Source organism: Paenibacillus sp. lzh-N1 (assembly GCF_002872435.1).
Classification (GTDB): domain Bacteria; phylum Bacillota; class Bacilli; order Paenibacillales; family Paenibacillaceae; genus Paenibacillus; species Paenibacillus polymyxa_C.
The window spans coordinates 4,326,100-4,556,785 of the sequence record NZ_CP025696.1; the positions used below are offsets into that span (position 1 = coordinate 4,326,100).

Annotated in this window: 175 protein-coding genes, 11 pseudogenes and 1 riboswitch (1 of these 187 cut by a window edge); of the genes and pseudogenes, 140 read left to right on the top strand and 46 right to left on the bottom strand. The window is 43.7% G+C overall.

Annotation, left to right across the window (positions count from 1 at the left end; genetic code table 11):
- From C0638_RS19595 to C0638_RS19645, 11 genes and pseudogenes are all read left to right on the top strand, one after another.
- Nucleotides 1-11,586, top strand: partial view of a non-ribosomal peptide synthetase gene (locus C0638_RS19595; RefSeq protein ID WP_102163712.1) — the 3' portion only. Its footprint begins 5,733 nt before the window's first position; only the last 11,586 of its 17,319 coding nucleotides appear in the window; the start codon falls outside the window, past its left edge; the stop codon is at nucleotides 11,584-11,586.
- 29 nt (nucleotides 11,587-11,615) lie between these two features.
- Nucleotides 11,616-21,725: a non-ribosomal peptide synthetase gene (locus tag C0638_RS19600; RefSeq protein WP_058712085.1), complete on the top strand. Its 10,110-nt coding sequence runs from the start codon at nucleotides 11,616-11,618 to the stop codon at nucleotides 21,723-21,725.
- A 23-nt stretch (nucleotides 21,726-21,748) separates the two neighbouring features.
- Nucleotides 21,749-22,471, top strand: a complete 723-nt coding sequence (locus C0638_RS19605) for a thioesterase II family protein (protein WP_025721395.1) — start codon at nucleotides 21,749-21,751, stop codon at nucleotides 22,469-22,471.
- A gap of 304 nt (nucleotides 22,472-22,775) precedes the next feature.
- The gene (locus C0638_RS19610) at nucleotides 22,776-23,528 is read left to right on the top strand and encodes a carbohydrate-binding protein (protein ID WP_090738952.1); all 753 of its coding nucleotides are present in this window, start codon (nucleotides 22,776-22,778) and stop codon (nucleotides 23,526-23,528) included.
- Between the two features lie 118 nt (nucleotides 23,529-23,646).
- Nucleotides 23,647-24,410 (top strand): annotated as a pseudogene (locus C0638_RS19615) (IS5 family transposase).
- Nucleotides 24,411-24,537: 127 nt separating this feature from the next.
- Nucleotides 24,538-24,924, top strand: a pseudogene (locus tag C0638_RS19620) (SDR family NAD(P)-dependent oxidoreductase); the annotation flags it as partial.
- A gap of 287 nt (nucleotides 24,925-25,211) precedes the next feature.
- Nucleotides 25,212-26,680 (top strand): annotated as a pseudogene (locus C0638_RS19625) (IS5 family transposase).
- A 222-nt stretch (nucleotides 26,681-26,902) separates the two neighbouring features.
- On the top strand, nucleotides 26,903-27,109 hold the full coding sequence (locus C0638_RS19630) for a hypothetical protein (protein WP_080771912.1): 207 nt from the start codon (nucleotides 26,903-26,905) through the stop codon (nucleotides 27,107-27,109).
- Nucleotides 27,019-27,246 (top strand): annotated as a pseudogene (locus tag C0638_RS26210) (transposase domain-containing protein); the annotation flags it as partial. The gene C0638_RS19630 and the pseudogene C0638_RS26210, both read left to right, overlap by 91 nt.
- Nucleotides 27,247-27,624: 378 nt before the next feature.
- On the top strand, nucleotides 27,625-29,787 hold the full coding sequence (locus C0638_RS19640; protein ID WP_058712325.1) for a DNA topoisomerase III: 2,163 nt from the start codon (nucleotides 27,625-27,627) through the stop codon (nucleotides 29,785-29,787).
- 317 nt (nucleotides 29,788-30,104) lie between these two features.
- Nucleotides 30,105-32,219 carry a type IA DNA topoisomerase gene (locus C0638_RS19645; RefSeq protein WP_233902232.1) on the top strand — a complete coding sequence of 705 codons (2,115 nt, stop codon included), beginning with the start codon at nucleotides 30,105-30,107 and terminating at the stop codon, nucleotides 32,217-32,219.
- A gap of 65 nt (nucleotides 32,220-32,284) precedes the next feature.
- Here C0638_RS19645 and C0638_RS19650 read toward each other — a convergent pair whose 3' ends face one another.
- The gene (locus tag C0638_RS19650) at nucleotides 32,285-33,049 is read right to left on the bottom strand and encodes an HAD family hydrolase (protein WP_013371449.1); all 765 of its coding nucleotides are present in this window, start codon (nucleotides 33,047-33,049) and stop codon (nucleotides 32,285-32,287) included.
- 66 nt (nucleotides 33,050-33,115) lie between these two features.
- Nucleotides 33,116-34,033 carry a hypothetical protein gene (locus C0638_RS19655; protein WP_040103606.1) on the bottom strand — a complete coding sequence of 306 codons (918 nt, stop codon included), beginning with the start codon at nucleotides 34,031-34,033 and terminating at the stop codon, nucleotides 33,116-33,118.
- Between the two features lie 452 nt (nucleotides 34,034-34,485).
- Between C0638_RS19655 and C0638_RS19660 the strand changes: the two genes are divergently transcribed.
- The 5 genes from C0638_RS19660 to C0638_RS19680 all read left to right on the top strand — a co-directional run bounded on the left by C0638_RS19660 (nucleotide 34,486) and on the right by C0638_RS19680 (nucleotide 39,908).
- Entirely contained in the window at nucleotides 34,486-35,643 is a 1,158-nt protein-coding gene (locus tag C0638_RS19660) for an MFS transporter (RefSeq protein WP_058712418.1), read from the top strand.
- Between the two features lie 81 nt (nucleotides 35,644-35,724).
- Nucleotides 35,725-36,450, top strand: a complete 726-nt coding sequence (locus C0638_RS19665) for a phosphonate ABC transporter ATP-binding protein (protein WP_040103608.1) — start codon at nucleotides 35,725-35,727, stop codon at nucleotides 36,448-36,450.
- The gene (locus tag C0638_RS19670; RefSeq protein WP_040103609.1) at nucleotides 36,447-37,781 is read left to right on the top strand and encodes a hypothetical protein; all 1,335 of its coding nucleotides are present in this window, start codon (nucleotides 36,447-36,449) and stop codon (nucleotides 37,779-37,781) included. The genes C0638_RS19665 and C0638_RS19670 overlap by 4 nt, the downstream gene beginning before the upstream one ends.
- A gap of 1 nt (nucleotide 37,782) precedes the next feature.
- Nucleotides 37,783-38,481 (top strand): response regulator transcription factor, encoded by a 699-nt coding sequence (locus C0638_RS19675; protein WP_007432526.1) that lies wholly within the window; start codon nucleotides 37,783-37,785, stop codon nucleotides 38,479-38,481.
- Entirely contained in the window at nucleotides 38,478-39,908 is a 1,431-nt protein-coding gene (locus tag C0638_RS19680) for a sensor histidine kinase (protein WP_013371442.1), read from the top strand. The genes C0638_RS19675 and C0638_RS19680 overlap by 4 nt, the downstream gene beginning before the upstream one ends.
- Nucleotides 39,909-39,988: 80 nt before the next feature.
- Here the strand turns inward: C0638_RS19680 and C0638_RS19685 are convergent, their stop codons facing one another.
- The gene (locus tag C0638_RS19685) at nucleotides 39,989-41,215 is read right to left on the bottom strand and encodes a glucose-1-phosphate adenylyltransferase (protein WP_040103610.1); all 1,227 of its coding nucleotides are present in this window, start codon (nucleotides 41,213-41,215) and stop codon (nucleotides 39,989-39,991) included.
- A 236-nt stretch (nucleotides 41,216-41,451) separates the two neighbouring features.
- Here C0638_RS19685 and glgB point away from each other — a divergent pair, with 236 nt between their 5' ends.
- Both glgB and glgA read left to right on the top strand, forming a co-directional pair.
- On the top strand, nucleotides 41,452-43,377 hold the full coding sequence (glgB, locus tag C0638_RS19690; protein WP_058712419.1) for a 1,4-alpha-glucan branching protein GlgB: 1,926 nt from the start codon (nucleotides 41,452-41,454) through the stop codon (nucleotides 43,375-43,377).
- Between the two features lie 21 nt (nucleotides 43,378-43,398).
- The gene (glgA, locus tag C0638_RS19695) at nucleotides 43,399-44,841 is read left to right on the top strand and encodes a glycogen synthase GlgA (protein WP_013371439.1); all 1,443 of its coding nucleotides are present in this window, start codon (nucleotides 43,399-43,401) and stop codon (nucleotides 44,839-44,841) included.
- Between the two features lie 88 nt (nucleotides 44,842-44,929).
- Here glgA and C0638_RS19700 read toward each other — a convergent pair whose 3' ends face one another.
- Nucleotides 44,930-46,000 carry a glycine-rich domain-containing protein gene (locus C0638_RS19700; RefSeq protein WP_058712420.1) on the bottom strand — a complete coding sequence of 357 codons (1,071 nt, stop codon included), beginning with the start codon at nucleotides 45,998-46,000 and terminating at the stop codon, nucleotides 44,930-44,932.
- 39 nt (nucleotides 46,001-46,039) lie between these two features.
- Nucleotides 46,040-47,218 carry a M20 family metallopeptidase gene (locus C0638_RS19705; protein WP_058712421.1) on the bottom strand — a complete coding sequence of 393 codons (1,179 nt, stop codon included), beginning with the start codon at nucleotides 47,216-47,218 and terminating at the stop codon, nucleotides 46,040-46,042.
- Between the two features lie 148 nt (nucleotides 47,219-47,366).
- Between C0638_RS19705 and C0638_RS19710 the strand changes: the two genes are divergently transcribed.
- From C0638_RS19710 to C0638_RS19720, 3 genes are all read left to right on the top strand, one after another.
- Complete coding sequence (locus C0638_RS19710; protein WP_013371436.1) at nucleotides 47,367-48,830, top strand: ABC transporter substrate-binding protein/permease; 1,464 nt, start codon at nucleotides 47,367-47,369, stop codon at nucleotides 48,828-48,830.
- Entirely contained in the window at nucleotides 48,817-49,539 is a 723-nt protein-coding gene (locus C0638_RS19715; protein WP_013371435.1) for an amino acid ABC transporter ATP-binding protein, read from the top strand. Before C0638_RS19710 ends, C0638_RS19715 begins: the two co-directional genes overlap by 14 nt.
- Nucleotides 49,540-49,782: 243 nt before the next feature.
- Nucleotides 49,783-49,950, top strand: a riboswitch (cyclic di-AMP (ydaO/yuaA leader).
- A 6-nt stretch (nucleotides 49,951-49,956) separates the two neighbouring features.
- Complete coding sequence (locus C0638_RS19720) at nucleotides 49,957-50,625, top strand: 3D domain-containing protein (protein WP_013371434.1); 669 nt, start codon at nucleotides 49,957-49,959, stop codon at nucleotides 50,623-50,625.
- Between the two features lie 197 nt (nucleotides 50,626-50,822).
- Here C0638_RS19720 and C0638_RS19725 read toward each other — a convergent pair whose 3' ends face one another.
- Nucleotides 50,823-51,629, bottom strand: coding sequence for a polysaccharide deacetylase family protein (locus tag C0638_RS19725; protein ID WP_058711190.1), 807 nt, complete (start codon nucleotides 51,627-51,629; stop codon nucleotides 50,823-50,825).
- Nucleotides 51,630-51,931: 302 nt separating this feature from the next.
- On the opposite strand from C0638_RS19725, the gene C0638_RS19730 reads away from it, so the two are divergent.
- From C0638_RS19730 to C0638_RS19750, 5 genes are all read left to right on the top strand, one after another.
- Complete coding sequence (locus C0638_RS19730) at nucleotides 51,932-52,954, top strand: NADH:flavin oxidoreductase/NADH oxidase (protein WP_058711191.1); 1,023 nt, start codon at nucleotides 51,932-51,934, stop codon at nucleotides 52,952-52,954.
- Between the two features lie 86 nt (nucleotides 52,955-53,040).
- Nucleotides 53,041-53,709, top strand: a complete 669-nt coding sequence (locus C0638_RS19735; protein WP_013371430.1) for a PspA/IM30 family protein — start codon at nucleotides 53,041-53,043, stop codon at nucleotides 53,707-53,709.
- A 129-nt stretch (nucleotides 53,710-53,838) separates the two neighbouring features.
- Complete coding sequence (locus C0638_RS19740) at nucleotides 53,839-54,246, top strand: DUF350 domain-containing protein (RefSeq protein ID WP_013371429.1); 408 nt, start codon at nucleotides 53,839-53,841, stop codon at nucleotides 54,244-54,246.
- Between the two features lie 24 nt (nucleotides 54,247-54,270).
- Nucleotides 54,271-54,777 (top strand): DUF4178 domain-containing protein, encoded by a 507-nt coding sequence (locus C0638_RS19745; protein ID WP_058711192.1) that lies wholly within the window; start codon nucleotides 54,271-54,273, stop codon nucleotides 54,775-54,777.
- A gap of 13 nt (nucleotides 54,778-54,790) precedes the next feature.
- Nucleotides 54,791-55,546 carry a DUF4247 domain-containing protein gene (locus C0638_RS19750; protein WP_025674568.1) on the top strand — a complete coding sequence of 252 codons (756 nt, stop codon included), beginning with the start codon at nucleotides 54,791-54,793 and terminating at the stop codon, nucleotides 55,544-55,546.
- Nucleotides 55,547-55,682: 136 nt separating this feature from the next.
- Here C0638_RS19750 and C0638_RS19755 read toward each other — a convergent pair whose 3' ends face one another.
- Nucleotides 55,683-55,910, bottom strand: a complete 228-nt coding sequence (locus C0638_RS19755) for a helix-turn-helix transcriptional regulator (protein WP_013371426.1) — start codon at nucleotides 55,908-55,910, stop codon at nucleotides 55,683-55,685.
- A gap of 262 nt (nucleotides 55,911-56,172) precedes the next feature.
- Here C0638_RS19755 and C0638_RS19760 point away from each other — a divergent pair, with 262 nt between their 5' ends.
- Genes C0638_RS19760 through C0638_RS19770 form a run of 4 tightly spaced genes read left to right on the top strand, consistent with a single transcriptional unit; the run spans nucleotide 56,173 to nucleotide 58,229 of the window.
- The gene (locus tag C0638_RS19760) at nucleotides 56,173-56,886 is read left to right on the top strand and encodes a hypothetical protein (protein ID WP_040103619.1); all 714 of its coding nucleotides are present in this window, start codon (nucleotides 56,173-56,175) and stop codon (nucleotides 56,884-56,886) included.
- A gap of 28 nt (nucleotides 56,887-56,914) precedes the next feature.
- Nucleotides 56,915-57,385: an accessory gene regulator ArgB-like protein gene (locus tag C0638_RS26215; protein ID WP_369126322.1), complete on the top strand. Its 471-nt coding sequence runs from the start codon at nucleotides 56,915-56,917 to the stop codon at nucleotides 57,383-57,385.
- Nucleotides 57,358-57,489 (top strand): hypothetical protein, encoded by a 132-nt coding sequence (locus C0638_RS26005; protein ID WP_013371424.1) that lies wholly within the window; start codon nucleotides 57,358-57,360, stop codon nucleotides 57,487-57,489. The genes C0638_RS26215 and C0638_RS26005 overlap by 28 nt, the downstream gene beginning before the upstream one ends.
- Nucleotides 57,490-57,494: 5 nt before the next feature.
- Nucleotides 57,495-58,229 carry a hypothetical protein gene (locus C0638_RS19770; protein ID WP_013371423.1) on the top strand — a complete coding sequence of 245 codons (735 nt, stop codon included), beginning with the start codon at nucleotides 57,495-57,497 and terminating at the stop codon, nucleotides 58,227-58,229.
- Between the two features lie 269 nt (nucleotides 58,230-58,498).
- Here C0638_RS19770 and C0638_RS19775 read toward each other — a convergent pair whose 3' ends face one another.
- Nucleotides 58,499-58,714 carry a helix-turn-helix transcriptional regulator gene (locus C0638_RS19775; protein ID WP_016820733.1) on the bottom strand — a complete coding sequence of 72 codons (216 nt, stop codon included), beginning with the start codon at nucleotides 58,712-58,714 and terminating at the stop codon, nucleotides 58,499-58,501.
- Nucleotides 58,715-58,802: 88 nt separating this feature from the next.
- On the opposite strand from C0638_RS19775, the gene C0638_RS19780 reads away from it, so the two are divergent.
- The 3 genes from C0638_RS19780 to mobB all read left to right on the top strand — a co-directional run bounded on the left by C0638_RS19780 (nucleotide 58,803) and on the right by mobB (nucleotide 61,071).
- The gene (locus C0638_RS19780) at nucleotides 58,803-59,042 is read left to right on the top strand and encodes a helix-turn-helix domain-containing protein (RefSeq protein ID WP_058711193.1); all 240 of its coding nucleotides are present in this window, start codon (nucleotides 58,803-58,805) and stop codon (nucleotides 59,040-59,042) included.
- Nucleotides 59,043-59,245: 203 nt separating this feature from the next.
- A complete protein-coding gene (locus C0638_RS19785) occupies nucleotides 59,246-60,523 on the top strand; it encodes a molybdopterin molybdotransferase MoeA (RefSeq protein WP_058711194.1) in 1,278 nt (425 codons plus the stop codon).
- Nucleotides 60,520-61,071: a molybdopterin-guanine dinucleotide biosynthesis protein B gene (gene mobB, locus C0638_RS19790; protein WP_025674559.1), complete on the top strand. Its 552-nt coding sequence runs from the start codon at nucleotides 60,520-60,522 to the stop codon at nucleotides 61,069-61,071. The genes C0638_RS19785 and mobB overlap by 4 nt, the downstream gene beginning before the upstream one ends.
- A gap of 8 nt (nucleotides 61,072-61,079) precedes the next feature.
- On the opposite strand, the gene xerS is transcribed toward mobB, so the two are convergent.
- Nucleotides 61,080-62,180 carry a tyrosine recombinase XerS gene (xerS, locus tag C0638_RS19795; protein ID WP_040103621.1) on the bottom strand — a complete coding sequence of 367 codons (1,101 nt, stop codon included), beginning with the start codon at nucleotides 62,178-62,180 and terminating at the stop codon, nucleotides 61,080-61,082.
- Between the two features lie 109 nt (nucleotides 62,181-62,289).
- Here xerS and C0638_RS19800 point away from each other — a divergent pair, with 109 nt between their 5' ends.
- The 3 genes from C0638_RS19800 (at nucleotide 62,290) to C0638_RS19810 (ending at nucleotide 67,736) form a co-directional block, all read left to right on the top strand.
- Nucleotides 62,290-62,799 (top strand): GNAT family N-acetyltransferase, encoded by a 510-nt coding sequence (locus tag C0638_RS19800; RefSeq protein ID WP_025674556.1) that lies wholly within the window; start codon nucleotides 62,290-62,292, stop codon nucleotides 62,797-62,799.
- Nucleotides 62,800-63,027: 228 nt separating this feature from the next.
- The gene (locus tag C0638_RS19805; RefSeq protein ID WP_025674555.1) at nucleotides 63,028-64,200 is read left to right on the top strand and encodes a M20 metallopeptidase family protein; all 1,173 of its coding nucleotides are present in this window, start codon (nucleotides 63,028-63,030) and stop codon (nucleotides 64,198-64,200) included.
- A 464-nt stretch (nucleotides 64,201-64,664) separates the two neighbouring features.
- Complete coding sequence (locus C0638_RS19810) at nucleotides 64,665-67,736, top strand: X2-like carbohydrate binding domain-containing protein (RefSeq protein WP_102163714.1); 3,072 nt, start codon at nucleotides 64,665-64,667, stop codon at nucleotides 67,734-67,736.
- Nucleotides 67,737-68,075: 339 nt separating this feature from the next.
- On the opposite strand, the gene C0638_RS19815 is transcribed toward C0638_RS19810, so the two are convergent.
- Nucleotides 68,076-68,993, bottom strand: coding sequence for an AEC family transporter (locus C0638_RS19815; RefSeq protein WP_013371415.1), 918 nt, complete (start codon nucleotides 68,991-68,993; stop codon nucleotides 68,076-68,078).
- A gap of 240 nt (nucleotides 68,994-69,233) precedes the next feature.
- Here C0638_RS19815 and C0638_RS19820 point away from each other — a divergent pair, with 240 nt between their 5' ends.
- Nucleotides 69,234-70,145: a copper amine oxidase N-terminal domain-containing protein gene (locus C0638_RS19820; protein WP_102163716.1), complete on the top strand. Its 912-nt coding sequence runs from the start codon at nucleotides 69,234-69,236 to the stop codon at nucleotides 70,143-70,145.
- A 155-nt stretch (nucleotides 70,146-70,300) separates the two neighbouring features.
- A complete protein-coding gene (locus C0638_RS19825) occupies nucleotides 70,301-71,089 on the top strand; it encodes an SDR family oxidoreductase (protein ID WP_040103625.1) in 789 nt (262 codons plus the stop codon).
- A gap of 90 nt (nucleotides 71,090-71,179) precedes the next feature.
- On the opposite strand, the gene C0638_RS19830 is transcribed toward C0638_RS19825, so the two are convergent.
- On the bottom strand, nucleotides 71,180-71,908 hold the full coding sequence (locus C0638_RS19830; protein WP_013371412.1) for a DsbA family oxidoreductase: 729 nt from the start codon (nucleotides 71,906-71,908) through the stop codon (nucleotides 71,180-71,182).
- Nucleotides 71,909-72,121: 213 nt separating this feature from the next.
- On the opposite strand from C0638_RS19830, the gene C0638_RS19835 reads away from it, so the two are divergent.
- From C0638_RS19835 to C0638_RS19885, 11 genes are all read left to right on the top strand, one after another.
- Nucleotides 72,122-73,150 (top strand): LacI family DNA-binding transcriptional regulator, encoded by a 1,029-nt coding sequence (locus tag C0638_RS19835; protein WP_025674546.1) that lies wholly within the window; start codon nucleotides 72,122-72,124, stop codon nucleotides 73,148-73,150.
- The gene (gene rbsK / locus C0638_RS19840) at nucleotides 73,143-74,021 is read left to right on the top strand and encodes a ribokinase (RefSeq protein ID WP_040103627.1); all 879 of its coding nucleotides are present in this window, start codon (nucleotides 73,143-73,145) and stop codon (nucleotides 74,019-74,021) included. The genes C0638_RS19835 and rbsK overlap by 8 nt, the downstream gene beginning before the upstream one ends.
- Complete coding sequence (rbsD, locus tag C0638_RS19845; protein WP_025674544.1) at nucleotides 74,021-74,455, top strand: D-ribose pyranase; 435 nt, start codon at nucleotides 74,021-74,023, stop codon at nucleotides 74,453-74,455. Before rbsK ends, rbsD begins: the two co-directional genes overlap by 1 nt.
- A 30-nt stretch (nucleotides 74,456-74,485) precedes the next feature.
- The gene (locus C0638_RS19850; protein ID WP_102163718.1) at nucleotides 74,486-75,967 is read left to right on the top strand and encodes a sugar ABC transporter ATP-binding protein; all 1,482 of its coding nucleotides are present in this window, start codon (nucleotides 74,486-74,488) and stop codon (nucleotides 75,965-75,967) included.
- A gap of 1 nt (nucleotide 75,968) precedes the next feature.
- On the top strand, nucleotides 75,969-76,937 hold the full coding sequence (locus C0638_RS19855) for an ABC transporter permease subunit (RefSeq protein ID WP_040103629.1): 969 nt from the start codon (nucleotides 75,969-75,971) through the stop codon (nucleotides 76,935-76,937).
- Between the two features lie 34 nt (nucleotides 76,938-76,971).
- Nucleotides 76,972-77,892: a ribose ABC transporter substrate-binding protein RbsB gene (rbsB, locus tag C0638_RS19860; protein ID WP_013371406.1), complete on the top strand. Its 921-nt coding sequence runs from the start codon at nucleotides 76,972-76,974 to the stop codon at nucleotides 77,890-77,892.
- A gap of 219 nt (nucleotides 77,893-78,111) precedes the next feature.
- On the top strand, nucleotides 78,112-79,119 hold the full coding sequence (locus C0638_RS19865; RefSeq protein WP_102163720.1) for an ABC transporter substrate-binding protein: 1,008 nt from the start codon (nucleotides 78,112-78,114) through the stop codon (nucleotides 79,117-79,119).
- Nucleotides 79,120-79,151: 32 nt separating this feature from the next.
- The gene (locus C0638_RS19870; RefSeq protein ID WP_102163722.1) at nucleotides 79,152-80,867 is read left to right on the top strand and encodes an ABC transporter ATP-binding protein; all 1,716 of its coding nucleotides are present in this window, start codon (nucleotides 79,152-79,154) and stop codon (nucleotides 80,865-80,867) included.
- Between the two features lie 37 nt (nucleotides 80,868-80,904).
- A complete protein-coding gene (locus C0638_RS19875; RefSeq protein ID WP_058711201.1) occupies nucleotides 80,905-81,888 on the top strand; it encodes an ABC transporter substrate-binding protein in 984 nt (327 codons plus the stop codon).
- Between the two features lie 228 nt (nucleotides 81,889-82,116).
- Entirely contained in the window at nucleotides 82,117-83,181 is a 1,065-nt protein-coding gene (locus tag C0638_RS19880) for a FecCD family ABC transporter permease (RefSeq protein WP_090738972.1), read from the top strand.
- Between the two features lies 1 nt (nucleotide 83,182).
- Nucleotides 83,183-84,229 (top strand): FecCD family ABC transporter permease, encoded by a 1,047-nt coding sequence (locus tag C0638_RS19885; RefSeq protein WP_102163724.1) that lies wholly within the window; start codon nucleotides 83,183-83,185, stop codon nucleotides 84,227-84,229.
- A 77-nt stretch (nucleotides 84,230-84,306) separates the two neighbouring features.
- Here the strand turns inward: C0638_RS19885 and C0638_RS25445 are convergent, their stop codons facing one another.
- Both C0638_RS25445 and aiiA read right to left on the bottom strand, forming a co-directional pair.
- Nucleotides 84,307-84,474 (bottom strand): hypothetical protein, encoded by a 168-nt coding sequence (locus tag C0638_RS25445; protein WP_007432475.1) that lies wholly within the window; start codon nucleotides 84,472-84,474, stop codon nucleotides 84,307-84,309.
- Nucleotides 84,475-84,909: 435 nt separating this feature from the next.
- The gene (gene aiiA / locus C0638_RS19890) at nucleotides 84,910-85,665 is read right to left on the bottom strand and encodes a quorum-quenching N-acyl homoserine lactonase AiiA (RefSeq protein ID WP_025678955.1); all 756 of its coding nucleotides are present in this window, start codon (nucleotides 85,663-85,665) and stop codon (nucleotides 84,910-84,912) included.
- A gap of 466 nt (nucleotides 85,666-86,131) precedes the next feature.
- On the opposite strand from aiiA, the gene C0638_RS19895 reads away from it, so the two are divergent.
- The 5 genes from C0638_RS19895 (at nucleotide 86,132) to C0638_RS19915 (ending at nucleotide 91,996) form a co-directional block, all read left to right on the top strand.
- A complete protein-coding gene (locus tag C0638_RS19895; protein WP_058711205.1) occupies nucleotides 86,132-87,088 on the top strand; it encodes a tyrosine-type recombinase/integrase in 957 nt (318 codons plus the stop codon).
- Nucleotides 87,089-87,393: 305 nt separating this feature from the next.
- Nucleotides 87,394-88,395: an ROK family protein gene (locus C0638_RS19900; protein ID WP_102163726.1), complete on the top strand. Its 1,002-nt coding sequence runs from the start codon at nucleotides 87,394-87,396 to the stop codon at nucleotides 88,393-88,395.
- Between the two features lie 33 nt (nucleotides 88,396-88,428).
- Entirely contained in the window at nucleotides 88,429-89,649 is a 1,221-nt protein-coding gene (locus C0638_RS19905; protein WP_013371397.1) for an MFS transporter, read from the top strand.
- Nucleotides 89,650-90,214: 565 nt separating this feature from the next.
- Complete coding sequence (locus C0638_RS19910; RefSeq protein ID WP_058710923.1) at nucleotides 90,215-91,021, top strand: HAD-IIB family hydrolase; 807 nt, start codon at nucleotides 90,215-90,217, stop codon at nucleotides 91,019-91,021.
- 69 nt (nucleotides 91,022-91,090) lie between these two features.
- The gene (locus C0638_RS19915) at nucleotides 91,091-91,996 is read left to right on the top strand and encodes an ROK family protein (RefSeq protein ID WP_058710924.1); all 906 of its coding nucleotides are present in this window, start codon (nucleotides 91,091-91,093) and stop codon (nucleotides 91,994-91,996) included.
- 146 nt (nucleotides 91,997-92,142) lie between these two features.
- Here the strand turns inward: C0638_RS19915 and C0638_RS19920 are convergent, their stop codons facing one another.
- A complete protein-coding gene (locus C0638_RS19920) occupies nucleotides 92,143-94,104 on the bottom strand; it encodes an endonuclease MutS2 (protein ID WP_025678946.1) in 1,962 nt (653 codons plus the stop codon).
- A 719-nt stretch (nucleotides 94,105-94,823) separates the two neighbouring features.
- On the bottom strand, nucleotides 94,824-96,038 hold the full coding sequence (locus C0638_RS19925) for an MFS transporter (protein ID WP_058710925.1): 1,215 nt from the start codon (nucleotides 96,036-96,038) through the stop codon (nucleotides 94,824-94,826).
- A gap of 398 nt (nucleotides 96,039-96,436) precedes the next feature.
- On the opposite strand from C0638_RS19925, the gene C0638_RS19930 reads away from it, so the two are divergent.
- Nucleotides 96,437-97,540 carry a DUF3900 domain-containing protein gene (locus C0638_RS19930; protein ID WP_013371391.1) on the top strand — a complete coding sequence of 368 codons (1,104 nt, stop codon included), beginning with the start codon at nucleotides 96,437-96,439 and terminating at the stop codon, nucleotides 97,538-97,540.
- A gap of 123 nt (nucleotides 97,541-97,663) precedes the next feature.
- On the opposite strand, the gene C0638_RS19935 is transcribed toward C0638_RS19930, so the two are convergent.
- The gene (locus tag C0638_RS19935; RefSeq protein WP_025678944.1) at nucleotides 97,664-98,593 is read right to left on the bottom strand and encodes an L-lactate dehydrogenase; all 930 of its coding nucleotides are present in this window, start codon (nucleotides 98,591-98,593) and stop codon (nucleotides 97,664-97,666) included.
- A 232-nt stretch (nucleotides 98,594-98,825) separates the two neighbouring features.
- Between C0638_RS19935 and C0638_RS19940 the strand changes: the two genes are divergently transcribed.
- The 11 genes from C0638_RS19940 to C0638_RS19990 all read left to right on the top strand — a co-directional run bounded on the left by C0638_RS19940 (nucleotide 98,826) and on the right by C0638_RS19990 (nucleotide 109,225).
- Nucleotides 98,826-100,217, top strand: a complete 1,392-nt coding sequence (locus tag C0638_RS19940) for a branched-chain amino acid transporter BcaP (protein WP_058712001.1) — start codon at nucleotides 98,826-98,828, stop codon at nucleotides 100,215-100,217.
- Nucleotides 100,218-100,381: 164 nt separating this feature from the next.
- On the top strand, nucleotides 100,382-101,632 hold the full coding sequence (locus C0638_RS19945; protein ID WP_058712002.1) for a WD40/YVTN/BNR-like repeat-containing protein: 1,251 nt from the start codon (nucleotides 100,382-100,384) through the stop codon (nucleotides 101,630-101,632).
- 152 nt (nucleotides 101,633-101,784) lie between these two features.
- Nucleotides 101,785-101,967, top strand: coding sequence for a hypothetical protein (locus C0638_RS19950; protein ID WP_013371387.1), 183 nt, complete (start codon nucleotides 101,785-101,787; stop codon nucleotides 101,965-101,967).
- Nucleotides 101,968-102,155: 188 nt separating this feature from the next.
- On the top strand, nucleotides 102,156-102,551 hold the full coding sequence (locus C0638_RS19955) for a DUF2500 domain-containing protein (RefSeq protein WP_013371386.1): 396 nt from the start codon (nucleotides 102,156-102,158) through the stop codon (nucleotides 102,549-102,551).
- A 134-nt stretch (nucleotides 102,552-102,685) separates the two neighbouring features.
- Nucleotides 102,686-103,438: an SDR family NAD(P)-dependent oxidoreductase gene (locus C0638_RS19960; protein ID WP_040103643.1), complete on the top strand. Its 753-nt coding sequence runs from the start codon at nucleotides 102,686-102,688 to the stop codon at nucleotides 103,436-103,438.
- 116 nt (nucleotides 103,439-103,554) lie between these two features.
- Entirely contained in the window at nucleotides 103,555-103,977 is a 423-nt protein-coding gene (locus C0638_RS19965; RefSeq protein ID WP_040103644.1) for a cell wall hydrolase, read from the top strand.
- Between the two features lie 62 nt (nucleotides 103,978-104,039).
- On the top strand, nucleotides 104,040-104,513 hold the full coding sequence (gene gerQ / locus C0638_RS19970; RefSeq protein ID WP_025678937.1) for a spore coat protein GerQ: 474 nt from the start codon (nucleotides 104,040-104,042) through the stop codon (nucleotides 104,511-104,513).
- A gap of 388 nt (nucleotides 104,514-104,901) precedes the next feature.
- A complete protein-coding gene (locus tag C0638_RS19975) occupies nucleotides 104,902-106,203 on the top strand; it encodes a hemolysin family protein (protein ID WP_170973170.1) in 1,302 nt (433 codons plus the stop codon).
- Between the two features lie 200 nt (nucleotides 106,204-106,403).
- The gene (gene bioB, locus C0638_RS19980) at nucleotides 106,404-107,426 is read left to right on the top strand and encodes a biotin synthase BioB (RefSeq protein ID WP_058712003.1); all 1,023 of its coding nucleotides are present in this window, start codon (nucleotides 106,404-106,406) and stop codon (nucleotides 107,424-107,426) included.
- Between the two features lie 36 nt (nucleotides 107,427-107,462).
- On the top strand, nucleotides 107,463-108,575 hold the full coding sequence (locus tag C0638_RS19985; protein ID WP_025678932.1) for a glycerol dehydrogenase: 1,113 nt from the start codon (nucleotides 107,463-107,465) through the stop codon (nucleotides 108,573-108,575).
- Nucleotides 108,576-108,733: 158 nt separating this feature from the next.
- Entirely contained in the window at nucleotides 108,734-109,225 is a 492-nt protein-coding gene (locus tag C0638_RS19990; protein WP_058712005.1) for a hypothetical protein, read from the top strand.
- Nucleotides 109,226-109,300: 75 nt separating this feature from the next.
- Here the strand turns inward: C0638_RS19990 and C0638_RS19995 are convergent, their stop codons facing one another.
- Nucleotides 109,301-110,533 (bottom strand): aminopeptidase, encoded by a 1,233-nt coding sequence (locus C0638_RS19995; RefSeq protein ID WP_040103648.1) that lies wholly within the window; start codon nucleotides 110,531-110,533, stop codon nucleotides 109,301-109,303.
- A 163-nt stretch (nucleotides 110,534-110,696) separates the two neighbouring features.
- Between C0638_RS19995 and C0638_RS20000 the strand changes: the two genes are divergently transcribed.
- The 9 genes from C0638_RS20000 to C0638_RS20040 all read left to right on the top strand — a co-directional run bounded on the left by C0638_RS20000 (nucleotide 110,697) and on the right by C0638_RS20040 (nucleotide 121,191).
- The gene (locus tag C0638_RS20000) at nucleotides 110,697-110,993 is read left to right on the top strand and encodes a hypothetical protein (protein ID WP_058712006.1); all 297 of its coding nucleotides are present in this window, start codon (nucleotides 110,697-110,699) and stop codon (nucleotides 110,991-110,993) included.
- Nucleotides 110,994-111,119: 126 nt separating this feature from the next.
- Nucleotides 111,120-111,923 (top strand): MBL fold metallo-hydrolase, encoded by an 804-nt coding sequence (locus C0638_RS20005; RefSeq protein ID WP_058712007.1) that lies wholly within the window; start codon nucleotides 111,120-111,122, stop codon nucleotides 111,921-111,923.
- 136 nt (nucleotides 111,924-112,059) lie between these two features.
- Complete coding sequence (locus tag C0638_RS20010; protein ID WP_058712008.1) at nucleotides 112,060-113,079, top strand: aldose 1-epimerase; 1,020 nt, start codon at nucleotides 112,060-112,062, stop codon at nucleotides 113,077-113,079.
- Nucleotides 113,080-113,231: 152 nt separating this feature from the next.
- Nucleotides 113,232-113,942 (top strand): FadR/GntR family transcriptional regulator, encoded by a 711-nt coding sequence (locus tag C0638_RS20015; protein WP_040103650.1) that lies wholly within the window; start codon nucleotides 113,232-113,234, stop codon nucleotides 113,940-113,942.
- A 99-nt stretch (nucleotides 113,943-114,041) separates the two neighbouring features.
- On the top strand, nucleotides 114,042-115,586 hold the full coding sequence (locus C0638_RS20020) for a 2-isopropylmalate synthase (RefSeq protein WP_058712009.1): 1,545 nt from the start codon (nucleotides 114,042-114,044) through the stop codon (nucleotides 115,584-115,586).
- Nucleotides 115,587-115,754: 168 nt separating this feature from the next.
- On the top strand, nucleotides 115,755-117,143 hold the full coding sequence (gene fumC, locus C0638_RS20025; protein ID WP_058712010.1) for a class II fumarate hydratase: 1,389 nt from the start codon (nucleotides 115,755-115,757) through the stop codon (nucleotides 117,141-117,143).
- Between the two features lie 192 nt (nucleotides 117,144-117,335).
- Nucleotides 117,336-118,802, top strand: coding sequence for a potassium/proton antiporter (locus C0638_RS20030; protein WP_013371370.1), 1,467 nt, complete (start codon nucleotides 117,336-117,338; stop codon nucleotides 118,800-118,802).
- A 221-nt stretch (nucleotides 118,803-119,023) separates the two neighbouring features.
- Nucleotides 119,024-120,145, top strand: a complete 1,122-nt coding sequence (locus C0638_RS20035; protein ID WP_013371369.1) for a phosphodiester glycosidase family protein — start codon at nucleotides 119,024-119,026, stop codon at nucleotides 120,143-120,145.
- A 41-nt stretch (nucleotides 120,146-120,186) separates the two neighbouring features.
- Nucleotides 120,187-121,191 (top strand): stalk domain-containing protein, encoded by a 1,005-nt coding sequence (locus C0638_RS20040; protein ID WP_025678926.1) that lies wholly within the window; start codon nucleotides 120,187-120,189, stop codon nucleotides 121,189-121,191.
- A 111-nt stretch (nucleotides 121,192-121,302) separates the two neighbouring features.
- On the opposite strand, the gene C0638_RS20045 is transcribed toward C0638_RS20040, so the two are convergent.
- Nucleotides 121,303-121,842: a helix-turn-helix domain-containing protein gene (locus C0638_RS20045; RefSeq protein ID WP_013371366.1), complete on the bottom strand. Its 540-nt coding sequence runs from the start codon at nucleotides 121,840-121,842 to the stop codon at nucleotides 121,303-121,305.
- A gap of 268 nt (nucleotides 121,843-122,110) precedes the next feature.
- Here C0638_RS20045 and C0638_RS20050 point away from each other — a divergent pair, with 268 nt between their 5' ends.
- Nucleotides 122,111-122,524: a DoxX family protein gene (locus C0638_RS20050; RefSeq protein WP_025678924.1), complete on the top strand. Its 414-nt coding sequence runs from the start codon at nucleotides 122,111-122,113 to the stop codon at nucleotides 122,522-122,524.
- Between the two features lie 49 nt (nucleotides 122,525-122,573).
- Nucleotides 122,574-123,440, top strand: a complete 867-nt coding sequence (locus C0638_RS20055) for a VOC family protein (RefSeq protein WP_058712068.1) — start codon at nucleotides 122,574-122,576, stop codon at nucleotides 123,438-123,440.
- A gap of 69 nt (nucleotides 123,441-123,509) precedes the next feature.
- Here the strand turns inward: C0638_RS20055 and glsA are convergent, their stop codons facing one another.
- The gene (glsA, locus tag C0638_RS20060) at nucleotides 123,510-124,448 is read right to left on the bottom strand and encodes a glutaminase A (protein WP_040103655.1); all 939 of its coding nucleotides are present in this window, start codon (nucleotides 124,446-124,448) and stop codon (nucleotides 123,510-123,512) included.
- Between the two features lie 177 nt (nucleotides 124,449-124,625).
- Between glsA and C0638_RS20065 the strand changes: the two genes are divergently transcribed.
- The 3 genes from C0638_RS20065 to C0638_RS20075 are packed head-to-tail and all read left to right on the top strand — an operon-like array spanning nucleotide 124,626 to nucleotide 137,532.
- Entirely contained in the window at nucleotides 124,626-128,069 is a 3,444-nt protein-coding gene (locus C0638_RS20065; RefSeq protein WP_233902233.1) for a non-ribosomal peptide synthetase, read from the top strand.
- The gene (locus tag C0638_RS20070) at nucleotides 128,070-136,664 is read left to right on the top strand and encodes a non-ribosomal peptide synthetase (protein ID WP_058712066.1); all 8,595 of its coding nucleotides are present in this window, start codon (nucleotides 128,070-128,072) and stop codon (nucleotides 136,662-136,664) included.
- Nucleotides 136,651-137,532: a glycosyltransferase family 17 protein gene (locus C0638_RS20075; protein WP_058712065.1), complete on the top strand. Its 882-nt coding sequence runs from the start codon at nucleotides 136,651-136,653 to the stop codon at nucleotides 137,530-137,532. Before C0638_RS20070 ends, C0638_RS20075 begins: the two co-directional genes overlap by 14 nt.
- Before the next feature lie 110 nt (nucleotides 137,533-137,642).
- On the opposite strand, the gene C0638_RS20080 is transcribed toward C0638_RS20075, so the two are convergent.
- Entirely contained in the window at nucleotides 137,643-137,945 is a 303-nt protein-coding gene (locus tag C0638_RS20080) for a hypothetical protein (protein ID WP_043885972.1), read from the bottom strand.
- A 295-nt stretch (nucleotides 137,946-138,240) separates the two neighbouring features.
- Between C0638_RS20080 and C0638_RS20085 the strand changes: the two genes are divergently transcribed.
- The 5 genes from C0638_RS20085 to katA all read left to right on the top strand — a co-directional run bounded on the left by C0638_RS20085 (nucleotide 138,241) and on the right by katA (nucleotide 142,961).
- Nucleotides 138,241-139,146: an NUDIX hydrolase gene (locus C0638_RS20085; RefSeq protein WP_013371358.1), complete on the top strand. Its 906-nt coding sequence runs from the start codon at nucleotides 138,241-138,243 to the stop codon at nucleotides 139,144-139,146.
- A 30-nt stretch (nucleotides 139,147-139,176) separates the two neighbouring features.
- Nucleotides 139,177-139,659: a riboflavin biosynthesis intermediates N-glycosidase gene (locus C0638_RS20090; protein WP_013371357.1), complete on the top strand. Its 483-nt coding sequence runs from the start codon at nucleotides 139,177-139,179 to the stop codon at nucleotides 139,657-139,659.
- A gap of 5 nt (nucleotides 139,660-139,664) precedes the next feature.
- Nucleotides 139,665-140,564 (top strand): TIGR02452 family protein, encoded by a 900-nt coding sequence (locus tag C0638_RS20095; protein ID WP_013371356.1) that lies wholly within the window; start codon nucleotides 139,665-139,667, stop codon nucleotides 140,562-140,564.
- Between the two features lie 49 nt (nucleotides 140,565-140,613).
- Nucleotides 140,614-141,216 carry an adenylyl-sulfate kinase gene (cysC, locus tag C0638_RS20100; RefSeq protein WP_025678913.1) on the top strand — a complete coding sequence of 201 codons (603 nt, stop codon included), beginning with the start codon at nucleotides 140,614-140,616 and terminating at the stop codon, nucleotides 141,214-141,216.
- 287 nt (nucleotides 141,217-141,503) lie between these two features.
- A complete protein-coding gene (gene katA / locus C0638_RS20105; protein WP_025678912.1) occupies nucleotides 141,504-142,961 on the top strand; it encodes a catalase KatA in 1,458 nt (485 codons plus the stop codon).
- 120 nt (nucleotides 142,962-143,081) lie between these two features.
- Here katA and C0638_RS20110 read toward each other — a convergent pair whose 3' ends face one another.
- The 7 genes from C0638_RS20110 to C0638_RS20140 all read right to left on the bottom strand — a co-directional run bounded on the left by C0638_RS20110 (nucleotide 143,082) and on the right by C0638_RS20140 (nucleotide 151,035).
- The gene (locus C0638_RS20110; protein WP_040103661.1) at nucleotides 143,082-144,392 is read right to left on the bottom strand and encodes an MATE family efflux transporter; all 1,311 of its coding nucleotides are present in this window, start codon (nucleotides 144,390-144,392) and stop codon (nucleotides 143,082-143,084) included.
- Nucleotides 144,359-145,201, bottom strand: a complete 843-nt coding sequence (locus C0638_RS20115; protein WP_025678908.1) for an ABC transporter ATP-binding protein — start codon at nucleotides 145,199-145,201, stop codon at nucleotides 144,359-144,361. The genes C0638_RS20110 and C0638_RS20115 overlap by 34 nt, the downstream gene beginning before the upstream one ends.
- Entirely contained in the window at nucleotides 145,194-146,030 is an 837-nt protein-coding gene (locus tag C0638_RS20120; RefSeq protein ID WP_013371351.1) for an ATP-binding cassette domain-containing protein, read from the bottom strand. The genes C0638_RS20115 and C0638_RS20120 overlap by 8 nt, the downstream gene beginning before the upstream one ends.
- A 5-nt stretch (nucleotides 146,031-146,035) precedes the next feature.
- Nucleotides 146,036-146,890, bottom strand: a complete 855-nt coding sequence (gene nikC, locus C0638_RS20125; protein WP_013371350.1) for a nickel transporter permease — start codon at nucleotides 146,888-146,890, stop codon at nucleotides 146,036-146,038.
- Complete coding sequence (gene nikB, locus C0638_RS20130) at nucleotides 146,887-147,831, bottom strand: nickel ABC transporter permease (RefSeq protein ID WP_058711471.1); 945 nt, start codon at nucleotides 147,829-147,831, stop codon at nucleotides 146,887-146,889. Before nikB ends, nikC begins: the two co-directional genes overlap by 4 nt.
- Nucleotide 147,832: 1 nt before the next feature.
- Entirely contained in the window at nucleotides 147,833-149,368 is a 1,536-nt protein-coding gene (nikA, locus tag C0638_RS20135) for a nickel ABC transporter substrate-binding protein (protein ID WP_082689650.1), read from the bottom strand.
- A 203-nt stretch (nucleotides 149,369-149,571) separates the two neighbouring features.
- Nucleotides 149,572-151,035 carry a DHA2 family efflux MFS transporter permease subunit gene (locus tag C0638_RS20140; protein ID WP_064964240.1) on the bottom strand — a complete coding sequence of 488 codons (1,464 nt, stop codon included), beginning with the start codon at nucleotides 151,033-151,035 and terminating at the stop codon, nucleotides 149,572-149,574.
- A 137-nt stretch (nucleotides 151,036-151,172) separates the two neighbouring features.
- Between C0638_RS20140 and C0638_RS20145 the strand changes: the two genes are divergently transcribed.
- The 3 genes from C0638_RS20145 to C0638_RS20155 all read left to right on the top strand — a co-directional run bounded on the left by C0638_RS20145 (nucleotide 151,173) and on the right by C0638_RS20155 (nucleotide 152,434).
- Nucleotides 151,173-151,742: a TetR/AcrR family transcriptional regulator gene (locus C0638_RS20145; RefSeq protein WP_025364963.1), complete on the top strand. Its 570-nt coding sequence runs from the start codon at nucleotides 151,173-151,175 to the stop codon at nucleotides 151,740-151,742.
- A gap of 196 nt (nucleotides 151,743-151,938) precedes the next feature.
- Entirely contained in the window at nucleotides 151,939-152,190 is a 252-nt protein-coding gene (locus C0638_RS20150) for a YolD-like family protein (RefSeq protein WP_013371345.1), read from the top strand.
- A 37-nt stretch (nucleotides 152,191-152,227) separates the two neighbouring features.
- Nucleotides 152,228-152,434: a hypothetical protein gene (locus C0638_RS20155; RefSeq protein WP_058712595.1), complete on the top strand. Its 207-nt coding sequence runs from the start codon at nucleotides 152,228-152,230 to the stop codon at nucleotides 152,432-152,434.
- Nucleotides 152,435-152,560: 126 nt separating this feature from the next.
- Here the strand turns inward: C0638_RS20155 and C0638_RS20160 are convergent, their stop codons facing one another.
- Complete coding sequence (locus tag C0638_RS20160; protein ID WP_058712596.1) at nucleotides 152,561-152,890, bottom strand: DUF3817 domain-containing protein; 330 nt, start codon at nucleotides 152,888-152,890, stop codon at nucleotides 152,561-152,563.
- 414 nt (nucleotides 152,891-153,304) lie between these two features.
- On the opposite strand from C0638_RS20160, the gene C0638_RS20165 reads away from it, so the two are divergent.
- Complete coding sequence (locus tag C0638_RS20165; protein ID WP_058711642.1) at nucleotides 153,305-155,344, top strand: fibronectin type III domain-containing protein; 2,040 nt, start codon at nucleotides 153,305-153,307, stop codon at nucleotides 155,342-155,344.
- Nucleotides 155,345-155,406: 62 nt separating this feature from the next.
- Here C0638_RS20165 and C0638_RS20170 read toward each other — a convergent pair whose 3' ends face one another.
- The 5 genes from C0638_RS20170 to C0638_RS20190 are packed head-to-tail and all read right to left on the bottom strand — an operon-like array spanning nucleotide 155,407 to nucleotide 159,694.
- Entirely contained in the window at nucleotides 155,407-156,807 is a 1,401-nt protein-coding gene (locus C0638_RS20170; RefSeq protein WP_058711643.1) for a HAMP domain-containing sensor histidine kinase, read from the bottom strand.
- On the bottom strand, nucleotides 156,798-157,457 hold the full coding sequence (locus C0638_RS20175) for a response regulator transcription factor (protein ID WP_058711644.1): 660 nt from the start codon (nucleotides 157,455-157,457) through the stop codon (nucleotides 156,798-156,800). The genes C0638_RS20170 and C0638_RS20175 overlap by 10 nt, the downstream gene beginning before the upstream one ends.
- A gap of 36 nt (nucleotides 157,458-157,493) precedes the next feature.
- Nucleotides 157,494-158,252: a lantibiotic immunity ABC transporter MutG family permease subunit gene (locus tag C0638_RS20180; RefSeq protein WP_040103669.1), complete on the bottom strand. Its 759-nt coding sequence runs from the start codon at nucleotides 158,250-158,252 to the stop codon at nucleotides 157,494-157,496.
- 1 nt (nucleotide 158,253) lies between these two features.
- Nucleotides 158,254-158,985, bottom strand: coding sequence for a lantibiotic immunity ABC transporter MutE/EpiE family permease subunit (locus tag C0638_RS20185; RefSeq protein WP_040103670.1), 732 nt, complete (start codon nucleotides 158,983-158,985; stop codon nucleotides 158,254-158,256).
- Between the two features lies 1 nt (nucleotide 158,986).
- Nucleotides 158,987-159,694 carry a lantibiotic protection ABC transporter ATP-binding protein gene (locus tag C0638_RS20190; protein WP_058711645.1) on the bottom strand — a complete coding sequence of 236 codons (708 nt, stop codon included), beginning with the start codon at nucleotides 159,692-159,694 and terminating at the stop codon, nucleotides 158,987-158,989.
- A 150-nt stretch (nucleotides 159,695-159,844) separates the two neighbouring features.
- Between C0638_RS20190 and C0638_RS20195 the strand changes: the two genes are divergently transcribed.
- The gene (locus C0638_RS20195) at nucleotides 159,845-160,972 is read left to right on the top strand and encodes an NAD(P)/FAD-dependent oxidoreductase (RefSeq protein ID WP_040103672.1); all 1,128 of its coding nucleotides are present in this window, start codon (nucleotides 159,845-159,847) and stop codon (nucleotides 160,970-160,972) included.
- Between the two features lie 125 nt (nucleotides 160,973-161,097).
- Here C0638_RS20195 and C0638_RS20200 read toward each other — a convergent pair whose 3' ends face one another.
- Nucleotides 161,098-162,261, bottom strand: coding sequence for an MFS transporter (locus C0638_RS20200; RefSeq protein ID WP_058711646.1), 1,164 nt, complete (start codon nucleotides 162,259-162,261; stop codon nucleotides 161,098-161,100).
- Between the two features lie 111 nt (nucleotides 162,262-162,372).
- On the opposite strand from C0638_RS20200, the gene C0638_RS20205 reads away from it, so the two are divergent.
- Nucleotides 162,373-162,678 (top strand): ArsR/SmtB family transcription factor, encoded by a 306-nt coding sequence (locus C0638_RS20205; protein WP_014599797.1) that lies wholly within the window; start codon nucleotides 162,373-162,375, stop codon nucleotides 162,676-162,678.
- Nucleotides 162,679-162,788: 110 nt separating this feature from the next.
- Here C0638_RS20205 and C0638_RS20210 read toward each other — a convergent pair whose 3' ends face one another.
- Nucleotides 162,789-163,655, bottom strand: coding sequence for a MurR/RpiR family transcriptional regulator (locus C0638_RS20210; protein WP_013371333.1), 867 nt, complete (start codon nucleotides 163,653-163,655; stop codon nucleotides 162,789-162,791).
- Between the two features lie 180 nt (nucleotides 163,656-163,835).
- On the opposite strand from C0638_RS20210, the gene C0638_RS20215 reads away from it, so the two are divergent.
- The 3 genes from C0638_RS20215 to C0638_RS20225 all read left to right on the top strand — a co-directional run bounded on the left by C0638_RS20215 (nucleotide 163,836) and on the right by C0638_RS20225 (nucleotide 166,858).
- Nucleotides 163,836-164,855: a Gfo/Idh/MocA family oxidoreductase gene (locus C0638_RS20215; protein ID WP_025678525.1), complete on the top strand. Its 1,020-nt coding sequence runs from the start codon at nucleotides 163,836-163,838 to the stop codon at nucleotides 164,853-164,855.
- A gap of 1 nt (nucleotide 164,856) precedes the next feature.
- Nucleotides 164,857-165,852: a Gfo/Idh/MocA family protein gene (locus C0638_RS20220; RefSeq protein ID WP_058711647.1), complete on the top strand. Its 996-nt coding sequence runs from the start codon at nucleotides 164,857-164,859 to the stop codon at nucleotides 165,850-165,852.
- A 94-nt stretch (nucleotides 165,853-165,946) separates the two neighbouring features.
- Nucleotides 165,947-166,858, top strand: a complete 912-nt coding sequence (locus C0638_RS20225) for an aldo/keto reductase (protein WP_419179365.1) — start codon at nucleotides 165,947-165,949, stop codon at nucleotides 166,856-166,858.
- A 179-nt stretch (nucleotides 166,859-167,037) separates the two neighbouring features.
- On the opposite strand, the gene C0638_RS20230 is transcribed toward C0638_RS20225, so the two are convergent.
- Entirely contained in the window at nucleotides 167,038-169,272 is a 2,235-nt protein-coding gene (locus C0638_RS20230) for an alpha-galactosidase (protein WP_058711648.1), read from the bottom strand.
- A 501-nt stretch (nucleotides 169,273-169,773) separates the two neighbouring features.
- Here C0638_RS20230 and C0638_RS20235 point away from each other — a divergent pair.
- The 7 genes from C0638_RS20235 (at nucleotide 169,774) to C0638_RS20265 (ending at nucleotide 177,021) form a co-directional block, all read left to right on the top strand.
- Nucleotides 169,774-170,631 (top strand): GRP family sugar transporter, encoded by an 858-nt coding sequence (locus tag C0638_RS20235; RefSeq protein ID WP_058712061.1) that lies wholly within the window; start codon nucleotides 169,774-169,776, stop codon nucleotides 170,629-170,631.
- 102 nt (nucleotides 170,632-170,733) lie between these two features.
- A complete protein-coding gene (locus C0638_RS20240) occupies nucleotides 170,734-171,789 on the top strand; it encodes a LacI family DNA-binding transcriptional regulator (RefSeq protein WP_080683406.1) in 1,056 nt (351 codons plus the stop codon).
- 52 nt (nucleotides 171,790-171,841) lie between these two features.
- Nucleotides 171,842-173,014, top strand: a complete 1,173-nt coding sequence (locus C0638_RS20245) for a Gfo/Idh/MocA family protein (RefSeq protein ID WP_058712060.1) — start codon at nucleotides 171,842-171,844, stop codon at nucleotides 173,012-173,014.
- A 36-nt stretch (nucleotides 173,015-173,050) separates the two neighbouring features.
- Nucleotides 173,051-173,779 (top strand): ThuA domain-containing protein, encoded by a 729-nt coding sequence (locus C0638_RS20250; RefSeq protein WP_013371325.1) that lies wholly within the window; start codon nucleotides 173,051-173,053, stop codon nucleotides 173,777-173,779.
- Between the two features lie 75 nt (nucleotides 173,780-173,854).
- Nucleotides 173,855-174,961: a Gfo/Idh/MocA family protein gene (locus C0638_RS20255; RefSeq protein ID WP_058712059.1), complete on the top strand. Its 1,107-nt coding sequence runs from the start codon at nucleotides 173,855-173,857 to the stop codon at nucleotides 174,959-174,961.
- Between the two features lie 448 nt (nucleotides 174,962-175,409).
- Nucleotides 175,410-175,781: a hypothetical protein gene (locus tag C0638_RS20260; protein ID WP_025675048.1), complete on the top strand. Its 372-nt coding sequence runs from the start codon at nucleotides 175,410-175,412 to the stop codon at nucleotides 175,779-175,781.
- Between the two features lie 58 nt (nucleotides 175,782-175,839).
- A complete protein-coding gene (locus tag C0638_RS20265; RefSeq protein WP_040103682.1) occupies nucleotides 175,840-177,021 on the top strand; it encodes a DUF4272 domain-containing protein in 1,182 nt (393 codons plus the stop codon).
- A gap of 182 nt (nucleotides 177,022-177,203) precedes the next feature.
- On the opposite strand, the gene C0638_RS25220 is transcribed toward C0638_RS20265, so the two are convergent.
- Nucleotides 177,204-177,506 (bottom strand): hypothetical protein, encoded by a 303-nt coding sequence (locus tag C0638_RS25220; RefSeq protein ID WP_158453335.1) that lies wholly within the window; start codon nucleotides 177,504-177,506, stop codon nucleotides 177,204-177,206.
- 551 nt (nucleotides 177,507-178,057) lie between these two features.
- On the opposite strand from C0638_RS25220, the gene C0638_RS20280 reads away from it, so the two are divergent.
- The 26 genes and pseudogenes from C0638_RS20280 (at nucleotide 178,058) to C0638_RS20405 (ending at nucleotide 207,510) form a co-directional block, all read left to right on the top strand.
- The gene (locus C0638_RS20280) at nucleotides 178,058-180,466 is read left to right on the top strand and encodes a cellulase family glycosylhydrolase (protein WP_040103683.1); all 2,409 of its coding nucleotides are present in this window, start codon (nucleotides 178,058-178,060) and stop codon (nucleotides 180,464-180,466) included.
- A 128-nt stretch (nucleotides 180,467-180,594) separates the two neighbouring features.
- Nucleotides 180,595-180,793 (top strand): annotated as a pseudogene (locus C0638_RS25830) (hypothetical protein); the annotation flags it as partial.
- Nucleotides 180,794-180,916: 123 nt separating this feature from the next.
- Nucleotides 180,917-181,366, top strand: coding sequence for an RrF2 family transcriptional regulator (locus C0638_RS20290; RefSeq protein ID WP_013371316.1), 450 nt, complete (start codon nucleotides 180,917-180,919; stop codon nucleotides 181,364-181,366).
- Between the two features lie 272 nt (nucleotides 181,367-181,638).
- Nucleotides 181,639-182,298 carry a nitroreductase family protein gene (locus tag C0638_RS20295; RefSeq protein WP_013371315.1) on the top strand — a complete coding sequence of 220 codons (660 nt, stop codon included), beginning with the start codon at nucleotides 181,639-181,641 and terminating at the stop codon, nucleotides 182,296-182,298.
- A gap of 102 nt (nucleotides 182,299-182,400) precedes the next feature.
- Nucleotides 182,401-182,511, top strand: a complete 111-nt coding sequence (locus C0638_RS25835; RefSeq protein ID WP_014599788.1) for a DUF6254 family protein — start codon at nucleotides 182,401-182,403, stop codon at nucleotides 182,509-182,511.
- A 373-nt stretch (nucleotides 182,512-182,884) separates the two neighbouring features.
- Nucleotides 182,885-184,414 carry a right-handed parallel beta-helix repeat-containing protein gene (locus C0638_RS20300; RefSeq protein WP_040103684.1) on the top strand — a complete coding sequence of 510 codons (1,530 nt, stop codon included), beginning with the start codon at nucleotides 182,885-182,887 and terminating at the stop codon, nucleotides 184,412-184,414.
- A gap of 552 nt (nucleotides 184,415-184,966) precedes the next feature.
- Nucleotides 184,967-186,469, top strand: a complete 1,503-nt coding sequence (locus tag C0638_RS20305) for an alpha/beta hydrolase family protein (protein WP_040103685.1) — start codon at nucleotides 184,967-184,969, stop codon at nucleotides 186,467-186,469.
- Between the two features lie 394 nt (nucleotides 186,470-186,863).
- Nucleotides 186,864-188,576: a sensor histidine kinase gene (locus C0638_RS20310; RefSeq protein ID WP_025677291.1), complete on the top strand. Its 1,713-nt coding sequence runs from the start codon at nucleotides 186,864-186,866 to the stop codon at nucleotides 188,574-188,576.
- The gene (locus tag C0638_RS20315; RefSeq protein ID WP_013371311.1) at nucleotides 188,573-189,994 is read left to right on the top strand and encodes a response regulator transcription factor; all 1,422 of its coding nucleotides are present in this window, start codon (nucleotides 188,573-188,575) and stop codon (nucleotides 189,992-189,994) included. Before C0638_RS20310 ends, C0638_RS20315 begins: the two co-directional genes overlap by 4 nt.
- A gap of 269 nt (nucleotides 189,995-190,263) precedes the next feature.
- Nucleotides 190,264-192,000 carry a type 2 periplasmic-binding domain-containing protein gene (locus tag C0638_RS20320; protein ID WP_058712032.1) on the top strand — a complete coding sequence of 579 codons (1,737 nt, stop codon included), beginning with the start codon at nucleotides 190,264-190,266 and terminating at the stop codon, nucleotides 191,998-192,000.
- Nucleotides 192,001-192,063: 63 nt separating this feature from the next.
- On the top strand, nucleotides 192,064-192,978 hold the full coding sequence (locus tag C0638_RS20325) for an ABC transporter permease (RefSeq protein ID WP_052452908.1): 915 nt from the start codon (nucleotides 192,064-192,066) through the stop codon (nucleotides 192,976-192,978).
- A 13-nt stretch (nucleotides 192,979-192,991) separates the two neighbouring features.
- The gene (locus C0638_RS20330; protein WP_013371307.1) at nucleotides 192,992-193,885 is read left to right on the top strand and encodes a carbohydrate ABC transporter permease; all 894 of its coding nucleotides are present in this window, start codon (nucleotides 192,992-192,994) and stop codon (nucleotides 193,883-193,885) included.
- Nucleotides 193,886-194,229: 344 nt separating this feature from the next.
- Nucleotides 194,230-196,492: pseudogene (locus tag C0638_RS20335) on the top strand (phosphoenolpyruvate synthase).
- A 163-nt stretch (nucleotides 196,493-196,655) separates the two neighbouring features.
- On the top strand, nucleotides 196,656-196,889 hold the full coding sequence (locus C0638_RS20340; RefSeq protein ID WP_040103688.1) for a hypothetical protein: 234 nt from the start codon (nucleotides 196,656-196,658) through the stop codon (nucleotides 196,887-196,889).
- 857 nt (nucleotides 196,890-197,746) lie between these two features.
- Nucleotides 197,747-198,376, top strand: a complete 630-nt coding sequence (locus C0638_RS20345; protein WP_058712612.1) for a YkoP family protein — start codon at nucleotides 197,747-197,749, stop codon at nucleotides 198,374-198,376.
- A gap of 141 nt (nucleotides 198,377-198,517) precedes the next feature.
- Nucleotides 198,518-199,156 (top strand): YqaA family protein, encoded by a 639-nt coding sequence (locus C0638_RS20350; protein ID WP_439097959.1) that lies wholly within the window; start codon nucleotides 198,518-198,520, stop codon nucleotides 199,154-199,156.
- Nucleotides 199,134-199,655, top strand: coding sequence for a phosphatase PAP2 family protein (locus C0638_RS20355; protein WP_014599784.1), 522 nt, complete (start codon nucleotides 199,134-199,136; stop codon nucleotides 199,653-199,655). Before C0638_RS20350 ends, C0638_RS20355 begins: the two co-directional genes overlap by 23 nt.
- Nucleotides 199,656-199,679: 24 nt before the next feature.
- Entirely contained in the window at nucleotides 199,680-200,846 is a 1,167-nt protein-coding gene (locus C0638_RS20360; protein WP_025675936.1) for an MGDG synthase family glycosyltransferase, read from the top strand.
- Between the two features lie 30 nt (nucleotides 200,847-200,876).
- Nucleotides 200,877-201,578, top strand: a complete 702-nt coding sequence (locus C0638_RS20365) for a polysaccharide deacetylase family protein (protein WP_013371300.1) — start codon at nucleotides 200,877-200,879, stop codon at nucleotides 201,576-201,578.
- Nucleotides 201,579-201,599: 21 nt separating this feature from the next.
- Nucleotides 201,600-202,733: an MGDG synthase family glycosyltransferase gene (locus tag C0638_RS20370; RefSeq protein ID WP_058712613.1), complete on the top strand. Its 1,134-nt coding sequence runs from the start codon at nucleotides 201,600-201,602 to the stop codon at nucleotides 202,731-202,733.
- Between the two features lie 35 nt (nucleotides 202,734-202,768).
- On the top strand, nucleotides 202,769-203,956 hold the full coding sequence (locus C0638_RS20375) for an MFS transporter (RefSeq protein WP_228392930.1): 1,188 nt from the start codon (nucleotides 202,769-202,771) through the stop codon (nucleotides 203,954-203,956).
- 533 nt (nucleotides 203,957-204,489) lie between these two features.
- Nucleotides 204,490-204,660: pseudogene (locus C0638_RS26220) on the top strand (serine hydrolase domain-containing protein); the annotation flags it as partial.
- Nucleotides 204,661-205,046: 386 nt separating this feature from the next.
- Nucleotides 205,047-205,913: a class A beta-lactamase gene (bla, locus tag C0638_RS20385; protein ID WP_102163876.1), complete on the top strand. Its 867-nt coding sequence runs from the start codon at nucleotides 205,047-205,049 to the stop codon at nucleotides 205,911-205,913.
- Nucleotides 205,914-206,294: 381 nt separating this feature from the next.
- Complete coding sequence (locus tag C0638_RS20395; RefSeq protein ID WP_082689603.1) at nucleotides 206,295-206,525, top strand: phospholipase D-like domain-containing protein; 231 nt, start codon at nucleotides 206,295-206,297, stop codon at nucleotides 206,523-206,525.
- Nucleotides 206,501-206,884: a LysR substrate-binding domain-containing protein gene (locus C0638_RS20400; protein WP_058710365.1), complete on the top strand. Its 384-nt coding sequence runs from the start codon at nucleotides 206,501-206,503 to the stop codon at nucleotides 206,882-206,884. The genes C0638_RS20395 and C0638_RS20400 overlap by 25 nt, the downstream gene beginning before the upstream one ends.
- Nucleotides 206,885-207,036: 152 nt before the next feature.
- Nucleotides 207,037-207,510, top strand: a complete 474-nt coding sequence (locus C0638_RS20405; RefSeq protein WP_013371280.1) for an SMI1/KNR4 family protein — start codon at nucleotides 207,037-207,039, stop codon at nucleotides 207,508-207,510.
- Between the two features lie 5 nt (nucleotides 207,511-207,515).
- Here C0638_RS20405 and C0638_RS20410 read toward each other — a convergent pair.
- The 3 genes and pseudogenes from C0638_RS20410 to C0638_RS20420 all read right to left on the bottom strand — a co-directional run.
- Nucleotides 207,516-208,133 (bottom strand): annotated as a pseudogene (locus C0638_RS20410) (helix-turn-helix domain-containing protein); the annotation flags it as partial.
- Between the two features lie 503 nt (nucleotides 208,134-208,636).
- The gene (locus tag C0638_RS20415) at nucleotides 208,637-208,909 is read right to left on the bottom strand and encodes a YetF domain-containing protein (protein WP_233902235.1); all 273 of its coding nucleotides are present in this window, start codon (nucleotides 208,907-208,909) and stop codon (nucleotides 208,637-208,639) included.
- A 35-nt stretch (nucleotides 208,910-208,944) separates the two neighbouring features.
- A complete protein-coding gene (locus C0638_RS20420; protein ID WP_058710363.1) occupies nucleotides 208,945-209,259 on the bottom strand; it encodes a DUF421 domain-containing protein in 315 nt (104 codons plus the stop codon).
- Between the two features lie 360 nt (nucleotides 209,260-209,619).
- On the opposite strand from C0638_RS20420, the gene C0638_RS20425 reads away from it, so the two are divergent.
- Complete coding sequence (locus tag C0638_RS20425; protein ID WP_233902236.1) at nucleotides 209,620-210,297, top strand: hypothetical protein; 678 nt, start codon at nucleotides 209,620-209,622, stop codon at nucleotides 210,295-210,297.
- A gap of 244 nt (nucleotides 210,298-210,541) precedes the next feature.
- Here the strand turns inward: C0638_RS20425 and C0638_RS20430 are convergent, their stop codons facing one another.
- The gene (locus C0638_RS20430; protein ID WP_058710362.1) at nucleotides 210,542-213,010 is read right to left on the bottom strand and encodes an Ig-like domain repeat protein; all 2,469 of its coding nucleotides are present in this window, start codon (nucleotides 213,008-213,010) and stop codon (nucleotides 210,542-210,544) included.
- Between the two features lie 770 nt (nucleotides 213,011-213,780).
- On the opposite strand from C0638_RS20430, the gene C0638_RS25840 reads away from it, so the two are divergent.
- Nucleotides 213,781-214,152, top strand: coding sequence for a hypothetical protein (locus tag C0638_RS25840; RefSeq protein ID WP_043885963.1), 372 nt, complete (start codon nucleotides 213,781-213,783; stop codon nucleotides 214,150-214,152).
- Nucleotides 214,153-214,575: 423 nt separating this feature from the next.
- Here the strand turns inward: C0638_RS25840 and C0638_RS20440 are convergent, their stop codons facing one another.
- Nucleotides 214,576-214,848, bottom strand: a complete 273-nt coding sequence (locus C0638_RS20440; RefSeq protein WP_013371268.1) for a hypothetical protein — start codon at nucleotides 214,846-214,848, stop codon at nucleotides 214,576-214,578.
- Nucleotides 214,849-215,630: 782 nt separating this feature from the next.
- Between C0638_RS20440 and C0638_RS20445 the strand changes: the two genes are divergently transcribed.
- From C0638_RS20445 to C0638_RS25850, 7 genes and pseudogenes are all read left to right on the top strand, one after another.
- Nucleotides 215,631-216,290 (top strand): GLUG motif-containing protein, encoded by a 660-nt coding sequence (locus tag C0638_RS20445; protein ID WP_233902237.1) that lies wholly within the window; start codon nucleotides 215,631-215,633, stop codon nucleotides 216,288-216,290.
- A 133-nt stretch (nucleotides 216,291-216,423) separates the two neighbouring features.
- Nucleotides 216,424-217,779: an erythromycin esterase family protein gene (locus C0638_RS20450; protein WP_013371266.1), complete on the top strand. Its 1,356-nt coding sequence runs from the start codon at nucleotides 216,424-216,426 to the stop codon at nucleotides 217,777-217,779.
- 30 nt (nucleotides 217,780-217,809) lie between these two features.
- Nucleotides 217,810-218,961 (top strand): serine hydrolase domain-containing protein, encoded by a 1,152-nt coding sequence (locus tag C0638_RS20455; protein WP_013371265.1) that lies wholly within the window; start codon nucleotides 217,810-217,812, stop codon nucleotides 218,959-218,961.
- Between the two features lie 177 nt (nucleotides 218,962-219,138).
- A pseudogene (locus C0638_RS20460) lies at nucleotides 219,139-219,684 on the top strand (Tn3 family transposase); the annotation flags it as partial.
- Nucleotides 219,684-220,104: pseudogene (locus C0638_RS25845) on the top strand (copper amine oxidase N-terminal domain-containing protein); the annotation flags it as partial. The pseudogenes C0638_RS20460 and C0638_RS25845, both read left to right, overlap by 1 nt.
- 63 nt (nucleotides 220,105-220,167) lie before the next feature.
- Nucleotides 220,168-220,365 (top strand): hypothetical protein, encoded by a 198-nt coding sequence (locus C0638_RS20470; RefSeq protein ID WP_025674524.1) that lies wholly within the window; start codon nucleotides 220,168-220,170, stop codon nucleotides 220,363-220,365.
- Between the two features lie 20 nt (nucleotides 220,366-220,385).
- A pseudogene (locus C0638_RS25850) lies at nucleotides 220,386-221,083 on the top strand (PEP-utilizing enzyme); the annotation flags it as partial.
- 468 nt (nucleotides 221,084-221,551) lie between these two features.
- Here C0638_RS25850 and C0638_RS20480 read toward each other — a convergent pair.
- Complete coding sequence (locus tag C0638_RS20480) at nucleotides 221,552-222,436, bottom strand: LysR family transcriptional regulator (protein ID WP_013371262.1); 885 nt, start codon at nucleotides 222,434-222,436, stop codon at nucleotides 221,552-221,554.
- Nucleotides 222,437-222,606: 170 nt separating this feature from the next.
- On the opposite strand from C0638_RS20480, the gene C0638_RS20485 reads away from it, so the two are divergent.
- The 3 genes from C0638_RS20485 (at nucleotide 222,607) to C0638_RS20495 (ending at nucleotide 226,484) form a co-directional block, all read left to right on the top strand.
- Nucleotides 222,607-223,353, top strand: a complete 747-nt coding sequence (locus C0638_RS20485; RefSeq protein ID WP_013371261.1) for an acetoacetate decarboxylase — start codon at nucleotides 222,607-222,609, stop codon at nucleotides 223,351-223,353.
- Nucleotides 223,354-223,366: 13 nt separating this feature from the next.
- Nucleotides 223,367-224,398 carry a ketopantoate reductase family protein gene (locus C0638_RS20490; RefSeq protein WP_058711641.1) on the top strand — a complete coding sequence of 344 codons (1,032 nt, stop codon included), beginning with the start codon at nucleotides 223,367-223,369 and terminating at the stop codon, nucleotides 224,396-224,398.
- Nucleotides 224,399-225,137: 739 nt separating this feature from the next.
- Complete coding sequence (locus C0638_RS20495) at nucleotides 225,138-226,484, top strand: cellulase family glycosylhydrolase (RefSeq protein WP_058712279.1); 1,347 nt, start codon at nucleotides 225,138-225,140, stop codon at nucleotides 226,482-226,484.
- A 221-nt stretch (nucleotides 226,485-226,705) separates the two neighbouring features.
- Here the strand turns inward: C0638_RS20495 and C0638_RS20500 are convergent, their stop codons facing one another.
- Both C0638_RS20500 and C0638_RS26225 read right to left on the bottom strand, forming a co-directional pair.
- Nucleotides 226,706-227,122: a hypothetical protein gene (locus C0638_RS20500; protein WP_013371258.1), complete on the bottom strand. Its 417-nt coding sequence runs from the start codon at nucleotides 227,120-227,122 to the stop codon at nucleotides 226,706-226,708.
- 211 nt (nucleotides 227,123-227,333) lie between these two features.
- On the bottom strand, nucleotides 227,334-227,711 hold the full coding sequence (locus C0638_RS26225; protein ID WP_082689683.1) for a TnsA endonuclease N-terminal domain-containing protein: 378 nt from the start codon (nucleotides 227,709-227,711) through the stop codon (nucleotides 227,334-227,336).
- 290 nt (nucleotides 227,712-228,001) lie between these two features.
- On the opposite strand from C0638_RS26225, the gene C0638_RS20510 reads away from it, so the two are divergent.
- A complete protein-coding gene (locus C0638_RS20510) occupies nucleotides 228,002-228,949 on the top strand; it encodes a cation diffusion facilitator family transporter (protein ID WP_058712278.1) in 948 nt (315 codons plus the stop codon).
- A 469-nt stretch (nucleotides 228,950-229,418) separates the two neighbouring features.
- Here the strand turns inward: C0638_RS20510 and C0638_RS20515 are convergent, their stop codons facing one another.
- A complete protein-coding gene (locus tag C0638_RS20515; RefSeq protein ID WP_029515234.1) occupies nucleotides 229,419-230,333 on the bottom strand; it encodes a LysR family transcriptional regulator in 915 nt (304 codons plus the stop codon).
- Between the last annotated feature and the right edge of the window lie 353 nt (nucleotides 230,334-230,686).

Genomic DNA, 230,686 nt, shown 5'->3' on the forward strand with positions numbered 1-230,686 from the left:
CCATTCGCACCGGGTGAAAGGATGTACAGGACAGGTGACCTGGCAAGGTGGCTGCCTGACGGCAACCTAGAATATCTGGGCAGGATCGACCATCAGGTAAAGATAAGAGGCTACAGGATAGAACTGGGTGAAATAGAGAACCGGTTATTAAAGCATGAAGCAATAAAAGAAGCAGTGGTATTGGACAAAGAAGGAGCTGACGGAAATAAGTATCTTTGTGGATACGTCGTACCGGATCAAGAAATAACCGTACAGGGGATGAGGGAACACTTGTCAAAAGAGCTCCCGGACTACATGATCCCTTCCTACTTTGTGCGGATGGAAAAGCTGCCATTGACCCCTAATGGAAAAATAGACAGGAAAGCATTGCCTGTGCTCGATAGCAATGTTAATACCGGCGTAGAATACGTAGTACCTTCGGGAGAAATAGAGGAGAAACTTGCGCTGTTGTGGCGGGATATCCTTGGAATAGAGAAGGTAGGAAGAAATGATAACTTTTTTATGCTTGGGGGACACTCGTTAAAGGCAACAAGCCTTGTAGCAAGAATTCACAAAGAGTTCAATATAGACATACCTCTTAAGGAAATATTCAAGACACCAACCATCTTAGAAATTGCCAGATATATTAAAGACTCAAAGGAGAGCCTATATCAGTCAATCCAACCGGCAGGAGAAATGGAATACTACCCTATGTCATCTGCACAAAGAAGGCTGTATATACTAAACCAGCTTGAAGGGGCAGGGACAGCATACAACATGCCTGGTATTATGCTGCTGGAAGGAAGCATTGATACAGCGCGTTTCCAGGAAGTCTTCAGGCAGTTGGTAAAAAGGCATGAGACTCTTAGAACATCGTTCCACATGATCGATGGTAACCCGGTCCAGAAGGTTCATGACCATGTGGAATTCAGCGTGATGTACTTTGAAACTAACGAAGAAAAAGCCGCAGAGTATGCTGGGGAATTTGCCAGACCTTTTGATCTTGGCAAGGCTCCTCTGCTAAGGGTAGAGCTTGTAAAAACGGGAGAAGACAGGCATCTTATGATGTTTGATATGCATCACATTATATCCGATGGTGTCTCCATGGACATACTGATTCGTGAGTTTATGGATCTTTATGAAGGAAACAACCCTCCAGCACTTCGGATACAGTACAAGGACTACGCTGTATGGCAGAATAAACTGTTTGATGAGGGCGGAATTAGCAGCCAGGAGGAATACTGGCTCCAAGCATTCCAGGGAGAAATACCTGTACTGAATATGCCGCTAGACTATCCAAGGCCTGTAATACAAAGCTTTGAAGGGGATTTTTTTAGCTTTGAAGCAGGCAGTGAGCTTACGAATAAATTAAACAAGCTTGCAAGGGATAATGGGGCTACGCTTTACATGACACTGCTCGCGGCATACAACATATTGCTGTCTAAGCACACCGGACAGGAAGACATAATCGTTGGAAGCCCTATAGCCGGAAGGCCACATTCAGACCTGCAGGATATCCTTGGTATGTTTGTAAATACCTTGGCTATGAGAAATTACCCCAAGGGAGATAGTACCTTTGTAGAATTCTTGAATGAAGTAAGAGAAAACGCTCTAAGGGCTTATGACAATCAGGATTACCAATTTGAAGAACTGGTTGAGAAGCTTAACTTGAAGAGGGACATGAGCAGAAACCCACTGTTTGATACTATGTTTACCATGCAAAATGCCTCTAAGGTAGAATTTGCAGTACCTGGTATAAGCTTCAGACCTTTTAATAACGGGCTAGAGTATAGAATATCAAAATTTGACCTATCCATTGATGCAATAGAGCGTGAAGATGGTATGGCTTTTAGCTTTGAATATTGTACTCGCCTTTTCAAAAAAGAGACTATAAAAAGGTTGGCGGCTCATTACCTTAACGTGTTGGAAGAGATAACCGCAAATCCGTTTAAAAGGTTGTCGGAAATAAATATGTTGTCCCAGGAGGAAAAACAGCAAATAATCTATGGCTTCAATGATACAAAAGTAGAATATCCTAAGGATAAGACCATACAAGAGCTATTTGAAGAACAAGTGGAAAAGACGCCTGATAACATAGCAGTAGTATTTGAAGATAAATACTTGACTTACGGAGAACTTAATGAAAAGGCCAATCAACTGGCTTGGATCTTAAGGGACAAGGGATTAAAACCTGACAGTGTAGTAGCTATAATGGTAGACCGGTCCATAGAAATGATAATAGGTGTAATTGCTGTATTTAAAGCAGGAGGCGCGTATTTACCCATAGACACCGAATATCCTGAAGAACGAATCAGATATATGATCGATGACAGCTTGGCTGGAATTATTCTTACGCAAGAACATCATAAAGAAAAAATTAAATTTGATCTTGATATTATAAGCTTTGATGACTGTGTGAATTACAACGGGAGAACAGAAAATCTTCCTGTCATTAATAAATCTTGTAATTTAGCATATGTCATTTATACATCAGGAACCACAGGAAAGCCAAAGGGGATCATGATAGAGCATAGAAGTCTTGTCAACATATCTTACGCATGGAAAAAGGAATATAGGCTTGCGGATATGGATGTAAAGCTGTTGCAAATCGCAAGTTTTTCTTTTGATGTATTTGTGGGAGATGTTTCGAGAACGCTGCTCAACGGAGGCCAAATGGTTATTTGTTCATCCGAGGAGAGATACGATCCTGCACGATTATATTCACTTATTAAAACCCATAAAATAACCATCTTTGAATCCACACCGGCACTGATTATTCCTCTTATGGATTATATCCATGATAATGCTTTGATTATTGATAGCCTCAAGTTGCTTATACTTGGATCAGATACTCTCTCTGTGGAAGATTATGAAAGATTACAATCCTGGTATGGAGAGAAACTGCGGGTTGTTAATAGCTATGGGGTTACTGAGTCCACCATAGATTCCAGTTATTACGAAAAGAGACTGGGAAGCTATTTGGAATCCGGGAGTGTACCTATCGGAAAGCCAATGCAAAATATAAAATACTACGTTGTTGACAAACACTTGAGACCTCAGCCTACAGGGGTTTTGGGTGAGTTGTGCATAGGGGGAGAAGGGCTTGCAAGGGGATATCTAAACCGGCCCGAACTGACAGCTGAAAAATTTGTACCTAACCCGTTTATACCAGGGGAAAGGATGTATCGTACAGGGGATCTGGCCAGATGGCTGTCTGATGGGAATATGGAATTTTTAGGAAGAGTAGATCATCAGGTAAAGATAAGGGGATTTAGAATAGAGCTGGGGGAAATAGAAGCACAACTGCTAAAGCACGTTTCAATAAAGGAAGCAGTGGTTATTGCAAGGGAAGATCAGAAGGGAAACAAGTATCTGTGTGCCTATGTGGCAGGGGAAAATGAATTAACAATAGCAGAACTAAGGGGACATCTCTTAAAGGACCTTCCAGACTATATGATACCATCCTATTTTATGCAGTTAAAAAAGCTGCCGCTGACTCCCAATGGCAAAATAGATAGGAAGGCATTGCCCGAACCTGACGGCAATATCGATGCTGGAATAGAGTATGTCGCACCCTTGGGTGAAGTGGAGGAGAAACTTGCGGGGTTGTGGCAGGATATCCTTAGTATAGAGAAAGTGGGAAGAAACGACAATTTCTTTGAGCTGGGGGGACATTCCTTAAGGGCAGCAAATCTTATTGCCAGGATTCACAAAGAGTTCAATGTAAACATACCGCTTAAAGAAATATTTAAGAGCCCAAATATGTCTGAAGTTGCCGAGTGCATCAAGATTGCAAAGGAGAGTGTATTTCATTCTATTGGGCCGGCTGGGGAGATGGAGTACTATCCAATTTCATCCGCCCAGAAAAGGCTGTATATTCTAAACCAGCTTGACGCAGTTGGGATGGCATACAACATGCCTGGTATTATGCTAATTGAAGGCAAACTCGATAAACTGCGCTTTGAACAGGCTTTTAGGGAGCTTGTTGACAGACATGAGTCTTTCCGTACCTCATTCCATATGATAGATGGTAAACCGGTACAAAAGGTCCATAGCAATGTGGATTTTAGTGTTATGTATATGGAAACCGATGAGGAAAGAGCTGCGAAAATAGCCAGTGAATTTATTAGGACCTTTGACCTTGATGAGGCTCCTTTACTTAGGGTTGGGCTTATAAAAGTTGGAGAAGACAGATATATTATGATGTTTGATAAGCACCATATTATATCTGACGGGGTGTCTGACGACATACTGGTAAGAGAATTTATGAGCCTGTATGAAGGTAAGGAACTTCCGGAACTTAAGATTCAGTACAAGGATTTTTCCGTATGGCAGAACAGGCTGTTTGCTGATGGGACAATTAGTAAGCAGGAAGAATACTGGCTCCAAGTATTCAAAGGAGAAATTCCTTTGCTTAATATGCCGCTAGACTACCCTAGGCCAGCTATACAGAGTTTTGAGGGAGATGTGATCAGTTTCAAAGCAGGCAAGGAGCTTGCTGTTAAACTGAACAAACTTGCAGTGAATAATGGTGCCACGCTCTACATGGTACTTTTAGCTTCATACAATGTCCTTTTATCCAAGTACACCGGACAGGAAGATATTATAGTTGGAAGTCCCGTTGCAGGAAGGCCGCATACTGATCTTCAGGACGTTATTGGTATGTTTGTAAACACGCTAGCCATGAGGAATCACCCTCAAGGTGGAAAGACTTTTGTGGACTTCCTTAATGAAGTAAGAGAAAACTCCTTAAGGGCTTACGAAAACCAAGATTACCAATTTGAAGAACTGGTAGATAAGCTTAACCTGGAAAGGGATCTGGGCAGAAATCCACTTTTCGATACTATGTTTGTACTGCAAAATATCGAGGCATCAGAAGTGAAGATGGATGGGCTAAGGTTTATGCCCTATGACAGTGAAGTAAGAATATCCAAGTTTGACTTGACTTTAAACGCTGAGGAAACAGAGGACGGTATTGCATTTGAATTGGAGTATGCTACCAGGTTGTTTAAGAAAGATTCAGTTATAAGGCTTATTGCCCATTACCTTAATGTATTGGAAGAGGCAGCAGCCTTTCCTGAAAAAAGGCTATTAGAAATTGATATGCTGTCACAAGACGAAAAACATCAAATATTATATGAATTTAATAATACAAAAGCAGGATACCCTCGGGAAAAGACCATCCATCAGATTTTTGAGGAACAGGTGGAACGGACACCCAATAATATTGCTGTAGTGTTTGAAGATAAACAGCTGACTTATAGGGAGCTAAACGAAAAGGCAAACCAACTGGCCAGAAAATTAAGAGAAAAGGGAATAAAACCTGATAGTGTAGTGGGAATTATGGTAGAACGTTCCCCGGAAATGATCATAGGGATCATGGCTGTCCTAAAAGCTGGGGGGGCTTATTTACCCATAGCTCCTGAATACCCTGAAGACAGGATCCAGTTTATGCTTGATGACAGTGGCAGCCAAATTATTCTGATACAGGATAAATTTATAAATGCTAAAGGTAGTTACAGAAATGCTGAATTTATTAGCATAGAAAATCAGGAACTATTTACTGGGGATGTATCAAATCCAAAGTTAATTAGTAAACCTGAAAACTTGGCTTATGTAATATATACATCCGGTTCTACCGGCAAACCCAAAGGGGTAATGATAGAGAACTACTCCGTAATCAACCGGATCAACTGGATGCAGAAGCAATACCCGATAGCTGAAGGTGATGTGATCCTGCAGAAAACTCCCTATACCTTTGACGTATCGGTATGGGAATTATTGTGGTGGAGCTTTACTGGGGCCAAAGTCTGCCTGCTGATACCGGGAGGAGAAAAAAATCCGGAAGAAATCGTGAAGGCAATCGAAAAAAATAAAGTTACCACAATGCACTTTGTACCATCCATGTTGAGTGTATTTTTAGAGTATGTAGAGGAAAAGGGGATAATAGAGGAAATAGCAAGCTTAAAGCAGGTATTTGCCAGTGGAGAAGCACTGAACCTGAAGCAAGTAGAAAAGTTCAACAAGCTGCTGTACAAAGAAAAAGGAACAAGCCTGCATAACCTGTACGGACCAACAGAAGCAACAGTAGATGTATCCTACTTTGGCTGCTCCACGGAAGAAGAATTGGAGCTTGTACCAATAGGAAAGCCCATAGATAACATTAAGTTATATGTTGTGAGTAAGGAAAAGGGCCTGCAGCCGATAGGAGTAGCGGGAGAACTATGTATAGCAGGGGATGGACTGGCAAGAGGGTACTTGAACAGACCGGAACTTACAGAAGAAAAATTCGCAGCAAACCCATTCGCACCGGGTGAAAGGATGTACAGGACAGGTGACCTGGCAAGGTGGCTGCCTGACGGCAACCTAGAATACCTGGGCAGGATCGACCATCAGGTAAAGATAAGAGGCTACAGGATAGAACTGGGTGAAATAGAGAACCGGTTATTAAAGCATGAAACAATAAAAGAAGCAGTGGTATTGGACAAAGAAGGAGCTGACGGAAATAAGTATCTTTGTGCGTACGTCGTACCGGATCAAGAAATAACCGTACAGGGGATGAGGGAACACTTGTCAAAAGAGCTCCCGGACTACATGATCCCTTCTTACTTTATGCAGATGGAAAAGCTGCCATTGACCCCTAATGGAAAAATAGACAGGAAAGCATTGCCCGAGCCTGACGGAAGTATGAGTACGGGAACAGAATATGTAGCGCCGCGGAATGAAGTGGAAGAGAAACTGGTTGAAATATGGCAGGAAGTGCTTGGAGCAAAACAGGTAGGAATAAGGGACAACTTCTTTAAAATAGGCGGAGATTCTATACGTGCAATATCATTAGTCAGCACAATATGCAAAAAGTTGGATATAAACATCCAAATCAGGGATATATACATGAATCCTGATATTGAGAGATTGTCTGCATTCTTAAAAGTAAAAGATACGGAAGCTTTTAACAGTAAGATGGGTAAAGCAAGGGAAGAACTGGAGTTATTTAAACAGCGAATATTGATGAATGAAACTCTCTCAGAAAAGTTACCTTCGGACATGGAAGATATATATCCGATGAGTCACATAGAGCTGGGTATGATTTATCATTCCAAAAAAGACTATGAAAATGCAGTTTATCATGACCAATTTGCATTTCATCTGAATGACAAAGACTTTGATTTCCCAGCATTTAAAGAAGCGATGCTTCTAATGACGTCAAAACATGATATTTTAAGGACGGTTTTTAATTTAGAGGATTTTGAAACTCCTGTGCAAATTGTTTACAAGGGCAGTAGTCTTGATATTGAGCAGATAGATATCATGAATTTTAGCAGGACAGGGCAGGTTGAGTATATAAACAAATATTTGGAAAATGACAGAGCGAATCCGTTTGATATATCAAAGCCCCTTTGGAGGATAAGAATATTCAAACTTGACGCAAACCATATTTGTCTGGTTCTGATATTCCACCATGCTATCCTGGATGGCTGGAGTGTTGCTTCATTGATTACGGAAGTTTCAAACCTATACTCTAAGCTTAAGCAAGAAAAAGATTATATACCAACACGGCTTAAATGCAGCTATAAAGATTATATAGCAGACCAAATGACAATTAAGGACAACCAGGAAGTAATTAATTATTGGAGAGAGGAATTAAGTGAATATAAAAGGTTGAATATGCCTGCAAATATTCATGGAAAAACAAAAAAATCTTATAAAGTAGACCATGTAACACGCCATTTAAGTCAGGAATTTTTAGGTGATTTAAGAAGTACTGCCAGAAGATATGATGTAAGCTTAAAGACACTTTGCTTTGCTGCATACACTTATATGCTCAATATGCTTTCATACGAGGATGACTTTGTCGTAGGTTTGGTAGAAAATAACAGACCTGTATGCGAAGATGGAGATAAGATGCTGGGGTGCTTCTTAAATACGGTTCCCGTCAAAATGTGTTTTGATAAAATCGATATATGGGAGGAATTGATAAAAGTTGCAGAAAAGAAATTAATAAACTTAAAGCTTTATGGAAGACTGCCTTTATTTGAGATCATAAATATCCTGGGCGGAAAAGAAAACAAAGAGGAAAATCCTTTATTTGATACCATATTCAATTATGTGGATTTTCATATATATAACGAGATAATAAACAAAGAAATCGGTGATGTTAAAGATAGAATTTCAGTTGATGAATATGAAGCAACCAATACAAGTCTTGACTTTACAGTAAGTAATACATTCGATGATCTTAATATAAGCTTGATCTACTCGGACAAAGTATTGGAAAGAAAACAGGCAGAAGAGTGTATAGACTATTTTATTAATATTTTAAATATGTTTATCCATAACCCCAAAGGGTCAGTTGACAAGCTTATTATATTAAGTCATGAAGAAAGAAAGCAGTTGCTGATAGACTTTAATGATACTAAGAAAGACTATCCGCAGGACAAAACCATACATGAGCTTTTTGCTGAGCAGGTGGAAAGGACACCTGACAACATAGCTGTGGTATATGAAGACAAGCACTTGACTTACAGGGAATTGAACGGAAAGGCAAATCATTTGGCCAGAGTATTGAGGAACAAAGGGGTAAAGCCTGACCGTATTGTAGGAATTATGGCCGAACGTTCATTTGAGATGATTGTGGGGATATTTGCCATATTGAAAGCTGGAGGGGCGTATCTGCCGATAGATCCTAATTATCCTGATACAAGGATAAAGTATTTGTTGGACGATAGTGGTTCCCAGATCCTTTTGACCTCCAGGACCTTTATGGAAAATAAGCAGATTGATGCGGATATTATATATCTGGAGGAAGAATATTTAAATGAAGAGAACTCAAAGCTTGAAAATGTAAACAAACCCTCGGACCTTGCGTACGTCATTTATACATCAGGTTCGACAGGGAAGCCCAAAGGTGGAATGATTGAGCATACTAGCGTTGTAAACATAATTACAGCCCTCCAGGCCATGTATCCGCTTAAAGCGGAAGACGCTTTTCTATTTAAAACAACTTATACCTTTGACGTATCCGTAGCTGAGATATTTGGCTGGTTCCTCAACGGAGGAAAGCTTGTAATATCACGCCAAGGTGTGGAAAAGGAAGCTATGGAGTTAGTAGAGGTAATAAACAAGCATAAGATAACCCATGTAAACTTTGTACCATCAATGCTGAATATAATGGTACATACTTTAAAAGATAATGGTATAAAACTGCCATCAACTCTCAGGTATATTTTTGCTGCTGGAGAAGCGCTGCCCAAAAAGCTTGTCCATGAGCTTTTCGATGTCTCAGAGAACACATCTCTGGAAAATATCTATGGGCCTACAGAGTCCACGATATATGCAGCGGGTTACAGTATAACAAAGAAAATAGCAGAAGAACTTATAACAGTACCTATAGGGAAAGCTTTACAGAATGTATACCTTTATATACTGGACAAGCACAACCAATTAACTCCTGTAGGAGTGGCCGGTGAACTTGTGATAGGTGGAAGCGGTCTTGCAAGGGGCTATTTGAATAGACCTGAACTGACAGCAGAAAAATTTGTACCTAACCCGTTTATTCCCGGCGAAAAAGTGTACCGCACAGGGGACTTAGTAAGGCGGCTTCCTGATGGGAACATCGAATTCATGGGCAGGATCGACCACCAGGTAAAGATAAGAGGCTTTAGAATAGAGCTTGGAGAAATTGAAGCACATCTGGTGAAGCACACTGCTATTAAGGAAGCAGTGGTTATTGCAAAGGAAGAGCAGCAAGGGAAGAAGTACCTGTGTGCATATATTGTAGGGGAAAATGAATTGACCATTTCCGAGCTAAGGGAGCATCTCTTAAACGAACTACCTGACTACATGGTACCAGCATATTTCATGAAGCTGGAACAGTTTCCATTTAATGCCAACGGTAAAATTGATCGGAAAGCATTGCCTGAACCACAGGGGAATATTAATACCGGAGTAGAGCATGTAGTTCCTAGAAACGAAAGAGAAGAAATACTGGCCAAAGTATGGGAAGACGTACTAAAAACTGAAAACATCGGGGTAAAAGATAATTTCTTCAGCCTTGGAGGAGACTCAATAAAAGCCATACAGGTAATGTCGCGTCTTAACGTCCATGGGCTAAAGCTTGAAATGCGGGACTTATTCAAACATCCTGTAATTGAGGAACTCGTCGAATATATACAATCTACAAGCCGAAGAATTCATCAAGGCCCGGTAGAAGGCATAGTACCGATAACACCTATACAAAGATGGTTGTATAAACAAGACAGCAAGGATATCCATCATTTTAATCAGGAAATAATGATATATGGGCGTAACGGATTTGAAGAAGCTATTATTCGAAAAGTATTGTCAAAGCTTGTAGAGCACCACGATATTTTTAGAACAGTGGTAAAAATAGAGGATCAAAATATACTCCAATACAACAAAAACCTTGAAGGTGAACATTTTTCATTGGAAATTGTAGACCTTAGGGACAGCTATAATTACCGGGAAAAAATAGAGCTGGAAGCGTCGAGGATTCAGAGGAGCATGGACTTGTATAACGGTCCTTTAGTTAAGGTTGGTCTGTTTAAGACTAAAGAAGGGGACCACCTGCTAATAGCTATTCACCACCTTGTAGTTGATGGGGTATCGTGGAGAATCATACTGGAAGATTTGGACATAGGATACAGACAGGCGCTAAACAATGATGAAATAAAATTCAGCAACAAGACCGACTCTTTCAAAGATTGGGCACAGAGGCTTGATGAGTATGCCAATAGCCCTGAACTATTAAAAGAAATAAATTACTGGACCAATTTGGAAAAAACTGAAACAATACCGCTTCCAAAAGACCGAGAGATTGAAGAAAGAAGGTATATGAATAACAATAGCGTCAAGATCGAGCTGAGTATTGAAGAGACTGAGAAGATGCTAAAGCGGGTAAACCATGCTTATAACACAGAAGTAAACGACATATTGCTTACCGCCTTGGGATTAGCAGTGAGGGAATGGACCGGAAATGATAAGGTTCTGATCAGTCTGGAGGGGCACGGCAGGGAGGAAATCATTAAAGACATTGACATAAGCAGGACCGTGGGATGGTTCACCACCCAGTATCCCGTGGTGTTAGATGTCAGTGGACAACTCGATATTTCCCGCATGATCAAATCGGTAAAAGAAAACATCAGGCAGATACCTAACAAAGGGATAGGTTACGGCATACTAAAATATCTTACCTTGCCGGAAAACAAAGCCGATTTAAACTTTAATCTAAACCCTGAAATAAGCTTCAATTACCTCGGTCAATTCAACCAGGATAATGTAGACAATTTATTTGGAGTGTCTGATATTCCTGCCGGAGAGTCTACAGGACCAAACTATAAAAGTGAGTATTGTATTGATATTAACGGCGGAACTGTAGAAGGCGGGAAGCTGGAATTAAACTTTAGCTACAACCAGGGCGAGTATGAGAAGAGTACTATTGAAGGGGTAGCGGTGAGTTTTAAAAAGCATTTAGTAAACATAATAACCCATTGTGCAGAAATGGACTATTCAGAAGCTACACTCAGTGATTTTACAGTAGACGATCTGAATATGGATGAGTTTGAAGACGTATTGAATAACTTCGAATAAAAAGAGTTTGTATTTAAGGAGGAGTACTTATGAGTGATTTGAAGAAACAAAACATAAAAGATATGTACCGGCTCACTCCTATGCAGCAAGGGATATTGTACCACTATATGATGGATAAAAATTCAGACGCCTACTTTGAGCAGATATCACTTTCTATAAAAGGCATCCTGGACATTGATTGTGTTGAAAAGAGCGTTAATATCATTATTGAAAAGTATGACGCTTTGAGAACAATTTTTTTGTATGAAAATGTAGCCAAGCCCTTACAAGTAGTCATGAAGGAAAGAAAGCTGTCTGTCAGCTATGAGGATATTACCTCCCTTGCCGAAGAACTAAGGGATAGGTATATAGAAGAATACAGGGTTAAAGACAGAAAAAAGGGCTTTGACTTATCAAGGGATATTTTAACAAGATTAAGTGTAATTAAAACAGGCTACCAATCTTATAACATGGTATGGAGCTTTCATCACATCATTATTGATGGGTGGAGTCTCGCAAATATATTTAGAGAATTTATGGAAAACTATGAAGCCCTGATGAATAGCTGGGATCCGGAGTCAGGAAAGGTATATCCTTACAGCCGCTATATCAAATGGTTGGAAGGCAGAAATCAGAACGAGGCCGCAGATTACTGGGAAACCTATCTTAAAGGTTACGAGCATCAGACAGTCCTTCCCCAAAACGGCAGGTCTGCAAGTGATGATTTCAGGATTGAAGAAACGGAGTTTAAAATATCTGAACAAATAACTAGCGATCTTGAGAAGTTTGCAGCCAAAAACAATACAACCATGAGTACCATTATAAAGACCATATGGGGGATATTATTACAGCGGTATAACAATACCGATGATGTGGTGTTTGGTGAGGTGGTATCGGGAAGGCCTCATGAAATACAGGGAATTGAGAGCATGGTGGGTTTATTTATAAATACCGTTGCAGTAAGGGTGAGTTGTGATGAGGATAAAACTTTTACCGAACTGATCAAAGAGATGCAGCAATCGGTGCTTGAATCTGACCGGTACAGTTTCTATCCTCTGGCGGATGTGCAGTCAAAAACATGCTTGAAAGATGCCTTGATACATCATGTCATGGCTTTTGAAAATTACCCTATGGATGAAGCGGTTAATGCTTCATCCAGTAATGGCATTTTAAATGTAGTTGGAATGGAAATATTCGAGCAGACGAATTATGATTTTGGGATACTCGTTGATGGCGGTAAGGAATTATCTATTAAATTCAGTTACAACTCACTGGTATATGATGGTAATTTCATAGAAAAAATCAAGGGACATTTTCAGTCGGTAATAGAAATTGTAACCGATAATCCCGATATGCATATTAGGAATATTGATATACTCACCGAAGTGGAAAAGAAAGAAATAGTACACTGCTTCAATAATACAACGGAGGAATACCACAGGGAAAAGACCATTCACCAACTATTTGAGGAACAAGCGGTGAAGACACCTGACAATGCGGCAGTGGTGTTTGAGGGTAAGCAGCTAACCTATAGGGAACTCAATGAGAAGTCAAATCAGCTTGCAAGAGTGTTGAGGGATAAGGGAGTTAAACCAGACAGCATAGTGGGTATTATGGTAGAACGCTCACTGGAGATGGTCATAGGTATATTTGGCATACTTAAAGCCGGAGGGGCATATATGCCTATAGATCCTGACTACCCTAAGGCAAGAATCGAATATTTACTCGAGGACAGCGAGATAGGGGTGCTGATTTCCCAAAAGCAATTCCTGGAGAAAGTGGAGTTTTACGGGAAGTATATAGACATAGAAGATGAAAGCCTTTATGCCGGAAACCCTATGAACCTGGAAGTGGTATGTTCACCGCAAAATTTGGCATATATCATTTATACATCTGGGTCTACAGGAAAACCTAAAGGGGTTATGGTAGAACATAAAGGGGTAGCAAATCTGGAGGCGTTTTTCAAGACCCGCTTAAATGTAAGTGAAAGCGATAGGATTATTCAATTTGCATCAATTTCATTCGACGCTGCAGTTTGGGAAATATTTATGGGACTATTGGCAGGAGCAACACTATATATATCTTCAGGCGATATTATCAATGACTATCGAAGATTTGAAGAATACCTAAATGAAAATGAGATAACTATTGCTACTTTACCACCTCCGTATCTGGCAAATCTGGACCCGGAAAAAGTAACTTCCTTAAAGAAGGTAATTGCAGCAGGTTCGGCTTCCACTCCCGAACTTTTAAAGAAATGGAGCAACAGGATTTCATATATAAATGCTTATGGACCTACTGAGACAACCGTATGTGCAACGGTATGGAAAGCAGATGATTGTGAGACGGCCGATAAGTCGGTACCTATTGGTAAACCTATTACCAATACCCGGGTGTTTATAGTTGATGAAAACAATAATCTTAAGCCCATAGGTGTTGAGGGTGAACTCTGTGTTTCCGGGGCAGGATTGGCGAGAGGATACTTCAAAAAACCGGAACTTACCAGGGAAAAGTTTGTACCGAACCCATTTATGCCTGGAGAACTGATGTATAAAACAGGAGATCTTGCAAAGTGGCTTCCTGACGGGAATATTGCATTTGCCGGCAGAAAAGACCACCAGGTTAAAATAAGAGGGTATAGAATCGAGCTTGAGGAAATAGAAGCAGCCCTTTTGAAGCATGCTGATATAAATGAGGCGGTGGTCATTGACCGGGAGGATTCAAGTGTAGGCAGGTATCTTTGCGCTTATATAGTGTCTGACCGAGAAGTGACAGTGACCGAAATAAGGGAGCTTATATCTAAAGAGCTGCCCGATTATATGATTCCATCCTATTTTATGAGGATAGCAAAAGTACCGTTAACCATAAATGGAAAATTGGACAGAAAGGCGCTGCCGCTGCCTGATGGAAGAATAAATACAGGAACAGAGTATGCAGCGCCTTCAGGTGAAGTGGAGGAAAGGCTTGCGCTGCTGTGGCAGGACATCCTTGGAATAGAGAAGGTAGGAAGAAATGATAACTTCTTTATGCTCGGAGGACACTCGTTAAAGGCAACAAGCCTTGTAGCAAGAATTCACAAAGAGTTCAATGTAGACATACCTCTTAAGGAAATATTCAAGACACCAACCATCTTAGAAATTGCCAGCTACATTGAAGACTCAAAGGAGAGCCTATATCAGTCCATTCAACGTGCTGGGGATATGGAATATTATCCCATGTCATCCGCCCAGAAAAGACTATATATATTAAACCAGCTTGAAGGAGCTGGAATCGCCTACAATATACCTGGCATAATATTGCTGGAAGGTACTGTTGATAAAGCACGTTTTGAGCAGGCTTTTCATAGTCTGATAGAAAGGCATGAGAGCTTTCGAACCTCCTTCCATATGATCGAGGAAGAGCTGTCTCAGAAAGTCCATGACAAGGCGGACCTAAGTATCATGTACCTGGAAACCAGTGAAGAGAAGGTTCCCGAAATAGTGGAGAAATTCATAAGGCCCTTTGACCTTGGAAAGGCTCCACTATTAAGAGTTGGACTTGTAAAGATTGGAGAAGCCAGACATATTATGGTGTTTGACATGCATCATATCATATCGGATGGAGTGTCCAACGACATACTGGTAAGAGAGTTTATAAGCTTATATGAAGGGAAAATACTTCCTCCACTGCGTATACAGTACAAGGACTACTCAGTTTGGCAGAGGGAATTGTTTGCAGGAGCTGCCATAAGTAAGCAGGAGGAATTCTGGCTCCAGACCTTTCAGGGAGAGATCCCTGTGCTGGATTTATCCACCGACTACCCAAGACCCGCAGTACAAAGCTTTGAAGGAGACTACATCAGCTTTGAAGCTGATAGCGAGCTTGCGGTTAGACTTAACAAGCTTGGATCAGACAATGGAGCTACATTATATATGACGCTTCTTGCTGCATACAATGTGCTGTTATCTAGATACACTGGACAGGAAGATATTATTGTGGGAAGTCCTATAGCTGGAAGGCCTCATGCTGACCTTCAAGACATCATAGGTATGTTTGTAAACACTCTGGCCATGAGAAACCACCCGCAAGGAGAAAAGACTTTTATTGAATTCTTGAAAGAAGTTAAAGAAAATGCTTTGAAAGCATACGACAATCAGGACTATCAGTTTGAAGAATTAGTGGATAAGCTGGACATAAGGAGGGATATGAGCAGGAATCCCCTCTTTGATACCATGTTTGCCATATACAATGTTGGAAAAGCAGAGCTCATAACGTCTGATCTAAGCTTCAAGCCGTACAACAAAGGGATAGAAGGCAGAATATCAAAATTTGACATCACCTTAAATGCATTTGAGACTGAGGATGGTATAGCCTTTGAACTCGAATACTGTACAAGACTGTTTAAGAAAGAAACAGTTGAAAGACTTGGGGCTCATTACATCAATTTGCTGGAAGAAATTGCAGCATACCCCGAAAAAAGGCTTTATGAAATCGAAATGTTATCACAGGAAGAAAAACAGCAAGTATTATACAGCTTTAACGATACTGCTCTCGAATATCCCCTGGATAAAACCATACACCAAATGTTTGAGGAGCAAGTGAAAAAGACTCCTGATCATATTGCAGTGGTTTTTGAAGGTAAACAATTAACCTACCGAGAACTGAATCAAAAGGCAAACCAATTGGCCAGGGCATTAAGAGAAAAGGGAGTAAAGCCTGATGATATTGTAGGCATAATGGTGGACCGCTCGCCTGAAATGGTTATAGGTATAATGTCAGTAATCAAGGCTGGGGGGGCGTACCTTCCTGTAGATCCTAATTATCCATTGGAAAGAAAAAGGTATATGATGGAGGACAGCAAGGCCAAAATTTTACTCACCCAAAATCATCTTATGGATCGTGATGATTTCGATGGTGAGATTATTGATTTATCTGATTATGATTATAATTTTATAAACGATGTGAATATAAAATGTATAAATAAGCCTGGTGATACAGCGTACATCATCTATACCTCTGGCTCAACGGGAAACCCTAAAGGTGTTTGCATTGATAATAAGAGTGTATTAAACCTGGTAGAGGGTCTGTTCCAGAGAATATATAGCAAATATGAATCACCGTTGAATGTTTGCCTCATTGCCCCTTATGTTTTTGATGCTTCGGTGCAGCAGATTTTCGCAGCACTGCTAATGGGGCATGCATTGTACATTGTACCGGAGGAAGCAAGGAAAGACGGTAAAAAGCTGCTGGACTTCTATAGTGAAAATAGGATTGATATTTCGGATGGAACGCCCATACACGTAAATATGATGTTAAATTCTCCTCCTATAGATAATAACCTAAAAGTGAGACATTTTATTATAGGCGGAGATGTTCTTCCATTTGATGCAGTAAAAGACTTCCTAAGCAGATTTGAGGATGTGCAACCTTGCATCACAAATGTTTATGGTCCTACCGAATGCTGTGTGGATTCTACGGAATATTTGATTACTGCGGCGGGGCTTAGTAGATTGGATAATATCCCCATAGGCCGTCCTTTGCCAAACACCAGAGCATATATACTTGGTAAGAAATTAGAAGTAAATCCTATAGGTATCGCTGGGGAATTATATATATCTGGGGATGGTCTTGCCAAAGGCTATTTAAACAAGACGGGGCTTACTGCAGAAAGATTTGTATCTAACCCGTTTATAAAGGGAGAAAGAATGTATCGTACTGGGGACTTGGCAAGATGGCTGCCTGACGGGAATATAGAATTTTTAGGCAGGATGGACCACCAGGTAAAGATAAGGGGATTTAGAATAGAACTTGGAGAAATAGAGGCTCAGCTATTAAGACATGCTTCAATAAAAGAAGCTGTGGTTATTGTAAAGGAAGACCAACAGAAGAACAAGGATCTGTGTGCATATTTCGTTGGGGAAAATGAACTGACAATAACTGAACTAAGGGAATGCCTTTCAAAAGAATTGCCCGAGTATATGATCCCGGCATACTTCATGCAGCTGGATGAAATGCCTTTGACAGCCAATGGTAAGATAGACCGGAAGAACTTGCCCCACCCTGCTGCTCATTTAAATACTGGAGTAGAGTATGAAGCACCTTCAGGTGAAGTGGAAGAGAAGCTTGTACAATTGTGGCAGGATATCCTGGGGGTTGAGAAAATAGGGAGAAATGATAATTTCTTTGTGCTTGGGGGGCACTCATTAAAAGCAATAAACTTTGCAGCCAAAATTCACAAAGAGTTCAATGTAAATATATCTCTTAAGGAGATATTCAAGCTGCCGACAATTGCAGAAATTGCCAAGTACATCCAGGAAGCCCAAGAGAGTATTTATCAATCTATCCAGCCCACTGGAGAAATGGAATACTATCCTATGTCGTCTTCCCAAAGAAGGCTGTATATATTAAATCAGCTTGAAGGAGCAAGGGTGGCATACAATATGCCAGAGTTTATGTTGTTAGAAGGCAGTATTGATATAGAACGTTTTGAGAAAGCCTTAGATCAGCTGGTAAAAAGGCATGAGGCTTTCCGGACCTCCTTCCATATGGTAGATGGTGAACCGGTGCAGAAGGTCCATGATGAGGTGGAATTTAGTATCATGTACATGGAAACCGGCGAAGAAAAAGCCTCAGAAGCAGCAAATGAATTCATAAGGCCATTTGACCTTGGCAAGGCTCCTTTACTAAGAGCAGGGCTCGTAAAAATTAGAGAAGACAGGCATGTCATGATGCTTGATAAACACCATATCATATCTGACGGGGTGTCGGATGAAATACTGGTAAGAGAATTCATAAGCTTGTATGAAGGAATGAATCTTCCAGCACTTCAGATTCAGTACAAGGACTATTCCGTATGGCAGAATAAATTGTTTGCTGACGGCACAATCAGTAAACAAGAAGAATACTGGCTCCAGGCATTTAGGGGAGAAATACCAGTACTTGATATGCCGGTAGACTACCCAAGGCCGGCTATACAGAGTTTTGAAGGCGATATGGTCAGTTTTGAAACAGGCCGGGAACTTGCACATAAACTGAACAAGCTTGCCGTGGATCATGGAGCAACACTGTATATGGTGCTTCTAGCTTCATACAATGTGCTTCTTTTCAAATACACCGGACAGGAAGATGTCGTAATTGGAAGCCCTATAGCAGGAAGGCCACATACAGATTTGCAGGACATCATAGGCATGTTTGTCAATACCCTAGCTATGAGGAATTACCCTCAAGGTAAAAAGAATTTCAGCGAGTTTTTGATGGTAGTAAAAGAAAATGCTCTAAGGGCTTATGAAAACCAGGATTACCCATTTGAGGAACTTGTGGAGAAGCTTAGCATTAAGCGGGATTTGAGCAGAAATCCGCTGTTTGATACTATGTTTGTCTTGCAAAATAAAGAGGCATCAGAATTTAAGATGAATGGGCTAAGGTTCATGCCCTATGATAATGAGTTCAGGGCGTCCAAATTTGATTTGACCCTAAACGCCCAAGAGACCCAGAATAATATTGTATTTGGGTTAAAGTATGCTACTCGTCTGTTTAAGAAAGAGACAATAGAAAAACTTGGGGTCCATTTCATCAATGTACTGGAAGAGATCACAGCTTACCCCGAAAAGATGCTGTCCGAAATAAATATACTATCTCAGGATGAAAAACAGCAAATACTAAATAGTTTTAATGATACAAAGGCAGAATACCCTAGGGATAAGACTCTACATGAGCTGTTCCAAGACCAAGTGGAAAGGACACCTGATAATGTAGCTGTAGTGTTTGAGGACAAGCAATTAACCTACAGGCAGCTCAATGAAAAGGCAAATCAGCTTGCCAGAGCACTTAGAAGTAATGGTGTAAAGCAAAACAGCATAGTTGGAATAATGGTAGAAAGATCCGTAGATATGCAGGTTGGAATACTGGGAATTTTAAAAGCAGGAGGTGTCTATTTACCAATTTCAACCAAACTTCCTGAACTAAGAATAAAAAAATTACTGGAAGATAGTAATGCAACTATGCTGTTGACGCAATCACATTTAGCGGATAAAGCAGAGTTTTACGGTAATATATTACTGCTTGATTCCCCTGAAATATACATTGGAAGTGCTGAAAACCTTGATAAAATAAATAAACCAGAGGACTTAGCTTATATCATTTATACATCGGGATCTACTGGAGTTCCGAAGGGTTCAATGATAGAGCATCGAAGTGTAGTTAACTTGGTTTATGGACTAAGAAAGCTTGTCTATGAAAATTATGATAATTATTTAAATGTTGCCCTTGTGTCCCCTTACTTTTTTGACGCATCTGTAAAACAAATATTTGCGGCTTCTCTCCTTGGCCATACGCTGTTTATAGTTCCTGAGGATACAAGGCTAGATGGTGAGGGCCTTCTAAAGTACTATAACAGGAATTCAATTGCTGTTTCAGACGGAACACCAGCACATATAAAGCTTTTAACAGATACTGCCAGGCCTGGCGAAAGTCTTTCAGTTATGCAGTTTATTATCGGAGGGGAAGAACTTTCATGTAAAGGTATACAAGGTTTCTATGATCGGTTTAAAGATAATAACCCTACTATAACAAACGTTTATGGTCCAACAGAATGCTGCGTAGATTCAACTTATTACCATTTAAGCCGTGAGAAGGTGAGAAATCTAACAAGTATACCTATAGGTATGCCATTGCAGAATTATAAGATATATATACTTAATGAAGACATGAATATCTTACCGGTTAATACAACTGGTGAAATATATATATCTGGAGATGGGCTGGCAAAAGGCTATTTGAACAAACTTGAATTGACTACGGAAAAATTTGTAGCTAATCCTTTCAGCTCTGGAGAAAGAATGTATCGTACCGGTGATCTTGGAAGGTGGCTTCCTGACGGAAACATCGAATTTATAGGCAGAGTAGACCATCAGGTAAAGATTAGGGGCTTTAGGATAGAGCTTGGGGAAATAGAAGTGCAGCTATTAAAGCATCCTTCAATAAAAGAAGCTGCGGTAATTGCAAAGACAGACCAGGAGGGCAACAAGTATTTGTGTGCTTATATAGCAGGGGAAAGTGAATTTACAATATCAGATTTAAGGGCGCTTCTCTTAAAAGAACTTCCCGATTACATGATACCACAATACTTTGTTCAGCTGGAAAAGCTGCCTTTGACAGCCAATGGCAAAATAGATCGGAATAATTTACCCCAAAATGACGGTACTTTAGCTACATCAGTAGAGTATGTAGAGCCTTGCGGTGAAGTTGAGGAGAAGCTTGCACTGCTGTGGCATGATGCCCTTGGAGTACAAAAAATTGGTGTGAATGATAACTTCTTTGAACTGGGAGGATACTCACTGAAGGCAATATCCCTTATAAGCAGAATTTATGAACAGTTAAATGTTGAGGTACCACTAAAAGACTTTTATATGGCCCCAACCATAAAGGAAATTGCCCGTTTTATACACAATACGTACGCCAATGATTATATTACACCAAGTCCGGCAATTCATTTTAATTCAGCAATGGAGAGTCTTATGTTTGCATTCCCTCCAGGAGGAGGAAATGGAATAGCTTATGGTAGTTTATCAAAACAAATGAATGCTTATTCCATATATTCCTTTGACTTTATAGAAAATGAGAGCAGGATGGAGGAGTATGTGAAGGCAATTACTTCTGTCAAACCCGAGGGCCCATATATTCTATTTGGTTACTCGGCAGGAGGTAATCTGGCATTTGAAGTTGCTAAAGTATTAATTGAAACTGGACATCATGTATCCGATATAATCTTTCTGGATTCGGCTAAATCATTTGTCCTTATTGAGGAAGAAAGCGAAGATGCTAAGAAACTTGCTGAGCAACAGGATAAAGAATTTATAGAAGAAAATGAGAAACTTATAAAAGGCATGTTTGGAGATAACCAGGCAGTTATTGAAAAGGCCATTGAAAGAATGAGAAATTATCATAAATACACTAGAAGTGTTATAAACTCGGGACAGATAAACTCCAATATCCATCTTATTATATCACAGCAGCAAGACAATGAAGGTGAAGCTGATTTATGTGAAGGATGGAGAGAGGCAACAACGGGAGAGTTCAAAGTATATAACGGATTTGGCAGTCATTTTGATATGTTAAGTACAGGATATATAGATAAAAATGCGGCTATTATTAAAGAAATATTGGAAGAGATCAACCAATAGTTCAGATATAAGGGGTAGATATAATGGATAAGATTAAATTGTTTTGTCTGCCGTATGCAGGAGGTTCTGCAGCAGTATATAAATATTGGGAACAATACTTGCATGATAGGATTGAGCTTTTCCCGATTGAGCTTGCGGGAAGAGGCAGCAGGATTGGTGAACCGTTTTACGGAAGTGTTGAGGAAGCGCTTGAAGATATACACCGTATTATCATAAGCAACCTTGAAGAACAACCTTATGCGTTGTTTGGCCACAGTATGGGCAGTGTACTTGTATATGAACTTGCCTATAGAATAAAGGAGCTCGGACATCCATATCCTGTCCATATGTTTATTTCCGGCAGATATCCTCCGGGTTTTGTAAGTAAGAAGAAGGTACTCTATGATTTGCCGGATAAGGAGTTTGTGGATGAGGTATTTAAGCTGGGAGGCACGCCCAAAGAGGTTCTGAAAAGCAATGAATTAATGGAGTTGTTTTTACCGATACTCAGAGCGGATTTTAGAATTACTGACACATACAGGCACATTGAAAAAAACGCTAAGCTTGACTGCGATATAAGTGTATTGTGGGGAAAAAGAGAAAAGGGAGCCACTATTTTTGACGTTGCAAAATGGCATGATTATACGTCCAAAAGTTGTAAAATTCATATGTTTGACGGGGATCATTTTTTTATACACGATTACAAAAAGGATGTAGCAGCAATAATAAATAGTAGTCTCATCGACTTTGCAGACAATGGTATGTGAAGACTGAAGTTTATTTAAAATTTAATATGAAATCAAGAGGCTAAGTTTTTAGGTTGACTTTAATGACCTGTAGACTTAGCCTCTTTCCAGTCTAATCAAAAATTTCAAGAAAGTAGAACCTACGTCCTATTGGAATTATTTTCATGTTTCTGTATTATCAGAATTGTAATCATTTGTTTAAGCGCTTTAATTATGGAATGAACTTGAAGTATTTGTGAAAACAAAGGGGGGAAATAGTGCTGATAAATGTTGAAAATGAGCAACACAGGAAAATATCAGAAGAAAAATACAAGGAGGTTTGAAAATGACTAGCAAAAAGTTTTCTTTTAAAGCCACATCACTTTTGGTAGTTTTAGCAGTATTCTTATCCACCTTTTGCGCAGTCTTGCCGGTGAGCGCAGCCGCTAGGGGAGCATGGGCACCAAATACGGCCTATGCAGTAAATGATACAGTAACATATAGTGGAAGTACTTATACCTGTCGTCAGGCACATACTTCCCTCGTAGGTTGGGAACCACCTATTGTTCCTGCTTTATGGGAGAAAGGCGGCAGCGGAACTACGCCACCTACAACACCGCCAACAACGCCACCAACAGGTCCTTCAGTAACAAAGCCTTCCGAAGTTCCAAGCCACATATGGACATACACAATGAATGCGGGCGATAAATTCGGTAAAGGCGGAGATTTTGCTTTATTGCTGAGTGCTGTGATCAAAAAGGAAAGCAGCTTTGGAGCAGGCTTACCAGGCAGTCCATCAGCCGGCGACGGATTGATGCAGGTAGAACCAAACACACGTAATGCTTATTTATCTCAATTCAGCTCAAAATTTGGCCGTGCTTATAATCACGGCAGTGAACAAGATCAGGTATGCTTGGGCGGACTGATTTTAAATGAAAAGATTACTAGATTCGGCAACATATATAATGGCTTATTACACTATAACGGAGGAGATAACTGGTATCCGGGAGCTACAGACTCTTATGGCCGTCCTATTCTGGCCAATCAATATGCAGATGCAGTTTACGCTACTTATAAGGGCTATGGCGGTAAGAACTAAGGTGGATTTTAAAAAAAGATAAGCAAAATCGGGCTGAAAAATGCGTTTTTTCAGCCCGATTTTTTTAGGGCCTGTACGCAAACTGTACAACTCGTAGAAATCTAGTAAAATAAGGCACATGAGACGAAGATACGAGTTAACGGATGAAGAATGGAATATAGTTGACCCCCTGTTGCCCCCAGCCCGAAAAAAACAGGGAGGACGTCCGCCCAAGGATCGGCGCCAGATGCTCAATGCCGTGCTTTGGGTTGCTCGAACGGGCGCGCCATGGCGGGATTTACCGAGTTACTATGGCCCTTGGTCTTCAGCCTACAGCTTTTTCTGGCGGCTACAAAAAGCGAATATTTGGGGTGAAATACTGAAGCATGTCGCCATCGAGCCGGATTGGGAGCAGGTCATGGTCGATGCCACCATCGTCCGCGTCCATCAACATGGAGCGGGCGCAAAAGGGGGCAGGACCGGCAAGCAATCGGACGTTCGCGCGGAGGATTAACTACCAAAATTCATGCGATGGTGGATGCGCTCGGCTATCCGCTGCGTTTCGAATTGACGCCAGGACAAGACCACGATTCTGTCACCGGCTATCGCCTTCTTCATGAACTGGACTTCTGCCCGGGCGAAGTGTTGGCTGATCGCGCCTACGATACCAATGCCATTCTGGAGCTTTTGCAAAGCCGAGCGATCACTCCGGTTATCCCAAGCAAACGCAATCGGCGGGTAAAGCGCCCGTTAGATTCTGAAACGTATAAAGAGCGACACTTAATTGAATGCTTTTTCAACAAAGTAAAAAACTATCGACGCTTGGCCACTCGCTATGAAAAAACAGCGAACATGTTCATGGCTTTTTTGACGCTGCTTTCAATTCGTTTATGGCTCAAATAGGTTTGCGTACAGGCCCTAGAGAATTGTACAATTAAATTTTTGAATAAGAACAAAGAGAAGGTTCTAAAACAGGCATTCTCTCTAAAAAATATGTACAATATACTATTTGTGAAAAGTTATGTAGATACTCGAGCATTTGAAGTCCAAAGAAGAAGCGGTTATTATCAACACGACTTCGTCACTTGGATTCGTGCCACTGGCGGGTGCTGCTGTTTATAGTGCGACGAAAGCAGCGCTCCATTCCTATACGCTATCCCAACGGTACATGCTTAAAGACACATCGGTGAAAATCCTGGAAATTGCGCCGCCAGGGGTTCAAACGTATTTCAATAACGATCCGAGCTCTATGCTACTAGCATCATTCATTGATGAAACGATGAAGGTACTTGGTACGGATGCGGACGAGGTTCTAGTGGAAGAAGCGAAAGTATTTCGAAACAACCCGGGCCCGAACGAAGGTATTTTTGTGAACCAGTTAAACAATATGATGTTTGAGCCGCCAAAGGGTCATTAATCCGTTTAATACTTAGCGTATATTTTCGTTAATTATCTCAACTCGCTTTTAGAAAATCCTTGATTATCAAGGGCGTGTACATCGAAGACATGTAAACAACGTATTCGCCTTGACAATGAGCCTCGCGGCATCGGAGTCTAAACACGTGCGCCGATGCCCATAGGACACGGTTTACCTAGGGCTTGCTGAACGAATCAAAACTCCAACAGGCACAAGGGTTTAGGGCCTCTTATGTCGAAGGAAAACGGGGCAGCCCGTGAAAAACCGTGCACTTGGAGGCGTCAGGATTGTATCAGCGAACCGAGAACCAGATGAACCTGCCCGTCGACTTTTTTCTGCCGTTCGGCGGAAAGCTCGCAGAAGATAACCGCTGGGTGCTGCTGGCCCAGATGATTCCGTGGTGGATGCTCGAAGAGAAGTATGCGAAAAACTTCAAGAAAAGCCTCAAGGGCCAAAAAGCCGTTTCGATCCGTATCGCGCTCGGCGCACTCATCATCCAGGAGCGGCTTGGCACCGATGATCGGGAGACACTTCGTCAGATTCTGGAGAACCCGTATCTGCAGTACTTCCTCGGTCTGCCGGAATATCGGTACCGCCGTCCGTTTCATCATTCTCTCATGACGCATTTCCGCAAGCGATTGGGTGGCGAAATTCTGGATGAAGTGAATGAATGGATCGCTCTGGAAGAAGCGCGCAAGTGTCGGATGATTCATCGGACGACGATGAACCTGGCAGCGGAACTGACGCAGCGTCCGGTAAGCCTTCAGAAACGCAGCCACAGCAGATGGAACTGACGAACGAGGGCGAACTGCTGCTGGACGCTACCTGCGCGCCGGCGGATATCGCCTACCCGACGGATTTGTCGTTACTGAATCAGGCCAGAGAAAAGCTGGAGAAGATCATCGACATCCTGCACGAACCGGAACGTGGAAAGACCCGCAAGCCCAGAACATACCGAGAGCGTGCCCGCAAAGCCTATCTGGCGGTTGCCAAGCAGCGGCGCGTGAAGCCGCGCGCGATGCGAAAAGCGATCGGCAAGCAGCTCAGGTTCGTTTCCCGTGATCTGCGCATGATCGCCGAACTCGCCGATATGACGAGCGGCCTGCCGCGGCGTTTGTACAAGGAACTGCTGGTCATTCAAGAGCTTTATCGTCAGCAGCAAACGATGTATGACAAGCGGACACACAGCATATCGGATCGGATTGTCAGTATCGCACAGCCACATGTCAGACCGATCGTGCGCGGCAAAGCCAGGGCAAACGTCGAGTTCGGAGAGAAGCTGGCGATTAGCGTGGTGAACGGCTACGCTTTCCGCGAGCATCTGTCGTGGGATAGCTACAACGAAGGGCAGACATTGCAGGACGCCGTAGAGCGTTACCGCGCCAGATTTGGTTATTATCCCAAAGCGGTGCTGGCCGACCAGATCTATCGAACCCGCGACAACTTGCGCTTCTGCAAAGAGGGAATTCGCTTAAGCGGACCGCAGTTGGGTCGTCCGTCAGCCGATCAGCAGGAGAAAAAGAAAATCGCCAAGACGGATGCAGCCGCACGCAATGCGGTGGAAGGCAAGTTCGGCGAAGGCAAGCGCAGTTATGGGTTTGGCCGTATTCGAGCACACCTTCAGACGACGAGCGAGACCGTGATCGGGCTGCAACTGCTGGTGATGAACCTCGAAAAGAGACTTCGGGTTCTCTTTTTGTCTATTTTGCAATGGCTGTGGTTGAGACTCGCGGTCCGCTTGCTCGTTCCACTGTAAAATGTGACCCGTTCAGCAAGCCCTACCTAGCAAGGTTATCCGATGCCTCTCATTGTAAAGGCACCACTACGCTGAATACGTTGTTTACAGAGTTAAGATATCCCGTAAACAAAGTAACATTATCGGTGAAATTCGTTACTTTGTTTACTATTAATAGCATGGTTTAAGCTAGTCAAGATAAAGTTAAAATGTTGGCGGATCGCCAATAGGACTAATGACAAATTGAAGGTGAAATTGCATATCGACAGCGGACACGATGCCGGGGCGATGTGGTTTGCGTACTCGACCGTCTATTCTTCACCGGACGGAAGCGGCTGGTATTCGCTCGTTATCATTGAAAAAAATGGTTTTTTTCCAATGCGCCACACGGAGCAAAAGCCAGTGCAACGATCTACAGTGTCATTGAAACAGCGAAGAAAAACGGGCTAAATCCTTTCAAGTATTTGACGGACCTGCTCGAACAGCTTCCGCAGCTTGCGAATCCGAAAGATCCGGTTGAGCTAGACGAATTGTTGCCATGGTCGCCTTCGCTCCCACTGACGTGCCGCCTATTTCAATCAAACTAAGACTAACAGGCCCTCATCTTGGGAACAAGGTGGGGGCTATTTTGCGCTTACACAACTGCTGGTGATGAACCTGAAAAGAGACTTCGGGGTCTCTTTTTGCCTCTTTTGCAATGGTTTTTGTCAAGGCTCGCCGTTCATTTGCTCGTAACATCGTAAAACATGATCCGCTAAGAAAGCCCTAATTATCAAGATTCAATGTGATGTCTGAAAAGAAAATTGAATTTACCTAAGAATGGATATAAAAAAAGAGGGAGTGAAGCCCAGCAACTATTTCATACCACTTATTATCATTTTGCTGTATATAATTCTAAGTCATGAAATTGAACCGATTTGCTGATATAATCAATTTATAGTTCTCTCAGAAAGGTCCGTGACATATTGAAACTTATTATTGCGGAAAAACCGGATCAAGGGGCGAAGTTGGCTTCACCTTTTAAACATAAAAAACAACAAGGGTATATTGAAATCTCACCGAACGATACATTTCCAAAAGGAGCCCTAGTGACTTGGGCTGTTGGTCATGTTTGCGAATTGGTGCCTCCAGAGGAATACGATCCTAGTCTTAAGAAGTGGAGTCTAGACACTTTGCCGATATTACCCGAAAAATTTAGACATCGCGTTTCTCCTTCTAAAGCCAAGCAATTTCAAGTGATTAAATCCCTTTTAATGCGTCCAGATATCAAAGAAATCGTCCATGCCGGGGATGCCGGGAGGGAAGGAGAGTACATAGTCCGCATAGCGGTTCAGCTTGTTGGAGTGAACAAACCTATGAAACGGCTATGGATATCATCGTTAACACCCAAAGCCGTCGAACAAGGTTTTATGAATTTGAAAGGTGAAGAGGATACCCGGTCCTTATATTATGAAGCCGTTAGCCGTTCTTGCGCTGATTGGCTCGTTGGAATGAATGGTTCACGGGTATATTCACTTCTGTTCCAGCGTAGAGGAATTAGAGAAGTATTCTCAACTGGGCGTGTACAAAGTCCGACATTGGCGCTAATCGTAGCACGCGAGAAAGAAATTCAGAATTTCAAACCGGAACCGTTCTGGGAATTAAAAGCCAAATTCCTAATAAATGATACTGTCTATGAAGGCACATGGTTTCGGGAGAAGCAAACACGGTTTGCAAGTCGGGATGAAGCGGAGTCCGTCAAAAGAAACTGTGAAAATAAGCTGGCATCAGTCAATGAAATTGAGAGAGAGCGAAAAGAATTTCAACCGCCACAGCTCTTTAACTTATCTTCATTGCAAGCAGTTGCCAATCAAATTTATAAATATTCGCCTCAAAATTGTTTAAATGCGCTGCAGCAGCTTTATCTGGAAGGATACATTTCCTATCCGAGATCGGATTCGGCTTATGTAACACCTGAAGAAGCCAGGCAATTTCCTGAGATTCTTTCAAAGTTAAGTCGTCAAGAATCATTCAAGGATTTCTTTCCTTTGCCCATACAATCTATTGCCAATAATAAGAGATTTGTCAATGCGGCAAAAGTAAGTGATCACTATGCGATCATTCCAACAGAAGTGATCCCCCAAATCGGACGATTGAAACCAGAAGAGCGTAATTTATACGAGCTGATTGTCAAGAGGCTGATAGCTGCGCATTATGATAAGGCTATTATTGATTATTCGCGCTTAATTACAGTCGTAGGTGATCAAGAAACATTTCTCACCAAAGGAAGACTTATTGTGCAGGAAGGTTGGCGAAAAGTTCTGTATGATTCTGATTCTCAGGAAGAATCCGAACCAGATGTATTACCTCCATTGGAGCAAGGCGACTCAGGAACAGTTGAAGAATTACTTGTAAAAGAAGGAAAAACTCAGGCTCCAAAGCGATACACCGAAGGGCAATTGATTACTTTAATGAAGACGGCTGGAAAGCATCTTGAAGACGCAGAGTTAGAGAAAATTCTTGAAAAAACAGAAGGATTGGGCACGGAGGCCACGCGTGCCGGTATCATCTCAGTTCTTAAAGACCGCAAGTATATTGAGGTAAAGAAAAACATGGTTTATGCTACAAGCAAGGGGATTATATTGATCGATGCTTTAGGCGACAGCATATTAGCATCCGCAGAAATGACAGCCAAGTGGGAACAACGACTTCATGATGTCGGGCAAGGCAATGCGTCCCCGCAATCGTTTATGGAGCAGGCTAAAAGATTGTCGCAAAAAATTGTCGATGATGCAATTCGAAACTCGATGACTTGGACTTTTACAGCAAAAAGTATGGAGAGTAAAGAGCAGACTGAAAAAGCGGATAAGGTTTCTGGAGGTTTAGGTCTTGGTCCGTGTCCGAAATGCAAAGAGGATGTTATAGATAAAGGGGCGGCTTATAGTTGCTCGGCAAGGCCGCGATGCGATTTTTCATTTTCTAAAAAAGTATTGGGTAAAATCATAACAGAAACGCAGATCAAGAGGTTTTTGGGGAAAGGGAGGACAAACCTTATTAAGGGATTCAAAAAAGGTGACAAAACTTTCGAGGCCGCACTTGTCTGGAAAAAGGAAGAAGGTAGGGTCGGTTTTGAATTTAAACCGAAGTAAGGATATTATCTTGACAAGACTAGGTAAAATAATTAAATTAAACGTATGACTATGAATCATTATGCGAGATGTGACAAGAGTTGCATCGAGCTCTAGCCAGGCGGCAAAAGAGCACTTGTAAGATTTCATTACAGGATTCAATCGAGTCCCGTATGATTTCTTTTAAGTTGCTCTTTTTTTATTGAAAAGCGTGCGTCATTATGACTCAAGTACTACAACTCAAAATGTATAAATATGCATTTGATTCTATGTATCCTTTAACTGGTTTAATCCAGCTCTCTAAAAGACGAAAAAATCCCTATGCGAGGAGTGAAGTTATGAAATTATTAGATGTCGTTGGATTAAACGGAGTAGGACATATAAAAGGTTTTTTCACAACATGCATATGCGAACTTTCCATTAGTGAACATATTTTTGCGTTAATTCAGCAGCAGCTAAAGCTACGACAGCCGGTTAAGCGATTGTGGATCTCGGACTTGACAGCAGAGAGTATTGCGACAGGCTTTGAACGATTGCGAGATGCCTCGGAGTTTGAATTCCTGACTCAAGCTGCGCGGGCACGAAGTGAAGCGGACTGGCTGATTGGCATGAACGCTTCCAGAGCGTTCACAACACGTCATAACACCCTGCTGTCGGTAGGACGGGTACAGACTCCCGTGCTGGCACTAATTCATGATAGAGAAAAGGAAATTGAAGCATTTCAGTCTCAAACCTTCTATGACGTGTGGGCTGAGTTTAAGCAAGATCAGATTAAGTACAAAGGGGCATGGCAGGGAGATCGGCTGACGAAACCGGAAGAAGCTGAGGGGATCGCTGCGGCGGTACGCGGGAAAGAGGGGAAGATTACCAAGTATGATACGAAGCAGACAAAGGAGTATCCTTTTAAATTGTACGATTTGACGCTGCTTCAACGCGAGGCGAATGCCAAGTACGGCTATTCGGCCAAAAAAACGCTGGATGTGGCACAAGCGCTTTATGAGCGTCACAAGGTCATTTCCTATCCGCGTACCAACTCTAACTATGTGACAGAGCAGAATATAGACGGCATGCATAAGGCATTACGGATGCTGGGGACAGGCCCTTATGCTGATCTGGTTCAACAAGCAAACCCTAATTTGGTCCATAAACAGAATAAATCGGTCTGCAATCCGTCTCGTGTTGAGGATCACCATGCTATCTTGCCGACGTTAAAAAGACCGGGGACGCTAAGCAAGGAGGAACAAAATGTATACGACCTGGTTATTCGTAGGTTTCTGTCGCATTTTTTCCCGCCGGCTGAATATAAAATGCATACCGTAATGACGCAGGTGGACAAGCATTTGTTTAAAACCAATATTAAGGAGCTTCTGTCCTTGGGATGGAAAGTGGTTTTGAGCAAGGCTGACCAGGATAAAGGTAAAAAGAGCAAAACATTAAAAAAAGAAGATGAAGAGGAAACGGACGAGTGGACGGACAAGAAGTTTGAAATTGATGCAGGGCGTCCGGTGGATTGTGTTCGCGCCGAGATGAAAGAAAAGGCGACTCAGCCCCCTAAAAGCTACACGGAGGGCACATTGCTTAAAGCGATGGAAAGCGCCGGCAAGCAGATGGAGAATGAGGAATTACGCGAGGTTATGAAGGACGCTGGCTTAGGTACGCCTGCGACACGAGCTGCCACAATTGAACGATTGAAGAAGGTCGGCTACATTGAAATGAAGGGCAAAAAGATTCTTATTACAGATAAGGGAAAGATGGCTATTGACCTGATCCGTCATGCCGGGGTAGATCTATTAGCCTCACCGGAAATGACAGGTCAATGGGAACGCCGTCTTCATCAAATTTCCAAGGGTGAGGCAGCTCAGGAGAAGTTTATGGATAACGTTAAAAGATTCACGTTGTCCATCATTGATAAGGTAAGGCAGCAGCCACCTGCTCCCGCAAATGCCTTTGGCGAGGAGGCAAGGAGTAATCGCTCGGGAGGCAAGGGGAACGCCCGCAGTGTAGGCGCGAGTGGACGTGCCACCGCCAAAGGAATGGACCGCACACCATCAGGAGGCGGTAGTAGTGCAGGAAGTGCTGCGCTAAAGCAAGCAGCACCACCAACAAGACGCAGTTCAGCTACAAAAGCAGTGCGGAGCTCATCTGATGGACAGTCAGATGCTTCAGTGAGCCAAAGGCAGGCGTTAGGCAGCTGCCCGTGCTCCAATTGCGGTGGGAGTATTATTGAAGGCCGTAAAGGGTATGGGTGTAGCCATTTTAAGCAAGGCTGTGGCTTTGTCATTTGGAAGGAATATGCTGGCAAGCAGATTACCGAAACGATGCTCAAGTCCCTGCTCGCGAAGGGGCAGACGCAATTGTTGTCTTTTAAACGGAAGGACGGATCGACCGTCAAGGCGCGGATAGTTCTGGATGTACCAGGAACAGGACAACTTAGCGTTCGTGAGGAATCCTGAAATAAAGCCGTCTATCATAGTAGAATGTGAAGGTTGAATGACTTTTTAAACACGAAAAAAGGACCCTATCCGAGGGTCCTTTTTTGTTGATGCAATTGTATGCTTTCGTGGATCACCCGTGGCACTTCTGTTAGCTTTTGTATTGTATACATTACAGAGTTCACGTTTTTTTGCAATTCAACCATATTGTAAATCCATTCTTTAGGCTGCTTAAGATACACAGCGTGAATACCTGCCGCAAGGGCTGGAGATACGTCGGTGCGTAAAGAATTCCCAATCATCCAGGTGATGCCTCGGTCCAGCCGATTTATTTGAATGATTTCTTCCAGTGCTTCGACATTTTTATGCTGGCGAATATAGATACGGTCATCAAAGTAAGTAGCCAGCTTCATTTGTTCAATCTTTCTTTCTTGAATGACCTGCTCACCGCCCGTGTAAAGGTGAAGGGAATGCCCTGCTTTTTGGAGTGAATTTAACGTTTCGGCCATACCTGGATACGGTTCAATTTCCTGCTCGTACACACTTCGGCCAAGCGAGCGAAGCTCCTGCTCTTCCCGAGAATCCGTACGGCGTCCGAATTGTTCAGAGAAAAACTGGTACGTATCTATTAGGGATTGTGGAAAATGCTCGCTGGCAAAACCCACCTGATGAACCCCAGCCACATCAATTTCAATTTGTTTTTCACGGATTGTATTTCTCGTTAGGTTATGAGCTGCAAACCATTCCTGAAGCAAATCGAAAAAGTGGTTGAGAATAAGGTCGAAATACTTGTTGCAGTGGACCAAAGTGTCATCAAGATCAAATAAAATGTGCTGTTTCGGATACGACATGATGCATACTCCTTCCAAGCCAAAGCTTTAACGGTGTTCAGTTTATAACTAAAGTTGCGATTCAAATTACAATCCAATATAGGATTCCAAAAATACCTGCAAATCAGCCGCACCGTCGGGACGGATGCTGAATTTTTCCTTGTGATAGCGTCCAATGTGTATGCGGAGCAAACCAGCCACACGCAAAATCATCATATCAGACATTAGTGTATCTTCCAATCGGCTCAAATCATGACGCATGTCTTCAAGAGACTTAGGACCTTGAGCTACATAACGCAAAATGCGCAGCCGTTGTGGATCATTGACTGCACGAGTGAGTCGTAGTAGAAGCGTGGGCGGTTCTTCCTCACTCTCTTCGGGAATATCTACCGGATACTGGATTAGCAGTGTACGGGTGTAAAAGCAGTATGAATTAATTGGGCGATTATGAACGACCGGAAACAGCACTACTGTATCGAGGTCTTCCATATGTGGCACGACTAGTCCAGCTGTCGCATATTCAACAAGTGCTTCCGGTTCCATTTTACTTAACAACATGCGCTTTTCCGCAGCATCTTCTTCTGCCAATACACGCAGTTCGCCTTCCAAGGCCCGAAAATAATCACGATCCCACAATCTGAGGAGCGGTGCATATACCTTACGAATGCGTAAAGATTCTTCAAAGGTTAAAAAAGGAATATGCGGAACAAGCAGCTCAAACATATCCTTATCCGGTCCGTGATCCAAGTAAGAAATATAGTCGGATATTTCATCTGTTTCTGGTCGAAGCAACGCCCAGGCATAGAGTGCGTCATAATCGCTAAAAGGGCAATCCTGAGCTGTAGCTAGCTCAGTACGAACTTCCTGTTGTAATCGTGCATCCACCTTGTCGATCCATTCATGGCCCAAGTCCATATCATGGACCCACTTTTTAGTTACATAGGCCATAAAGCTGCCGAGCAATTCATAAATTGGGGAAGTGTCTATTTTAATTTGATAACTCATGGAATCAAATGCCTCCTATTCTGTCTTCTAGCCCAGAGCGGTGAACGTAAATAAAGCCCGTCCATAAGCAAAACATGAGCATTTTGAAATTGCCCACTCATTTATTATGGCTTGTTCTGCCAGGCATTGTCCACTATAATATGAAATAGTACGTTGTGACGTGAACTTGGTCGGATTGAACATACGAGGCTCTTAACCGAGGAGTCGGATACATACCAGACTAGCTCTATCCGTAAAATCGTCATCTCAGATGGCGATTTTTTTATTTCTCTCTTTAATACACTAAAATTAACATGCTAAAAACACCTTAATATGTAATATATCGATTTTTAGAAAGTCATGGTACACATCGTGATAAGATTTATTATTGATTATGGTATCAAATGCAAATCATTTCTAAACATTCATTTTATGATGTTAATAATTTATTTGTTCGAGCAGGAGGAGCTGGGATGTCGTCGTCGTTACGTGTTCATTATTTTATCTTAATTGCAGTTATTATTGTTGCTGGATTATGTCAGGGTTTACTATTGCCCATTCTGTCGATCTCTTTGGAACAAATGGGGGTTTCGTCTTCGCTAAACGGAATGAACGCGGCTGCACTGTATATTGGTTCATTCGCAATGACACTGGTGGCTGAACGGACTTTGGGGTGGCTGGGATTTAAAAAGCTGATGGCTGGTGGTCTTGTGCTTGTGCTGATCATGCTGCTGCTGTTCCCGCTAATCCCTGATATTCGGGTTTGGTTCGTACTGCGCCTGCTAGTAGGTATTGGTGACAGTGCGTTGCATTATTCTGCGCAGTTGTGGATATTGCTGGTAACTCCAGCAGAGAATCGAGGCCGCAACATTTCCTTTTATGGTATGTCTTATGGTCTGGGTTTTGCATTAGGCCCATTGGGATTGTGGCTACTTGATTATGGAATGCTGGTTCCATTTGCTGCGTTGGCTTTGTTGTGCTTGCTTGTGTTGCTGTTAGTGTTAATCAAGCTGCCTGACTCAAGACCCGAGAAGCAGGAGACTGAGGCGCGTCCCGCACAAAGATTCCGGCGCAGCTATAGCTGGGCATGGTACGCTCTGTTGCCTGCATTTCTATACGGTTATATGGAAGCGAGCCTGAACAGTAATTTTCCAGTCTATGGCCTGCGTATTGGCTTCCATACCGATGAAATTGCTGCCTTGCTGCCTTTCGTCAGTTTGGGAGGCTTAGTGCTGCAACTGCCTTTAGGTATATTAAGTGACCGTTGGGGACGTAAAAAGGTGCTAATGAGCGTAGGTATAGCAGGAGGGTTGACCTTTATGTTACTACCATGGAGTGGCAATCATTTTATGTTCACATTGGTATTGCTGACCATCGCAGGTGGATTGGTAGGCTCCTTTTTCTCACTTGGTTTGGCCTATGCAGCTGACCTGTTGCCCAAATCATTTTTGGCGGCTGCAAATGTGCTGGCATCCTTTCATTTTAATCTGGGAAGTGTGATCGGACCTAATATTAGCGGAGGGTTGCTGGACCTTGGAACTCAAGGCAGTATGTTTCTAGTCCTTGGAGGTAGTTATATTGTTTTCGGATTGTTAGGTCTGTTTTCCCGAAAAAGAGTACCAGCGGTATAAAACTGCGGTTTGCATGGTATTTGTTTCACAATTACTATAAAATATAAACATGTATTGATGGCGGACAAAGGGGAATCATAGATGATTAAAATTCGGAAGCTGACCAAGCAAGTGGGGCCTGAACGTACCCCGTTGCTTCGAGGGATTGATGCTGAAATTCATCAGGGTGAATTCATTGCTATAGTGGGGCCAAGCGGAAGCGGTAAAACGACACTTCTTCGCTGTCTTGCTTTACAAGAGCCTTGGGAAGAAGGCAGTTTGATTGTTGGTGGCAATGATGTACTGAGATCCGGGTGGACGGGCAAGATGAAAATAAAGCGAGAGTGGGCATACCTGGAACAAAATCCGCATCTTAATATGAATCGGACCGCTCTTAAAAATGTGCTCATTGGCAGATCGGGTCAAACACCCTGGTGGAGAATGGTGACTGGCATGGTGCGTTCCGACGATTATATGGGAGCGATGGACGTTCTAGAGGATCTGGGTCTGCTGGATAAGGCGCATGATAAATGCGACAAGCTCAGCGGCGGCGAACGGCAGCGGGTAGCCACAGCGCGTGCTCTCGTTCACGGAGCTAAGGTTATTTTAGCTGATGAGCCTGTAAATGGACTTGATCCTGCCTCAGCAGCGCATGTACTGGAAACCTTTCGCAAGCTGTGCTCTGGCGAGCGAGTAACAATCATTACTGTACTGCCGCTGGAAATGGCTGAACGTTTTGCTTCCCGAATCTGGGGTCTGAATGAGGGTAAACTGGTGTTTGATATCCAGGGAAGACGATTGACACAGGCAGAAAAGAACAAATTGTGAAGGGGACGGCAAGAGAAGTGAAAAAAATGCTGTTGAAAATGGTGGCTTGCTGCTGCTCCTTGCTGCTTCTTGCTGGATTTTTAAGCGGCTGTAATGTGATTAGCGATCCGATTTCGCTGATGCAGACACCAACGATGTCTGACGAGAAACAACAGCTGAATGGAGCAGTGAATACGCAATTAGGGGCGGTACAGCCTTTAAGGCCGAATGATCCGGATGATCCTACGCCAATTCGGACGGGAGATTTGAATAATGATGGTATAGACGAAGCAGTGCTCTTTTACGAAACGCCAGATGAGAGCGTAAAAATACATGGTGTCTTGTTTGAAGATCAAGGAGGAACGTGGGTAAAGAAGCTTACATTTGATGGGGAAGGCACAGTGTTGGAATCATTTAAACTAGTGGATCTAACAAATGACGGTACGCTTGATATTGTAGCAGGCTTTTCGAGCGGAGACAGTGGCGAGAACGGGGAGCAGAAGGGTCTTATCGTTTACTCTTATACTGGAGGAACGTTAGAAAAAATATATGCAACGGGCTATACGGACTTCGTTGTAGACGATTTTAACCATAAGAAGATGGATTTGAACGGGGACAATCTGAATGACTTGACGATTATCTTGCTCCGTCGCAATGAATTTTTTACTGTAAAAACGTTCCAGTTCAGCGGAGGAACCTTTAAGGAGATCGGATCGTTGGATTTGGACAGTCAGGCTTTAGGTGTCTATAATGTGGTCGCTGGTAAGGTAGCCCAGGGTAGGCAGGGAATCATTATAGATACAAAGATTGCTCAGACGACTACGGTATCCAATGTTATCGTGATGGATCACGGCAAACTTAGAAAGCTCAATCTTATGGATGTTACCTTCAAGGATGCTACCATCGCCAGTGGTGATGTGGACGGTGACGGTATTCTCGAATTTGGAAATTTGGAGAAGCCTAAAGGCTGGAGCAACAGGCCGCTCGATGAAGTTCCTTATTTTGTATCGTTCTATCAGTGGGATGGGGCCAAAGGGACGATTTTCAAGCAGCAACAGTATCGTGATTCTAATGAACAGGTCTACTTCAGGCTGCCAAAAGAGCTGCATGGCAAGGTGACTATTGATCCGAAGGTTTCAAGGAAGGACAGCTATTTGCGGTTTATTTTGGATGATACAGACAAAACGATAGCGGAAATTAAATTTTTCTCGTTATCACAATGGGAGCGAAATAACGAAGGCTATAGCCAACTGTGGCGAACGAATGCACAGGTAGTTGGTATAAAACGATCCAGCGAGCTGGAGCCACGTAAAGCCATTAAAAACAAGCTGGGGGAAAGGCAGGTAGAGTAGAGTGAGTAAAGTTTTAATCATGGAAGACGAGGAATCTATCCGTAGCTTTATCGTCATTAACTTGAAACGTAACGGCTTTGAGGTGTTGGAGGCGTCAGAAGGACACGAGGCTTTGAATATTTTGAATACGGTGCGGGATATCGATATTGCGTTACTTGACGTGATGGTGCCGGGCATGGATGGTTTTGAGGTTTGTCGGAGAATTCGGGAAACGAATGAGCGTATTGGCATTATCTTTCTGACAGCCAAGGTACAGGAACAGGATAAGGTGTATGCCTTGTCTGTAGGGGCTGATGACCATGTGAGCAAGCCTTTCAGCCCGACAGAGCTGATTGCACGTATTCAATCGTTATTGCGTCGGGTGAATGTACATCGTGAAACAGCAGCCAAGGTGTCCTTCCAGTCCGGTCCGTTCACGCTGGATTTGATAGCTAAGCAATTTAAGAAAAACGGGCAGCTGATCGAGCTGACACCGACAGAGTTTTCCCTGATTCAGTTTTTTCTCGAAAAGGAAAATACGCCGCTCAGCCGGGATGTTCTGCTTGACCACGTATGGGGCAAGGAATATATGGGCGATCCGAAAATTGTAGATGTGAACATCCGACGTCTGCGGCAGAAAATTGAAAACAATCCATCCGAGCCGGCTTTCTTACAAACCGTATGGGGACATGGATACAAATGGAAAGGTCAGTCTCAATGATCAAAAAGGGGATTCGCCGACAGATTGTGCTTCACTATTTTTTCGTAGTGTTTTTGGCGCTTCTGTTAGTAGAAGTCATTTTTATGTTTGCACTCCGGTCATATTATTATGACACTATTTATAAAAAGATCGAGAACCGTATCCAATCGGTAAGTGAATTTGCATCCAAATTCAAGGAGCCGGAACAATCATTACAATCGTATTTGTTGGATACATTTTCACTGCCCAACACTGAATTGCAATTGCTAGATGAACAGGGAAATGTAATTGATAACTCGACAAATTTTGCTGCGGATCTAAGTGTGCAAACCAGTGATGTGACACAAGCTTTAGCTGGAGATACAGGCAAATGGATCGGTAAACAACCGAGTACGGGGCAACAGGTAATGGCGGTATCTCAAAAACTGGACAATATTGTCGGGGATCAGGTGTATATAATCCGGTATACGACTTCGTTGGAATTAGTAAATGACAAGTTATTCATCATTACATTATTTTCGGTGGGAATCATGGCAGCTGTATTGATTATTGTATTTGTAGTGAGTACAGGGCTTGCCAATTCCATTGTGAGACCGATTAACAATATTCGCGATGTATCTGCTCAGATGGCGCAGGGTCGATTTGATGCACGTATCAAAGGCGATTATCGCTATGAACTGGGTGAACTGGCATCGACGTTGAACTACATGGCACAGGAAATTGTCAGAACCAATCAAATCAAGGATGATTTTATTTCTTCCATTTCTCATGAGCTGCGTACTCCGCTTACTTCCATTAAGGGCTGGAGTGAAACGTTAAATTCTGGCGGATATGACCCGGAAGAGACCAAGATCGGAATGCAGATTATTTCTAAGGAAACGGACCGGCTGATTGGCTTGGTGGAGGAAATTCTCGATTTTTCCAAACTAGAACAAAATGCCATGAAGCTTGTGATGGGAACAGTTGATCTTCGAGAGCTTTTGCAGGAAATTATGCTGAATGTATGGGCCAAGGCAGAAATGAAGCAGATTAAGCTACAACTGGATTCCGAGGAAACGGCATATCTTGTTCATGGAGACGGTAACCGTCTGAAACAGGTGTTTTTGAACATTGTAGATAATGCCATCAAATTTTCGCACGAGAGCTCGATTATTTATCTGTCTCTTCAACGTGTTAAGGGTAATATCGAGATATCGGTACAGGATACAGGAATTGGGATTAGTGAAGAAAATCTTGCCAGAGTAAGAGATCGCTTTTTCCAGGTAGACCACCAAAATGGGGGGACTGGACTGGGATTGGCAATCTCGCAACAGTTTGTTGAGCGTCATCACGGGCAGATGCTCATTAGAAGTGAATTGGGAGCTGGAACCACCATTACGGTTTCATTGCCTGCTCTGCAAGCAGAGCCATCGGTGGAACCACCACAACTCTCGGAAGGGCAGATTTAAAGTTAAATGTAAGATGTAACCATAAAAACAGCCAGTCCTCACCATAATGGAGGGCTGGCTGTTTGAAATTTAGGGGAGAGTTATGAAGTAAAGCCTTCTGCACGCAAGCGTGTGTTACGCTCATAGGCTTCTTTTAGCATACGTGTAGTTTGTGGCCGTACTGCCATTTTGCCAAATACTGTTTCATTGGGTCCGATAACCACAATTTCGCTCGGATTACCTTTAATAACAGCACCGTCACGAATCACAGCACCTTCACCGATAATTGCGTGCTCAATATGCACGTTGCGCCCAATACGTGTGTCAGGCATAACGATACTTTCCTTGATGGAAGAGCCTTTTCCCACCTCGACGCCGCTAAACACTACGGAGCGCTCAATTTGGCCTTCGACTTGGCAGGAATCATGCAGGAGGCTGTCCAATGACTGCATTTTACGACCAGGCACCTTTTGCGCGCTCAGCCTTGTGCGGCGTTCACGTGTATACATTGGCCAGTCTTGACGCTGAAGGTCAATCGCGCAATTTTCTTGCAGCAAGTCCATGTGGGAGTCCCATAGGCTTTTAACTGTACCTACGTCTTTCCAATAGCCCTGGAATTCATAAACGTATAGTGATTCTTGGTCTGCCAGCATTTTAGGTATGATATCTTTGCCAAAATCATGACTGGATTGAGGATCCTGTGCGTCTTCCAGTAGATAATTTCTTAAGTAATCCCATTTGAAAAGGTAAATCCCCATAGAGGCTAAATTACTTTCCGGTTTCTCCGGCTTCTCTGCAAATTCAGTGACGCGCAGATCTTCATCGGCGCTCATAACACCAAAACGGTGTGCTTCATCCCAAGGAACCTCCATGACAGAAATGGTTGCCGCAGCTCCTTTTTCCTTATGGTAGTTCAGCATCTCGCCATAATTCATATAGTAAATATGGTCACCGGATAAAATAAGCACATGTTCTGGATTTTGGCTGTCAATATATTCGATATTCTTATGAATAGCATCTGCCGTTCCTAAGTATTCAGCGTTACCTGTATTATAAGATGGAAGCAGGGTAATTCCTTTGTCATCCGTTTTTGTAAGGCCCCATGGAGTTCCATCCCCAATATGTTCGTGCAAGGATTCTGCCTCATATTGCGTCAGTACACCTACAGTATCAATGTTTGAATTTACGCAATTACTGAGAGGAAAATCGATGATCCGGTAATGACCGCCAAAAGGTACGGCGGGTTTTGCAATCGTTGAAGTAAGGGGAGCAAGACGGCGTCCCTCTCCGCCTGCCAGCAGCATGGCAATGCATTCTTTATTAAACATTTCGTTTCCCTCCCGGTTTAGTTGTCTGTTGTAGTACATACATAAACGGTATGGGGTACTCTTGAAACCATCAGGTATATAAGATTCCCCAAAAACTAAGGTTTATTTTTTTCCTAGTCATTTTTCTGTTCATTGTGGCTAGAATGGGGTAATAACTCAGGTCAGCTTTGACCCAAAAGCGAATGCATTACCGATTCATACATTTTTACTTACAAACATAAAAGGGTGGTGACGTGATGACAGACCAAACTCTTCCGCAACAGACTATCTCATCGGAAGATATTTATTTGTTTCATGAAGGAACGCTTTATCACAGCTACCGATCTTTGGGTTCCCACCTTACTGTGGAGAACGGAGAACAGGGCGTTCGTTTTACGGTCTGGGCTCCTCATGCTCTCCATGTCGGGCTTGCTACAGATCGCAACAACTGGAATGGGGAACAGGATTCCTTATATAGGGTTCCCAAATCCGGTTTTTGGAGTCGTTTTTTTCCGAGGATATCCCAAGGAACATTTTACAAATACGACATTACAGGTCCAAATGGTGAACGATTTCTAAAAGCAGATCCTTACGCCGTACGTGCTGAAGTGAGACCGGCTACGGCTTCAGTGGTATCTTCATTGGATGGTTATGTTTGGAACGATGCAGCTTGGCGCCGTAAACGTAGAGCACCTTATGGTAAACCTCTACATATATACGAGCTTCATCTAGGCACTTGGAAGCAAAAAGCAGATGGTACGTTTTATACATACAGGGAAATGGCTGAGCTTCTTGTGCCTTATGTAACTGATATGGGGTATACACATATTGAGCTGATGCCGCTGAGTGAGCATCCGTATGATCTTTCCTGGGGCTACCAATTAACAGGATATTTTGCACTCACAAGCCGTTATGGTGAACCACATGATTTTATGTATTTAGTGGATCGTTGCCATCAGGCGGGAATTGGAGTGATTATGGATTGGGTTCCGGCTCATTTTGCCAAGGATGCTCATGGATTGAGACGGTTTGACGGATCGCCACTGTTCGAATACGCGGACCCGCTAATTGCTGAAAAGCCCGGCTGGGGAACCCTAACGTTCGATTATAGCAAGCCAGAAGTACGTTCTTTTCTGATCTCCAACGCATTGTTCTGGATGGATGTGTACCATATTGATGGTCTGCGTGTGGATGCGGTGACGAGCATGTTACGGCTGGATTTTGAAAAGCAGGAAGGACAATATTGTCTCAATTCCAAGGGAGGGATTGAAAATGAGGAGGCTATCGCCTTCCTTCAACAGCTGAATGAGACGGTATTCCGCTATTATCCATATGCACTCATGATGGCAGAGGAGTCCAGCGCTTGGCCGATGGTGACCTCCCCAGTAAGCGATGGAGGGCTCGGTTTTAATTACAAATGGAATATGGGGTGGATGAACGATACACTTGATTATATGGAATCGGAGTTTGATCAACGAGCCGAGCGCCATAATTTGCTGACCTTTCCCATAGCCTATGCATACAGCGAAAATTTTACACTGCCATTGTCGCATGATGAGGTTGTTCATGGTAAGAAGTCGCTGCTTGATAAAATGCCGGGCACCTATGAACAAAAATTTGCCGGACTACGGGCGCTCCTTGGCTACCAAATGACCTCACCAGGTAAAAAGCTCTTATTCATGGGAGGGGAATTTGGCCAGTTTATTGAATGGAAGGATGAGGATCAGCTTGACTGGTTTTTGCTGGACTATGACAGTCATCGGTCTTTGCACACATATTCGAAAGCACTGAATCATTTATATCTTCAGGAGAAAGCATTATGGGAATTGGACCATTCGTGGGACGGCTATCAATGGATTGAAGCTGAAGACCGTGGGCAGAGTGTGATTACGTATTTACGTAAAGGCAAAAAAACGGGGGATACACTGGTTGTCCTTATTAATTTTCAGCCTGTGCAAAGAGAAAATTATCGAATAGGGTTGCAAAAGGCAGGAAGCTATATGGAATTGCTGAACAGCGATCATAAGGACTTTGGGGGAAGTGGTCAGGTAAACTCCGGAGCGATACGTACTTCCAAAATCCCTTACCACGGACAGCTTCACAGCTTGGAGGTGACTATTCCACCCCTAAGCATCGTTATACTCAAGAAGACACCACCACGTAGGTCTAAAAAAGCAGATTGACCACATAAGGAGGAAGCACATATGAACATTTTGTTTGCGGCAGCAGAAGCACATCCATTTATTAAAACAGGCGGGTTGGCTGATGTTATTGGCGCACTGCCAAAGGCACTTCATCAGGCAGGGTGTGACGTCCGAATCATCTTACCTAAATATGCGGGTATTCCCGATACCTATAAGAAGTCTCTGCGTCCGGTAACGGTCAAGCATGTAGCTGTAGGCTGGCGTGATCAATATTGTGGAGTAGAGGAGCTGACGTTGGACGGGATCAGGGTTTATTTTATAGATAATGAATATTACTTCGGTCGTGACGGTATTTACGGTTATATGGATGATGGCGAACGCTTCTCCTTCTTCAACCGGGCGATTTTGGAAGTGCTGCCTGAACTGAATTTTCGGCCAGATATTGTGCATTGTCATGACTGGCATACGGCGATGGTTCCGCTACTTCTGAATGCCGATTATCGACATTTGCCCTTTTACAACGATATTCGCACGGTGTTTACGATACATAATCTGTTGTATCAGGGTGATTTTCCATATGAGGTCTTAACGGAGCTGCTTAACTTGGATGGAAGCTATTTTACCCCCGAGGGTGTGGAGTATTATGGCAGACTGAACTTTATGAAAGGTGGGCTTACTTACTCGGATCATGTCACGACCGTGAGTCCAACCTATGCAGAGGAAATTCAAACTGAATTTTACGGATACGGACTGGAGGGTCTACTTCGTAAATTAGGACAGCAGGGACGCTTAACGGGGATTGTGAATGGAATTGACACCCAAAGCTACAATCCTGCCACAGACAATCGTATTTATACGAAATACCGCACAAGTCTGGCAAAGAAAAAGGAAAATAAAATTGCTCTACAAAAGGAGCTGGGTTTGCCGGTGCGTCCGGACGTACCTATGATTGCCATGGTAACCCGGCTTGTGGATATGAAGGGGCTAGATCTGGTAACGAGAGTGCTTGACGAAATTTTGTATTATGATGATATTCAGTTTGTCGTGCTGGGAACAGGGGACCCGGCTTTTGAGCACTGGTTCCGGGAAGCAGCGGGACGATATCCTCTGAAAATGTCAGCGCAGCTTACTTTTAGCGAACCACTGTCACGAAAAATATATGCGGCAAGTGACATGTATCTTATGCCATCGAGGTTTGAGCCTTGTGGGATTAGTCAACTGCTGGCGCTTCGTTATGGAAGTATCCCCATCGTGCGAGAAACTGGAGGGCTGAACGATACTGTGCAGGCTTACAATGAATCTACAGGTGAAGGTAACGGTTTTAGTTTCACGAACTACAATGCACATGACATGCTGCATACCATTCGTCGTGCTGTTCATTACTATCGTCAACCTGAGCATTGGAACAAGCTTACACAGACGGCCTTTGCAGGAGAGTACAGTTGGGATGTATCGGCCGAGGCGTATATGGATATTTACCGTTCGCTAGCAAAGACCGATTAAACAGCACATAAATACCATATTTATGCTAATGAAAAAGGGAACTCCTTTAGCCATGGTTTGGCTGAGGAATTCCCTTTTTTGTTGCTGGTCAGTCGCCCCCGCCACCACAGCTGCTTCCACACGAAGACCCGCTACTACACGAGGAATGGCTCCCGGAATCGCCTGAATCGTGGTGAGAAGAGCCTCCACCATGAGAACTGTCATGGGAGGAATGATGGTGCGAGTGGTGTGTATCCCAGTTCGAGCAGCCGCTTGCGGAGCTACAGCCGGATGAGCTGGCTAGTGCGGCACTGTTTGTAGAATCTGGATGCATGTGTATGGCAAATTGTTCAGGTTGATACCATGAATACCACACAGCAGCCAATAGCAGATAGTCAACCTGCAAATAGTTGACCTTAGGTAGCTGCTTGCCCTCCGGATCATTTACAGCTTTATTTACCCGCTCACGGAGGTGTTGGATTATCTTATGAACCGCTTGTTGTGCTTGCTGTGAAATGTCTACATTTTCATGGGAATTCCATCGGTCACCTATTGGCTGCGTCGAAGCTGTCAGTTTGTAATAGTGTGAAAGCTCATCGTTCGGTAGCGGATGATTAAAAAAAGTTCCCCACAAACTGGCACTATAACGATTCCAACCAAAGCATTCCACATACAACCAGTCAAACCACGCCCGCTCCTCTGGCATCGGCTGAGAGCCGCCCGAATGGGGTGCATGGTGAAGCATACGACCAAAAAAAGCTTCGGAGAATTGCTGGTATTCACGCGTAAACATTAACATTTCGTGCCATAGTTCATCCACATCACTACTGAACATAGGCACCCGATTCATAATGGCGCATAGCATGAAGTATCGTTTTAGCTCATGCCAGCGCCAATTATATTCTTGCTCCGTCAGGCTAGGATTGGCGTCCATGACACGTTGCTTTACGTTATGAGCATAGGAGGCTGGAATGGATCGCTCCAGCAGCTCCTTCAGCTCCGTAATCTCTCGATGACGCTCCTGCGTGAGTGACGAAGGAGACGGAGAGCTAAGGAAAAATGCATTCCGGCGCCGCGTACTTCTGTTTCCACGATTCCTGCGTATAGCACGAAATATAAACCAAAGAATGATGAGCCCAACCACAATAAACAACGTCCAAAAGCTAGTCATACTATTCATAATGGCACTCCTTTCTAAAAGAAGACGGCATTTCCGATTTTAGCTTTTGCTATTCAGTAGAGCGAATTCTTTTTTAATCTGTGCCAGCAGCTCAGAATTTGTGATTACATCGCAAGCCGTCCATGCCAAGGTTCTCGCGGCCAAGAGCATTCCTTCCATTGCGCGGTCCTGCATTGCTAAATCGCGGAATTCTGGTGTATGCAAGGCATGCTTCTCGTCAATAACTTGAATGTACGGGTGGATCGCAGGGCAATGAAGTGATACATTTCCGATATCCATAGAGCCATGATCTTCACCCTCCGTAATATCTTCTTGCGCAATGCCAGCCTGCACCAAATTTGCGGTAAAGGTGTCGGAGAGTACACGATTAGTCACCATTTCATCGTAAGAAGTCTCATAATTGGAAGTTTCCAAACGACACCCGGCTTGTAAAGCAGCTCCTTCAGCAATTTGAACAACACGGCGGGTAAGCGGGTTCAGCTCTTGGCGTGTAGCGGCCCTCACGTAAAATTGGGCTGAGGCGTAATCAGGAATAATATTGGCAGCCTGCCCACCCTGATTAATGATGCCATGGATACGTACCGTACTTTTCACCTGTTGCCGAAATGCGTTAATCCCGTTAAACGTTTGAATCACAGCGTCCAAAGCATTAATCCCTTCGTGCGGACTGGCCGCAGCATGAGCGGATTGACCAAAAAATTCGAACTGCACAGCATCAATCGCTAGCGATTTGCCTGATTTTTCGTAGCGGTCAAAGGGATGTGTCATCATAGCTATGTCGCAATCATCAAACAACCCGGCCGCCGCCATCGGAACCTTTGCACCGCGTGTTTCTTCGGCAGGTGTGCCGTATACACGTACTTCTCCACCAGTCTCGTCGATAATTGATTTGAGACCGACGGCAGCGCCTGTACTCATCATACATATCAAATGGTGCCCACAGGCGTGTCCTAGCCCTTTCAGAGCGTCGTATTCTGCCAGAAAAGCAATGATTGGTCCAGGCTTTGTTGCTTTGTAAGTAGCAATAAAGGCTGTTTCTATACCCAATACGGGTGCCTGAACTTCAAATCCGTGAAAAGCAAGTTCTTCTTTTAAACGGGCAGAGGCCAGGAATTCCTCGTTTCCAAGTTCAGGGTTTGCGCCAATATATAACGAAATGTCCTTAAACCGCTGGGCGTGCTGTTCAATGGTGTGTTGAATGGTCTGTTTGAAATTCATGCTAAAAACTCCTTTATATATGCTGTAATGTAGGTACTGCGATAGATATACTAAAATTGTACTATAAGATTCATTGCATAATCATGCATATTCATTTATAATGACACAATCTTATTTATTATAAAGAATTTAAGGAGAGAAAAAAAGATTGAAAAAGGCATATCGTTTTACCGCCCTGGTTTTGTCGGCGGTTATCTTGCTGTTGGCTGGTCTTCCCATGCTCACTGCATACGGATCGGAAGAAAAGCCACAGAAAAAACTTGTAGTGGGCATGAGTGCTGACTTTCCGCCGTATGAGTTTCATAAAGTTATTAACGGTCAGGATACCATTGTTGGGTTTGATGTTGAAATTGCCAAGGAAATCGCCAAGGATCTGAATGCGGAGATGGTCCCAGAGGACATGAGTTTTGACTCTTTGCTGCCTGCTCTGCAAAGTGGTCGCGTAGACTTGGTACTGTCCGGTATGACACCGACGGATGAACGCAGAAAGAGCATTGATTTTTCGGATGTATACTATCGTTCCAAGCAAGTCATTATGGTACGTCCAGAGGATAAAGACAAATATTCAACGATGGCTGCTCTAAAAGGAGAGAAGCTCGGTGCGCAGAAGGGAAGTATCCAGGAAGAAATTGCGCAAAAAGTGCCTAATGCTTCTGTGACCTCATTGGATAAAATATCCGATCTGGTACTCCAGCTTCGGACCAACCGTATCAACGCGGTTGTAATCGAAGATACCGTTGCTAAAGGATACACACTAGACGGTACCGTAACACTTGCCAAGGCAGTACCTGAGGATGAAGGAGCAGAAACTGCTGTAGGCATTCGTAAAGGAAATGCGGAATTGCTTGCTTCAGTAAATAAAACGTTGGCTCGCCTGAAAGCAGACGGTTCGATTGAGAAGTTTTCTACAGAAGCAAGTGCACTGTCTGCAGACCGACAAGTTTCTTCGAATAGCATTGTAGATATATTTTTGAAATATCGCAGTTTCTACGCTACGGGTATCGGCTACACTCTATTGCTGTCTGCGCTTGGAGTACTATTCGGATTCATTATTGGTCTGATCATATCTTTGCTGCGGATGAGTGGGATTCGTATTATCGAGTGGTTAGGTACCGCATATGTAGAGATACTGCGTGGCACACCTATGCTGGTGCAGCTCATGATCATTCATTACGGAGTTGCTTTGACGTTGGGTGTTAATTTTACGCCACTCCAGTCCGGCATAATTACGTTGTCACTGAATAGTTCGGCATATTTGGCTGAAATTTTCCGTGCTGGTATTCAGGCAGTAGACCGTGGACAGATGGAAGCTGCCCGCTCGCTCGGGATGGGACGAGGCAAAGCAATGCGTCATGTCATTTTACCGCAAGCATTTAAATCTATATTGCCTGCTATTGGTAATGAGTTCATTACGATTATTAAAGAATCATCTATTATTTCGACCATTGGGATGGTGGATATTATGTATCAAGCCCAGGTCATTAAGAATATTACCTACGAAGGCTTGAGTCCGTTCGTAATCGCAGCCGCTATTTATTTTGTAATGACATTCAGCTTATCTAAGCTGTTGGGTTTATGGGAAAGGAAGTTGAGAGCCAGTGATCACCGTTAAACAACTGCGTAAATCATTCGGTAAGAATGAAATTTTAAAAGGCATTGATATAGATATCGCCAAAGGTGAAGTAGTCGTCATTATCGGTCCGAGTGGTTCAGGAAAAAGTACGTTTTTGCGTTGTATGAATCTGTTGGAACAGCCAACAGAAGGGGAAATTTTGTTTGAGGGTGAGCCGATTACGGCCCGTGGTCATAATATTAATGCGACTCGGGAGAAGATGGGGATGGTTTTCCAGCATTTTAATCTGTTTCCGCATAAAACAATACTGCAGAATCTGACGCTTGCACCAACGCAGGTGAAAAAGCAGTCGGGGAAAGAAGCGGAGAAAATTGCGCTGGAGCTCCTGCGGACCGTGGGTCTTGAGGATAAGAAGAATACCTACCCGAACCAGTTATCTGGCGGTCAAAAACAACGTATTGCGATAGCACGTGCTTTGGCCATGCAGCCGCACGTAATGCTGTTCGATGAGCCTACTTCTGCTCTTGACCCTGAAATGGTTGGAGAGGTTCTGGACGTGATGAAGAAGCTCGCTGAGGGCGGCATGACGATGGTGATCGTGACGCATGAAATGGGCTTTGCCCGTGAGGTAGGGGATCGAATCATCTTTATGGACAACGGTCAAATTATAGAACAAGGTACGCCTGAGCAAGTATTCGGTACTCCAAGCCATGACCGTACCCGTGATTTTCTTGCTAAAGTGCTGTAAGAAAATGCTTTTATGAAATATTAACAAAGCCCTCTCGTGATGATGTTTCACGGAGGGCTTTTCTCTTTTTGTCACCATATCTCCATATTTTCGTAACAGAAAACGGATTCTTGATGACAAAATTGTAATGAGTATAGTATGATATTCAAGGTTACCAACATTTTCATGCAGATAAGGTTACAAAATTGTGATATTATGCAGTGAGCCAAAACTTACCGGGGCAGCAGTAATGATAATAAATACTCAGGTGCTGGGCTCAAACCATGGGAAGTGCGGGGGACGTAACAACGGCAATGATTCCAATGCATCATAAGATGTTGTGGATATGCCTAGGGGTGAATTGCACAAGCATAGGGCTTCTCCTGAGTCCGAATCCGACAGCTAACTTCGCAGGCATAACAGAGGAGGTACATATCTTTGAAACATTTAAAACATATTGGACAAACTATGAAATTTGCGGTGCTTGCTGCAGCTATTGCAGGGCTGGCACAGACAGCTGGAGTAGCAGATGCTGCTTCGCTTCATACTGCCAAAGAAGGCGATACCTTCTTTTTGCTTGCTCAACGTTATGGGGTATCAGTAGATGAGTTGACGAAGGCTAACCCGGATATTGCGTCCAACAACATATATGCAGGTCTGCAAATTAAAGTGCCAGACGAAAAAAGTGTAAAGGCGGCTTCGGATTCGAAGCCACAGCTTCTTACAGAGAAAGCACCAGCGAATGAGAAGCCAACAATTGAAGCATGGGGCAAAACATTCAATTACAGTAAAGTAGTTGATGTTAAAGCTACAGCATATTCTGCCGCAGCTGATGAAAATGGCAAATGGGGTGCGGTTGATTATTACGGCAATCCGCTTAAGCTAGGTACAATTGCGGTAGACCCGAAAGTCATTCCTATGGGAACAAAGGTGCTAGTTACAGGTTATTCCCATCCCGGATTGCCAGATCATTCTTTTGTGGCCGTTGCCCGTGATCAGGGCAGTGCTATTACCGGAAAGCGGATTGATATCTTTATCCCTGGCAATAAATCATTCGTGAACGACTTCGGCTTCCAGAATGTGAAACTGTACGTCATTGATAAATAGCATTGTGCTTATGTATGATTTGATTAAACATAATATAAGTTATGTAAACTTGATCTATCATACAACATATAACTGGGACGACTTTTTATTAGGCCCGGTCGTTTATCGCTAAAAAAGGCTGTCTTACAAGCAGAAGCATTCTGTTCGTTAAGGCAGCCTTTTTACGTTGTTGGTATATTTGAAGCTTAGACATACTGTTATTTTCGTTCCGATGTGTGAAGTAGCCGGGGGACAGTGACAAATTTGTAGCCCTTAGCTTTTAGAGAGTGGATTAGACCCGGCAAAGCTTGGACAGTGCCTTGCAAGTTGGAACTTTGACCTCCACCTGCATGCATTAAAATAATGGAGCCAGGTCCGGTAGCCGGGATCACGTTGCGCTGAATTTGTGTTTTGCTTAATCCCTTCCAGTCTAGAGAGTCCACATTCCAATTGACGATCATGTACCCATGACGACGTGCCCACTGGATTTGAGGCTCCGTGATTTCACCATAGGGTGGTCGTATCAATCTGGGTCGAAAACCTATGCTGGCTTCTAAAATGCGTTCTGTTTTTGTAATCTGGTGGCGAAAACGTTCTGGTGTGGCCTTCCTGAAATCCGGATGAGTATAGGAATGGTTTCCTATAGCATGACCTTCGCGGATGATGCGGCGTATGATCCCCGGATGCTTTTCCGCACGGTGGCCGACGATAAAAAAGGTAGCTTTGATACCGTTTGCGTGTAATACGTCCAAAACCTGCGGCGTATACCTTGAATCGGGCACATCATCAAAGGTTAAGGCAATTTGGCGGGTGTGCGGGCCGCACATTTTAAAAATGTCCGCATGCTTTTTTCGTAGCATCGCTAATGTTGGAGTAGCTCGATCTTTACTTTGATATACCGAAGTAGCGGCAGCAGCTTCCTTGGGATGGGGCGTTCGAATGTTGGGAGGCGTGTCCGCGTGAACGGGAAAACTTGAAAATGCTAGTAACAGTGCTAAACATGGCAACACTCCCCTGTACCGCATTTGTATTCCCCCTTTCCGTGCAGTGGTACCTAGTGGGCTCTCAGCTATTATGTACCTGTCCTATTAAAATTATGCTGGTGATTGAGTGAAGCCCTCCACGGCTGAAGAGAAGTACATCATGAAGCGGGTATCCGTGAAGATGACGAAGTAAACGTACATATTCTCTTAAACATGACCGAAAACTGAAGCATTTTCGCAAGTTTTAGCCTTACAAAGGATTCGGTATGCCGTGACAGCTGGTGTATAATGGGGATGCTATTCATAATGATACATACTTGGAATTGAGGGAAGGATGGATAAAAGTGACCGACTTGTTTACTCCTTATCAATTAAAGGGGCTTTCATTAAAAAATCGGATTGTCATGCCCCCAATGTGCCAATACAGCGTGGAGGCCAAGGACGGCAAACCGACGGATTGGCATTATGTCCATTATGTGAGTCGCGCGGTAGGAGGGACTGGGCTCATAATTGTGGAAATGACAGCGGTTCATCCAGATGGACGCATTACGGATCGTGATTTGGGCATTTGGAGTGACGAACATATTCCTGCATATCGCAAAATTGTAGAGGAAGTCCACAAGTATGGTGCCAAAATTGCCATTCAATTAGGCCATGCCGGACGCAAGGCCGAGGATGCTGAGACACCTGTAGGCCCGTCCTCGATCCCCTTTAGTGAACGCTTTAAAGATCCCCACACTTTGACGAGAGCAGAAGTCAAGGAACTGGTTCAGGCCTACAAAGAGGGGGCTCGCCGGGCGGTAGAAGCGGGTTTTGACACGGTAGAGATTCATGGTGCTCACGGCTATCTGATCCATCAATTTCATTCCCCTTTAACCAATACCAGAGAAGATGAGTATGGGCAGGATTTGTCACTGTTTGGTGTTGAGGTGATCCGTGCTGTTAAAGAGGTACTTCCTGCTGATATGCCTGTGCTAATGCGGATATCTGCCAAAGAATATGTCCAAGACGGATATGATGTTGAATACATAGCAGCCATAGGGGAACGATATCGTGATGCAGGTGTGGACATTTTCCATATTTCTTCTGGTGGTGAGGGTCCGATAGGCTCCAGCGGAGGCCCGTCTGCGCGTGCTGGTTATCAGGTCGATTTGGCTCATACCGTCCGTGAAAAATTGAATGTGCCTGTCATTGCTGTCGGCTTATTGGATGATTATGAGGATGCCCGCCGAGTCGTTCAGCAAAATGAAGCTGATCTGGTAGCCATAGGGCGTGCCATGCTGCGTGATCCCTATTGGGCGCTGCATGCTTCACGGGCGCTAAAAGTACAGGCAGATATCCCAGAGCCTTATCTACGCGGTTTTTAGATATTTTTGAAACCTCTTTGCAAAGCTTGCGTAAACATGTGTACAGAGCTTAAAATTTAAGCATTCAATTCTAGGAGGAACTTCACATGTCTATTTTCAAACGATTAAGAGATCTTACGATGTCTAACATTAACGCCATTATCGACAAGGCAGAAGATCCAGTTAAAATGACGGATCAATACATTCGTGATATGCAAGAGGATCTGGAAGACGCAGAGAAAGCGGTAGCCGCTCAAATTGCTATTGAAAAGAGATTCAAACAGCAATACGAAGAACAGGCAGCTTTGGTGAAAAAACGCGAAGAACAGGCTCATACGGCTGCAAAAGCACAAAATGTGGATCTTGCTCGTCGTGCGCTGGAAGAAAAGAAATCTGCCGAACAAAAAATGAACGAGTTCCAAGCTGGTTATGAGCAAAACAAAGCTGCAGCTGACAACCTGCGTGGTAAGCTGGATGAAATGCGTAGACAGCTGACTGAAATGAAAAACAAGCGCGAGACACTGGTTGCCCGTTATAACGCAGCTAAAGCGCAAACTGAAATTAACAAAGCTATGAACGGTTTTAGCTCGGATACGGCAACTGCTGGATTGAAGCGTATGGAGGAAAAAATGCTGCAAGCAGAAGCACGTGCTGAAGCGAGCAACGAAATGGCTTCCAAGGAAAAATCGCTGGATGAAGAGTTCAAAGAGCTGGATAAGAAAAGTGCTGTGGACGATGAACTTGCTGCTTTGCTGAAACAATACGAAAACAAATAAGAACTTTTAAGCATTGCCGCTAGTGTGATGGCTCAGTAAGCGAAGGAGAAACGTTTTCTCCTTCGCTTTTCCCTGCCTGGGGGCGTAAATTAATATATGTATTCAAGAAGATGTGGAGGATGGTAGCAAATGCATTTTTTAGAAACGATGAAAGCGATGCTGGTATGGACGGGCGCGGGTGCTATTTTGCTGTTCGTATTAATGTATGTCGATTCTTTATTTACAAAGTATAAGGATTTTGCCGAAGTAAAAGCCGGAAATATGGCCGTAACGGTACGGATGATTATGAAGCTGATTGCACAAGGATATATTTTATCAGGTTCAATTGCTACAGCTAATAATTTGCTCGAAGCGCTTGTGTATTCTGTGATTGCCTTTATTATCCTGCTTGTTTTAGAAGTGATTGTGCGCCTGCTGTTGCGGTATTGGGCACAGTTTGATCTGGATAAAGGTACCCAGGAAGGTAAAATTGGTTTCGGTCTGTTTTCGGGAGCGCTGCATTTGGTTGGTGCCTTAATCATTACAGCATGCTTCTAGGCAAAGTAAGGAGGGAATATGACCATGAGTGTATGGAAACGAATTTCAAATCTATTTGCCAAACCTGAACCGCCGAAAGCGGAAAAAAGCATGCTTCACTTAAATCCAGGGGATATTTGTGAGGTGTCGCTTGTCACCTATGAAGTGGTAGGTCGTGTACATAATCGTGCTCGGAATGCCGTTGTTTTGACGCTTCAGGATGGTAATCAAGTGAGTTATCTTCATATTGAGGAACGGGAAACACTGCAATTCGGGCTTTATCAGGCCATCGATGGCAGACTAGACAACCCGGAGGAAGTACCGACCATTTTAGAACTGGATAATATAACGTATCATTTGGAAGAACAGTATTTTGGGCATGTTACCGTTATGGGCCGTGCTCCTTTCCGGCAGGGTGGAGAGCAACATGTTTGGCAGTACCAGTCTGATGATTACCATCTATTGCGGGTAGAATGGCAGGACGGTCGCTTTATGCTTTATGAAGGAGAAGAAGTGATTACCGGAGACGTCAAGGTTATTCGGGCAAGCTAGGAGAGGGTTACACATGAGCAAACGCACCTGGCAATATGCATTAAAGGTCATTGTGGCGCTGAGCTTGTTCGTATCCGTGTTAAGCGGCTGCGGCGCGCCAAATGTGAAAGATACGTATCCGCTGGAATCCGTTAGTGGTAGCGGAAACTCGACCTCGTACGTGTATCGCGCAGCAGGCAAAACGGTTCCCGAAGTAGCGGAGGAATTGAAAGAACAGCGTACACCGGAACAAATGTCACCTCAGAGCAATGAGCGAATGTTTCTGGTATATAGTGATGAGTGGTACCATTTGCAGCAGGATCCAGCTAAGAAGGAAGACACACTCATTGAAATTGACAGTAAAAAGTATGTCGAGCAAAATTACAGTTCCAGCTTTCTAAAAGGATACTTAACTGCAACTGTGCTGGATGCTCTGTTCGATTCGTTGCGGGGGTCTGGCTCCTATCGAGGTTATTCGAGCAGAGATGTATACCGACCTTCACAAGGGCAATATCGTGCTCCAACAGCACAGGAGAAAAAAGCGATCCCACCGATAACGGTGGAGCGAAAAGGCTCAGTTACCCGTAGAGGGAAAAATTCGGATTCCAGCGTTGGATCAAGCGGGAGTTTATTCGATAGAGGCTCCAGCAGTTCACCGAGCAGAGGCTCGATTTCACGTGACCGAGGCAGCAGCGGCGGTTCCAGCATATTTGATTCGCCGCGCAAATCGTATAGTAAGCCTAAAACACGCAGCGGCTCAGGTAAAATTAGCCGGCGTAGTCGACGATAATGGTAATACTTTATATTCTTCTAAAGTTGTTTGCGGAACTGTGGAGCTGATGCACAGTTCCTTTTTGTTGTTTGATATAACCTACAGTGAATTGAACGGATGCTCTCACTTCGATTTTATTACCGTCTACTTTGACCTACACTTGATCAGAACTTATGTGCTCAATGCCATCGTCTTCAATGATGTTGCTTTTTTTGATATGGAGATGACGAGCTATCTTTTCTATAGCACCCATTCGTGGTTCAGAAAGTCCGCTCTCCCAAGCTGAAATTGCTTTATTGGTAACCCCAGCGATCTCAGCAAGCTCTTGTTGAGTCAAATGATATTTTATACGTAATTTTTTAAAATTGTCACTTAAAGCCACTATAATCCCTCCACCCCAAATTAAGTAGATTATAACCTTGATATCGAAAAAAAACCAACATAATACATTGGCAAAAACAACGTCGCCCACTTGGGGGCTTTTTTATTAGCACAAATGGATATAGAATTTGAAGAAAAAAGTCAAATGGAAAAATATTTACCTCAAATTGCACAAAAATTACCAGTTTACTAGATTATTTCATTGCCACATCTATTAGTAAAATATACAATTACATCAGGCGAAATAGGAGGATGATGTAACTGTGTTATCTGCTTTTTTATATATTTTACTTGGTTTTTTCGATGCTTTAGCGGCAGTTACTTTGGTCTTGAAGCTTTATATGCTTCCGGTGTGGGAAAATCGAAGAAAAATACTTTTCTATGCAATTGGCATAGCTTTCTTTTCCTTTCTCATGAGAGAAGTTATAGGCATGCCTAAATTTGATTTTCCGCTTCAGTATTTGTTAATGGTTCTCTTTTTAAGATTTGGTTTAGGGATCAAAACATATCTTGCAGCATTTTCTGCTGGTTCTGGTCTAACAGCTTACATTAACCTACAGCTATTTGTATATATATTTGCAAATTTTTTCGGAGTAGCACAACCTGATATTATTAATAATACTTCTGGTTCTTCCATTTACGTTATACAGTTAGCTTCTATTTTTACTGCGTACTTTATTTCTTTTGTCATGGGGAAATACAACTTTGGTTTCTCATTTATCATTCAGCCCCCACATGATTTTTTGAAAGGTGAAAATTACCTATCACCCCTTAATAAAATGTTCATCATAGGCTCCCTAATATCATTTGTCACTATTCTTGTTACTTTGTATATGCTCTATAACTCCAATACGATAGGACTACTTTCCATCTCATTGCTAACTTTTGGAATTTCGTACTTCTTTTCAGAGAAAGGAGATTACGAGGATGCTAGAAACGCTATCGAGGCACATCGCATCAGAAATAAAGAAAGCTGATCCTGATGGACCTACAAGTGTAGAAGTGATGGAGTATGCGATTGGTATAAAAATAACCGAAATTTCGGCAGTACTAATGGTTGCAGTTATAGCCTGGATAACAGGACATTTTTGGGGGGCATTACTAGCTCTGGCTACGATCATGTTTGTAAGGAGATTTTCAGGTGGGGTACACTTCAGCAACCTTACCCTTTGTGTCTGTTTTACAACGGCCATATGTGTAACTATACCTTTTGTTTCTTTAGGTTTATCAACAATTTTGATAATTAACGCTTGTTCATTATTAGTGTTTGTAGTATATGCTCCCAATCATTTTATCTATATTAATAAGACCAAATATCACAAGTATTATAAAACGATATGTATTTTGGTTTGCATATTAAATTTTTTTGTACAATCTCACATAATATGTTTATCTATAGTTATACAAGCATTCAGTATTCTTCCTTTATGGAAAGGAGGTGAGCGAAAATGGATAAGAAATTGGCGAGAGTTTTAAGTATAAGCCTTGGGAAATACGCTAACGAGTCTACCAAAAAAGAAAAAACAATATTTGGCGCTAAACCGGTACCAGCTGAGCTGAAGAAGACAGAAAAGAACTGAATTTAATGGAAGAGGGAAAGCGAATCCTAGCCACTCCATTGCTTGATGACAATTCACTTGGAGATTGCTCTTTCTTTTGTGAAAATCACCTAGTTGCGATTGAATTGTGGAAGCCTAAAAGCAATTATCACATCCCGCTTTTTCATACTTCTCATGGAAGATTTACAGTTCCCACCACCCTCCATGAATGTTCCGTAGGCTTACCCACTTTTTGCAATTTGGACGGATCTAATTTGGTTAACATCACACAAGTGGACAAGATCGTTACGGGAGATTATGGAGGGGGGCAGGTTGTTTTTAAAAATCAAGACATCAAAGAAAGTATAAATTCAGCCAATTTATCTCGATGGAAACAAATATATGCGGATGCAATGAATGCCGATAGAGAAATTCGTTATATTTTCGGATCGGAAATCAAGGTAGTGGGTAAGGCAACAGTGAGCGGTTTTTTTAAGGTAGGGAATATGCTTAGTGTGGATATGTGGGAACCTAAAAAAAATTACTATGTCCCGCGTTTCCACTCTGGAGATCGCTCTTATACAATCGGGCTAACCGCACAGGCTTGCAGGGAAGCTTTTCCGTATCTATATCCAGCTTATAAAGATACCCTGATAAATCTCGACTTGGTTTGTGAAATTGAGTCTAACGCATTTGGAGGGCTGGTACGATTCGAAGGATCTGACTTCACTTGCTCGATGTCTCATAATAAACTTAAAGCGCTTAAAAAACTGTGGAAATGACCCATGAAAATTCAGGGGTCATTTTTATTACCAGATTTAAATGAATAAGTCAATAATCAGTTAGACTAGGATAAGCCGGACGGGTTCGATTTAATTCGACATATTTCCCGTTTTTAATCATTTTCCATGTGATAAAATTGATTATGAAAAAAATAACAATCTTTTAAATTAAGGTGAAAACAATCTACATATAAGAAAAGGAGGGTGAAAGCGGGATATATATTGTAAATGCCGGCATGTACAAATGCCCCGAAGGAAATGCCTGTTTGTCAGGCAAGTTCCCACTCATATAAGTCCTCAGCTTTACACTCCAATATCCTAGAAATGAGGACTGCCGCCTCGAATGACATTTTGTCACGTCCCGCGATCCAGTTGGATATTTGTTGCCGCGAATATCCAGTTCGTCGGGCGAGCCATGATTGAGTGCGTCCATGAGATTTGAGCTCCTCTTTCAAAAGGCATTTCCCCCGAGTAAGTTTTTGCACCTTACTTGCTCCTAACAGGGGAAAAGTGTTTCGTTCAGAGTATACAGGTAAATTACTTTTTTATCAATTATATTGTGGAGTTGATTGGATGGTTGCAGATAAAAATGAAAATGTAACTTGCACTAGCTTTTATACAATAAAGATGGCACGACTCGCTTCAGGATATAGTGAGTTAATAGCTTGCAATATACTTGGTATGTCAATGAATGAATTAAAACATATAGAGGAAGATTCATCCGATTTAACAATAGCTCGAGCGCAGCAAATGTCCTCGTTATATGAGGTTACAATAGATTCAATCTATTTCGGTAAAAATAATATAACCTAATATACGTAGAAAACTGACGTGATGACATACAAAACCAAAAACCAAGGATTAAAATCTACCAAAAACAGCCGCGATATGATATTCAGGCTGTTTTTTGGCGGATAGAGACTTGCAGCAATCCAATAAATACCGTTCGGATTTGCCAGATAACGGTTTTAGCGTTATAACAGAAAGAGGGTATTTTAGAAGAACGGAGTGAGAACATGAATCAGACGCCATTAAATACAGAAAAATTCCAACGTAAAGCAGTTAAGGTGGAAGAGGCACAAAGCAGGATAGCTAGTTATGTTCAACAGAGCGAAAGGGAGGACGTAGGGCTTGAGCAAGCACATGGTCGCTATCTGGCGATGGATTTGACTGCGCCACATCCGTATCCCCGCTTTCGTCGCTCTGGTATGGACGGCTATGCGATCCTTGCCTCGGACACTGAAGTCTGTTCGACTGGTCAGGAAATCTGGCTACATGTGATTGATGAAATTCCTTGTGGCACCGTATCGGACAAGCGGGTGGAGACGGGAATGGCAGCCCGCATCATGACAGGAGCACAATTACCTGAAGGAGCGGACACGGTGGTTATGCTGGAGGCGACACAGCTGCGTGAGGAAAATGGACAGACATATGTTGGCTTGAAGAAGCGTATGGAAGTTGGCAAAAATGTGACACAAATTGGTCATGAGATTAAGGAAGGTCAGCTTTTGCTCAGTAAGGGAACTTGTGTGGGAGCAGGGCACATCTCGGTACTGGCTACTTTTGGTGTACATCGGGTGCCCGTTTACAGGAAGCCAAGGGTGGCCGTCTTTTCCACAGGGTCAGAATTGCTCGCAGTGGATGAGCCGTTACAACCGGGGAAAATTCGAAACAGTAATACATATATGCTGGCTTCTCAAATTAGAGAGGCAGGAGGAGAGCCGTTCATTCTGCAAGCCATTCATGATGATTTGAACCTTGCTCGGGCTTCTGTCAGAGAAGCAATAGCTACCTATGATATCGTGGTTACGAGTGGTGGAGTGTCGGTGGGTGATTTTGATATTATGGGTGACCTCGTGCGACAGGAAGATGTGAATATGCTGTTCAACAAGGTTACGATGCGTCCAGGTAGTGTAACCACAGCCGCAGTGATAGACGGCAAGCTGTTATTTGCGCTCTCAGGCAATCCCGGCGCATGCTTTGTAGGCTGTGAGCTGTTTGTACGTCCAACTATTCAAATGATGTTATCTTCGGCACATCCGTATTTGCAAACCTGGACAGCGAAGCTAGGAGCAGATTATACGAAGGTAAACAACTATACCCGCTTTGTACGCAGTTCTCTGGAGATACGTGGTGGACAAGTATATGCGATTCCTGCGCGAGTAGATGAATCCAGTGCCATGGTCACGATTAAGGACAGCGATTGTCTGATCGTAGTTCCTCCCATAACAGAAGGCTTGCGCGAAGGTGAAGAGGTGCATGTATTGGTGCTTCAAGGCGGACAGGTGACGTGAAAACAAAACATCCATTTGTATGTCAAATCGTCGGATTCAAAAATACAGGAAAAACCACCTTCCTCGGAGGTTTAATTCGATATGTGCAGCAGTCAGGACTACGTGTAGCAGTGATCAAGCATGATGGCCATGAATTTGAGATGGATCATGAGGGAACAGATACGTACAAGCACCGACAGGCAGGCGCCGAAGGCGTAGCGATTGTTTCGGCAGGAAGAACAGCGATTTTAGAGGAACAAAGTCGGCCTGTGACCGGACTCATCCGGCATTTTCAGGCGTATGACTGTGTGTTGCTGGAAGGCTTCAAGCAGGAAAAATATCCGAAGCTGGTCATGGTGCGAGAACAATCGGATGCCCGACTTGTTCAGGAGCTGACAAATGTACAGGGAGTAGTAGTTTGGGAGTGCCATATGGATTGGGCTCAGGATTACTACTCAGATGAACAAACGGTGCAGATATATCCTGCCGATGCCAGCGACCCGGCAGGCCGCTGGTTACTCGAACAAATTCAGAGGCACAGAGCAGGATTCCAGACAGAGCAGGGGTGAGAGGGCCATTAATCGGCTGGGTCAGTCTGAGTCTCTAGCCGCCGTTCGATCGCCTGAGACATCGTTTTGTCAGTCAGGTGGGCATAGACTTCCGTTGTTTCAGTCGAAGCGTGACCCAGCTGTTCCTTGGTTTTGTAAATATCATTTTGTAAATAATAGTCAGTAGCAAAGGAATGACGAAGCTTGTGAACGGTCAAATAGGGCTTGCCGAACCGCTTGGCATATTTGATGATCATAGCTTGAATCGCTCTTTTAGTCATCCGTTTGCCCTCCGTACTGCCGTTGGGACGTGCGACAAAAAGAGCTTTTTCTTTTTTTGGAGCGCGATAACGGGTATGTCTTAAGGACAAATAAAGTGCGAGATCATCTTTGGACTGCTCGCGGAAATATACTGGCGTTTTAAAAGTTTCATCGTTATTTCCTTTCCGGTACACATACAGTAATTTATTGTTTATATCGAGATCATCCAGATTCAAGTTGACGATTTCGGATACACGTAGCCCCGAGTTCAGAATAAGACTTGCGATACAGGCATCCCGCTCCTTGTTTAATTCATAGGAGTATAGGGCTTGCTTGTTATCAGCCAAATCTTGTCCGTAGCCTTCATAAATATAGCCGATAAATTCAAGCAGCTCTTCCTCTTCCAGTATTTTTCCTTTGAGCTTGGCGGCTGTATCCTTGGGTTTATGTACGCGCTTAATTTCGACTTTGGCCATAATATTGCGCTTGAGCAACGGATAAAAGTTTTCATCCTCAGCGATTTGACTCAAGTAATGAAAGAGTGAACGCAGGGACGACAACTTACGTGAAATGGTGATGCGGGAATTGGAGCCTTCGCGTTTGGTAGATAGGAACAAGCGAAAGCCTGTAATGCTATCCATATGAAGTGTCTCTAATTCTTCCAGTGTAACTTGGGCATTCGCTTCTCCGGCAGACAAGCCTTCCGAGCGAAGCCATGAAAAAAAAGCTTCGTAATCCCGTACATATTCCAGCAAAGTAGAGGGAGATAGGTCGGGAAGCTTGTAATCCATAAATTGCTGTACGTACCATGGCAGATCCGGCATCTTTTCATCCAGTTTGCGCCGGTCGATGATCTTTTGTATATTCATAGGGTCCACCTCGTCCGGTCATAATACATGTATTTTAGCATATTTTGAACAGCACTGGATGGGAGTAATCAAAGTAAAGAACAAGCTGACCGCCAAGAGAGGTGAAAGTATGGGATATAATATCAAATCAGAATTGAAGCTGTCCATAAAGAGTGTACCAGAGTCGCAGAAGGACATTATTGTCCAACTCATGCAATTTTACTTATACGATTTTACAGCCTATCTGCGAATTGATGTCACTGAGAAGGGAACATTCCCGGCTTATCCAGACTTGTATCAATACTGGACGAGCGGCGAACAGAAGCTACCTTTTCTGATTTGGAGACAGGATATTCCTGTGGGCTTTGCACTCGTTGACCGAATGTCTAGCAATCGAGAAGCTGACTATTACATGGCTGAGTTCTTTGTACTTCGTCCTTATCGGTACAATGGTGTGGGTACATGGGCGGCTCATGAGCTGTTTGGACGTTTTAACGGGCGGTGGAAGGTGACGCAGATGAGCACGAATAGACCAGCCCAATCCTTTTGGCGCAAGGTAATTGGAAGCTATACGAATGGTGAGTATAGGGAGCAGACACATCCAGTGCGAGGAAATATAAGTCAGTTTTTCAATACATGAAAAATTCATAATAGAAAATCATCAGAAAAGAGCCGAGGAGAATATTCTGTCGGCTTTTTTTGTTGTTAATTACAGTCTTCTATCCATAGATCGTTCCAATTAGAAGCTGCATTGACACTATATAAACACAGGTATAAAGCTATTTGCTAATTCATATATAACTTATTGGAATCATCTATGGTAAGATAAGGATGTAAGTATATAAATTCAATAGGAAAAGAGGGTAATATGCTGGAGAAATGGGTTCAGGAACTAAAAGATGGTGAACAAGAACTGATTGCATGGAGAAGACATCTGCATCAGCATCCAGAGCTTTCTTTTGAAGAAACGAATACATCTGCATTTATCGCCGATCAATTACGCTCTTTTGGTATTGAAGTAAGAATGAATGTCGGTGGAAATGGTGTGCTCGGTTTTTTAGAAGGTGGCCAGCCAGGTAGAACGATTGCATTTCGTGCTGATTTTGATGCACTTCCTATTCAGGATGAAAAGGATGCGCCTTATAAATCGACCGTTCCTGGTGTTATGCATGCTTGTGGACATGATGGTCATACGGCTGCGCTGCTAGGAGTCGCACGAGTGTTAAGCCATCACCGTCAGACACTGAAGGGAAAGCTTGTGTTTATTTTTCAACATGCCGAAGAAAAACCGCCTGGCGGAGCCAAATTCATGATCGAGGATGGTTGTCTGGATGGGGTGGAAGCAGTATATGGTATCCACCTTTCCTCGGAGATCCCGCTGGGCAAAATTGGTTTAAAGAGTGGTCCGGCAATGGCTGCAGTCGATGCTTTCACAATTCAGATCAACGGCAAAGGTGGACATGGCGCCAGGCCACATCAGACAGTGGATTCCATTGTCATCGGCAGTCAGATTGTGAACGGATTGCAGCAGGTGGTGAGTCGCAGAGTGGACCCTATTGAATCAGCGGTGTTAACGATTGGGGTATTTCAAGCGGGTACTGCCTTTAATGTGATTGCAGATAAAGCCAAAATCGAAGGGACCGTACGTACGTTTAATAAGGATGTACGCAAGGAAGTCGAGAACGAAATTCGTAGTATCGTAAAAGGTCTGACGGAGGCTTATCATGCGGGATACGAAATTGATTATTTGAATGGCTATCCTGCACTGGTGAATGCCGAGGCCGAAACAGAACGGGTACGTGAGCTAGTCAGCAGGCTGTATGGGGCAGATGCTTTTATGGACTTGAAACCGGTCATGGGAGCAGAGGATTTTGCCTATTATCTAGAGCAACGACCTGGAGCTTTTATTCATGTGGGTGCACGTAATGAGGATGAACGAACGCATTTTGCTCATCACCATCCTCACTTTGATTTTGATGAGCGCGCATTGCTCATCTCAGGACATATTTTTCTAGCGTTGGCGCTTGAATATTTGCAATAATTATATTTTTTAATGGTTAGCCGTAGCATTAACGGAAGCTCGAACCGCGCATAGCGCGGTTTTTTGCTATAAATCAAAGTATTTTGGCATCTAGGTAGAATAAAAAACAAGAAAATAATTCATTATATGAAAAATTCATTATAGTAAATTATAAGAGGTATCAACGGTAAGGGAAAGCTTACTCTTATATTACAAGTAGTCAACCAAGAGATCCTATGACATTATCTTGATTTTTCACACAAGGAAATGAGAGAAAGATGACGAATCTATTGAGCAAACATCTATGTAAGCGCTATCAATTAGATGTTGCCTTTCTATTGGATACTGGAGGTGAGCTTGAAAGAATGCTCGTTTGATTGATGAATGGAATAATAACGATAGGAATGAATCCGCAATTGTCTGATTACTTTTAGCTCAAAATGGCTTGCCAATTCAAATGATTACAGAGAAGGAGGTTGAATTCATTGACTAAGACAAAAAGCAGGTTGAGAATTGCATGTTTGGCGCTTGTAGTAGCGGGTGCTTCCTGGACAGGCATGATAGCACCCACTCATGCTGCTCCAAGTGACGAATATACTTGGAAAAGTGTCGTTACAGGTGGTGGAGGTGGTTTTGTACCTGGTATTATTTTTAATGAAACGGAAAAAGATCTGATCTATGCCCGCACAGATATTGGAGGAGCTTACCGCTGGAATCCTGCCAATGAAAGCTGGATTCCGCTGACCGATTCTGTGGGCTGGGAAGATTGGAACAAAAATGGTGTCGACGCATTAGCCACAGATCCTGTGGATCCGAATCGTGTATATATAGCTACAGGTACGTATACTAATTCCTGGGATAAACATAACGGGCAAATTATGCGCTCCACCGACAAGGGTAATACGTGGCAGACTACGAAGCTTCCCTTTAAGGTAGGAGGCAATATGCCGGGACGCTCGATGGGTGAACGTCTGACAATTGACCCGAATAAAAACAATATATTATTCTTCGGAGCTCGAAGTGGTAATGGACTGTGGAAAAGCTCCGACTTCGGGGCAACCTGGAGTAAGGTGAGCAGTTTCCCGAATCCGGGGACGTATGTACAGGACCCTTCAAATGAATACACCAGTGATATTGTCGGTTTAGCCTGGATCACCTTTGACAAAAAAACGGGCTCTTCCAGCAAAGCAACACAGACCATCTATGTGGGTGTCGCAGACAAAAAGCAAAGTCTCTACCGCAGTACAGATGGCGGGACAACCTGGTCTGCTGTAGCAGGACAGCCTACAGGTTATTTGCCACATCACGGTGTTTTATCACCAGATGGCAACCTGTATATTTCTTACAGCGATGGAGCTGGGCCATATGACGGAACAAAGGGTGAACTGTGGAAATTGAATACAGCCAGCGGACAGTGGACTAACATTAGCCCCGTTGCCAGCAGCAGCGCGGACAATCATTTTGGGTATGGTGGACTGACGGTGGATGCCCAGAAGCCTGGTACCCTTATGGTTGCAACGTTGAATGCCTGGTGGCCAGATGAAACGATTTACCGCAGTACTGATAGTGGAGCAACCTGGAGCCCTATTTGGGAATTCGTCGGTTACCCGTCTCGTAAGCTCAAATACAATCTGGATATATCCGGTGCGCCTTGGCTGACTTTCAATGCCAACCCTGCTCCGCCAGAAGTATCGCCCAAGCTAGGGTGGATGATTGGAGATCTTGAGATAGATCCACTTAACTCAGATCATATACTGTATGGCACAGGGGCTACGATATATGGCTCTAAAAATCTGACCAATTGGGACAAGGGAGATAAGCTGGACATCTCGGTAGCCGCTAAAGGGATAGAGGAAACGGCGATTTTGGATCTGGTGAGCCCTCCTACTGGAGCTCCTCTAGTGAGTGCAGTGGGTGATGTTTCCGGATTCAGACATGATGATCTGTTCAAGGCTCCCGCTAAAATGCTGGATAATCCAACCTTTACAAGCAGCGAAAGCATTGATTATGCCGAGCTGAACCCTTCTTTTATGGCTCGGGTGGGTAAAGCAGACTATAAAAAAGATCCAAATGCCAAATCCATCGGATTTTCCAATGATGGCGGAGCAAACTGGTACAAAGCAAATAGCGAGCCTTCTGGTACAGCAGGAGGAGGCAGCATCGCTGTTGCGGCAAATGGTAATGGATTGCTGTGGAGTACATCGGACAAAGGTGTATTTTATTCCAAAACCGGAGGAAACTCATGGACAGCAAGCACGGGAATACCAGCCAATGCAAAGATCGCCTCTGACCGAGTAAATTCTAACAAATACTACGCGTTTGCTGCTGGAAAAATATATGTAAGTGTTGATGGAGGCGCATCCTTCACAGCATCCACAGTTACTGGTTTGCCAAGTGTAGGGAATGCAGATATTGGTGCTGTACGAGGAGCGGAAGGGGATGTGTGGTTTGCTGGAGGATCCGAGGACGGAGGGCCATACGGCTTATGGCATTCCAAGGATTCAGGTGTTACATTCACCAAGCTTGATCATGTACAGGAGGCGGATTTTGTAGGCTTTGGCAAAGCAGCACCCAATCGCACCAATGCAGCAGTGTTTATCGTTGGTAAAATTGACGGTACACGTGGATTCTATCGCTCGGATGATACTGGCGCAAACTGGGTACGCATTAATGATGACAAGCATCAATATGCTCGTGTGACCACCATTATTGGGGATCCTCGGGTTTACGGACGTGCTTATCTGGGAACGAATGGTCGCGGCATTCTGGTGGCAGATCGTGTAGGGGGGGATCAGCCTTCGACCGGGCAAGCAAGTATTACACCGACAGCTGCAACCTATGGAGTGGCTAACGGCAATAGCGATATTACTGTAAAGCTTACACTTAACGGTAATACACTAGATGCGATCAAGCAAGGAAGCGTGACACTGAGCAAAGGTGAAGATTATACGGTTAGTGGAGAAACAGTCATTCTTACCAACAAGTATTTATCTAAACTTCCCAAAGGAGAGACAACGCTTAACTTCCATTTTAGTACAGGCAATGATGCGTTGTTCACGATTACGGTAAAAGGGGATACGCCAAGTGAGCCGGGAACAGGCGAGGGCGCTCTGAAGGTGCAATCTTTCAATGGGAATATATCTGCAACAAGTAATACGATCAGCTCCAAGTTTAAAATAACTAATACAGGAAGCTCACCCGTTTCCCTAGCAGACGTGACATTGCGTTATTATTACACCATTAACGGTGAGAAATCGCAGAACTTCTTTACAGATTGGTCAAGCATCGGTACAGAGAATGTGATTGCTAACTTCAAAGCGTTAACCAATGCAAAGCCAAGTGCAGATTCTTATGCGGAAATTGGTTTTAAGTCGGCAGCGGGTTCTTTAGAGCCTGGTCAGAGTGTTGAGCTACAAACCCGGATATCCAAAGCGGATTGGAGCAATTATACACAGACTGATGATTATTCCTTTAACCCCACAGCAAACAGCTTACAAGATTCTACTAAAATAACCGCTTACCTGTCTGGGATCAAGCAATGGGGAATTGAGCCCTAAATCTTCATAAAAATACTCTAAAGTCAGCCACTCTAATGAGCGAGCTGGCTTTATTTTTTGAGGAATTAGTTCTCCTCATTCTTATCTAAAAATAAAAGAAGTTCAAGTTAAAAACAGCAATCAGCAGAGGTTTGAATTCAAACACATAACTATTTCACTATATGAAAAATTCATAATAGAAAAAGATCCTTCTCGCATACCATCTACATAACACAACACACCACTTCAAACAGAAAAAAAGATAAGAACAAGAACGTATGTTCTTTTTTTGTTGAAAAAGAAACGCTCCTGTCCTCAGACAAAAAGCGTCATAAATCAAGTTTATATTTATCATACACCTCAAGTAAGATGACGGGATATTGAAATTAACAGGGTCATCGTAATGACATTCACAATCGTAGAAAGTAATACTGTCTGTGCTGCAAAATCAGGTTCATTTTTATATTCTTCCGCCAAAATACTTGTATTAACGCCGGTAGGCATACCTGACGCAATGAGCAATGCTTGAGCGGGAATCCCCTTAAGACCTAGGAAGAACACGAGCATAAAACCAACTATTGGACCTGCAATCAGGCGTAATACCATACTGATATACACGGCTGTCCGGCGCAAATGAAAAGGGTACTGCACAATTTGTGCTCCCAAAGTAAGTAGAGCCACTGCGACCATCGAATGGCTAATATAGTTTAGAGGCTCAGCCAGCAAATTAGGCAATGGACTGTGCAGTAGATTCAGGAGCAAGCCCAGCACAAGCGCGTAGGGCACAGGCATTTTCAAAAAATTAATTAAAATTTTTCGTGTATTGGCCTTACCATTTTGTACAACAAAAGTACCGTATGTAAATGTAACAAAGCTTTGAAAAGTCATAATCAGAGCTTGGACGGAAATAGCCAACGGATCACCTTTAAACACCAACTGATTAATTGGTAGACCATAATTTCCTGAATTATCAAGCATTACACTATTTGTAAAAGCTCCACGCATGCCGGGGCTGTATTTCAGAGATCTGGCAACGGTAGTGCTGATTACGTACAAAATAGCTATGTACAAGGCATAAAAAAGTGAGACTTCACCCATGAGGATTAAAGAAATTTCAGAGTTATAAAGACCGGTAAACACAACTGCAGGGGTGATATAGTAAAAATTAATTTTAGCTAAGGTATACAAATCCAGTCGGAAATAATATTGCATGATACAGCCAAAACCGATAAGGACAAAAATAGGTAAAACAACGTCTAAAAGAATGGTGCCGAACATGTCTGTCTCCTCTTCTTTCTATTATGCGAATGGAAAGGTTAATCTTTAAAATGCATTTGCATTTTCCATTATACTGTGGAAACAGATTCGCGCATAATAAAATTTATTATATTGGATTAGCCATCAGCCCCTAAAAATGCAACACTAGAAAAAAAGAGCTTCATATTTAGCTTATAGTAGCCGTTAATATATGTAGGTTACATTTAAACCTGGTCTTTTACTATAAGGAGGAATCGCATCATGAGAAACACATGGACAGCATTATTAGCGTGTATACTGGTCTTGGGACTGGCAGCGGGAACCGCCGAAGCCAAGCAGGGGCGCGGAAATGGTCAGGAGAACAAACAGGAAGCAAAGGCGTCTGATAAAGACCGGAATGAAAAGAGCAGCAAAAAAGATAAACACGACGAAATCAAAAAGAATACCCCTGTTGCAGTAACGGATGATACATACGGGGAGTCCAAAGACCAAAAAGGTCGCAAGGGACACAACGGGTACAATGGTCTGCTTCAAGCGGTAGAAAATACAAAAGATAAGCCGGCAGGAGCGGTTATTGCGAATCTGTTGCTTACAAAATACCCGGAACGTTTGACCCCGGAGCAGGTAACTGAACTTGAATTGATCCGAAATTCTGACACAGCACTAACTAAGGCTGCAGAGCTACTAGCTGAAAACGGAAATGTAACAGATGCCGTTTACATGCAGGAAGAGGCAGTATTGGCTGATGTGTCCAATCTGGAAAGCTACAAAAAGCTGGATTTATTCTCGAGGAAGACTGGACGGTCATCAGGTATGAAGCTGTTCGTGAATGGTGAAAAATACGATGCCGAACCGATTAACCGCAATGGCACCACACTTGTTCCGTTTAGAACAGCTTCCGAAGCTCTGAATGCCAAGGTTTCCTGGGATCCGAAAGAAAAGGCTGTTACTGTCACGCGTAACGGTGTGTCCGTCAAATTATTCGTGAATAGCGCCAAAGCCTACATTAACGGCCAGCCATATTCTATCGAGCAGCCAGCATCCATAGTGGATGGAACAACAATGGTACCTGTAAGGGTAATCGGAGAGGCTTTGGGAGCAAATGTTAAATGGGTGCCTGAGAGCCAGTCTGTTGTTGTATATGAGCAGGCAACAACATCTGAAGCATTATAACGTGCTGTCAACAAAAATGGTGTATACAGAAAGGGCGCCTGGCTGAATGTCAGGTCCCTTTTTGTTTTGCTATTTTGTACCGAGCTATTCGCATTATGTTCTGGTCATGTGTACAATTAAATAGAGAAGTCTCAGAAAAGGGAGTGTCATCATAAATGGATTTAGGATTAACGGGAAAAGCAGCCTTTGTTGCAGGTTCCAGTAAAGGACTTGGCAAAGCAAGTGCACGCGAATTGGCACGTGAAGGTGCAAATGTAGTTATTTCGGGACGAAATGAAGCAGAGCTTCAGCGGACGCAAGCCGAATTACGGGAAACAGCGAGTGGTCGCGTTGAATATGTAGTTTGTGATGTAACCAAACCTGAACATATCTCCCAGGCCATCCGCCGTACAGTTGATTGGTTTGGCACCGTCGATATTTTGGTTAACAATGCGGGTGGCCCTCCTGCGGGCACCTTTGATGATTTTACAGATGAAGTATGGATGCAGGCCTTTGAGCAAAATTTACTTAGTCATATCCGGTTGATCCGTGAGGTGTTACCCTATATGAAAAAACAACAAAGCGGTAGAATTTTAAACATCGCCTCCTCATCAGTTAAGCAACCGATTCCGGGCCTGATTATTTCTAACACACTACGTACTGGGGTCGCCGGATTGGCGAAAACTTTGTCTATGGAATTAGCCCCTTACAATATTCTGGTACATACTGTAGCACCAGGGAGAATTGCAACCGATCGCGTACGCAGCTTGGACGAGCATCGAGCTGAAAAATCTCACCAAACGACGGATCAAGTTCGCAAACAAGCAGAAGAGGGCATTCCGTTGGGACGGTATGGAGAGCCAGAAGAGTTCGGTAAAGTCGTTGCTTTTCTGGCATCATCGGCTTCATCCTATTTGACTGGCAGCACCATTCTTGTGGACGGCGGAATGATTAAATCATTATAAAAAAATAAAGAAGCGTGCCGCATCAGCTGTAATTGGTGCTGGTACGCTTTTTCATAAGTTATTTAGAGAGAGGTTTAATTTATTGACTGATCAGCTCTCACGGCTTGGAAGCTCGCAACCGTCATCGGTACATACACCAGCTGCATCTTGTTTGGACGAGCTGCCGCTAATCATAGTAAAAGGTGAACGTTCATCCCATGCTTTTTGAAGCGCATCGTGAAATACCTCTTCCGGCTGAGCACCAGAAACAGCAAATTTTCGATCAAATACAAAGAATGGCACACCCTGAACGCCTAACTTAGCGCCTTCAGCTTCATCAGCTCTAACTTCGTTGGTAAAGCGGTCACTGGCTAAAATAGCAGCGGCTTCGTTATGATCCAAACCCACCTCGGCTGCCAACGCTGCCAGCACTTCATGTTCCCCGGTATGCTTGCCTTCCATGAAGACAGCCTGAAATAAACGCTCGCTCAATTCCAACATTTTGCCTTGTGTGTGAGCCCAATGCGTTAGGCGGTGAGCATCGAGAGAGTTTGTCGGCACCATGGCATGAATATTGTAGTCCAGACCCGCAGAACGAGCATTTTCGGTCATGCGATCATTCATGGCATGAGCCTCTTGCAGACTGACACCATATTTTGCTGATAGTTCTTCATTAATCGTTTTACCACTATCTTTCACAGCATTAGGGTTCAATTCAAAACTCTTAAATGTCAATTGAACCTCATCATGGTGTGGGAACTGCTGTAAAACTTGCTCCAAACGGCGTTTGCCGATATAACAGAACGGACACATATAATCAGACCAAACTTCGATATTCATCAGGAAATGCCTCCATGTATACATATTTTATTGAGCAACTGGGAGTGAATCTGCCTACTTTAGTGTAAGTAAAAAAGGTGAAACTTCATCAGTTACAAAATGAATTATACGGCTAATGCTTTCGACGTGCAAATAATTAATGCTTGTCAAAAAATAAATGCTATGATATTTTATATGTGTAACCGGTTACACAATTGGAGTTGAACCTACATTATGACAACAATTAAGCAGGTAGCAAGTTTTGCAGGTGTTTCCGTAGCGACCGTATCCAGAGTTATTAATGAAACCGGATATGTCCACGAGGATACACGGCGGAAGGTTGAAGCTGCAGTGAAGCAGCTAAATTACAAGCCTAATGAAGTTGCACGTTCTCTGTATAAAAAGAAATCCAGATTAATCGGCCTGCTGCTGCCGGATATTACGAACCCTTACTTTCCCTTGTTGGCTCGTGGGGTGGAGGATCGAATGCAGGAAAATGATTTTCGGATTATTTTTGGTAATAGTGATGAAGATCGCCAAAAAGAATTAGATTACATGGATACTTTTGTTCAGAATAATGTTGTTGGGGTTATTTCATCTACCAATGACCCTGCTGCCGACTGTTACGCCAAACTGAAAATACCAGTCGTTTTTCTCGACCGGACTTCCAGTGATAGTCTCTCCGTTTATGCGGATGGAGCTCATGGCGGCCGCTTGGCTGCTCAGGCCATGGTTGCCCGTGGCAGCAGACAAATTACAGTTATGCAGGGGCCTGCTCATATTCGTCCAGCACAAGATCGTTTTCGCGGGGCGGTGGAAGAGCTTCAGCATTCCGGTATTGCTTACCATGTCGTCGAGACAACGTCTTTTTCGTTCAAGGAGGCTGAATCGTGGGCCAAAGAGCTGTTCAGCAAGTATCCGGATACGGACGGAGTGATTGCTAGTAACGATATTGTAGCTACAGCGGTGATGCATGAGGCACATAGATTAGGAAAGAAAATCCCGGAAGATGTTCAAATAATCGGGTTTGATGATATACCATTAAGCAGCTTGTTATTTCCGCCATTATCAACGATCCGACAGCCTGCTTATGAAATGGGCTGGGAGGCGGCAGGTTTGCTCATTCAGTTAATTGAGCAAGTGCAAGCAACGAAAACAAGTGTACCTAATCTTCATTCGAAAGTACTTACCTATTCAAGCATACAATTGCCCGTCAAATTTATCGAACGGGAAACGACGAGAAAGGTGGATCATCATGGCTAAAATTTCGGTTATCGGAAGCAGTTCGATGGACCTCGTAGTGACTTCATCCAAGCGTCCCGGTGCTGGTGAAACCGTATTAGGAGAAAGCTTTACAACCGTGCCTGGAGGTAAAGGAGCCAATCAGGCAGTAGCCGCAGCACGACTCTGCGCGGACGTTAAGATGATTGGACGTGTAGGGGATGACCATTTTGGACAACAGATTTTACGCAATTTTGAAGAAAATCATGTTCATATTGACTATGTGAAACCGGTTACACATATGGAAAGCGGTACAGCGCACATTGTACTGGCCGAGGGTGATAACAGTATCGTCGTGGTAAAAGCAGCAAATAATGAAGTTACACCCGCTTACGTGGAAGAAGCGCTTGATGTCATTCGAAATTCGGATATTGTGTTAATTCAACAGGAAATACCGCCAGAGACAATTGTCTATGTAAGCGAAATTTGTGCGAAGTATCAGGTACCATTGTTGCTGAATCCAGCTCCAGCTCGTGAGGTGGAAGAAAGTGTAATTGCCAATGCAACCTACATTACGCCAAACGAGCATGAAGCTGCCATCATGTTTAAGAACATGAGTCTTCAAGAAGCGTTGCGCAAATATCCAAATAAGCTGATTGTAACTGAAGGCAGCAACGGTGTACGGTTTTTCGACGGAGAACAGGAAGTTGTGGTTCCTACTTACAAGGTAGAAGCCGTTGATACAACAGGTGCAGGTGATACTTTCAACGCTGCATTTGCGGTGGCACTGGCTGAAGGAAAATCGCTGGCAGACAGTGTGAAATTTGCTAATCGGGCTGCGTCATTGTCCGTTACCAAATTTGGAGCGCAAGGCGGAATGCCAACCCGTCGTGAAGTGGAGGAGCAATTATAATGAAGAAACATGGAATTCTAAACAGTCACATATCCAAAATACTAGCGGATCTTGGCCACACGGACTTTATTGTCGTGGCTGATGCCGGCTTACCAGTTCCTGAAGGCGTTACCAAAATTGATTTGGCGTTGAAACTGGGGGTTCCCTCCTTTCAGGATGTTGTTGATGTCATTGCGGCAGACATGGTGATTGAAAAAGTAACATTAGCCGAAGAAATCAAACAAGAAAATGAACAAGCATTGCAGTATATTATGCGCACCTTTGCAGGGGAGCAACTAGAGCATTCACAGATTATTGAGCCGACTGCCGTCATTGAGTTTTGCTCACATGAACAATTTAAGGCATTAACCCGACAAGCCAAAGCTGTCATTCGTACAGGAGAGGCTACGCCGTTTGCCAATTGTATTTTACAGGCAGGAGTTCATTTTGGATAAATCAGTGTGGAATGAAAAGGGGGGGACAGCATGCAGATTCAAATGAAAGGAATTCACAAAGCCTTTGGAACCAATCAGGTCCTAAGTGGTGTTGACTTTGATCTCCGTGAAGGAGAAGTACATGCCCTCATGGGTGAAAATGGTGCAGGCAAATCAACGCTGATGAATATTTTAATCGGACTGCATCGACGCGATGAGGGAACGATCATCATTGACGGTCAGGAAACCTATTTTGCCAACCCCAAGGAAGCGGAGCAAAAAGGGATTGCTTTTATTCACCAGGAACTGAATGTGTGGCCGGAGATGACGGTACTGGAAAATCTGTTTATCGGCAAGGAGATGACTTCCAAGTGGGGATTACTAGATAGCTCTAAAATGAAAGCGCTAGCAAATGAGCAATTTAGCAAGCTTTCAGTAAATCTTCCTTTGAACGGTGAAGCAGGCGAGTGTTCAGTGGGTCAACAACAAATGATTGAAATAGCCAAAGCACTCATGACGGATGCTAAAGTGATCGTAATGGATGAGCCGACAGCAGCCTTAACCGAACGGGAAATACAAAAGCTGTTTGAGGTTATTACTTCCTTGAAAAAAGATGGTGTTTCAATCGTGTATATTTCCCATCGGATGGAGGAGATATTCGCAATCTGTGATCGGATTACCATTATGCGTGATGGGAAAACCGTAGATACTCAAGCAATCCCTGATACGAATTTTGACGAGGTTGTACGGAAAATGGTTGGCAGAGAGCTGACTGAACGCTACCCGGTAAGAACGCCTGCTTTGGGAGAAGTGGTGCTAGAGGTCAAAAACGCATCGCATAAAGGTCTATTTGAAAATGTGAATTTTACTGTGCGCTCTGGGGAAATCGTAGGTTTTTCGGGCTTGATGGGTTCGGGACGGACCGAGATCATGCGGTCGTTATTTGGACTGGATGCTTTGGATAGTGGTGAGATACACGTACGTGGGAAAAAGGTGTCTATTCGCAAGCCAGATGATGCAGTGAAACTAGGGATTGGCTTCATTACAGAAGACCGAAAAGATGAGGGCTTAGTGCTGGATTTTTCCATTCGGGAAAACATGGTGCTGACGAATCTGTTCAGTTTTACATCAAAAGGATTTATTTCAGGCAAAAAAGAGATGGATTTTGTTAATACATTAATTAAGCGCTTACAAATTAAAACCCAATCAGCCGAAGCAACGGTTGGCAGTTTGTCAGGCGGCAATCAGCAAAAGGTGGTCATTGCCAAATGGGTGGGTATTGGTCCCAATGTGCTCATTCTTGATGAACCGACAAGAGGCGTGGATGTGGGAGCCAAACGGGAAATCTACCAGTTGATGAACGAGCTGACCGAACGTGGAGTCGCAATTATCATGGTATCCTCAGAACTTCCCGAGGTACTTGGCATGAGTGATCGTATTGTCGTGGTTCACGAGGGAAAGATCAGCGGAGAGCTGAACAGGGAAGAAGCCACACAAGAAAATATTATGACGCTAGCTACAGGAGGACAGTAATATGACAACTAAGAATGAAGCAAAAGGTAGCAAAGGCATTCAAATATCACAAATCACACAGAAGCTTGGCCCATTGTTGGGACTCATTATTTTGGTGATCATTGTATCGGCCTTAAATCCCAGTTTTTTGGAACCGCTTAATATTTTGAATTTGTTGCGCCAGGTATCTATTAATGCATTGATCGCGTTCGGTATGACCTTCGTTATTCTCACAGGTGGAATTGACTTGTCCGTCGGTTCCATATTAGCACTATCCAGTGCGTTTGTCGCAAATATGATGCTGGCCGGCTTTGATCCGATTTTGGCAATTATTATTGGTTGTGCATTGGGTGGCGTGATGGGGATGGTCAACGGCTTAATGATTACGAAAGGTAAAATGGCTCCGTTTATCGCGACACTCGCAACCATGACTATTTTTAGAGGATTAACCTTAGTTTATACCAACGGTAACCCTATTACGGGGCTCGGAGACAGTCTGGTATTTCAATTATTCGGTCGTGGCTATCAGTTTGGTATTCCGGTTCCAGCGATTACGATGCTCATTACCTTTGCTGTCCTGTGGATCATTTTGCATAAAACACCATTCGGACGTAAAACGTATGCCATCGGCGGTAACGAGAAGGCTTCGATTGTATCTGGTATTAAAGTACCACGTGTAAAAATTTGGATCTACTCATTGGCCGGAATGCTTTCCGCATTGGCGGGAGCTATCTTGACTTCACGTTTGAACTCGGCGCAGCCGACAGCGGGTACTTCTTATGAATTGGATGCCATTGCGGCTGTCGTATTAGGTGGAACAAGCCTTTCGGGAGGACGCGGACGAATCGTAGGTACATTAATTGGTGTACTTATCATCGGTACTCTAAACAACGGCTTGAATTTGCTGGGGGTTAACTCTTTTTACCAAATGGTTGTAAAAGGGATCGTTATTGCTATTGCAGTATTGATTGACCGTAAAAAATCCGCATAATACACCTAATCTGCATAGAAGGAGACACACAAATATGAAAAAGCTTACATTAATCATGACTGCCTTACTGCTCCTGCTCATGACAGGGTGTTCCCTGGAGCCGCCCGAATGGGCGAAGCCTAAAGCGACTGCAGACCTGAAGGATATTAAAATCGGCTTGTCGATCTCAACATTGAATAATCCATTCTTTGTTTCTCTTAAAGACGGAGTTGTTGCAGAGGCCAAAAAACAAGGATTGCAGGTTATTGTGGTCGATGCACAAAATGATTCTGCAAAACAAAGTAATGACGTGGATGATCTGATCCAGCAGGGAGTGAACGCATTACTCATTAACCCGACAGATTCGTCAGCTATCTCAACTGTCGTGCAGTCAGCGAATGCTTTGAACATCCCGGTTATTACACTGGACCGATCTGCTGACAAAGGAGATGTAAAAGCACTTGTCGCTTCGGACAATGTCGAGGGAGGACGGATGGCTGCCAGATACGTGATTGATCAAGTCGGAAAAGGTGCCAAGGTCATTGAACTGGAAGGCGTCCCAGGCGCATCGGCTACCCGCGAACGTGGGAAAGGCTTCCATGAAGTAGCAGATAAGGATCTGAAAGTCATAGCCAAACAATCGGCCGATTTTGATCGGACCAAAGGTTTGAATGTGATGGAAAATCTGCTGCAAGGCAACCCGGATGTTCAGGCTGTATTTGCCCACAATGATGAAATGGCGTTGGGAGCCATTGAAGCCATTCAAAGCTCTGGTAAGAATATTCCAGTCATTGGCTTTGATGGTAACGAGGATGCGCTCAAATCAATTAAGGAAGGGAAGCTGACTGCCACCGTGGCTCAGCAACCCGAGCTGATTGGTCAATTGGCGGTACAGGCAGCCAAGGATGTACTTCAAGGTAAAACCGTGAAAACATCCATTCCCGCTAAGCTGGAGTTAGTGGATCAATCGAAATAAAACGGGCGTTTGAACCCAACATATTAAGCTTTTCGGGCTGATGCTGTAATGCGCATCAGTCCTTTTTTTGGCTATTCTACCCAGACGATTTATACACATAAATGGAAGTTTTTAATTTTTGTATTGTAAGAAAGGATGGTAAAAGATAGAATAACAATTGTATGATAATGAGAATCACTATCATTTTATAAAGACAGATATCTAGGGAGGACGTATATTGTGCAACAAGAGTACAGCTTAAAATGGGGAATCATGCTTGGTCTTGGCGTTTTTTTGATGGTTGTATTGGCTGCATGCGGAAGCACAGCTAGTAACAACCAAACCAATGAAAAGAGTGGAACGGATACCCTTAACGGGCAATCAAAATCGGTTGCTATGCGTGAATATGTTGATGCCACTGGCAAAAAGATCAGTATTCCTGCAAATCCACAGCGAGTCGTCACGACACAATACTTAGATGCGATGCTGGCTTTAGGTGTTAAGCCAGTAGGGGTTGCTTCTCATGTGTTAGAAGGCGACTATTTGAAAGGAAAGATTGACGGGATTGCTGATATCGGAAACCCGACGAATGTGGAAAAGGTACTGGAGCTACAACCTGACCTGATCATAGCAACAGAAGATACCCCGCCAGAAGTAAAAGAGCAGCTGGAGAAAATTGCTCCAACTGTAGCCGTTTCGTTTGGAGATGGGGATGTATTTAAGCAACTTCGAGATGTCGCAGCCGTGCTGGGTAAGGACAAGGAAGCCGAGCAATGGATCGCTAGTTTCGACAAAAAGGCTGAAGAAGGTCGAAAGAAGCTGGCTGGAAAATTCAAAAAGGATGAAACGATTACCATTTATATGACCTACGGTAAGGACGTGCTAAGAGTGTACGGGGCGCGAAATGTAGGACATGTCATCTACCGTTCACTGGAATTGAATCCTCCAGAGTACATACGTCAGAAGCTCGCAAAGGACCCGAGATTTAATTATGTTTATGATGTTATTTCAATGGAAAAGCTACCTGAACTGTCAGGAGACCGAATTATTATGCTGGTTTATGATGAAGCGAGCAAGGACGGAATGCTTAAGCAAATTGAGCAAAGTGCACTGTGGAAAAATCTCCCGGCTGTCAAAAACCACAAAATGTATTTCATCAAGGCCGATCCTTGGTTTACCTACTCACCACTGGCTATCGATCAATCACTGGATGAGGCTATTAAGATGCTTTCCGTCGATCCTACATAACCAGTTCATTTGAATAGGAAGGGAGAAGTCATATGCTTAAACGATTTTTTGAGTATTACCGTCCTTATCGGACGTTATTTATCATTGATTTTACTTGCGCTATACTAGCTGCACTGCTGGAGTTGGCTTTTCCGCTTGCAGTTAATCGGGTGGTTGATGATTTGCTACCCAGCGGAAACTGGAAATGGATTTTATTTGCCTGTCTGGCTCTACTTGCGATTTATGTTGTAAGTGCCGGATTGAATTACGTCGTTACGTATTGGGGACACAAGCTGGGAATTAACATTGAATCGGACATGCGCAAAAAGCTGTTTGATCGCGTACAAAAGCAATCCTTTCGCTTTTTTGATAATAACAAAACAGGCCATCTGGTCTCCCGTATGACCAACGATCTGATGGATATCGGAGAAATTGCCCACCATGGACCTGAGGATTTGTTCATCGCGCTGATGACTCTGGGCGGGGCTTTCGGTATTATGCTCAGTATTAACTGGAAGCTGGCTGTGCTGACATTTATTATCGTTCCACTAATGATTTACCTGTCATTGTATTTTAGTCGCAAAATGAATGCTGCTTTCCATCGTATGTTTTCTGATATTGCAGATTACAACGCCCGGATTGAAAATAATGTTAGCGGTATCCGTGTTGTTCAAGCGTTCTCCAACGAAGCCCATGAAATGGAACGTTTTGCTGAAAATAATGGACGGTTTCGTAAAACAAAGCTGATCGCTTATCGCATTATGGCGTGGAATTCTTCAATTAGCTTTATTCTGATGAAGCTGGTCTCATTGTTTGTGCTTGTATGCGGAACATGGTTTGTTATTGAGGGACAGATGTCATATGGGGAATTTATCGCATTTGTAATGTTGTCCAATGTATTCCTCGCACCTATCAAACAAATTAACTCTGTTATTGAAACGTATCCTAAAGGAATTGCCGGCTTCCGACGTTACCTGGACTTGTTGGAGAGTGAATCTGACGTAGGGGATCTGCCAGGCGCGAAGACCGTTAAGCATCTCAAGGGAGATATTCAATTTGAAGGTGTAACATTTGGCTATGAAAATAAAGACAAGGTCTTGCATAGAGTGGACCTATCCATACATGCGGGAGAAACCGTAGCCCTTGTAGGCCCTTCAGGAGCAGGTAAAACGACACTTTGCAGCTTGCTGCCTCGCTTCTATGATGTCGAGGAAGGCAGTATTACGATTGATGGTATGGATATCCGCGAAATGAAGCTGGATTCGCTGCGATCCATGATTGGTATCGTACAGCAGGATGTATTCCTCTTTGATGGAACGATTCGTGAAAATATCGCTTACGGCAAACTTGATGCTTCAGAAAATGAAATTTGGGATGCTGCTCGTCGAGCTCAGATTGAAGAACTTGTTCGATCCTACCCAGAGGGTCTGGATACGATGATCGGTGAGCGAGGCGTAAAGCTGTCCGGTGGTCAAAAGCAACGTTTATCAATTGCCCGGATGTTTCTGAAAAATCCGCCAATTCTTATTTTGGATGAAGCTACATCAGCATTGGATACAGAGACAGAAGCTGCAATTCAGCAGGCCTTGACAGAGCTATCACAGGGTCGCACGACACTCGTGATTGCACATCGTCTGGCAACGATCAAAAATGCTGATCGTATTATTGTAGTTGCAGATCAAGGGATTGCCGAGCAAGGAAAACATGAAGAATTAATGGCCGTAAAAGGTGCATATAGCCGCCTGCACCAAGCTCAATATGGAACGTAAGAGTCAACTGCAACATCGTAAATAGAGAGAGGAATGAATGATTTTGACAAAGAAAATGTGGATGGTGACGATGCTTTTTTTGTCAGTCATTGTTTTTCTTAGCGCCTGTGGTGGAAGGGGAAATCAGCCAGACGAAAAGCAGAATCAAGCTTCTGGTGAATCAAAGTCAGCTGCAACGAAAACAGTCAAGACAATTCATGGAGATATTAAGATTCCGGTTCACCCTCAGCGGATTGTAGTAGATATGTACCAGAATGATTTATTAGCACTAGGAATTAAACCTGTGGGAAGTGTTAAGTATTATCTGGATAATCCGTTTTCGAAGGATCTTGTACAAGGCATTGAAAGCATTGGAGACCGTGGCAGTGTATCTATTGAAAAAGTATTGGCTTTACAGCCGGATATGATTCTGATTGGTTCTAAAGATACTTCTGAATATGAAAAATATAGTAAAATTGCTCCGACTATAGTCATTCCTTATGGAACGTACAAGAATGTACATGAAGAACTGACAGCTTTTGGTGAGCTACTGGGAAAAGAGCAGGAAGCCAAAACGTGGCTTGCCCAATATGATCAGCGATTGCAAGCTGCACGTGACAAATTAAAAGGAATTGTTCAAGCCGGGGATACTTTCACGGTAATGGAAGCCACGGAAAAAGAATACTATGTATACGGTGATAATTTTGGCAGAGGCGGACAGGCGGTTTATAGAGGATTGAATTTGACACCTCCACCACAAGTCCAAAAAGAACTATTAGGCGAGACGCAATGGAAGTCAATTTCCAAGGAAGTTATTAATCAATATGCTGGCTCTTATATTTTCCTGACGGTTAATAAGGATTTGAGCGGTTATGAAGGAGACAGCATATGGAAATCACTGAGTGCGGTCCGGAATGGGAAGGTTTTTGAGCTTCAGGAGGATCGATACTGGTACTTCGATCCTATCGCTATTGCGGGGCAAGCTGAAGAATTGGCAGATATGATCGTCCAGCGGAATAAAGAGAACGTCTCACAGAAGTAGTTGTTTCGGTAATGTTGGCAGCCCTTTGGTATTTTTGCCAGAGGGCTTTATTTTTCACAAACAGCTGAACATAAGAAAATCGTCGAAATTTTGCTATTGAAGCTGTTGCCGCATTAATTTACAATAGTAAAGATTGCATGATAATAATTCTCATTATCAAATATTATCTTCACTACAGGTTTTCGTGATAGCCTACATACTATTTAACAGTAAGGGTGAACCATAGTTATGAAATTATCAGAATCTTCGGATAGCTCTGCTCAAAGCAATCGTAATCAGCCGCCGACTCAATTTCAATCGCGGCCATGGGCGGCTTCGCTTATCCTGACAGCCGGATTAGCACTGTTAGCATTCGGTATCGCTCTGTCTTTATCATTTGGTGCAGCCTCAATCAAACTGGAGGAGGTCTGGAACGCCGTCTTTCATTTTAATCCTGAGCTGCAAAACCATCAAATTATATGGGAAATCCGTCTACCTCGGATTCTGGGTGGTGTGTTAATCGGAGTTTGTTTCGCCGTAGCAGGGGCCATTATGCAGGGGATGACCCGCAATCCGCTTGCGGACTCTGGCTTGCTTGGGCTGAATTCGGGCGCCAGCTTGACGATGGCGATTTGCTTTGCTCTTTTTCCGGGTACTTCCTTTTTGCAGTTAATGCTGTATTCTTTTGTGGGTGCAGCCTTGGCGGTTATGTTGGTCTATGGTACAAGCGCTATTTCCAAATCAGGTATTACGCCAGTTCGCCTTGTATTGGCGGGTGCAGCTGTCACGGCATTGCTGTCTGCCTTAGGAGATACGATCAGTTTATACTTTAATGTTGGACAGGATTTGGCCTTTTGGTATGCTGGAGGACTTAGTGGGACCAAGTGGGTTCAGCTAGGCATTGTCGTTCCATGGGTTGTGGCAGCTTTTATCGGTGCCCTCATGTTATCACGCTCCATTACGTTACTTAGTCTAGGAGACGAAATTGCGTTGAGCCTTGGTCAGCGAACTGGGATGGTAAAGGTCGCCGGTATGATTCTCGTATTAATCCTGGCGGGTGCTGCGGTATCGTTGGTTGGTTCTATAGGGTTCGTAGGGTTGATTATTCCCCATATCACGCGCAAACTGGTTGGGGTCGATTATCGCTGGATTATTCCTTGTTCGGCTATTATGGGAGCTTTACTTATCGTGTTTGCCGATCTGGCGGCCCGTATGATTAATGCACCTGAGGAAACACCAGTGGGTGTACTTATTGCCTTAATTGGTGTTCCATTCTTCCTTTACCTAGCACGTAAAGAAAGGAGGGCACTGTAAGATGAGTAACGTTACGAATGGGGCTATTGCCAAAGCAAGTCACCGTAAAAAAATCCATGATTGGATGGTTGTTATCATTTTGCTTGTATTGCTCATTGCTGCATTCACTGTGAGCGCGAACACGGGAACGATCCGACTTTCGCCAATGGAGCTTTTTAGAACCTTGTTCGGACAAGGGACTCCACAGCAGGAATTAATTCTCCTTGAATTTCGGTTACCGCGAATGATTATTGCCATTCTGATCGGTGCAGGTTTGGCTGTTTCCGGTTGTATTATGCAGGGGGTATCACGCAACAGTCTAGCAGACCCTGGTATTCTGGGGATTAATGCAGGCGCCGGGCTGATGGTGATGTTGTTTGTACTACTTTTCCCATCTATGCAAACTATGAATTCATTATTTTTACTACCCGCTCTTGCACTAATTGGATCGGGAGCGGCTGCTATTCTGATCTATGCTCTTTCTTACAAAAAAGGCGAAGGCATTTCTCCGACAAGGCTATTGCTGAGCGGAATTGGGGTAGCGGCGGGCATCAGTGCTGCCATGATCATTATGACTCTTAAGTTGACACCTGAAAGCTACACGTTTGTAGCTAATTGGTTAGCAGGAAGCATATGGGGTTCAAACTGGAAATTCGTAATGGCTCTGCTGCCTTGGATAATTGTATTGCTTCCCTTCGCATACTATAAAGCAAACGTAATGAATGTGCTTAATTTGGGGGATCAGACGGCATCCGGGTTAGGTACACCTATTGAAAAGGAACGCATTCTTCTCCTCGCGGCTGCAGTTGGACTAGCCAGTTCAAGTGTGTCGGTTAGTGGCGGGATCGGTTTTGTCGGTTTGGTAGCTCCACATTTGGCAAGAAAGCTAGTGGGTCCGAAGCATAAAATGCTGCTGGTAACCTGTGCTTTAGTCGGAGCACTCCTGGTACTTGTAGCGGATACGATCACACGAGCCTTACCTTTACAGAAAGAAATTCCGACAGGATTAATTGTTGCCATCATAGGTGCGCCATACTTCTTATATCTTTTGAGTCGCTCAAAAGGATAACATAAAAAATAACCTTCAACACCACTAAAGAAGTGGAGCTGAAGGTTATTTTTTGTTTGATGTAGCAGCCTTTCATCTCAACGGGAAGTATTCAAGGCATGAGAGGTTTGATGCAGCTCTCTGATCATTTTATGCAACGTGTAATTTTCCTGCCGTGTCACGCCGTGTTGATTTTCCTGAACCAGCAACTGATGGATGTTTCGTTTTAAAATCTCACTTCGACGTTCCAGCATTTCGGTACTCATAAGTAAATGAACACTCCCTTTGTCATGAATAAATCTACATTTTAGAAATAAGCATAGACTGAATATAAGGTTGCCTTTCGACTTCTTTAAGTATATCGTGCTGGATGATCAAGGGAAAACAGAATGAGATAGCAAAATACTTATCCTCATCATCCATACCGCGTCGACAGCTGCTCACCCCCTGAGTTCTTAGATATACTTCCTTATGCTGGCGATAACAGGAGATTAGGGACATTAGCTTCATGTTTATGCAATCACTTATCAGTTTTCTGGAAGCTATGGAGAGGAGCAACGAGAACAGCAAAGGTTATTCAATGCAATCTTTGTTTATTCCATATCAGCGATCTCAGGTGACCAAATTTTGCAGCCCTAAATGTCGAAGTCGTTACAACTACCTAATGAAAAGAAAAAAATAAGAGGCTATAACATTTATCATTATTTGTACTGTGGATATACCGGCTGAACGGCTACCTGCTCAGGATCATGACCGAAGAACAATAGGTTCGGCTTAACCTCCTGCACAATCTGCTGAACGCGGGCGATTGACTGGCGTGCCTGTTCACGGTCAAAGCCGTCAAACGGCACGTCGTTTGCGTAATTCTCCTGCGTGTAGGCAACATCAATCGTCAGCATGACCGGACCCGATTCCTTTGTTGTGACCAGCGCGGACTGATGACCCGGCGAATGACCCGGAGTATAGAGCAGTTGCAAGCCCGGAACCAGCTCATGGTCCCCTTGGAGCAGTCGGTAATTCAAGTTCGTCTGCACGCATTCCGGCGGCGCATACTCCAGATTACCGATCGCAGCGTCTGCTTCGGTCTGCTGCACATAAATCGGTGTCTTCGGAAAATGCGGATTGCCTCCGGCATGATCCATATGCATATGAGAGATTACGATGGCATGAATATCGTCTGGTTGATAGCCGATCCGATCCAGTACAGCTACGATACTATCATCGGCTGACATATGGGGAATGAAGCGCCCTTCAAACGGTGTATTTTTAAAATAATCTGGATTGTTGATAAACGAATCCGGCATACCGGTGTCAATGAGAATCGGACCGTGATCTGTCTCCAGCAGATACGACCAGATTTGCAGGCGCACCAGTTCACCAGGCTGTGCATGATGGTTGAGTGAGGAGCGATCAATATCAAGCTGACCGACCGGTAACCAGTACAATTTGTTAATCATACAATCATCCTCCAGTCTTAGTTTACATAATAATTATTATGTAATTATAAACGGAATTCAGCTGGCAGAAAGTGATGCTTGTATTTCATTTGTAAGATGGGGTGATGGAACCTCATGCTTTCGCAGTAATCCCACACTTTCAAAAATTAATTTCTAATAGTTTAAATGATAGGGCATGTAGGCGTCCAGCAGGAATCTGCCGTCACAAAGGCCAGTACGTGCTGATGTATAATCGGATGAGCAAAAAAGGGTAAGTACATAGGCTGGACAAGAGGGACACGCTTTATTTATACTTAAAAAGTGCTCAAAAAAACTGCGTATAATATAAATTATACGCAGTTTAGATTTAAAACGACTTTTATATGCTCTCCTGCATAAGATGTCGATTGGATTGTCGATAAAAATCAGACGAAGATGATCGTTTTACAGCATATTTTGGAATTTGAACTGAATGGAGGCAAGCGGGATGAAAAAAGATTTGCGACATATGGAGCTAGATACGACAGAAGAAATTGATGAAGTGTATACTGAAGAGCTGGAAGCTTTTTTGATTTGGATGAAGGATGCGGGGTATACGATACATACGCAAAAAAATTACACAGGGGATGTAAAACAGTTTTTACGTACATTGCGTGATAAACCACTTGACCAGGTGAAAAAGATTCATGTGATGTCGTATTTGTCTAAAGCGCGGGAAGGAGGCGCCGGAGATAGTACGCGGAACCGGAAGCATGCAGCGGTGAACAGTTTTTTTAGAGCGCTACAGGAATTTGAGTTATGCAGCACAAATCCGGCAGCGGGAATCAAAAAAGCGAAAACTGAAAAGAATCGTATGCCTGTCTATCTGGATGAGAAGGATATTCAGCCGTTTTTGCTTGCGGTGGAAGGGAAGTATGCAAATCGTAATATGGCTATCTTTCTACTTATGGTTTACATGGGATTACGGGTGGGGGAGATTCATTCTTTGAATGTCTCAGATTACAGCCGAGAAAGACGCACCTTAGATGTGTTCGGTAAAGGACGTAAGTGGCGCACCCTGCCAGTGCCAGCGGCTGTATGTGATTTTGTAGAGCATGCATTGGAGGAAAGATTGACGCCGTGGAGAGGTAAGGAAGACGCGATGTTCATATCCCAAAAAGGTCGCCGTCTGGCGGTGCGTTCTATTCAACAGATTGCTACAGAAACGTTTGAACGATTCCAGCAAGATAAGGGCACAGAACGTCGGGAGGCTTATTCCAGTCATAAGCTGAGACATACATTTGCCACGATGCTTTTACGCAAGGGAGCAGATCTGCGTACAGTGCAAGAGCTGCTGGGGCACTCATCCATTCAGACGACCACGGTATATACACATGTCACTGATCGGGAAAAAGAAAAAGCGATGGATAAACTGGATATTCAGATACCTATAACGGGATTGTAAGTATATTCCACGATTATATTGTATAGTTTATCTAGAGTTAGTTTACATAATTATTTTTACGTAAACAAACTAGAAAATAATTGAACCTGACTTGTAAATTAAATCCATGATACTATGTTCTTAATATTATGAACTTGTAATCTTTATCATAAGCTTTGTCTTTATTTTTACAGCTTTGTTTATTTAATGCCCAGCATACTCTGGTCTTGACAAAGGTAATATTTTGCTACAAAATTAGTGGAACCACTTTATAAATATGGTTTATGAAGTGGTTCCACTAATTTTGTAAAAAGAAGGAGCACGGTATGGAAAAAGCTAATACAAATTTAATTAAAGAAATAAATCTGAATCTGGTTCGTAAAGTATTAAAGCAGATCAGCAAGGCCACAAAGCCCCAACTGGCCGTATTGACTGATTTAAGTGTGGTGACTATCAATACGCTTATGCAGGAATTGCTTAATAATGGAGAGATTTTTGAAGATGAGATTGTGCCTTCCAACGGTGGTAGACATGCATTAACCTATCGTTTTAATTATGAGTATAGTCTGGCACTGATTATACATATTAATGAAAAACAAGGAACGGATGTAGTATCAACCACGGTCGTTAATTTAAACGAGGACGCTCTCATGAAAGAAGAACATCCCTTTCAAATTTTTGATGATGCACAATTTTATTCCACGATTCAAGGCATCATTTCACTTTATCCTTCTATTAAGGTTATTGGTATTGGAATCCCGGGACAATCGGTTGATGGAGAGATTACAGTCAGCAGCCATGAAAGGTTGAATGGAATCCGGTTGGCAGAGGATGTGCAGAGCAAATTTGGTTTGCCCGTTATGGTGGAGAATGATGTAAATGCGGCTGTATGTGGATACGTTTACAGAGAACAGTTAGATGAAGATCAATGTGTGCTAGCTATCTATTTTCCTGAAAATTCTCCACCAGGGATGGGGATTTATTTACGCAATGGAGTTTTAAAGGGCAAACATGGATTGGCTGGTGAAATCAAATTCCTCCCGTCTATAGTGTGGGATGAAAGCAAGGGAAGAGAAGTTTTTTTCAATAGTATATGTGAAATAATTCAAACATTACAATCTATATTTGATCCTGATCAAATTGTAGTCTATAGAGAGAATATAGAAGAAGACTCTTTCTTTCGTTTTTTGGAAACCTACAAAGCTAAGCATGAGATGCCTTTGTATCCTGACATTGTTCTCTCCGATTTATTTTATGAGGATTTTAAAACAGGGTTGAGAGAGTTAACCCTAAAAGAATTAGAGCGTCCTATTATTGTTTTTAGATAATGACATCTATCGTTTGAGCAGAGGAGGAGAAACATGATGGCAACCTGGTTTCTGATTATTATTTATCTAGCGTTTATTAGCTTGGGAATCCCGGATTCCCTGTTTGGGGCAGCATGGCCTGTGATGTGGCCGGAACTCGGGGCTGATTTTGGGTCAGCCGGAATAGTATCCATGGTCGTTGCAGGCGGAACCATTGTATCAAGTCTAGCCAGTGGAACTATCATTGAAAAAATAGGTACAGGCAAGATTACTCTAATGAGCTGCTTTTTGACTGCAGGAGCGTTACTCGGGTTTTCTTTTGCACCTTCATTGTTCTGGCTCGTACTCTTAGCAATTCCTCTTGGCCTCGGCGGGGGAGCTGTAGATGCAGCACTCAATCAATATGTGGCTACTCATTATAAGGCACATCATATGAGCTGGCTGCATTGTTTTTGGGGTGTTGGAGCTACGATGGGACCAATCATTATGTCTTTCTACATTTCGAACTACAATTCATGGAGAAGTGGCTATACAGCCGTATCCATGATTCAGTGGGGACTTGTTATTATTTTGCTTATTACACTGCCATTATGGAAACGTGTAAACGCGATACAAGATTCGATTATTTCTGAAGCTCAATCAGACTACTCACAGATGGATCACAATATAGCACAAGTTGAGAACACACCCAAACAAAATCTAATTCGAATGAAAGGAGTTAAGAACACGCTCGTTGCTTTTTTGTTTTATTGTGGTGTAGAGGCAACGGTAGGTTTATGGGGAGCCAGCTTTTTGGTAGGGGCTAGAAACATCCCAGCTGAAACTGCTGCTGGTTGGGTATCTTTGTACTACGGTGGAATCACGGTAGGCAGGCTGATTACGGGGTTTGTAACTTTAAAAATAAATAATCGTATCCTAATCCGGATTGGCCAACTTACTGCTGTTGCAGGCGGACTCATTTTGCTGTTTCCGTTGCCTGTTGCCTTTTTATTGCCCGGTTTTATCCTTATTGGATTAGGGCTTGCACCGATTTATCCTGGACTTCTTCATGAAACGCCAACACGGTTCGGTAAGGAAAACTCCGCCAAACTCATGGGTTATCAGATGGCAGTTGCTTATACAGGCACAACATTACTCCCGCCCATTGTTGGGCTGATAGCATCTCAGGTAAGTATTCATTTTTTTCCGGTTGCAGTCCTTGTTTTCCTTCTTTTTATGCTACTCAGTTCAGAACAAGTGAATCGTATACTGAGAAAGAGAATTTTGAAGGGTTAAGACAAATTACAACTTGACTTGAAACGCGTTTCATCAGTTAAAGTAAATGTATACCCTAAAAGAGAAAGGAGAGCACTCTATGATCTCACTCATTTTATTATGTTTAGTTATATGGTGTGGTACTTACTGGTGCTTAGCATTATCAAGACAGCCTATGGATGTAAAACCTTACCGCTCCATCGATGATTTTTTTGAGTAGCTTTATAATCACTTAATAAAGGTACTTTTTTTACCATCTTTATTAACGTCTTTAATTAAATCTTTTATGAAGTGGACTGGAACTGTATCGAGCTGTTTAAATGGATTAGATGTTGTATAAAAGTTGCAGATACGACAGAAGGGAGTGCGACAATGTGGGGATTGAAGGAGTCTTATGCGTTACCGTTTTATGCATTACGTATTTCATAATCAGTAGTTTGGCCCATTCTTCTTTTGTTCAAAAGCTTGCAGCACGTAAGTTTGAGAATTTTAATAGAGACTTTGATGTTGATCCCTGGAATGAACATAAAAAAACGTAAGTATGAACTGACAATGAGTGTATCAAACAACTAAGGGAGGCTTATTTATGTTTAAACTGGTAGTAAGTGATTTGGATGGTACTTTTCTGAACAATAGTGGCACGTTTGATATTGAATTATTCAATCAAGTGTATGAAGAAATGCAAGAAAATAATATCTCCTTTGTTGCTTGTACAGGTAAGCAATGTGAAAGAGTAGAAGAATTGTTTGGTGAACATGGAAAAGGGATCTGGATTTTAGGAGACAGCGCGACTCGCATTAAAAAGGATGGAGTCGTTGTAAAAGAGTTTACAATTGAACGTAATTTAGCATTACAAGCGATCAATCAAATTGAAGCTTTTGCTAAGGATTTTATTATCATAGCATGTACAACAGAAGGAGCTTATGTTCACTCTCATATTCAAGAGGAATATTACAAAATTGTGAAGGGCTCCTACAAGGAAGTGCTAAAGATTGATTCATTTGATCAAATAAACAGCAACTTTCTTAAAATAACGGTTTACGATCCATCCGGGAGGAGTTCCTTGTTAAGAAAACATGTTGAAGAAACGCTGCTAGATCAAATTTATATTGTCGATTCTGAAGCAAATTGGCTGGATATAACAGCGCTTCATACTCATAAAGGGGAGACGGTAAGAAAACTCCAAGAGATATTGGGCGTTACTATGGATGAAACCATGTCTTTTGGAGATGGTGAAAATGATGTGGAGCTTATGAGTATTGCCAAATACAGTTTTGCTGTAAAAAATGCTTGTGAGAACACTAAAAATGCAGCAAGTTTTATTACCAAATCCAATGAAGAAAACGGTGTATTGTTAACGATAAAGAAAATGATGGATTTACAAAAGCACTAATATTAATTATCGTTTATGAGAGATAGACCTCCAGATTTCACACTACCGAATGAAGGGACTATACGCAGCATGAAAAATAAAATACTGGTTTTTGATATTGGCGGCTCTTTTATTAAATTCAGTTTATATTCTCAAGGTGAATTTATGACAAAGGGCAAAGTTGCTACACCGTTAGATTCACTAGAGAATCTGCTTATAGCTTTGAAGCAAATTCACAGTCAGTTTATAGATGAATGTGAAGGTATAGCCGTCAGCATGCCAGGTATTGTGGACTCTGTCACTGGTCATATGGTGCATGGTGGTTCATTAAGGTATATAAACGATATCAATATGATTGAAGTTTTTAAGAAAGCGTTTCATTTACCCGTAGCCATTGAAAACGATGGAAAGTGTGCTGCTCTTGGAGAAGTATGGCGCGGCTCACTACAGGGGATCGCTGATGGTGTTGTTTTGGTTGTTGGAACAGGGATGGGCGGTGGAATCATCTCTCAAGGTAAATTGCTGAAAGGCCATCATTTATCGGCTGGGGAATTCACCTTCATCAGAACTAACAACGAGCATGCAGACAATGTGGATTATCTGCTTGGTATGCAGGGTAGTAGTTCTGTTTTAGCTAAAACGGTTGCCAAGGCTAAAGGACTTCCAGCAGATTCTATTACAGGTGAAAAAGTATTCAAGCTCATTGAAGAAGGTGATCACACGGTACAAAAGATTTTTCGAAAATACTGCAGGAACATCGCAACACAAATTATTAACCTACAAACAATTCTTGACCCTGAAAAGTTTGTGATTGGGGGAGGCATATCTGCCAATCCTTTGCTGGTTGTTACTATTAAGGAAGAGCTAGAGAAGCTTTATTTGCATTCAATCTTAAATTTTGTGCGTGCAGATATTGAGCAAAGTAAATTAGGCAATGAAGCGAATTTGCTAGGTGCTATATACAACTACATGCAATCACACCATCTTGAAGTATGAGATAAAATAAAAGCAAAAGAGCGTGTCTTTAAGCTTAAGACATGCTCTTTTGTATTCACCTAGTTTACATAATATATATTATGTTTATTTGGTGCATATAACATTCCGAAGCAACTTATTTTTCAATGAAGAATATGCACGTACGCTTACTTTTCATTTTCCGGAGGAGATTCAATGATTAGCCCCTGAACATGCTTGCGTGCTAGAAGCTTTCGTTTTTTTCGATTTTCCTTTGTTTCTAAAACAATATCCAAATCATAATCGTCTGGATACAATTCTGTTGCTGCGATGTGAAGAACGAGCCTCTTTTTGTTTATGATCAGCTTTTGTCCTTGAATCAAAACTCCAACATTGCCTCGTTCATCCTCCGTTTTGCAAACAATACCAGTTCGATCTAGGTAGCCGACATAAACACTATCTCCAAGAGCAAACGACCTGGTTATGAGTGGGTTCTCTTGTTTTTCCTGTTTTGCGACTGTACGGTCTGTAGATGCTTTTTTAGAGGTAGGTTTACATACATCCTCAGGCCTTTTATCGTCAAAAGAAGGGGGAGGAACCAAAGACTTCTGTGTATTCTGAGACGTTCTTCCAGCAGAAATGGCCTCCGAACGTTCGATAATGCGAGTCCACATGCCTAGTTTCAAAGCAATTGCGTATGCATAGCTTTCCCCAGCCTCACCGATGCGAAGTCGGTACAAGGGTTGCAACGTTTCGGTATCAAACTCCATACGAGCATTTTGAAATCCCGGTGTGTTTTCAGCAAAATGCTTGATTTCGCTAAAGTGGGTGGTAGCCACTACTGTCGTCCGTCGACGATGAAATTCTTCCAGCAGTGCGATAGATAGGCCTACGCCTTCTCCCGGATCAGTACCAGAAGCCATTTCATCGATCAGGATCAGAGTAGAGCTGCCTGCCGTTTCCAAAATGCCAATCATGTTGCGAATATGTGCAGAAAAGGTGCTCAAAGCATGTTCAATACTTTGGCCATCCCCGATGTCTACCACAATGTCCTCGAATACAGCCATGCGGCTGCCTTGCAAAACAGGTACCAGCAGGCCGGATTGCACCATGAGTGTTAACAGACCGACGCTTTTGAGAGCCATCGTTTTTCCGCCTGTATTCGGTCCGGTAATAATAAGCGAGGAATAACCCTCACCAATTGAGAAATCAAGCGGCACCATAGTATTCGCCATCAATGGGTGACGTGCACCATGGATATCTATAATCCCCTCATCGTTAAGCTCGACAGAAACAGCATCCAGGGTCATGGCGTATTTAGCTTTAGCCAATAAAAAATCCAGTATGCCTACCGTCTCTGTATTAATGCTTAGTTCCCGGTTGTATGACTCAGCCATTGCGGTCAGATCTCCCAGCACTTTCATTTCCTCTTTTGATTCCTCTGCCATGTTTGCGCTTTGTTCGAATTGTAGATTTACGATCTCTGCAGGTTCAACATAGACCGTTTGACCGCTTCCCGATTCATCCAGTACATTGCCTTTCACCTGTTTGCGGAATTCCTTTTTGATCGGAAGTACATAACGGCCATTGCGCTGACTGATCATATTTTCTTGCATGATGGATCGATGACGGCTGGTGAGAGAGTCTAATTTCCTCTTGATACGTTCTTCAGTAACTGCAATTTTTTTGCGAATTTTAGCTAGCTCTTTACTGGCGTTATCCGTCACTCGACCCGAATAAATGCATCTCTCGATTTCGGATAGGAGTGACTCCATACCATACATGGAAGAGGCATAAGCACTGACGGTTGGAGCTGCATCCGCCTTGGCATGCATATATTTCATCAGCTGCATGCAGCTTCTGATGAATTGGGCCAAATGAGAAAAATCACGCTCGCTGAACATATAGCCGGTTCCCAAGAGGTGCAGAATGTGCTCCATTCCTTCCAATGAAGGAACGGGTACGCTAGCTCCGTGGCGAATGAGCTGTAAAGCTTCGCTCGTTTCGTTAAGACGAATTTTGATTGTACGGATATCTGTAATTGGTTGCATGGAAGCGGCATGATGCTTACCCAGGTACGAAAAAGCACATTCAGATACTCTTGTTTTAATCTGATCATATTCCAAACGCAGCATTGTAGTTTCGTTCATGAATAAATCTCTCCTTTAGTTGTGTATTGACAGGATTTTTTTAAAACTTTTCTGAAAAACAAAAAAAGGGCGGAGAATGAACAAAACGTTCATTCTCCGCCCTTTAAGGAAGAGGGAATGTATCATCAAATAAGCCTATAATCCAGCATGTGAACTCACCAATTCTGCGTTTTAAACCACAGGCCAACCAACATATCAGTTAATTGGCTTATGAATAGAAAAACGTGTAAAAGGAGTTCACAAAGCTGGAAACAAAAAAACCGTGCTGAACACAGCACGGAATAAGGCCTAAATGAAAATAATCCCTAAGGCGATTTATGATATCCGCATGTTCTTAACTAATACCAGGGTGAAAACTCAGCAACAAACAAACCTGTCCCTGAAGGGTACAAGCGCCTGATGGTTTTCCCTGAATATGCAATTGCTTAGTTAAGAACGTTCACCGACATTAAAATCTCTCCCTTAATTGAAGATATATCCACAATATACAATCAGACAGGTATGGAAGTCAAGGCTGACTTCATCAATTTGATGAAAAAGTGATCATGAGGACAAGAAGTTAACAAAATATATATTATGTTAACTAATTTCGTTTAAACGATTTATGAAAATGATCCCACTCCAGCAGGAATAGAGCATCCATATGAAACAAGTACTAACATTAAGAAACCGCCCTAGTAGCTGGCATATCATATCTCCCAGGGCGGTTTCTTGTGCTCTTATTTAGAATCAACGGATGTGACAGCTTGTACAGGCTGTCTGTCACGAAGCAGCGGTAACAACAACATCGATCCGACTAAAAATAAGCCGGCGCTCACGATATATACGGTGTACAGGGAGGATTCGCGTTTGAGTGTTCCGCCGATGCTCATACCGACGACCATCATCCCGGAGAACAGGGGAGAGAGGGCACCACCGACACGACCGATAAAAGCAGCTTCGGCATTTTTCATCATCATCGTGTTGATACCGATATGAATGCAAGGATAAAATAGACCGCTAAGTACTTGTAATGCCATTGTCAGCACAATATTGTGCGACCATCCTACTCCAAAGGTTGTCAGTGTGCTGACCAGAAGTCCAGTCGCCAGCAGCAATTGCGGCTGAACTTTTTTGGCAATCCCCATAATCAGACCGCCGCCCAACAGCATAGCCGCTCCGTTTGCCATTAACGGCCATTGTAAAAATTCCTTATCTTGTCCGAGGTTCTCGATAGCGACAAAAACCATTAATGGTTGAATAAGTCCGACTGCCAGCCCAATTATGGTAAATGTTCCTCCAAGCGTGCGAAGTGTACGGTTATTCCATACATAACGTATTCCTTCTTTAAGCTCTTCAATAAAATGAGTTGGTCGATCTATCTCAATTGCTTGTTCATCTTGTGGGATACGAGTCAGAAAAAGCGCAGAGATGAGAAACAACATTCCTGTTATAGACAATGAAGAGAAAATTCCAAAGTGTTGATAAATAAATGTACCGACGACAGGACCGATAACCATAAATAATGCCATGAGAGACTGAAAAAGAGCCATCACTCCCTGAAGCTGTTCTGGTGCTACATGCTGCTTTAATATCTTCATCGCAGATGGCTGAGAAAATTGAGATAGAATGGCCGAGAAGAAAGTGGATAGCAAGAGCACTTGCCATGACCCGTACCACAATGCGAGCAACACGATAAAAATGGATGCAGCCGACAGCAGATCGCAACTAGCCATTGTCCGTTTAGGCCGCCAACGATCCGCAAACGTACCTCCAATGATGGCAAACAGAAAGATAGGCGCAAATTCAGCAACCGAAATGAGCGATACGTATACGGGATCATTATGGGTCAGATCTGTTACATACAACAGTATGGCAAAGTTCCGCACCCAGATGCCCAAATTTAGCAACGCATTGGAGGCGATAATAGTCCTTATATATGGATTTTTAAACAACAACAAACTCTCCTTTCCAGTTTTCAGGGGGTAAAACCCTCAAGGTCTGTGTTTTTTTGTTTTTTATAAACAAAATTAATATTTGTCTATATAACAATAGATAATATAATAAATCTACTACTATTTAGTCAAATGTTTTTTTGTGATTATGAATGAAGTAGAGCAGGAAAAAGGAAGTGATCAATCATGCTAAAGAATGCGGATTAGAATAGAAGGGAATGAGTCACTACATATTTATAAATTGGAAATTATACTCAAATAAAATATATAAACATAATTAATATTATGTTAACTAAGAAGCGCATCTTTATCTATCAGAATCTGAATCCGATGTACCTTTTAAAATCATAGTGATATAATTACGCGTACATGCCTGAAAAGGAGCGTATAGAACGTAAATGAACTTTCAAGTGGACTTTTTATCTTTTTTTGTGATTCAGGTAGACGGGAAAGAAGGACAAGGCGGTAAGTCCTACAAGCATTATGCTACAATGGATGACTATGATTACGACGAGAGTGATGTCAAAAAATTTCTGGACGGGGAATTTGCTCGTATTAGCAAGCGAAAGGTTGAAAAAAATCCCAGCACAGAGCAGGCACCGACCAAAATCGGCCGCTTTATCGTCGAACCGGAACATGAACTGAGCAGTAATCCGAATTTCAATATGTTCGCCCGACTACGTGCAGCAGAGGATAAGGAAGATTTTAAAAATGCATGTGATGATCTGGTGCGGATGTATTTGGATACAAGCGCGGTACGAGGTGGAGCACTGATCATTGTACAGGCTACATTAAATACCCACTCTGACGACCCGTTTATTTTTGTACTCAAATGTGATTTTGAACCTAAAATTGCACGGATTACTGAGAGTAGTCTGGTAAGTGAGGTCGAAATGGCGATTTCAGCCCGTAATATGAAATCCATCATGTATCCTTACATGCTGGAGGAGGGTATGAACGATGAATGGGAGCTTAAAATACATCAGTCTTCGCATGCACGGTATTTTGAAGACTTTTTGAAATTCGTCACTTATGAGCAATCCATGCCGGAAATCGTTAATGAGCATGTCATGGGCTTTGTTCAGAACTATGTAGAAACCAAATGGCCGGATGCATCTAATGAGGAAAGACAGCAGGAAGAGCGCGATCTGGAACTGTGGGCAGCCAGCGAAAAACGGGATTTGCAAGGGAAGTGGGAACCCCTTCAGGTCGTAGAGGCTGCGCAGCATATTGTCGAGCTAAAACCGGAAATTGAAGTTCGTTTCAAACTGGATGATACGGCTGTGCGTGGTTTACTATCCGACTTTGGTGCCAAGCTGCATATCACAAAACTTCATGATAGATATGCACTTATTATTGAAGGTGATGCATTTACGTTTGAAAAGGGATTTTCTCCGATTGAACTACTACAACCTGAATCCTTTGAAACAGTGGCTGAGCGGCTGAAAGAGAAAAGGCAGCATGAAAATGAGGGTGTGGATGGCGATACACCACCTTGGTAATTTGGAACGCATAGCAGGGCGACAAACGAACGAAATTATATTATAAAAAAACGGACCTCACAACGGATGTATCCGCTGTGGAGGTCCGTTTTTGTTTAGCTTTTATATTCTTGACTTACTGAATTACATATGCACTTTACTAATTTGATCTTTCAGCTTGTCCGCAGATTGAACCAACCTTGCACGTTCCTCGTCATTGAGCGGAAGATCCAAAATTTCACGTACTCCATTGTGATCCACGATACTTGGAACACCTAAATAAACGTCAGATACACCGTTATAATCTTCCAGCAGGGTGGACACATTAAGTACCGACCCCTCGTCTCCGAGAATAGCGGCTACGATACGGTCAAGAGCCAGCCCGATGGCGTAGGATGTAGCGCCTTTGGCATCTATAATTTCATAGGCAGCATTCTTCGTATTCTCAAAAATTTCATTTTTCGTTCCTTCGTCCAACTCCAGTGGAGTTCCAGCCACGTTGGCTGTGCTCCATACAGGTAACTCAGAGTCACCATGTTCTCCAATAATATGGGCGTGGATGCTTCGTGGATCGATGCCCTTTTGCTTCCCGATCAGATAGCGGAAGCGTGCGCTGTCCAGCAACGTTCCTGATCCAATGACTCTGCTTGAAGGCCAACCACTGCGTTTCCAAGAGATGTAGGAGAGAATGTCCACTGGATTGGTTGCGATCAGCAAAATGCCATGTGTATTGACCTTGACGATATTATCAATAATACTTTCAAAAATTTCGGCATTACGCTTGAGAAGATCAATACGTGTTTCTCCCGGCTTTTGTGAAGCTCCCGCTGCAACAATGATGATATCTGCATTACGGCAGTCTTCATAATCACCCGCCCATACTTTGACACCGCCGAGAAAAGGAAGCCCATGATTCATATCGAGCATTTCCCCCTTCGCCTTTTTGACGTTGACATCAATAAAGACAAGTTCTTGCATGCGTTGGCGCAGCAGCAGGGTGTAGCCGGTTGTTGTGCCAACCGCTCCCATGCCGACAATAGCCACTCTACTTCGTTTGTAAGGTTTTAAGCTCATAAAATCCTCATCTCCTTCTCGGGTTGTATACCTTTTCATTTTAGGATATTACTTAAAAATTTATTTTTCCAACTTAGTGTACCCTATATACTAACCCACCGCAAAGAAATATGACATTTTTCCTTGACTTCAAAGGCGAGCTCGCTAATAATTAATCGAATGATAAGAACACGCACTAAAGCGTTGCAGCACCGATATTGACGCATGAAATTATGGAAAGAGGATTAGAAATATGGACTTATTTCGAAAAAAAACAGGACTGCTCTCGCACGAGGAAAGCGGATCTACAGGTGACTTAAAGAGAACAATGGGGCCTTTTGATCTCACCATGCTAGGAGTAGGATGCATCATCGGAACAGGGATTTTTGTTATTACTGGCAAGGCAGCAGCAGAAAATGCAGGTCCCGGCTTGATGCTTTCTTTTGTTATTGCAGGGATTGCCTGCGTATTGGCAGCCTTGTGCTATGCAGAGCTTTCATCTACAGTTCCCGCGGCTGGGAGCGCTTATGCATATAGTTATATTGTTTTTGGAGAAGTTCTGGCCTGGGTACTGGGTTGGGACTTGATTCTGGAATATGGAGTAGCGGCCGCCTCTGTGAGTAGTGGCTGGTCTGCTTACTTTCAAGGCTTGCTGGCCGGATTTGATATACATCTACCGTTAGCTTTAACCGCAGCCTTTGATTCGACCAAGGGGACCATTATTGATCTGCCAGCGGTGTGCATCATCATGCTCATCACACTGTTGCTAAGTCTCGGAGCCAAGGAAACGGTCCGATTCAATTTCATTATGGTTTGTGTCAAAGTTGGGGTTGTACTGTTATTCATTGCGATTGGAATCTTTTATGTTAAGCCTGCCAACTGGACACCATTTTTGCCTTATGGATTTTCTGGTGTATTGAGTGCTGCGGCAATCGTATTTTTCGCTTATCTGGGTTTCGATGCTATCTCAACTGCAGCCGAAGAGGTACGCAATCCGCAACGTAACATGCCCATCGGCATTATCTCTTCTCTAGCGATCTGCACGATATTGTATATTGCCGTTTCAGTTGTGCTAACGGGGATGGTACCTTATACGCAGTTGGGCGTTAGTGATCCGGTTGCGTTTGCTCTCCGCTTTATTCATCAGGATTTCGTAGCTGGATTAATTTCAGTCGGTGCGATTGCAGGGATGACGACCGTTTTACTGGTTCTGTTGTACGGCCAGACACGATTAATCTTTTCCATGTCACGTGATGGCCTTTTACCCGTTTTTTTATCTAAAATAAATACCAAAACCCAAACACCAATTCGAAGTACATGGCTGGTGGGTAGCATTATCGCATTGGCTAGCGGCTTGTTCCCGTTGCATGCACTGACCAATCTGACGAGTATTGGAACTCTGTTCGCTTTTGCTGTAGTCTCGGTCGGGGTCATCGTTCTGCGCAAGACACGCCCGGATTTGAAAAGAGGGTTTACCGTACCATGGGTTCCGTTGCTTCCGCTACTGAGTGCTTTGGTTTGCATCGGTCTGATGCTTCAGCTTCATATCAGCACCTGGATCGGATTTATCGTGTGGCTACTGCTTGGACTACTGATTTATTTCTTCTATGGATATCACAAAAGTTTGTTGAACCATAAATCCTGAACAATATTAGTATAAAAAAAGCCGGTATCCTTCACTTTTGTAAAGGAGCCGGTTTTTTTTGTCATTACGCGAAAAGTGTCACATAGGGGTGTTTATGGTATAATTCTGTTTCAGATAAGCTTTTGGCACGTGATTACCGCATGCCATCGAGGGAGGATTTTGATATGAAACTGCGCTGGCGTGCGCTCTTGGGAGGAATAATGCTGTTGACGGGTATTTTGCTAACTGCCTGTTCTGCTGAACCCCCAAAAACTGTAACTAAACCTTCGATTGAGGAACCAGATGACCAGGGACAGACGATAACTATTAATCCGCCGGTGACCCCGAAGGCGGGCGATCCAAACGCCAAATATGTTGTACAAACACGAATCGCGGATTTTCATTTAATCGATAACAATAAAGGGTTGGTTTGGGGAGTTACCCATAATGAGCTGCGCCTTTATGATACCCATGATGGTGGGAAAACATGGAATAATATTTCTCCCTCCGAAAATGTTCAATTTCAAGACAAGCTTGAATATGGCAAGGATATCAGCTTCACAGATTCCCGTCACGGTTGGGTTGTCCGTCAAAATCTGGACCAAACAGCAACGGTCATTCTAAGAACGTCAGATGGAGGACAGAGCTGGGATGTATCAGCGCTACCAAGCGGAGACCATGTAAGCTCGATTCAATATGTAAATCCAACTACAGGCTGGATCATGGCTTATATAAAACTGAATGAGCAGGATCAACAAAAAATGTTGTATCACACCACCGACGGAGGAGCCACGTGGAATAAAGTTGCCCAAAGTTCTGGTATGACATCCAACAAGTCAGGCTCAGGTTTACCCGATCAGGGCAGTGTGGCGGGAATGAGCTTTTCTTCCAACAATCAGGGTTTTGTGGCGATTAATGTGGACAGCAGGGTGAAGTTGTATAAAACTTCGAATCTAGGGAAAACGTGGACTCCGGTCGCTAACAGCATGCAGGGTTGCCCTCAGGCTAAGGCAGAAGCTCAGCAGTCTCTTGAAGGTAACAGTTCTTCATATTGGATTCCGGTTCTCTGCTACGGGGATAAAGGTACAAAATATAACGGGCTATTTACGAATAATACAGGAACACAATGGAATGATGTGCCATTGGGTCTGAGTAGCAATAATACTTCTATAACTCCTGGGCGTACCTTTCTAAGCGATAAAGAAGGGTGGGTTATAACCGTAAACGGAATGAGCCGTACAATGGATGGAGGGAAGACGTGGACAAGTCTCAGAGGCAACAAGGTGCTGCCTTCGAAGCTAAAAGACTATCCACGATCAGTCAAGCTACGTTTTGCTTCTTCATCGGTAGGTTGGCTGCTTTTGGAACGACTAGACGACAAGAAATCACTGCTGTTAAAAACAACGGACGGTGGTGCAAACTGGAGAATTTTATAATCACGATAAAGGTGATTGCCCTGGGCTGTCTTCCCAGGGCGTTTTATTTTTAAAAAATTTAAATTTTATACGACAACATGTGAAAAAAATCACAAACTAACAAATAAGCCACTGTTATACTAAACCTGTAAACAACGATAGGAGTGATAATCATGAGAGCGAATCAGGATCATATGTTAACCCAATACTACCTTCAATTTTGCTACACTTGTCAGGATGCCTACGGTTGCACGACTGAAGAGGACTGCAAGCAATGCGCAGAGCGTTACGCCGAGGAAGAAGATCATGAAGTTCTGGATGAAACACAACGTTATCTCCAGCTTGTACATGTGTAAATCGATGAGCTATTCTGATATCGCCATATCTTGAGCCTCCCGGATTAATCCGTGGAGGCTCTTGGCGTTCTTGAGGGTTACTATCAAATTTGGGCAGCAACATACATATACTGTTATAGAAGGCTTGAGGCAGGTCAGGATGCCCGGTGGTTTCCCTGTGGAATGCCTGGCGGAGAGGAGTGCGGTGCATGGGATTTGAGTCATTATGGATGTTCGATTGGCTGGGTACGGTATTGCCCGTATTTTTCGTAGTTGTGTTGGGTATTGTCGTGTTGTCTGCGGGCAGGGAAGTCATGGAATGGAGCCGGAACAAGCGGCAGCCTGTGTTGACGGTGGGTTCCCGCATTACGGCCAGAAGGACACATCTCCAACAGAGGCGCCAGGAGGAACAAGGCACTCGTACCTATACCTTCTATTATGTAACCTTTGAGGTGGAGAGTGGCGACCGGATGGAGTTCAAAGTATCTGGGGAAGAATATGGTCAATGTGCTGAAGGGGATGAGGGACGGCTTACTTTTCAAGGTACAAGGTATATTGGATTTCAGCGTCTTAATCGCTATAGCTTGGAGCAAGTTAAAATGTAGGATTCAGTCAAAAACATTCATGCTCATTTACAGCCTTCTGCTAGGAGTCAGGGTAGGGGGCTGTGAATGTTTCTTGTACGGCACATTTTGGTACATATATACTAAAACAGAGTAGTTCAGAGGAGGAATAAGTCGTGTCATTTGAAGGACAAGTTGTTATTGTAACAGGAGCAGCGCATGGTATCGGGAAAGAGGTCGCTTTTGCCTACGCTGCTCAGGGTGCCAGAGTCGTGTTTGCTGACTGCAATGAGGAAGAGGGCGCCGCAGCTGCTGCAGCAGTCCGGAACGAGGGTCATCAGGCCATTTTTATCCCTTGTGATGTGCGTAAGGAAGAAGATATTGTAGCGCTGATCCGTGCCACGGAAGAAGAATACGGTACAATTCATACTTTGATTAACAATGCAGGCGTGTCCAGATGGAAATCTCCATATGAGTTAACCGTAGCAGAATGGGATGACATTTTGAACACAAACGTACGCAGCTGTTTTATTGCAACAAGAGAAGCGGCTAAGGTAATGAAGCGGAACGCAGAAGGGGGCTCAGTGGTTAATATGACCTCTACACGAGCTTTCATGTCAGAGCCGGATACAGAAGCCTACGCGGCATCCAAAGGAGCCATAGCCGCCCTTACACACGCGATGGCCATATCGTTAGGAAAGGATAGGATTCAGGTCAATTGTATTAGTCCAGGATGGATTGAAACCGGGGATTACGAGCAATTGCGTGCTGAAGACCATCAACAGCACCCGGCTGGACGAGTAGGGACCCCTAAAGACATCGCACGAGCCTGTCTGTATTTGACACAACCGGGCAATGATTTTGTAACAGGCACGAATTTGGTGGTCGATGGTGGCATGACGCGTAAGATGGTTTACGAGCCATTATAAAAGCCTAAATAAGTAGTCCCATTCTTGGGGCTATTTTTTTATTTTCTGGACTGTCACTTATTGGGCATTTGTACCATAGGATAGGGTATGTGATTGAGAAGCAAGGAGGGGACGCGGTGGCTGTAATCAAGACCAACTCAGGGGATGTGAGGACCCTCGCCCGGCTGATGCGGGCTGAGGCCGAAGGTGAAGGTGAGATGGGAATGCTCATGGTTGGTAATGTCGGTGTGAACCGAATTTTATCCAATTGCCTGGATTTCCAAGGGATACGCCTCATGAATGACATGGTGTTTCAAAGCCCTGGAGGTTTTGAAGCTACTCAGAAGGGGTATTTTTATCAGAAAGCCCGTGATCGGGACATTCGACTTGCCCAGCGTGTAATTAATGGAGAAAAAATACGTCCGGCATCCAATGCATTATGGTTTTTCAGACCGACTGGTGAATGCCCGGGTACCTGGTATAACCAGACCAATACCGGACGCTTTAAAGCCCACTGCTTTTTTAGCCCGACTGCACAGGACTGTCCTAATGTATATTAGACACCTTTCAGAATGGCTTGAAGAATTAAAGTTAAATTAAAACCATCTTAGGAGGAATTTACATGATTTCACAGCAAGCTTACCGTCCCGTATCTTATGCTTCCGGTAATGGATATCCCGAATGGCCAAGAGGGATGGCTCCAGCCGGAACCATGCAACCTATGCAACCTATGCAACCTATGACTGGCTTTCCACCTCAAGTAAGTAGTGGCAGCCCTATGACACCAACGGGTACAGTGGTGCAGGTTCAGACTCCGCAATACGAGCAATCATACATCGAGAATATTTTACGCTTGAACTTGGGCAAAACGGGAACCTTTTATATGACCTATGAAAATAACCGGGAATGGAATGCTAAAATATTCAAAGGCATTCTAGAAGCAGCAGGTCGGGACCACATTATTATTAGTGATCCGGCGACAGGCAAACGGACCATTCTGCTGATGTTAAACCTGGATTATGCAACTTTTGATGAGCCATTGTTGTACCAATATCCCGGCGTCATCGGGAACCCGGGCGGATCTCCGGTTCGCTGATGCCTTCATATATATGAGTTTACATCCTCTGCCAGACGGCAGGGGATGTATTTTGTTTATATTCTTTCTCAAATATAGTTGCTTTCTTGGTGGTAAGAGGCGAAAATGAGAGCTTTCCGACCTAAATGATAGAGGGATTGATTTTTCTGACATTGCTTGTGGTTTGACTGTATAGAGTATAGTTATATAATTAAATATAAGCTGATAAATGATTTAATCATTTTGCGGAATATGGCTTAGGGAAGCCGGAAGGGGTGAATGTGTTGGGAAGTTGACGCTGCTTATGATGTGTTATCGTTCTGTCTATGATGAAACTATCCGAAGGAGGTGCGCCTGTCTGCCGTAATGACGGCTGATGGGGAGCATATTGAGTGACCCTTTACCGAGTATGTTTAACTTATTTATTGTTTTTGCATTAGTATTATTGAATGGATTTTTTGTATCTGCGGAATTTGCCATGGTGAAGGTTAGGGGCAGCCGTATAGAAACCTTGGTGGAGGCGGGCAATAAAAAGGCCGTATACGCCGCCAATATGATACACAATTTGGACGCTTATTTGTCTGCTTGCCAATTGGGTATTACCCTAGCATCGTTGGGACTGGGATGGATCGGAGAGCCGGCCATCGCACATTTGATTGAACCTATATTTACTGCCGCTGGCTTGGGAGCGGTATACGTGCACGGTACTGCCGTGGTCATTGCATTTATTATCATTACGATTCTGCATATTGTATTGGGTGAATTGGCACCCAAAACGATAGCTATTCGTAAATCTGAGACTATTACGCTGTATTCGGCCATGCTGATGACTTGGTTCTACAAGTTGATGTATCCATTCATATGGGCGTTGAATGGAATGGCGAACAGCCTGCTGCGTTTATTTCGTCTGGAGCCGGTATCCGAATATGATGATTCCGCGCATACGGGGGATGAAATACGCATTCTGATGAAAGAAAGCAATAAGAGCGGACTAATTGATAATACGGAATTGGCGCTTGTTGATAATATATTTGATTTTGCCGACACGACCGCCAGGGAAATCATGATTCCGCGCACGGAGATGATCTGTTTATACAGTAATGAGTCTACAGAAGAAAATCTCGCGATTGCGACGGAAAGCATGAGAACCCGTTATCCAATCTGCGCCGAAGATAAGGACCATATTATCGGCTTTATCCATATTAAAGATCTTCTACGTGCAAACACGCTGGATACCCGTACGATGATTCGCCCGATTCTTGCTGTTCCTGAATCAACGCAAATTAGTGATCTGCTCAAACGCATGCAGCGTAGCAAGACGCAAATTGCAATTTTGATTGATGAATACGGTGGCACATCGGGTATGGTAACGCTGGAAGATATTATGGAAGAAATCGTCGGTGAGATTCAGGATGAGTTCGACCAAGAACGTCCGAGTTGTGAGCAGATTAATGACGAGGAATTTTCCATTGACGGTATGTTATTAATTGATGAAGTGAACGATCGCTTTGGACTGGATCTTGATCATGAGGATTATGATACAGTAGGAGGCTGGCTGTACTCACATGTAGAGGTTATTCCTCCACAGCCAGGCCAGTCTGTAGTGTTTGAAGGATGTATGTTCATTGTGGAAGAAGTTGAAAACAAGCGGATTTCACGTATTCGGCTAATTAAACAGCCTATCGTCGTGGAGGAAGCAGGAGTCTCATAATGGAATAAATATGGAAAGCGACCTTCAATGATGTGGGGTCGCTTTTTAATTTGCCTTCTTTACATAAAGGATATGAATTGATATGATATTCGTGTTATTGTCAACCTAATCGCATATCAATAGGTTGACAATAGAGCGAATTTCCTTACGCTAAAAATCTCATCTGGTTACATGTCCATTTAAATGAGGGAGGAAGAAATATGAATTTATTCAATAAGGATGTATTCAATAAGGATGTAGATTGGGGCCGATTAGCTGAAAAAGCGATCCATTTCAGCAATCTGACGCTGGAAGAAGGTACGGCGGTACTGGAAGCGGACGATGCAGAAATATTACCGATTATGCAAGCTGCATTTAAGGTGCGGCATCATTTTTACGGAAAAAAAGTAAAGCTCAATATGATCATGAACGCCAAAAGTGGTCTGTGCCCGGAGGATTGTAGTTATTGCTCACAATCCATCGTTTCCACGGCACCTGTCAGCAAGTATAGTATGCTGGACAAGGAATCACTGTTGGCTGGGGCAAGGGAAGCCGTAGCACGAAAAGCAGGGACATATTGCATTGTAGCTTCCGGCAAAGGTCCGACAGATCGGGAGCTGGATCAGGTAATTGATGCTGTACAGGAAATTACTCGTACCATGCCGCTCAAGATTTGCGCTTGCTTGGGGATTCTCAAGGGAGATCAAGCACGGCGATTGGCAGATGCGGGGGTACACCGTTACAATCATAATTTAAATACAAGCAAGGCCAACTATCCCTCGATTACAACCACACATACATATGATCAACGCGTCGAAACTGTGAAAATGGCTCAATCACACGGAATGTCTCCATGTTCTGGCGTTATTATCGGTATGGGGGAGACGAATGAGGAAATCGTTCAAATGGCTTATGCCTTACGAGAGTTGGATGCCGACTCTATTCCGATTAATTTCCTGAACCCAGTCCCCGGAACCCCTTTAGGAGAAGCACAGCGGATCTCGCCGATCCAAGCTTTGAAGGTGTTGGCACTGTTCCGGTTCATCTGTCCATCCAAGGAAATACGCGTTGCAGGCGGAAGGGAGTTAAATCTGCGTTCATTACAACCGCTATCCCTTTATGCAGCAAATTCGATTTTTGTAGGAGATTATTTAACGACAGAAGGCCAAGAAGTTACCGCTGATCATCAAATGATAGAAGATCTTGGCTTTGAAATTGAGATGTGTGCTCTTTCAGCCGTATAATAAAGGTTGTACAAATATGGAAGGGAGAGTTGAATGATGAGCGAAAAAGTATTTATTAGTCCAGGTAAATATGTGCAAGGGAAAAATGTGATTGATAAAACAGGTGAATATGTTAAGCCTTTAGGTCATACGGCCTTGGTTATTGCGGACAAGCTGGTTTGGGAGATTGCAGCCGATCGGGTGGTCAAAAGTCTAGAACAGGCTGAGATTACGGTGGTAAAGGTTGAGTTTCAAGGGGAAGCATCCAAAAATGAAGTAAACCGTATTGCTGATGAGGGACGAAGCGGCCAGGTCGATATTGTCATTGGTGTAGGTGGCGGTAAAACGTTGGATACCGCCAAAGCCGTTAATGAGCTACTCGATTCCTCAGTTGTGATTGTTCCAACGACCGCCTCTACAGACGCACCCACCAGTGCACTATCTGTTTTGTACACCGATGAGGGTGCATTTGATACGTATTCCTTTTTCAGTAAAAATCCAAGCTTAATCCTGGTTGACACGAAAGTCATATCTCAAGCACCGCCTTTGTTCCTCTCCTCAGGCATTGCGGATGCTATGGCAACGTGGATTGAAGCCCGCGCAGTCATTGAAGCTCGTGCTACCACTATGGCTGGTGGTTTGCCAACGTTGGCGGCAGAAGCCATTGCGTCCAAGTGCGAGGAAGTTCTTTTCGATTACGGACTGCAAGCTTATGAATCTGTGAAACGCAAAGTTGTTACACCGGCGCTTGAAGCGGTGGTGGAAGCCAATACGTTGCTAAGTGGTTTGGGTTTTGAAAGCGGTGGCTTGGCAGGCGCACATGCCATTCACAACGGTTTTACCGTACTCGAAGGAGACATTCATCACCTGACGCATGGTCAAAAAGTAGCCTTTGGCACCTTAGTACAGCTTGCCTTGGAAAAAAGACCTTTAACTGAGGTGGAGCGGTATATTGATTTTTACCTAAAACTGGATTTGCCGGTTACGCTGAAAGACATTAAGCTGCAAGAAGCCTCACGAGAGGATTTGTACCGGGTAGCTCAGGCTGCTACCAAAGAAGGCGAAACAGCTCACAATTTACCATTTGCTGTTACAGCGGATGATGTGCTTGATGCAATCTTAGCAGCTGACCAGTATTCAGTTGCCTACAAGGCTAAAATTGGACATTGAAACTAATCCCATACTAATAAAGTAGGTTCAGAGGTCGCTAATAAGCGGCCTTTTTCCATTATTTAACTTGCAGCTTATGGTATGATTTTCATGGTACATAATTAGGAAATCCCGGGAGTATATTTACGGCTCCCCTAAATTTTGAAAGGAGTTTAGCGATGGCAAAGTGGAATGTAGAAGATCAAGGTACTCAATATACTATTGAGTATAAGCGTGGCTTTAACGGTGGAAAAGTCATTGTGAATGGTAGCGAGCAGAAGGTGAAAAGCCAGAACGCATTTTTAAACTTGATTGATTTTCCAATAAGATTAAAGGAGAAAGCTCTGAATGTTGTAGTCATTGGCAACAAAGCAGATTTAGCTGTGAACGGTATATATCTTGGGTCCAATCAACCTTATGTTCCAGTAAGTAAGGCTCCTGAATGGAGTTGGGCTTTTGTCGTGGTCAGCTTGGTTATAGGGTGGTTATTTGCAGGCGTCTTTGGTCTGTGTTTAGGGATATTAGGTAGTATGTTCTATGTGAAATCATCTTTATCCTTACATCAAACCATTAATCGAAGAGTCGTAAGCTGCTTTATTGTCTTTTTCATCATCAGCATAGTACAAATCGTTTTTGGACTTGCAGCGAACTATTGGATTAATACACTGTGAATATAGGTAACATATCCTAACGGACGAAGCAAGAAGGCTCTCCCGCATAAAGCGGTGAGAGCCTTTTTTGCCGTGTTAGATCGCCCAATTTCCTTTACGGAAGATCGGTTCCTCAGTACCGTCTTCGGTAACGCCGTTGATGTCCATTTCACCTGAACCAATCATAAAGTCGACGTGAGTCAGACTGGAGTTCAGACCGTTGGCAGCCAACTGCTCTTGAGTCATATCTTTACCACCTTTAAGGTTGAATGCATAGGCATTACCGATAGCCAGATGGTTCGAGGCATTTTCATCAAACAATGTATTGTAGAATAAAATATTTTTGTCAGAGATCGGTGACTTGTGAGGCACGAGCGCAACCTCGCCCAGGTAGTGTGAACCTTCGTCCATTTCTACGAGATGCTGGAGAGTCTCCAAGCCGGTTTCGGCTTGTACATCGACAATACGTCCATTTTCAAAGGTCAGTGAGAAGTTGTCGATAATGTTGCCACTGTAGCTGAGTGGCTTGGTGCTGCTGACTTTACCGTTTACTCCCGTTTTAAGTGGAGCAGTAAATACCTCTTCAGTAGGCATGTTGGCTACAAAACTATGTCCCTGTTGGTTGATGCTTTCGGCTGCTACCCACAGATGGTCTTTTGCAAGTTCGATGGTGAGGTCTGTGCCTGGAGCCAGATAATGCAGCTTTTTATAGCGTTTGGAGTTTAAAATATCAGCTTTGCTGGAAAGAGTCTTCAAATGCTCATTCCACGCCTCCACAGGGTTGTCCAGATCCACACGTACAGTGCTGAAAATGGCTTCCCACAGTTTATCCATTTGCTCGGAAGCTGGCAGATCAGGGAACACTTTGGCTGCCCATTCTGCTGAAGGATAAGCAATCAGAGACCAGCTGAACTTGTCAGCCATTTGGTATTCACGGTATTGCCGTAATTCATGTGATCGCACACGCTGGGCAGCGGTAATTCTGCTGGACGGAATTCCTTGAAGCAAATCAGGATTCTCGGCAATGACATGGAGTACTGCAGCGCCATTTTCCACTTCTTCAGTCATTTCGGCTGCGTACCATTTGGGAGCAATATTAAAAGTTTCATCAGGAGCTAGTTCATACTGTAATCGGGTAACCGTCTCATCACTCCATTTTACTTTTACCAGCTTGGCTCCGACAGTATACGCTGATTTAACGATAAGTCGTACGAGTTCGGCGGACGAGATTGGCGCATGAACGATAAGTGTCTGCCCAGGTTGGACATTCGCGCCCACTCGAACAGCTAATTCCGCATATTTCTGCAATTTTTGTTGAAAATCTGACATGTAACTTTCCTCCATTTCACGAAAAAGCCTCAAATAAGAATAGGGTAATTCGCACAGTTTTTTTGCAAATTCCACACATAGCTTATATATTGTACAATGTAACGAAAAGGTTCACAAATCAGTTTTGGTACTTTTTAGTGAAAATGAAAGGGCGGTTAAATAAATGACAGAGCAAAATTCTTCTCAGGAATTGAAAGAAGTACATATTCAACAGGCACAAATGACAAGAGATGAGAACGGTGCATATTTAGGTCAAGTGGTATTTGGAGTAAACGGACAGAGTTCTATATATGAAATTACCTTCCACAGTAAAAAGGGAAAGGAGTGGGATTATAGTCTCCATTTTGCTGGAGAGCCGCGCTTGGAGGAAGAAATGCTACAGATGGATAGCTGGATTGAAGAGAATGATGATCTTTTCGACTATTTGCTGGATGCGGCATGGAGTAAATTACCCGAGTAATGTAAACATGGTCTATTTTCGTGACAAGCGGATTATATTTAGCAGTGTCCGCATAATCTGCTGACATGGGGGAAGCCTATAGGTCGAGTATAACAAGAAATTCCATGTGAATAGGAGGGTGAAGCTTTGGCAAATCATCTGTTCACCGAAGGAATGACGGCAAATGAAGAGGCTGCTCCCGATCTCCTGAGCTTACGGACGCTGTTTGTAAATGTGTGTTTTATCGGAGAGCCGGGAAGCCGATCCTGGGTGCTGGTGGATACGGGGATGGCAGGATTCACAGACTCGATTATACGCCTGGCTGAGGAACGGTTTACGGGTCCTCCGGTTGCTATTGTGCTTACTCACGGTCATTTTGACCACGTAGGTTCGGTTATTGAGTTGGTACAGCATTGGGGTACGCCTGTCTATGCACACCCTTTGGAACTACCTTATTTGACGGGAATGAAAGATTATCAAAAACCTGACCCTAGTGTGGGGGGAGGTTTGATGTCGGGAATTTCCTTTTTGTACCCCAATGATGCTATAGATCTCGATGATCGCATCACCTCCTTGCCCAAAGATGGCAGTATCCCCGGCGCCCCTGGTTGGAAGTGGCTGCATACACCAGGACATACACCTGGTCATGTATCGCTTTTTCATGATCAGAGACGCTTAATGGTGGCTGGTGACGCTTTTATCACGGTAAAGCAGGAATCGGCATTGGCTGTGCTTTTACAGGAAAAAGAAATCCACGGACCGCCTGCATATTTTACAACAGATTGGCAAGCTGCACAGCGGTCAGTGAAAATGTTAGCTGGTTTAAAGCCCGCAATTGCAGTTACAGGGCATGGACATTTCATGCAAGGTACGGAGCTGACCGATCAGTTGGAACGGCTGGCTGGGAATTTTGAACACATGGCAGTACCCAAACAGGGACGCTATGTGTAATATGTGTGAAGGACGATGCCTTGCGGGGCATCGTTTTTTTGTGTTGACGTGGAATTTTTTTGCTGGACATGGTATAGTCAAGCCAAAAGCTAAACGCTTTCATTAAACATCGTCATTTCATCAAGGAGGATTTTTGATGACACAACAGCATACTGCAATTGGTGATCTTTATTATGGAATACCGGCGATTCGTCTTAAATTTGGACGATATGAAGCGGTTGCCCTGCCAGGAAACGGCGCAAATCTGATTTCTTTTCGTGACAATGAGGCGGGATATTCTTTTCTACGTGAGCCGGATGCTGAGAGCATAGAGGCTTTTAAGCAAAGCCCATCCGTTTACGGAATTCCTTTTTTGTTCCCTCCGAATCGGTATGAGGATGGAAAATTCCTGTGGAATGGTGTTACATATGAGCTGCCAATTAATGAAGAGGCTACCCATAACCATTTGCACGGCTTTTTACACACCGTTCGGTGGGAGGTTGAGGACTACGGTTCCGGGGAGCAAGGTAGTTATGTAGTAATGAATCAGCATGTAAGGGAAGGGCATCCTATGTTCCGTTATTTACCCTTCACCTTTACAATGAAGCTGACGTACAGCCTGGACGAATTCGGCCTGCATCAGCGTTATGTGATTCATAACGAGGGGGATCAGCCGATTCCCAACTTGTTTGCCTTTCACACAGCCATTCGGGTACCGTTTGTACCTGATAGCTCGCCTGAGGATTACAAGATTAAGGTTACGATCGGTGAGCGGCGTGAGCTGACAGATCGATTGTTGGCCACTGGGCAGTTCCAACCGTTATCCCCGGAAGAGGAATTGATGAAGACAACAGGAGTTAGCCCTTATTTTGCCTCTATGGATAATCATTATACGGCGGCTCCGCAAAATGGACGTAACTACATGGAACTCACACACAGTAAGACAGGTGCTACCCTTGTATACGATGTAGGCACTGCTTATAAGCATTGGATGATCTGGAACAACAAAGCGAACAAGGAATTTATCTGTCCTGAACCGCAAATGAACATGATCAATGCGCCGAATCGACCAGACTTGCCTGCGGAAGACATCGGGTTAATTGCACTGGCTCCGGGGCATATTTTTGAAACAACCAGCCGTCTGTATTGTGTTACTCCGAATAAAACGAAATCTTAATATGTTCTCTATCCTCATAAGCTTGCATCGTGATGAACGGTGCAAGCTTTTTCGGTTGGTAAGGTCTTATATAAAAGATAATGGGGAAGGAAGGTGAAATAGGTTGCAGAAAAGAATGTGTCATAGTATGATACGAAACAGGAGATGATCAGATGAATTATGAAATGGTGCCTTTTCAAGCCGTCAAACGCAAGCAAATTGCCGATGAAGTGGCTGAGCAGCTGCAACGAAAAATTGCTGCTGGTGAATGGAATGTGGGCACTAGGATTCCAACGGAACCCGAGCTTATGAAGCTATTTGGAGTCGGGCGATCTACAGTTCGTGAGGCGGTTAGCGTACTGGTGCATGCCGGTCTATTAGAGAAAAAGCAAGGACACGGAACCTTTGTCTGCCAACCAACGACTTCTCAAGAACCATTGGATTACCGACTAAGCCGCGCTGAAATTATTGAAGTTTATGAAGTGCGGAGCGTGCTGGAACTGGAGATTGCCAGATTAGCTGCGTTACGTCGTAATGACGAAGATTTACGCTTGATGCGGGAGGCGCTGGACCGTCGAGCTGCGACATTGGCCGCTGGAGATATGAATGGGTACTTGGATGCGGATATCACTTTTCACTTAGCTGTTGCAGCAGCTACAGGCAATAAGGTGCTTACGGACGTCTACCGCAGCTTTGTAGAGGCTATTCGCAAGGCGCTGAGCAATCTGATTACCGATCCAGCAATGCAAAATCATTTTACACTTCAACATGAAAAAATTTATGAAGCGATCTTGGATCAGGATGGCAAAGCTGCAGAACTGTATAGTATTCAGCATTTGGACGGCACCAAGTTGGAGCTGCAAAAGCATATGGGAAGTTCTTAATTTTTTTAATCTTAAACATCAGATGATCAGATGAATAGAATGATGTATAAACCTTCTACTATGAGCATCTCCTAAAATCAAACCAAAGGTGGTATCTTTATGCGAAAAATATGGGTGTTGGATACAACGTTAAGAGATGGAGAACAATCACCAGGAGTTAGCTTAACCAGCACAGAAAAGGTGGAAATAGCTCTTCAGCTTCAAAAATTAGGCGTAGATCGGATTGAGACTGGCTTTCCGGCAACCTCACCTGGTGAGATCGTCAGCATGCAGAAAATTGCCAAACAGGTCACCCAAGCAACACTGGTTGGTTTTGCACGCTCGAAAGAGCAGGATATAGATGCTGTCAGAGAAGCTCTACGGGGCGCGGAGGACGCTTGTCTTCACTTGTTCCTAGCTACCTCACCTATTCATCGCCAGCATAAGCTGCGAATGGATAAAGCGAAGGTATTAGAGACCGCTGCCGCTGCCATTCGTTATGGACGCAAGTATTTTAGCAAGATAGAATTTTCGGCAGAGGATGCCAGTCGTACCGAGTTGGACTTTATTTGTGAAGTTGTAGATATGGCAATTCGCGCTGGGGCGACAGTCGTCAATTTGCCGGATACGGTGGGATATGCCTCGCCAGATCAATTTGGAGAAATGTTTAGAATCGTAAAACAACAAGTACCAGGTATCGAAAAAATACAGCTTAGCACACACTGTCATGATGATCTTGGCATGGCAACAGCCAATACGCTGGCAGCTATCCGTAACGGTGTAGATCAATTTGAAGGTACCATTAATGGCATCGGTGAGCGAGCCGGAAATACACCTATCGAAGAGGTCGCACTGGCCCTTGATACGAGAACCGATCTCTATGGTGCACAAACGAGTCTGATTTTGGAGGAGCTGTATGCCACCAGTCGATTGGTAAGCAAACGTACGGGGATGTCGGTACCAGGAAACAAGGCTATTGTGGGGGCCAATGCATTTGCGCATGAGTCCGGTATCCACCAAGACGGAATGCTGAAGGAGCGTACAACGTATGAGATCATGTCCCCTGAGCGCATTGGTCTGAAGACGAGTAAACTTGTATTAGGCAAGCATTCGGGACGTCATGCGTTTAAGGAAAAGCTGGCGGACATGGGCTTTGATGTTTTGACAGAGGAACAGCTTCAGGATGCGTTCCACAAATTCAAAGCCTTGGCGGATAAGAAAAAACAGGTGCTGGATGAAGATTTACTCGTCCTGATGGATGAAAGCCGCAATGCCTCGCCTCAAATTTACACGCTAAATTCCATTCAGGTGTCTTATGGTAATCAGTCTGTCCCGGTCGCCTCCATACGGCTGAATAAGCAAGATGGTATATCGATTGATGAAGTAGCGATGGGTAATGGTTCTGTAGATGCGATTTTCAATGCGATAGACAAGGCCAGTGGGGAAGTGGTGGAGTTGGAGGATTACTCCATCCAGTCTGTAACGTACGGCAAAGATGCATTGGGGGAAGTCCACGCTATTTTGAGGCAAGGTGAATACACAGCACTGGGAAGAGGTACAAGTACAGATATTTTGGAAGCTAGCGCTAAAGCTTATATTGACGCGTTAAACAAGCTACTGGGCAGAAAAGAAGTTCATGCCAAAAGCAACATCACGATTAGCTGAGGCTGGTAATCAAGCTCATAGCTGAATTTTTTCTTCTGTCTCTCCTCTGACCCTATTGTAAAAAAAGCGCTTGCAAAATATATGATAACATTTGAAATTTAATGTATAATAGGCAAAGAAGATCACCATATTTTGTCTGAATTACATAGGCCAAGAGGAGGAAATGAGTTGAACTACCGCATTGAAAAGGATACGTTGGGCGAAATCAAAGTACCGGCAGACCGTTTGTGGGGAGCGCAAACACAGCGCAGTAAGGAAAATTTCCCGATTGGCTCGGAGAAAATGCCATTAGAGGTCATTCAGGCGTTCGCGGTGCTCAAAAAGAGTGCGGCGATCAGCAATTATAAGTTGGGTAAGCTATCTCAGGAAAAGCAGGACGCCATTATTTATGCAGCGGACCAAATTTTGGCTGGACGAGTCGATGACCATTTCCCGTTGGTTGTATGGCAGACAGGGAGCGGAACGCAGTCCAATATGAATGTCAATGAAGTGATTGCTCATCTGGGCAGCCAATGGCTTCAAGAACAGGGAAAAGATGCGAAGCTGCATCCGAATGACGATGTGAATATGTCACAAAGCTCAAATGATACGTTTCCTACAGCCCTTCATGTAGCAGGTGTTATTGCCGTCGAGGAACGTTTGTTGCCTGCCATTGATAAGCTGAAAGAGACTTTTCAACAGAAGTCAGAACAATTCAAGGATATCATCAAAATTGGCCGAACCCATTTACAGGATGCGACACCACTAACACTGGGTCAGGAAATCAGCGGCTGGTATGCCATGCTGGATAAAAGCAAACGAATGATCGTCGATACGGTTCAATATATGAAGGAGCTGGCGATTGGCGGAACAGCAGTGGGTACAGGAATTAATGCTCATCCAGAGTTTGGTTCCCGAACCTCTGCGGAAATATCCGGCTTCACTGGTAAAACGTTCACTTCTGCACCTAATAAATTTCATGCACTGACCAGTCACGATGAAGTGGTGGCTGTACATGGAGCAATCAAAGCGTTAGCTGCAGATTTGATGAAAATCGCCAATGATGTTCGCTGGTTGGCTAGTGGTCCACGGAGCGGCTTGGGCGAAATCACGATTCCTGCTAACGAGCCAGGTAGCTCTATTATGCCTGGTAAGGTAAATCCGACCCAGAGTGAAGCACTAACGATGGTCGTTACGCAAGTCATGGGTAATGATGCAGCCATCGGCTTTGCAGCAAGTCAAGGAAATTTCGAACTAAATGTGTTTAAACCAGTAATCATATACAATTTTTTGCAATCAGTTCATCTGCTGGCTGATTCCATCATTGCTTTTAATGACAACTGTGCCGTCGGCATCGAGCCTGATCTCGCTAAGATTGAGCACAATTTGAATAATTCACTGATGTTGGTGACAGCATTGAATCCACATATCGGCTATGAAAATGCCGCTAAAATCGCCAAACTTGCACATGCGGAAGGACTGTCTCTAAAGGAAGCGGCACTCCGTAGCGGACTGCTGACTGAAGAGCAGTTTGACCAATATGTTGTACCAGCGCATATGATTCATCCTAAAGCCTAAAGCACAACATTTGTCGCAGCTTAACACCTACAGACCAGCTTATGGAGTGCCGATTTAGCACAGACCATGAGCTGGATTTTTTAATTTTCTCCTATAATTTTTTTTACTTAAGATTAGTGTTCTATGTGATTTGAGGGTATATAGTTAGAAGGCGAAAAAATGAACATTTATTTTCAAGATAGGAGAAGCCGTATGGAACAGACAACCGTGATTAATTTGATTGTGCTTTTGCTGTCCGGCTTGCTGCTGGTCGGTGTGCTGACTACCAAATTTTCCAGCCGTTTCGGTATGCCTGCGCTTGTTTTGTTTATTGCCGTAGGCATGGTGCTCAGTCAGTTTATTTATTTTGATAATGCCTTTATCACACAGCTGGTGGGCATTCTTGCGCTCATTGTAATCTTGTTTGAAGGCGGGATGCAGACAAAGTTTGCAGATGTTAAGCCAGTAATTCGACCTGCGTTGTCATTATCAACGTTAGGAGTCATCATTACGACTGTAGTCATTGGCGTCTGCGCCAAGTTTATTTTAGGCGTGAGCTGGATGGAATCCATGCTGTTTGGCGCTATTGTTGGTTCGACGGATGCGGCAGCAGTGTTTTCCGTTTTAGGAGGTAAAAACATCAAAAAGCGAATTACCTCGACGCTTGAAGCGGAATCCGGCAGCAATGACCCGATGGCTGTATTTCTCACAGTAACATTGATTGAGCTGATACATCACCCTGAACAATCCATTTGGATACATATCTTGTTGTTTTTATGGGAAATGGGTTTTGGTTTAGCCGTTGGTTTTGTACTCGGACGCTTAGGTGTATATGCGATTAATAAAATGAATTTTGATTCATCCGGTTTGTATCCTGTGATGGCATTGGCATTTGCGGTATTGACGTATGCGGCGGCATCGTTACTGGAGGCGAGCGGATTGCTGGCGGTTTATGTCATGGCCATTGTATTGGGAAATTCCGACTTAACCTACAAGCGATCCATTATTCATTTTAACAATGGCTTCGCCTGGATGGTGCAGATTATGATGTTTGTCCTGCTCGGCTTGTTGGTCTTTCCCGATCAATTGCTGGGTATCGCGTGGCAAAGCTTGGCGCTTTCCTTCATCCTCATGCTCGTGGCTCGTCCAATAGGCGTGTTCCTAAGCTTGCTTTTTTCCAGGTACTCTGTACGCGAGAAGACACTGTTATCCTGGGCAGGATTGCGGGGGGCGGTACCCATTGTACTAGCAACTTATCCATTACTGGATGAAATGGATGTAGGACCTTTATTTTTTAATGTTGTATTTTTCGTCGTGCTCACTTCTGCGATTATCCAAGGTACCACAATCTCGTGGCTAGCGGTGAAGCTTGGCTTGATGGACCCTAACGAGACATCGTCTCCTTCACTGCTGGAATTAGTTTCTCTGGGAAAAACCACTTCGGAAATCAACCACATTCAGGTACAAAAGGGGATGTCGATAGCGGGCAAGGCGATTCAGGATATACAGCTGCCTGAAGATATCTTATTTACAGCCATTATTCGGGACGAGCAAATTATTGCCCCGAGAGGCACGACCGTGATTGAACCGGGCGATACTTTGTATGTGCTTAGTCCCAAACTCAAGCGACAGCAGATGAAAGAGCTGTTCATGCTGCTCGAACCGGAGGCTGCTCCGTAAATCGGATATCCCCCCTATAGTTACAACCCTTCACATTTATGTGAAGGGCTTTTTGCTGTATTCTTTTTCAGAGTGGATGAATCTGTTAAAAAATTGACACTATCATTCTACAAAATTAGTTTATGATATTGTCGTTAGATGTCGCAGCCTATCGTTACTGATCATTTGATGGGCAATAGTGATGAAATACGATAGAAGTCACCAAACAGGAGAGATGATGAATGAAACCGGAAGTCTTGCCACAGCGTGCAGCAGCTCGCAGGCAGAAAAATAAGAAAAAGAAACGGAAAGGAAAATTTGGTCGCTTTATGCTGCGACTTTTTATTGTATTCCTGTTAGCGGGAATTGGAGGTGGTGCATGGTTGTTTTTAACCCCTTCTGGCAAGGACATGCGCTATTTGGCTGCAGACACGCTGATTACGACTCAGCATCGTCACTGGGCGAAATATTTTATCGGCGAAGCAGAGGCGAAGCAACGAGTGGCTGAATATTCGGCCCGGTTCGAAGAGATGGGTGAAGAGAAGGATAGACATACAATCAACTTGCCTGATCTGATACCTACTAAAGTACAACAAACGCCGTTGGTTGAAGTGGAAGAGGTGTCAGGTCGTAACTATCATGGCTATGTTATGACGGTGCATGACCCCACTAAAATTAGGCTCGGGGTTCCTGCTAAAGTCGGCCGGGGAGAACATGTATCTAGCATGGTCGAGCGTTTGGGGGCTGTTGCTGGGGTGAATGGCGGTGGATTCGCTGATCCCAACTGGAACGGGAATGGCTTTAAACCGATTGGTGTTGTCATTTCTCAAGGTCAGATATACTACAACGATATGGGTAAAAATGCCTCTGTTCAAATCGTAGGTATTGATAAACAGGGAAAAATGATAGCCGGCCACTATTCGTTGTCCGAGTTGTCCAAAATGAATGTGCAAGAAGCGGTTACCTTTCAGCCACGCCTAATCGTGAATGGAAAAGGTCTGATTCGCAATGCAAGCGAGGGATGGGGAATTGCTCCCCGAACTGCAATGGGGCAGAGAGCAGACGGGGCAATTATTTTTGTAACCGTCGACGGTCGCCAGCCTGGGTACAGCATCGGTGCCAACTTGTATGATATGCAAAATATTTTACTTAAACATGGAGCGGTTATCGGTGCTAATCTGGATGGAGGTTCGTCAACCGTGCTCGTCAAGGACAACACCATTGTCAACAAGCCTTCCTCTGAATACGGTGAACGGTATTTGCCGACTGCGTTTCTCGTATTTGAGCATCCAGAGACCGTCAGTATCCCGAACATATGGGCAGGGATGAGACCTGGAGACATTGATGCAGCCAAAAAGAGATAGAGCGGGAATGAACAAGTCTATTCAGTGAACGGAGACTAATAATGAAGCTAGATCGAACAGGATTTCAGCGATTGTTTGTCGCCTTGCTGATGCTACCATTACTCTTGACAACAATACACCAAGGAGACGCCGAAGCGGCTAAACAGGAAAGCACAGCACCTCAAGCAACACAGCTAACCGATATTGTTATAGCCGGTCAGCCCTTAAACAACAAAATCAAACCGCTATTGATCGACGGTAAGCTGATGGTACCTCTCAAACCATACGCTGAAGCTGTGGGTGCAAGCTACCATTGGGACGCTAAACAAAAGCAGATTACGCTGCAAAAGTGGGCAGAACCCTTAATTCTTAAAGAGCAATTACGTAAGAACCAGCAGCAGCTGACCTTTAAGGTTGTAGGTAAAGATGTATATGTACCTCTTAGAGATGTGTCGCTTGAATTAGGTTATACGTTGGAGAAGACAAACACACAGATTCAGATCGAGCCACCGATTCACGGTAAACTAAAAGAACAATTGTATGAGGGGGATCTCGTAGCAGCACGCGAAGCGTTAATCCACTTAGAAACACGTTCTGTTCATCCTTATATAGAAGTTCACCGTCCCAACACTGAGCTTTTGTCTAGTGTCTACATGTTTCCTCAAGGTGAAGCATTACGGTATTTTACAGTGGACGGGGATGTGCTGAGTCTGGTTGAAGTGAAGGACGATTTTCCGATGGTCACCTATCAAGGGTATGTGGGAGCTCCCTTTGATAATACCTTTACGATGGAATACGATCCACTGGAGCTGTTTTTGGCCAATAAAGCCAAAGATCAGTGGGGAACCTATCCGAAATTTAATAAGCCGCTGATCTACAAGTATACTACAGGATGGGGAGATAGCAGCACTACTTTTTATGGGCGTGTTACTATAGATAAAAAAGAAGAACTGCTGGGAATGACTGGTGATCCGGTAACCGTACTCTCAGCCAATGCCAAAAAGATCATGAAAACCTTCAAGCTTCCGTGGGAATCGCGTACAGATACTCAGCAAGCGATGGAATAAGTTAAACAGCTACTACAAAAAAGCGTGTATCGTTGAAGTTAATTTAACTTCCAGGTACACGCTTTTTGCAATGATATGGGGAATTGATATTGTGATGTGCTCAAATCTTGATTAGGCATCATTTTCTGCTTCGAGGAATACGGAGATCAGAATACGAGCGTTGTTTTCTCCTACATTTTTGGCATAGTGGGGAATGGCCGCTCTCCAGCTAAAGGAATCTCCTGCTTCCAGAGTAGCTGAATCCTCACCCTGCTCCACGTATACTGTGCCCTCCAAAATAAAATGAATCTCATCTCCTGCATGAGCATGCTCTTCTTCTGTAGATGAGCCTGGCGGCATTTCAACGAGCATCATTTTGACGTTACCCTGCCCTCCCAAATGATCGACCTGGAGCTTGTTTTTTCCATACAACGTTTTACGGCGCTCGTCCTTGCGAATCACTTGCATTCGTTCCTCTTCTTTAAGAAGCAGAAAAGCGAGAGGTACATTAAGCGCATTAGCGATGCTGTCCAATGTAGCGATGGAAGGGGAGGTTTTATTATTTTCTACTTGACTCATAAACCCTTGAGATAGTCCGGTTCGTTCGCATATTTGCTGGATGGATAAATTTTTACGTTTACGAGCGGCACGAATGTTGCATCCTATACCCATTGAGCGTTCCTCCTTTTGGGAAATATAATGTATACTAATTTATTATTTATCATACCAAATAATTTGTTGACAGACTATAGTTTCTTATGCTAAATTCACATTACAAAATAATTATTACTATTACTAATAATTGAGTTTGATTCACACATATATGTTGCCGTATAGATTCGAACGTTATTATTTTTTTAACTAAGTTATTAGTAATATAAATTAATTATTCATATACGCTTGTATGAGTGTAATAAAACAAACAGAATGGAGAGATAACATGAGTTCGGCAAGCAGAAACGTTTCTACAATTATGCGGGTGGCGCTCGGAATTTTGTTTTTGGCACACGGAATTGCTAAATTCCAAATGGGGTTGGGTAATGTTGCGGGCTGGTTTTCCAGCATTGGCGTCCCAGGATTTTTAGGTTATGTCGTTGCGGTGATAGAGTTGGTCGGCGGGATTGCATTAATTCTTGGATTGCTTACTCGCTATGTATCCGGACTTTTAGTTATTGTATTGATCGGTGCCATTTTCACGGCCAAATTGTCCGGCGGGTTGATGGGGAATGGTCAAGGAGCTGGCTATGAGCTGGATATTGCTTTTATTCTGGTAGCTCTTCATCTCGTATTTGTACCGACAACTCGCTTGTCTCTGGATTCTTTGTTCAGTCGTCGTGGGTCAACAGAACAATAATTTCGTTTCATCCTTAGTCCTCCAATCCATGTAGAAAGAGGGAAATCTGATGACAGCACATATTCATGACAACACTAAAATCGGGCAGGTTTCATTAAAAGTTAGTAACTTGGAGCGTTCTATTCAATTTTACACTGAGTTCGTTGGTTTACAGCTTCTGCGTCAAACGGCGGATACGGCTGAATTGACTGTCGACGGAAAGCATGCGCTACTGATTCTTAAATATATTGAAAATGCAGTTATTCTGCCGCGCCAGTCCGTAGCCGGATTATATCACTTTGCTATTCTTCTACCGAACCGTGTAGCTCTTGGCCTGTCTTTGCGTAATTTGCTGGCTCATGAGATTGAAATTGGACAGGGAGATCATGATGTAAGTGAAGCACTATACATCCATGATCCCGATAATAACGGGATTGAAATCTATGCGGATCGTCCTCGTGATCAATGGAAAAGAGATGCAGATGGATTTTACATGATGGGAACAGGTTCCGTGGATGCAGAAGACCTGATTGCCATTTCTGAAAATATACCTTGGCAGGGGCTGCCACAGGGAACAGTAATTGGGCACGTTCACTTCCATGTATCTAATTTGCGCACAGCACAGCAATTTTATTGCGATGTGCTTGGCTTTGACATTACGTGCCGATACGGATCTTCAGCCCTGTTCGTTTCCGCGGGTGGCTACCACCACCATATGGGCTTGAATATATGGGCAGGTGAAGGAGCACCACCAGCTCCCGAGCAGGCTGCTGGATTGGATTATTTTGAACTGATTGTTCCAGACCAACAAGAATTGGATGCCATTACTGCTCGTTTGACTGCGGCAGGTTATGGATTACAAAAACGTGATGGGGCCCTGTATGTGGCTGACCCGTTCCGCATTCAAATTAAATTGGTTCAAGGTCAAACCATTTAACATAGCAGGAACGTAACAAAAAAGGGTATTCCTACAAGCCGTACTGGCTGGGAATACCCTTTTTTTATACTAAAACAAGCTCCAATCCAAATCCCGTGACATTGTCTCCAGCAAGTGTACCCCCGCTGTACTGTTGCCCATACGATTCAATGAAGGACCCACTAGCCCGATGCCGTATCGTCCGGGTACCATCGTCATTATACTGCCAGATACGCCGCTTTTGGCAGGGAGCCCGACTTGAATGGCGAATTCACCAGAGGCGTCATACATACCGCATGTTGTCATAAATGTTTTGGCGATCTGTACATAGCGACGGGGAATCAGAGGTATACCTGTGACCGGATCACGGCCGTTGTAGGCTAGTATGAGTCCCATACGTGCTAAATCTGTACAGTTCAATTTGACAGCACAATGTCTGAAATAGACGTCAAGCACATCCTCCACATGACCTCTTAAAATCCCCTTTTCCATTAGAAAATAAGCAAGGGAACGGTTTAAATGGCCTGTGGCTGATTCTGAATCGTAGACATCCTGATCATATTCCAATGTGTCATTATGAGTAAGCAGACGGAAAAATTGAAGGACACGGGCAAATCTCTCTTCTGGACTGTTTCCGCGAATCAGAGAGGAGACAGCAATTGCTCCAGCGTTAATCAGTGGATTAAACGGTATCCCCGGCTCAACCAGTTCTAGCTTTAGCATGGAATTAAAACGGTCCCCGGTAGGCTCCATCCCCACCTTAGAGAAGACAACGTCCTCTCCATTATCCATCAAGGCCAGAATGAGCGTAAATACCTTTGAGATGCTCTGCATCGTAAAATGTACTTCCGTATCTCCGGCTACCACGGTCTCACCCGCACCGTTCATTACCACCATACCCAGCGCGTCGGCCGGGGCTTTGGACAGTTCGGGAATATATGCTGCTACCTTGCCATGAATATACTCATGACGGCTTTGTTCTACCCATTCCGGCAGTTTGGTCTGTAATCTCTGCCACTCCGATGTCATTTCTTTTCCTCCAGTCGAGTAACCAATCTGTGGTATTTTATTGTAGAGCAAGAAGTAGCTATATACTTATTTTAAAGAAATTTTCAGTCGAAAAACAAGCTCTGATGTCATTTCTTTTTCTCCAGTTAAATATCCAACCTATTGTAATATCTGGATTATGGCTGACAGGAGAAGGAGATGATCTTAAACATGTTACACGGTATGTTAGCGGATTACCCGCGGGAGAAAACGATTCATCAATTGTTTGAGGAGCAGGTTGAGCGTACACCGGACCACGTAGCGGTTGTATTTGGGGACAAGCACTTGACGTATGCCGATCTGAACAAACAGGCCAATCAGCTTGCGCATGTTTTGCGAGCCAAAGGTATAGATAAAGACGAGCCCGTCGGGATCATGGTTGACTGCTCGTTGGAGATGATTATCGGGATTTTCGGAATTTTAAAAGCCGGGGGAGCCTATGTGCCGATTGATCCGCAATATCCCAAGGAACGTATACGCTATATGCTGACGGATTCCGGCGCAACCCTCCTGTTGACCCGGCTTCCAATCCACAACCCATTGGAGCTCGACAGTCTTGTACTGGATTTGATGGACAAGCGGAATTATGGAAAAGAAACAGGCAATCTCACATCTATTCAAGGTTCCGATACGCTCGCATGCATTATGTATACGTCCGGTTCTACGGGCGAACCTAAGGGAACCTTAACGATGCACTACAACATTACACGTGTTGTTAAAAAGCCAAATTACATCCATTTCTCGACAAAAGATAGGATATTGCAAGTGTCCAGTTTTTCGTTTGATGGTGCTACATTTGGTATTTATGGGGCTTTGCTTAATGGGGGCACTCTTGTTTTGAGTACACAGGATCAATCTATGAATGCACGGGAGCTATCAAATATACTACGTACACAACAGATTACAAAATGCTTTGTCACGACGGCTCTTTTTAATGCATTGGTGGATATTGACCCCGGCTGCTTTGCAACCATTGAAACCTTGCTATTCGGTGGTGAGAAGGTGTCGGTCAGCCATGTACGTAAAGCGTTCGCTGTTCTGGGTCCCGGCCGTTTAATTCATGTCTATGGGCCGACGGAGAGCACGGTATTTGCTACGTATTATCCGATTGATCATTTGGACGAAAATGCAAATACTGTGCCGATCGGCAAACCAATTAGCAACACGAAGATTTATGTCTTGGATCAAGAGCAGCGTCCTCTGCCGCAGGGAGTTGCAGGCGAATTGTACATCGCTGGCGATGGATTAGTTAAAGGTTATTTGAATCGTCCAGAGCTGACAGCAGAGCGGTTTATTCAGTCTTCACGGGTACCTGGAGGCAGGTTGTATCGTACCGGAGATTGGGTACAAGAGCAAGCGGACGGAAACATCGAATATATTAGCCGGATCGACGGTCAAGTGAAAATACGGGGGTACCGAATTGAGCCAGGAGAAATAGAGTCGCATCTATTAAAAATAAATGATATACAACAAGCGGCTGTTATTACCCGCGAAAATGAGGACGGTCAGAAGCAACTGGAAGCGTACTTTACAGCGACCACAAAACTGACAACAGATGAAATTAAATTTGCTCTCTCTATAAAACTGCCGAATTACATGATTCCCTCTTTTTTTACTCAATTAGAGCAGATGCCACTGACACTGAATGGTAAGCTGGATCGCAAGGCACTGTTGGCCCTTCAAGGAAATATGCATGCTGGAGCAGAATATGTCCCTCCTGAGCCGGGACTGGAGACGAAGCTGATGGATATCTGGCAGGATGTATTGGGACTGCAGCAGATCAGTGTTTTAGATAGCTTTGTCGACCTCGGTGGACATTCTATTCATGCGCTTACATTAATGTCAAGGATGGAGTGGGCAGGATATCACGTCACTTTAACAGACATTTATCACTATAAAACGATTCGGGCCCTCGCTGATTACCTTCGTTCAACACAGAATAGTGTTATCGGGTCCCAACAGCAGCAGGGCATCATTAAAACAAGGCATCAGCTGATGTCTTGGCTTCACCAAGAAACGGATGGTGTTTTTGAGTGGGTGAAATACCAAGTAAGGGATTTTATTCACGAAGTTAGAGATATTCAGGTGCTTTACTCCGACATGGTGGCTGACGTTAACCATATCATGCGGATTATGGACGGAAAAGTAGCTCCAGAGCTACTGCCACACTATATTGTACCACTGCATCTAAGAGCTGAAATGGCTGATCAATACTGGACGATGGATGAAGAGGAATTTTTCCAGCGTCTAGGCTTAAAGAGCATGAATTCGAATCCAGTGGAAAGTTTACGCAAGCAATTGGAAGATGATTATTTGAAAAAAGATCAGTTTCTTAAAAGAGGGGAAGCGGCACAAGAATATCCGCTAAGTGGAATTCAACAAATGCAAATTTCGTTTCAAACACCACCAAGTTTAGGTGTATTTAGGCTGGATGAGTGTGTAAATTATAATTTTTTGAATCAGGCCTACAATCATTTTGTCCAAAGTCAAGGATTACTAAGGAGTGTTCCGACCCAAAGAGATGGATGGACTTATTGGAGGGAATACGTACTGCCTAGTGATAATGTGCCAAGACTTAACATTATTGACGTATCAGCTTACAATCCATGTGGCCCCCTTATGGAAATGATAAATGATTATGTTACAAATACCCGATTCGCCGGAGAGCAAATGTTATTCCACATGTTTGTGCTGAAACGGAACCTGCGTGAACATTATGTCATTACTATTTATCATCATGCGATATGCGACCGGGTGACCTCGGAAGTAGCTGAGCGACAGCTGATTGCTTGCTACAGGAGTCTACTTCAAAATCGCTCCCTTCCTACGGATGAAGTGAAGCCCTATGTGGAGTATGTTAGACAAATCCAAAGTGGACCAAAAGGAATCACGGAACCAGAATTAATATCATCTTTTAATTTGGAAGCGTTCCAAAAAAGCAAGCAATACATCTTCCAAGCCCCGAAGCTTCGAACGAGCACAGAAGCCTACCTGTTTAACGTATGCATTCCCGCTGCAAATCCTTCTTTAGAGCTGGCGCTTTATGTCTATACAAGGGGCCTGCAAACTTATTTAGGTATGGATAAGCTGCCATTGTTATTTTTATATGATGGAAGAAGATACGACGAGGAAGCTTATTATAACACGACCGGTGAATTTATTGATTTTGTGCCTATGCTGTTGGATCTGAAGCAAAATCCAGATGAAATGATGCAGTCTGTCAGAAGCAGACTGGATTTATTAAAATACCATACGATCAATTTTATGCATCTTCTTACAAGCCCTGATTACGAAGACAAGTGGAAACGGAGCAGAACACTTGCACAGTTGGGGAAGCAGTATGAGCAACTGGATTTATTCATGTTTAACTATTTAGGAAACAGCACGAAGGCAGGCTCAAAATACAGCAATTATTATGATGATACCGTTATAAAGCAACCGAATCCACTGCCGATCCATTCACTGTTCAATTGCATTGCTTCTTCCTACACGGATGGTCTTATCTTTTCTATACGATGCAGTTACGAGATAGAAGTAGAGGAAGTCAGGACCGCTTTTTATCAAGCTGCTGGTATAGCATCCCGGATAGGGGAGGTACAATAAGTGATAGAGTCATCCACTATACCTAGTCAGAGTGGGTCTGATAGACCACGACGTTATTTGCCTTTATTTTCTCACTCCAGTAGAAATATCTCACAGTCCGCAGGCCACAATCAAGTGCTTTACGGCATTCGTTTGGAGACAAGACAGGTCCAAGCGATTATAGGATTTGTACAGGATCATCAAATGGGCATGCCTTCCTTTATAACAGCCATATGGTCCGTACTGGTATCCCATTACGCCAATCAATATACTTTGCCTGTTGTATATTCTATGATATCCGACAAAGAAGAAAAAGGAGATCGTCTGGATTATCCGCTACTCATTCATATACAAAGGGAAGATGATCTTTTCTCTTTGATACAAAGGGTACAATTGGATTGGAACAAACGGCATACCAGCGGCGATTGGAAAGAGGATTCTTCGCAGCAGACTAAAGTCGATCCTCGATCAGGGGGAGAGAAGGATTTCTTCAATGTGGGTATCACAGAAATGTGTGATGATCATTTCCTATCTCCAGGTTCAAATGTGAAAGCACAGGCTCTCTTACGAAATATAGATCAGCGAGAAATCGCACTCTGCTACCATTATGATGCGGATGTATTGGAGTGCGCAATACAGTATGATGGCAATCGTTTTGGAGAAAAACAAATCGCTAGCTTCGCAGGCCATTTTCAAACATTGCTGGAAAATGCACTCCTTTTTCCGCAGAAAAAGATACTATTTCACCCCATGCTGACCACGGAAGAACGCGAACAGATGCAACAATGGAATGATACAGAACAAGCCTATCCTTTGGATAAAACGGTGGTTCAATTGATCGAGGAGCAAGCTGATCGAACACCCAATGCGATCGCTTTGGAGTTTGGTGAGCAGAAGCTGACCTATTATGAGTTAAATCACCGGGCAAATCAAATCAGCCACATGATTATAGAGTCGCATTTGCTGCAAGGACATGGCTCTCTGCCGGCTGGCACGCTGATTGCTATCATTATGGACAGGAGCGCAGATGTGCTCCCGTCAATGCTCGGAGTTATGAAAGCAGGAGCTGCTTACCTTCCGGTCGATCCCCAATATCCTGGAGAGCGGTTGCGATTTATTTTAGAAGATGCACAGGTCCAAATGATTATAACGCACAGTCAATTAGTAAGTAGAATAAATCCATATATTTCTCAACTGGGTATGAAACCACATACGCTGATTTGTGTGGATGAATGCTCGGAGCAACAGGACTGCTATCCTTACGAAAATTTGCAGATCGGGCTGAAGCAGAATGATCTGGCTTATGTCATCTACACATCCGGGTCTACCGGAAAACCGAAGGGAACTCTCATTGAACATGCTGGCTTGGTTACGTTGATCCCTTATCTTGTTGAAAAGTTTGGTATTACGTCCGACTCAAGAGTCATGCAATTCGCCTCCATGAGTTTCGACGCTTCGGTCTACGAATGGATCGGCACGTTATCAGTAGGCGGGACTTTGGTTGTCCTTTCAGACGATGAACTACCACCTTATGCAGACATTTCAGATATTCTTGCAGAGAAGAAGATCCATATTGCCATGCTGACGCCATCGGTGCTCCGAACAATGAAACATAGAGAATTGCCCAAATTGCGTACACTTGTATCTGCTGGAGAACCCTGTACACCTGATATTGTCGACTATTGGGGAAGAGGAAGACGATTTGTGAACGCTTACGGGCCGACCGAAGTAACGATTATTTGTGCTACTTCTGTCTGCCAGCCAGGAAAAGAAATTACGATTGGCAAACCCGTTTATAACAAACGTTTATTCGTCTTGAACTCATTCGGCAATCCTGTGCCTGTCGGCGTTCCCGGCGAACTATGGGTAGGGGGCATTGGGCTTGCTAGAGGATATTTGAATCGTGAGGAACTGACTCGAGAACGATTCGTTCACAAAGAGATTGCAGTCAGCAGTGAACATCCGTCACACAGTGAGCGGTTATATAAAACCGGGGACATTGTGAAATGGACGCCGGATGGAGAACTGGTATTTATAGGGCGTAGTGATGAACAGATTAAAATCAGAGGGTATCGTATCGAACTGGGTGAAATAGAATATCAGCTACGCCAACATCCTGACATCGGTCAATGTGTCGTTCAAACCTGGAAGGACGGGTCATACCATAAACTGGTAGCTTATTATACTGCTCTAGAAGAACTGAAAGAGGCGGAATTGACGCAGCACTTGGGTGCTGTATTACCAGTTTATATGGTTCCATCATATTTTTGTTATTTGGAGTATTTTCCGGTAAATAGAAATGGAAAAGTCGACCGTGTGGCTCTCCCTGATCCGAAGAGCATCTTATTTCTTCAAGCTGATGAAGTTGTGGAAGCAGACGAGGATGATCTTGAAAAGCGTTTGCTTAGGATTTGGCGACAGATTTTAAAAAGGGGAGATATCGGAGTTAACGACCATTTTTACGCTGTTGGGGGAGATTCAATTCTTGCCATTCAGGTCGTATCTATAGCCAGAGATCACGGTATGATACTTACTCCAAGACTAGTGGCAGAGCATCCAACTATTAAGAAATTAGCTACTGTTGTTACTTGGACAAACAGTAATCAAACGGAAGAGCTTATGGTTGATTTGACAGGCGAATTTGGCTTGACACCGATTCAGCAGTGGTTTTTCGAGCAACAGTTTGTAGAGCCGCATTATTTCAATCAATCCCAGCTGTTTGTGCTCCGTGATTTTGATCCTGTGAGATTGGAAACTGCCATTAATCAATTGATTCGATTACATCCAGAGCTTTCGACGGAGATCGTGGTCAGGGAACATGTGTATTGGCAGCGCTACCGAACGGATACTTCCATCCAACTGGCTAGCTATACCCTTCAACAAATTGATTATACTGAATCCGAAATTTTAAGCATATGTGATGCGTGGAACAGACAATTGAATTATGAGACCGGCGCTATGATATATGCAGGAGTAATCCAAGGTCATCCTGATGGTAAAGCTCGTTTATTTATGACTATACATCATCTGGTCATTGATGGAGTTTCCTGGAGAATATTGGTTCAGGAATTGTGTCAATTGTATCAGGGGACTGCACTGCCGCCCGTTTTAAATCCATACAAAAAGTGGCACTCTGTATTGATGAGTTATTCTGAACATAAGGATACGTTAAGTCATATTGAGTATTGGAAAATAGTACAGCACCAAGCTGCAGCATTTGTGCTGCCAGTAGACCATTACCCGGCTCATAAAAAGAGCAGTGCATCGTCGGAATTGGTTACGATGCTTACTTTCGACGATACGGAGCTGCTTTTGCACCATTGCTCCCAGGCTTACCATACTGAGATCAACGATTTGCTGCTTACAGCTTGGTCCTTGGCACTCTCCGATTGGTCTGGACAGACAACGATTGCATTTCGCTTAGAAGGTCATGGACGTGAGCATTTTGTATCCGATATAGACCTTACAAGAACTATCGGTTGGTTTACCTCTATGTTTCCGGTATGCATTCGGATTCTGGATAGCGGCTCTTTGGGAGCGACGATTAAATCTGTCAAAGAGCAATTGCGCTATATTCCTCACCGTGGTATGTCATATGGTGCTTTGAGATACTGCCACCCGCACGAAGAAGTCCGTTCCGAGTTAGCAGCTTCTGAACCTCAGGCTCTTTTTAATTACTTGGGCCAATTTGATCAGGGTAATATGAACGATTCAGACGAATGGCTAGAGTTTACACGTGACGCAGCACAGGATTATAGCTCACCGCTTAATCATGGAACAAGCCTATTGGAACTCAATTGTTCCATAGTTCATGGCAAGCTGCATCTGTTTATGAAATATAGCAAATGTCACTATGAAGAAGTAACTATAACTCAATTGCTAGAAGCTTTTATAACACGTCTGCTTGCTATTATCGAGCATTGCAGCCAGGCTGAATACGAAGAATTCACGCCTAGTGATTTTCCATCCGTGTCCCTGGAACAGCATTCGCTCGATCAGATCGTAAAGACATATCACTTGCAACATGGTCTTGATAAAATGCTGTATCTAAGTCCCTTACAGGAAGGACTACTGTTCCATTACTTGGACCATCCCGCCTCCGATCAATATTTCGTGCAGGTTCGTTGGAAATATCATGGCAGGCTAGAGGTAGATCGTTACCGGGAAGCCTGGAACAGCGTCATTGCCGAAAATGATAGCTTGCGGACTTGCTACATTTGGGAGACGTTGGACAAGCCCATACAATGTATTGTCCGAAATGCAGAATTGGAATGGACGTTTTTGGATTTTGAAGCAGAGCAACCAGAGCGGCAACAAGAGCATATCGAACGCTGGATGACAATGGATCGTAATCGCCGTTTTGATCTAACTCAGCCTGCGTTCCGCCTAACCCTAATTCAGATTGCTTCGAACGAATGGACGATGATTTGGAGTTACCACCATATTTTGCTGGACGGTTGGAGCCTGCCGCTACTACTGAATCGGGTACATGAGCTCTATGCTTGCAGCCTGCAAAATCGGATACCTCAACGTAACTTGAACCGTTCTTTTGAATCTTATATTCGTTGGCTAAATAATAAGGATCGCACGGAGGCCGAGACATTCTGGAGGGCATATTTGGCCGACGTAACGGAGCCGACACGACCACCGATAGAAAAAGGTACACTTCCCGATGTACATCAACCGATAGAGAACCAGCAGATCGAAACGCTTATTATCGATTCAAGACGAACCAAGCAGATCGCTGATTTTGTACAGCAAGTACAAGTTTCGCTAAATACACTGGTACAGTTCGCATGGGGCAAAATGCTACAAGTCTATCATGATGCCGATACAACCATTTTTGGCATGGTGGTATCCGGGAGAGGATCGGATCTTGCACAAGCGGATCGGATCACAGGTATGCTGATTAATACACTGCCTTTAGTCATGCACTGGAATGTGGAGCAAACCATCACGGAGTATGTACAACAGCTGCACCAAACCATTCAGAAACTAAACGACCACAGTTATGTGAGTCTGAACGAATTGAAGAGCTGGTCTGGTATTCAAGGACATGCCATGTTTTATAGCATCGTGGCATTCGAAAATTATTTGAACGACTATCGGCAGCCTGAAAATGAATTGAAGATGTCAGCTATGGAGGAACGAGAGAAAACGAATTATCCAATGACGATCACCGTGGCTCATGACGGGGAACAGATCATCATCAAGTTTATATATGACGCAGATCGACTGAAGCAAGAAACGGTTAGCCGATTGGCAGAACAACTACAAAATACGGTGCAGTATGTGCTGGAATATCCGAATCACACCGTCGGAGACGTTTGCTTCATGAATAAGGATGAATATGATCGAATCGTCTATGACTGGAATAATACGTATACAGCATATCCCAGAGATCGTTCGATTGTTGACTTATTTCAGGAGCAAGCAAAGCTGCGGTCTTCACAGCCAGCAGTAATCGCGCACAATCAGGTTATGTCCTACCACAGCCTAAACCTCATGTCTCAGCACATTGCCAACAGGTTAGCGGATGATGCTAATGCCAGTAGTCATGGAAAGTTTATTGGAGTTTACTTGCCGCGTTCTCTTGAATTCATTGTTTCCATCCTGGCGATCATGAAAGCGGGATATGCCTATGTTCCTATTGATCCTGATTTTCCGGCAGAAAGAACCCGAGAATTAATCAAGGATGCTGGACTGGACACTATCCTCACTTCACAGGAAGGAACAAAACGTATCTCGGAAGCTTGTAAGGGAATCCGTTTAACATTGATTGATACAGAACATTTTGACCAAAATGGAGTTGTACAACAGGAAAAGAAGGAAAATAGGGTTGCTCCCAATGACCTTGCTTATCTCATGTATACGTCCGGATCGACGGGAAAACCGAAAGGCATAATGGTGGAACATCGCAATGTCATTCGCTTGGTCAAAAACACTTGTTATTTCCCATTTTCCTCTGACATCAGATTACTCTATACGGGTTCGCCTGTTTTTGACGCTTCTACGTTTGAAATTTGGGGGACGTTGCTGAATGGCGGCCAGCTGTTTGTGATTTCCAAAGACGATCTTCTAAATATCCATGTGCTGGAGCAGCGGATAAAGGAGTGGAGAATTAATACCCTATGGTTAAGTTCTGCCCTGTGTAATCACTGGATTGAAGAAAATGAAAAGCTGTTTGCTGGGCTTCAATGGTTGGTCGTAGGTGGGGAAATTTTGTCGGTTAAACATATCAATCGTATCCGGCTCGCCTATCCGCAACTCTCGATTCTCAATGCATACGGTCCTACGGAGAACACCACTTTTTCGACGAGCTACCGGATCGAAAAGCCATTTGAGCAGAATATTCCTATCGGTAAGCCCATAAGTAATTCAACTTGTTATATTTTGGACAAACGGGGCCGTGTTCAGCCTGTCGGAGCAGTCGGGGAATTATACGTGGGAGGAGACGGGGTGGCGAGGGGGTATTGGCAGCAAAACCAATTGACACAGCATGCGTTTACTCCAAATCCACACCGCTCTGCCAAAGATCGTGAAAGAGGCACAAATTTAGTATTATATCGTACGGGAGATCGAGTGAGATGGTTGCCAGACGGGAATATCGAGTATATCGGACGGGCTGATGATCAGGTAAAACTCCGCGGATATCGAATCGAACTCGGAGAAGTCGAGTTCCGTCTTAGCAGCTATCCTGCGATAAAAGAATGCCTGGTCCTTATGCAGGAGGTTCATGGTGATCTCCGAATGTTCGCTTACTATACAACGGAAGAGGAAGAACGAGAGGAACAGCTTCATGCTTTTATGGCCGACGTTCTGCCATCATATATGCTGCCGTTTCGTTACATTTGGCTAAAATCGTTCCCATTAACGATTAACGGGAAAATTGATCGCAAAAAGCTTCCTTTACCTGAAATCCATAGCGATAAAGAAGCAAGTGCTGGACCGTGGACTGAATTGGAGCAAACCATAGAAGAAGTTTGGAGCATGGTCCTGAAGCTAGATTACATTGGCAAGAATGAAGACTTTCACACGTTGGGAGGACATTCACTCCATGCATTGCGCATAGCCAGCCTGCTGCAAAAAAGCGGATATTCAGTTACGGTTAACCAGATATTTCGCGAACAGACGATCGAACGTTTGGCACTTTCGTTGAGCAATGCAATGACGGATACAGCGGCCGCCCTCTTTCCAAACATGGATAACCCGTATATTCAGTCTATAAGAAAAACATACCCGTATGACGGATTTCCACTGTCTGCTGTACAAAAACGTTTTTTCCAAAGAGATCTTGTGAATCGCAACATGTTTAATGTACCTTACCTGGCTCGGCTCAAAAATTACATTCCTACAGAATTGCTGAACCCGTCGATTGAACAACTATCGAGCAGACATGGGGCGTTACGGCTGTCATTTGCTCAACTGGAGGATGATGAATGGTATCAATTTGAGCAGAAAATAAGTGTACAACAGGTGGTTTCTTACGTGGATTTGCGCATGGTTTCGGGATCACATGACGCCTATATTTCCGACTACTGCTCGAAAGTGCAGCATGAATTCGATATCAAGGAAGGACCTTTATGGAAGGTTGTATGGTTTGAGCACTATTACGACGAGAGCCAACAGGTGTTATTGCTTCTGTTCCATCATTTAATTTTTGACGGAATCTCTATAAACATTTTTTTAGAGGATTTGAGACATCTTCTCTTGCCGGGACAAGGGAGTAATCTGGCGCTACATGTGGAGGAGGGAAGCAGTTATCGGGATTGGTGCATGGCGTTGACGCAATATGCGGCGAAAGACACTTTTTCTAAAGCATTCACTTTTTGGAACAGGATTGTAGAAGGCGGACAATCTTTGCAGGTTGACACGGAATCTGAGGCACAGCCTCTCCATCGCCACATGAAAACTATAACGCTTGATTTACTTGAAGGAGAAGAGCATCTTCAGCTATTAAAGGCATTGGCTGTAAAGCATCAAACTACACCACTGAGCATCCTACTAACGGCATTATCACAGGCTTGTTTTCAATTGAAAAACCAATCGGATTTGCTGCTGCATGTCATGTCTTATCAACGTGAGTCCTTTTTGCCGGGTATTGTGATTGATCGTACTATTGGTTTTTTTGCTGGAGCATATCCCCTTCGTATTCAGATCCCGGCAGGAGATCAGTCGGACAATTGGGAAATGGCACTGAGACATGTCATACACATGTTGCAGCATGTTCCATCTGAAGGCATGGATTACTTTATTTTACGTTATATGATACAGGATGTTTATCCAAATACGAAACCACTGAGAGACGGAACGCACATGCTTTTCCATTACCAATCAGAGGAAATGAACGGAATAGCTGATGATTTGTATGAGCCTTTATCGATTTCTTACGGAAGCACGAATGCGGCGGACAACCCCTCTGCTTACAAGTTAAATATGACGGCAGACCTTAGACGAGATAGATTAAGTTTAACCTGCTATTATAGTTCACTGCATTATAAGGATCAGACGATCGCAGAGCTAATACGCTTTATATCCGAATATCTGTATCGAAGCATTGGTGTTCGACCATATAGCATGATAATGGAGGGAGCCACAGATTATGAAAATATATGAATTTTGCCCTTTTTTCAATGAAAATCGCATTGCAGAGATTAAAATAAAAGAAAATGCCAGCTGGATCGACGAACTGCACGTAATCGAAGCCAACAAGACATTCAGCTATTTGGATAAGCCCTGCAACTTTAATCCAGGTTATATAGGTCCAAAGGTCTTTCACCATCCATTTCATGCGGATGAACTGTTTCGCGCACCTGAAGAGCATTCATTGTATTTTGATGTGGATCGCTGCGGCGCAGATCACTTTGACCACTGGTACTGGAGTCTGCTCAGTCATAACAGTGCGTTTCACAATGAAGCTTGCCAAAGAAACAGGAGCACCTTTATTTTGCAGGAAAAGGTTGAGGATGATGATGTGATCATCTTGGCTGATTTCGATGAGATCATTGACAGCCGGATGGCGGATCGTATTGTTGCGGAAGTGAAGAAAAATCATATTATGACGATAAAAATGCACTATTCTGTATTTTTCCTGAATCTTTTTTGCCAATCTAATCATGGTGCTCCTCATTGGAGCTATCGCGTGTTTGCTATGACCGGACGCTACTTCAAAAGTATGCCTTTCTCACCCGATTATCTCAGGAAAAAGGGGATTGCTGAAGCGTTGTATCATGACATTTATTGTCTGAAGGAGCCGGCTGGATTCCATCATTCGTGGCTTGAATATCAGAAAACTGCACTTCCCAAACTGCAAGCATTTGCCGCCAATGTAGAAGATAAAAGTATTTTGAATGCAGAGTATATTGATCAATGCTTACAAGATAAAAAGCTGTACTATATCGACACCGAACTTTATGTTGATAACTCAAAATCGTTTTTGAGCAGCCTACAGGAGCTCGAAACCGATGATCTTTGGTACAAGTAAAGTGAAAGAGATCAAATAAAAAAACTGCCGACAGGATCGGCAGTTTAGTTTAAAGCCTTCTGATGGTTCAGTTTGATTCATCGGAAGGTTATTTTGCTATGTACTTGAAATCAATAGTAGCTGCTGGAGTTCAATGAGCTTATAATAGCAGGCAATAGAGCAACAGCCATAATGATATAGATCACAATTACAATAGCAGCCCAAAGAAGACCTGCCTTAGCGTAGTTCGCTTTGCTCGGATTCGTCGAGCCGCTAAAAGCCCACACAAACAGCATAACAAGCCCAACTACCGGTATAGCCATCAGGAGTAAACTGATCATCCACTCCTTGAATGAAACAGGTGGCGGGTAAACAGGGGCTGGTCTGGATGGTGCTCCTTGTTGATTGTGTTGCGGATTAAACTGGTTAGACAATTGAATCTTCTCCCTACGTGTTTAGTATGTTGTGTTTCCTATATTGACCAAAACATCATACATGATATGACAATAAGCAACAAGAAAAATTCAGTAAACAGTCTAATAGTACTATCACATGATCAAAAATAGGTCTATACACCCTATTGACGAAGCATTATTTATATATTATTGTATTGATATTAACATTTTGTTTTTATCAATTTATTCAAATTAAAAATTACATAAAGCATTCGTTGCTTGCTTGTGAAGCAAAAGCGAGGATGCCCCAAATATGAGCAGGTGGGTGACACAAATGAAAGATAAATTGAAACACAATCACAGTGGCTTGACGGAAGAGCAATTTCTGGCCCTTTATGATGCGAATCAATATGAACGCCCATCCGTAACGGTAGATATGCTGCTATTTACTGTAATGGATCAGCTCCAGCAAAATTACCGTAAGCTACCGGAGAAGACACTTCAGCTTCTATTGATCCAAAGAGGAGAGCACCCTTTTATAGGACAATGGGCGTTGCCTGGCGGTTTTGTAGACATGAATGAAAGCCTCGAAGAAGCTGCACGACGCGAGCTTAAAACCGAAACCAATGTAGATCAGATTTATATGGAGCAGCTGTATACTTGGGGAGATGTGGCACGTGATCCGCGTATGCGGGTGATCAGCTGCGCTTATATGGCGTTAGTTGATCATGAATCCTTGGAGGTACAGGCAGGGGATGATGCCGCAGATGCTCAATGGTTTGAACTGGATTACAGTGTGGTTCAGGAGACGCGGACGAATCAACCGGAAGGTTATACATGGGAGCAAAACATTGACATTACATTGAAGCATGCGGACATCCTCCTGTCAGCCAAAGTGAAAGTAACTGAAATTCTTAAGGGGAAAACCATAGAAATCAAGCGAGAAGTGCTGGAGTCACAGGGAATTGCTTTTGATCATGCCAAAATTATTGCGTATGGTATTGAGCGTCTGCGCAGCAAAATTGAATATACAGATATTGCGTTTCACCTGATGCCAGCTCTGTTTACACTGAGTGAACTTCAGCAGGTGTATGAAATTATTTTAGGTAAGGAGCTGTTGGCCGCAGCTTTTCGTCGTAAAATAGCAGATCTCGTGGAAGAAACCAATGAATACAGGAAGGCGGCCGGGCATCGTCCGTCCAAGTTATACCGATTTAAGCCACGGTCACGTTTTATATAGCATAAAAGAAAGAAGAAGTGAGGAATATTTATGGAAAAGTTTACATTTTTTTATCGCAGTCATTCGCCATTTTCGCAATGGTACCCTTGTGAATTTGTCGTGGATGGGTTGGAGTTTAACTGTGCCGAGCAATATATGATGCTAAAAAAAGCGCAGCTTTTTGGAGACGAAGAGGCAGCCCTGAAAATTATGCAAGCCCCCACCCCAAGGGAGCAAAAAGCCCGTGGTCGCAGTGTGCGCGGATTTGACCAATCCTTGTGGGAAGCAAATTGCCAGCAAATTGTGTATGACGGAAATTATGCCAAGTTTACCCAAAATCAGAATTTGCTCAAGCACCTGCTTAAAACGAAGGGAACTACTCTGGTTGAGGCAAGTCCGACGGACACCATTTGGGGTGTAGGCTTGGCTGAAAATGATGCTCGTATACGGCACCGGAAGCTATGGCGGGGTACGAACTGGCTGGGGGAAATATTGACGAATTTACGTGAGGATTTATTGCAAAAGGAGGATTAGTCACCATGAAAAACACAATGAATTCCCGGAGTAATCGGGATGTTCGATCATATATGGCGCATGAAACACTGTCCATTTTGGAAAATGGGCATTATACGAATACCAAACAGGTACAAGTAAATATAGCAAAAGAGGTAGAAAATGCGGTCACAGGCTCGAAGCTATATAGACCTTCTCAACTGGTAGCCATAAAGCAAGAGGCAGAGCAAAGAATAAAAAGTATATGGGGAGCTTCTTCCGATGTAGTCGAACAGGCGGTCATTGGAAAGATAGAAGTTACGGGAGAAAGTACGTTGCAGGCCGCACATAGACTTCAGGTCGAAGAGAAGCGGGAACACGTAGCGTGTTTGAATTTTGCATCAGCCAAAAACCCCGGGGGCGGATTCCTTGGAGGCAGCCAGGCTCAAGAGGAAAGCTTGGCTCGTTCGTCCGCGCTGTATCCTTGCATTTCACAAATGGAGGAAATGTATCAACATAATCGGAAGCTGCGGAGCTGTTTTTATTCAGATTATATGATTTATTCTCCCCAAGTTCCTGTTTTTCGGGATGATCAGGGAACATTGCTGGAAAATCCGTATTTAGTCGATTTCCTGACCGCGCCTGCTGTGAATGCTGGAGTCGTGCGTGAACGGGAGCCAGAGCAGGTCAATCGGATTGGAGAAGTCATGTTGGAGCGTATCCGTTATATTTTGGGAATGGCCATGCAAAATGGTGTAGAACATCTTGTGCTTGGTGCTTATGGTTGTGGGGTATTCCGCAATAAGCCGGAAGAGGTTGCCGACTGGTTTAAGCAAGTGCTTGTAGCTGAAGGATATGGACTGCTGTTTGAACAGATTGTGTTTGCAGTATTGGACCACAAAACAGAGCAGCGTACTTTAAACAGTTTTAAAAATGCTCTATCCTGATATCAGAGACATATTAACCATTAATACTGATGAAATAGGAGAGTGCTGAATGAACCCATCTTCCAACATTACCTGGCATGTATCAGAAGTGGATAAGCAAGCTCGACAGCTTCTGAACGGACATAAGAGTCCGGTGCTTTGGTTTACGGGGCTGTCTGGCTCGGGAAAGTCAACGGTATCCTCCACACTCGAAAAAGCGTTATATGCACGAGGGATACGTACGTTTATTTTGGATGGGGATAATGTTCGGCATGGTTTGAATCGCAATTTGGGTTTCCTACCCGCTGACCGCAAAGAAAATATTCGTCGTATAGCGGAAGTGTCCAAGCTAATGGCACATGCGGGGGTTCTAACGATTTGCGCTACCATTTCGCCTTATCGTGAGGATCGTGAAATGGTAAAGGACATTTTACAACAGGAAGGCTGCTACGAGATTTATATCCAATGCAGTCTAGAGGAATGTGAACGTCGTGATCCAAAAGGAATGTACAAGAAAGCACGAGCCGGAGAAATTCATCATTTTACGGGGATTGATGCTCCATATGAAGTACCGCTGGAACCTGATTTAATCGTATCCACTGAAGGTCGGGAGGTAAGTCAGTCGGTACAGGATATTCTGGACTTTCTCGATAGAAAGCAGCTCCTATTATGATTTTATGATGAATTCCATATGAATATTGTCTGAAAGTCTCCATAACAAAACCTAAGAAGTGATCAATGTAATTATTACAGAACGTAAAAAATTCAAGTCATTTTATTGTAAATAAATAGAGCACGTATTACGGCAAGCCTTATGGGGCTTGCTTTTTCTTTTTTTAATTTAAACTAATTCTAAATCCTAGATTATAATAATTATAAAAAAGTATTGATTTTTATTTGTGCACAATTTATAGTGAAAAGCACATGGTCAACCAATTCATTCAAGAGGTGATTTCAATTATGAGTAACCAACCAACGAACCTGACTACAAGCTGGGGCGCTCCTGTTGGAGATAATCAGAATTCGATTACAGCAGGCTCACGTGGTCCCACATTAATTCAGGATGTGCATCTGCTGGAGAAACTGGCGCATTTTAACCGGGAGCGTGTACCGGAACGTGTTGTTCATGCTAAAGGTGCGGGGGCGCACGGATATTTTGAAGTCACTAATGATTTGTCTTCATATACAAAAGCAAGCTTCTTGTCCGAAGTGGGCAAGCGTACACCGATGTTTATCCGTTTTTCTACTGTGGCAGGTGAGTTAGGCTCGTCCGATACTGTACGTGATCCACGTGGATTTGCGGTAAAGTTTTATACAGAAGAAGGAAACTATGATCTCGTGGGCAATAATACACCTGTCTTTTTTATTCGGGATGCTATTAAATTTCCTGACTTTATTCATACGCAAAAACGTCATCCCCAAACGCATTTAAAAAACCCGAATGCGGTCTGGGATTTCTGGTCCCTATCTCCTGAATCACTGCATCAGGTAAGTATCCTGATGTCTGACCGCGGTATTCCCGCTACACTTAGACATATGCATGGTTTTGGCAGCCATACATTCAAGTGGGTAAACGCACAGGGACAGGCCGTATGGGTGAAATATCATTTTAAAACAGAACAAGGTATACAAAATCTTGATGTGGATTTAGCTGCGAAAATTGCCGGTGAAAACCCGGATTATCATATACAAGATTTGTTTAATGCGATTAAAAAGGGCGATTTCCCGGCATGGAAACTTTATGTGCAGATTATGCCTATAGAAGATGCGGATACGTACCGTTTTGATCCATTCGATGTGACCAAAGTATGGTCTCAAAAGGATTACCCGCTGATCGAGGTAGGACGCATGGTGCTGAATCGCAATCCTGAGAACTACTTTGCTGAGGTAGAGCAGGCGACATTCTCACCCGGTTCATTTGTTCCTGGTATTGAGGCATCCCCGGATAAGATGCTGCAAGGACGCCTGTTTGCCTATGGTGACGCACATCGCTATCGTGTAGGCGCAAACCATAATGCGTTGCCCATCAATCGGCCGCATGCGGAAGTACACAACTACCAACGCGATGGTGCATTGCGCAGTGACAGTAATGGCGGGGGATCTGTCTATTATGAGCCTAATAGTCTCGGTGGACCGAAAGAATCACCAGCTCACAAAATTGCTCCTTTTGAAGTGTCTGGCGAGGCACAAAGTGTAGCCTATGATCATCACGATCACTACACACAACCAGGGGACCTGTACCGCTTGCTCAGTGAAGAGGAGCGCTCACGCCTGGTCCGAAACATCGTAAATGCGATGAAGCCTGTAGAAAGTGATGAAATCAAACTGCGTCAGATCGGTCATTTCTATAAAGCTGATCCTGAATACGGACGTCGTGTAGCGGATGGTCTGGGCTTGACCGTTCCACAAGGCGAGTAGAAGGATTGGTATACTCCTAACCTGAAAGCTGTATGAATAAATAATAAAAGGATGTCCCCACACCACGTACATGGTGGATGGGACATCCTTTGTTTTTGAGAGCGATGTAAAGCAGGTCTGCTAAATCTTCTTCAACCGAGGCAAATAGACCACCAGAAACAGTGACCGTCCCAGGGCAAAGATGATAAAGGATAACCAAAGTCCATGATTCCCATAATGCGGAACGCACCAGAAGAGAGCGATCAAAAAGCAGACCAGTGAAATCAGCATCGAATTACGGATCGGATACGTTACCGTCATCCCTGTAAATACACCATAGAATACCAATCCCAGCCCGGCTGCTAGGGGAAAGACCACCAGCCACCCATTGTAAGGAGTTGTCAGGCTAATCACTGTAGCGTTCCCCGTAAATAGCGAGATCAGCGGTTCTTTCAGTGCAAGGTACAATCCTCCCGTCACTACACCGGTAACCAGTGTCCAAAACCAGGATAAATGAATAATTCTTTGCAGCATTCTACGATCTCCGGCACCACGAGCCTGACCCGTCATGATGCTACTGGCGTTGGCGAACCCATCAAAAAAGTAAGCCATAATGTAATGGATCTGCAACAAAATAGCATTTGCCGCCAACTGATCGGTGCCAAAGCTCGCACTGCGCGCCGTAAACAGATTAAACATCGTCAACAGGCAGGCTGTACGAATCATGAGATCAAGGTTCGTCGCCATGACACTTTTCAACTCTGAGGCACCGAACCATTCTCGCCAATTCCTCTGTCCACTGCGCTTCCATTCTCTCCAAATCGGTGAACGGAACACCAGTGCAAGACCCAATACACATGCAAGAGCTTCTGCAATCAGAGTAGCGCTTGCGACCCCAGTGACATTCCAATGCATGATCTGTGTAAATACAAGAGCTAATAGCATATTGATTACATTCATTGATATTTGTAAAAATAATGTAGCTTTCACGCGGGACAATCCCATCAGCCATCCGAGCAGCACATAGTTCACCAATGTAAGGGGTGCTCCCCAAATGCGGATGTTAAAATAAATTGCAGCTTGCTCTGCCACATCCTGAGCTGGACGGATAAGCTGGAGAGAAGCTAGCAGGATGGGCTTTTGCAAGACAATAAATACTGCACTGATGAGTAGAGCTATAGCCAGTGGGCGCATGAGAGCAGCTATGCCTTGGTCGTTATTTTGTGCACCTGCGGCTTGTGCTGTGAAAGCTGACGTACTGACTCGCAGAAAGCCAAACAGCCAATATAAAGTATTGAAAATAAGAGTACCGACTGCCACGCCGCCTAAATAGGCAGACTGGCTCAAATGACCGATTACTGCTGTATCCACCGCACCGAGTAGCGGGGTAGTAATCGTCGAAATAATTAAAGGGATTGCTAAAGCAAGATAGGCTCGGTGGGAAGGCAGCATGTTGAAAAAACCTCCAGTAATGATTGTGTATAGGAATGCCGATCCGAATGAAATAATGCTTCCTTGGAAAAATGCTCAAGCACACGGCCTTCTTTCATAACCATGATTCGATCACTCATAAAGTGCACAGCCGCCAGATCATGCGAGATAAACAGATAAGCCAGTCCAAACTCATCCTGCAAATCCTTGAGCAGATTTAAAACGGTGGCTTGTGTGGTCACATCCAAACTTGCAGTCGGCTCGTCCAATACGATAAATTCCGGTTCTGTACTAATGGCGCGTGCAATGGTTACACGCTGCTTTTCCCCACCGCTGAGCTGATGTGGAAACTTATCCAGGTAGCTTGCCGGAAGCTTTACCATACCTAGCAGTTGTTCTGCTATATTCCAACGTCCAGAGGGCATCCCCGCCATAAAGGAAGGAACATAGCATTTAAGCTGATCCAATGGCTCCAGCAGGGATTGCAAAATGGTTAGTCTGGGGTTCAAAGCTGCGGATGGATGTTGAAATACCGCCCCCAGTCTGCTGCGAATCCGTTTTAATTCACTTCGCTTTAATCCTCGAATGGACTGTCCATCCAGTTTAAGCTCACCTTGATCAAACGTGTCCAATGTCAAAATACAGCGAGCAAGTGTGCTTTTCCCACTGCCGCTTTCTCCGACAACACCCAGACATTCTCCGGGTGAGACCGACAGAGCAACATCGTGCAGTACAGTTTTGCCCCCAGCGTAAGCCTTCGTCAAACCGGAGACGGTAACAACAGGATGGGGGCTGTCTTGCCACTGAGCGCAGGCGGCTTGATTATTCATGTAATATGCTCCTTTCCGGTGCAAGCTGTTCATCGGTGCTGTTGCATGGCAAACGTGAAGGAGCGTCTGGAGACAGCGGCGGAATAGCCGCCAGTAAGCGACGCGTATATGGATGGGCTGGATGGTCCAGCACCGCTTGCGTTTGACCAGCTTCAAGCAAAACACCTGTACGCATTACTGCAACTCGATCCGCATACTTCCGTACATGCCGTAGATCGTGAGTGATCCACAAGACGGAAATCCCCGTTTCCATCCGGATTTGGTCAATGAGCTGGAGTACTCGGTGTGCAGTGAGCGTATCCAGCGCAGTTGTTGGCTCGTCGGCAATGAGCAGCTTTGGCTCTAGAAGCAGTGCAGCTGCAATAGCTGCTCGCTGCAATTGACCGCCGCTGAGCTCGAATGGATAGCTGCGGTACACACGCTCGGCGGGAAGCTGTACGTGCTCCAACACCTCAAGACAGCGCTGCTTACGCGCTTTACGGTCTTGCTTGCCGTGAGCACGCATCAGCTCGTCGAGTTGGCTGCCCACACGCAAAAAAGGGGTAAAAGCCCCGTGATAGTCTTGAAAAACGTAAGATATTTCACTACCAAGCAAGGAACGTCTTTGTTTAACGGGTAGGGCAAGCAAATTCTCGTCATTCCACATTATGATGCCTTCAGCGCTAACAGAAGCGGGGAGGAGACCGCCAATAGCGAACGCAGTCATGCTTTTACCGCTTCCGCTTTCTCCTGCCAGAGCACACCATTCTCCCGGACGAATGGCAAGCTCCAGTTGTTCTACAATCGTTTTCGCTTTTGTCCGAATCGTTAAGTCTTCAATAGTCAGCATGTAGTTCACTCCTCTGACCGGGTTTTAACATCATAACGGTCGCGTAGCTTGTCTCCAAACACGTTCGCTAATAGCACCGTGAGCACGACAGCTATGCCGGGACCCAGCATTAAATGGGGGGCCATTTGAAAATATGCACGCCCTTCATTCAACATCGTGCCCCATTCGGGAATGGGCGGCTGAGGACCTAAGCCCAAAAAAGATAGAGAGGCGATCATTAAAATGATTTTGCCGATATCCAGCGTAGCCAGTACCAGTACATTCCCAATGGCATGGGGCAGAATATGCCGCATGACAATTCGCAGGGAGGAGGTACCCGCGAGTATGGATAACGAAATGTAATCCTTTTGCTTTTCAGCCAGAACGGTACTGCGCACCAGTCGGGCATAACCAACCCATTTTACTGCAGACACCGCAAATATAAGATTTCCTAAGCCTGGTCCGAGCAGGCCGCTTAGTACAATGGCAAAAATATAATCAGGCAAAGTCATGAAGGCATCGACCACACGTTGGAATACACGATCCATCCAGCCTCCAATAAATCCTGACAGCAGACCGAGGGGTACCCCGACAACCAGTGAAACGATCAAAATCAACAAACTGGTTCCGACTGTCGTCCGTAGTCCTGCTATGACCCTCGATAGCACATCTCTACCCAAATGATCGGTTCCCAGCCAGTACATTGCGCTGATCGGTTGAAGTCGACTCCCCATCTGGATATGATACGGATCTTGTGGAGCTAGGAAGGGTATGACTGTAATGGCTGTAAGAATGAACAAGATGGAGAGTGATCCGATCCATGCTTTGGACAATCGTGCCCTGGTGAACTGCCTGTTTTCCGCATGTACGGATTTTATCATGATAAACGTTTCTCCTTCAAAGCAATTTCAGGATTGACCCAACGGTAGGACAGCTCTACCAAGATATTGAGGCATATAATGAATATGGCCATAAAAATTGTATAGCCCTGTATAATGGGATAGTCTCTCGCGGCAATTGCATCCACAATCCATTTGCCAAGCCCCGGATAGGCGAACAGCACTTCGATTACCACCGTACCTCCCAGTAGGCTGCCTATGCTCTCACTGAATACCGTAATAAGTGGAATTAAGCTGTGACGGAACATGTGTCTGAAAAAAATGCGAACCGGACTGATTCCACGGGCTTGAGCTGCTTTGATAAAATCCTGTCCCGAGCTTTCAATCAGACTTGCACGAATCATTCGTACATAAACAGCCGCCATTGCCAATCCGAGGGTAAGAGAAGGGAGGACTAAATGAAAAACGGTTCCATCCCCCATAGACGGAAAAATACGCAATTTTACTGCAAACCATTCGATAAACAAAAGCCCCAACCAAAAGCTGGGAATTGAGGAACCAATTAAGGCAAACACACGACTGGCACTGTCAATCCAGCGGTTACGGTACAGTGCGGACATTGTGCCCAACGGGAGAGCTATCAGCAGCATAATGAACAGGGAGCCTCCAGTCAGGAGGAGTGTATAAGGCAACTTTTCTATAAACTCTGTCAAGACTGGACGATGGGTTAGATAAGATTGTCCAAAATCCAACTGTAACAACTGAACCAGCCACTTACCATATTGCACAGGTAATGGTTGATCCAGCCCCAGTTGGCTGCGCATATCCGCAATTTGCTGATTGGATACAGCTACATCATCTACTCGGAGAATGCTCCGAACGGGATCGCCCGGAACAAGCTTAAGCAGACAGAAGCTCACAAAGGAAAGAATAAGAAAGAACAATATAAGCGTCAGAAACTTTTTGGCAATAGTTTGAAGCATGCTAGTTCACATCCAAGTCCTGGGTCAACAGATAGTATTCACTTTGGCTGGTTACCCAGTTATGTACGTAATTACGATAGGCCACTACGTTGTTTGGATGAACTAGAAAGGATTGCAGATTTTCTTGGTCAATCAGCGTGACAGCCTGCAGCGCTAGCTTGTTGCGCTGCTCCTCATTCACGGTTGTGTTCAGCTGCGTAATCATACTCGCGAGTTCTGGTACATGCACATGACCGTAATTCAATGCTCCCTCCGGCATATAGGCCGCATTCAGGAAATAACTTGCATCACCGCGCGGGGCTGTAATGTTACTGTAAGTCGCCAAATCCCAATCCTGATGAGCGGCCAGATATTCATCAATATTATCAACCTGACGGATATCAATCGTGATGCCAAGCTCCTTAGCGTTAGCCTGAATCAGCTGTGAAATGAGTGGAAGCTCCGCTCTCGACTGGTAGGTTAACAATGTAAGATGAAGGGAGGACCCGTCAGAATTCGTAACTTTTCCGTTCTCCACTGTATATCCAGCTTCTTTGAAGCCTTCTCGTGCTGCATTCAAATCAAACTTTTTCGTGGTATATTTCGGTGAAAAAGGAAAGTCCGGCAAGAACGGACCTTGAGCAGGGGTTCCCTGACCAGACATAATACCGCTTGCAATCTCATCCCGGTTAATCAGATTATCGAATGCTTTGCGCACAGCTGTTTTTTTCAGATCATGATTGTTCATATTGTAAATAAGTTGGTGCGTCCGCAGGCTAGGAAGAGAGTCAACTTTAACGGTAGAATCAGCTTTCAAAAGCTCCAGACTTTCAACGGGCGGACGATACACAATATCGGCCGTCTTAGCTTGAAAAGCAAGCTGACGTGCATTGGCGTCTTCGTTAAACATGAATTTGGCATGTTTCAATTTTACTTCACCGTTCCAATAGTCCTCGTTGCGATCCAGATTCAGTTCACTTCCGGCGCGGAAACTAACAACTTTGAACGGCCCCGTTCCTGATGGGGAGTCACCTGCGGCTGTGGTGTCCATAATTGCGGTATTCGGATGAACCAGCTCAGATACAAATTCCGGGAAGTGCTTGTCCGTCGTAATGCTCATGATCTGCCCTTCTGCATGAATATCACGGATATGTAGCGCATTTTTAACCGATGGATTGAGCTTTAGTGCTCTTTCCAAAGAGGCTTTGACAGCTGCGGCATCTACGGCTTTACCGCTATGGAATTTCACGCCTGGTCGGATGCTAAAGGTCCAGTGCTGCCCGTCCTTACTGTCCCATTTCTCTGCAAGCCAAGCTTCCAGCTTGAGATCCTTATTCACTTTGATCAGTGTTTCATTTACTCCAGCACGAACGGCTGTGTAATTGATATCTGCATGAGGATCAATAGAAGGGCTTTGCACGTTGAACAATAAGGTGACACTTTTATCTTGTGGTGCCGTAGAGGATGTGGATGAAGCTGATGGAGATGTAGCACAGGCTGTCATCATCACCGCCATGACCGAAGGGATAAATAGTTTGAAATATGAACGTTTAAACAACAGGGAACCTCCTTAATATTAATCGTAATTTTTACGCTTTACTCCGTGAGTCATATCGTAACCAAATGAGGAGGATTTGTAAATATGTAATTATATGAATACCTATCTAGATTCGTAAAAAAAGGCTGCTTAACCATAAATGAGATGGTTAGCAGCCTTTAGGTTTATTCAGGTATTACATTTGGAATGAAAATAATAATTAATTAGTGCATGGGTGCTTTAGCAGTGCCATGTTCAACATGAACTCTGCGGATGAAAAACGCAAGGATCAGACCGATCACGCTGATGACCATTGCAAAGAAAAATGAATTCTGAGATCCGATTACCATGGCATTAGCCATTTCATTTACGGATTGAGGCATGCTGGATTGGCTCAAATAGCTGTCCATGCCTTTGGAGAGAATACTTACCGCTACGGCAGTACCGATTGCACCAGCGACTTGCTGGAGCGTACTCATAATAGCCGTTCCATCTGGGTATAGATCCATAGGGAGCTGGTTTAGACCGTTAGTTTGGGCTGGCATCATAATCATAGAAATACCGATCATCAAGCAGCTATGCAGCACAATAATGAGTACGAGCGTGGATGTCGTTGTAATGCCGGACAGGAAAAACAACACAGCGGCCACGATCACAAGTCCTGGAATCACAAGCCATTTGGGACCGAATTTATCGAATAAGGAGCCCATAATAGGCGACAAGAGACCGTTGATAATCCCACCTGGCAGAAGCACCAAACCTGCTGTTAGAGCGGACAAGGCCAGCCCTTTTTGCAAAAAGAGTGGAAGAATCAGCATCGTAGAAAGGATCGTCATCATACATAAGAACACCATGATAACGCCGATCACAAACATTGGATATTTAAATACACGCAAATTCAGCATAGGTGCTTTCATTTTCAACTGTCGTACAGAGAACAGAATCAACGATATCACGCCGATGATCACAGGAAGCAAAACAACCAGGCTGGTCCAGCCTTCGCCACCTTCACCAGATTTACTGAAACCAAACACGACACCGCCGAAGCCAATGGAAGACAGGATAATAGATAAAAGATCAATCTTGGGCTTGGTCGGTTCTGAGACGTTCTGCATAAACAAAATACCGCAGATCAGCGAGAGGACCAAGAAAGGAAGAGAGATCCAGAAGATCCAGTGCCAAGATAAATTCTGAAGTACCAGTCCTGCAATGGTAGGTCCTACCGCAGGTGCAAACATAATAACCAATCCGATGATTCCCATAGCCGCGCCTCTCTTTTCAGCTGGGAAGATAATTAAGATCGTGTTAAACATCAACGGCAATAACAGCGCTGTACCCATAGCCTGCAAAATGCGTGCGATCAATAACACTGAAAAGGTAGGGGCAAGCGCTGCAACGAGACAACCAGCTATTGAAAATAGCAACGATGTCACAAACAGCTGTCTTGTGGTAAAGGTTTGAAGCAGCAATCCCGATACAGGCACCAAAATACCAAGTGTCAGCAGATAAGCGGTAGTCAGCCATTGAGCTGTTGCAGTTGTAATATGCAAAATCTGCATCAAATCATTCAACGCAATGTTAAGTGCCGTTTCACTGAACATCCCAATAAAGCCACTAAGGAGCAGGGCAATCATAATAGGTAGCACCTTGAACGTTTTGGGTTCAGAGGGTGAGCTTGTTTGACTCATTGTACTCATGTTGTTTTTGTTCCTCCAATAAATTAATGGGTATTGAATTATAACGATCGGTCTATATATAATAAACATGCTATTATTTTTTTGTCAAAGTAAAAGTTTCAAATATTATATAATGAAGGATGCTGTATATGGCTGCTAAACCCGAATCATATGAGAATATCGTACAAACGGCGTCGAGGCTCTTTTTTCACCAGGGGTATCATGCTACCGGACTGAATCAGATTCTTGCGGAGAGTGGATCACCGAAGGGATCACTTTATTATTATTTTCCACATGGTAAAGAAGAGTTGGCTTTGGAGTGCATAAGAAGAGGGAATGAGTTTATTAAGCAAAAATTAAAACAGGCACTGAGTGGAAACGAAAATCCTGTAGTAGCCATTCAGGATTTTATTCGTCATACAGCTGAGGAGGCTGACCGTCTTGGTTTTGACAGCTTCATGCCGATTGGCTTCTGGGCTGCCGCGGAAACTTCCTGTATTAGTGAATCACTACGTCATGCCTGTGTGAATACGTTTACAGATTGGCAGCACATCTATATGGAACGCCTTCAGGAATCGGGCTTGGACGAGGAAAAGGCACACAGTCTGGCGGTACTGATCATCTCGATGCTCGAAGGGGCATTAATTTTAGCGGTTACACAACAGAGCAGTGCTCCTATTTATAATATCGTGGATTACATTCCACAGTTGGTCAAATGACTTAGCTGGTCGGTTTTCATGCGCCCCTAATGAGCTCTAACAAGCGACTTTAGAGAGTCGATGTTTTCATTTTTGAGAACTCGGCTTTTTGGTGCATCCTGGGACGTAATTTTACTCACATTACCAGCACCAATTGATGAAAAGTATGGTAAAATGGAATGAATTTGATTTTGCGCGAAAGGAAGAGTGATAGCAAGTGGCAAAAGCGAAGGTACCCAAACGGCCTACTCGGGATGAATTTGTACTGGAGGAAATCGGGAATCAGCTTGTAGAAGCACAACAAGAGCAATCCGAAGTTGTATTGACAGTATGGGGACGCGAAGAAGCAACCCGCGGACAAATCGTTAAAATGGACTCGAGAACAGGCAAGGTTCATGTAGAGAGTAATGGAGAAACGGATAAAGTTCCTTTTATGGATATCATGAGTGTAAATTACCCGAGAGATTAGTTGTGATTACATAAATATAACAGAAAGGGATGAAAGAATGTCAAAGTTAGGCGTCTCCCTTACAATCGGTATTTTTATGATCATCTTTTCAATAATTTTCGGTTTTAAAGTATATATAGCTGTTTCTGCTGCTATGTTCGGACTTTTTGCTTATCTAGCTACAGCAGGATATCTCAAACGTAACAGCCAGGATGATCCGTCAAATGATGGCTATTATGAATTTTTGGAAAATGCCAGGAACTAATAATTATTATTCGTGAATAAAAAAACAACCGAGTGGTTTACAGCCATCGGTTGTTTTTTTATATTCTGCTGTATAAGTGGTAAGGAGAACACCGCATTGCTGCGTTGACCTAGGCCTGGTATGGGTTTATGTAGCTTTGATCGGGCTGGTATGACTGGCACGGGCTTCGGCTTTCTTAAGCACCTTACGATCGAAAATGAAGGGGCCGAACGGCAACAGCGAGGCAATTAAGGCTGCAAGCCCTTGCCGTAGCGTAATTTTACGCAAAATCAGCATGACAATAGTGGCAACCACATAAGCCACAAACAGTACCCCATGGATCATTCCCACCCAGCTTACCATTTGCGGCATTCCGGCTGCGTATTTAAGTGGCATGGCAATACACACAAGCAGCAGATAAGAAATCGCTTCAATATTACCAATGGCACCAAACGTCTTAAAAGCATTTTTGAACATAATACACCTCCTTTTTCTATTACTTAAAATTTAATATATCCTATAATGCAATGTTATTAAACGGTAGAAAGTTACGATATATCGAATATTTACAGCTAGCTCTTAATATTTCCTCTGAGACTAGGGTAACAAGGTTTGCTTTGTATGGCTTAGCGCAAGAAAAAAATGTCTAGTTAGCCAAGCTCGAAGGCATTGTGTATATGGACATTTCGAGGTTAACATGTACCCAATTACTAAAGAATGCTAGTGTCAGGTCTAAACATTTGGTATGGAAATTCCGATAACAGTTAAATGAACGTCTGTACGTTATGGTATATATTTTAAAAGCTGGATTACAGCAGAAGGATTTGTGAGTTTACTTATTTATTTTGACAACATAAAATTTCAATACTGGTATCAAGGAGAGCATAAAACATGAATAAAAAACGTTTGCGTCAATGGATGGCTCCGTTCGCAACGGCTACGCTGATTTTGAATACGGGGTATGGCATTTTGGGACCCGATGCAGTGGCTAGCGCGTTGCCGACTGAAAGGCATAACTCAACTCTGACAGGTTTGAACATACCACAATCACATACCAAATTAGCGACCGTTCAAGGACGTCAAATACCGATCACTTCTAGTACGAAATTGACTACATTAACCGGTCAGAAGCCTAATATTAACCAAGTGATGAAATTAATGTCGACCCAATTGGTTACTGCGAATATTGCGCCAGCAGAGGTAAGCAATCTGACAGCGATTCCTACAGAAACAACAAAAGTAAATTTGTCTTGGACTAATCCATCGGACATCAATTTTGACCACGTAAAAGTGGTTAATGTCACTAACGATGTATATGTTGATAACATTCGAAGTAACTCTTATATGATGAGTGGATTACAGCCGAATACGACATATACCTTTCGAGTAAAGACAGTGAATAAGAGCGGCAACGAATCTCTAGGTACGACAGTACAGGTTAAAACAGCTTCCACTGATGCCCCTGTGGATAAGACACCCCCAGGAGAAGTAAGCGGGCTGACAGCGACAAATATAGGATATAATGGATTTACCATCAATTACATATTGCCTAAGGATGCTGACTTAAGCCAAGCGATTATTTATTTAAATGGTACAGAAATTCAGAAAACCACAGGCACGTCTTACACGTTTAATGTCTTGAATGCTGCTACAGCCTACACTGTAATGGTCAAAACGATAGACAAATCCGGAAACATATCTCAAGGAGTTAGTATTCCGGTTACAACGTCTTCAGTCTCTACCGATATCGTGCCCGAGGTAACAGGTGCTTCAGTGACATCAGTAAACAACTATAGCGTTACTGTTTCCTGGACAAGACCTAGCGGAATTAGTACGGTCAGTCTATATAAGGATGGGCAGCTGGTAACTGATTCAACAGGAACATCCTATACATTTAATAATCTTTCGGCAAGCCAGACATACACGTTCACGATAAAATCCAAGCGGAGCACAGGTGCGTTGTCCTCCGGTGTGAAGCTGACTGCCACAACGGACAGTACATCCTCCAATTCGTCAGAGGTGTCCAATCTTGAAGTCGATAGCAAAAGCGACACCTGGATCAAAATCACCTACGATATGCCCAGTCGAGCTGAGAGGGTGAAAATATATGTTGATGGTGATTATAAGGGAACTACAACCTCAGAATCCTATAAAATAACGGATTTACGAGAAGGACGCTGGTATGAGATTAAGGTCATAACCGTAAATAGTAGTGGAAGGGAATCTAGTGGTGTAAAGATATCCGAACGCACGAATTCGGATGGTTACTATTCTTCATCCTCTAGTTCATCGAACTATGAGAAAGCGAGAGATTTAATGCGGATTGCGGAGAACAGTCTAAATGCGTCCGACTGGCGTTCTGCCAGAGATGCGATAAGTGATCTGCCAACCGGTACACGTAAAAGCGATCTGCTAGATCGACTGGAGGCTATTCGCAATAGGGCATTAGGCACCAGTAGTTCATCGTCCGGGACGAGTTCAACTACAGCGACTTCCGGCACTACGACGAGTTACACGAACAATGCGGTTGCTTCATATACAACATCGTTCACCCTGACACCAGGAGCTAAAACAGCTTATGTTGATGGTCGGGCTACAACGATAGCTCAGGCGCCAAAAATTATAAATGGGGTAACAATGGTCCCGTTACGCTTTATCAGTGAACGGGTGGGTTACGATGTAAACTATGAAAAAGGGACTAAAAAGATCATTCTGAATCGTCCTACAGACGGCAAACAAATAGTACTTCAAGTTAAGAATTCCACCCTTGCTGTATATGAGTTAAACAACTCCCGAAATTATTCGACGAACATCTCTGCTCCGGTTATTGTTAACGGCTATACCCTGGTTCCATTACGAGTCATCAGCGAGCTTTCGGGTTATCAGGTAAACTATAATAGTGTATCCAAACAAATTACGATTACCAAGTAAATACTCTAACAAAAAGAGTTCTAAAGTAAAAAAACTTTAGAACTCTTTTTGTTAGGAGTTTATCATGATGTCGATGCTGCACGGATTGGTATCTCAATGCTTACCTGTCCGCCGCCTGTCTGGGTGGAGTTGGTGATGAGCAGCTGTCCGCCATGTAGGTTCACAATGGATTTTGTTATATACAGACCCATGCCGTAATGTCCACTTAATCTTCTGGACGAGTCGCCCATATAAAATTGCTCCGCTGCCTGTTTGAGGCCTTCAGGAGAGAAGCCTGGGCCTTCGTCTACGATGCTTAAACGAATACACTCTTCGGCAGACTCCGCAGTCAGCCGGATTTCGCTATATTCCGGCGCTTGCTCTACCGCATTAGAAGCAACATTCATGATGGCTCGCTCAAGCAGAACTGGGTCTACATACAACGTACTAGGGAGGTTGTATGTAGCAAATACGACAGATATTTTTCTGACAGCGGCCAGAGCCATTACCTGATCTTTTATCTTAGTTAGATAAAAGTCAGTATCTATCGTTTCCGCCTGCAGGGTGGCTACTGTTTCCGCTTTTGAAATTTCAATAAGAGTCTTAATATACTGCTCCATTTGCCTGGTGCTCTCCGCTATATAATCGGTATAGTTTTTTTGCTCCTCCGATTGATCGGTTTCGGACAGCAGCTCTACGTTTCCGCGAACGATAGTGAGTGGTGTTTTGACATCGTGTGCCAGGGCGGATATTTGCTCACGACGGGATTTTTCGAGATTCCATTGTTTCTGAAGCGAAGTCTTTAACGTTTCTTTCATTTTATCCATAGAATGGAGCACCCGATCGATCTCCATCACACCACTGAGCTGAATTGAGAAGTCCAGGTCCTGTGCCTGAATTTGCTTTGTAGCCTGCTGCAATCCACTCATTTTGCGCGTCAGCTTTCGTCCGAAGGAGGAAGCGAGTAGGGCTCCTCCCCCCAGGAAGGCGATACAAAACACGGCAAAAAAGGACAATTCCGCGTTCGGCAGATATTGACGTAGAATAGGAAGTTCAAACTGTGCCGAGACAGAGTAGCGCATCACAGTAACTTCATTATTATGTGAAACTTTTACATAGTTATAGGGAAATTGATAGGCAGTATTGCTCTGCTGCGTAACACTCCAAGCGGCTTGAGCCTGCTTTTCAGAAAGATTTCCCTCAATGTGACGGCCTTTCGCAGTGAATAACGCATATCTATATAGTTTCTGCCGAGTATCCGGTTGTAGGGTCTTGCCAGCTTCAAGGATTGCCTTATCCTCCCGTACCTGATTCTCAGCATAGTTCGCGGGAAGAATGGTTCCACAAGACATCAGGATATAGAAGATGAGCACCAGGAACAGCGCTAGCGCAATCGTCCCGATACAGAACATAACTAAATAACCCAGAAAAATGGTTCGCAGTTTGGTTGTCTTATGTGCTTGCTGTATTTTGGCTACTTCCATCGGTACCCGATCCCCCAAACTGTCTCCACTGGCGAAACCTCTACTTTGCCAAGCTTGGCCCGGATATTTTTGATATGCTCCACGATGGTGGCGGAGTCGCTGTCTCCATCAAAGCCGAAGACGGCTTCGTAAATCTGCTCTTTAGAGAACACTTGACCCCAGTTCAGAGCTAGAAACTTACATATCTCATATTCACTTTTGGTAAACGGGATTACAACATTTTGAACGGTGATTTCCTTACCCGACAGATTGAAATGAACTTCCCCGATGCAGAATACATTACGCCGTTCACGATTCTCTCGTCTGAGATGGGCGTTGATTCGAGCGCGCAGCTCTCCAGCCCCAAACGGCTTGACAATATAATCGTCGGCTCCTTCCCCAAGGCCCAACATTACATCGTTCTCCATGGATTTTGCTGTAAGGAACAGGATCGGACAGTCTACCTTGCTGCGAATTTCCCGACAGAGTGTGAATCCGTCCATGCTCGGCATCATCACGTCCAGCAGGATGAGGTCAAAGGCTCCAAGCTGCATGGTGAGAACCTGTGGGGAGGTGGAGACTACCGTGACAACATGGCCATCTTTCTGCAAAATATTTTGAAGTAGTGCCAAAACGGCGGGTTCATCATCAACGGCCAACAAGTTTGCCATGCTTTATTCACTTCCCTTGCTTTCTTTCTCTAATCTTTACTCGGATGAATTTTGTCCTTCCCAACGACAAATCCATAACCCTAATAATACCATGATGACTAAGGTCCCTACTACGCAATATCTGATTCCCAAATCAAGCTGTATAGTTTCAGGGATAGAATCTGCTGAGCTTACGCCGTATTGCACCCAGATCGTGATGAAGCGGGCAGCCCAAGCAGAGGGGATGAATATCCAATTATGATCACCCAGCCCTGTTAGAAGCAAAGCGGACAATAGACTCTCCATGATGCCCAGACCGATAGAAGCTCCTTTACCGAATCGCAAACTAATGAAAAAATGCAGAATATAAAGGAATACACTCGACATAAACAGAATGCAGGCAGCCAACACATAAAACTTCAAGCCATACGGGGACTCTTTCAACAGATATATATAGCCAGCTCCAAAGCCGCCTGAGGCAAGCAGCACACTACCAAATCCCAAGCACAGAAGCAGGCTAAGCTTGCTCAAAAAAGGTAACAGCTTCACCGGCGAGGTCAAGAGGTGTTGAAAATTTCCAGCGACTGACTCCTGCTCAACAGCAATGGAGCATACAATACCAATCATGGTAGGAAGAACCACAGCCAGGACCTGCAAATAGCCGTCTATCTTCGAAATCGGTGAGTATGGAGTGAAGGAATAATAGGCTAGAAAGATTGCTATGCCTAAGAGTGGCACAAGCAGCTGCACCAGCAATAAGGGCTGCCTTCTAAGTTTGAGCACATCAGATTTCAGATTGCGGAAGAAAGATATCATCTTACTTAGCCTCCCGTTTACGGAAAGACATGGCCGTCAGCACTGACAGAATCATGAATAGACATACTGTGATCAACAGGCCGGGAACAATTATGCCTCTATCCAAAAGTGGATCTCCTGAAGGAACGGCAAGCCCATTAGGCAGCACTTGAATGACGGCGCACATCAATCGCGCTGGAATAGCATAGGGTACCGCCCACCATACAGAAGACGTAGCGAACAAGACGGTGCAGGCTACGTTGCCCAGCATGTTGATGATTAGGGTGGCAAACATGCCTATTCGATCCGTTAGGAACAGGCAAAGTGGAACTTGCCACAAAAAGGTGATGAAGAGTAGCAGAGTTGCAGCGACGCTTTCTGCTAGTGTCACGGAAGTTGAGAATACGAATCCGCCAAGAGTTATCCCTATAAATAGGATAATAGAGGAAACCATTAAGAGCCTTACGCAAACCCCGATTTTACCGTACCATACCCGAGCCAAATCTACAGATATGCCAAGGACAGCACGGTATTTCAGCTTCTTGCCATCCTTTTGGATCACTCCTGAGCACATTAAGGTGAGGGCACCTGGTAGCAGCATGAAATACCACCAATTGTAGCTGGCGCTTTGGAGCATACGTCCCCCCATGAGCACGGTACACAGAGTAAGAGTAACGATGGGGGCAAGCCAGACCAACTTTTTCGTGAAGGTGCGCTTTAATTTTAGATGTTCGGCGGCTATGTATTGCTGCATCCTACTCACCTCCCTTTCGATATTTCTGTGCAATCTGCATGAACAACGATTCCAGGTTTTGCCCTGGAGTGACCGCCTCTTGATAAGCTAATACGCCGCCGGCAATGATACCAACATGGTCAACGATTTGTTCGACTTCGGATAAAATATGACTGGAAAGAATTACGGTAATTCCTTGCTTCGGGAAGGAGCGAATTAGTTCACGTTGCTCCTGAATACCAATGGGGTCTAGTCCATTGGTTGGCTCATCTAGGATCAATAGCTTGGGATGATTGAGGAGAGCAATCGCAATGCCCAGCCGTTGCTTCATACCCATCGAGAACTGGCCGGAGCGCTTTTTCCCGGTATGGGTCAAATCAACAATGCTCAGCACTTCATCAATCCGCGAATCAGGTAGTCCAAGCAACGTTGTGCGAACCTTCAGGTTCTCTCTAGCTGTCAAATTCTCATAGAGTGGAGGAGCTTCGATCAGCGCGCCGATCTGAGCAAGATCTTTTCGGGACCAAGGTTTCCCTTGAAATAAAATCTCACCGGCTGTCGGGCGTAGCATACCGGTTAGCATTTTTAAGGTAGTTGATTTTCCTGCCCCATTTGGCCCGAGCAATCCATACACGGAATTCTCCTGAATAGACAACGCGACGTTGTTCACTGCCTGCTGTCGTCCAAAGGTTTTGCAGAGATTTTTAGTCTGTAAAATAATATTATCCATATCAGTTCATCCTTTTCATTCGTTCTGACAACTACTTTACAGATCAATTCTAAGAACTTTATAAGGATTGAAATATTAATGTTTCAAACTTTATGCATTCATGCAGTATTCGCTATAATGGATACAGTGATTTAGGAAAGGGATGTAATCATGGAGAAGGTTATCGTAATCGGATCAGGAATTCTGGGGGCATCGACAGCATACCAGTTAGCAAAAATAGGCGCTGATGTCATTCTTGTAGACCGCAAAGATAAAGGACAGGCGACTGATGCAGCTGCTGGCATTATCTGTCCCTGGCTATCACAGCGACGCAATCAGGCTTGGTACCAGCTAGCCAAAGCGGGCGCACGTTTTTACCCCGGGTTGATTGAAGAACTCAAAAGCGAGGGAGAAACAGAAACTGGCTATGCTCAAGTTGGGGCTCTCAGTATTCACGATGATTTGGAGAAAATCAAAAAAATGCAGGAACGGGCACACTTACGACATACAGATGCACCGGAAATCGGTGAAATTACGCAACTAAATGAAAAGGAAACCCATGAACAGTTTCCTTTATTAGAAGATCGATATCATTCTGTTCATATTAGCGGTGCTGCTCGTATAGATGGTCGTGCGCTACGTGACGCGTTGATCCGATCAGCCCAAAGAAATGGGGCAACCCTTATCCATGGGGATGCTGTGCTTCAATATAATTCCGACCATGTAACCGGAGTAACGGTCGATGGACATAGTTTTTCGTCTGACGTAGTCATTGTTTGTGCTGGTGCATGGGCCAATCAACTGATGCTGCCTTTGGGCATTCGCTTTAAAGTTAGTTTTCAAAAGGCACAAATCATGCATTTGCAGATCCCTGCCGGACAAGATACAGGCACCTGGCCTGTAATCATACCGCCTTCTGACCAGTATTTGTTGGCGTTTGATCAACAGAAGATCGTAATAGGTGCGACTCACGAAAATGAAATCGAAGGCTACGATACAAGAGTAACAGCAGGTGGAATGCAGGAAATCCTAAATAAAGGTTTAGAATTAGCACCTGGTTTGGCAAATAGCACTTTTCAGGAGGTAAGAGTCGGTTTCCGTCCTTTTACCCCCGGTTTTCTACCGGTGCTTGGAGCTGTGCCTGGCTGGAACGGCCTTATAGCTGCCAATGGGCTTGGAGCATCCGGGCTGACCATGGGTCCCTTTATTGGAAGCCAACTGGCAAAGTTAGCACTGGGGATGGCTTTGGATATCAACATCGATGATTATGATATTCAAAATGCTATTGATGAAGATTGATCCTTGAAGCTGGACAACAGTAGATATGCATAAGAAGCCGCCATACTGGCGGCTTTTCTAATAATATAAGTTCTTTTCCTGGCCCAAAGATAGAGCTTATGTCGATTTTTTAAGGTTACTCGTTTCTATTTTAGTCTTAGACCTAGTAAAACCCCGCTACGTAGGAACAAGATTAGTGACACACCGAAACAAATCACAGAAAACAGGCTAACGGAAATAAAACCACCGCTGTGCGCGTATAGCATTCCTGCTGTGAAAGAGCCAACCATTGTTCCAAAATACATAGAAGAATTGGCAAGTGATGAAACTGTTCCGCGTGCTGTGGCAGATAAGGTTTGAAGCATACTCATCATAAGCGGGAAAATCATTCCAAGGATAAGGAAGATCAGAAAATATGTAATTTCGACATAGGTCACACTAGGTAAATAGGGCAGAAGCAAATAAAGCAGACCGATGAAAATTACGCCATAGATCAAAGAGTGCTTAGGCCCCACTTTGTTAACTAAGCTGCTCCCAAATAAGCTGCTGATCGTATTTCCTAAACCAAGGAATAATATCACTGTGCCAATATTTGCAACATTGAGGCTGAATTTGTCGGACAGCCATGTGCCAATAAAAGAGAAGGCAGCAAAATTTCCGAGTTGGAACAGGAAGTAGGCCAGAAAAGCGACCTTAGGTGTTGACCCCTGCAGCAATGAACGGTATCTGTTCCTAATCGAGAGAGCCTTTTGCTTCTGTATAGAAGGAGGCAAGGCGGGCAAGAGAACAGCAGTCCAAATAACGATCAGGAAGGTGCAGCAACCAATCATAATAAAGGGTGTTTGCCACCCGGCGGTAGCGAGATAGCTGCCAATGGGCACGCCTAGCATTTGGGAAAAAGCTAATCCTGCGGTGGCAACTCCCATGGCTTTTAACACTTTATGTGGTTGAACTAACTGAGGAATGGCTGCCCAAACTTGAGGTGAGGCAAAAGCGGCACTAATGCCAGCCAATAAGCGAAAAGCAAACATGGTCCAAAAATCAACGGCAAAGCCGCAAAGTAGAGTGAAGATACCAAAACCAAGTAAGCCGAACAGTAGTACTTTTTTTCGATTCCATGCATCTGACAACGGTCCTGCAATTAAGGCAAACAGAGCATACCCTAAAGCATAGGCTGAAACAATCCAGCCCGATTGTTCGATAGAAATGCCGAAGCTTTCACGAAGAATAGGTAGAAGAGGCGACACAATGAATGTATCCGTACCAATGAAAAACATGATCAAGAAAAACAAGGTGATAATTTTATTCAAAACGAAACCCTCCATTTGTTCTATAGTTTGAATATTTTCGAATAATAGAAATATAGCATTCCAATATGCTATAATGCAACTATAATTCTTTGTTAGGCAGGTGAACGGATCTTGAGAACGCTGTATCATCCCAACGTAATTGAAATTACTCTACCTACAGTTTTATATGCTCTAAGTGACCCCATTCGGCTTAATATCATCCAGATTTTAGACGAAAAAGGGGAGCAATCCTGCAGCTCGATAGATATTTCAGCTCCAAAGTCAACCTTGTCTCATCATTTTAAGGTTCTTCGGGAATCAGGGGTTATTCATACGAGAATAGAGGGAACCCAACGCTTTATCTCTATCCGTTACGATGATTTGAATGAACGCTTTCCTAGCTTGCTGTCGGCCGTACTGATGGGCTTGAAGCAATAAAAGAAAAAGGTCTAGTTAGCATAAAACTAACTAGACCTTATTTGTCGAAGAACAACCATATATAATTATAAATTGCCGCTTATTTTGCAGTTAGAGAGAAGCTGATCCCTCTACACGTCATTCATCATGTCGTTGAGATGCGAATTCTCCAACGATTGTGTCAGGGTTTGCATATTTTTCAAGTAGTCGATTTTATAGATACAGGAGTAGATCACGTTTAATACATAGTCAAAGGCAATTTGCGACGAAAATGTTCCAATCTTGGCATGCTTTACTTCGTCATTAGGTACCTGGATACATATACTACTTCGTTTGGCCAACTCACTTTGATTGGTAGCTGTAATGGTGATAAAAGGGATATTCTCACGCGTAAAATGTCGTGCCGCTTTTAAAAAAATCGGTGACTTACCGTGGTAAGTTAAGAAAATAGCGCAATCTTCTGAAGTTAGATTAGCCGTATGGTAAGCCCATTCAGACAGCTCCGTGGCTATAACCACATACTTGTTGATTTTTACTAATTTATTCTGAAAACTTTTCGCTCGGATTTGTGAATCGCCTAACGCATATATAAAGATCCTATTTGCTTGATCCAGCAACTGGGCTGTTTGTGACAGCAAGTGATCATCCATGAATGTAAAGTTTTTTTCAATCGTTTCCTTCATTAATTCAGCAATTTCTTTCGCCACTTGAAGTGGGGTTTCATCAAACCCGAATGGATAGTTGGGGTCTACATTGGAAATATTCTGGGTATCTTGCTGGAATTCCCGAGCGAGTTTTATTATAAACTCCTTGAAGCCGGATAGCCCAAGTTTGTGAATTAATCGATTAATGGCGGAATGCGAAGTATACGTAGCTTTGGCAAGCTCCTGAATATTTAAGTGCAGGATCGATTCCTTGTGGACCAAAATGTAGGAAGCAATGCTTTTTTCGTTTGGTGTAAAGTTTTGCATTTCTGATAATTGCATCAGTATTTTCAACAGGTTCCCCCCGGTTCAATTGAAATAACGTTTGATAAAAGATACCCAATAAACATTTTGTTTAAAAACAAGCCGTCATGCTTACAAATATTCGGTTAAATGTACCATTTTGATGGCAAATTATTTACGATCGACGTTCTTCTACTATAATAAATGAAAAAGAGCCTAGGGGGAATTAATATGCTTACCATCGGTTATATTGGGAATGGCAAAAGCACCAATCGGTATCATCTTCCTTTTTCATTGACCAGAGATCATTTGAAAGTAAAGACGATCTACGCCCGTAATCCAGATAAAGGGGAGTGGGAGAAAATCCCTGGCGTGCAGTATACAGATAATCTTGAATCTTTAATGAACGATAAGGAAATTCAGTTGATTGTTGTCTGTACACCTGTAGAATCCCACTACACTTATGCGAAAATGGCACTCGACCACGGAAAAAATGTACTTATTGAGAAACCCTTTATGTTAACGAAAGAAGAAGCAGTGTCCATCTTCCAATATGCCAAAGAGAAAAATCTGATTATACAGTGCTACCAAAACAGACGATACGATTCGGATTTTCTTACTACCAAGAAGGTCATTGAATCAGGAAAACTCGGTGATTTGTTGGAGGTGGAAATGCATTTCGATTATTACCGCCCTGAAACCCCCAACTCCACCTCTCATTTTTCCAAATATAACAGTTACCTCTATGGACATGGCGCTCATACCATTGACCAGGTTCTTTCCTATTTTGGGAAACCTGACACGATCCATTACGACGTGCGCCAATTGCTCGGTTCTGGAAGAATGAATGACTATTTTGATCTGGATTTTTATTATCCCTCACTCAAGGTATCCATTAAATCCAGCTTTTTTCGTTTAAAAGAGCGGCCGAGTTTTGTAGTATACGGCAAAAAAGGCGTTTTTATAAAGCAGACAAAGGATCGTCAGGAGGAGCATCTTAAATTATACTATCTGCCTAAGGGACACGCCGATTTTGGCATCGACCAGCCTGAGCATTATGGCATTTTAACGTACCTGGATGATGATGGTCAGTACCATGAAGAAAAAGTGGTTTCTGAAAAAGGAGATTATGCCCGAGTGTATGACGATCTCTATCATTCGATCATACACGGCAAAGAAAAAGCGATTACAGATGAAGAAACCATAACTTCAATGGAAATACTTGAGAAGGGTATAGAGGAGTGTAACTAGAATGAAATTGGGAATTGTCGGAGCAGGAATGATCGTAGGGGATCTATTGAGCTTTATTCAGGAAATCCCGACGATCTTATTAAAGACCATTTGTTCTAGGCCTAGCCATGAAGAGAAATTACTAGCTTGGCAACATAGATATGGAATCTCTCAGATTTATTCGGATTACAGCAAAATGCTGAGGAATAATGAAGTAGATACTGTCTATATTGGTTTGCCTAATCATCTCCATTATTCATATGCCAAAGAAGCATTACTGAGTGGTAAGCATGTCATATGTGAGAAGCCATTTACATCCAATGTGCATGAATTTCTAGAGCTAAAAGAAATTGCTCAGCAAAGAAAACTGGTATTGGTGGAAGCTATTACGAATCAATATTTGAAAAATTATTTGTCCATAAAGGAGTATCTGCCTAAACTTGGCGAGATTAAAATAGTTGAATGCAACTATTCTCAATATTCATCCCGGTATGAGGCTTTTAAAGCGGGAGTAATCCAGCCTGCGTTTAATCCGGAAATGTCTGGCGGAGCATTGATGGATATCAATTTATACAATATTCATTTTGTTGTTGGCCTCTTCGGGAGCCCTAAGAAGGTAGAATATTTGGCGAACATGGAACGTGGAATTGACACTTCAGGCATACTGCTGCTTGATTACGGCGATTTTAAGTGTGTTTGCATAGGTTCAAAAGACAGTACGGCACCCAATGCAGTGAACATTCAAGGCAATAAAGGCTATGTACACATGGCGAGTTCAGCTAATATATGCGATTATTTTGAATACACTCCTAATAAGGAAACGCCCATCCAGGTGGACCTGAAAGATCATTCGCATCGTATGTATGACGAATTCGTTGAATTCGAACGTATCATCCGAGAAAATGATTTGGAAAAAGTCTCGGATATGCTTGAACATAGCGAAAAGGTCATGAATGTCATTGAGAAGGCCAAACAGTCGGCCAATCTTGTGTTTGGTCCCGATAAACACAATCTTTAATGCTTGTACCTGAAATTGAAGAAGCAACTCGCTTGAGCTGCTTCGTAAATTGGGAAATAGCGGTCTGGAAGTTTCCGCGATGGGGCTTGGATGCATGGGAATGAGCTACGGCTATGGCCCGGCTTCTGATCCAAAGAAAATGATCTCAGTCATTCGGGAAGCAGTCGAGCGCGGCGTGACTTTCTTTGATACCGCTGAAGTATATGGACTTTATACGAATGAGGAACTTTTGGGCGAAGCACTTCTTCCTGTTCGCGATCAAGTCGTAATTGCCACCAAATTCGGCTTTAATATTCAGGATGGCAAGCCATTCGGAATGAACAGTCGCCCTGAGCATATCAAAAAAGTTGCTGAAGCATCGCTTAAACGTCTCAAGATTGAAGCCATCGATCTGTATTATCAGCACCGGGTCGATCCAGATTTGCCGATCGAAGAGGTGGCGGGAGGAGCCGTGCAAGATCTGATCAGAGAAGGAAAGGTGAAGCACTGGGGATTATCTGAAGCAGGAGTGCAGACGATCCGTCGAGCACACGCGGTTCAGAGTGAATATTCTCTGTGGTGGAGACGTCCCGAAGAGGAACTCATTCCTGCGCTTGAGGAGCTCGGCATTGGCTTCGTTCCGTTCAGTCCTTTGGGTAAGGGTTACCTGACGGGGAGTTTTAATACAGACACGACATTCAGTCATGACGATTTGCGCAGTATTCTTCCGCGTTTTACTTCAGAAGCGTTGGAGGCCAATCAGGTACTAGTGGACCTGCTTAAGGAGATGGCTGAGCAGTTAAAAGCAACGCCAGCTCAAGTTGCGCTCGCCTGGCTGCTTGCCCAAAAGCCGTGGATCGTTCCGATTCCGGGCACGCGGAAATTGAGTCGTTTGGAAGAAAATTTAGGCGCGGTGAGTCTTCAGCTTACGTCTGAAGATGTGCGGAACATTAGCAATGCAGCCTCACAAATCCCTTTGATGGGCGCGAGATATACGGAGGAGTTGGAGAGAAGAACAGGCCTATGATCTAATTCTTCATAGCTGTGGAGATTGAATTGATGGAATACCTTTTTTTCAGAGAGTCGTACCAGGTAAAATCATCGAATTTATACGAAAATGATTTTACCCGGTATGACGTATTTAAGATCAATAGCACAATCATAGCGTTCTAACTAAAGTCTATCCCTTAATGAAACTTATATCAATCACGAGGAAGTCTCTTTAGTTAGAGTGAATAATTGAGATGAGAAATCATATTTCTCCGCAATATTAAAATCCTGGTCAGCCTTATAAGGCGGGGTGAGTATAAGTCCGATGTTCATTAACTCGCTGCCCGTGAAACGTCGATCCAGTTCTTCCACGAAATATACTGCCATTTCGTCCAGTCCGATGAGCTTTAGCCGTGAATAAGCTGCATTGGGGCGTGAGAGTACCTGGTACCAGCCGACGAGAGCATGCTCACGTTCTGCATCAATGGTCATCCAAGCTGTCTCATTTTTTTCAAAGGGACTTAGCAGACGGTAAAACGTTCCCTGGGTAACTAATCGTTGGTGACGTTTATACAGTTGTATTTGCTTTTTGATTATATTGCACTCTTCCTCGGTTAAAGCTAATGGATCAAGTTCGTAACCGAATACACCGAAGTAGGCGACATTTGATCTGGTTTGCAGCGGTGCGGTTCTGCCTACCTGGTGGTTCGGAATGGTTGACACATGAGCACCCATGCTGCTAAGCGGATAGGCCATGGAAGTGCCATACTGAATCTTAAGACGTTCAATAGCTTCGCTATCGTCGCTCGTCCATGTTTGCGGAGCATAATAAAGCATCCCTGGATCAAATCGTCCTCCACCGGAAGCACAGGACTCAAACAAAACCTCAGGGTATTTGGTAATCAGTTTCTCATATAAAGCATACACGCCTAGGACGTAACGATGGAAAAACTCGCCCTGTCTTTCCTTGCCCAGAGATAATGAATAGGCTTCTGAAATGCAGCGATTCATATCCCATTTTACATATTCGATATGAGCAGAAGAGAGCACGTCATCCATTAACTTAAACAGGTAATCCACAACAGGCGGTTGGGAATAATCAAGAACATACTGATGTCGTCCATGCTTGCGTTTACGCCCGGGTGTTCCCACAACCCAATCCGGATGTTCCCTCATAATATGAGAGTCGGAGTTAACCATTTCCGGCTCAAACCAAAGACCGAATTTCATACCAAGCTCATTGATCTTCTTTGCCAAATTCGAGATTCCGTTCGGTAGCTTTTCACGATTTTCAAACCAGTCACCGAGTGAGGAGGTATCATTGTTTCTTTGACCGAACCAACCGTCATCCAAGACAAAGAGCTCAATCCCTAGTTCACTTGCTTTTTTAGCCATATCCACTATTTTCTTTTCGGTAAAATCAAAGTAGGTACCCTCCCAGTTATTGATCAATACAGGTCGTTCCCGTTCAGCCCAGCTACTACGAATTAAGTGTTTATTGTACAGGCGATGGAACGCCTGGCTCATGCCGTTCAAACCGCTCTGTGAGTAGACCATAACTGCTTCAGGTGAATAAAAACATTCTCCAGGCTTCAGAGTCCAGCAGAATTTGTCAGGATGAATACCGAGGCTCAGTCGGGTAGTTGAGTAGCTGTCCACTTCCGCCTGGGCAAGAAAGTTTCCGCTGTAGACGAGATTCACTGCATATATTTCTCCTTGGTGTTCCTGAGATCCCGGTTTGGCAAGCGCCAAGAATGGATTGTGAATATGACTACTAATTCCTCGTGTGCTCCCAATGGACTGAACACCTGGTCTGAGTGGTGTACGCTCCACATGTCGTTCCCTACCCCATGCCCCCGACAAATGAATAATTTCATATTCGGAGTCAGGAAGATCAAGGCTCATGCTCATTAGACGGTTGACTCTCAGAACACTATTTCCGGAATTCGTTATGGATACGGATCTCGTGATTACAGGCAGTTCACTGAAGATGGTGTATGCAAGCACGGCAACCGCTCCTGTAAGGGAATCGGTCAGCGTGATCTGGAGTGTCTCTGCTTCATCTGCTTCCTTACAAAACGTAGCAGGGAGATGGGGGATTTTAGGTTTCCCCGTGATGACCTCGTAACGGTCAAAGATGAACTCCATGACATGAGAACCGTCCTCCTGTATGATCTCAACTGCTGGTTCTCTAAAGTCTCCACTTCCCGAAGAAGGAAATTCCTGCTTGATGCTTTCCAATGATGTTACCAAGTCACCATCAAATTCACCGATAGACACAGAGCGGTAGCTTCGTTCAATAAAACGGTCATATTGACCTAGGTACTCCATTTTTTTGCCATAATACAAATGCTCCAATTGCCCGTTCTCCATGACACGGAAAAGATAACTACAGTATTTGTTCGTTAAGTGAAATGTACGTTCCTTTGGGTTAACTTGTATACTAGCCATGTACATAGCCCCTTTCAAAATATAGCAGACCTGTTGAAAGCGTTATTATCGAATTCAGCATAACAAAGCCAGGGGGAGAAAATACATTACTTTTTTTAAGCGTATTATGGGAAAAACAAAGAAACCTTCAAAGGAAATCTATAGTTAGATCCAACCTTTTTTCTAGGCATTTGTCATCCTTAATTTATGCTATACTGATAAATTAACAAACATAGATTCTATATTGGGCAAAGTACGGGGAGGGTGCGAATGGGCCAGAATACGATTCAGGATGTAGATACACATCCCAGTTCAGAGCATGAAAATATATCGGATCTGATTCTATAAAATTGTGGGATAGGCGCATATAGGGAACAATTTCTTTGGTTTTGCTATATTAATCTATAAAAATATTGGTATTTGGAAGCGGTTTTCTTTGCTATCGTAAAATTATTGGTTTTTCCCTGCATGGTATTTTTAACGATTGTAGGAAAAATACTTTTTACGGGAGGAGCACCGCGCGTGGATTTCATAACCACCTTTATTCCAGCTGTCGGCTGGGGAGTCATGCCGATATTGGCGTATATGACTAAAGCCAGTCCCCGAGAACAGCTGACAGGTACCGTTATTGGTGCTGTGCTGTTTGCCCTGTGCGTGTATATCAATCATCCAGCCTCATTAGCACCGATTCCTTTCGTGGTAAGTTTTATATCCGGTATTTTCTGGGCTGCTGGACAATTGTTCCAGTTTCGATCTTTCCAAAAAGTAAGCGCATCCATCACCATTCCTGTTATTTGCGGTCTACAGTTGATAGGGACGACGTTATTTGCCGCACTGATCTTGGGTGAATGGATAACAGGTTACCAATATGGGATGGGTGTTGGTTCTCTTCTGTGTATTTTAGCGGGAGTTCTATTGACCAGCTATCAGGGCAAGTCTGCTGGGCTGTCTAAGCCTATGCCGTTACGAATTATCATGATGCTGGTTTGCTCCGGGTTAGCGTTAAGCAGTTATGTAGTTATCAATCAGTACTTTAACATATCTGGGCTGTTCGTCATTCTGCCGCAATCGCTCGGGATGTTATGCTCGGCCCTGGTCATAAATTTGAAAGGCAAACATCGGCTACGCTTCTCTCCAGTGCTTCGCAATTTGTTTACAGGATTGGTTTGGAGCATTGCTAATCTAGCACTATTTATTTCCAACGGTCTGATCGGCATGGCGGCTAGTTTTCCGATCTCTCAAGCGAGCATTGCAATTGCTTGTGTCGGCAGCATTTTATTATTTAAGGAAAAGAAAAGTCTTTATGAATGGTTAGCTATACTTGTGGGAATTACGGTGCTGATGATAGGAGTAGGAATGATTAGCCTGCTTAAGCCCTAGAGAGAATTTGTGGAGAAAAAGCCTATATACCAATAGGGCACGCTTTTCGGGATTGACAGAGGTATAGCAGCATGAGAAAATGTACGCGCGTACATAAAATGATTGGAGGTGGGCAATATCGTTTCGCGCAAGGAAGTAGCAGAACTCGCTGGCGTGTCTGAAGCGACGGTGTCTCGGGTATTGAACGCGACCGGTCCTATCAAGGAAGATACGCGGAAACGGGTCCTGGACGTTGCCAATCAACTTGGATATGTTCCCAGTGCATTGGCCCGCAACTTTGCCCGAAGCAAAAGCGGCCATCTTGGTGTGGTTATGCCTTATGTCCCGAAGGCGCACCTGTTCTCTGCTTATTTTTTCTCCGAGATGCTGAGCGGCATCGGTAACAAGGCCAGAGACAGCGGGCTCGATCTACTACTATTATTCCGAAAACCGGGCGAACGGATGGACTACAGCAGTCTTTTCCGTCAGCAAAAGGTCGACAGTTGTATCATCCTTGGAGCAAGGGATGACCACGATGAGGTGGAGGCTCTGAAGAGACTTCAGCAAGAGGGGCGACCGTTCTGTGTCATGAATCACCATTTTGAAGGGCAGTCGTTCTGTGAAGTGGATGCAGACCATGTAGAAGGAAGCCGGGCGGCTGTAAGTCATCTCATTGAGCAGGGATGCAAGCGGATAGCCTTTCTCAACGGTCCGGATATCTATTCCAACAGTACTGAGCGATTGAAGGGTTATCTCATCGCGCTTCAGGAGGCTGGTATTGAATATGACCATGAGCTGATTTTGGAAGGCAATTACAGTCGTCGAAGCGGGCTCGAAGCGTCGGCTACAATCGCAGACAAATTAGATGATATTGATGCCGTATTTGCGGCGAACGACCGGATGGCCCTCGGTGTAATGCAGGGTCTCCGTGAGCGCGGGCTGGCAGTTGAGCGGTTTCCAGCGTTTGTAGGCTATGATGACTCGGATGCAGCTGAGATGGCTGTTCCGCCACTAAGCAGTGTCCGTGTTCCATTTTATGAGATGGGGGAACTTGCAGCCTCGAAGCTTATACCCGATTCTCAGGATCTCACTCCGGCTCTGGAACTGACTGGGTGCGACTTAATCAGAGAACTCCTGTCCACAGAGCTGATTATTAGGGCGTCATCCATTCGTCAATAACATCATTCATCAATAATTCGTTGAAACTCATACCCATAAGGAGGATCACGACATGTCTAATCGTCTTCGTATTGGAATGGTTGGCTACAAATTTATGGGCAAGGCTCACAGCAACGCTTACCGTAGTCTACCCATGTTCTTCCCGGATGCCCCGCTGCAACCAGAGATGTCCGTTATCTGTGGACGTAACGAGCAGGGGGTTCAGGCAGCTGCCCGCCAGTTCGGCTGGAGCGAAAGTGTTACGAATTGGCGTGATCTAGTGAAACGTAGCGATATTGATCTTGTTGACATTAACGCCCCGAGTAATGCCCATAAGGAAATTGTCATTGAGGCTGCCCTCCATGGCAAGCATCTGTTTTGTGAGAAGCCGCTTGCGCTTTCATTGGCGGATTCCCGTGACATGCTGCAAGCAGCAGAGAAAGCAGGGGTCAACCATATGATTGGCTTCAACTACCGCTTTTCTCCGGCTGTCCAGCTGGCGAAGCAGCTCGTCGAAAGCGGTCGCCTGGGCAAGATTTATCATTTTCGCGCCTTTTTCCTTCAAGACTGGATTATGGACCCGTCCTTTCCGCTGGTATGGCGGTTGCAAAAAGAAGTGGCCGGTTCTGGCTCTCATGGTGATCTTGGCGCCCATTTGATTGATCTCGCTCGGTTTCTGGTCGGCGAGTTTCACGAAGTCATCGGCATGAGCGAGACGTTCATCAAACAGCGTCCGCTGGCTACGGAGATGAGCGGATTGAGCTCCAAAAGGAGTACCGAGGCCAATGCACCGATGGGAGAAGTGACGGTTGATGATGCCACGTTGTTCCTAGCACGCTTTGCTGGAGGTGCGCTGGGCAGCTTTGAGGCCACACGCTTTGCAGCCGGACATCGGAGCACAAATTCATTCGAAATCAACGGTAGTCTGGGCAGTGTACGGTTTGACTTTGAGCGAATGAATGAGCTGGAAGTGTATTTCACACAGGATGAGGAAGGTGTTCAAGGCTTCCGCCGCGTGCTCGCCACCGATCCGGCACACAAGTATTCCGAAGCCTGGTGGCCTGCAGGACATACAATTGGATTCGAGCATACCTTCACCCACGAGATGCTAGAGATGTTGAGTGCTATCTCCGAAGGACGGCAACCTTCACCAAACTTTCATGACGGGGTCGCTTGCCAGGCCGTGCTTGAAGCAGTAGAACGATCTATAAAGGAACGCCGTTGGGTATCCATTGAAGAAATGTAGGTTAACAACACATTCCGAAAGGTGAGTGGATTACAGATGCGCAAGGCACTGATTGTATGGGGTGGATGGAACGGACATGAACCGGAGCAGGTGGCGGCCATTTTTGAACGCATTCTGAAGGAAGAAGGGTTTGAGGTGGAGGTGTCCAGTACCCTTGAAGCGTATCAGGATGCGGAGAAACTGCTTGGCCTGGACCTGATCGTTCCCATGTGGACCATGGGACAGATTGAGCAGGAACTGATCAATAATGTCTCAGCAGCGGTTCAAAGCGGCGTAGGTCTGGCAGGCTGTCACGGTGGCATGTGTGATGCCTTTCGAAACAACGTGGACTGGCAATTCATGACAGGTGGGCAATGGGTTGCACATCCCGGCAATGATGGGGTGGAGTACATGGTAAACATAAAGCGTGGATCGAGCCCGCTGTTGGACCATATTGAGGATTTTCAGGTCATAAGCGAGCAGTACTACCTCCATGTAGACCCTGCGGTTGAGGTGCTGGCAACCACACGCTTCCCGGTCGTTCCGGGACCTCATTCGGCCAATGGGCCAGTGGATATGCCCGTTGTATGGACAAAGCGGTGGGGAAACGGCCGCGTGTTCTACAATTCGCTAGGTCATCACGCAGATATCATAGAAATTCCTCAAGTGACCGAGATGATGCGCAGCGGATTCCTGTGGACTGCGGCAGGCAAACAGGCTGCGACCAGCCGAGGTAGCTCGCTGGCAGAGGCATACACGGGTATGGCAGACAACCAGCAACAGTAGCGTGAACAGGATAGTATCCGATGTAATAAAAGAATGCCATTATCCATTTTTTCTGAAGGAGAAGGGAGTCCAGGCATGAAAAAAATGAAAGTGGGCATTATCGGTTGCGGTAAAATTAGCGGAATTTATATGGAAAATTGCCATCGTTTCGACATTCTGGAGCTGTTCGCAGTAGCGGATCTGGACCAAAGTCGGGCAGAGGAGCAGGCGATAGCGTTCAACGTTCCGAACGTATATTCGGTAGATGAGATTTTGGCTGATCCGCAGATCGAACTCATCATTAATTTGACCATTCCGGCCGTTCACGCCGAGGTGTGTCTCAGAGCTCTTGAGGCTGGCAAGCATGTCTATGTGGAGAAGCCACTTGCCGTCACTCGTGAGCAGGGCCAGGCTGTCTTGGATCTTGCTCATCAAAAGGGACTACTTGTTGGCTGCGCACCGGAGACCTTCTTCGGCTCCGGTATACAGACATCATTGAAGTTGATTGAAGACGGAGTCATTGGGAATCCGGTAGCCGCTACAGCTTTCATGATGAGCCGTGGACATGAACATTGGCATCCCGATCCTGAATTTTATTATGCAGTCGGCGGTGGCCCGATGTTTGATATGGGCCCTTATTATTTGACAGCTCTGGTGCAATTGCTGGGACCGATTGCCACCATTTCGGGCATGACAAGCAAGGCGATAGATCAGCGAACGATTACGAGCGAGAAAAAGAGAGGCCAGACTATCCCAGTCGATATTCCGACCCATGTGGCTGGATTGTTGCGCTTCAAGCAGGGAGCTGTCGGTACGCTGATTACCAGCTTTGACATTTTTGGAGGTAGCACTCTGCCACCGATCGAGGTGTATGGTACGCATGGCACGTTGCAGGTACCTGACCCGAACACATTCGGAGGGCCAGTTCGCTTCAGGCTGCTAGGCGAGCACAATTGGACAGAGGTACCGCTGCTGCCAGGTTACCAGGAAAATACACGGGGTATCGGAGTTGCCGATATGGCCTATGCTATCCGCAACGGACGACCTCACCGCGCCAGCGGGGAACTGGCCTACCATGTGCTGGAAGCGATGTGGGCGTTCCATGATTCTTCCGATCAGCAGACCTTTTATACGATGCAGAGCACATGTCAGCGCCCGGCGGCTTTACCGGAAAACCTGCCCTTATATACGTTAGATGTATAAAACAAGTACCAGCCTGAAGCTGACCTGCAGCATACAAGAATTATAAGACTGGAGGGGCTGTCCCAAAATTCGGTCTGGGGATTTGCGTATTCTGCTTTGATATTAATTACTATAAAAAAGAAGGCTCCAGCTCTGCTTTGACTGCGGCTTTGGAGTCTTCTTAGTTAACTTTTGAAACATCATGCTACATAATTTTGCGCCTTGAACAAGATCTTAATGCTATAAAAATAACATCACTACTGCGAGCAATGCGCTAGAATGGACCTTTTAGCTTGATTAGTTCTATAGTGTCGTTCTAATATAAAAGAAACATCAGCTTGACATCTATGCACTCTTAATACTACGGTGATGTGAATGTATTTTTAATTTTTCAAAAATAGATTTATAGATTGCTAAATTTTGAGCGAAAAAAATCAGACCAATTGAAATTTTTGAGGAGGGTGAAAATATGTGTAGATATGCAATGTACGGTCCATACAAAGATATCTTTGCCTGCTTTGCTTGTAGGAAGGTATATAAGCAAACATCCCGCTTTGAGATTCCAAAGGAAAAATATGAGGGGATTGTCCATGTCTGTCCGCAATGCCAGACGCCCATGCATGACATGGGGCATGATTTTCAGGCCCCGAAGCAAACGGATATCAAGCAGTGGAAAAAGGTAGAGCTTTTGTACCAAAACGGATACTCTTACCATTCCTGCGGATGTGACGGTCCTGGGTACAGACCTTCCCGGCTACAAGATGTTCCTGGATTCCTGAAGGAACAGCGAAGGTTTGAGAATGAGGGAGAGGCATTACTGCATCGGCTTTTGCAGAGTTAATTGAATCGAGCAAGTAACAAACATGGACTATTCGTAGTGTTGCCATAAGGAGGTCATCATGAGAAATTGTGCGCTATACAGCTCGACCTTTGATCTGGATCAGGTTGAGAGACTATTAGAGTCGATTTATCCCAATAACAAGATACACGTGAATGAAAGCAAAACTAGAGTTGAGGTCAAAAGCAAGGGCTGGTTTAATAAGAAAGTCAAAGGCTTTAACATAATGACCAGCAAAACGAATCCGGAGGAGTTTGCCTCCATGCTTAACGGAATGATAAATTTTTTCAGTCAGATTCCTGCTGAAAACGAACAGTTGCAGCAAAAGTTGCTGATCAAGATGAGTACGCTAAATATGGTGATTGGTGTGGAGACCGAGGAGGATATATCTGAAGCATTTTTTGCCGAATTACTTGATATCATAAATTCGTTGGACGGGCTGATGTTCTGGGGTGGCGGTAATTTGCTTGCACCTGATGGAAGTCTGTTATTAGATGTCAATGGGCGTTCGGAAGTGGAAGATTATACAGTTACTGCTCATGTCAGTTATTTGCACGGAGAGGACCCAATTACCGAATCCGGGATGGAGCGGAAGCTGCGGTCGGAAAAGAAATTGGTCGATCAAGGCTTTACGCAAATGCCGCCGATCCCAGGCAGGCTAGGAGATGAAGCAGCAGACAGCATCCGTTCTCTCAAGGAAGTGGCTGGCCGTGCCGTTGCTTTGTGTATTGTAGCACTGAAAGGCGAGTGTATCGGTGCGGGCGAAAGCAAGGATGATACGAAACGGATGATAAATCAAGTGACTGATCAGTATGGCGCGGACCGTTTCTTTTCACCGGAAGAGAAGAGGTTCTTATCCAATGATGATGTCGATGAGTCGGAGGGCATCCAGTTCTCCTGGCGTTATGAAGGCTTTTGGACTCTGTTATGGGCTTTGGGCCATCTTGAGAAGCTAGGTGACCCAACTGGGATTTGCGACGTGCCGTTGTCTGTTTCAAAGCTGCAGCAATTCGACTCATTTGAGGCTTTTCTGTCAAGCTCAAGACTGCGCAGCAGCAAGGAAATTTTAGATGAAGCGGATTTAATTTGTCGTTACGATTGGATGTGTGTGGATAGCCGCATTCATAAACAGCCAGCCCCTGGAAATCTGGATGATGGTGTAGTGTATGAACGTCATCGTGTGCTTAAATGGCTCACCAGTTACATGGGACAGGATTGGGATGATGTGCGCACAGATACATAATAGGAAGTCTAGAAACATCAATCCTCTACCAAATAGGTAGAGGATTGTTTGGTGTGGGGCACTTTACTTAAAATTCATGACGTTGACCGTAAATTCGCAATTCACTGATCTCAACATCGTACTTTGCGGCTCAATCATGGCCAGCTTGAAGAAGCGGAAAGGAGTGTTTTTATATTCATCCCTCACGTAGTAGACGCAGATAGCATTTTTACAAAGTTGAGGCTTCCATCCGGCAAAGCAATGTCTAGAAGCTCTAATCCTTCTACTGGCAGGCGGGTCATGGGACGCTGGTCGAAACGCAACATGGGAATGGTATATGGCCCATCTATGTACTCGGCCTTTTCCCGGTACTTCTTTAATGAATCCATTCGGCAGGGAAACAGCGATTCAGAAGTGTATATGGACTGAAGACGGCTGGCTGCGCCTGAGTCATGGCGGCAAGTTACCCGACTCTGGAGACAGAAGCTCCGAACTTGCCGATCCATCTTTTTCCAGCCAAAGAACCTAGAGACCACTTCATCATCAATCCATCATTTACGGCGATTATTTTGTCATAGAGGCTATATTCAAGCTCAAGGGTAGCGATTTATATTTCTGTTAAACAAGATTACAATCCTGAGAATAACGAGTTGAATCGACAATTATACAAATATAAAAATACTAGACAAGACAACTGCTGGGAGAAAGTTGTCTTGTTTTGCAATTTTAGGACCCATGCTATGGAGTTAGGAAAACAGATTTTAAAACTTTTTAATCATCAAGGAATAGTACTGGAAAACAAAAATATATATGCTTTAGGTCGCTTTGATAAAATCTCATCACTGGGAATGATACAGAAACTCTATTAAAGCGAAATAATTGCTGTTGGTAAAAGAAAGCGGTTACTTTAGGGTTGTTCTACGTTTGTTTTGGTCCCAATTATGATCGGAAAGGAGAAGACTTTACCGTGCCTCAGGGATGGAGAATGGAATTGAAATCTATGAGAATGCATGGGTAACCAATTAGCTATTTATGATGGTAAATAGGAGGCTTGGGAATGAAAAAAACCATAACAAGCTTGATTTTGTTTGGACTGCTGATGAGTATGTTGCCGTTCAAAAATGTGAGCGCTTTCGAAAATGCTAGGCTTACCCAATCGGCAACCGCAAGCTCCGTCGAAGATTCAAGTAAAGCGGCTGATTTTGCGATCGATGGTGACCCGCAAACTAGATGGTCCTCACAATATTCAGATCCGCAGTGGATAAGTGTAGATCTTGGTAGCACCACCAAAATCAATGGCGTTACGCTCAACTGGGAAGCCGCTTATGCGAAGTCCTACCAAGTTCAGACATCGACGGATGATGATCATTGGACTACCGTCTATTCCACCACGACTGGAGATGGAGGAATCGATAAGATATCTTTCGAAGCAACAGACGCTAGATATGTAAAAATGAACGGTATCGAAAGAGCTACCAGCTACGGATATTCCCTTTGGGAATTTGAAGTGCATTCAGCTGATGAACCGGAGGATAACTCACCTCCAACAGCTCCCTCCAACCTGACTAGTTCCTCGGTATCAGATACAATAGTAAGCTTGCAGTGGACGGAATCTACAGATAATGTAGGTGTTTCCAGCTACGACATCTACAAAGGATCAGACCTCGTAGGATCCAGTGCGTCGACATCCTTCATCGTTACCGGCCTAACAGCCAACATGGCGTACAGCTTTTATGTGAAAGCCAGAGATACCGCAGGTAATGTGTCAGATGCAAGCAATGTGATTGATGTTACCACCAGCGCAGCTGACACAAATATTGTCTCAGGTGAAACTTATAAACTAACGGCACAGCATAGCGGAAAAAATCTGGAAGCAGGAGACTCAACTGCCGATGGAGCGAAGGTGCAGCAGTGGACGAACAACGGTAGCGCTCGGCAAAGATGGAAAGTCATTGACGTTGGCGATGGATATTATAAATTGATTGTGCAATCCAGCGGTAAAGCATTAACAGTGGCCGGAGGCTCTTCAGAAGATGGGGCTAGTGTACAGCAATGGACAGACAGCGATTTAACTAATCAAAAATGGAAAATGATTGACGTCGGCGGTAGATATTATAAGCTGCTTGTACAATCTAGCGGTAAAGCGCTGGATGTAATCGGAGGTTATACTAATGACGGGGCAAATGTGCAGCAATGGACGGATAACGGAAATGATCAGCAGAAATGGAAGTTTACGCTTGTTGACTCAACCCCTGATACAACGGCACCAACAGCACCAGCAAACCTGAAAAGCTACTCCAAAACAAACACTTCGGTAAGCCTTGTATGGACAGCATCAACAGACGATGTCGATGTTATCAGCTACGATGTGTACAATGGAACAACTTTGGTCGATTCAACCCCTACGACAAGTTATACGGTGACAGGGCTTAGCGCCAATACAACATACAGCTTCACTGTCAAAGCCAGGGATGCAGCAGGAAATATTTCAACAGCAAGCAATGTCCTAAAGGTTACGACGAATTCTACAACGGAGAATACAGGTTTTTATATTAATGGAACAACGCTTTACGATGCCAAGGGGAATCCGTTTGTTATGAGGGGAATCAATCACGCTTATACCTGGTATAAGGGGCAAGAGTCTGTAGCGATCCCTGCCATTGCAAAAACGGGAGCGAACACTGTCAGAATCGTACTGTCGGATGGTCAGCAATGGACAAAAGATGATCTGTCTGCGATACAAAATTTAATCACTTTATCAGAGCAAAACAAATTGGTCGTTGTTCTAGAAGTACATGATGGCACAGGGTCTGACAGCGCTGCTGTATTGGATAATATCGCTAATTACTGGATTGAAATGAAAAGTGCACTCATTGGAAAAGAAAGCACCGTCATCCTCAATATCGCGAACGAATGGTATGGAACATGGGATGGCGGAGGCTGGGCGCAAGGTTATAAGTCTGTTATACCTAAGCTCAGAAATGCTGGCATCAAAAATACAATCATTGTTGATGGTGCAGGATGGGGACAGTATCCGCAATCTATTTTTGACTACGGAAAAGAAGTCTTTAATGCAGATCCGCTTAAAAATACGATGTTCTCCATTCATATGTACGAATATGCCGGAGGTAATGCCGCCACAGTAAAGAGCAATATGGATAATGTACTGAATAAAAACCTAGCTCTGCTGATTGGAGAATTCGGGATCAAGCATACGAGCGGTGATGTGGATGAGGCTACCATTATGAGTTACGCTGAGCAAAAGGGAGTAGGTTATCTTGCATGGTCTTGGAAAGGAAACAGTCCGGGTCTTGATTATCTGGATATGACTACTGACTGGCAAGGATCAAGCTTAACGGAACAAGGTCGTATTATCATTGAAGGTCCCAATGGTATTAGGGCGACATCAAAATTAAGCTCGGTTTATAGCGATTCAGCCAACAAACAGTCATCCAGTAAACCATGAGTATTTAACGTTAGTCAACAATGTTCAGTACGAAAACAAGCTTTTTCTGTACACAAAGCCGCCAAGTTGGCGGCTTTTTTTGTTGCATGAGCTGCCAGCTTACAAACAATAAAAGAATAATAAACAAGACAGTCTTTAACCAAGCAATTGACTTCTATAAGCTTTGTTTTGAGGCATTTGGGAACACGGATCAAGCCGATCATCGCAGGGCAAGTCGCCAATATGGGAGCAGACATTAAGTTACAAATGGAAAGCTTGAATTCAAATCAATTGCGTGAAGCCGCAGATCATGTGTTAAGCCTTCCATCTTTCAAAGAAGCTGTTGCACAGAAGTCAATACTATATTTAAATATATAAATTGGATGTAAGCTCGTCTATTGCAGCATATTAGGGAATTCGGTACAATTTACTCATACTACTTAAGAGTAAGCTGGAAGGAGAGAGTAAAGGTTGAAGCAGGAGTATTGTACACCGACTCAGCACCCAAAGTGGTTTGGACTGGCTGTTCAAGCGCTTGTTATATTGTCGCAGGAGGACAAAAGCATAGCTTGTCCAAGTATTGAACTCGCCAAATATCTTCAGTCGGAGCCTTCTTTGCTGCGCCGCATACTTTCCGTTCTCGCCAAGGAAGGGCTTATCGGAACCCGGGAAGGCCGTGACGGCGGGTACCACCTTAGGAAACCGGCAGAGTCTATACGACTAGTTGATGTGTACGATGTATTCCGTTCAGACAGCAGGCTTTCCTTTGGTATTACCGAGACAGCTGGCACGCATCCGCTCGGTAAATGTATGAAATCTACGCTTGAGGATATTACCCAAGAAATGGACGATAGCATACGTGGAGTATTAAGTAAGTACACGATTGCTGATCTCGCCAATCAACTGGAAGCCAAGCTTTAGATGAACCTGGAAAAAGACGGTTGACAGCGGCTTGCTTAGATTTTATACTGTGCAATATAAACAACAGTTAAACGCAAGCCGCGCGCAACGTTAATTTTTAAGGTTATACTGTGTGATAATGAACACAGTTATACCTGTGCGCATAAGCGGAAATATTGTTGGAATTTTTTCAAGGCACTTCGTTTTAATAGATTTCAAACTTTGACTAATCGCTTAGTCTGGATTTAACTGTGCTGAATAAAAAACAGTATTTATTTAAAGGAGGATTCATAATGTCAACTTCAACTCATACTGGTCAGAGCTCCGCCTTGTTCGCCGATGTCATCCGCGAGCGCCGCTCTGTGCGTCATTACGACAAATCGGTTCGTCTGTCTCACGAGGAGATTAAGGATCTTCTGAAAGAAGCGACGCTTGCGCCTTCTTCGAGTAACGTTCAGCCCTGGCGCTTCTTGGTTATTGAGACAGAGGAATTGAAAGCAAAACTGCAGCCAATCGCCTACAATCAATCCCAGGTTACTGAGGCTGCAGCGGTGATCGTTGTGCTTGGTGATACGGAAGGATATAAGAAGCTCGATGAAGTTTTCGGCGAAGCAGTAAAACACGGCTATATAGCAGAAGATACCGCCAAATCGTTCGTGGAAAGATCGATTCATACGTATGCTTCATTGCCAGAGGAAACACTTCATAAAGTCATTCATATTGATGGTGGTATTGTATCCCAGCAGCTTATGCTGGTTGCACGTGCTCACGGCTACGATACCGTCGCGATGGGCGGCTATAATGCGGCCGAGCTTAAGCAATCGTTCGGTATTAGTGACCGATACATTCCAATCATGCTGATTGCGCTCGGTAAAGCGGCACAACCGGGTCATCAGACAACTCGGCTGCCGATAGACGATATCACATTCTTTAACGAGATGCCCGTTAACTAAAAACAAAACCCAACGAATTTAATTTTATGAATGAACAGAGTCGAGAAATGACAACTTAAGGAAGTAGTATATATTCACAATTTCCAAAGGAGGATATCTGTTATGGCTCACCAGAAGAGAAGGAAAGAAGCTGCATGGAAGTCACGAAAGCAAGAACAGCATCCCCATGGTAAAATCAAATCGCTCAAGGAATTGTCCAGCGAACAAGATTGAGGAGTATACTACTTGGAAGAGAAGGGCTGTCGATGAAATTTATCGGCAGTCTTCTCATGGTGTGTGATCATAATGGCCCTTCATACAGGCAACATCCAACAGTTTTATTTCAGAGTGTTCAGTGTTATTGGAGACATTGAGTTAGCCGTTCAACCCTGAAAATATACATAATATTTTCAGGGTTGCTTTTATTTAGTTTTCTTTGTCAAGGCGAAGAATTACTGCAATTCACCAATGCGTGTGGGCGCTATCGACTCTTGCACGGAAAGCCTGGCCCATGGACGGTAGAGGAGGTTCTTCGCTTGCAAGAAGCCGTAAAGTGATGATAACGTTAGTTTGACGAAAGCTGAATTAGGATGGGAGTTGAAATTTCTTGAAGAAATTCGGTAAAATTTTGCTTATAGGTTTAAGCTTGGGGTTGGGCCTTGCAATCGGTAATGTGCAGACTCCTGCCGCCTCTGCCGCTGGTACCGAATATTATGTGGCGACAAGTGGTAGCGATTCCAACGCGGGAACAAGCGACGCGCCGTGGAAAACGCTCCAGCATGCGGCCGACACAGTCCCTCCGGGCAGCAAGGTCTATGTCCGAGGTGGTGTTTATAAGGAGAAACTGAAAATCACCCGCTCTGGCTCCGCCTCGCAAGGCCCAACCGTGTTCGCAAGCTATGGCACGGAAACCGCCATTGTTGACGGTACTGGCCTATCGGTCAGTGGGAACGAAGGGTTAATCGAATTGGCCGATGTCGATTACGTCACCATCCAAGGGTTTGAAATCCGCAATTTTACCACTGCTTCCAAGAACGCAGTGCCTACAGGCATTTACGTTCACGGTGCAGGGGGTTTCATTAATCTGTCTGATAACAAAATCCACGACATCAAAAACACGGCCACCCCAACTGGAAAAGACCGGCTAGGCCGGGACGCTCACGGCATCGCTGTTTATGGCACGAAAGCTCCTGCATCGATTCACAACCTTACAATCAACGGCAATGAACTATACAATCTCGTGCTCGGCTCCAGCGAATCGCTTGTTTTAAACGGGAATGTGAGCGGCTTTGCAGTGACCAGCAACCTCATTCACGATAACGACAACATTGGAATCGATCTGATCGGCTTTGAAGGAACCGCGCCGAATACTGCTTACGATCAGGTGCGGAACGGGGTGGTAAAAGGCAATCGAGTGTACAATAATTCGGTTCGAAATAACCCATCCTACAAGAGCGATGACAACTCGGCCGGCGGCATTTATGTGGATGGGGGCAAGGACAACATTATCGAGCAGAATTACAGCTATAACAATGACATCGGCGTCGAAATTGCCTCCGAGCATGCCGGCAAAACCACCAGCAATATTACGGTCCGCAGTAACGTGATATATAACAACCGGTTAACTGGCATCGCTATGGGCGGCTACGATGACGAGCGTGGCTCAACGGTTAACAGCAAGATCGTGAACAATACGCTGTACAAGAACGATACATTGGACGACGGGAGCGGCCAGCTTTTGGTTCAGTATGATACACGAAACAACGTGATCAAGAACAATATTTTCGTAGCCAGTTCGACTGATGTGTTGATCTATAATGGATATACTCAAAATTCGGGCAATGTTGTTGATTATAATTTATATTTTGCACCTGGTGGCAGTTCGGGGGCCAACTGGACCTGGAAAGATAAAGAATATACAGGATTCCCCACGTACAAATCGGGAACGGGCAACGATGCGCATTCTCTGTTTGCCGATCCTAAATTCGTGAATGCCACGAATGGCGACTTCCGTTTGCAGTCTTCGTCACCAGCGATCGATTCCGGATCAACGGATAACGCCATCATCGGAACCGAGGATATCGACGGGGAACCCCGTGTGAAAGGGAAAGCCGTGAATATCGGTGCGGATGAGTGAAGCAAAGCTAGAGTTTTTGTCGGGTTATGCAAAATCTGATCCTCTTGGAGTCCTGTGCGTGCTGATACTCCGTTGATGCAAGTGACGGGATGAGGCGACTCAAATGAATAGCTGATTTATTCCAAAAGCCCTCTAGATGCGAGGGCTTTTGTCTTTATATATAGCATTCACAATTTGTGTATTTGCAATTTCCGTAGTTCTTGATACACCATAATTGATAATGATAATTATTATCATTTAATTCGAGGGTCACATTATGATCACCGATTGCTTGTTGCTATGGAGAGGCATTCTAGGCGCAACATTATTTTTCTATAGAGAAAGGTTGATAGCATTGACTGCAAATAAACAATTAGACCGCTTCAGCTCGATACCCGTATTTCTCCATATATGATTGAATGATTGAACTTACTGTTTTACGAGTCCTCCAATACCGCAAGATCGAATTACAAAATTGTTAGGTTGATGTAAGGCAAATCGATAGCTTATGCCAGCCTGGCAGGATAAGATTGGAACAAACGAAAATAGAAATTTTTTAAAAGGAGAATCGAGATGAGGCTGTTTGAACTGTTGCTATTATTGTCAAACATCGGCTTGTTTTCATTAACCTTCCTATTAAAAAAAGGACGGCGTAGAATTCCAGTATTCGTTGCAAGCGGTATTGCCACACTTTTACTGGTCATTCATTGGACGGTGGAAGGATACAGAATTCAGCTATTTTTCCCATATTGCATAACGATCATTTTTTTAGCCATTTCAAATTATAGCTATTTTAAAAAAAACGGTCCAAAAAAAATCCCACGATTCATGTTGGGTTCAGCTTATACCGCTATAGCAATAATGCTGGTCGCAACAGCGGGCCTCATGTATGCTTTTCCTGTATTTAAACTACCTGAACCGACAGGCGAATTTAAGGTAGGAACGCAAACTTTTCATTTCGTGGATACAAATAGGGAAGAGATTTTCGACGAAGCCAGAGAGGGTAAGAGAGAATTGATGGTTCAGGTCTGGTATCCGGCTCAAACTAGCACCGGCAAGTACGCTCCCTTTATTCCCGATACCCAGATTTTACGTTATATGGCCGCGAACTATGGCCTTCCCGAGTTTACGTTTCAACACCTGAAGTACGTATCCAGTCATGCTTATTCGGGGGCCGAAGTCTCCTCGGTACAGACTTCATACCCGCTGATCCTTGCGAATCCCGGCAACGGCTCTTCCAGGTTCCTCCACACGTCGCAAGCCGAAAATCTCGCGAGTCATGGATATATCGTGGCAGTGATCGACCACACCTACAATACATTTGCAACCGAGTTTCCGGACGGTCGAATCACGACCAGCACAACCAACGACTTATTCTCGCCCGACCATGATTACCAGACGAGTAGAGGAAATCGCGACAAGTTGGGGAAAGTTTTAACCGGTGATGTGGCGTTTGCGCTGGACCAATTCGGGTTCATCCAATCGGGGCAGATTCCAAGCCATCTAAAAGGGAGGATTGATCTCGGTCATGTCGGGGTGTTCGGTCATTCCATCGGCGGAGCGATGGCCTATGACGCTTCTTACGATCCGCGAATCGCAGTCGGGATAGACCTTGATGGAGGGCTTTATCGACTGCGTGACAGAGAGGGTCTGCGAAAGCCGTTTTTGTTCATCAACTCGGAAAGCTATTTCGAAAAATTAAAAATGGTAATGGATAATCGGGTCTACACGGATGCAGAGCTTAACCGTATGGGATCAACAAGAGAGTGGGAGGATCAAGTAACGGAAGATAAAAAGTTGGAGCTTGAACGGATGCGTGAAACGGTCGACGAAGGGGGACAAGTCCTCTATATCGAAAATACGGAGCATTTGAATTTCGCTGACGTACAGTTCATTTCTCCGATTTTCAAAATGCTGGGCATTACAGGAAAGATTGCGCCCGAAAGAGCGAACTCCGTTATCAATGCCTATATGCTAGATTTCTTCGATAGGTATCTGAAAAATCAAGGCGGAAACTTAATGAAAGGACCGGATAGCCGCTTTCCGGAGGTGAAGTTCGTAACCTCGCTATTATAAATTACGGAACAGGCTACCGATTTTGATATGCTCCCCTTCAAGTAGACAGGTTTAATAAATAAACCGCTAATTGAAGGGGAGTTTTTCTTTGTCTAAAAAGAACGAATACAATGCGATGCGATGTATGCAAAGAGGAAGGGAGAATAAGTTCTATGAATTCCATGAAAGCGTTTGACATATTGGAATATCATTCTATAATTATGAACAGAATTGGACCTCACCGAGATGGAAAAATCCTGATTATTCCAGTCTGGATCGGATGTAGATGTTGTCTATTCTCAAATAGGTCGCTGTCTATGAGGAATACGATAATTGATAGAGCTGTTGTTCAATAAACAGTAAGCTCCATAATCAGGGGCTTGCTCTTTTATTTACCTAAGGAGAATGGGGCGGAATGACACTTAAAAAAAGAATCTTTTTATTGTTTTTTCTCAGCGCGTTTATTCCCTTTATTAGTATATTTGCAATTTCTTATTATACCATTGATTCCATTTTTGTAAATAAAATCAATGATGGAATTAGGAGCAATCTACAGCAGGTAACTTCATCACTGGAAAATTCAATTACCAATCTGAATCATGTTACTCAGCAATTATCATATAGCGGTACTTTAGGCAAAAAACTGGATGAAGTCTTGCAACCTTCCTCCAATATAATTGAATTGATTGAGGCTAGAGATGAATTAAAGAATGAGTTAAATGTTGTAACGTTTACTAATCCGAATATAGGCTTGACCTTATATTATTTCCAGAAAGAAGGCGCTACACAGTTCGCTAACTTTCCCATCAAAGATCGTTTTGCCCCTGAGTCTTTGCCTGTGCTTTTCAAATCTTATGGCATTTCGTACTATGGTCCCCATATCAGTATGAACCGATTTAATGACCAGCTCGTTTTATCTGCCATGCGAAAGGTACAACTGCCTCAAAGGGACGATGTATATATTTACGTCGAATCCGGCTTTCGTCTTACCCAGAATATACTAGGTTACAACCAATACCAAGGAGCTTTATCGCATTTGATCCTAAATGGTGAAGGTCAAATTGTTTACAGTGAAATTCCGGAAACGATGAAAGTGGGGGAGAATTTCTTCAGCTTATCAAAAAGTGCTGCAAAAGACGGAATATCCCGTGACTACCATTGGTTTAAGGAGGACTCCGCTCAGAATTGGAGCGTCATCTCGGTAATTTCGCAGGCTAAGTATCAACAGGAGAAAAACCAGTGGTTGCTTCAAATATTACTGGTCGCTTTATTTTTTCTCGGCTTTACTGTATTTCTTGCTTGGCTTCTGTGGAAGATGGTCTACAAGCCACTCGGTCTGTTCCATTCGGAAATTAACGGAATGTCTCAGAATCCACAAAAGGCAGGTAGCCAGACTCGCACTCATATTCCCGAGTTCGATTTTCTATTGGGAGAATTCTCAAATATGCAGCACCAAATCGGTGACCTGTTCAAGGAAGTGCAGCAGAAAGAGAAGATCCGTGCAGATTTGGAAGTGGAAAAATTGTTATATCAGATCAATCCTCACTTTCTGATGAATACGCTAGATACTGTACATTGGCTGGCCGTCATGAATGGACAAGGGGAGATTGACAAGTTGGTGCAATCCTTGAACAAGCTGTTGTATTACAATTTGGGTAAATTAGGGCAAGTATCGACGATGGAAGAGGAAATTGATGCGCTAAGACAGTATCTAGTCCTGCAGCAAATTCGATATGACTTTGAATTTGACGTGCGTATTTCAGCAGATGACCATGTGCTTCAAATACCTGTGCCTCGTTTTATTCTGCAACCGTTGGTTGAAAATTCTCTCTATCATGGACTGAGTGACGAAGGTTTTATTCAAATTGAAGTTACACTCACCAAAACGCTGAATATTCTGATACAGGATAATGGAGCCGGCATGACCGAGGAAGCGATTCAAAAACTCTTGAACAATCGTATAGCAGAACATAAAAAAGTAGGGATGGGCATCGGACTCAATTATGTTCACCGCATGTTGAGGGCACAGTACGGAGATCAAGCACAACTGGTGATCGAAAGTGAATTGGGTACAGGGACAAGTATTCTGCTCATACTTCCTATCAAAGGAGAAGATGTTCGGGGATGATTAAAGTATTGATTGTGGATGACGACAAATTGGTACGAAAAGGCATAAGCTCCGCGATGCCGTGGAATGAGTTCAATATGGAAGTTGTAGGAGAAGCAAGTAACGGGTTGAAAGCACTGGATTTTCTGAAATCCCAACCGGTCGATCTGATGTTGACGGATCTCGCGATGCCGGTGATGTCAGGTATTGAACTGATGCGAGCTGCAAGGCAACTCTATCCAGAGCTTCATATTGTCGTATTAACACTGCATCAAGATTTCGATTATATCCAGGAAGCGCTCAGGCTGGGAGCCATCGACTATATAGCCAAGGTTCAGCTCGAGAAGGAGCAATTCGAACACGTGCTGCATCGAATACATATCCGGATTGACGAGCTGGCGAATAAAAAACGAAAGCTGCCGCTGCTTAGTGAGACTAATGTCCATTACCGCCATGTGTATGCACTTGTTTCACTGGATCGCAAGTTAGGACAGAGCTGGCCGATTGAACCGACATCCAGTGTAGATGAGATCCGATGGGAGGTTGAACGGAACAGTTGGATGTGGGCGGCACCCATGGACTTAGAGGATCAACTGTTCCACAAACTGAAGGAATACCGGGACCAAGTTCCCCAAGGCGCCTTGCTAGTTATGTCCGATGTACAAGAGCGAACGTGGTCGCAAATCCAAAACTGGATTATGAATTATACAGAAACGTCCTTATTCTATGCATACGACCCTTATGATCCTGTCATTGCCGTTTCGATGAATGTGGAGGAATCATTTCCAATAGAACCGCAGGATGAAGACATGGATCGAATTAAGCAAAGTTGGTTTCTATCACCATGGACACATAACGACAGTTACTACAACCAACTGATTGAACAGTTCAAATCACTAAGACTGCAAAAAAGCCAGTTGATGGGATTGCTATACTCGATAGTTATGGAATGGAATCACCTTTTTGCCGAGTCTACGCTTGGTAGAATCTCAATGATCCATTCTTTTCTATCGTGGTACGAGGTAGAAGCTTGGATCAAGCAGACCTCTGTGGACATTCGTAAGGCAGATGAACAGACCTCGTATTCACAGGAAATTGTAGACGCCGTGAAAAAAGCGATTATGATCATGCAAAATGATTTGGATCAAGCTTTTACTGCTTCAGGTCTGTCCCGGCAACTGAACATCAGCCGAAGCTATTTCAGTCAATGCTTCAAGGATCTGATGGGGAAAACCTTTAATGAGTACTCCCGTTTTATACGAATAGAGAAGTCTAAAGAGTATTTATTGAATACAAATAATCAGATTTTCTGGATTGCTGAGCGAGTGGGTTATACGGATGAAAAATATTTCAGCCGAATTTTCCGCGAGTTGACAGGCCTGCTTCCAAGTGAATATCGACAGCTGGGCAGAGGGGATAAAAAGCGTACTCTTTTATAATTCAGTCAAGCCGACAGATTCCTGATAGGAGCTGCCGGTTTTTTGTGCTTTACTTTGGTTAGTAAGTAAAGATAGACAAATGTATGTCGGCAGGTAGGATAAATGCTTACAAGCCAAGTATGACTTCACTGCCTGGCGTGAAACCGCATACATTTTTCTATCCAAACAGACGTTTAATCCCTATCTCGTTTTGTCTTCATCGAGTTTTATAATGAAAGCGTAAACAACAATGATAGAGAAATATTCACAACGAAGGGGAATCGAATGAGATGACAACTAAATGGTCCGTAAAAAGCAAATTGTTGACGAGACGTCTGGCCGTACTGTCGATATCTGCCCTAATGATTTCAACCCTTGCAGCCTGTGGGGCTTCATCCAACCCTCCCACTGCGAAGGAAGCGGGCAAATATGAGGTAACACCCGGAGACCCATTCAGTGCCTATAAAGACGAAATAACCGTCACGATGGGTCGTGTGACTACGGCCAACCCGAAGCTGCCGGCTGGAGATTCGTATGAGAACAATGCGTATACTCGACTGGTCAAAAAAGTGTTTAACGCTCAGATTAAAGACCAATTTGAAGCCAACGGAGAAGATTATAGCCGTCAGGTTTCTCTCGCCATCGCCTCTGGAGAACTGCCTGACATGATGCGTGTCGATTCCAAGGATGAACTCAAAGAACTGGTTGATAATGATCTGATTGAAGATATGACGGAAATTTACAAACAGTATGCCACAGATAATATCAAGAATATTTACGACTCTTATGAGGGCCGTGCATTAGACAATGCGACGATAGATGGACGTTTAATGGGGCTTCCGGCTACTTCCCTAGATTCCGCACCAACCATGGTCTGGGTTCGTCAGGATTGGCTGGATCTACTGGGAATCCAACTTGACGCAGACGGAGATGGTGCTATCAAGCTGGAAGATGTGGAGAAAACGGCCGAGGAATTCTTAAAAAGAGATCCTGGTCAAACCGGGAAACCAGTAGGTATTCCCTTTGTGAACACCCTAAATACAACTGACTACAATGGTTCTGCCTATACCATGCTGGGAGTGGCCTCAACGAAGGGTTCATTCCCTCAGTACTGGATGAAGGGTAAAGACGGCAGCATTGTTTATGGCTCAACAACAGAGGAAACCAAGCAGATGCTAGGCGTCATGGCAGATTGGTTCAAGAGAGGCATCATCGACCCGCAATTTGGAACACGCACATTTGATGATATTACGGCACTGTACACCAACGGCCAATGCGGTATTGCTTTTGGACCATGGCATATTCCCGACTGGGGTCTGGGCAACGTGAAGCAGAAGGATAAGAATGCGAAATTCACGGCTTACACTTTGGAAGATGCAGATGGAAAGGTAAACGTGGCACACGCCAATCCAGCTAATCAGTTTATCGTTGTAAGAAAAGGATACGAACACCCGGAACTCGCCGTTAAAATCGTAAACCTTTTCTACGATAAACTGGCAAATGATAAAAATGTGGGAACATCTATGCCAGAAGCTGCCAAGTATCAAGAGAACGGCGTAGACGGTTCTACCAGACCGTTTAATATTGAAGTCAACTCGGCGACCTCGTTACTGGATGACTACTCTGATATCGTTCGAGGGATTAAAGGAGAGATAAGTTTGGATCAGGTCCGGACAACAGAATCAAAGAACAATATTAAAAGTATCCAGACTTACTTAAGTAATATGGATACGGATAACGTAACAGCCTGGTCGAAATATCACTCGCGTATCAACGGAGTGGGACTCATTGACAAACTGACACGGGAAAACAAATTTGTATGGATGACACCCGCTTTCTCCGGAACTACACCAAGCATGAAACAGACCTGGGCTAATCTGACCAAGATGGAGCAGGAATCTTTTATCAAAATCGTGACAGGTGCAGAACCTCTGAATTACTTCGATACATTCGTTAGCAATTGGAAGAAGCAAGGCGGTGACCAGGTAATTCAGGAAATTAAAGACGAGGTTGCATCCAAAAAATAAACAATCTTAAACTGCTAACAGGGCTGCGTATTGCAGCCCTGCTTTTAGGAAAGGGGTCCATCCATGAAACAGGGAAACGATAAAGCAAAAATCCGGTTCGGCACGGGTGCCATATATCATCTGATGATGCTTCCGGGTATTTTATTTTTGCTGGTATTCAGCTATGTTCCGATGGTCGGTGTCATTACGGCGTTTCAGGATTATATACCAGCCAAGGGAATGTTAGGCTCCAAATTTGTAGGGCTGAAGCACTTTATTTATATGTTTAAGCTGCCGGACATCGCACAGGTTTTTAGTAATACGTTGGTAATTGCCATTGCCAAGATTCTATTGGGAACAATGATGGCTATCATTTTTTCCATTTTGTTAAATGAGATCCGCATCAAATTCGTTAAAAAATCCGTGCAGACAATTGTTTATCTGCCACACTTTCTGTCCTGGGTAGTTCTAGCTTCCGTGGTTGTTAACATGTTCAGTTTGGATGGGATTGTGAATCAAATTTTGGCTTTTTTCGGTCTGGAGAATATTAATTTTCTCGGCAGCAACACCTGGTTCCAGCCGCTGATTATTGGGACAGACGTGTGGAAGGAGTTCGGTTACAGTTCCATCGTCTATTTGGCTGCAATTACTTCGATTGATCCGGGTCTGTATGAAGCGGCAGGAATGGATGGAGCCAGCTGGTGGAGAAAAGTATGGCATATTACGTTGCCAGGCATGCTGCCTATTATCCTGCTCATGGGAGTGATGAGTCTGACCAATATTTTGAGTGCCGGCTTCGATCAAATTTATAATCTGTATAACCCAGTTGTCTATGAATCGGGAGATATTCTGGATACTTATGTATATCGGATTGGACTCGTTGGGCGACAGTATAGCTTCGGTACGGCTGTTGGCCTGTTCAAGTCAGTGATTGGTATTGTTTTGCTATTGTCAGCCAACCAATTGGCCAAAAAATACACCGACCGAAAAATATTTTAAGGAGGCGATGCCTGTGTCATATTCTGTAAGCCAAAAAAATCGAATTGGCGGGTTAGTCATCTATGCCATCGTCATATTGCTGGCATTGATCTGCCTACTTCCATTATGGAATATCGTTGCGATTTCATTTAGCAGCAGCGAGGCCGTGTCAGCTAATGCTGTAGGTCTCGTACCGGTCAATTTTACAACCGCAGCGTATACGAAAATTATCGATGATGCTCAGTTCTGGCGTTCCTTTGGCATATCTGTTCTACGTGTTGTGCTTACACTTCTTCTCAACATGATTCTTATTGTTCTAATGGCATACCCGCTCTCCAAGTCAAAAAGAGAATTTAAGGGCAGAAACATTTATATGAACGTCATGATTTTTGCCATGCTGTTCAGCGGTGGGATGATCCCGAGTTATCTATTGATCAAAAACCTCGATATGCTCAATACAATTTGGTCGCTTGTTCTACCAGGAGCTGTCCCTATATTCAGTGTCATCCTTGTCATGAACTTCTTCTCTGCTGTACCTAAGGCCCTAGAGGAAGCAGCATTCATCGATGGGGCAAGTCCGTTGCAGGTCCTGTTCAAAGTGTATGTTCCCGTGTCCATCCCTGCGCTGGCGACGGTAGCACTATTCAGTATCGTGGGAACGTGGAATGATTTCTTCAGCGGTTTGATCTATATGACTCAAGTCAGCAATTATCCGCTCATGACGTATATTCAGTCCCTTAACGTGAATATTGCGGAACTTCTTCAATCCGGCACCAACTCAGCACAACTTAGCAACTTGACTGAAATTTCAAATAAAAATCTAAATGCGGCAAAAATCGTAGTCGCTGTCATCCCGCTACTGCTGATTTATCCGTTACTTCAAAAATATTTTGTGACTGGAATTGTTGTAGGATCGGTAAAAGAGTAATCACAAAAAGAGATGACCCTGATAAATTCAAGGATCATCTCTTTTTACATAAAATAATTGAACACAAAAAATAGCTATGATATAATCGATAGCGTTATTGACAAATCATATAAACAACCGAAAAAAATATTATCCCTATTATTATAGTACATCTAGAACTTTGATTTGTCAATGTTTTTTTTACCCCCCCAGAAAATAGAAAGGAAGATGGAATGTGCAATCAGGCTGCGTACATAATCAAGCGGTTTTGAGAAGAAGTACGCGGCGACTTACTTCGGCGGTGACTAGGCATGATCATGATTGTTCGCTTTTTTCTCTATATTAATGGTTAGGAGAGATGTTGAATGAATTCACTGGTTCTCGATTTTCAAGAAATGGATAACACTCAGCTTTTGCTGGTTGGTGGAAAAGGATTGCACTTAGGGGCATTAACCAAAATGGAAGGAATACAAGTGCCAGAAGGGTTTTGTGTTACAACATTGGGATATCAAAAAGCCATCGAACAAAACGAAATAGTTCATGCTTTTCTGGATCAGCTAGCTACGCTTAAAGTAGAAGATCGAGAACAAATTGATGATATCAGCAAGAAGATTCGACAGGCCATTATGGAAGTAGCCATTCCTTCTGATGTTGTGAAAGCAGTTGCTCACTATCTCTCCCAGTTTGGTGATGAATATGCTTATGCCGTACGTTCTAGTGCGACTGCTGAGGATTTGCCGCATGCTTCTTTTGCTGGTCAACAAGATACCTATTTAAATATTATCGGCAAAGAATCCATCCTGGAGCATATCCGCAAATGTTGGGCTTCTTTATTTACGGAACGCGCGGTAATTTACCGAATGCTGAATGGATTTGATCACAGCCAAGTTTATTTATCTGTCATCGTTCAAAGGATGGTGTTCCCACAAGCTTCAGGGATTTTATTTACCGCTGATCCCATCAATGGCAACCGAAAGCTGCTCTCTATCGATGCAAGTTTCGGACTTGGAGAAGCGCTGGTCTCCGGCTTGGTATCTGCCGATTGTTATCAAGTACAGAATGGGGTAATCGTCAGCAAGAGGATAGAAACCAAAAAAATGGCTATTTATGGACGAAAAGAAGGCGGAACAGAGACCAAGCAGCTCAATCCTGATCAGCAAAAAACGCAAACCCTTACGGATCAACAAATTTTACAACTAGCTTATTACCATCATAGAGCGGGGAGATTTCATAAAATTGGACCCATCTGACAAAAGCGAACCGGGACCCGTTAAAAGCCATAAGGGTATGTCGTCTGCGGATATTCTGGCAGAAGCAGGAAACGACCCGGCAATTGTTGCCGATTTGATTAAGAGTAGTGAGACATCGTTATCAGCTTTAAAACATAACATCCAAACGAAATCAGGATTGGATGTATTAGATTGTATCCTGGAAGATATGCAGCAACGGAGGCGGCGTGCGTCAGATCTGAAAAACTTGAGTGTGATTATGTCCGCCATCCATGCTTCAGCATGGATCAATGAAAAAATGGATGAATGGTTAGGTGAAAAAAACGTAGCAGACACACTTTCCCTATCTGTACCTAACAACGTCACTTCTGAAATGGGTATGGAGCTACTGGATGTTGCAGATGTGATTCGTCCCTACCCGAAAATAATTGAGTATTTACAACAGGTAAAGGATGATAACTTTTTAGAAGAACTGGTTCAATTCGAAGGTGGACAGCAGGTGCGTGATGTTATTACTGCTTATCTCGACAAATATGGAATGCGATGTGCCGGGGAGATCGATATTACAAGAACACGCTGGAGTGAAAAACCAAATATATTGGTACCTATGATCCTCAGTAACATCAAAAACCTTGAGCCTGGCGCCAGTAAACGAAAATTTGAGCAAGGGCGACAGGAGGCAATGAAAAAAGAACAGGATTTATTAGCCCGATTGAAACAATTACCGGATGGTGAACAAAAAGCCGAAGAGACAAAACAAATGATCGACCAGATCAGGAATTTCATCGGTTATCGTGAATATCCGAAATATGACATTGTTAGTCGCTACTTCATTTATAAACAGGCTTTACTAAAGGAAGCGGAACGACTCGTACAAGCCAACGTTCTTCATGAAAAAGAAGATATTTACTATCTCGCTTTTGAAGAATTGCAGGAAACCATACGCACAAATAAACTGGATTACCAGGTCATCGACAAACGCAAAGATGAGTATAGATTATATGAAAAACTAACTCCGCCACGTGTTATCACGTCTGATGGCGAAATCATTACGGGTCAGTACAAACGAGAAAATATCCCCGCCGAAGCAATTATAGGCCTCGCTGTTTCTTCGGGCGTTGTAGAGGGGCGGGCACGTGTGATCCTGAATATAGAAGGGGCTGATCTGGAAGATGGCGATATACTAGTCACCGCCTTTACTGACCCCAGTTGGACTCCATTATTTTTATCCATAAAAGGCTTGGTTACGGAGGTGGGCGGACTGATGACCCATGGAGCCGTTATCGCACGTGAATATGGCTTGCCAGCTGTTGTCGGAGTGGAGAATGCGACCAAACTGATAAAAGATGGGCAACGAATTCGCGTGCATGGAACAGAAGGGTATATCGAATTTTTGTAATGGATAAATAAGGGGAAACGATAGCGACGGGAAGGAGCTCACCCAACAATTGGGCCGACGCATGAGGAACTTTATCGTTATGGCTCCCTTTATGAAGTATATTCATGCTGGCAATGGACAACGCTTAGGTTAAATATTATCTTATGCGGGAGGTCATCGCTTCTTGAAATTTGAACTAGGACGTTGCTTACTGAGTGAACGATTGATGGAATCCGGAAAGTCAGCAGAATGGCTGGCAAAAGACTTGCTTTTTAAACCGGAACGAGTTTACGACTTTATTGAAAACAAGAGAGTGATGCCACTCAAAATTGCCATATCAATCGCCGATTCCATCGGTTGTGATGTTCGTACATTGTATGAATTAATTCCGAATGATAATGAAGTAAAGGGAAATTAATGGAATAAGTGGCAGGTTCCATTAAGACAACAAATGTGATCCATTAAACTATAACGGCAAACGCTAAATTAATAAAAAAAAAGGAGCTGATCAACGTGATCGGCTCCTTTTTTAACGGGCAGAATTTCCTTAGAAAGTGAGTGAATAAATTCCATTATTATAATCAGAACCTTTTTTTCATTATCGAGAACACGAATTACGCACACCTTCTTATATTTTTTTGCAAATCAATTTTCGAATGATTCAGACCTAGTCATATAAGACAGTTGACAGTTTGTCATGCGGTATATGTGACAGGCCCAAGTACGATGTCATCAAAGCTTGGCAGTTTTATCACTGTTCGATTTAACAATATCTGAGGTAAGGTGAGGGGGTAAAGCAGAACAACATTCTAAAATAATGAAGCGATTGCGTTATGAAATCTTCACCATTCGAAAAGGAGTGAAATATGGCAGATTTTCAATACCATTCCGACCTATTTGCCACTCTGATACTTACCTCATCAAAGTTTAAGTGTTTCTTATTGGCTTACTATTTTGGGTCGCACTTATATATGAAAACTTGAGCGAGCAGCGATTTGGATCAAATTGTGTGACGGACCCCCAACCCGATACAAAAATTAACTTTTTTTTAAGAATTTCTTTACGTTTAATTAAGACTTGTTTTCCATACTTAATCATATACAGTAGGCAACGGATGTATCCGGCCCTGCCAGTACTTCAGCCCGTATGTTCTCTTGGTTAAATCCTCTATCATAAAGTTAACAGAGATAAGGAATTCACATAGAAATATTATTTCAGTTTGACAATTTCAATGGAATTTTTCGATTAAAATAAAAATGAGGGATGGTTGGATCAATGTTGCTTCGTTTACGCAAATCTTCAATGCAGGCAGTCTGGATGGTGTGGGAAAGAGGGTTCGATTGGATTTCACGCTTTCGCGGATCGCATACATCGCACTTTGGAATTTGCAAAGTCATGATTAAGAAACACCGAGGGGAGAGCATCGTCTGTGCGGACTCCACCATCATCGATAAAGGCGATCTGGTCGGGGAACTCCATCTCAATAATGAAACGATTCTGATGCTGACCAAATCCGAAGACTCAGACCGCGCGGCGCTCATGACGGCCCGGCTTACACGGAAATCCATGCAGCAGATCAGCGAGGCATTCGCAAGTCAGCCGGAGTTCAGAGAGGTGAAGGCGTTAGTCGCCATTACGCTGCTTCATCGTGGTTTGATACATGGTCTTGGTTTCGAACAACAACCGATGAAATCCGATCTGTTCCAATGCATTACAACGGCTTATCTACGATTGTTGTTATCCGTCATGCACCCTGAAGGCAATAAGCGGATTGGCCGCAAGACTGAACAATTGATACCGATGATGCTGATTCACTCCCGCAGCTCGCTGAGGAACCGATTTATGACGATGAAGAGACAGTCCGTTTCAAAGGAGTTATGTCTACCCAAATCAAGATCCAATTAATTAAAAACAAAAGAAACTAGGAGCGTGGTGGGTAAGTTCCTGGAGGGCGGTATGGAGTTGAAACACAGCGACTGGAAACCCATACCACCCAGAGGTAACCTATTTTTCATCATGCTCTGTAACAAAGGCGGGAAGGCATTCATGGATGAAATTATGGAATTTTTACAGAACTTCGGAGCGACGGGACTTTTTATTCACGCTATGCTCGATGCGATTATCTTCCCTATCCCGGCGTTCTTCCTGCAGCTTTCTTTAAGCGCGATGCAACCGGAGTCGGCTTTATGGCTCGCTACGGTTGGCTTTGCCGGAAGCCTGCTTGGAACACCGATCGGTTATGGGATTGGCAAGCTGTCGGGAAAGCATGTTTTAGGCAGTGTAATGAAGAAAAAATGGCTGGATTCGGCAAGCGACTTATTTGCCCGCCATGGCGAGGCCGCAATCCTGATCGGATCGTTCACTCCGATCCCGTTTAAAATATTTACTATTTTATCCGGATGCATGAATTATACGTTATGGAAGCTGCTCAGCTATGCGGCCATTGGCCGGGCGGTGAAGTTTTATGTAGTCGGTTTTCTCTTCTATATATATGGCCGCGCGGCAGAGAATATGGTGAACCAAGTTCTCACGATTATGCTGGTGGGCGTTGGTATAGCGATTGCGGCAATATGGTTCTTAATACGGAAGCTGTCTGAGCGGAGGAAGATAAGGGGTGAACATCAATCTATGAAAAAAAAAGGGAATGGAGGCGGAAAGAAGGATGCAGTGGATAAGGCGAATTGATCAAACGATGTTCTTCTGGTGCAACCATCGGCTGAGTAGTCGGGTCTTGGACCGATTGTTCGGATGGATTACCCATTTGGGCGGAGCTTTATTTACCATCATTTGCGCAGTGTCCTTGGCATGGTTCGCCGAGGGGGAGTTCAGCAGAATCGGGCTGCAAAGCTTGATCGCACTGGCCGTTAGCCATATCGTTGCTGTTCTGATCAAGAGAAAGGTGCGCAGAGACCGGCCTTTCCGCAAGCTGGAGCAGGTAAAGGTAGGCAAATTCCCGTTGAAAGATTATTCCTTCCCATCCGGCCATACAACCGCTATTTTCGCCTTGGTTACACCTTTTATGTTGGCCTCATCGCCGGCAATTATGCTTGTCTTGATTGGTCTGGCCTTGTTGGTGGCCATATCCCGGGTTTATTGGGGCTATCACTATCCAATCGATTGTGTGGCTGGTGGGATGGTCGGATTCCTAACGGCGGTGCTGGTTATTTTGTTCATACATAGTTAAATTTCACGAAGGAGGCGATTGTTGATGAATAACATAAAACGGGAAAAGCTTCTGATTTTGTCCGGCGCGCTCGGGGATGGACATATGCAGGCGGCCAAGGCGATTTTGGAGGCATCGGTGTTGTACAAACAGGGAGTAGAGGTGGTCGACTTTATGCAATGGATCCATCCCCGCATGCATGTGGTTGAACGGTATTGCTTCCTGCAATGGGTGAAGCATTTTCCCTCCTCATACGGATATATGTATCAGAAGACCCGGACGGACAGTACACTTACTTTCTTCCTGAAGCATTTTCTCACAACCAGCCTACAGCGGCTGCTCAAACTTCTGAATGAGGAACAGCCGACGTTGATTGTCAGTACGTTCCCGCTGGCATCAGCCGCCATTTCCTTGCTTAAGGAAAAAGGGATGACGGATCTGCCTGCGGCAACAGTCATTACAGACCATTCCGATCACAGTTATTGGATACATCCGTTTACGGATCTTTATCTGGTCGGCTCCGAAGGTGTGCGTGCAGCTCTGCAGAGAAAAGGCGTTGCTGACCACAAAATTGCTGTAACGGGCATCCCTGTTCGCCCATCCTACAGTCAGACCGACAATAAAGACCGGCTGCGCGAGAAGCTGGCCTTGCCTCTTGACGCCTTTGTCGTGCTGGTGATGGGGGGCGGTTGCGGGATTATCGATAAATCCTTCATAGAGCAAATGCAATCTGACTCTTTTCCCCCTAACGTGCAATTTGTGATCGTATGCGGACGCAATGTGAAGCTGCTGAACCGTCTGCATGAAGCGTTGGGAGACAGGGATAACGTCATGCTGACAGGCTTCCTGGAGGGAATCCATGAATGGATGGCGTCCGCAGACGTATTGATTACCAAGCCGGGCGGACTGACGACCTCCGAAGCGCTGGCGCTTCAGCTTCCCATGCTGCTGTTGGAGCCACAAATGGGGCAGGAAAAGGATAATGCCAGTTATTTGATTCAAGCGGGAGTAGCGTATCTATGTCAGATTGACAGTTTGCAGGATCAGCTTCAGCGGCTGGTTCAACAGCCTTCCCTAATGGAAGAAATGAGGGAGAATGCAGGGCTGTGCAGACAGCAGGATTCCGCCAGACATGCGGTCTTGCAAATTCTGAACATGCAGAGCGATACCCAGGAAGAAAAATGGGTTTGCTCCTTGCAGCAATATGCTTAAACTTATTTTTCACTAAGGGGGATAAAGACGTTGCTTGTTAAATATTTGTTGATTGGGCTCATAGGCTTCATCAGTCTGTATATGCTAATTCCCAGTTTTCTGCCAAGAATAGTCAGATTGGGAGCCTTTCGTAAGGGAACGACCAAGAACCAGGTAGCGTTCACATTCGACGATGGGCCGCATCCGAGGTATACACCGGAATTATTGGATTTATTGCAGGATTATCAAGTGAAGGCCACATTCTTCGTGCTTGGCTCGCAGGCGGAACTGCACCCGGATCTAATCAGAAGAATGGATCGTGAAGGTCATCAGATTGGAATCCACAATTACGCTCACACCTCCAATTGGCTGATGCTTCCCTGGACGGTGCGGCGTGATCATATGAAACGGACCGCAGATATTATTGAATCCATAATTGGAAAAAGGCCGAATCACTATCGTCCGCCATGGGGGCTCATGAACGCTTTCGATTTCTTTCATCCCAAATCGTACCGCATCGTACTCTGGTCCTTGAAGGCGGGGGATTGGCGCAGCAGGAGCTGCCGCAAGAAGCTGAAGGCAACGCTGCTGAACGGAATTACGGACGGATCTGTTATTTTACTGCATGACAGCGGAGATACGCCGGGAGCGGACCGTCACGCGCCATATTTTATGCTTCAGGCTCTGGAGGAAGTACTACATCAATTACAGGGACGCAACTTGCAATTCGTTCGTCTGGATGAAATGGCTTGACAAGTGAATGAGGTGACAATAGTGAGACAGGAACCACAAATTTTAATTTTAACGGCCGATTACGGAGAAGGTCATCATCAGGTGTCCAAGGTGTTGCAGCAAAGCTTAATTCGCAATGGTTATAGCGAGGTGGCGGTTGTCGACTTGTTCCGGGAAGCTTATCCTGTGCTGAACAAAATAATCCGCTTTCTATACCGGCAAAGCTCGCATGCAGCCAGTTTAGGCATTCCCTATTACGGATGGATCTACCATCTGACCAACCGGCTTCCCATGAAGGGAAAGATTGCGGCCTGGATGAACAGTCTTGGCGGCGACAGGCTTAAGAAAATCATCCTCCAGTACCAGCCGGAGGTCATCATTTATACATTCCCATTCGGCAGCTTGCCAAGCAGCGAGGCATTATCTGCGATCCGTCCCCGGACTGCTGTTGTCATAACGGACTTTGACGTTCACCGAAGATGGCTGTTCGCCAAGCCGGATCACTATTTTGTCCCTGCCAGCGACGTCAAAGAGGCCATGGTCAGGCAGGGCGTCCCCGAGAGTCGTATTACCGTGACCGGAATTCCGGTCAGGGAGTCATTTTATGATGCGGCAATGATCGGTTCCAGCTCCGTTAAAGAGGCAGATGAGCATGTGATTCTGCTTATGGCCAACGTCTGCGGCACATTACAATCGCTATCGAGGCTCATCGGGAAGCTGCTACTCTTGTCAGGCGTCCGCATTCAAGTGATTTGTGGCCGGCAGAAAAGATGGAGACGGAGACTTGCGGAGAGCTGGGTGGATGATGCAAGAGTGGATATATTCGGCTTCACCTATCAATTGCATGTTTTGATGAGCAGTGCCTGCTGCGTCATCACGAAAGCGGGAGGCGTTACACTATCCGAGGCGATTCAGGCCGGGGTTCCGATTTTCATCCTAAATCCGTTTCTGGGGCAGGAGAAGGAAAATGCCTTGTATTTGCAGCGCAAAGGAGCGGCAGCCGTGGCCTTTACGATTCATGATCTGGTGTTGCAGATACGAGCGATGATCTCCTCTGAGCCGATCAAGCAGTCAATGATGAACGGGCTGCTCGCAGCAAGGCAGAAAACGTCTGCGGACCATATTGTTCGGCATTTGTTTCCTGAGGCAAGCCCCTTAAGAAGGGGTGGAATATGATGAGCGGGAGGAGCGCGTTCAAGCTTTCTACTCTGATGCTGTTCACAGTGCTTTTTTGCACAGAGTTTGTCCGAAGCGCTTTCTTGTTCTCGTTCCTGCCGAACTTTGCCGTCAACGAATCGGGGCAAACCGTTGCTTTGGTCGGTCTTGCCGTCTCGCTTCATTATACAGCCGATACGCTGATTAAATGTGTGGCTGGATATTTGCTGGACAGGTTTTCGCTGCGCTGGCTGCTGCCCGCCACTTTCGTCCTGATGCTGTCCGGACTAGCCGCTGTGTTCGTTAGTCCATATGCCTGGGGGCTCGTTGCCGGTTCCGTGATGCTTGGGATGGGGGCGTCGCCTATATGGCTCATTTGTCTGGAGAAAATCCGGCTGACGGAGCGGGCAGCCCAGATTGGGGCGATATACACCGTGTGGCTGGCCTGCATCGGTCTGGGGCCGATCACAATCAATCTCACCTTCGATTATGGCTTCGTACCTGCCTTCCGGCTGATGGCTGCGCTGCTCGCCGTCGGCTGCATTGCATCGTTCGGGATTAACAGAACAACCCCCTTGCACCTCCAGAACGTCAGCTTTGCCGAACAAGCGACAAGACTGCGAAGAAGACTCGTTCAGCTGAAATGGCTACTGCCAGGCATGGTTCTGCAGATGACCGCCGCGGGACTGCTGCTGCCGATACTGCCCGGTTTTGCCGCTGACCATCTCGGTCTGAGCCAGCCGCAATATTCGATAATGCTTATATTCGGCGGGGCCGGTGCGATGCTGTTTCTGGTCCCGATGGGGAAGCTGGCCGATCGATGGGGGCACAAGCAAATGCTGTTCGCCGGTTTCGTATCGCTTACGGTCATATTGGCTCTGTTAATCGTATCCATGCCGCCGCCTGCATTAACGATGCTGTTTGCCTTTATGCTGGGATTGTCTTACTCAGCCGTGCTTCCGGCCTGGAATGCGGTGCTGTCGTACCTTGTTCCGGAGGATCAGAAGGGGACCGGGTGGGGAGTACTCTCAGGGATTGAAGGGCTCGGTATTATGATTGGTCCGGTCATCGGGGGATGGATAGCCAGCCAGTATACGAATGAAGCTGCCATTAGCATCAGCGCTGCTTTACTGGCTGTTCTTGCACTTTTTTATTTAATTTTGCCGCAAAACAAGCTTGTCTCGGCTCGCGGGACATTGCAGCACAAGAGGGAGAATGCTCATGGACCTGATCGGGTTAGTTGAACAATTGTTTCACGAATATGGATACCTGGTCTTGCTCATCGGCTTGCAGCTAACTTCATCGCGCTCTCCATTCCGCCGAGCAACAACACCTTGGCCTATATCGGTTTCTTAGCCTCTAAAGATGTGCTTCATGGGCTGCTGGCTTTTCTCAAGCAGGACTCCTACGATTGCAATCAAAAAAGAAAGTACACTAGTTTATCCTTACTAACTAAATTGTATGAGCTCTATCAAATAACATAGTTAGAACAACAACTCATTCTGGGCATGTTTCTTTGCCTATCGGTAAAGGTTCTTGTCCTAACACCTTTTGTACTAGAGATCCTTATCTTAACAAGCACGTCATATAAGACAGTTGACAGTTTGTCATGCGGTATATGTGACAGGTCCAAGTACGATGTCATCAAAAGCTTGGCGGTTTTATCACTGTTCGATTTAACAATATCGGAGGTAAGGTGAGGGGAAAGCAGAACAACATTCTAAAATAATAGGAGCGATTGCGTTATGAAACCATTCACCATTCGAAAAGGAGTAGCACTTCTGACGGGCAATCATTCTGGGGACATACCGGCGGTACTTTCGGATTTGAATCAAGAGCCTTCGGATCTTTAGGCGGGCAGCATATTTTGGTAACGTGCATCAACTCGGTAGCCCCGGAAGTGGAGCCGGCTCACAATAAAATAATCGATAAGGAGTTTGGCCGTTAAGTTTAAAGCCGACATCACGCCCTTTATTTGAGGGCGAATGTCGGTTTCTGCTATAATTAACCGTCGTTTTATGCAATCGAGGCACATATGTAAGCATTCAGAAGAAAACGACTTCAAATAGATAAGATGTACTAGGGACATAACGACGGCGTATTTTATATTCGGTCGGTGAGCTCTACTATCAAAATTCTGTAACTTGACTTTTAAAAACCACAAATATAATAACTGAAATATTACATTTGTAATACATGTGGAAATGAGAAGAGAGGAGGACATCGGGTATAACCTGCTGGCAGGGGTTCAAACAGACGATATATTTTTAGGGAAAGAAGGCTAAAATCTTGAAAAAATACGTATTAAATACAAATAGAATAGCTTTATTTGCGATGACACTCTTTCTTGTGCTGCTCGTTGGCTGTACAAAACAGGGGGCTTCAACTCCGCCGACTGAAAAGGAGCCGCCAAACTCAAACGCAGCGAATGTGGTTTTTAAACAGCTTGAAATCAAGTTTGACGCACGGCTGGGCGTATATGTTATTGATACGGGAACAGGGAAAGAGGTTGCCTATCGGGCCGATGAACGTTTTGCCTATGCATCCACTTACAAGGCACTGGCAGCAGGCGCGGTCCTGCAGCAGAAGTCTAACGATGAACTGGGCAAAGTCATTAAGTTTGCCAAGGATGATCTGGTCACGTATTCACCGATTACGGAACAGCATGTGGATACCGGGATGAATCTCAAGGAAATCAGTGATGCGGCTATTCGTTATAGCGACAATACGGCAGGAAATTTGCTGCTAAAGGCGCTCGGCGGGCCCGAAGGGTTCGAAAAAGCGATGAGAGACAACGGTGACAATGTGGTTATGGCCAACCGTTATGAGACAGAGTTGAACGAAGCGATTCCTGGGGACCACCGTGATACGAGTACGCCCAACGCCCTTGCCAACAGCTTAAAAGTGCTGACGATTGACGATTCCATGCCTAATGACAAACAAGAACTGCTTATCGGCTGGTTAAAGGAAAATACTACCGGCGACGAACTAATTCGGGCGGCTGTGCCAGAGGGCTGGGTAGTTGGTGACAAGACAGGCGCAGGAAGCTATGGCACACGCAACGATGTTGCCATCGTATGGCCTCCGGACAGGGAGCCGATCATTATTGCTGTAATGTCCAGCCGTGATACCAAAGATGCAGAGTATAACAATGCCCTAATCGCTGAGGCAGCCAAGGCGGCATTTAAGGCTCTGGAGTAAGCGTAGCAGAGCTGCTGGGTAAGTCGATAGGGCTATTTAAAGCAAGCACAAAAGGTCGAGACAAGGGGAAACATGCTCCTGTTCTCGACCTGTTTGCCAAACAGGGAATCGTAAGAATTCCTCTGGATTAGAGTATTCCCCTATGACCATATAAGTACGTGTTCCAAAAGTACCCCCTAATTAGTGCGAGTTCAAAAAAGCTTATAGAATCTCTACAAACTCATTTCAGTGTAGAACCCCAGTCATACGGATCACTGTGGTCAGTGTAAATACCCTTCACCACACGATAGGCAAGCTTGGGTTTGCGATATTCGTTAACCAGCCCCTTGTTATTGAAGGAGCGTGCCCGGTCTCTGAAGTGCGGTTGATGGCTTAGATAGATTGTTAAGTGCTGGTGCCAACATATATGCGCTGCAGGACCTACACTCAAAGCTATATATATTCGATGGGACTTCGGTTATTACCAGATCTGCTAACTTTACGTTTAATGGTTTCTATAAGAACTATGAATTTGGTATGTTAATAGAGAATGAACCGGTTTTTGCTAATGAATGTTCCGATTACTTCATTGGAATCCTTGAATCAAGGTGTTTGATGAAGAACTGGTTCTGATTGCGGAACCCGGCTTGCATCAGATGCCCGAAGTATTAGGTAAACCGATGTTGTTCTTTGAGATCGAGTGTACACACAGAATTCAAGCTGAAGCTTTTCTACATAGCCGTGGTGTCCATACGCTCAATGTAATGGAATTTGGTACACTGAACACGATCCTAAGTGGTGTATCTGCCGGAATAGGGGTATCTTTACTCCCGCGATCTTCGGCTGTTCAAGCCGAATTAAGAGGAGAGGTTTTAGTGATATCTTTGCCAGAGCCATACTGCAGGTTGGAAGTGGGACTTGTACATGCCCAAAGTGAACATCTATCGGCCGCATTACGTCGCTTGCTGGAGATGATGACAACCAGGGGCTAAAAAATTCTATTTCATAAAACTCTATCGGGGTTGTATTGTTATTAACAGTGAGGGACGAACTCGAATTCGTTAGATCGAGGGCCTAATCAATAATATTTTACATCGGTACAATGATGGCAGGCTTTATCTCACCTATAAAAGGAGGATGTTTCATGGAATCAGCGGCATTAGAACCAATTCGGGCTCTTTTGAATCAGGCATATCAGACCGTAATGGGGAAGAGCTGTACGCGGGAATCGGAGCAGGCGATCGTTGATTTTGAGAAAAAGCACAACGTTATTCTTCCCGAGTCGTACCGGGACCTTTTGCTGTACTACGGTGCCTGCCACTTCGGTGATCCTGCGCTCTATTCCGTACAGGAATTGGACTGGGCATACCCTGCATTTTTGGAAGCGTATCATGAGTATAAGAAAGAGTACGACCTGCCTGAAGACCTGAATCCGTTCCCGATTGGCGGTTTTGGAGAAGGAAGCATTGCTGTTCTGGAACGGAATTCGGGTAAAGTTCTGATGCTTATCCACGACTATGCAGGAGATTATCCATTTCAGGAGGTAGCGCCTCACTTTAACGGATTGATGGAGATGCTGGCCGGTTCTGCGATCTGGGTTCAGGAACAGATGAAATAGTCAGACTAGGTGACAGATTGCTCTTGAATGTATTTGCGATATAGGGCAGGCGTGATCTCTTCGAATTTTTTGAAAATTTTGATAAAGTACCCTGATTCGTTAAAACCCAGTTCATCACTGATCTGTGAGATCGGTATGTCGGTAACCTCCAGCAATTGCTTGGCCCACTTGATTTTGAGCTTGGCCAGATAGGTTGTGAAATTCTCCCCGGTTTCCTTGGCAGATAGTCTGCTGAAATAGCTTGGACTAAGGTGGCATAGATCTGCCATGTGTTTCAATGTCACCTGCTCACTCTTGTGACTGTGAATATATTCGAAAGCAGGCTGTAACGCAGGGCTGGTACATGCATTATCGCTTGGGCAGTTTTTGAGATAGGCATGCGCAATCGCATTGGTCATTTCCTTTTTGATGGATTCAATATTGCGAATGGAGTACCCAGGCAAAATCTTGGATAGATTAACGGATTCCTGGGAGCCGGAAGCCTTCTCGAACATCTCCACCAGCAAGTTTTTATTGAGAGCTTCCTCTACAATATAGTTGCACAGCAGGGACAGCATGTTGGAGATTTTTACAATCTCTTCATAGGTCATGACAGGCAGCTGTTCATAATCGTCCTGCAGCTTCGCTTCATGCATGGGCACATGTAAGTTGAAATTTGATATAAGAGTATTTAAAGCAGACATTTAGTTTGTTATGTGTTGAAAAAAAAATGTCCTGTTGAAAGGACGGTTTAAGCCTTTATTATTTTCATTTTCAGGAATCTAACCAACAAATTTATGAGGATAGGCAAGGACAATATGACCATTGCAATAATTTATCCCCCCAATTCGGAATGGAGCCTGAAAACAGAGTGTAGGCCATCATTCCGAACAAGGCTAAACGTGTTAAAAGGCCAATCAGATTTTTCATGGGATACAGAAAGCTGGCGATCAGCACTATTATAATAAATTCTTGCGTTAAGATAATTCTGACGAAGTATGCTAGTATCGATTTGGAAATTTTTTACACGTACCTGCCTGGATTTCTCGGATACCTTATAGTAAGCTGTTTACATAACCAGTCAGCAGAAAAAAATATGAGTCAAACTCAATACTGATTTGGTATGTTATCAACTTTTTCAGCCTCCTTATAAGCTTCTTTCAAATAATGGTGCTGTTTTCCCTTCGGTAATTTTTTCTTCAGGAATGCGAAAACCATTGTTGGCTAGGACATCCAGGGTCATCTGGATGTCCTTCTTTGTTGCCTCAGCTTGCTCATTATTTAGAATAGTCGATAATTTACCGTTTGATTCGAAAATAGCCAAATCTACATCTTTTATATTACCGACTTTGTTTTGTCGTAGGCTAACTTCCACCTCACCAGTGGTTAACTTGGCCTTTTTAATCTCCTTCAGCATCATTTCACCGTCTTTAATAACTACGGAAGGGACGGCGATCATAAGACCCTAAATTTCGGTATGTATTGCATCATTTTCGTTATGATTATAACTACAATAATGAGCAGAGTGCCTCCATAAATTGCCTCCCACTCATTTTTCATACCAAGGGGTTGGATAAGTACCGTACCTATGGCTATTCTTATGACGGCTTCGGCCACTGTCATTTCTGCGAGCGATCTTTTTCCAGCAAGACGAAACAGCATAATTCCAACCACTACAATCAACAATGCTTTTAATGGATAAGGTAAGGATGGCAACTTACTTAGCCAGTGTCTCAAAGAAGGTATATTGTACACCCAGTCTTTAAACATCTCATGCTCACTCCCATAATTTTTTTTCTATCATTACCTTAATCTATGAAAAATATGTACACCGACATTAATACAAGCATTTATGCAGAAGTATTTCCTCTTAAAGCCCACCTTGTAAGCCGCCTTTATTTAAAGCGACTGCCAGAGAGCCGTGTTACCGCTGTTCTGTGAAAATAAAGTGTTAGACTGAAAAATAAAGTTGTAGACTGGCAGCCGGCATTAGCCAACGGGCAGGATAATGCAACCATTAGATGAACTTATGGTTCTCATATGATACAATCGAGCGGAGATTCACTTCGCAGACAACTGGTGGCACTTCGCGCCGAATGGAACTTGGTACTAAAAGGAGGGGCAGGACACATGCGAGAAGAACAGGAAATATTCGCGGACGAAGGATATAACAGGTCGTACGCAATTGCTACGGGTTTGCCGATTTTGGATATTAGGGGTAGCATACCGCGTGAAAGTAACGGCCAACTACCGTTTCCGTGGGTGACAACGGGCATCAGGATTGATAAAGAACAGATGTTGGAAACCGTTATGAAGCAGAAGACACTCGAGTATTTGTTTAAGATGCAATTCAGTAAGGAGGAAATGACCGACCGCAATTTGGTTGTAGGCTGTTATGAATACAGAAATCCGAATGACAAGGAACAAATAACGCTATATGCGCTGGTTTCGTTGAAGGAATTTCTCGCGAGATACGGCGATGAACGGGCATTAGAGATTATGATGCGAGTTGGCTGCTCATACGAGAAGATTATGGAGGAATGCGATGAAGCCATTGAAGAACACTATGCAGTGTTGCGCCGGGCACTTCATTTGAAGAATTTGAGGGACAAATATGACGTCGTTTACGAATGGGTTGAAGAGGAAGGGCAAAAGACGTACATAATCAGATACACCAAATCGAGTTATACGAAGATTAAAGCTGAATCATTCGTAGAGTTAACCAAACTCTATGATGAGCAACGGAAGAAGGATGCAAAGAAGACGTTCTCGACTCTGGAGCCGTTAGAAGCATTCATGCAAGCATAAGAAAACCGCCCGTTTACAGAGCGGTTTTTCAACATTTCATCGAACGAAGATTCGAGGAATATCAGAGGATTCTCGGCAAGTCGTATCGGAAAGTGCTGACCCGTGCGCCAGATATGGTCGAATTAACAGAGAACGTTAGTTCAATAAACCAGCGGCAGTCTAAGACTTTATTTTCAGGTCCTTGACTGCCGCTGATTTTATATATTTGGGTCGTCCTATCGGTTTATGTTATAGACGCCCGACATCAACTCAAGCTGTCCAATGCTTCCTTGATGGCTGGGCTTAACGTATAAGTGTTGATGATCGTCTGGAGGGACTCGGCGCGCGTCGCACCCGCAAACGGGTCGAAGCGCTGTTTCGTCTTCCCAGTGAAGATGCCCAGTGCCGCAGCCTTCTTAATCGCCTCCGCGCCGTACGCGCCGTCCAAATCGCTAAACGCTACATCAGATGTATCGCGGTTCAAAATATATGCATTCAGTACTCGAGTGATCATGAGGGCCATCTCTTGGCGCGTTATCAACTTCTCCGGACGGATCGTGCCGTCCTCGTATCCCGTCATAACGCCGACCGCTACAAGCTGCTTTAAGTTATCGGAAGACCAATGCCCCTCGATATCGCTGAAGGCCGCGAAATCTTCCTCATTGATCTCAACTTTTCTACTAGCCATATCCACGAAGCCCCTGTCGATCATCGCCGCGAATTCGGCCCGCGTAATGACCGCATCGGGCTCGAAGCCACCGGTAGGGTACCCGTGGATGACGCCGAGCTTAGTCAGCTTCTCGACGTTCGGGATAGACCAGTGATCCCCGAGATCGTTGTATTGAATCGACGCGAATTGTCCGCCGTTTTCTAAGATTTCTGCCGTTCTCGCTTGAACGCCGGCAATGACGTTGCTGTCCGCACGAACGACTTGGCTTCTGAAAATATCGTTCGGGTCTTGGGGGATTTCCCCGTTTCCTTCCGGCTTCTGCGCATCCGGCTGTTCCGGCGTCGTTGGCTGCGCCGTCGGGGTCGTTCCCGTCGTCGGGTCGCTTCCACCGCCACTTCCGCCGCTGCTTTTGCCGTCGCTTCCGCCGCTGCTTCCGCCGGACCCGTTATCGGAGTTGCCGGAATCGTCGGCGTTTACCGTCTGATGGAGCGTGGCGGAGGTGCTGCCTTCGAACTGAACGTCTCCGCTGTACGTCACAGTAATGGGATGCACGCCTACCATGAACTGCGTCGTCGAGTAGGTTGCCGCGCCTACCGTCATCGGTACGGCATCCAACACCGTGTCGCCATCCTTGAAGGTCAAGGTACCTGTCGGCGTACCGGAGGGTCCCGTTACCGTCGCGTGAATCGTGACGGACTGACCTACCGTAGACGGATTTCGCGTACTCGTCACGGTCGTGGTCGTGGACTTCTTCGGCACTGCGTCGGTCACGACTTGACCAAGCGGAGCGGAGGCGCTTGTCCCAAACGCTCCATCGCCGCTGTATACCGCAGTAATTTGATGCGTCCCGATGCTTAAATCCGACACGGAATAAGTCGCCTGTCCTACCGTGAGCGGAGCGCTGCCCAGTACCGATTCGCCGTTCTTGAACGTAACCGTCCCCGTCGGCGCGGCCGTCACCGGGGAATTCGACGGCTTCGACACGGTTGCCGTAAAGACGACTTCTTGTTCGACCGAAGCTGGATTCGCGCTGCTTGCTAACGCCGTAGAGGTAGTAGCCTTACTTACGGAATATACCAAGCCACCTCCGCTGACAAGCACCATCTGCCCCGGCAGGTCGATATTAATGGCGTTAATCCCTATTCTTCCGAAGCCGTGATTGAATTCCGACCAATTCCGAGCATCGGTTGAGTAAAGGATTTTTCCGTATTCATTGGAGATGACGTAATACCCGCGTGCATAAGTAACGCTGTAAATATCCGGGTCATCATATTTGAAGCCATACGCTTGCCAAGTTTCCCCGCCGTCTTCGGAGATCGTGATCGTATTGTACATGCCCACGGCCATGATAGGGCTTCCGTCGGCCGGGACCGTGACGTCCACCAAGTGCTGACTCGACCCGGATTCTCTTTGGGTCCACGTGACGCCGTCCGTCGAGGTCGCGATCAGACCGTACTCCCCGACGGCGACCATCGTGGTTCCGTTCGTTCTGATTTTATTGAACCGCTTGTTCTCCAGCGCAGGACCTTGCACCGCGATGTGTTCCCAGGATTCGCCGTCGTCGTTCAGCTTGAAGATTCTGCCGAGCTGCGGCATCGTGGCCGTCTCGTAGCCTGCCGCATAAAAAGACCCCTTGAAGTAGGCCACGCTTGGCATGGACGGCTTAAATCCCGGGTAGTAGATGGTTTTTTCGAACGATTCCAATGCCCGTGTGGTCGTATCCCAGCGAATATATCCGCCAGAACCGACGACGGTGAGGAAATTCCCGTTGCCGTCGCCGGCCGTGTCCATCTGGGCGTTATTGCCGTACAGCTTCTTCCAGCTCGACCCACCGTCGTCGGAGTACGCACGGTTGTTCTTTCCAGTGAGGTAGAAGATCCCATCCTCATAGCTGATGGTCCCAAACCCTTCGGGACCGAGTCGTTCATGCTTCGTGAGCACGATCCCCTCCATCGGGTTCGGGCTTGCGTCCGCGCTTGCCGGGAGTCCTGGGACTAGTGTAGTGAAGGTTACTGCCGCCGCGATAAGCGCGGCGAATCGTCTCGTGCGTGTTCGAAGCATCATGATGTCTTCCCCCTGAGGTTCGGTAATGAAGTGGTTAAAATACTCAGGATGTAGAATACTACACCGGCGGTTGCAGGGCAATAAAAATTTAATCACGCTAACTTTCAAACTTTCCTTTTTATCGGATGTCGCTGTCGTACCGGATAAGCATTGTAAATTCCGCTGCACGCTTAAAAATGCAAAATGGCTTCTACCATAAAGGAAGTGGTCGGTACAAAACTAAACGATATTTTCGGGAAATAAAATTAAGCGTTAAGCCCGGTGCAATATTGCCGGTTTTTTACACAGGACTACTCCGCAAATCTTCAAGCGTAATCATTAATTAGGGCTTTGTTAATGCTGTTGATTCCTGGCAGATGGGATGGAAGGATTTAGCATCATACCGGGAGTGGGCCAAAAACCCTGCTCTTGCCCATCTGAAAGAAGAAGACATTCCACCGGTTTCCGATGTTCAAAATATTTCGCAAAGTAGAGCGTTCGTGGATAAATCGTGCACCCGATGTGGGAAGAGACTGAGCCAATGATTGTATTAGATCGTCTGGTATAAAACTGTTTAACAAATAGGTCACTTGGGCTCAGAGTGACCTATTTGTGTTTTCAAAAAGTGGAAAAGTGGTATTCTGGGCAACAAAAATCGCATTCATTATCCTTGGCGTTTTTGTCTATAGAGTTGTGCATTTGAATATAGAGAAGATAAGAAAAGCGACTACCAGATTGTATTCACTAGTCCCTAATTGGTAAACCATATCAAGAGATAGGTGTGGAAAACCATGAAGGAAAAAGCTGCAGCCTCACCAAGTAAAAATAGCGGAGACAATATTATTTCTCAAAGATCGGGCGGAAGCGCAACAGTAAGAGAAGTGTTTAGTGTCCCTAAAGGCGGGGGTCATGTTAAACTTTGTTTGAAGAATCATTCTGATCATCCAGTAAAGGTAAGTTTAACTCACATTGATTCAAACAAATTATATATCGAAAGTTTAGTAATCGCTCCTCACGATACAGTGACTTGGAATTCTAACGACCAAGGTTTCAGCGATGGTTTGCGTTCTGGAGACTACATACTTCATTGGAGAGGCGGTGATTATAAAGTTGACGGGGAAACATGGGGAGTTGCTGGCTCAAAGCCTGAAACGTCTAAATGATATGAACTTTAAAAATTCATCACCGCAGAGACATTTGTTCAACAAACATCGTTCGGTTTGAACCGGTAATATACCAAGGGGAGTCTCAGCCTGGTCATGCCGGCTTAACCGCAGGCAGTTCTTTACTTTCTTTCCCTTTGCCCGCCTTCAACGGATAACTGACATACATGTGAGTTTGATCAACAGTTCAAAAACAAAAAAAAGGCGGTACTCTGAATTTTTTCCATTCAAAGCTTCCACTAATTCTAAAGAAATATCATATTCCAAGGATGTTAATCATCACTTGCAATACCTGTGACGATTACTAAACTATTCTCAAAAAATCCACATGATCAAATCCAAAATTAAAGTATCCTACCCCATTAAGCCGCGGGAACAATAGGCTAATCGTCATGTTGCTATTGATGTTACCCTTCATTTTGTCTAAAGCGCGACTGCCAACCCGTTAAGAACTAGCTCGGTGATTTCATTAATTGGCCACGGAATGACTCCATCAATCTCCACATTAGGTTCACTGAACTCCACGTCAGGTTGTATCACCAACTCCTCTAATGCCCCTCCAAATTGATTAATCTTAACTCTCAGGCTCTCCTGGAATTGTTCTAAACAGTTCCCTTGTACAACCAAATGCCTCGTGCGTGCATTTTCTCTGTTGATGTTGTTGCTGTCCTGAACCATAATACGTGGCCAGTGCATTCTTCTGATCATCATTGATGTAGGGAAGGTTATCCTTTACAGGGGATATACTGCTGTATCGCTGATAGTAAATATCAACTAAAAACTTATATAAATCCTCACCAGTCTTTGGCTTCTTAGAAAGAGTTTTATTGTTCTTCTCAAATATTCTATAATCTAAGCCAGATTTTGGATTAGTGCATTCTTCGAAGAAACAGGAGTGTGAATGTTCAGAATTTGTTCAGTCATACCATGCTAAAATCTTCGTATCAAAATAACAGCCAAAACCTACATAAGGAGAGAGAGTGATTGTGAACAGGGAAGCAGCATTGTTTCATATAAATATTTATTAAATGTATGTCGATACTGCAATGCATATAGTAACATCCTAATTTTGGTATAACAGAGAAATGTTATTTGATTATAGGGCAGCGGCGATAAAATAAAGAGAGTCTGAAAAGCGGGTACCCGTTCTTTCAATGAACGGTTATTTTTCATGCTTAAATTTAAATTTTCACGTGAGAGAAAATAGAGTCGCTGTACTTAGTACTATATGAGATGAGGTGGAATTAGCCTAAACCATTCAGATGATTTTATTTGTCGCACAAGAAGGAGGAACTTTTATTGTTACCATTAATTAAGAAATTTCGCTTAAACCAAAATCTTACTTCTTATTTAAAATTAATCCTAGTGGTCATTATTCTTGCCGTAGCTATTGTTTCCGTTCCCCTTCACGGGCACATGCGTTTTCCGGAACGGGAAACGGTACGGAACAGGACCCTTATATCATCACGACGGCAGCGATGCTGGATGACATCAGGACTAATCCGAGCGCTTATTACAAATTGGGTGCTAATATCCAACTAACGGATTATACTTGGAACTCGATTGCCAATTTCGCGGGTGCGTTCGATGGGAACGGATACACGATTTCTGGCTTGACGATTAATCAGCCCTTGTCAATGGATGTCGGTTTTTTTGGCAATTTAACGGCTACAGGTGTTGTTCGTAACGTCCGGTTAATGGATGTTAACATAATCGGAAATAGGAACGTAGGAAGTGTTACCGGTACAAGTTTCGGTCAAATCAGTAATGTATTTGCATCCGGCAGTGTAGAAGCGCTCGGAGAGGGCGCCTATGATTATGCGGGTGGTCTGGTCGGTGTTAACAACGCATCGATTACTCAGTCTATATCGGCTGTCAACGTGAGGGGAACCAAATCTGCTGGATACGTTGGAGGAATTGCAGGCTATAATGTGCGGGGCACCGTCAGCCAAAGTTATGCAACTGGCCAAGTGGATGGACTATCCCGCGTTGGTGGTTTAGTCGGATACAATCCTATCGGAATCGTGAGCAATTCTTATTCAACGGGTTCAGTCACAACGACCGTCAACCGAGCTGGAGGACTTGTTGAACAAAATGCTGGTCAGGACCATCATAATCCCGTCCTAATCGGGCGATAAGCCGTCATATGACAGTAAAAACGCATCATGGTGACATAATGGCATCTTGGCAGTATGACAATTACTTTGCAATACTCGGGGAGACAAATCGCTTCGCAACGAATGTCAAACAATAACCCTGGGGAGGAAAAAAATGAACAAGAAATTATTAACGAGGCTGGCACTTACTACAATATGTAGTATAAGTTTGGCCGGTTGTTCCACAGAAGAAATCCCATCAACACCATCCAGTTCGGGCAATACGCCTGCATCTAAACTTGAAACTGCCATGAAGGACAACCAGACTCCATTACAGTGGCTGGAGAAGAATGCAAGCAAATTAACAACAACAGAGCCTCGTGCTTCTTTGGAAGATTTACAACCACTTAAAGAGATGATAGGGTCTGCTTCTATTGTTGGTTTAGGCGAAGCTTCTCATGGCATGCATGAAGTATTCACGATGAAACACCGTATCGTACAGTATATGGTTACGGAATTGGGGTTTACAAACCTCGTCTTAGAGGAGGACTGGGGGAAAGGATTGATGCTTGATCAATATGTTCTTACAGGTAAAGGGCATCCAGACAAAATTCTTAGCCCCGTGTTTAACAATAAAGAAATGACGCAAATGTTGGAATGGATTCGTGACTACAATGCCAATCCCAAACATCCCAACAAAATACGTGTAATCGGGATGGATCAAAAAAAATTAGATGAACCTGTGTTTAACAAAATTTCGGACTATATCCAACAATATCATCCGGATTTGGTTTCTCAATTAAATGACAAAATGAAAGAGCTTATTTCCGCAGCAAAAGATGAAGAAAGTTTTGAGAAACTGCCGAAAGATGAGAAAGAAAAGCATCTTTCCAATGCCCGGTCTATTATTGAGCTGCTAGAAAAAAATAAAGCTAATGCCGGCAAGCAAAAAGAAGCTTACGCATGGGCATTGCATAGCTCCCGTATTATCGAGCAATTTATTCATATGCTTTCAGCTGAACAACAGCCGGAGTTCTTCTTAAGACATGATATTGCAATGTATGAAAATGCGAAGTGGACACAAGAACAATGGGGGAAAACCATTGTATGGGGTCATAACGGACATATATCCAAAACCAATACTCTTCCATTCGTATATCCGGAGATGTCAGGACAACATTTGGCTAAACATTACGGCGACAAATACGTATCCATCGGGACTTCAATCCATTCAGGTTCATATAACGTTGTTAATGAAAGCGGCAAATTCGGTCCTTACGGAACGGTTAGAATCGATGACCCTAATAGCATTAACTATACCGTCGGACAAGTCAAACATGATCAATTTTTTGTAGACTTGCGCAAAGCAAGCGGTTCGGTGAAAACTTGGTTAGATGAAACCCGTCCTACATTTGCCGGAATAACAAAATTGGGACCTGAAGTACCTTTGTTTGTAGACGCTGCATTCGGCAAGACATTTGACATCCTTTTCTATATCAAAAAGGTCACTCCATCACAAATGAATGAATAATACGAATCCTTAATCAAAAGGAGAAACGAAATGAACAAAATTTCTATGCTCACTGTATCGGCAATGATTACCGCGGCTCTATTACTGCCATTACAAGGAACTGGTTTTGCAAAGCAGGCGGATCCCCTCGTTACTACTTACAGTCAAAATTCACAGACCAAAGCCAAGCAACTTATCGATGAAGCTGCTAACCATCAAAATATACCGGGCATAATTGTAGCTTCCTCAAACAAAGGATCAAAATGGGCATATGCTTCCGGTGAAGCAAGCATTTACGGTACCGACCCGGTTAAGACGAACTTTACTTTCCGGATCGGTAGTCTAACAAAGACGTTTACTGCAATGGTCGTTCTTCAGCTTGTTGATGAACAAAAACTGAGCCTGGATGACACGATAGAAAAATGGCTGCCTGATGTTGTTAAGGGTACAGAATATGAAGGGGAACATATCACGATTCGGCAACTATTAAACCAAACAAGCGGTATTCCTGACTATTCAGAACACAAGGATATTCTCGATAAATTACTCCCAAACCCGTTACATTCCTTTACTGCAGACGAATTAGTTCGTACCGGACTGAGCATGAAGGCAACCTCTAAGCCTGGAGAGAAATGGGTTTATTCCAATACGAATACGGTACTAGCAGGGATGATTATTAAGAAGGCTACTGGAGAAACATACGGGGAACATATTAGGAAACGTTTTATAGCTCCCCTTAATCTGACGAACACTTATGTACCCGACGACTACTCGTTTATTCCAGGTGAACATGCACGAGGATACTTCGTACTCGACGGTCAATTCATAGACAGAACTGAAATGAATCCCTCTTGGGCAGATGCTGCGGGATCTATGATCTCCACAGCGGATGATATGAATACATTCTTCAAAGCTATACTTAGTGGCAAGCTATTAAAACCAGCTACTTTAGATCAGATGTTAACTGGGGTTGAAACTCCAGCAGGTGAATACGGCTTGGGGATCCTTGGAACAAAGCTGACGAATGGTATTATGATTTGGGGGCATGGCGGCAACTTTCCAGGATTCGCAACGTTCGCAGGTGGAACTCGCGGCGGGGATTATGTACAAACCCTTAATATCAATGCGATGCCTTCTGAAATTAATACGTTGCCTCTTTCCAAAAGCATTGCCGAGCAACTCATTGGCTCTTCATCACATTAAGAACACCAGCAAGCTGGCACCGGAAATTTCCTATTCCGGTGCCAGCTTGCTGCCATCTCGGCCCCGACCGTTTCCTCTGCCCGCGACGGAATGTCCGAGATAAACAGTCTCAATTTACGTTATAACTCACACCTGCGCGAACGCATGGGACATTTTCCTGATCGGATTACCGATGGATACGGGTGCAATCTTGGGCCAGCCCAAACATCCAAACATATGCGAAGTTTAGTTACACCCCATATGCTCTCATTTGTAAACCGCCGACATGTAACTGCCCAGAAGATCGATGCAGCCATACGTGACATTCTGAATCAATACAATACACTAAGCCTGCCTAAACTATGGGGAGACGGGAAGACAGCTGCTGCAGACGGAACGATGTTCGATTTGTACGAAGAAAATTTGTTATCTGAATATCATATTCGTTATGGTGGGTATGGCGGAATTGCTTATCATCATATTTCAGATACCTACATTGCTTTATTTAGTCACTTCATTCCCTGCGGAGTATGGGAAGCTGTCTACATAATAGATGGTCTACTAAAGAACAAATCAGACATCCAACCTGATACGTTGCACGCTGATACCCAAGGACAATCTACTCCTGTTTTCGCATTAGCGTACCTGTTAGGGATCAACCTAATGCCTAGAATTCGAAATTGGAAAGATCTCATATTTTTCAGGCCAAGTGAAGACACAGTATACGAACACATAGATCCACTATTATACCTGCCCTTTTAAACGATGTAACCGGACAGCCATATAACAAAGTCATGATCTTCAAACAATCTGACCTGCCTATTAAGTTACTGCACGATATTTATTCTGTTGAGCCTTACACGGCATCTAACGGTGTTCCTTATCTCCAAATGAGAGTAAAAACGAATTCTACAGCAGGTAGCATCTTCTATCTGACCAAAAACAAGGATACCCGTCTTCGTGCTCCATTGAGAGAAATGACAAAAGACAATGGGGATGGCACAAAGATGATTTATTACCCAATTTATTCGTCTGCTGACGAGCTCTATTTAGGCGATAAAAATTACAAATCCTTCAAGCTACAAGATATTTGAATATATTGCATTTGGATTAGCTTCACGCGAGTATATCCCAATGATGGTCAACCCGTGGAAAGGTAATTAAGCTTATAAACTCGTATCTACCTATGCCGATAGCAGTCAATTGGAGGAAATCGAACGAGGAGATTTGTCTATTCTGAATGCAAGGTATGGAATCGATTTTGATAATCATGCGGAGCATTGGTGTTTCCGTGCTGGATCTGCGTCTGAAGTAGAAAAGGACGACCAATATGAGAACGTAGATTTGTGCGTCAATCAAACGAAAGATCTTACTCAGTTCCTAAGGGTTATGCTTATTGATGCACGTAATGCCGTGAGCAATTAGGATTATCCTCGTCCAAGGACTTATTAGCTCGATTGAAACAATTACCGAATGGTGAACAAAAAGCCAAAGAGACAAAACAAATGATCGACCAGATCCGGAATTTCATCGGTTATCGTGAATATCCGAAATACGACATTGTCAGTCGCTACTTCATCTATAAACAGGCTTTATTAAAGGAAGCGGAACGACTCGTACAGGCTAACGTTCTTCATAAAAAAGAAGATATTTACTATCTTGCTTTTGAAGAATTGCAGGAAACCATACGCACAAATAAACTGGATTACCAGATCATCGACAAACGAAAAGATGAGTACAGATTATATGAAAAACTAACTCCACCACGTGTTATCACGTCTGACGGCGAAATCATTACGGGTCAGTACAAACGAGAAAATATTCCCAGTGAAGCTATTGTAGGCCTTGCTGTTTCTTCAGGCGTTGTAGAGGGGCGGGCTCGTGTGATCCTGAATATAGAAGGGGCTGAACTGGAAGATGGCGATATACTAGTCACCACTTTTACCGACCCGAGCTGGACTCCATTGTTTTTATCCATAAAAGGCTTGATTACAGAGGTGGGCGGACTAATGACCCATGGAGCCGTTATTGCACGTGAATATGGCTTGCAGCCGTTGTGGGAGTGGAAAATGCGACCAAATCGATAAAAGATGGGCAAAGAATTCGCGTGCATGGAACTGAAGGATATATCGAAATTCTGTAATGGATAAATGAGGAAGTTTAATTAAATGCAACTACTTACCACTTAAACGGAAAGATGTACAATCTCGAAAAGTGGAAGCTTTTTCTGGCGAATCTCGACATGGGTGTGCCGAATCAGTTGAAGGTGACCTGATCTTCTATGAACTGGTCTATGATGAGGATGAGGTTTTCGTATACGTATGACAACTTGAGGGACGGATTTTACAGTTATTGTTATATATAAGACGACAAGTATATACAAGCTTAATAGTCGCGTTGCAGCGGCTTTTTGTTTTAACAATATCTGTTTTTGTCCAAACCAAAAGCCAAGAACAGATATCGTTAGCCGAAAAAACAAGAACATGTATGGTTAACCGTAATTGAAGAGGATTATCAACTATAAGGTTTTTGTGCCTCATTTTTAAAAGAAGTTTTCGGGAACAATCCGGGAAATGTAGGATAATCTAAGATAATTATGTAACTATATTTTTTAAATCTTGAAAATTACATAATTATCTTTATAGAACAAAATAATAAAGTCACGAAAATTTCTCACTGAAGAAGATAACAATTTATTTTTTTTCCAAGATAAGCTGACAGGATATTTTGAAGCTTTATCCGTAATTTTAATATAATTCAACCCTAGTGTTCTACAAATTGAAATAGGGAGTAAAGCCACTCCCTGATTAACCTTTAAAATTTCAACCAATAAATAAGAATCGACTTCAAAGGAAATATTTGGGATGAATCCAGCTTTTTCACAAAGCATGGTTGTAAAGTCACTATATTCTACATTATTAGCAAGAGTAATAAATGGTTCATTGGCTACATGACTTAATGAGATCTCGTTTTTACCCGTAAGTTTGTGGTTCGAAGGTAAAACCAGAACAATATCTTCATTTACCAGTAAACAACTCTCTAGCTCTTCATCTTGAATAGGATGACCTGTTATTCCTAAATCCATTTCTCCTTTTTTTAAACTTGTCAATATTTCGCTTTTGACTCCGATGGTTTGAAGTATTTTTGATTCAGGAAAGCGGGTAATACATTCACTGATGAGTCCTGTAAGGAATCTTGAATTGGAAATTGATATTCTTATGGTGTTGGCAATTTGATGTTCCTCCGATCTAATTTCCATTTGCGCATTTTCAATCTCCGTAAAAATCCTGTTTACGTGTTTCAAAAGAATCTTTCCTGACGAACTCAGTTGAATATTTCTCCCTTTCCTTTCAAATAAGGTTGTTCCCAATTCTTCTTCAAGTCTTTTAATAGTCAGGCTTAAAGAGGGCTGAGCAATATTCAATTGTCTGGCTGCATTAGTAAAGTGCTCGGTATAAGCAACTGTCTGAAAGTATTTGAGTTGAAGCAACTCCATTTAGCTTGTCTCCTTATTTATTATGATAAATATATACATACCTTATTATGTATTAGATTAAATGTAAATATAGATATAAGATAATGTCATCAAGTGAAGTGAACAAGATCAAACTCAAGCGACATATAATGAAAAGTGCAAAATTTGAGCAAGAAAGGAAGGTACTTTCTATGAGAATTGATGTAAATAACACATTCAAAAATTTCAATACACCATTAACAGCACCGGCATATTCGGTGCCAACCTATAAATTTGTTAATCGTGAATATCTTAACATTATTTACCGAACGGATGAAAAAGCTTTACGGACAGCAGTGCCGGAACCCCTAGAAATCGGTGATCCCTTGGTTAAATTCGAAGTGATGTGGATGCCCGATGTTTCCGGACTAGGTGCTTATACTGAGGCTGGACAAGTAATTCCTGTCCGATTTAATGGAGAGGACGGAGATTACGTGCATTCGATGTACGTTGACAACTTTCCAGCGATTGCAAGTGGTCGGGAGCTAACTGCATATCCGAAGAAGTTAGGTGCTCCCAAGCTTTATGTAGATTCAGATACTCTTGTTGGCACACTTGATTACGGTACACTTCGCGTAGCCACAGCCACCATGGGGTACAAGCATTTTGAGATGGATAAGGAACTAGCTAAAAATGAAATTTGTCGACCTAACTTTATGGTTAAGATTGCTACTGATTACAATGGAGATTTAAGAATCTGCGACTTAGTACGAACACAAATAACGAATATAGAGGTTAAAGGGGCTTGGACAGGTCCTGCTCGACTTCAATTATTTGAGCATGCACTGGCACCTCTTGCAGATTTGCCTGTATTAGAAGTCGTTTCAGCATCTCATATCCTTACGGATTTAACCTTAAACGCTGCACAACCTGTATACAACTACTTAGAGGAAAAATAAGGAGGACTTTGAGATGAGAATTGCAATTTTAGGAGCAGGGTCTTTAGGAACCATAGTTGGAGCATATCTTGCTGCTGGCGGAATGGATGTTGAGTTGATTGATGCATACAAAGCACATGTAGATACTTTAAATCAAATAGGTGCTAAAGTAGTGGGTACGACGGAATTTCAAGCAAAGGTAAAAGCCATCATCCCTGAAAACAAGTCAGGCAAGTATGATTTAGTTTTACTGCTAACAAAACAATTATATAACGACTCTGTTCTTAAAGAGTTACTTCCTTTTCTAAGGGACGATAGTGTTGTATGTTCTCTACAAAACGGTATACCCGAAAAGAACGTTGCTTCAATTGTTGGTGAAGAACGTGTTATTGCAGGTTCTGTTGAATTTGGTGCTACGTTTATTGAACCAGGCGTATCTAGCCTTACAACCGAGTATACGCAATTTAAAAAGTACGCTTTTCAAATTGGAGAATTAAACGGCGAAGTCACAGAAAGAATACAACGTATTAAATCGGCTTTAGACCTTGTCGGCGGAACAAACATTTCCGATAACCTAGTTGGAACGAAGTGGTCAAAATTACTGATCAATAATGCATTCAGTGGTTTATCTGCAGCATTAAACGGAGAATATGGAGACATTCTTGACAATGAAATTAGCATTATTTGTGCAGTTCATATCGCAGATGAGACGATCAAGATTGGACACGCAAAGGGTGTCAAATTTGCTAAAATGGGTGGATTTGATATAGAATCTTTGGAATTAAGAAGCGAAAATGATATTCCTGAACGTATCCAAACCTCTAGGGTAGTCATGGAACCGTCCAGGCTGCTAAGAGCAAGTATGCTTCAGGATCTTGAGAAGAAACGTAAAACTGAAATTGATTACATTAATGGTGTGGTTCCCAAAATGGCAGAAGGGACTGGTATTTCAACACCATTTAATGATTTAGTTGTAGCCCAAGTCAAATCTGCAGAAGAATCTCAAACTGTGCCTAATTTTGATACAAATCTAAAAGCTTTTAAAGAGTTATTGAATAGCCAATAAGAAACATAGGTTTGGAGCCGGCAGGACATCCCTCTGGACTTCTTTAACAGAAATGATGCGCTCCATGTTTTTTACGCTGCATATTTTATGATTATTCAACCTGTCGAAATGACAGGTTTTTTTGCATAGAAAAACAAAGAACTTAACAGAGGAAGCACTACATGAGACTGTGAAAATAAAGTTATAGACTAATAGTGGCATTATGCTAAATGGAAGGGTTCAACAAAATTGCTCTCTAGCTGCTTGTGATCCAGCGGTAGATAAACAATGCCAAGATCGATCCGATTGGTGAGCAGCCCCTCCCGACGGTTAAGCCCTCAACAGCGCCTACGTTACTCGGACCGCAGGTTCCTGTTTTTTTACTTTTAAACTATCATGTCCCGTTTGCTTAGAAAACTAACGAACTACGTAATAATTTTTTTGAGATAATAACGATCGTACAAAAGAGGACAGTCTTTAGTTATTACACATTTGGTATCGTTGTCGTGGCTTGTAATCAGGGCGAACACTAAAGTAAACCTAATAATTTCAAAAAAAAAAAAAATTTATCAAGTTGTGGTTTGTAAATGTAAGTACTACAATTAGATACAAGAAATGCAAATTAGAATTAAAATATTCTTTAAAGGGGGGAATGATGATTTTGAATTGGGGTAGCTTCAGGAAGCAGGCTACTACATGTTTATACCATTTTATTGTTTTGGCATAATGGACAATTAATTTTTAAAGAGGAGGTCTTTCTTTGAAAAAATTAGGGATGGTATGTAAAATAGTTCTGATACTTGTATTCTTAACGCCTTTAACACCGACCTTTGGTCAACATGTAGATGCATGGTCAGGTATGCCTATGGGAAAGCTTCATGTCAGGGGCAATCAATTGGTGAACAGCAGCGGAAAACCTATTGTTTTGAATGGCTGGCATCAGCCGTCTGGTGCATACTGGACCTATCAAAACAGTAATTATTATCTCAATTTGAATGGTAACAATCGTCATGCAGCAATTTTGGCCTATTTGAAGGATATCACCGACACCTTTACAGACACCAGACCAAAGTATGGAAGCAACCACGGCTGGTATATGAATCAGGTTCGATTGTTTATTGATCGTCAGGATATGGGAGATGTGGCCGCAGGTTCATACAACTTTTCAGGTTTACAAGCAGCTACACAAAATGTGATTATACCATATATCAATTATGCGAAAACAAAGGGTATTTATGTGACTCTTGGTCTCGATTTCACTTTGGCTAACGACCAAGCTACCACACAATCCAATTTAGACAAATTCAATCAAATATGGGGGTATCTTGCCTCGCAGCCAGCTATTAAGAGCGCGGATAACGTCATGTTTGAACTAATCAACGAGCCCATTAAGTCGTATGCGAATGGGCATTGGGGGGGCTATGCCGGCGAAAATGATTTTGTTGACCATTGGAATGATCTCAGAAGATTCCAAAACTCTATCATTTCCACGATTAGAAGTAAAGGAGCGGATAATGTTATATGGGCTGCAGGGCTTGGATACGACCAATTTTACAGTCCGGCAGCAAAACACCCGCTGATGGACCCATTGAACAACTACGGCTATGCTGTCCACTGGTATCCGGGCTACGGAGCACATGATGACAAGGACAAGCTACAATCGCAATGGAATTCCAACATTAAAGCGGCAGCTCAAGCCTACCCAATAAATATTACAGAGTTTACCTGGTTCAAAACTCAGCCCGGCGACTCAGAGTATTGGAACTTGTTTAACGGCTCTAATGATGGATTTGGGAAAAACACGAAGTCGATTTTTACAGCAGCTGGTAATGTCAGCATGACCGCACACATGAATGGATTTCTGCTGGAAGCAGGAGCAAGGAGTTCATTTGCAGACCCAACGGCCGGGTTAAAGTGGGATGGGGATACGCGACGTCAGGCGATGGCCCGTTTCTTGTTTGACTGGTACAATGAACGTGCACGGACCTATCCGAGAGCACTAATCCAGAACAGTGAATCAGCAACGGAGAATGTGCCTGCGGCTGCACCGACTGATGTGCTATCAGATACATACACTACTACACCGACTGACGCACAATCAGAATGATGTTAATAATTTCAACGCTGATACCTACGAATGACCTTGAATTTCTCATCTAAACTGAATTTAGGCAAAAAACTGCACCCATTTGTTAGTCGTTGGAATGTTTATAGAACTTCATTAAGCGAATTGCCACCTAAATGACAACGCATGCAAATAAGCGCCGATTTATGCGGCGCTTATTTGTCGTTTCCGATCTTAAGTGTCATTTCGATTTGATCGTAGGGTCATCCACTTTTTGACGCTTTCAAGCCATCAATGTAAAGTCTGCGAATTCCTTTCAAAATTTGTTTCGTCGAAAGTCCTTCATCTTTTAAATGAAAATCAATGTTGTGGAGAGTTGCCAGTAAAGCTTCTACGGTGTATACAATGTCAACGTCCGAAATATCTCCTTTTGCTGAAGCCTCGTTATATAAATATCTACATGTTGTACGCATCCATTGACATAGCGGCGAATGAAGCGGGCGATGTCCGGTAGATGCGCGGCTGACGGCGCAAAGCCAGGGGACTTTCGACTCCAAAAAGGAAACATAGCTCACGATGACTTGATAAAGTTGCTCCAAAGGAATAACATCCTTGGATTGGCTGAGGTAGGCCTGAACTTCGTCGAATAATGGTTGACACTCTTCGCTGACAATTTCCAAACAAATGTCGCCTTTCAAGGGTATACCGGCGGTACCCTTACAAGATGTAATAGCGCAAGTTTCTCTATATCGACCTAGTTCTAGCTAACAACTTGCAATAAAAGAGGATAAACTTTGTGTCATTAATTCAAAAGGGGCAAACTTTGTGTCAAAAAAGAGGTAAGCTTTGTGTCACTGGACAGATGTACAATCGTTGAGAAGAAGTTTTATCTCAGCAGCTCATGTAATACATATGTACAAAATACGGGTTTTGTGAATATGTATAAGGGAAACCCCGTAATTCATTTAAATTATAGAGATAACAAACCTTTAATTTATTTTCCAATTCTAAGTGGTTCTTTCTTAGATCTTTGTCTGTAACAACTTCATGTATAGTCCCGTTATTATCGCACCAAATTTTCTGTGCCTTTATTTGTTTCAACGTTCGGGAGTTACGCGGATTTTCGGGATTTAACTCGAATTCATATTTAACCTCACAACATTTTACAGTTTCATCTTTCAACTGAATCCACATGTCAAAAATACTTGTATGTAGCTCACCATTAAAAGCATAGCTAATCTTAGGATATTGTTCACAATAAGCTTTGATTGCTTGTTTCTATTTTTTAAATTTGACGCTCCTACTCGACTTCTTAAAGCTGTTTAAAATATCCCCTCTTTATATACACCATAAAATAGATACACTAAAACAACGTTAGACCTATTAACCACTTTCTCAATACGGAAGTGCTTTAATGCTTTATAAAACTTAAAGGCAACTAAATACTGATGTTGCGCCATGCTGCACTTGACGTGTAGATTTTCCCCACATATAATTAAAGTCAATAAAACATATGAACAGTTGCTCATATGTTAATAAAATAGAAAGCTGGGATATGTATGGCAGGACATAATCATGGACATCGACACAACAATAAAAAAGTATTGCTGATCTCCTTCATCATCATCACTACTTACATGCTGGTCGAAGCTTTTGGTGGATTTATTACCAATAGTTTAGCTTTGTTCTCGGATGCAGGTCATATGTTATCGGATTCTCTTGCGTTGGCGATCGCTTTGTTCGCGTTTAAGTTTGGAGAGAAAGCTATCAATAAGGAAAAAACCTTTGGTTACAGGAGATTTGAAATATTGGCTGCAATGCTAAACGGTGTTACTCTGATTGCGATTGCCTTATACATTTTTTACGAAGCGATTGAAAGGTTTATAAATCCTCCAGAAGTAGCTACAGTAGGGATGCTAGTTATCAGTATTGTTGGCCTGTTCATTAATATACTCGTTGCCTGGATTATGATGCGAGGTAGCGATACAGAGCACAACCTGAATATGAGAGGTGCTTATCTGCACGTCCTCAGCGATATGCTGGGATCTGTTGGAGCGATTATTGCCGCTCTTCTGATGATGTTCTTGGGATGGGGTTGGGCAGACCCACTTGCTAGTGTAATTGTCGCAGTACTTGTCCTTCGCAGTGGTTACTTTGTTAGTAAGTCTTCCCTGCATGTGCTTATGGAAGGAACACCCCGTAACATTGATGTAGAGGAAGTCGTACAAGCCATTTCGCAGTTCGAAGGTGTGAAAGCCGTACATGATGTGCATATTTGGTCAATTACTAGCAACTTAAACGCTCTGACTGCGCATATTGTAGTTGATGGAAATAAAACAGTGCATGAAACCGAGGCCCTACTGCATAGTATCGAGCATATGCTGGAGCATAAGAACATTCCTCACTCTACTTTGCAGATCGAGTCCGAACAGCATAGACACGATGAATCCATTTTGTGCACTATAGAGTCAGGTGCGCCGGATGCACATGCACATCATGGCCATTAATAAAAGGAGGACTGTTTGACTTTTTTGGAGCGGCTGAATCCTCGACCGCTCCCCTAAGTACCAATGCACTCCTTGGAAATTTGTTCTGTAGACTAAGATCCAAGTCTGTTAACGCAAAATGGGTCATTCCTTCTTAAATGGAGCGATGGCATCTAGTATAAACCTCATTATTTTCTCAAAAGTCAAATTCATATCTGAATCGAGATAATTCAAGTCTGCCCACCATCACAATACGGTTTTTCGTACGCATCTTTACCTACGCGATTGCCCTTTGATACGATTCAATCAGTGATTCAAGGTGACCTTATTATTTTTGAAATGGTGACTTTTCCGTTCTCTTTACATATTAATAGCACCTGAAGCTATTCCCTCTGACTTTTCCAATCCAAAAAAGAATTGACCGTCGTAGCTTCTTTCTTTTATATGTCCAGTAGTATATAAATAAAGATTAATAAAATGAGTGGACTGTTTAATCAGTGCCTTTCATAAAATTCTGAGTCAAATGGAGTGAAGTCTCTTTTAGAGTATTAATAAAAATACGTGTCGCAGCACTCAGGTATTTATCTTTCCTGTAGATAATTCCTATATATCGAGCAAGATTAACATTTAAAATGGGAATAATTCTGATACGAGGATGGTTAAGGTACTCTAAGTAAGGTCGCGGTAATATAGTTACCCCTATCCTATCTATAACCATATTAATTAAAGATTGCATGGTTGTAATTTCAAAGACCGGTTCTGGAATAAACCCCACATCTTTACAAGCTTTATTTATAAGCTGTCTTATAAAGTATTGTTCAGGAAGTAAGATGGAAGGTGTTGTTTGCAAGACTTCTATACCTAATTTATCCTGATTCTCTAACGGGTGTCCAACAGGCACTGCAAACGCCATTTCCTCTCTATATAAAGAAATGGTTTCTAATTCATCCCCTTTCATAGGTAAAAAAACAATGCCTATATCCAGCTTATTTTCTAACAGTTGTTTTTGAATATCCCCAGTACGTAATCCAAACACAGATATCTTAACACCAGGATATAGATGATGGAAACTACGTAATGTGGGCGGAATGAGGTAATTTTCAACGGTTAACAAGGTGCCTATAGAAATGGTTCCTCTTTGAAGACCATTTAGTTCATCTATTGAGGTTTTTGCCTGTTCCAGTTCATGAAAAATGTTACGTGTATACTTTAAGAGTAATTCCCCTGATTCCGTAAGAGCCGTCTTTTTACCAATGCGATCAAATAAAAGTGTGCCAATTTCATGTTCTAACAAACGAATTTGTTGACTTAAAGAAGGTTGAGAAATCCCTACCTTTTCTGCTGCTCTTGTAAAATGTAGCTCTTGGCACACAGCGTAAAAATATTCAAGTTGTCTTAACTCCATTCTTAAGCCTCCTGATTTAAACGGTAATAGTTCCTACCTTTGCATTTTGCAAGTTCATTAACATGAATTTCAATAGGAATACTATAAACAATCTTAGATATTACACATTATATCATAGGTTAAACCTATGATTATTATATAAATAATTGAATTGTACTATTGATTGAACTGTCTTAGACTATTAGTTGCACAGAGATCCAAGTAAAGTCTTTAATCCTAAAAGTATACATTCTTTAAACTGTGTAAAAATTTTGTGGGGGTGATAAGATGGGTAGTCAAAAAACAGAGATTATCTACTACAGTGAGTTTTTAATAAAGAGTAGTAAGCCTGCCGTTCGAGCATGTTCATGGAA

Coding starts and splice junctions, on each gene's coding strand:
- C0638_RS19935 (WP_025678944.1), bottom strand. CDS start 98,593: ATGAGCTTAAAACCTTACAAACGAAGTAGAGTGGCTATTGTCGGCATG.
- C0638_RS20315 (WP_013371311.1), top strand. CDS start 188,573: ATGATTAAAGTATTGATTGTGGATGACGACAAATTGGTACGAAAAGGC.
- C0638_RS20165 (WP_058711642.1), top strand. CDS start 153,305: ATGAATAAAAAACGTTTGCGTCAATGGATGGCTCCGTTCGCAACGGCT.
- C0638_RS20305 (WP_040103685.1), top strand. CDS start 184,967: ATGAGGCTGTTTGAACTGTTGCTATTATTGTCAAACATCGGCTTGTTT.
- bla (WP_102163876.1), top strand. CDS start 205,047: ATGACACTCTTTCTTGTGCTGCTCGTTGGCTGTACAAAACAGGGGGCT.
- rbsK (WP_040103627.1), top strand. CDS start 73,143: ATGGCTAAAATTTCGGTTATCGGAAGCAGTTCGATGGACCTCGTAGTG.
- C0638_RS19940 (WP_058712001.1), top strand. CDS start 98,826: ATGGACTTATTTCGAAAAAAAACAGGACTGCTCTCGCACGAGGAAAGC.
- C0638_RS20430 (WP_058710362.1), bottom strand. CDS start 213,010: ATGATGCTTCGAACACGCACGAGACGATTCGCCGCGCTTATCGCGGCG.
- rbsB (WP_013371406.1), top strand. CDS start 76,972: ATGAAAAAGCTTACATTAATCATGACTGCCTTACTGCTCCTGCTCATG.
- C0638_RS20445 (WP_233902237.1), top strand. CDS start 215,631: ATGCTGGATGACATCAGGACTAATCCGAGCGCTTATTACAAATTGGGT.
- nikC (WP_013371350.1), bottom strand. CDS start 146,890: ATGATAAAATCCGTACATGCGGAAAACAGGCAGTTCACCAGGGCACGA.
- C0638_RS20280 (WP_040103683.1), top strand. CDS start 178,058: ATGAAAAAAACCATAACAAGCTTGATTTTGTTTGGACTGCTGATGAGT.
- C0638_RS19830 (WP_013371412.1), bottom strand. CDS start 71,908: ATGAATATCGAAGTTTGGTCTGATTATATGTGTCCGTTCTGTTATATC.
- nikB (WP_058711471.1), bottom strand. CDS start 147,831: ATGCTTCAAACTATTGCCAAAAAGTTTCTGACGCTTATATTGTTCTTT.
- C0638_RS19800 (WP_025674556.1), top strand. CDS start 62,290: ATGGGATATAATATCAAATCAGAATTGAAGCTGTCCATAAAGAGTGTA.
- C0638_RS20355 (WP_014599784.1), top strand. CDS start 199,134: ATGCAGTGGATAAGGCGAATTGATCAAACGATGTTCTTCTGGTGCAAC.
- C0638_RS19665 (WP_040103608.1), top strand. CDS start 35,725: ATGATTAAAATTCGGAAGCTGACCAAGCAAGTGGGGCCTGAACGTACC.
- C0638_RS25835 (WP_014599788.1), top strand. CDS start 182,401: ATGGCTCACCAGAAGAGAAGGAAAGAAGCTGCATGGAAGTCACGAAAG.
- C0638_RS19855 (WP_040103629.1), top strand. CDS start 75,969: ATGACAACTAAGAATGAAGCAAAAGGTAGCAAAGGCATTCAAATATCA.
- C0638_RS20490 (WP_058711641.1), top strand. CDS start 223,367: ATGAGAATTGCAATTTTAGGAGCAGGGTCTTTAGGAACCATAGTTGGA.
- C0638_RS19875 (WP_058711201.1), top strand. CDS start 80,905: ATGATTTTGACAAAGAAAATGTGGATGGTGACGATGCTTTTTTTGTCA.
- xerS (WP_040103621.1), bottom strand. CDS start 62,180: ATGAATATACAAAAGATCATCGACCGGCGCAAACTGGATGAAAAGATG.
- C0638_RS25445 (WP_007432475.1), bottom strand. CDS start 84,474: ATGAGTACCGAAATGCTGGAACGTCGAAGTGAGATTTTAAAACGAAAC.
- C0638_RS20190 (WP_058711645.1), bottom strand. CDS start 159,694: ATGGATAATATTATTTTACAGACTAAAAATCTCTGCAAAACCTTTGGA.
- C0638_RS20230 (WP_058711648.1), bottom strand. CDS start 169,272: ATGGCTAGTATACAAGTTAACCCAAAGGAACGTACATTTCACTTAACG.
- C0638_RS19770 (WP_013371423.1), top strand. CDS start 57,495: ATGGAAGAGGGAAAGCGAATCCTAGCCACTCCATTGCTTGATGACAAT.
- C0638_RS19605 (WP_025721395.1), top strand. CDS start 21,749: ATGGATAAGATTAAATTGTTTTGTCTGCCGTATGCAGGAGGTTCTGCA.
- C0638_RS20065 (WP_233902233.1), top strand. CDS start 124,626: ATGATCTTAAACATGTTACACGGTATGTTAGCGGATTACCCGCGGGAG.
- C0638_RS20195 (WP_040103672.1), top strand. CDS start 159,845: ATGGAGAAGGTTATCGTAATCGGATCAGGAATTCTGGGGGCATCGACA.
- C0638_RS20020 (WP_058712009.1), top strand. CDS start 114,042: ATGCGAAAAATATGGGTGTTGGATACAACGTTAAGAGATGGAGAACAA.
- C0638_RS20325 (WP_052452908.1), top strand. CDS start 192,064: ATGAAACAGGGAAACGATAAAGCAAAAATCCGGTTCGGCACGGGTGCC.
- C0638_RS20085 (WP_013371358.1), top strand. CDS start 138,241: ATGAAAGATAAATTGAAACACAATCACAGTGGCTTGACGGAAGAGCAA.
- C0638_RS20360 (WP_025675936.1), top strand. CDS start 199,680: ATGAATAACATAAAACGGGAAAAGCTTCTGATTTTGTCCGGCGCGCTC.
- C0638_RS19885 (WP_102163724.1), top strand. CDS start 83,183: ATGAGTAACGTTACGAATGGGGCTATTGCCAAAGCAAGTCACCGTAAA.
- C0638_RS19945 (WP_058712002.1), top strand. CDS start 100,382: ATGAAACTGCGCTGGCGTGCGCTCTTGGGAGGAATAATGCTGTTGACG.
- C0638_RS20405 (WP_013371280.1), top strand. CDS start 207,037: ATGGAATCAGCGGCATTAGAACCAATTCGGGCTCTTTTGAATCAGGCA.
- C0638_RS20050 (WP_025678924.1), top strand. CDS start 122,111: ATGAGTTCGGCAAGCAGAAACGTTTCTACAATTATGCGGGTGGCGCTC.
- C0638_RS19650 (WP_013371449.1), bottom strand. CDS start 33,049: ATGTCGTATCCGAAACAGCACATTTTATTTGATCTTGATGACACTTTG.
- C0638_RS20015 (WP_040103650.1), top strand. CDS start 113,232: ATGAATTATGAAATGGTGCCTTTTCAAGCCGTCAAACGCAAGCAAATT.
- bioB (WP_058712003.1), top strand. CDS start 106,404: ATGAATTTATTCAATAAGGATGTATTCAATAAGGATGTAGATTGGGGC.
- C0638_RS20045 (WP_013371366.1), bottom strand. CDS start 121,842: ATGGGTATAGGATGCAACATTCGTGCCGCTCGTAAACGTAAAAATTTA.
- C0638_RS19950 (WP_013371387.1), top strand. CDS start 101,785: ATGAGAGCGAATCAGGATCATATGTTAACCCAATACTACCTTCAATTT.
- C0638_RS20295 (WP_013371315.1), top strand. CDS start 181,639: ATGTCAACTTCAACTCATACTGGTCAGAGCTCCGCCTTGTTCGCCGAT.
- C0638_RS19955 (WP_013371386.1), top strand. CDS start 102,156: ATGGGATTTGAGTCATTATGGATGTTCGATTGGCTGGGTACGGTATTG.
- C0638_RS19850 (WP_102163718.1), top strand. CDS start 74,486: ATGCAGATTCAAATGAAAGGAATTCACAAAGCCTTTGGAACCAATCAG.
- cysC (WP_025678913.1), top strand. CDS start 140,614: ATGAACCCATCTTCCAACATTACCTGGCATGTATCAGAAGTGGATAAG.
- C0638_RS20245 (WP_058712060.1), top strand. CDS start 171,842: ATGTCTAATCGTCTTCGTATTGGAATGGTTGGCTACAAATTTATGGGC.
- C0638_RS20095 (WP_013371356.1), top strand. CDS start 139,665: ATGAAAAACACAATGAATTCCCGGAGTAATCGGGATGTTCGATCATAT.
- C0638_RS20440 (WP_013371268.1), bottom strand. CDS start 214,848: ATGCACTGGCCACGTATTATGGTTCAGGACAGCAACAACATCAACAGA.
- C0638_RS20455 (WP_013371265.1), top strand. CDS start 217,810: ATGAACAAAATTTCTATGCTCACTGTATCGGCAATGATTACCGCGGCT.
- C0638_RS19895 (WP_058711205.1), top strand. CDS start 86,132: ATGAAAAAAGATTTGCGACATATGGAGCTAGATACGACAGAAGAAATT.
- C0638_RS19975 (WP_170973170.1), top strand. CDS start 104,902: ATGTTTAACTTATTTATTGTTTTTGCATTAGTATTATTGAATGGATTT.
- rbsD (WP_025674544.1), top strand. CDS start 74,021: ATGAAGAAACATGGAATTCTAAACAGTCACATATCCAAAATACTAGCG.
- C0638_RS20515 (WP_029515234.1), bottom strand. CDS start 230,333: ATGGAGTTAAGACAACTTGAATATTTTTACGCTGTGTGCCAAGAGCTA.
- gerQ (WP_025678937.1), top strand. CDS start 104,040: ATGATTTCACAGCAAGCTTACCGTCCCGTATCTTATGCTTCCGGTAAT.
- C0638_RS19835 (WP_025674546.1), top strand. CDS start 72,122: ATGACAACAATTAAGCAGGTAGCAAGTTTTGCAGGTGTTTCCGTAGCG.
- glgA (WP_013371439.1), top strand. CDS start 43,399: ATGAACATTTTGTTTGCGGCAGCAGAAGCACATCCATTTATTAAAACA.
- C0638_RS19680 (WP_013371442.1), top strand. CDS start 38,478: ATGATCAAAAAGGGGATTCGCCGACAGATTGTGCTTCACTATTTTTTC.
- C0638_RS20345 (WP_058712612.1), top strand. CDS start 197,747: ATGTTGCTTCGTTTACGCAAATCTTCAATGCAGGCAGTCTGGATGGTG.
- C0638_RS20120 (WP_013371351.1), bottom strand. CDS start 146,030: ATGCTGACTATTGAAGACTTAACGATTCGGACAAAAGCGAAAACGATT.
- glgB (WP_058712419.1), top strand. CDS start 41,452: ATGACAGACCAAACTCTTCCGCAACAGACTATCTCATCGGAAGATATT.
- C0638_RS20140 (WP_064964240.1), bottom strand. CDS start 151,035: ATGAGTCAAACAAGCTCACCCTCTGAACCCAAAACGTTCAAGGTGCTA.
- C0638_RS20110 (WP_040103661.1), bottom strand. CDS start 144,392: ATGCTGCCTTCCCACCGAGCCTATCTTGCTTTAGCAATCCCTTTAATT.
- C0638_RS25840 (WP_043885963.1), top strand. CDS start 213,781: ATGAAGGAAAAAGCTGCAGCCTCACCAAGTAAAAATAGCGGAGACAAT.
- C0638_RS19820 (WP_102163716.1), top strand. CDS start 69,234: ATGAGAAACACATGGACAGCATTATTAGCGTGTATACTGGTCTTGGGA.
- C0638_RS19930 (WP_013371391.1), top strand. CDS start 96,437: ATGAACTTTCAAGTGGACTTTTTATCTTTTTTTGTGATTCAGGTAGAC.
- katA (WP_025678912.1), top strand. CDS start 141,504: ATGAGTAACCAACCAACGAACCTGACTACAAGCTGGGGCGCTCCTGTT.
- C0638_RS20075 (WP_058712065.1), top strand. CDS start 136,651: ATGAAAATATATGAATTTTGCCCTTTTTTCAATGAAAATCGCATTGCA.
- C0638_RS19725 (WP_058711190.1), bottom strand. CDS start 51,629: ATGCGGTACAGGGGAGTGTTGCCATGTTTAGCACTGTTACTAGCATTT.
- C0638_RS20255 (WP_058712059.1), top strand. CDS start 173,855: ATGAAAAAAATGAAAGTGGGCATTATCGGTTGCGGTAAAATTAGCGGA.
- C0638_RS19910 (WP_058710923.1), top strand. CDS start 90,215: ATGTTTAAACTGGTAGTAAGTGATTTGGATGGTACTTTTCTGAACAAT.
- C0638_RS20180 (WP_040103669.1), bottom strand. CDS start 158,252: ATGATATCTTTCTTCCGCAATCTGAAATCTGATGTGCTCAAACTTAGA.
- C0638_RS19990 (WP_058712005.1), top strand. CDS start 108,734: ATGGCAAAGTGGAATGTAGAAGATCAAGGTACTCAATATACTATTGAG.
- C0638_RS19900 (WP_102163726.1), top strand. CDS start 87,394: ATGGAAAAAGCTAATACAAATTTAATTAAAGAAATAAATCTGAATCTG.
- C0638_RS20485 (WP_013371261.1), top strand. CDS start 222,607: ATGAGAATTGATGTAAATAACACATTCAAAAATTTCAATACACCATTA.
- C0638_RS19655 (WP_040103606.1), bottom strand. CDS start 34,033: ATGAGTTATCAAATTAAAATAGACACTTCCCCAATTTATGAATTGCTC.
- C0638_RS20090 (WP_013371357.1), top strand. CDS start 139,177: ATGGAAAAGTTTACATTTTTTTATCGCAGTCATTCGCCATTTTCGCAA.
- C0638_RS20000 (WP_058712006.1), top strand. CDS start 110,697: ATGACAGAGCAAAATTCTTCTCAGGAATTGAAAGAAGTACATATTCAA.
- C0638_RS20040 (WP_025678926.1), top strand. CDS start 120,187: ATGAAGCTAGATCGAACAGGATTTCAGCGATTGTTTGTCGCCTTGCTG.
- C0638_RS20420 (WP_058710363.1), bottom strand. CDS start 209,259: ATGTTTAAAGACTGGGTGTACAATATACCTTCTTTGAGACACTGGCTA.
- C0638_RS19785 (WP_058711194.1), top strand. CDS start 59,246: ATGAATCAGACGCCATTAAATACAGAAAAATTCCAACGTAAAGCAGTT.
- C0638_RS19610 (WP_090738952.1), top strand. CDS start 22,776: ATGACTAGCAAAAAGTTTTCTTTTAAAGCCACATCACTTTTGGTAGTT.
- C0638_RS20425 (WP_233902236.1), top strand. CDS start 209,620: ATGCGAGAAGAACAGGAAATATTCGCGGACGAAGGATATAACAGGTCG.
- C0638_RS20215 (WP_025678525.1), top strand. CDS start 163,836: ATGCTTACCATCGGTTATATTGGGAATGGCAAAAGCACCAATCGGTAT.
- C0638_RS19825 (WP_040103625.1), top strand. CDS start 70,301: ATGGATTTAGGATTAACGGGAAAAGCAGCCTTTGTTGCAGGTTCCAGT.
- C0638_RS20320 (WP_058712032.1), top strand. CDS start 190,264: ATGACAACTAAATGGTCCGTAAAAAGCAAATTGTTGACGAGACGTCTG.
- C0638_RS26005 (WP_013371424.1), top strand. CDS start 57,358: ATGGATAAGAAATTGGCGAGAGTTTTAAGTATAAGCCTTGGGAAATAC.
- C0638_RS19705 (WP_058712421.1), bottom strand. CDS start 47,218: ATGAATTTCAAACAGACCATTCAACACACCATTGAACAGCACGCCCAG.
- C0638_RS20035 (WP_013371369.1), top strand. CDS start 119,024: ATGAAACCGGAAGTCTTGCCACAGCGTGCAGCAGCTCGCAGGCAGAAA.
- C0638_RS20225 (WP_419179365.1), top strand. CDS start 165,947: ATGGGAATGAGCTACGGCTATGGCCCGGCTTCTGATCCAAAGAAAATG.
- C0638_RS19985 (WP_025678932.1), top strand. CDS start 107,463: ATGAGCGAAAAAGTATTTATTAGTCCAGGTAAATATGTGCAAGGGAAA.
- C0638_RS20160 (WP_058712596.1), bottom strand. CDS start 152,890: ATGTTCAAAAATGCTTTTAAGACGTTTGGTGCCATTGGTAATATTGAA.
- C0638_RS20030 (WP_013371370.1), top strand. CDS start 117,336: ATGGAACAGACAACCGTGATTAATTTGATTGTGCTTTTGCTGTCCGGC.
- C0638_RS20375 (WP_228392930.1), top strand. CDS start 202,769: ATGCTGTTCACAGTGCTTTTTTGCACAGAGTTTGTCCGAAGCGCTTTC.
- C0638_RS19750 (WP_025674568.1), top strand. CDS start 54,791: ATGAGCAAACGCACCTGGCAATATGCATTAAAGGTCATTGTGGCGCTG.
- C0638_RS19660 (WP_058712418.1), top strand. CDS start 34,486: ATGTCGTCGTCGTTACGTGTTCATTATTTTATCTTAATTGCAGTTATT.
- C0638_RS20265 (WP_040103682.1), top strand. CDS start 175,840: ATGAGAAATTGTGCGCTATACAGCTCGACCTTTGATCTGGATCAGGTT.
- C0638_RS20480 (WP_013371262.1), bottom strand. CDS start 222,436: ATGGAGTTGCTTCAACTCAAATACTTTCAGACAGTTGCTTATACCGAG.
- C0638_RS20310 (WP_025677291.1), top strand. CDS start 186,864: ATGACACTTAAAAAAAGAATCTTTTTATTGTTTTTTCTCAGCGCGTTT.
- C0638_RS19600 (WP_058712085.1), top strand. CDS start 11,616: ATGAGTGATTTGAAGAAACAAAACATAAAAGATATGTACCGGCTCACT.
- C0638_RS19735 (WP_013371430.1), top strand. CDS start 53,041: ATGTCTATTTTCAAACGATTAAGAGATCTTACGATGTCTAACATTAAC.
- C0638_RS20350 (WP_439097959.1), top strand. CDS start 198,518: ATGGATGAAATTATGGAATTTTTACAGAACTTCGGAGCGACGGGACTT.
- C0638_RS19780 (WP_058711193.1), top strand. CDS start 58,803: ATGGTTGCAGATAAAAATGAAAATGTAACTTGCACTAGCTTTTATACA.
- C0638_RS19745 (WP_058711192.1), top strand. CDS start 54,271: ATGAGTGTATGGAAACGAATTTCAAATCTATTTGCCAAACCTGAACCG.
- C0638_RS20170 (WP_058711643.1), bottom strand. CDS start 156,807: ATGGAAGTAGCCAAAATACAGCAAGCACATAAGACAACCAAACTGCGA.
- glsA (WP_040103655.1), bottom strand. CDS start 124,448: ATGACATCGGAGTGGCAGAGATTACAGACCAAACTGCCGGAATGGGTA.
- C0638_RS20450 (WP_013371266.1), top strand. CDS start 216,424: ATGAACAAGAAATTATTAACGAGGCTGGCACTTACTACAATATGTAGT.
- C0638_RS20010 (WP_058712008.1), top strand. CDS start 112,060: ATGACACAACAGCATACTGCAATTGGTGATCTTTATTATGGAATACCG.
- C0638_RS19805 (WP_025674555.1), top strand. CDS start 63,028: ATGCTGGAGAAATGGGTTCAGGAACTAAAAGATGGTGAACAAGAACTG.
- C0638_RS19905 (WP_013371397.1), top strand. CDS start 88,429: ATGATGGCAACCTGGTTTCTGATTATTATTTATCTAGCGTTTATTAGC.
- C0638_RS19815 (WP_013371415.1), bottom strand. CDS start 68,993: ATGTTCGGCACCATTCTTTTAGACGTTGTTTTACCTATTTTTGTCCTT.
- C0638_RS20145 (WP_025364963.1), top strand. CDS start 151,173: ATGGCTGCTAAACCCGAATCATATGAGAATATCGTACAAACGGCGTCG.
- C0638_RS25220 (WP_158453335.1), bottom strand. CDS start 177,506: ATGGATCGGCAAGTTCGGAGCTTCTGTCTCCAGAGTCGGGTAACTTGC.
- C0638_RS20175 (WP_058711644.1), bottom strand. CDS start 157,457: ATGGCAAACTTGTTGGCCGTTGATGATGAACCCGCCGTTTTGGCACTA.
- C0638_RS19685 (WP_040103610.1), bottom strand. CDS start 41,215: ATGTTTAATAAAGAATGCATTGCCATGCTGCTGGCAGGCGGAGAGGGA.
- C0638_RS20220 (WP_058711647.1), top strand. CDS start 164,857: ATGAAATTGGGAATTGTCGGAGCAGGAATGATCGTAGGGGATCTATTG.
- C0638_RS19870 (WP_102163722.1), top strand. CDS start 79,152: ATGCTTAAACGATTTTTTGAGTATTACCGTCCTTATCGGACGTTATTT.
- C0638_RS20185 (WP_040103670.1), bottom strand. CDS start 158,985: ATGCAGCAATACATAGCCGCCGAACATCTAAAATTAAAGCGCACCTTC.
- C0638_RS20115 (WP_025678908.1), bottom strand. CDS start 145,201: ATGAATAATCAAGCCGCCTGCGCTCAGTGGCAAGACAGCCCCCATCCT.
- C0638_RS26215 (WP_369126322.1), top strand. CDS start 56,915: ATGGAGTATGCGATTGGTATAAAAATAACCGAAATTTCGGCAGTACTA.
- C0638_RS19740 (WP_013371429.1), top strand. CDS start 53,839: ATGCATTTTTTAGAAACGATGAAAGCGATGCTGGTATGGACGGGCGCG.
- C0638_RS20415 (WP_233902235.1), bottom strand. CDS start 208,909: ATGATGCTGAAGGAGATTAAAAAGGCCAAGTTAACCACTGGTGAGGTG.
- C0638_RS20510 (WP_058712278.1), top strand. CDS start 228,002: ATGGCAGGACATAATCATGGACATCGACACAACAATAAAAAAGTATTG.
- C0638_RS19880 (WP_090738972.1), top strand. CDS start 82,117: ATGAAATTATCAGAATCTTCGGATAGCTCTGCTCAAAGCAATCGTAAT.
- C0638_RS19995 (WP_040103648.1), bottom strand. CDS start 110,533: ATGTCAGATTTTCAACAAAAATTGCAGAAATATGCGGAATTAGCTGTT.
- C0638_RS19920 (WP_025678946.1), bottom strand. CDS start 94,104: ATGAACGAAACTACAATGCTGCGTTTGGAATATGATCAGATTAAAACA.
- C0638_RS20155 (WP_058712595.1), top strand. CDS start 152,228: ATGTCAAAGTTAGGCGTCTCCCTTACAATCGGTATTTTTATGATCATC.
- C0638_RS19645 (WP_233902232.1), top strand. CDS start 30,105: ATGAAATTATTAGATGTCGTTGGATTAAACGGAGTAGGACATATAAAA.
- C0638_RS19700 (WP_058712420.1), bottom strand. CDS start 46,000: ATGAATAGTATGACTAGCTTTTGGACGTTGTTTATTGTGGTTGGGCTC.
- C0638_RS20260 (WP_025675048.1), top strand. CDS start 175,410: ATGTGTAGATATGCAATGTACGGTCCATACAAAGATATCTTTGCCTGC.
- aiiA (WP_025678955.1), bottom strand. CDS start 85,665: ATGATTAACAAATTGTACTGGTTACCGGTCGGTCAGCTTGATATTGAT.
- C0638_RS20055 (WP_058712068.1), top strand. CDS start 122,574: ATGACAGCACATATTCATGACAACACTAAAATCGGGCAGGTTTCATTA.
- C0638_RS19915 (WP_058710924.1), top strand. CDS start 91,091: ATGAAAAATAAAATACTGGTTTTTGATATTGGCGGCTCTTTTATTAAA.
- C0638_RS20250 (WP_013371325.1), top strand. CDS start 173,051: ATGCGCAAGGCACTGATTGTATGGGGTGGATGGAACGGACATGAACCG.